Below are 162,627 nucleotides of genomic sequence, written 5' to 3' on the forward strand. Positions count from 1 at the left end.
GCTTTCGGCGGCGCAGAGCCGCACCGCGGCGCTGAAGGCGCAGGTCGACCAGCTGCGCCGCTCCGGCGGTGCGCCGGACGCCACTTCGGAAGCCATGCGCTCGTCGGTCATCTCGAGCCTGCGGGCGCAGGAGGCGACGCTTGTCGACCAGGTCTCGCAGCTCGGCACTGAACTTGGGCCGCGCCACCCCTCGATGATCGCCGCCCAGCAGCAGCTGCGCGACACGCGCGCCCTCATCGCGCGCGAACTCGGCCGCATCAGCGCTGCCGCCGAAACCGACTACGAGCGGGCGCTGGCCAACCAGCAGGCACTGGAGGCCAAGGTCGCCGGCATGAAGAGCAAGTCGCTCGACACCGACCAGGCCTCGGTCAAGCTGCGCGAATTGCAACGCGACCTCGAGGCGGTGCGCTCGGTCTACGCCACCTATCTGCAGCGGGCGCAGGAAACGCGCGAGCAGATCAATGTCGACAGCACCAATGCGCGCATCATCTCCAACGCCATGCCCGCCTTGAAGAAGAGCTGGCCGCCCTTGCCGCTGCTGGTTCTCGGCGCCCTCTTCGGCGGGCTGGGGCTGGGCACCGCGCTGGCGCTGATCGCGGAATATTCCTCGCCGACCGTGCTTTCCAGCGCGCAGATGCAATCGGCCATCGACGCGCCGGTGTTCGGCGTGCTGCCGGCAAAGGCGGGCAGTGGCCGCCGCTGGTGGCCTTTCGGCGGCGGCGCCGCCGCGGCCGGCCAGAAGACGGATGCGGTCGCGGGCCTGGCGCTGAGGCGGCTGTTCGCCTCCAGCCGGCGCCCGCCGAACTGGCCGCTGGTGCCGTCCATCCTGCTGACGTCGCCGCCGGAAGACGCCGCGCATCGCGGCCGGGTGGCGCGGCTGCTCGCCAATGCCGCGGCCGCCAGGGGCAGCCGCGTCCTGTTCATCGACACCAATGCCGGCAGCGGCAAGAAGGAGCCGCAGCCCGGCCTGCTCGACGTGCTGCGCGGCGAATATGCCTTCGAGGCACTTAGCCAGCACACCCCGGGCAGCAATGTCGCGGTGCTGGGCAGGGGCCGGCAAAAGGCCGTCTTCTCCGAGGCGCAGGGCGTCTATTTCACGCAGCACATGCTGGCCCAGGCGGGCCGCAACTTCGACCTCGTCGTCGTCGACGGTGGCGCGCTGGCCGACAATCTCAACGCCTCGCCGCTGGTCGCCATGGTCGACGAGATCGTGATGGTCGCGACGCTGAACTCGACACCGATGCGCGACGTCACGGCAGCTTCGCAGGCCATTTCCGTCATGGGGCGGCTGCCGACCGGCGCCTTGCTGGTCGACGAGGCGGCCTGACATGGCCGCGACCGGGACCGCCACCCGGACGGCCAACCCGGCAGCCGGCTGGGCCGGTTCGGGTCAAGGCCGCGCCGGCGATACCGTCGACTGGGTGACGCGCTTCGGCCTGGTCATGACGGTGGCTTTGCTGTTCGCCATCTCCGGCGGCATGCTGTGGCTGGTGGGCTACAATTACGATGGCCTGACCGGGAACCCGGCGACCAAGATCCATCCGTCGACCTATCTGCTCGTGCTGGTGTTTGCCTGGCGCGCCTGCACCTTCGGCAACCCGGTCGGCTATATGGTGGCCGTCGCCGACCGGCGGCCGGCCAGCACGCTGATGGCGGTCATCTCGATCGTGCTGCTGGTGGTCGTCGTCGCCAGGCAGCGTCCCGGCATGGCCGGCATGATCGACACTTTCGTGGCGCCGGCGCTGCTGGTGATGATGCTGGCCGAGGACGACGAGAAGACATTCGCCCGGATGCAGACCGTCGTTCACGCCATCATGACCGTGAACGCGCTGCTCGCTCTGTTCGAGTTCGCCACCAAGACGCTGCTCTTCCCCTATCGCCTCGACGGCGAGGTGTTCATGAGCGACCTGCGCTCGACGGCGCTTCAGGGTCATCCGCTGTCCAATGCCACGGTCACCTCGATCTATGTGCTGGCGCTGCTCTCCGGTTCGAGATCCCTGTCCATGCCGCTGCGGCTCGGACTGATCGGCCTGCAATTTGCGGCACTCGTCGCCTTTGGCGGCCGCTCCGCGATGGTGCTGACCATCGTGCTCGGCGGCTGCTACCTGCTCATCCAGGGGCTGCGCGGCTTGCGCTCGGGGCGCGTCAACCTGCTTGGCGCGGCGCTCGGCCTGATCCTTGCCGCGCTGGTGCCGGTGGTCATCGCGGTCGCGGCGGCATACGGCTTTTTCGATGCGCTGCTCGAGCGCTTCGTATCGGACTCCGGCAGCGCCAATGCCCGGGTCGAGATGTTCGAACTGTTCAAATATTTCGAACTGCGTGACCTGATCGTGGGGCCGGATATCGACCTCATCGAAAGCCTGCGCCGCATCAGCGGCCTCGAACAGGGCATCGAGAACCCGGTCATCCGCATGGTGCTCTACCAGGGTGCCTTCTTCACCTTGCTGTTGTTTGTCGGCTTCGCGCTGTTCATGCACGAAGTGGCGCGCCGCTGCCATGCCGGCATCTGGCTGCTGATGCTGGGCTGGCTGATCCTGCTCAACACCTCCGAAAGCCTGGCGTCGAAGACGACGCTGATGACCAAATTCGTGGTGATCGCGCTGGTGCTGTACCGGCCGGCAAGGGGTGTGGTGAGGACGAACAGGTCGCGGTGATCGTCTACGAAGGTGCGTCTGTCGGCGCCGCGAACTCTGCCTTAAACAACATCAGGATTCTATCGAGCGCCTGGGCTTCCGAGATGCCTTCGGCGACATAGGCTCTTGCAGCATGGCGGGCGACGTCAGCGAGCAAAAGTCCCCACGCACCGGGTTCTTTCCATGTTGTCTTTAGAACAAGTTGTTGCGCCGCTCCCGGTTCTGCCCATACCCGCAGAACTTCTACAGCCCTTGCGTTCTTTGCATTCGGTGGTGGTGAGAGCTCGCTCTTAAGTTTCCCAAACATGAGTCAACTCCTGGTCAAATCAATCAACGACAAGTGCAGACCGAGCAAAGGCGCGATCCGTACCCGCCTATTCCGGCATCCTCAACCCAAGCGCCTCGACCATCGCCGGATCCAGCGCCCGCGTGGTGTCGTCCATCATGCCCATGCCGTCGAAGAGGTCCCAGAAGGCCCAGGGGAAGCCGGCCGCCTCGGCGCTCTGGCGGACGTCGGAAATGTAGCGGGCGCGGTCGGGGTTGGGGGCGGCGGTGTAGCGGGCGTCGGTGCGCAGCGCGCCGAATTCGCCCATGATGACGCGCTCCGGGGCGATGCCGTTCCTGTCGGCCCAGTCGCGCGCCTGGCCGAGATATTTGTCGATGAACCAGCGGTCGGGCCGGGCGTCGAAATAGACTTTCAGCACGCGCTCGGTTTCGGCATAGGCGGCCTGCTTGTCCGCTTCCGGGGTCTCGGCATCCTGCGCCATGCGCGCCCTGACGGAGGCGAGCGTCTGTTCGAGCGAACCAGCGGAGGCCGGCCACGGCACATTGTTCAGCGAACGGTAGACCGGCTCGCGCATCCAGGGCGCGCCCTGGTGGCTGAACAGATAGGGCTCGTACAAGTGGAAGGTGAACAGGATCGGCTCGAAGGCGGCCAGCGGCGCCGGATCGAGTGCCGCCAGCCCGCTCACCATCGAGCCGCAGCCGCCGGTGACGACCAGCGGCAAGGTCCGGGATGACGCCCGGGCCGCGGTCAGCAGGGATGCCTGGACCTGCGACCAGACGTTGGAATCGCAGGATTGCGCCGGTTCGTTGACTGGTTCCAGCGCCACCATGCCCGGTGTGAACCGCGCCAGCCTGCCGGCAAGCTCGCCGACCAGCGCCCGGTAGAGCTCGAAGGCCGGTGCCTCGGTGCTGGAGGTCATACGGTCGGGGTTCCAGTAATGGGTGGCGCCATTGGCCTGGACGTTGACGATGATGCCGAGACCGGCGTCGAGCGTGGCGGCGACGGCAGCATCCAGCATGTCCAGCAGCTTGCCGCGCGTGGCGGTGTCGGCGGCCAGGAACGGGCCGGGATCGACCGGCAGGCGGATGAAATCGAGCCCGGTCTGGCGTAGCCGACCAAGGTCGTCCGGGGTCGGCACCGGCCGCTGCGACTGGAAGGGCGGCCAGTCATAATCGGTGCGCGGCGCGGGAAATTCGCGTGTCAGCGAGAACCAGGGCCAGGCGTTGACGCCACGGCGGAAACGCCATGCGCCATTGGCGGCAAGGGCGGACGAGGCGGAAAGTGGCGCCAGCGATGCGGCGGTGGGCACCAGCGCCGTCGACAGCGCGGTGGTGAGAAGCCGCCGGCGCGACCAGCCCGTCATACCGCGCCGGGCGAGGGGCGTTCGATCGCGGCCGTTCTCGCGGCGCTCACGCCGAGAAGCCGGTAGGCCTCATTCTCGTAGGCCAGCAACACATCCTCCCAGCGGAACGCTTCGCGGGCGCGTGTCCTGGCGGCCTCGCCGCAGGCCTTGACCAGCGCGTCGTCCTCCATCGCCTGCTGCATTCGCTCGGCGCAGCCTTGCGTATCGGTGAAATAGATGGCGGCGGCTCCGGCGACCCATCTGTTGTAGGGATTATCGTGCGCGATCACCATGTTGCCGGCGGCCAGCGCCTCGACCAGCGACGGGTTGGTGCCGCCGACCGTGTGGCCATGCATATAGGCGCGCGCATGGTATCGCAGCGCCTTCACCGCGGCCTGGTCGTAGATGGCGCCGGGCAGCACCACGGAGGCGTTCGCCGCCTTGCGGACCGCGACGTGATAGGGGATCTGGTCGGACAGCGTGCCCAGCACCACCAGCTTCATGTCGCGCTTGCGGCTGCAGAAGGCTTCGACGATCGGCAGGATGCTGTTGTCGGGCTCGATGCGCGCGATCGAGATCAGGTATTTTCCAGGCTCGAGGCCGAGCGCGCGCACCGGCGCCTCGGGTGCCGATGTCACCGGATCGGCGCCATAGGCGATGGTGGAAATGGCGCTGCGCGGCCGGCGCGTCGCCAGGTGATCGGCAATGACCGGATGGTCGGCGACCAGCCTGTGCGAAGCCCAGGCGCCGATCCACTCATTGAGCCAGAACCAGGTGCGCGCCGCGCGCCCCCATTTGGGGCGGCGCCACTCGATGCCGTCCATATTGGTGATGACCTTGCGCCGCATCAGCCTGAGCCAGGTCAGGAAGACCGCGCCATTGTAGCCGAGCACCAGGCAGACGCCGGGCCGGCGCGCGGCGTCGAGCACGCATTGCCAGTCGAATTCCAGCGTCGCGCGCGGGCCTTTCGACCCGACCTGGACGTGGATGAGGTCGATGCCGCGCCAACTGTCGAGGCGCACCCTCTGGTCGACCCGCTCGACCTCTTCCTGGCAGTAGACGCCGACCTTCCAGCCGCGTGCGACCAGGAAAAGCGCCAGTCTCTCGGCGAAGGTCTCGAAGCCGCCATGGGCCGCGGGGATGCCGCGCGTTCCCAGGATCAGGATGGAAGGCTGTTCCGGTTTCATGGCTGCTGGCGCTTTCAAATCCGTCCGACCCGCTGTGGAGGGCTGTCCCGTCTTAAAACCCGGCCCTGCAAAATGCCTGCCAGGCCCGATTCCAGCCATTGTCGCATTCGGGTTGTAAAATATTTGTTCCAGCCGCCGGCGTTGTTTCACTATCGGTCAACTTTCCGAACGTATGTGTACCGAAACGAGGCGATGCCGGGGCCAGTCGGCCCGCGAATGGATATATTAGCCCGGCATGAACCTTGCTGATGGACTTCTGCGCGCCGGAATCGGCGGAAGGCGTGCAGCGTTGGTGTGGTGAACCGGATCCAGATCCGTTTCATGACCGCACTAAAACCAGTGAAGTCCAAAGGGGTGTTGGGCTTGACGTTTCCGGTCGCCGGTATGGTCAGGCGGCGGAATCGTCACACCACCCCTGGCAGAAAGATGCGCGTGAAGATGCGGATTGCCTGCATCCATCAGGGCTACGAACTCTACGGCTCCGACCGCAGCTTCGCGGAGAGCGTGGCGGCGCTGCGCGCCGCGTTTCCGTCGGCCGACATCGAAGTGGTCCTGCCGCGCAGCGGACCGATCGTCGAAATCCTTCAGCCCCATGCCAGCCGCATCGTCTTCGAGCCGCTCTGGGTGCTCAGACGCCAGGCGATGCTGAGGCTGGCGACCATCGAGATGGCGCGGCTGCCGGTCGCGCTGTGGCGGGCATGGCGGCGCCTCAGCGTTTGCGACCTCGTCTATGTCAACACCTCGATCGTCGCCGATTATGCGCTGGCCTCGCGCCTGCTGCCTTCCAAGGCTCTGCTGCACATCCATGAAATTCCCGAAGGCGTGCTGCGCCGGATCCTCGTCGGGCTCATGCACTGGAGCCATGCCGATCTCATCTTCAACTCGAAAGCGACGCGCGACACGTTCGGCGAGCCGCGATCGGCGCGCTCCTATGTCGTCTATAACGGTGTTGCCGGTCCGGCGGCGGCGGAGGCGATGACCTATGACGGCAAGCGCCCACTGCGGGTGCTGCTGCTCGGCCGCGTCAACCGGATCAAGGGCCAGGAAGTGCTTCTGCAGGCGATCGCCTCGCTGCCGGCTGAACTCAGGTCAAGGATCGAGGTGCGGCTGGTTGGCGGCGCCTTCGAAAGCGTCGAGCGCGAACGTGCCCTGGCGGAACTGGTCGAAACCATGGGGTTGGCCGGACAGGTCAGCGCCTTGCCCTTCATCCCTGACCCTTCGGAGCATTATCGCTGGGCCGACATCGTCACCGTGCCGTCGCGGCGTCCGGAATCGCTCGGCCGTGTCGCCATCGAGGCGATGGCCTATGGCCGGCCGCCACTGGTGTCGGCGATCGGCGGGCTGGTCGAAGTGGTCGCCGACGGCGAGACCGGCTGGCATGTTCCGCCAGGCAATACCGCGGCGTTGGCCGCGAAGTTGCAGGAGATCATCCTCGCCCCTGAAACGTGGTGCGGTTTCGTCGCCGCCGGGCGCAAGCGCTACGAGACGGTGTTCAGCGAACCGGTCGCCGCGGCCGCGATCGCGGCGATCGCCGCCGACAAGCTGAAGGCTGCCATCGCAAGGCCGGGCCGGACGGCCAGCACCCGCCAGGTGGAGACAAGGCCGTGAAGTTCCCCCTCCATCTGGTGCGGCGCCTCGTGCTGATGATCGGTGGCGAGGCGATGCAGAGCGGCTTTCATTTCGCCCTCAACATCGCGCTGCTGCACATGCTGTCGGCGCAAGGCTACGGCCTTTTCGCCATCGCCATGGTGATGGGCGGCGTCGGCCTGTCCTACATCAGGTCGCTCACCGCGGTTCCGGCCTCGATATGGATGGGCAAGAGCAGCAACAGCGCCGGCGTCGATGCCCATGACGTGGCCTTCGGATCCGCGGCGCTGGTGGTGTCGCTGCTGATGGCCATCGGCACGGCTGTCCTGATGCGCCTCCTTGGCGACCCGAGCGGCATTGCGGCCGGCTGCTTCGTCGGTGCCTGGTCGCTGCGCAGCCATATGCGCACGGCATTCTTCGCGCGCCGCCAGCAGGTGATCGTCTCCGTCAGCGACGCGGCCTTCACAATCGCAGGCACCGTGTTCGCCGGCCTGGCGATCTGGTTTGCCGAGGCCGCGCTGCAGACCGTGTTCTATGCCCTTGCCGCTGCCAATGTGATCGGCATCCTCGTCCTGGCCCGGCTGGCGCCGCGCACGCTTCGCATCAGCTTCCGCATGCCGACACGGCGGCGCTACACCAGACTCTGGCGTCAGCTGTGCTGGTCGGCCTTCAGCGCGACCACCACCAACATCCAGGGGCAATGCCTGGCACTGCTGGTCGCCGGCATTGCCGGACCCGCGGCTTACGCGCCGCTGGCGGCGGTGATCGTGCTGTTCGCGCCGCTGCGCATCATCAGTCTTGCTTTCGTCAACATGACCCAGCCGGAACTCGCCAAGCTGATGCGGCGCAATGAAACGCGCCGCGTCTGGTCTCAGGCGAAGATCTGGTCGGTGGTCATGGGGCTCGGCGGCCTGGCCTATGGATGCGCCATCCTGTTCGTCCTGCCGATGATCAAGTCCCAGGCTCTGCAGGATGCCTCGGTCGGGTTCATCGGGCTTTTCGTGACGGCGAATTTTATCCCGATCATGCTCTACATCATGCCCCGCATCGTCCTTGAGATATTCGGTGATTTCCGCATCGTCGCCTTCATCACCATGGGCGGCGCCATCGTCGGGCTGGCGTTGATCGCCATCCTGCTGGCCGTCGCGTCCCCACCATGGGCGCTGCTGGGCTCCGCGGTCTCCGAGACCTTCGTGCTCGCGGCATCATGGTATTTCGCGCATCACCGCATGTGGAACATCGAGCATCCGGACCAGCAGCGTAACAGCCGTTTGGGCTCCTGGCGGCGGGCGCTCACGTTCGCCGCGGTAAAGCGATAGGAGATGGATGTGCCTGGCCAGGCGATGCAAATTGCTGCGGTGGATGACGGCTTGCCCGTGGCGGGAGCCTCCCGTCCCGTGACCGTCCCCGCAAACGATGCCTACACGGCGCGATTGCACACAAGCCTTGAAGCGGTCAGGCCGCTCTGGCTGCGCTTCCAAATGGACGGTGTCTGCACCGCCCACCAGCATTTTGCCTGGGTCGAGGGGATCGTGGCGCGGCTGATGCCGGTAGGCGCGGAGCCGCTGATCGTTGAAGTGAACGACGCGGTGACGGGCGCGCCCTTGATGCTGGTGCCGCTGATGCTGCGCTCGGCCTTCCAGCATCGGGTGATCGAGTGGCTGAGCTGCGGGGTCTGCGACTATTCGGCACCGCTGCTGGCCGACGCGGGTGCGTGGACCGCCCAATCAGCGCAGGCTGCGTGGGCCGCGGTGCGTTCCGTGCTGCCGTCGGCGGATCGCTTCCATATCACGGGAATACCGCAGCAGGTCAGCGGCGTCGCCAATCCCCTGGCCTTGCTGACGACCACGCGCGATTCCGTGCAGACCACCTTTGGACTTGCCATCGACGGCGACCCGGAAACCGTGCTCAAGCGTCTCTGCAGGCCATCTTTCGTCAAGGAATTCGGCAAGGACTGGCGCCGGCTCGAAAGGCTCGGCGATGTGGAACTCGTCCAGGCCGTTTCGCCGGACCAGGTGGAGGAAATCTTCGGCGAACTGGTCCGGATGCGGCTCAGCCGGTTCCGCGAGCTTGGCCGCTTCGACCTGCTGACGCAGGAGGCGGTTGTCGATTTCTACCGCGACGCGGCCATTCAGGGCTTGTCGGACGGTTCGGTGCGGCTCTTCGGGCTGCGCGTCGGCGGCTCCCTGATCGCGGTTCAATATCTGCTTGTCCATCAAGGGACTGTTCATGCTCTCCTGATAGCTATGGACCAGAGCGTCGTTCCCAATGTCTCGCCTGGAATGGCGATCATTGGCAGGTTGATGAGGTGGGCACGCGAGCAAGACCTTGGTTATTTCGACCTGTCGGTCGGCAACCAGAGCTACAAGGAACATATGGGCGCCAAGGGTTCGGTTCTTGTGGAACTCTGCCATGGGTACACGATGCGGGGCAGGGCGGCGAGCAACGCCATCGATCTACGCAACCGGACCGAAGCCTTCGTGCGATCCAAACCACGGCTGCTCAACGTGGCCCAGAGACTGATGCGAGGTTTGCGGCGTTCGCGTGGAGGACGTTGAGAGCAGGCCTGAACGGACGGGAGAAGTACGTGGCAGGCCAGGCAGTACGAATAGTCGCGGTGGGGGATGCACCGGACCAACCTCTTTCCCCAATTATCGCCGGTTGGGGCGCCGCCGCGCGCTTTGCCGCGCGGCTGCACACCAGCTTCGATTCCGTAAGGCCGCTGTGGCTGCGCCTCGAGGCGACCGGCGTGTGCACGGGCCATCAAGGCCTTGCCTGGGTGGAAGGGATCGCAACCCGGCTGATGCCCAAAAGCGCGGAACTGCTGGTCGTCGAGGTCAACGACGCCGATACGGGCGCGCCGGTCATGCTGTTGCCGCTGATGCGCCGCCGGGCCATGGGCCATTATGTGATCGAATGGCTGAGCTGCGGCGTGTGCGATTATTCCGCGCCGCTGCTGGCCGATGCGAGACCCTGGACCACGCAGAGCGCCGACGCCGCCTGGGCGGCGGTGCGCGCCGTTCTGCCGCCGACGGACCGCTTCCACATAGCGGGGATTCCGCGGGAGATTCACGGCGTCGCCAATCCGCTGGCGCTGCTTTCACAGGCGCGCGATTCCATCCAGATCGCTTCGAGCCTGGCCCTGAGTGGCGATCCGCAGACGCTGATCAAGCGCATCTGCAAATCGTCCTTCGCCAAGAATTTCCACAAGCACTGCCGCCGCTTCGAACAGATGGGCAAGCTCGATCTGGTCGAAGCCGAGACGCCCGACATGGTGGAGGCGCATTTCGCGACCCTGCTCGAGCTCAGGCTCAACCGCTTCCGTGAGCTCGGGCGCTTCGACCTCCTGACGCAGGCGCCGGTCGTCGATTTCTACCGCAACGCCGCCCTGCAAGGCCTGTCCGACGGCTCTGTGCGGCTGTTTGGGCTGCGTGTCGGTGAAGCCTATCTCGCCGTCATGTACGTGCTTGTCATGAAGGGCACCTTGCACGCGCTTCTGCTCGGGATCGATCAGGACGCGGTGGCCAACGCCGCGCCAGGCCTGACGACGATTGGCAAGCTGATGATGTGGGGAGTGACGCAGGGGCTCGACTGTTTCGACCTGTCGGTCGGCAGCCAGGGCTACAAGCAGCACATCGGCGCTTCGAGCGTGGCGCTGGCAGAATTGTGCGAGGCGGTGACGCTGCGCGGCCGGGGCTCGACCGCCTATATCAAGCTGCGCGGGAAGACCGAGCTTTTCGTGCGCTCCAAGCCTGGGCTGTACAAGGCCGTGCAGGGCGTGATGCGGCGGTTTCGGCGACTGAAGAATTGAAGAATTGAAGAATTGCTGCTCCCGAGGTGGCTTCGGGAGCAGCGATTGACGGCTGCACGCGACGAGGTGACGGCTCACAGCGGCTCGGTGTCGAAGAGCAGCATCGTCACCAGATCGTCATCCCCGGCGAGTTTGCGCCGGTCCACCGCGCAGGCCCGGCCGATCTCGCTGTCAAAGGCCGTGCGAATGGCCTCCAGGCTGTCGAAATAGAGGATGGCAACCCTGAAAGGTGTCTCGCCCGGCAGGACATTCATGATCGGCTGCCGGCTGATCTCGTAGCGCCGCAGTCCGGGCAATTGCTTGGCCAGCGGCACGTGAATGTCGTGGTAGTGGCGCTCGAAGGCCGCCGGATCGGCGGGGGTTTTGTAGATGACAAGCATCTTGGCCATGGTGGTGCTCCCTGTTTGAGGTGACCGCGCCGCGTCGGCGCCGCACCAATGTCGTTCGGCGGGAGCGTATTTCGACAGGCATGCGGTTTTCGCGAGACCAACGGCATGGGGCCGGCGCCAGACGACTTCCGCGCATCGCCATCGCCATCGCGGCCGCCAGCCGGTGCCTGCAGGGCGATGCGGTTGATCCATGTCAAAGCGGATCGTCGTCGACGCTTTTATCTGATCCACTGTCTTGGGAAGGACACAAGGCGGTGGGTGGTTCCGGGCCGGCAAGCTGAAAACAGCTCCGGTCCGGACTGCTTGCAAGTTTTTGCCGGTCCGCGCCGTGTTCATGCCCGAAATTGACAGGAAGGCGTGTCTCCGTCATCCTTGAGCCCAGTCGCCTGATGTGTCAGGGCGACCGAGGGCAGCGTCATGTTCAGTCCCGTCACCAGCCAGAATGCCAAGCGCGCCGCCGTGCGCAAGGCGCTCGACGCCCACAAGGTCTACATCACCGCGCAAAGCTTTTCGGACGGGGCCTATCGCGCACGCGTGCTGGTCGACGGCGAGGCCTATTGGGTGGATGAGTTCCGGCTCGCGCAGCTGCAGCAGGGCCTGTCGCCGGCCGAGCTCGAGCTGACCCCGGCTGCCGACGATTGAGAGCGTGACTTCCATCCGTTCCGGAACGCGGCGGTTGCTCCTGCTTGCCAAGCGCTTCGGTCCTTGACCATGCCCGCTCCCGCCAAACTCAAAACCTATCGCGCCAAGCGCGAATTCTCCAAAACGCCGGAACCGGCCGGCGGGCCGATCACCGGCGACGGCAACGGCTTCGTCGTCCACAAGCATCACGCCACCGCGGACCATTATGATCTGCGCCTGCAGGTCGGCGACGTGCTGAAGAGCTGGGCGGTGCCGCGTGGGCCCTCGCTCAACCCGGCCGACAAGCGGCTGACGGTCGAGACCGAGGACCATCCACTCGAATATATCGATTTCGAGGGCGTCATTCCCGAGGGTGAATATGGCGGCGGGCCGATGATCGTCTGGGACACCGGCACCTGGGCGCCGATGGACGATGTCGAGAAGAGCCTGCGCACCGGCGCTTTCAAGTTTCGGCTGAGCGGCGAAAAGCTCAATGGCGGCTGGATGCTGACCCGCCTGAAGCCCAAGCCCGGCGAGGACGAGAACAAGAAGAACTGGCTGCTGTTCAAGGAGCGCGACCTCGCCGCCGACACGGCGCTGAATATTCTGGAGGCGCGGCCGGAAAGCGTGAAATCCGGCCTGCGCATCGAGGAACTGGTGGCCGCCGCGAAATCGGCGGCGAAGTCCGCGCCAAAGCCGGGTTCCCTGAAACCCGGCGAACTGCCCGGCGCGGTGAAGGCGCCGGCGCTCAGCCGCATCGAGCCGCAGCTGGCGACGCAGGCGCTTAGGCCGCCGGGCGGCGAAGGCCCTGCCGAGAACACCAACGAACTCTGGCTGCACGAGATCAAATTCGACGGCTACCGCACCATGGCGCATCTGTCCGACGGGCAGGTGCGGCTGATCACCCGCGGCGGCATCGACTGGACGAAGCGCTATGGCGACCTGCCGCATGCCTTCGCCAAACTGCCGTGCCGCGAGGCGATCGTCGATGGCGAGATCGTCGTGCTCGACGCCAAGGGCATCAGCCGCTTCGCGCTGCTGCAGGACGCGCTGGCCGAGGGCGCCGGCAGCAAGCTGCATTTCTATGCCTTCGACCTCCTGCATCTCGACGGCTGGGACTTGCTGAAAGCACCGCTCATCCGGCGCAAGGCGCTGCTGGCCGAGCTGCTTGGCGGGCTCGGGGCGAATTCCGCCATCCAGTTCTCCGACCATGTCGAGGGCTCCGGGCAGGGGCTCTATGACCAGGCGACGGAGCTCGGTCTCGAAGGCGTCATTTCCAAGCGCGCCTCCGCGATCTACCAGAGCGGCCGCACCAAGAGCTGGACCAAGTGCAAGGCGCTGCAGAAGGACGATTTCGTCATCGCGGGTTACACGATTTCGGACGCGGCGGAAGGGCTGGCGGCACTCGGCATGGCCGAGTGGGAGGAAGGCGAACTGCACTATCGCGGCAAGGTCGGCACCGGCTTCGATGCCGAGACGGCAGCCGACCTGCTCGCCCGGCTGGAGCCGCTGACTTCCGGCGCCACGGCGCCGGAAGGCGTGCCGCGCGAGATCATGCGCGAGATGCACTGGGTGAAGCCGCTGTTTTCGGCGCGCATCCATTACGCCAACCGCACGGCGGACAATGCGTTGCGCCATGGCGTGTTTCGCGGTCTCAGGGGTGTCGGCCTGTCGACGCCGGTCTCGGCCAAGCGCAAGCGGCTGATCTCGGAGGCGGATCTCGCCACCATCTGGGTGACCAATCCGGAGCGGAGGCTGTTCGGCAAGACCGGGCCGACCAAGCTCGACATCGCCGTCTATTACGCGCTGGTCGGCGACTTCATGCTGCCGCACATCCTCGGCCGCCCGGTGTCGCTGGTGCGCTGCCCGACCGGCCTGCCAAAGGATTGTTTCTTCCAGCGCCACGCCTTCACCGGCATGCCGCCCTCGGTGGTGACGTTCCAGGCGACCAGTTCCGAGGGCGAGACCAAATCGTACCTCTCGGTCGAGGGGGCAAAGGGCTATCTGGCGCTGGCGCAGTTCGGCGTCGTCGAATTCCACACTTGGGGCACGCACCGCTTGAGCCTCGACAAGCCCGACCAGATCGTATTCGACCTCGACCCGGGCGAGGGAATTTCCTGGCGCGAAGTGGTGGAAGCCGCCGTCCACATCAAGGGCGAGCTCGAGGGGCTGGGGCTGGTGCCGTTCGCCAAGACGTCCGGCGGCAACGGCATCCACATCACCGTGCCGGTGACACCCAAGCAGAACTGGAAGAAGCTGCACCAGGCGACCAGCGCCATCTCCACGCATCTGGCGGCGACCGCGCCCGACACATTCACCACCACCATGGGCAAGGAAAACCGCAGGAAGCGCATCTTCATCGACTATCACCGCAACGCCCGCGGCCACACTTCCGCGGCGCCTTATTCACTGCGCGCCCGCACCAATCTGCCGGCCTCGACGCCAGTGAGCTGGAGCGACCTGGAGGCGATCGACGCGCCGCAGGACCTGAATTATTCCTCGCTGCCGGGGCTGCTGGAGACGTCGGGCGATCCCTGGGCGGATATCGAGGATTTTGCGCGGGATTTGCCGGTATTCGAGGGGGCGAGGAAGTAGGCGCGAGATAAGGGCCGCCCCGATCGGTGGTCCCGCCAGCGTTTAAAATTCCAGTCCATCGACGCTTCTTACAATTTGAATTATTCTCCCCAACAACCCCTCCAGCGCCCTAAAACACTTCGTCAGGGATTTGCCGGTATCATGCGGGGTCGGTGTAGGATTTCCACGGCGTCAATCGTCCTTCGGACGAAAAGCGCTGAGCAGTATCAGTGCATGGCCGCGTAGGAGTGTATCATGGCGCCCAGGGCAAGTTGGAAGGGTTATCTCAAGCTCAGCCTCGTCAGCTGTCCGGTCCGGCTCTATCCGGCGACGACGACCAGCGAGCGCATCTCGTTCAATCAGCTGCACAAGAAGACCCATAACCGCATCAACATGAAGCCGGTCGATCCCGAACTCGGGCTCGTCGAGCGCTCGGACCTGGTCAAGGGCTACGAGTACGAGGACAAGCAGTACATCATCATCGATGAAGCCGACCTCGACGCGGTGCGCATCGAATCCAACCACACGATGAACATCGAGGCCTTCGTCGACGAGGGCGAGGTCGATGTCATCTATCAGGACGCGCCCTATTACCTGGCGCCGGACGGGGCAATGGCGGAGGAAACCTTCGCCGTGCTGCGCGAAGCCATGCGCAAATCCGGCAAGCTGGCGATCGCGCGGCTGGTGCTGTCCAGCCGCGAGCGGGTGGTAACGATCGGCGCGCGCGAGAACGGCATGTTCGTGTGCACGTTGAGGAACCCGAACGAAGTGCGTGGCACGGCTGAATATTTCGGCAACATCCCGGCAGGCAAACCCGACCCGGAAATGCTCCAGCTCGCCGAAGCGCTGATCAAGCAGAAGGAAACCACCTTCGATCCGAAGGATTACGAGGACCGCTACGAGATCGCGCTGATGGCGATGATCCGCGAGAAGCTCAAGGGTCACAAGCCGATCATCGCGGCCGCGCCCGAGCGCGGCAATGTCATCAACCTGATGGATGCGCTGAAGGCCAGCCTGTCGCAGTCGAAGCCGCCGGCCAAGTCGAAGAGCAAGGCCGATGAAGTGGCGGCCAAGCCCGCCGCCAAGAAGGCGGCAGCGGGCGGCGCGCCTGAAAATCCGCTGAAGGCCAGTCTGCTCAAGGCGGTCGGCAAGAGCAAGAAATGACGGCACCGGCCGTTTCGGTTCCGGGCGCCGTTTTCGGTACCATCGGCGCGCTGGCGGCGTTCCCCTTGCGTCTCGCCGCGCGTGAGGTCGAGCGCCAGCACGGCCAGCTCAGGCGCGGCATCACCAGGCGCACGACGCATGTCGTGTTCGGCAGGACGGTGTTGGCCAAGGCCGGATTGACGAAAAGCGGCGACGCCGGGATCGAGCGCCGCGTCGCCGCCGAGCGCGCGGCCGGGCGCACGCTGATCAGCGAGAACGGCTTTTTGCGCCTGCTCGGCCTGATGAAGGCGCCGGAGGCGTCGTCATTGTCGCGGCAATCGTTGATCGAGCAATCCAGGCTGTCGGGCGCCGACCTCGACCTGCTCAGCCTGTTCGATGCCTTCGAGCATGACTGCGAACCCTATTCCTTCCGCGACCTGATCCTGGCGCGCAAATATGCCGGGCTGGTGGCCGGCGGCGCCACCTGGGGCGCGATCGCCCGCTCCGTGCACCGCTCCGGCCCGGTCGCCTCGCTCACCGCCAAATCGCTCAATGTCGGCTCGCAGCATGGCCGCCCCGACGCGATCTATCTCGAAGGCGGCCAGAGCGAACTCGACGGGCAATTGCTGTTCGACCTGGGCGCCGCGGCACCAGGCGACGACACGCTGGAAGATTTGTTCGCCGAGGCCGAAGCGGCGGAGGAGGGCGGCGACCATGATGGTGCCGCCGCGCTTTACCAGCGCTGCCTCGCCATCGACCCCAGCGACGCCATCGCCGCCTTCAACCGCGCCAACTGCCTGCGCGCCGGCGGCCACGCAGCGGATGCCGCGCATGATTATGCCAGGGCGATAAAGCTCGACCCTGCCTTCGTCGAAGCCTGGTTCAACCTCGCCGGGCTGATGAGCGAGCAGGGCCGCGACGCCTCGGCGCGAAAGCATTTGCAGAAGGCGATCGCGCTCGACAGGAGCTATGCCGATCCGGTGTTCAACCTGGCCAGGCTGGAATTCGACGCCGGCAATCTGCCCGAGGCGCGGCGGCTCTGGGTGCGGTATCTGGAGCTTGATGCGGAGTCCGAATGGGCCGGGGTGGCCGCCAGGGGCGTGCAGTTCGTGGATATGCAGCTGGCACGGACGGCGGGGTGACCATGATTGGCGAAGGTCGCGATGACAGCAGATCTCCGGCAGGACAGAGGGGGGCGCTGTCCCGCCAACGGATCGGCTCATTTGAGACCGTCTTGCCCGGGAGAGATTTGACTGAAGGCCGGCATTCCTTGGCGCCCCCCTCTGCCCTGCCGGGCATCTCCCCCACGAGGGGGGAGATTGGCAACGTCACTGCGGCGCGAGACGCCCCATGACCAGCTTCCTCTTCGACGGCTTCGACACCGCTCCCGTCACCATCCTGCTCGCGCATGGCGCCGGCGCGTCGATGGATTCGCCCTCGATGACCGCAACCGCCAAGGCTCTGGCTGCGGCCGGCTTCCAGGTTGCCCGCTTCGAATTCCACTATATGGCGGCGCGCCGCTACGGCCACCGCAAGCCGCCGCCGCGCGCCGAGACGGTCAATCCGGAATATATCAAGGCGATCGCCGATCTCCGCGCCAGGGGCGTGACCGGCAAGCTCGTCATAGGCGGCAAGTCGATGGGCGGGCGCGTCGCTTCGATGGTCGCGGACGAGATGTTCGCCAAGGGCGAAATTGCCGGGCTGGTTTGCCTCGGCTATCCCTTCCATCCGCCTGGAAAGCCCGACCAGTTGCGGACAAAGCATCTGACCGGGCTGAAGACGCCGACGCTGATTTTTCAGGGCACGCGCGACGAGTTCGGCACGCGCGACGAGGTGGCGGGTTATGGGCTGTCCGATGCGATCGAGGTGATCTGGCTGGAAGATGGCGACCATGATTTGAAGCCGCGCAAGAGTGTGTCGGGATTCTCGACGGCGGATCATCTGAAGACGCTGGCGGAGACGGTGAAGGGTTGGGCGGGGCGGTTCGCGTCCTGACCCGTCCATGAAACTCGCCACCTTCAACATCAACAACATCAACAGCCGCCTCGAAAACCTGCTGGCATGGCTGGCGGTGGCGAAGCCCGATGTCGTCTGCCTGCAGGAACTCAAGGCGCGCGACATGCAGTTTCCGCGCACCGCGCTTGCCGATGCCGGCTATGGCGCGCTGTGGAAGGGCGAGCCGACCTGGAACGGCGTCGCCATCCTGGCGCGTGGCGCGGAGCCGGTGCTGACCCGCGATGCCTTGCCCGGCGACGACGCCGACCGCCAGAGCCGCTACATCGAGGCGGCGGTCGACGGCATCGTCGTCGCTTGCCTCTATGCGCCGAACGGCAATCCGCAGCCGGGGCCGAAATTTCAGTACAAGCTGGCCTGGCACAGGCGGCTGGAGGCGCATGCCGGGCAGTTGCTCGACACCGGCCTGCCGGTCGTGCTGGCCGGCGACTACAACATCGTGCCCGAGCCGCGCGACATCTATGCCACGCGCTCCTATGACGACAACGCGCTGGTGCAGCCGGAAAGCCGCGCCGCATTCGCTGCCCTCATCGAGCAGGGCTGGCTTGACGCGCTGCGCAAGGTCTATCCGAAGGAGACGCTCTACACCTTCTGGGATTACCGCAGGAACCGCTGGCCGCGCGATGCGGGCTTAAGGCTGGACCACATCTTGCTGTCGAAGACGCTCGCTCGCCGCCTGAAGGGGGCGGGCATCGACCGCGACGTGCGCGGCGAGGACGGCGCCAGCGACCATGCGCCTGTCTGGGTGGAGTTGAAGTAGGTTGCGGCCAACGAAGCAAGGAATGTCCAGCCATTTCCGTGCGTTCGCGCCCACGCGGCATTCGCACCGGCGGCCACTCGACTCCGCCGCGGCCTTGCGTAAGATCGGTCGCGGCGAGGGAATTCGATGCGACCACAGCCTGCCAATATCGAGGCCGATGCCGTCATCGGCGGCATCATGAGCCTTGCGCCATGACCAGGGTTGCCGACAGGTTGATGGCGGTGCTGCTGATGGCGCTGGCCGCGGCTTGCCTTGTCCATCTCTATCTCTTGCCGGGCAGCAAGGATTTCGGCCTGACGGCCATGCATGAGCCTTGGGCGACGCAGATGGCGGTCTTCTCGCTGCTGGCACTCGCCTGCCTCGTCGGCGCGGTGCTGTTCTGGGCCGGGCTGTTGCCGGGGCGGCCGGCACGTCTAGCCGGGACACCGCTGTTCGGCCGCGCGGCCGACGTGCAGGAGACCGGCAGGCCCGGCCTGCGCGCGATCTTCTTCGCCTTGCCGTTGATCGTGCTGGCGGCACTGGCCATCGACCGGTTCGGCCCGTGGGGCGGCGGCGAGGTGACCGCCCAGCCGAATGAACCGAAGGTGGCCGAACCCAAACCCGCCGAGCCGAAGGACCAGGATGTCGCCAGCGCACCACCGGCACCTGAGCCGGGTCCTGCGCCGGCCCCGCAACCAGTTCCGCCACCGACAGCCGCCAACCCGCCGCCGGCACCCGCGCCGCAGGCGCCGGCCGCTCCGCCGGAGGTCGCGGTCATTCCACCGCCGACCGTGGCGCCGTTGCCGCCACCGCCACCGGCGGCGCCGACGCAGCCCGACGGCCATCGCGAGGCGGTCGTCTGGCTTGCGGTGGCGCCGGACGGCCGATCGATCATGAGCGCCAGCACCGATCGTGTGATCAAGCTGTGGGACATTGGCGGCAAGCACCTCATCCGCAACCTCGGCGTCCACAAGGACATGGCGCGCACCGCGCTCTATATGCCCGACGGCGTCAGCGCCCTGACGGGCGGCGACGATGGCGAGATCGTGCTGCGCAAACTTGCCGACGGCGCCGTGCTGCATGTCTTCCAGGCCGGCCAGAATGGCGGCGTCAACAAGCTGGCCATCAGCCCGGACGGCAGGCGCGCCGTCAGCGGGCATGACACCGGCAACGTCATCGTCTGGGACCTGGTCGACAATTCCGTGCTGCATGTGCTGAGCGGGCACGACTGGTCGATCAGCGCGGTCGCCGTCTCGCCCGACGGCAAGCAGGCGCTCAGCGGCAGCATCGACGGCACGCTGAAACTCTGGGACATCGAAAGCGGCAGGCAATTGCGCAGCTGGCACGGCCACAAGCAGGGCACATATGGCGCCGTCTTCACCGCCAACGGGCATCATCTGATCACCGGCAGCGGCGACCTGACGATCAAGGTCTGGGATCTCGACAGCGGCCGCGAGGTAAAGCGCTTCGAGGGCCATGAAGGCACGATCTATACACTGGCGCTGTCGGCCGACGGCAAGCGCTTGCTGTCGGGCTCGCTCGACGGCACGGCGCGGCTGTGGGACATGGAAACCGGCAACCAGATCGCCATGTTCGACAGCCAGACCGGCCCGATCTACGCCGTGGCTTTCGCTCCGGACGGCACAGTGTTGACCGGCGGCTACGACCGCACCATCAGGGACTGGCCGGCGGCTGGAGGGGATGGCGTGGTGCTGTTTGCCGGCGCGCCGGAGTGAGAGCTGAAAGCAGCTGGAGCGTCAACTGACGATCCGTTGTCGAGCGGAGTCAGTTTATGGCATCACGTCTCCACGGGGTTCGAGGCGAAGCAATATCTCACGCGCCTCGACATCGATTTCTTCTCGTCTGTCATCGTCGCTCGGATAATCCGCCAGTCGGCGTAAATCCTTTTCGAGGCCACGAAGAGTGTCGGTCGGCAATCTCTGCACGATCAAATTGATGCAATGCCACTTTTGAGCCCATCCGTTCCCTGAAGGACTTGTGAGATCGGATCAATCAGCGGTGGCCCGAGGGTCACAAGGAAATCGGCGAGGGGGCTGGCTGCCGGCCAATTGCTATCGGCTGTCCAATCCAGCAATTCGTCCAAAATCGGTGCTACCGCGGGATAGCCTGCTTTGACAATCAAAGGGATTGAGTCGAGATCGTACTTGTCGCGTGGCGGCAGGCTCTGCAGATCAATCATACAGCTCGCTTTCTGCATCAGTGCTTCATCGAAGAATACCAGAAGGTTGCTGTCAATGATGGCGTGCATGCCAGCCTTTCCAGCATCACGAACGCCAACATAACCGGCACCTTCCACTGTCGCCACATCCGCCATTCCCGTCCTTGACCCTCCCGCCGTCCAAGCTATGGTCGCACCCATGCCAGCACCCAGTCTCATGGCCAACGCGCCGCTCATCGTCATCGACCTCCAGACCGGAATGTTCGACGGCCTGCACGAGCCGCCGATCCACGACGCGCCCGGCATTGCGGAGCGTGCCCGGGCGGTGATCGACTGGGCAAGGCGGGATGGACGCAAGGTCGCTTTCGTCAGGCATGATGGACCTGAGGGCGATCCGCTGGCGCCGGGTGAGCCGGGTTGGCCGGTATGGCCCGCTCTTCAGCAAGCCGATCATGAACCGACCTTCGCCAAATCCGTGCGCGATGCTTTCAGCAATTCAGCCTTCGGCGACTGGGTGGTTGGGCAGGGGGCCGGTGGAATTGTGATCGTCGGTGCGCAGACTGATTTTTGTGTCGCGGCAACCGTCAGGGCCGCAATCGCCAGAGGGCTCTGCGTCACCGTGGTTTCCGACGCCCACAGCACGCTGGACAGTGCCAGCGAGAGCGCTGAGCAGATCATCGCCAGGCACAATGACGAATTCGCCGAGGCCGGCGTCAATCTGGTGACGACAAAGGCGCTGGTTGGCGGTTGAAGCGGCAACGACGATCATGACAGCCCGGCCTGCCGGACGGATCACAATGCCAAGCCATGGTCGACGCGGACGGGGCGGCGCATTGTTGGGGATGGCTGGGCGCCCGCGTCAACCAGGGCGGCTCGTACCGCCGCGATAACACAATGGCACATTGCGGGGCCGCCGAAACTTCCGCGAAAGCGGAATAGGCAAGAGCCGCGGCGCGGATTCGCGCTCTGTCTCGCCGGCACCAGCGGCAATTGCGCGAAACAGTTTCCTTGGCTGCCGCATTGACCCACGGCAGGCGGGCGGCGAGGACTGGCGTGCCTATGGGCTTGGCGACATCCCGCCCGACGCGCTGGCGAGGGCCGGCGCGATGCTGGCGGCCGCCGGCGTCGCGATCATGACCAACGCGCCCGGCAACCATGCCTTCCCGCCGGTGGCGGCCCTGCGGCAGGCCGGCGTCACCGTGTTCAGCGGTTCCGACAACATCCGCGATTCCTGGTGGCCCTATGGCGATGGCGACATGCTGAACCGGGCCAACATGATCGGCTACCGCTCCGGCTTCTACGAGGACCGCGAGCTCGCGGCGGCCTTCGATGTGGTGACCCATGCCGGCGCCAGGGCACTGGGGCTGGCGGACTATGGCATTGCCGTCGGCGCCAAGGCCGACTTCGTCGCCATGCCGGCACAGCACGTGCCCGAAGCGGTGGTGGCCGTGCCGAAGGACCGCACGGTCTACCGGCGGGGCAAGGCCGTCGCCAGAGATGGCAAGGTGCTGGCGCGCTGACACGCTCTGCCGGCAGAGGGCGACGTCGCGGATTGCGCACACATCAATCGACCGCCTGAGCCGATCGGGCTGGCACGGAGGACAGCGCGCGTTGATCAGGCGGCTGCTGGCCGAAATAGAGCAAGCCGCCCAGGACAAGGAAAACGATCCCAACCGCCACAAGTCCGACCATCAACACGGCGACCGCCGTGCCCGGGCCGTGGCCTGTTCTGGTGATGATGGACCGATGGTGCATGGCTCTTCCTCCGAAATCCCGTCCGGTCAGCAGATCTTGCGGCAAACGACGGCGGAGGCGGGATGTTCCCGGTGACGGCCCACATCGGCCTTTTGCGTTTCCTTTTGGGACCAAGGTCTTAGGTGAGGTATGCAAAGGTCCGACGGGTCCTGTTCGGTTCCGGCAATGTCCATCGGATGTTCCGCTATTTTAGCCAACTCGGATATGAAGGCTTTGCCCTGTCGAGGGCCAATTCGGGCGTCGAGCAGAGCAGATATCGGCCGCCCGGCATCTGATAGCGGTGTGCCAACTTTCACATTCATTGGAGAAAATGCCCCCCAGAAGGCAGGTGAAGTGGAACTTGGTTCAGTCCGGATGTCGCGGCAAACAGGCCGTTGCCGAGAAGCGGAACCATTTGAGGAAGCTCACCGGCTCGCAGGCCAAGCGGGCCCGGGAACCCTGGATTGCCGCAAGCCCGGAGGATTACGCGGACATTGCGGGGAGGGAGCGCTTGCAGGTCTGAAAGGGCGTTGGCCCTCATGTCTCGTCGAACCGCCCCTCGCGTGTCGGGTGCCGCTTGATCGCGGCTTCTTCCTCGTCGTCGGGCAAGGCGTCGTCGCTGTGCTGGAGAGCGTTGTCATCGTCCTCCTCCGGCAGGTCGCCGTCCTTTTCGACGGCGTACCGCATGTCGCCGTTTTCCGACACGGTATCGGGCAGGATCTGGGCACCCTTGATCGCGTCCCAGTCCTGCTGCTCGATGGTCGGACCCTCGACCTCAGGGCTTTCGTCATCGCCGGTGCGTGGTTTGCTGCGCGGTGCCATGCTGGCCTCCAATCCTTGAAAAGACTGAAAGCGAAACTCGAGGTGCGGTGGTTGGTTCCCGGTCCCCGTGGCAAGGGGTTCGGATGCCCTTCGGACTTGAGCTTGCGGGTGCAACTACCCCAGCCACCACCACAGCGCCGCAACCACCACCGCAACGGCGGCAAGCGCCAGACCCAGCATGATGTAGGAGCCCTTGATGATGTCGCGGATGATCTTCTTGATCGTCTCGCGGTCGTTGAGGTTGGGGAAGGGTTCGTTGGGCAGCGCCACGCCAAGGAAATCGCAGAGCGGCGCCCAGCCTTCGGTCACCTTGTAGACCAGCAGTCTGTCCGGGGGCACGGCCGCCTTCACTTCCTCGACATAGGCGTTGTATCGCGCCACCGCCTTGGCGCGGTCGTTCATCACGCCATCCAGCGTGCGGCCCCATATCAGCTTGCGCGACATGTCGCCGAATTTCCAGCCGAAGGGCGTCAGCCATTCCAGGATCCTGAACTGCCAGACATTCTCGGTGAAGTAGATCGTGTCGATCGTGCTTTCGTACCACGCCTCGGCGCCGCGCGGATGCAAGGTCAAAAGCACCTTGGCGTCGGGGAAGGCGGCCAGCAATTCCTTCCACACACAGCAGCCGGGATTGTCGACTGTCGCCGTATAGTTGGCGAAGACGCGGTTCCAGTCGTGCTGGCTGCCGGGTGGGCTGTTGGCCACCTTGCGCCAGAAATCGAGATGGCCCTTGTTGGCCTTGTTCATGATCACTTCCTGCATGTGATAGCAGGGCAGACCGAGCCTGTTCAGCGCGGCAAAAGTCGACCACGTGCCGGTGCGGCCGAAACCGGCTCCGATCAGTTTGAGCGTCATTTCCCCATCCCCCGGACTTATTTTCTGCGCCACCCGCAGTCCGTGAGCATCAAATTGCTCCCGACCAGGTCAACGCGCAACAAATTTCGAGGCTGGGCTAAGGTCGGACGATCACATAGTTGCGTAGTTGCTAAAATAATGAAACTTTATAGGCGGGCATTGGGAATTCGGGCAGGGAGTCGTGCGAAACCGGTGGTTTCGGCGATGCGGGATCGATGTATTTTGGACAATTTCTCGTGGGGATGTCAGCCACGACCACCTTCGTCGCGGTCTGGGCTTACATGGCCACCGGTTCTTTCTGGAAGGCGCTGGGCTGGACGATAGCCGTGCTGGTGGTCCTCCAAGTCGGCTATTTCGCGCTCGTCATGCGGCTGATCTACAGTCGCGCACGCAAGGCGGTGAGCGACGGTGAGGTCGACGGTGTTCCGCCGCTGCATCGCGACGGTGTTTCGCTGTGAGGCCGATCACTTGTGAGGCCGGATACCGGGGATAGATCGGCAGTGGGACGACCGACTACCAGCCCCCTGTTCCCGGCCGGCGAGCCTTTTAATGTCTTCCATGACGGCATGTGGAACGACAGCGTTCGCTCTACGTTAGCTGTCGCCAAGGCAATCGACGGTTCGCGTTCTATGGAAAGAGCACGTTGGATGCATCCTCCGAGTCAAGTGCATTCCGCGACATTCCTCAAATCCGGTAATTAATCGCGGATTGTCAAAAGCATAGATTGCGCGCTTTCGCTCGATTTCGAAAAAAATAGAAAATAGGCATTTGTTGGGCGTGTCGCATTTATTCCACAAATCGAAATGGAACCTCGTGACGGTGGCCGAGTTCTCCCACAGGGCCGGAAGCCCGGATAATGGATATGGAGGTTGTTATGAAACATTATCTTTCGAGTGCGGCAGCCGCGATCGTCCTGATGGGCGGCATCGGTGCGGCCCTGGCGGATACCATCGTCGTTCAGCCGGAGCAGGAAACTGTGGTTCGCGAATACGTCAAGAAGCAGCCGCTGGCGTCGGTCAATCTGCTGGGCCTTGAGCTCAAGCTCGGCTCGCCGGTGCCCGATAAGGTCGAACTGCGCGAAGTGCCCAACGTCAAGTATCGCGTCGCCGTGATCAACGACCAGACTGTCCTGGTCGACCCGGACACCCGTCAGATCGTAGAAGTGCTGCACTGACCGGTTCAGCATCAGGCATTTGAAAAAACCCGCTACCAATCTGGTGGCGGGTTTTTCTTGCCAGCTTTTGCCGCCGCCTATTCGGCGGCCAGCTTGTCCTGCGTCTTGGTGTCGAAGTCGCTGGCGTCGTGGCGCTCATGCAGTTGCAGGGCCGGCTCGCCGAAGGCGCGGTTGACCATGCGGCCGCGCTTGACCGCCGGCCGGGCGTCGATGGCCTTGGCCCAGCGCTGGACGTGCTTGTATTCCTGCACCGACAGGAACTCGCCGGAATCATTGTACATGCGTCCGAGCGCCAGCCCGCCATACCAGGGCCACACCGCCATGTCGGCGATCGTGTAATCCTCGCCGCCGAGATATTCCGTCTCCGCCAGCCGGCGGTCGAGCACATCGAGCTGCCGCTTGGTTTCCATGGCGAAACGGTCGATGGCATATTCGAATTTCTGCGGCGCGTAGGCATAGAAATGGCCGAAGCCGCCGCCCAGATACGGTGCCGAACCCATCTGCCAGAACAGCCAGGACAGGACTTCCGCGCGCGCCGGCTGCTCGGTGGGCAGGAATTCGCCGAACTTTTCGGCGAGATAGACCAGGATCGAGCCGGATTCGAAGATGCGCACCGGCGTGGCGCCGCTGCGATCCATCAGGGCCGGGATCTTGGAGTTGGGGTTGACCTCGACGAAGCCGCTGCCGAACTGGTCGCCATCGTTGATCCGGATGAGCCAGGCATCGTATTCGGCGCCCTTGTGGCCGCGCGCCAGAAGCTCCTCCAGCATGACGGTGACCTTGACGCCATTCGGCGTCGCCAGCGAATAGAGCTGCAGCGGATGCTTGCCGACGGGCAATTCCTTGTCATGCGTCGGCCCGGCGATCGGCCGGTTGATGCTGGCAAAGGCGCCGCCATTTGCCTTGTTCCAGGTCCATACTTTCGGCGGGGTGTAGTCTGTCATGTCGGGCCTCGGGTGGGGATGGGAAGGATGTGATTGAGCGGATGCATCTACAGCTAGGGCCGCGGAGGCGAAAGTTCAACTTGCGTTGAACTATTGTTTTATGTGGGCGCCGCGCCCCCAGCCCTTCAAAACGCCCACTGGAACTTTTGATCTGCCTGAAGGCGGACCGGGCCTTCACCGTTCGAAACTCGAAAGCCAAGCAATTGGCTTTTCGTGGCCTGCGGCCACCGCTTCTCACCCCTTGCAGCATCCCCTCCGAGCCATACCTATAGGAGAAGCCGCCAAGCATTTGCATCGCAGGACAAAATCATGGCCATCAATCCCAATCCGCGCTCCGTCGTTGCCGTGCGCGCCACTGTTCCCGAGGATGCCTTCACCGCCGGCGCGCTGGGCACGCTCAGGGAAGGCAGTGGCGTCGTCATCCGCAATGACGGGCTGGTGCTGACCATCGGCTATCTCATCACCGAGGCCGAAGAGGTCTGGCTGACCGCGCATGACGGCCGGGTCATCCCGGCGCACGCGCTGGCCTATGACCAGGAATCGGGTTTCGGCCTTGTCCAGGCGCTGGCGCCGACCGGCCTGCCGGCCGTGGCGCTGGGCGATGCCGGCAAGGCCAGGATCGGCGACGCGGTGGTGCTTGCCGACGGCGTCGGCCGGGCGGTCGAGGCCAAGATCGTCACCAAGCAGGAATTCGCCGGCTATTGGGAGTATCTGCTCGACGAGGCGATCTTCATCGCGCCAGCGCATCCGTCCTGGGGCGGGGCGCCGCTGTTCAGCGCCGACGGGGCGCTGCTTGGCATCGGTTCGCTGCGCCTGCAGATGAGCCGCGCCGGCGAGGTCGCCGATATCAACATGGTGGTGCCGATCGACCTGTTGCCGCCGATCCTCGACGATCTGCTGACGCGCGGCCAGGTGGCCAAGCCGCCGCGCCCGTGGCTCGGCGCCCTGTCGGCCGAAAGCGACGGCAAGGTGGTGGTGATGAGCGTGACCGAGGGCGGCCCGGCGGCAAAAGCCGGCCTGCGCCAGGGTGACGTCATCTCAGAGGTGCGCGACGGCGCCGTCGACGGGCTCGCGGATTTCTATCGCAAGCTGTGGGACAGCGGCTCGGCCGGCGCCGAGATCCCGATGCGGGTGGTGCGCGACGGCCGCGAGACCTGGCTGCGCGTCAAATCCGCAGACCGCGGCAGTTTCTTGAAGAAGCCGCAACTGCAATAGGCCCGGTGTCGGCCCGGCAATGCACCCCAGACTGCTCAAGACCTTCCTCGCGGTTGCGCGCAGCCGCAACATCACGCGTGCCGCCGAGGCGGTTCACCTCGCGCAATCGAGCGTCAGCGACCAGATCCAGTCTCTCGAGGCCGAACTGGGTGCTGCCCTGTTCACGCGTTCGAAGTCCGGCCTTGAACTGACGCCGGCGGGGCTGGCGCTGAAGCCGATCGCCGAAGAGCTGCTGCGGCTCGACGGCGAGGCGCGCGCCGCGGTGCTGGCGGCTGCCGGGCGCAGCAGCGGGGAACTGACCATCGGCGCGCTGGAAACGATCGCCTCGGCCCGGCTGGCGCCCTGGCTTCCGGGGTTCCAGGCTGGCCATCCCGACATCACCGTGCGGATGAAGGTGGCCGACAGCGGCACGCTGCGGCGCCTGCTGGAGGACGGCGACATCGACGTCGCCTTCTGCTTCGAGCGTCAGAACGGTGCGAAGCGCGCCGCCGACGGACGCCTGGCCAGGCGCACGATAGGGGCCGAACCGCTGGTGCTGGTCGCGGCTCCCGGGCAAGCCGCCGCGCCGCGCGACCTGGCAGACCTGGCCGCTCTGCGCTTCGTGGCGACGGAGCCCGGATGCGTCTACCGGCACATGTTCGACACCGCTTTTGCCGAGGCGGATATGGTTCCGCCCCAACCCGCGGCCGAAGTCGGCAGCATCGGCGCCATTGCCCGGCTGGTGGCGACGGGTGCCGGGCTCGGCCTCCTTCCCCGTCTCGCCGTCAGCGATGCGCTGGCGCGTGGCGAGCTCAGGGAATTGCCATGGCCCGGCCGAATGCGGACGGCACCACTGACGATGATCTGGCGACGCCGGCGCATCCAGCCGCCGGCGCTCAGGCAATTGCTCGCCGCCGCGCGCGACGCGCTGGTGCCGGAACGTCTTGAGACGGGCTCAGGACTTGAATCGGCAGATGGCTCCAAAGCATTGTTTCCAAACAACTCCCTGGCGAAGACCGCCACCGGCTAAACCAGCCGGTGCCCGCCTTCGACATGCAGCGTCGTGCCGGTGGCAAATCCGTTGCCGATGAGGAAGAAAATGGCGTCGGCGATGTCTTCGGGCTGGCCGACCCTGCCGACCGGCAGCCGCTCGGCCATCGCCGCCAGCATCTCGGCCTTGCGGTCGCCGGCGACCTGAGCCCAGATCGTGGTGTCGACCCAGCCGGGCGAAACGGCGTTGACGCGGATCGGCGCAAGTTCGACGGCCAGCGCCCGCACCAGCCCTTCGAGCGCGGCGTTGACGGCGGCGACGACCGAGCCGCGCGCGGCCGGCCGGTAGGCGGCGATGCCGGAGATGAAGGTCATCGAGCCGCCCGCGGCAAGCCGTGGCGCGCCGTGCTTGGCAAGCAGCAGCGGGCCGAACAGCTTGCTGTCGACCATGCGTTGCGCCGCCTTCAGGTCAAGCTCCGGCAGCAGCCTGTAGGCGCCGTCGATGTCGGCCGCCGTGCTGACGATGTGGTCGAGCCCGCCGATCTCGGCGAACAGCGCCGCAACCTGGGCTTCCCGGGCGATGTCTACAACGGCAACGTCCAGGCCGGCGGGATTGCCAAGCGCCTCGCTCGCCTGTTGCAGCCTGTCTCCGCTGCGCCCGGCGATGATGACCATGGCACCGGCCTCGAAGCAACGCCTGGCCAGCGCCAGGCCCATGCCGGAGCCGCCGCCGACGATCAGGATCTTCTGGTTCGAAAGGTTCATTTCGCTCTGCCTTTGCTTTGATGGGACAAGGACAGGGGATTGGCAGGTCGGTGTGCCGAGAAGGAAACGGAAGAAACCGATAGCGTCATCGGAAATGCCGATGACGATGCACGAATGCGGTTTCGGTCAGCGCACCAGCGGACTGTCCCAGACGGCGAACAGCAGCGCTTTGAGCTGGTCGAAGCGCTCCGGCCCGAGCTCGGTGCGCCACTCCTCCTCGATGTCGCGCAATATGTCGACCATCTTCCAGAAGGCGGCGTGGCCGCGTTCGGTGGCGTGCACCACGCGCGCGCTGCCTTCGCCGTCGGAGCGGACGATATAGCCGTAGCCTTCGAGGCTGCTGAGCAACTGGTTGATCGCCTGTTTGCTCATGCCGGCACGTTCGGCGATGGTGCCGGGGCGCGCGCCGTCCGGGCCGGGAAACTGCAGCACGGCCATATGCGGCAGGCGCAATTCGTCGAAACCGGCGGCGTTGAGCTCCTTGATCAGCCGGCGCTGGATGGCCTGCGCCGGCACGCGCAGCAGGGCGCCGATCAAAAGGTCCGTGGTCTTGGTCTGCAGGACTTCTGTGGAGGTGGCCATTGACGATCCGGTAAATTGAGTTTACTGATTGCTAGTAAATGTAATTTACCGGAGGGGTTCGCGCAATGTCGGCCATGGATCTTCAGGTCAACCCAGCCAATGAGACCATCGGCACCAAGGGGCTGTCGGTCCGTTTCCTGGTGTCGGGCGAAAATTCGAACGGCAGTGTCGCCGCTTTCGAACTGATGGTGCCGGGCGCGCAGCGCCTGCCCGCGCCGGCGCACAGCCACGATCATTACGAGGAAACGATCTACGGGATTGACGGGGTCTTGACCTGGACCGTGAACGGCAAGCCGATCGAGGTTGGGCCGGGGGAGGCGCTGTGCATTCCACGCGGCGCCGTCCACCGCTTCGACAATAATGGCACCCGGGCTGCCAAGACGCTGTGCGTCATCACGCCGGCGGCAATTGGTCCGGACTATTTCCGCGAGGCATTCGGTCTGCTCAACGCCGCTGCCGGCGGGCCGCCTGACAAGGCTGCGATGATGGAGATCATGCGCCGCCACGGCCTGACGCCGGCGATGCCGCCACCGGCCTGATGCCGGCCGAAGGCCCAGCGCGCGTCACTTATTCCTGGCAAGCAGCGAAGGCGTCGCCCGAGTTCCAGTCCCGGAATGCGATGGTCTTGCTTTCAACCGACACGGTCTTGTGTTTGGTGCTGCCGTCCGGTTGCTGCTTCGAACTGGCGCCCTTGCCGGTCAGCACGTTGTAGTCGCAGGCGCTGGCGGCATTCTCCTGCAGGTAGTCATCGGAATCGTAGGCGAAGCCGGCAACGATGAAGGCGCCGTCGCGGTAGGCGATCGTCAGCGTCTGGTTGGTGCGCTCGCTGCCGATCTCTGGCGCCGGCAGATAGAATTTGATCGAGCCGTTGGGCAGCATCGTCAGCTCCGGCTCGGTGGCGGAGTTCTCGTAGCCCGGCCGGTCGTAACCGTTCCACTCGCCACCGATCTGTTCGCTCACGATTTCGACGGGCTTGAGGTAATTGTGCTCCTTATCCCCGAGGAAGAAGTGGATGTCCATCGGGTCGGTCGGCGCGGTCTCGACCACCATGGCAAGGTCGGGAGCGCCGTCGCCGTTGAAGTCGCCGGTCAGCGCGGTGATGATCTTGCGGGTTTCAATCGGTTCGGCCAGCGCCACGCCCGGCAGCAACAAGGCAAGGCCGAAAAGCAGAGATTTCATTGTGGCGTGTTCCCCAGCGTGGCATTTGTGGTCCTATAGCACGGTGGGGAAGCGTCGCGCTCCTGGCGCAAGGAAAGAGCGGATCGAGGGGAACCCCGATATCAAGCAATGTCAGCACGACGTTTGCCGAACGCTGGAACTTGACCATGCGGATGCACATGCGCCGCTTCACTCGCCTGACGAATGGGTTTTCCAAAAAGATCGAAGCTCACGCCAACGCCGTGGCGCTGCATTTCATGTACTACAACTTTGTGCGCATCCATGCCACGCTGTGCGTGCCTCCGGCGACGGCTGCTGGCGTGACTGACAAGCTTTGGGAAATCGCGGACGTCGTTGCGCTGATCGAAGCGAAAGAGGCTGAAAACCGACCGCGCGCGGTCCCTGCAAAAAGAGGTAAAAATGGCGAGGGCTTTGGTCGAAAGGTTGATTGGAAGGCGTATCGAGCGGATCCAAAATTCAGAGCCTGGCTATGGGATTGGAATAATCCTTAGCGGGAACGCCTCTTTCAACGTGAACACCGAAGTGACAGCGCGCCTGCCTGAAGAATCTACGAAGCAGATTGAAAGCGCCACCATCACAGACGGGCAGTTGACCATGCATCTGACCGGCAACGGCTTCGTTGCTATATCGCTTGATCGGGACCGCTTCCCAGACATAGTTGAGCTATACGTCTACCTGGACGACGATGGATATGTCGTCGAGAATTAGTCGCGGCCCGCAATTTCAAACTGACCCACTACCGGGAATTGACAGTGGGCGATGCCATAATGCCGGAAATCGCAGGATGATGGAGGCAAGATGACCGGGACGCCAGTAACGACAATCCTGAACCCGCGGGCGTGCTGATGGCGCCGGTCAAGGTCGATCCCGACAAGGTGCGGGAATTCTCCGACGCGGCGAGTTTTTATGCCTGGCTCGGCCAGCACCACGCCACCGAAAGCGAGGTGTGGATCAAGGTGCACAAGGTCGGGTCGGGACTTAAGTCGATCACGCCGAAGGAGGCCATCGACGTCGTGCTGTGCTTCGGCTGGATCGATGCGGTGCGCAAGGGGCTGGACGAGAACAGTTTTCTCCAGCGCTACACGCCGCGCGGCAAGAAGAGCATCTGGAGCAAGATCAACATCGACAATGTCGCGCGGCTGGTGGAGGAGGGCCGCATGACCGGGCATGGGCTGAAACAGGTCGAAGCCGCCAAGGCCGACGGGCGCTGGGCGCGCGCCTATGGCGGCAGCAAGGAGATGAAAATCCCCGACGATTTGCAGGCGGCCATCGATGCCGAGCCGGCGGCGAAGGCGATGCTGGAAAAACTCAGTGCGCAGAACCGCTTCTCGCTCGCCTTCCGCATCCACAACATGAAGACCGAGGCCGGCCGCAAGAAGAAGATCGAGACCTTTGTCGCGATGCTGAAGCGTGGCGAGACGATCTATCCGCAGAGCGAGAAGTAGCCTCAGCCGCCCGAATGCGGGTCGATGCCGTAGGGGTGAACCGGACAGCCTTGGCCGATGGCTTCGCCCACGCGGCCGGTCCAGGCGAGGAATGCCGGGTAGTCCGCTGGAGAGAAGCCGCAATCCCCGGCGCGGTGGCTGTAGGCGTAGATGGCGATGTCGGCGATGGTGAGGTCGTTTCCGGTGAGGAACGGCGTCTCGGCAAGGCTGCGGTCCAGGGCGGCCAGCGCGCGGGCGCCGGCCTCGCGCTTGCCGGCAACCATGGCCTGGTTGCGCTCGAGCCGTCCGGTCAAGGTCCAAAAACGCAGCGAGCCGATGACTGGCTCGACATTGTACTGTTCGAAGAGCAGCCACTGCATCACCTTGGCGCGCCGGTAGCGGTCCGCCGGCAGCAGGGGCGTGCCTTCGGCGAGGTAGGTGAGGATCGCGTTGGATTCGGCGATGGCGCTGCCGTCTTCGAGCTGGAGCACGAGAACCGCGCCCGCCGGGTTGAGGGCAAGGAAGGCATCGCTGTGGCTCTCGCCCTCGAAGATAGAGACGAGGCGGGTCTGGTAAGGGATCTTCAGCAGGCCGAGCAGGACCCGGACTTTCCAGCCATTTTGCGATGGCAGATAATCGTGAAGCGTGAGCATGGCCGATCCTCGTGATCGGCGAACGATCGCATGGCACGCCATCGGACGACACCCGATTCCTGTTCGGTCAATTCATGCACTCGGCGGCACAATGATTGCGATCTCCGCCGCCTAATAAATCAATTACGGCTATGCCATCTTTCCCCGAGACGATAACGGAGGCATTCCCCATGACCACGCATCCCGACAAAGTCGCCCTCATCACCGGTGCCAATCGCGGCATCGGACTTGAAACCGGCCGCCAACTGGCGAAACTCGGTTTCACCGTGCTGCTCGGCGTGCGCGATCTGGCCAAGGGCGAGGTGGCGGCGAAAGCGCTCGACGGCCATGTCGAGGCCATCGCGCTCGATGTCGCAGCATCCGACGCGGCTGCAAGGGCAGCCGATGAGGTCGAACGCCGGTTCGGGCGGCTCGACGTGCTGATCAACAATGCCGCCATCCACTACGACACCGGCTCGCGTGCCTCGCGGCCGGACTGGACTGTCATCCGCGAAGCCTTCGAGACCAATGTCTTCGGCGCCTGGCGGGTGGCGGCCGCCTTCGCGCCGCTGCTCAAGGCCGGCGGCCACGGAAGGCTGGTCAATGTGTCGTCCGAGGGCGGTTCGCTGGCCTCGATGGGAGCGGGCGCGCCGGCCTACTCGACATCGAAGGCGACGCTCAATGCGCTGACCTGCGTGCTGGCGGCGGAATTGCGCGGCTCCGGCGTGCTGGTCAATGCCATCTGCCCGGGCTGGGTCGCCACCGACATGGGCGGGCCGGGCGGACGCCCGGTGGCGCAAGGGGCGGCCGGCATCGTCTGGGCCGCGACCTTGCCGGATGACGGGCCGACGGGCGGCTTCTTCCGCGACGGCAAAAGACTGCCGTGGTGAGCGAACAGGAGGCGAAGATGAGAATTGGAATTCTGGGCGCCGGCATGATCGGTGGCACGGCCGGAGGGCTGTCGCAAGCCCGGCGCTTCGATGCCGACACCACCGTCTTCGACAGCGGCATGAGCGGTCCGCAAGTTCGGACAGCACTCGGGGTGGCTTGAGGCGGTTCACGATCTGAAGCGCGGAGTTACCGTAAGCACCTGTTTTGACTAACTTTCAGCGGATCCGGCTTGCCTTCTTGTACACAAGAAAAAGCCGCCCTCGCTTTTTAGCGAATGGCGGCCTTTTCCCGGGAGGAAGTCAGAAAAAAGCTGGCGATCAAGCCGCCTTGGCGTGGCCGTGCTTCTTGTGGGTGTGCTTCTTGGCGACGTGCCGGTGGCCGTGCCTCCTTACATGCCGATGGTGCCTCTTGCTGTGCCTAACATGCTTCTTGACGTGCTTGTGCGCGGCAGCCTGGGCCGGCTTGGCCGTGGCAGCGGGAGCCATAGTCGACGCCGCGGGAGCCGGAGCCGTGGTCGGCGCAGCGGCGGCGGTGGCGGCCGCGTTGGCCGTGCTGGTGCCGATAACCGGCATGGCCAGACCGAGCGAAATGGCGAGACCGAGGGCGGAGAGGAGGGGCTTGTTCATGATAGGCTTTCCTTCGGATTGATGGTTGCTGTCACTGGTCGAGGTCGACCGGTGTCACTCCAAGAAGTTTCAGGGCGTTGGCGTAGGTCCGGATGCCTTGCGCCTCCTTGCGCTCGGCACAAAACCGGTTGGCCTTGTCCTGCAGTGCCTCTGCCGTGGCGATCTGGCTGGCGCTGGCACCGGGTTCGGCTTTGGTCCGGATGGCTCCGTCGAGTTGAGAACCGAGCCGGCTGCAATATTCGCTCCGGGTAACCGCCGCCTGCGCAGCCGATTGCGCGACCGCAAGCATGGCGAGCGAAATGCCTGCGAGGGCACCCATCCATCCGGTCGAACGTCGTTGCATTTGTCGGGACCATCCCTTTGCGTTGTGTGGCGACCGCTGTCCGGTCGCTACGAGGATGGTTATCGCAGACGATGTTTTCTTCAGTTTTTCCCGCATGTTGAATCTTGTTTCTGAAGTGTGTCTGGCAGGGTTTTTCCTTCTCCCCTTGAGGGAGAAGGTGGCCTCGCGAAGCGAGGTCGGATGAGGGGTGCTCCAGGGAACGCCAACGTCTCACCCCACTGGAACACCCCTCAACCGTCTCGGCGCTGCGCGCCGATCCACCTTCCCCCCACAAGGGAGGGAAGAGCGTCGCGCCCGCTGCGGCGCTTGCGCCTCTTCCTCTGGCGCCCGCCATCGCGTATGGCCCGGGGAAAATCCTCCCAAATTCCAATTCCCCGGAAACCGCATGATCAGACTTGAAAGCATCAGCAAGCAGAACGGCCGTCAGCTTGTCTTCATCGAGGCGTCTGCTTCCTTGCAGAAGGGCGAGAAGATTGGCCTTGTCGGGCCGAACGGTGCCGGCAAGACCACCTTGTTCCGCATGATCACCGGCCAGGAGCAGCCCGACGAGGGCCAGGTGCAGGTCGATCGCGGCGTCACAATCGGCTATTTCAGCCAGGATGTCGGCGACATGGAAGGCCATAGCGCCGTCGCCGAAGTGATGAACGGCGCCGGGCCGGTGAGCGATGTCGCGGCCGAGATGGCGGAACTGGAAGCGGCGATGGCCGACCCGGACCAGGCCGAGCGGATGGACGAGATCATCGAGAAGTATGGTGAGGCGCAGCATCGCTTCGAGGAGCTCGACGGCTATGCGTTGGACGGCCGCGCCCGCGAAGTGCTCGACGGTCTGGGCTTTTCCCAAGAGATGATGGACGGCGATGTCGGCAAGCTGTCGGGCGGCTGGAAGATGCGCGTGGCGCTGGCGCGTATTCTGCTGATGCGGCCCGATGTCATGCTGCTCGACGAGCCGTCCAACCATCTGGATCTCGAAAGCCTGATCTGGCTGGAGCAGTTCCTGAAGGGCTATGACGGCGCGCTGCTGATGACCTCGCACGACCGCGAGTTCATGAACCGCATCGTCAACAAGATCGTCGAGATCGATGCCGGCTCGCTCACCGCCTACTCGGGCAATTACGAATTCTACCAGCAGCAGCGGGCGATTGCCGACAAGCAGCAGCAGGCGCAGTTCGAGCGCCAGCAGGCGATGCTGGCCAAGGAGATCGCCTTCATCGAGCGCTTCAAGGCGCGCGCTTCCCATGCCGCGCAGGTGCAGAGCCGGGTGAAGAAACTCGACAAGATCGACCGCGTCGAGCCGCCCAAGCGCCGCCAGATCGTCAATTTCGAGTTCCAGCCGGCGCCACGCTGCGGCGAGGATGTCGTCACCTTGAAGAACGTCCACAAGGCCTATGGCAGCCGCGCCATCTATGAGGGGCTCGACTTCCAGGTCCGCCGCCGCGAGCGCTGGTGCATCATGGGCGTCAACGGCGCCGGCAAGTCGACGCTTCTGAAGCTGGTGGCCGGCGCTTCCGACCCCGACACCGGCACGGTGGCGCGCGGGCCGAGCGTGAAGATGGGCTATTTCGCCCAGCACGCCATGGAGCTGCTCAAAGGCGAGCGCACCGTGTTCCAGACGCTGGAAGACAATTTCCCGCAGGCCGGCCAGGCGCCGCTTCGCGCACTCGCCGGCTGCTTCGGCTTTTCCGGCGACGAGATCGAGAAGAAGTGCCGGGTGCTGTCAGGCGGCGAGAAGGCGCGGCTGGTGATGGCGCTGATGCTGTTCGACCCGCCCAATCTGCTGGTGCTGGACGAGCCGACCAACCACCTCGACATCGCCACCAAGCAGATGCTGATCGAGGCGCTGTCGCAATATGAGGGCACCATGCTGTTCGTCTCGCACGACCGGCATTTTCTGGCAGCACTTTCGAACCGCGTGCTGGAGCTGACGCCGGAAGGCATCCACACCTATGGCGGCGGCTATACCGAGTATGTCGAGAGGACGGGGCAGGAGGCGCCGGGGCTGCGGAGCTAGAGCAATTCCAGGAAAAGTGTGAGCGGTTTTCCGTCCGGAATTGCGTCAAAACAAAGAGTTAGGCGGGTCGCCGTTTCCATGAAACGGTGAAACGCTCGAGGCTGCCAGGGACCTTGTGAGACGCGCCCGCCGGCATTGGTCGCTCTTGGCCATTGTCATCGCATTGCGCTCAGCCGAGTTCCTGGGCGAGGCCGATGAGAAGGTCTCCGGGTCCGCGAATGTAGCAGAGCCGATATACGTCCTTGTACTGAACGACCTCGCCTGCGAGCCGCGCACCGCGCTTGCGAAGCCGTTCAAGCGTATCGTCGATGTCGTCCACGGTGAACATGACGCGCAGGTAGCCCAGGGCGTTGACCGGGGCGTCGCGGTGATCCGCGACGACCGGCGGCGTGAGGAAGCGGGATAGTTCGAGCCGGCTGTGACCGTCGGGCGTGCGCATCATGGCAATCTCGACGTGCTGATCGCCCAGTCCGGTGACACGTCCCGCCCATTCGCCTTCGATCGTGGCCCGCCCTTCGAGTTCAAGGCCGAGCTCGCGAAAGAAATCGATCGTCTCTTCGAGGTCATCGACGACGATTCCGACATTGTCCATCCGTTTGAGCGCCATGCGTCCAACCTCGTGTCTGGATCAACAGCCTGCGGGTCTTCGGCCAGGGATCGGTCTTCGGCCAGCGAAAAGGCGGCTGTCGAGCCGACGCCGCCTTCCGGACTTTTCCGTCAGACCTCTTACCGTCGAAGGAATGGGCGAGAGTCCCTTACCTCAGCGAGATGGCCATGCCGCTGAGATCGGCGTTGACCTGCAGCCCGACCTGCTTGCCGGTGAGCTCGAGCTGGGCACCCCTGTCATTCGTCATGACGATCATCTGGGCGCCTTTGCCGAGCGTGCCGCCGCCGCCCGCCGCACCGTAGACCCCCGTCACATCGCGGACGCGCCTGATGTGGCGCACGGTGCCTCGGAAATAGGTTTTTGAAACGCCGAAGGCGAGGCCGCCCGAGACGCCGCCGATCGAGATGGGATAGGTTTTGCCGTGGAAGGTGAACGTGCCTTCGCCGCCGGAACCGCCGACGAAGAAGGCCGCCTTGTAGACGGCAAAGCGGATCGTGCCGCTGTCGGCATGCGCGGCGCTGGCAAAGCCGATGCCCGCGGTGGCGATGGCGGCAACCGCGATTCTACGAAATCCGGACGAAATATTCATGATGAAAGCTCCTCAAGTCGCCACTTGCCCACCCGACCGGGCGCGCCAGCGCTGTGTTAAAGTTACAACGGAACAGTCTCGCCCGTCATTTGGTTCCAGGCACGCGGCCTGAATCTGGCCGCGGAAAGATCGACATGAAGCGAGGCCTATGGCAAGCGCTCCGGCGGGACATCGCGTACACGTGATTGGCGCCGACGCGGCGCCTGCGAGGTTTGCGGCCAGCGAGAAGGGCTTCGGATGAGGGTTGAGATGCGAATTGCAGTGTCCGTCGCATTGGCCGCGACAGTGGCCGGATGCGCGACCTCTCCAGTCGACTATGGCGCGTCGCTTTCGCCGCAGGATCCGAAATGGGCGTCGCCGGAATGCCAGCAGGCGCGGGCGGCGGCTTCGGACTACGCGGCGCGCGAAAAACACCATCCGGGCTGGGAATTCGCGGTCCTCGGCCCGTACGGCCTGGGCATCATCGCGGCCACCAAGGAGGCCGAGCAGAAGCAGCGAAAGCGTTACGCCCGCGACGTGCACCTGCAATGCTCGAGCCTGCCTTTGCCGAAAGAGTTGCAGGGCGATCCAAACCCGGGCGCAAAGGCGAAATATCCGTAGCCGTGGCTGTTGACGGCGCCCGTCCTCTGCCGTTGCGGACATCCGGCCAACCTGCGACCATATCGTCATGGAAGAACCTGCCGCGCCATGGCCCTTGCTGCAAATCGCGATCGAGGCGAAGTCGAGAGCCGATGAGGAGAAGCTGCGTATCGCCCTGTCGAGGCTGGCGGACGAGAATCCTTGGTTCCATGTCAAGTGGGACGAGGAATCCGGTCAGACAATTGTGGCCTACATGGACGAGCCTGAGCTCGACAGCATCATTGAGCGTCTGCGCCGCGAGTTCATGATCAACGTGAACGTCGGCTCACCGCAGGTCGCCCATCGCGAGACGATCACCCGCAGCCACCAGCAAGACTACACCCACAGGAAGCAGTTCGGCGGCGCGGGCCAGTTCGCCCGCGTCAAGATTGCGTTCGAGCCGAACGCGTACAATCCGGACTTCGTTTTCGCGTCCAGGATCGCCGGCGGCGCGGTTCCGAACGAATATGGTGCGGCGGTCGAAAAGGGGCTGCGCAGCGCCCTGTCGTCGGGGCCGTTCGCGGGCTTTCCCATGATCGGCGTCAAGGCGACGCTGGTGGACGGCGCCTGGCACGAGACCGACTCCTCGGCCCCGGCTTTCGAGGTTGCGGCCCGCGCCTGCTTTCGCGAGGCCGCGCCGTATCTCGGCGTGCAACTGCTCGAACCGATCATGAAGGTCGAGGTGGTGACGCCGGCGGACTATGCCGGCAGCATCACCGGCGAGCTGAAGAGCCGCCGTGGCCGGATCGGGGACCAGGAAGGTCGCGATGTTGCCGTCGTCATCCACGCCATGGTGCCGCTCTCAGCCATGTTCAAGCTGGAAGAGACACTGCGGTCGCGTTCGAACGGGCAGGCACGCTTGAGCGCCTTCTATGCCGGATACGAGCCCGTTCCGATGCCTGACAATCGCGATCCGCCGCCCGCCGCGGCCGCGTTCGCCTGACTTCCGCTCACCTCTCCTGTGGTCGCACTGCTCCTGCTGTCGGCTCGGCTTTATGATGCGGCGTTGACCGCGAATTGCGCGGCGAAGGCCCTGGCGTAAGCGGGGCGAGCTTCGCCGCGCGCCACATAGGCCGCCAGGTTTTGATATTCGTCCAGAATGCCTGACATGCGTAGCCGCAGCAGCACCGATACCATCAAAAGGTCACCGGCGCTGAACGCACCATCGAGCCACTCGGCGGCGCCCAGATAGGCCGAGAGCTGGTCCAGCCGGGCGCGAACCCGGTCCTTGACCAATGGCAGGCGCTCCTCGCTCCAGGATCTGTCGGCTTCGAATATTCTCGCCGTCGTCAATTCGAGGATGGGCGGCTCGACGGTATTGAGGGCGGCAAACATCCAGGTGATGGCACGCGCGCGGGCATCGCGATCCCTGGGCAGCAGGCCCGCATGCCGCTCGGCAAGATGAAAGACGATCGAGCCGGTCTCGAACAGGCACAGAGATCCTTCCTCATAGGTGGGGATCTGGCCGAACGGATGGATGGCCATATGGCCAGGCGCCTTCATCCCGGCGAAGGAAACGAGACGAACTTCATAGGGTTGCCCCACTTCTTCGAGCGCCCAGCGAACGCGCGTATCGCGCGCCAGTCCCTTGCCGCCGTCGGGCGATCGTTCGAAGGCGGTGATGGTGGGGATCATGGCAGGCTCCGGCTGGTTGGTTCGGTTCTTGGTTGCACCCAGAGGACGAACGGCCGGGGCGATTCCCGACAACCGCCTGGTTTTTCCGGACCGCGGGATTTAACGCTTCGGACCGGTTAAAAAGCGTCCTCGGCTCTAGCGCAGCAGGCCTTCCGCCTCGAATGTGTCCCAGCCCTCCAGCTTCGGCGGTGGAGCATCATCGTTTCCCGAAGTCCTGGCGCTGCGCGCCTTGCGCTGTCGTTTTCCCGCGCGCGTCAGGGCGGCCTTGCCGGCACCGCGCCGTCTGTTTTCGGACGCTTCCTGCGCATCTTCCTCCCGCCAGGCGCTCGCCAGGTCGCGATCGAGAACATCCTCGATGTGGCGTGGATCGAAGACATGGAAGGTCACGGCCTTGGACCGCCCGCGCATCTTGACGGTGCGGGTGCCGATGCTCTTCAGGCGGCCGTCCTTCAGCCATTTGTGGCGCTCGCGGGCGGAGATGGTGAGAATGTCTTCTGCCTCGCGCGGAAGCACGGCGAGGGTTTCGATCCCCTCCAGTGTCCTGGAGATGATTGCCGAGGCCGCCTGGAAGGCATCCGCGTCGGTTTTCAACATGCGCAGGATGATGCGGCCGGTCTCGGCCTTGGCAAATTTCCTTACAGCCCACGGCAGGCGGGCTCGAATTTCGCGTTCGATCCCCTTCAGGCGCAAGGCGGAGCCAAGCGTTGCCGATGGCGGCAGCGGCCACTCGGCGACTGCTGACGCTTTGGCGGTGCTCAGGCCTTGCTCGCGATCAGGCGCGCCGGCAATTGCCGCGACGATGCCACTCAGGACCTTTCGCAGGGAATCGCGCTTCTTGTCCGCCATGTTTCATGTTCGCTCATCAGGTGCCTTCGTGGAACGGCACTTCGCACTGCAGACAACCGAAATCAGGTTCAAACAGTTCCTTAGCATGCGCAGCCACCTGTTGCCGCTTCGCCAAACCATTGCGATGCGGCCTGCGCAGCTTCGCCAAGGTCAGGCTCGCCATCAGCGGCCCAGGCGACGAAGCCATCGGGGCGCACGAGCAGGGCGCTCAGGCCCAGGCGGTCCCTGGCATCCCCGGCGACATAGGCGATCCGCCCGCTCCAGTGGCTGGCAAGCGCTTGCAGGGCAGGGTGGGAATCGAAGTCCAGCAACAGGCCTTGGCCGTTCCGCAAGCGCTCGCCGAGCCTCGTTGCGTCGGCCAGTTCGAAATCGGGCGCGCTGCGGCCCACCAGTGGGTGGCTGCCGCCAAGGTCGTAGCGCAGCGAAACGCCCCAGACGCGCTCGGCGAAGTAGGTCGCGCCGTCGCGCGTGTCGATGAGGTCGCGGATGATGGCTTCGAGCGCGCGTGAACTGCGGCTTGGCCGCATCAGCGCGACCTGGGCGCGCGACCAGTCGAGGATTTGCGCGGCCACCGGATGCCGCTCGTCGAAATAGCTGTCGATGAGGCCGGCCGGCGCGTCGCAGCGGATGGTGGCGGCAAGCTTCCAGCCGAGGTTCATCGCGTCGCCAATCCCAAGGTTGAGCCCCTGGCCGCCCAGCGGCGAATGGATGTGTGCGGCGTCCCCGGCAAGCAGCACCCGCCCGTTGCGGTAGGTGGTCGCCTGGTAGGCGCGATCGGTCCAGGTGGTGGCGAGGCGCAGCGCCGTCAGGGTGACGTCGGTGCCGGACACGCGGCGCAGCACCGCCTGCACGTGCTCCAGCGTGACCGGCTCTGTCCGATGGAAAGCGGCGCCGTCGAACTCAACCATCGCGATGGTGCCTGGCCGCGAGTAGGTGTACATGCCCGTCGGGGTGTAGTGGCGGCCAAGGCCGAGCGTGTCCGGATCGGCAATTTCGACGTCGACGGAATAGCCGGTGAACTCGGCAGCGGTGCCGGTGAAGGCAAAGCCGCCAAGCTTGCGCACCGTGCTGCGGCCGCCATCGCAACCGACGAGCCAGCGGGCGCGAAAGACCTCGCCACCGGCGCGGATAGTCACATCCTCGTGCGACTGGGCGAAGTTTTCGACGCCGAGCCCGCGCCTGATCTCGACGCCCATTGCGTCTGCGCGGGTGGCGAGCGCGGTTTCCAGATGCTCCATCTCGACCGCCATGCTGGTGCCCGCCGGGCCGGGCAGGCGATAGGGCCATTTCGAGCTGTCGACGGCGTCGAGATGGAACTGGATGCCGGCGAAATGGCCGCCCGGGCGGCGCGGCTGCCGCATCCAGTGCGCGGCGGCCAATGTGTCGTCGCCCGGGCCATTCTTCGCCGGCAGCGGCACAATGGCGTCCAGCAGGCCGCGACGATGGAAGGCCTCGATGGTCGGGGCTGACAGACCGCGCATGCCGAAAGGAAGCCGTTTCAGCGGCGAGCTGGGGTCGTCGGCCTTTTCCAATACCAGGACCGAGAGGCCGGCCAGGCGCAGCTCGCAAGCGAGAAACAAGCCGACCGGGCCGGCGCCGGAGATGATGACGTCATAGGAAATTGGGTGGTGGCTGTGCATGAAACTACTCCTTGGTCGATGTTCGACCGGAGCGTTCCTCGAGATAAGAACCACACGGACGAACGACAGGGCGCTGGATCAGCGTCCGATGTTCGTCGTGGGGATCTCGTGCACGAAGCCAAAGACCAGAGCTCTCGTTACCGAGAGGAGTTGGGCTTACCAAACCAACTCTGCCTTTTCCGACGTGGGTTATATAGCGATGTGGCGATTGGTCTGCAACAGGTGAGGCGGCGGCCAAGGGCAACGCCATTGGTTAGGGGCAATCTAGCCCGCGGCCAGCCATTTACGCGATAGGGCGAAGGCCTTGAAGGCCTTGGCCTCCATCGGACGGCCAAAAAGGTAGCCCTGCAGGATATCGCAGCCAAGTTCCTTGAGGATGCGCGCATGCTCCATCGTCTCGACGCCCTCGGCGACCACTTCGATGCCGAGCGATTTGCCGATCTCGATGATCGACGCCACCAAATGCCGTTGCGCCATTGAGCCGGTGATGGGTGTGATCAGTTGGCGGTCGATCTTGAGGCGGCGCGGACGCAATTTGAGCAGCGAGACGATCGAGGCGTGGCCGGTGCCGAAATCGTCGATCTCGATGTCTATGCCGAGCTCCTTGATGTGGTCGATATTCCACGTGACCAGGTCGTCGTTTTCATCGAGGAAAATGGACTCCACCAGTTCGAACGACACCGTTCCAGCCTTGATGGCGAGCTTGCGCAGACCTTCAATCAGGTCCCTGTCCTCCAGCCGCCTGGCCGAGACGTTGACCGACACGCGCGGGATGTTGAGATGACTGTGCGACCAACGCTCGAAATTCTCTAGCGCGTGTTTGAGGACGATGCGGTCGATCAGCGCCACGACGTTGAGTTCTTCAGCCACCTTGAGATAAGCGTCAGGGGCCAGGATGCCGCGTCGCGGGTGCTTCCAGCGCGACAACGCCTCGACGCCGACGATCTCGAGCGTGCTGGCGTCGAACTGCGGTTGATAGTAGGCGACGAATTCGTTCCGCTCCAACCCGCCCAGGATCTCGTCGGCGATCTGCTTGGTCCGCACGATCTCGCTCTGCAACTCCTCGTTGAAGAACTCGTAGCGGTTGCGGCCACGGCTTTTGGCCCGATAGAGCGCCAGATCGGCGTTGACCAGCAACTGTTTCACGTCGACGCCGTTGTTGGCGGCAATGCCGATACTGACCCCGAAACGGCACGGATGACCGCGGTAATCGACAGGTTGGCGCATGTCCTCGATGATGCGATGGGCAAGTGCCGACAGTCCGTCGTCGTCAAGCCCATGGCTCACCACGACGAACTCGTCGCCGCCGATGCGCGCAACGAAATCGTCATGGCCCGCATTGGCCTGGATAACCTTGGATGCATGCACCAGCATGGCATCGCCCGCAGCGTGGCCGAGCGTGTCGTTGATCTGCTTGAAGCGGTCGAGGTCCAGGTGCAGCAGTGCTGTGCGCCGGTCCGGTTCGCCGTTTTCGGCCAGCAGTTCATCGAGATAGCGGCGGTTGGGCAGGCCGGTCAGCGAATCGTGTAGCGCCGCATACTCGATATGTGCCTTGGCGAGATTGATTTCGGCGTTATTCGATTCCGTCAACTGGCGTTCACGAATGAGGTTTTCGTTGAGCAGCACGTCGCTGGTCACGTCCCATTCGGCGCCGATCAGCTTGGGCGTTCCGCCAATGTCCTGGAAGTAGGTCGCGCGCGTGCGCACATGGCGGACGGTGCCGTCGGGGCGTAGGAGCCGGTATTGTGAGGAATAGGGGCCTTGTTTGGCCGCGGCGAGATCGAAGTCCTGTCTCGCCCGTGCCAGATCTTCAGGATGGATCGCCTGCGCCCAGTCATCATAGCCGCGTGGCTTGCCGTCGGCTGACTTGCCGTAGATCTCGTTGACGCGGTCATCCCACACCATTTCATTGGTGGTGAGGTCGTGTTCCCAAACGCCAATGCCAGAGGCTTCCAGCGCCAGCTCCAGGCGCCCGGACAGGCGCCTCAGCTCGGCGTAGTTTTTCTGCCTTTCGCCAAACAGCCGACCGGCCACCATGATCGGCAGCACCACCAGCGCCCCGGCGAGCAACATAAGCGACCGCAAGGCCCACTCGTTTTTCGGAGCCTCCGGCCAGCCGCCCTTGGGGAGGGCCGAAATCTGCCAGGAACCCGATGGCAGCTGCACATCGGCCGATACGGGATTTCCGGCAATGACCTGGCCGCCGCCGAAAAAGCGTTCGCCGCCGCCGCCCAGCGCATCCTTGCCTGTGAGCGCGACATCGATGTCGAGATCCGGATCGGTCAACCCACTCGCCGCGTAGAGCCGGTCGACATCGACCACCGCCGAGACGATGCCCCAGAAACGGTCGCCGCCGTTCGCGGTCGGAACAAAGACCGGGATGCGGCCGATGAAGCCGCGCCCGCCTTGGGCGAGGTCGACCGGGCCGGCAAACACCAGGACTCGCTGGTCGCGCGCCCGCAGCGCCGCCATGCGCTGCGCTTCGTTCTTGCGGTAATCGAGCCCGATGGCCTTCTCGTTGCCTTCCATGGGGTACATCAGCGAGATCACCAGGTCAGGCGCGCCGGCAATGTTGCGCAATTGCGATTTCTGCTGGAACAGATTTCCGGCAAGCGAGGCAAATCTCTGCTGGCCCATAAAGGGTTCGGTATCGATGGCCGAGACCAAACCCTGAACAAGCTGAAGATTGCCGTTAATGTTGCCTTCGAGCTTGGCGCGGATGATGTTTACCTTGGCCAGCACGTCGGCGCGCGCCAGTTGGTCGGAGACCCTCCTGTTCTGCTGGTCGGCAACGATGGAGCAGATCAGAAGCACGACAAAAGCGATCGCCGCCGGCAAGTTGGCGGAAGAAAGAACGGCCCGTCTCAGGCGGCCGAGGCTGAATCCAGTGATGGTCAATTCGACCCTGACACCTTTCCTGAACTATAGCTCATCGATGGACTGTAGTAGAAAACGCTTAAATTTACCCTTCCAGACTGGTGGCAAGTTTCGGCATCAGCTATGGCAGGCGGACGGGCGGCGGAAGTACAATGGCAAGGCGTTTTGCGTTTCTTTTGGTTCGCGACTTCACGCTGTCGCCGCTGTCGCTGTTCATCGACACGCTGCGGCTGGCGGGCGATGAGGGCGACCGCAGCCGCAGGATCGAGTTCGACTGGGAGATCGTCGGCGAACGCGGCCTGCCGATCCGGGCCAGCTGCGGCGTCGAATTGCTGCCCACCAAGGGGATCGGCAATCCGGAGGATTTCGACAATATCGTCGTGGTCGGCGGCCTGCTCGACACCAACCGCAGCCTGAGTTCCGACAAGGAGGCCTTCCTGTTGCGGGCTGCCGAAAAGGGGGTGCCGCTGACGGCGCTCTGCACGGGAAGCTTCGTACTGGCGCGCTACGGCCTGCTCGACGGCTACGCCGCCGCCGTCAGCTGGTTCCACATCAAGGATTTCCGCAGCCAGTTCCCCGATGTCAACGCCCATGCCGACAGCCTGTATTCCGTCGACCGGGGCCGCTCGACCTGCGCCGGCGGCACGGGGGCGGCCGACCTTGCCGGCTATTTCGTGTCGCAGTTCATCGGCCAGAAGGCGGCGGAAAAGGCCGCCAAGATCCTGGTGCTCGACCGCATCAGGAGCAGCCGGGACGTGCAGCCTGTCGGCGACCTGTTCCCGGCGGCGTCAAGCCGCGCGGTCAAGCGCGCTTTGCTGTTGATGGAGAGCAACCTGCAGGAGACGCTGTCCGTCGGCGAGATCGCAACCCGGCTCAACTGCTCGAGGCGCCAGCTCGAACGGCTTTTCGGGACGGAGCTGGGTATCGGCCCGATGGCGGCATACCTGGCGCTGAGAGTGCATCATGCGAAGTCGCTGCTCGAAGGCAGCGACCTGCAGATCGGTGACATCGCCTACCGCTGCGGCTTCACCAATGCCGGCCATTTCAGCCGCGTGTTCCGCCAGCAGACAGGCGTCACGCCGACCCATCTGCGGCATCCCAACCGCCTGGCGAGCGTCTCGGCGGGGCAATGAAGCCGGCCGCGTAGCGCCGCTTCGGCGTTGCCTGAACCACTCTCGCTTCCGCGCAAAGGCGAGCGCGGGCGTACCAAGGCAAAGGCCACGCCGTCGAGACCGAGAGAACTTGGCTTGCCAACCCAAGTCTGCCTTTTATGACGAGGGAATATAAAGTTATAAGGGATTGCTCCGAAACAGGATGAAATCCAATGGTTTTCTGGACGGCAAGCGTGGCTGGATTGGCGATCGCCTATCTCCTCGGTTCGACGCCTACGGGCTATCTGGTGGGGAAACTGCTCGGGGGCATCGATATCCGGCAGCATGGCTCCCGATCCACGGGCGCGACCAACGTGTTACGTACGCTTGGAAAATGGCCCGCCTTTGTGGTGCTGCTGATCGATGTGCTGAAAGGCGTGGCGGCAATCGTATTTGCAAAGTGGTTTTACGCCTGGCTTCTTACATCGCTCGCGCCACCGACAGCGCTTGACCCGCAAACCTTTCTGCCCTGGGCCATCTGCCTGGCCGGACTTGCCGTTTTGCTGGGGCATGGCCGTTCGATCTGGTTGAATTTCACCGGCGGCAAATCCGCGGCGACGGGGCTGGGCGTACTGTTGGCGCTTGCCTGGCCGATCGGCTTGGGTGCCGCGGCGACCTTCTGCGTCGTGCTGGCAATTTCCAGAATTGTATCCCTGAGTTCGATGCTGTCCGCGTCAACAGCAATCGCTCTCGTCTGTGCCCTGGAGCAACCATTGCCCTACCGGCTGCTGGTGATTGCCGGCGGCCTCTACGTGGTCGCGCGCCATCGCGCCAACATCCAGCGGCTGGTCGCCGGGACGGAGCCGCGCCTAGGGCAAGCTAGCCCGCGTCACGAAATCCGCTGACCATCCTCGTCGAGCAGAACGCAGCCTTCGGGATCGAATCCGATGTCGATCGCCTCGCCTTCGCGAAGGACGCGGCCGGTGATCGGCGCGTTGGCGCGGATGATCGTCTTGCCGCCGATGTCGATCTCGTAGATCGCGCTGCCGCCCAGATACGAGGCCGAGACGACACGGCCGGACAGCCTGTTGATGCTTGCCGCCGTGCCGACCGACAGTTTCTGCGGCCGCAGCACGACCGTGACCTTGCTGCCCTGCGCAAGCGGCCTTGGGCAGGCCACCTCGACCGTCTGGCCGGTGGCAAGCGTCACCGTCGTCGCTTGGCCGGACCGGCTCACGGTGCCGGCGAGCATGTTGGCCTTGCCGAGGAAGTCGGCGACGAAGGCCGTGGCGGGCGTCTCATAGACTTCCTGCGGGGTTCCGATCTGCTCGACCGCGCCGGCGTTCATCACCACGATGCGATCCGACATGGAGAGCGCTTCCTCCTGGTCGTGGGTGACGAAGATGGCGGTAATGCCGGTTTCCTTCTGGATCTTCTTGATCTCGACGCGCATCTCCTCACGCATATTGGCGTCCAGCGCCGACAGCGGCTCGTCGAGCAGCAGCACCTGCGGCTCGAAGACGATGGCGCGGGCGAGCGCGATGCGCTGCTGCTGCCCGCCCGACAGCTGCGACGGCAGCTTCTTCTCGCTGCCCGGCAGCCGCACCATCTCGAGCGCCTGGCCGACCTTGCGGGCGATCTCGGGCTTCGGCACGTTGCGGTACTTCAGGCCGAAGGCGACATTGTCGAAGACGTTCTTGTGCGGAAACAGCGCATAGCTCTGGAAGACCAGTCCGATGTTGCGCTTGTAGATCGGCACGTCGTCGACCCGTCGCCCGTCGATCATGATCTGGCCGCCCGAAATGTCGACGAGGCCGGCGATGGAGCGCAGGATCGTCGTCTTGCCGCAGCCCGAAGGGCCGAGCAAGGTGACGAAGCTGCCCTTGGCGATGGACAGCGAGAAATCGCGCACGGCGACGAACTTGCCATAGGCGATGTCGATGTCGCGGAACTCGACCGCCGCCTGGCTTGTCTCGCCGCCGCCCGGAGCGGCTGCGCTCCTTGCCACCCCGGCCGCTTCCGGCCGGGGCACTTCCGAAAGGTCGTTTCTGTCAGGCACCTTTCGAGATCCTGTTCCACTGCTTGGTCCAGGCATCCTCGTTGGTCGCCCAGTAGACCGGGTCGGCGAAGGTCAGCGACTTCATCGTGCCGGTCTTGTCGAAGGCCGGCAGCTTCTCGATCTTCTCGGTGAGCTTGACCTTTGTCGGGTCGAGCGACGGCGGATAGCTCTGGCCCTCGGCAACCGCAATGGCGGTCGCCGGGTCGAGCATGAAGTTGATCAACTCCTCGCACTCGGCCATTGGCGAGCCTTTCAGGATCAGCATATCCTCCATCCAGGCATAGGAGCCGGCGGGGTCGAGATAGCCGATCGGATGGCCCTGGTCCTGCAAGGCGGCGACGCGGCCCGACCAGGCGTCGGTCACCACGATCTCGCCCTTGGAAAGCAGGTCCATCAGCTCCGCGCCGGAGCTCCAGAACTTCTTGGCGAGGTCGCGCGTTTCGCGCACCTTGGCCCAGATCGCGTCCATGTCCTTGAGGTTGTTGGGATCCTGTCCGGTGGCGAGCGCGGCGTACCAGACGCGCGTGGTCATGTCGGAATAGCCGCCGACCTTGCCGGCATATTTCTTGTCGAGCAAAAGGGCCGCGCCCTTTTCCTTGGCTTCCTCGGGCGAGATCACCTTGGTGTTGTAGGCGATGCCGGTCGTGCCATAGTCGTAAGGCACGGCCGAGAGTTTCGGCGTCAGCTTGCGGAACGGGTCGATCATCGGCTGCAGCACATTGGCCATGTTGGGGATGTTGGCCTCGTTGATCTCCGAGGTCAGGCCGCCATTCACGTATTTGATGTAGTAGTTGACGCCGGAGGAATGGATGACCTGGTAGTCGCCGGGCTTGGCGGTCTTGATCTTGGTGATGATCTCGTCCTCGTCGCCGAACGTGCCCTGGATCACCTTGATCTTGGTCTTGGCCGTGTAGGGCTTGAAGGCGTATTTGTCGATCGCGTCCTGCACCGTGCCGCCCCAGCCATCGAAGCGAACCTCCTCGACCGCGGCGAGCGCCTGCCGCATCCAGGGCATGTCGAGACCGGCCGCGGCGGCCGCGGCGGCGGTCAGCGTCAGGAAAGTGCGGCGGCTGAGATCGCCGTTTTGGTACCTATCGTGCAGCCGTTCAAGCCGCTTGCCGTTGGACAGTTTCATCGTGCTTCCTCCTTTGGTTCGTCGCGTCGTTTCAATCTGGTCAGGCTTTGCAGGATCAGGCCGCCGAGCAGCGGGATGCCGACGGTCACCAGGATCATCACGGTGCCGAGCGCGTTGATCTCCGGGCTGATCGAGATCTTGAGCATCGAAAGGATCTGGGTGGGCATGGTCTCGACGCCCGCCGGCCGCCAGAACAGGCTGGCCGACGTATTGTCGAACGAGATGGTGAAGGCGAGCAGCGCGCCGCCGATGACGGCGGGGATGAGCAGCGGCAGCGTGATCTCGCGGAAGGATGAAAAGCGCGAGGCGCCGAGCGAGAGCGCCGCCTCCTCGTAGACGCGGCGGATGCCGACCATGCGCGCCTGGGTGATCAGCACCACATAGGGCACGGCGAGCAGGATGTGGCCGAGCACCAGGAGAAGCATGGTGCGCGGCTGGTCGACCGCCTTGATCAGCACCAGAAGGCCGACGCCGAGGATGGTCTCGGGCACCAGCGCCGGCAGGATCACCAGAGTGCTCAGCGCCTGCTTGCCGCGGAATTCGAAGCGCACCAGCGCAAACGACGTGACGACGCCTATGGCCGTGGTGACGGCGGCGGTGACCAGCGCGATCCAAAGCGACGTGCGGAAGGCGGCCAGCACCGGTTCGTTGGCCATCAGCTTGACGTACCATTGCAGGCTGAAGCCGGTCATCGGGAAGCCGCCGAACATCGAGGCGTTGAACGACAGGATCACCGTCGCCACGATCGGCGCGAACATGAAGATGTAGACGCAGACCGTGACGAAGCCGGTCAGCCGCCAGGCCCATCTGCCTTCCTCTTTGCGCCGCGCCTTCATCCGCCCAATCCCTTGACGATCTGCGACATGCCCATGAAGCGTGTGTAGATGGCGGCGAAGGAGCCGAGCACGAGGAACAGCACGATCGAAAGCGTGGCGCCCATCGGCCAGTTCAGCTCGCCCATGATGGTGTCGTAGATCAGATTGCCGAACAGCGCGTCGCGGCCGGAACCGAGCAGCTGCGGCGTCACATAGCTGCCGGCGGCCAGCACGAAGCAGAGCAGCAGGCCTGCCGCTAGCCCGGGCAGCGAAAGCGGCAGCGTGACCTCGCGGAACGCCTGCGCACTGGTGCAGCCCATCGAGCGCGCGGCCGAGATCAGGGTGCGGTCGATGCCCTCGAGGCTGACATAGACGTTGAGGATCATGTAGGGCAGCAGGAAGTGCAGCATGCCCAGGATGACCGCGCCTTCATTGTAGAGCATCGGCAGCGGCTCGCTGATGATGCCCATCTTCAGCAGCGCGACATTGATGACGCCCTGTTCGCCAAGGATGTTGATCCAGGAAAAGGTGCGGATCGTGAAGCTGATCCAGAACGGCACGATGAGCAGGAGAAGCAGCAGCCATTTGTGCTTGAAGGTCGTCGCCCAGATGAAATAGGCCGGGAAATAACCGAGCACCCCGCAAAGCAGCGCGGTGATGGCGCCGACCCGCAGCGTCTTCAAAAGGAAGCCGGCATAATAGCTGTCGGTCAGGAATTCGTGCCAGTTCGCCGTCGTCAGCGCGCTGGTTTCCACGCCGGCGGTGACGAAGGTGAAGAAGGTGTAGGCGGCCATCACGGCGATCGGCAACACCAGGAAGAAGATCAGCAGCAGGAGCACCGGCGCGACCAGCAGCCATGCCAGCCGTGGATCATACAATGTCCATCGTCGTTTCATGAGCACCCGGTGCGCCTTCTTTGAAGCGCCTGTTTTGTTCCCGGGCCAAGATTGGGTGATTGGAGGCCCGATGTCTACAACAGGCGATTGAGCCAGCGGACATCGGGCGCGTCGCCGGCTGCGATGGACGCCGAAACCGTGTCGGCGGACGGCATCGCAGCGGCTCCGGTAGGCGAAGCTCAGCCCTTCGCGATGCCGCGTGCGATCAGCCGCGCCAGGCGCTCGGAGAATGCCCTGGCGTCAGCCGGTTTGTCGCCGTCGAGCACACGCGCCTCGTCGTAGAGAAGATGAGCCGCGTCGTCCTTGAACGCCTGGTCCTCGTCGCCGAGGCCGGCGAGCGCCAGCACGCGCGCGTGGCGCGGGTTGATTTCGAGGATGGGCTTGGCCGCCTTGTCGAGACGGCCGGCGGCGTTCATCAGCCGCTCGAACTGCCGGTCGGGTCCATGTTCCGGGGCGACCAGGCAGACGGCGCTCTCGGTCAGGCGGTCGGAGGCCTTCACATCCGAGACGGCATCGCCAAGCGTTGATTTGATGAAAGCCAGGAAGCCGTCGACCTCAGGCGTTGCCGCCGCGTCCGGCTTCTTCGCTTCGTCGAGCAGCGGGATGTCGGACAGTTCGGCCACGCCTTGCGTTACCGACTTGAACGGCTTGCCGTCGAAGTCCGGCGCCATCGTCACCCAGAAACTGTCGACCGGGTCGGTCAAGAGCAGCACCTCGATGCCGCGCGCCTTGAAGCCTTCGAGCTGCGGCGAGGCTTCGAGCCGGGCGCGGTCGTCGCCGGCCATGAAGAAGATCGCTTTCTGGCCCTCCTTCATCGCCGCGACATAGTCGGCAAGGCCGCGCCAGCCTTCGCCGGAGGCGGTCGAGTGGAAGCGGGCGAGCTTCAGCAATTGCTCGCGCCGCTCGTAATCCTCATAGAGCCCTTCCTTCAGCACAACGCCGAAGTTCTCCCAGATCCTGGCATAGGCCTCGGCCTCGTTCTCCGCCAGCTTGGCGAGGTCGCCGAGCACGCGGTTGGTCAGACCCTTGCGGATCGAGGCCAGCAGCGGGCTTTCCTGGATCATTTCGCGCGAGACGTTGAGCGGCAGGTCGGCGGAATCGACCAGCCCGCGCACGAAGCGCAGATAGCGCGGCAGAAGATCGGCATCGTCGGTGATGAAGACGCGGCGCACATAAAGCTTCATGCGGCCCTTGCGGTCCTGGTCGAACAGATCGAACGGCCGCGAGCCGGGCACGAAGGCGAGCACGGAGTATTCCTGCCGGCCCTCGGCGCGGAAATGGATGGTGGCGGCCGGCTCGTCATACTGGCCGGCGACGCCGCGGTAGAAGTCGATGTATTCCTCGGGCTTGATCTCGCTCTTCGGCCGCACCCAGAGTGCGGTGCCATCGGCAACGTCGCGCGCCTCGGCGCCGGGCTTTTCGATGAGCGTGATCGGCACCGGCACATGACCGGATTGCGACTTGGCCAGCTGCTCGAGCCGGTAGGAGCCGGTGTAGGAGACGGCGTCATCCATCAGGTGCAGCACGACGCGGGTGCCGCGCTTCGGCGCGGCTTCGAGCGGGGCGGGGGCGATCTCGTAGGAGCCCTTGCCGTCGGAGGACCAGCGCCAGGCCTCCTCGCTTCCGGCCAGGCGGCTGATGACGTCGACGCGGTCGGCGACCATGAAGGCGGAGTAGAAGCCGACGCCGAACTGGCCGATGAGCTGCGTGTCCTCCGTGTCCGCGCCGACGCGCTCGATGAAGGCGCGCGTGCCCGAGCGGGCGATCGTGCCCAGGGCTTCGGCCATGTCGTCGCGGCTCATGCCGATGCCATTGTCCTCGACGGTGATCTCTCTGTTGTCGGCGTCAGCCGAAATCGAGATGCGCGGCTTGGGATCGTCGCCCAGCAATTCGGGGCGGCTGATGGCCTCGAAGCGCAGCTTCTCGCAAGCGTCGGCGGCGTTGGAAATCAGTTCGCGCAGGAATACGTCCTTATCGGAATAGACCGAGTGCACCATCATGTGCAGCAGCCGCGAAACATCCGCCTCGAATGCCCTGGTTTCCGTTGCTTTCGTATCCGTCGTCATGCAGATTTTCCCACGCTGTTCATCGGCCCGCCGCGCCGAGCGCGTTCGGGACTTTCCTTTCAAACCATTTTTTGCGGTGCTGGCAACTGCGTTCAGTGTGCCAGCGCGCCGACGATATGGTGGTGGGGTGCCGGGGCAACAAGAGGGCGCCGGCGGCGAAACTGCCAATCTCCCCCCCTCGTGGGGGAGATGCCCGGCAGGGCAGAGGGGGGCGTGAAGGAACTCGTCCTTGCCGATTGACCCAGCGAGGCGCGCTCTTCTCAAGGTTACGGGTAATCCAACGCTATCAGACGTCGGCGGGCCAGCGCCCCCCTCTGGCCTGCCGGCCATCTCCCCCACAGGTGGGGAGATTGGCAGCGTCGGCGTCGCGCCCGTCTCGCGCGCCTAATTTGCCGCCATGTGATCCGCCAGCGCCTGCGCCTGGGCCAGCAGGGCGGGGTAGGCCGGGGTGTCCGGCAGGCTCTTGCCCATGCAGGCGCGGAAGTCGTTGTCGCCTTTCGTCCAGGCGGCGTTGGCGGCGTCGGATGTGTTTTCGTCGCTGTCGTCGGTGGCCTGCTTGGCGAGTTTCTGGGCGGCGGCGTCGGCGGCGGTCCACGCGGCGTCGCAGGCCGCGATCTTGGGGACGGGCGGAGTCGCAGGCGCTTCGGCGATCAGGACGCTGTTGCCCTTGACGACCGTGACGACGACCTCCTGGTCGGAGTTCGGTCCGATATCCTGTGCCCAGCCGCCGAGGCGGGCGATCGCCATGTCGGCGCCGTCAGGCTTCTTCAGCGCGAAGTCGAGCGTGCTGGTGAAGGCGGCGTCGCTGCCGATGGCCTGGGTGTAGAAGGCATCGAGCTTCAGCGCCGCGTCGAAGCTTGTGGGCAGTTTAAGATCGGCGTCCGTCTCGGCGGCGCGCGACTGCAGCCAGCGCTCGACCAGCCCGCGTGTCGAGGCCACGATGCTGGGGCCGTCCTCGGTGCCGTGGCGCAGCCCGTCCAGCATGCCGAAGCCGACATCGGAGGAACTCAGGCTTTCGATGTTGATCGTGCCGGCCGCCGGAAAATCCTTGACCGTGAAAGGGCCGAGCAGGGCGGAAAGCCGTTTTTCGAGATCGGCGCGGGCCTTTTCATTGGCCGCATCGAGCGTCTCCACGGGTGTGTTCGTGCTCTCCATCGCCGCGATGTCGGCAATCGCCTTGTCGCGCGCGGCGATATAATCATCCTCGGGCGAGGCGGCGAAGGCAGCGCTGCTCGCCAGGGCAAACATGACCGTCCAGACCAACCGCATGACAGAACCTTTCTTCGTGGCGGATCAACAGGCCAGGCAGCCATCGGGCAGCTTTGCGGCTATTGCGCGGCAGAAGACGCCGAGGCGAAATATCCTGATCGGGGAGGCGTGGCCAGTGCTGCCATTAACCATCGATTAACTATCCGTTCGCCTTTGAATCAAATTTGACGGATACTATTTCCAGGCCAAACGAGGCAGCCCGAGGGGCCGGAGAAGACAGTAATTGCAAGCCTGGCGCGCTGCTTTCCGTGGCGCAGCAGGCTGAAATCAAAGAAGAAGCGACGGACCACCGTCGCCTTTGCGGGGAGGCGTCAGCATCATTCTTGATGAGGATCGCCAGAATGAAGATCGAAGACGCAGTGACCGCTGTAACAGCCGAGGCCAACGCGCTGCTCTCATGCCTCGGCCAACCCGTCGTCGCCTACCACGTGACGGAAATCATGCGGGAGGCGGACCAGGAACACGCAAGGCAGATGCAACTCGCCCTGATGCGGCGAAGCATCGAGGCGCTGGTCGATGACGGCCTGGAGGATGTCGCCGCTGAGAGGTTTGCGTCGCAGTTCCATGGGCACGTAGGCTCGGCCTGGAGGCTGCTGCACGCGTCGGATGGCGTGGCGCACTGATTTCGGCCAAGCGTCCTTGATCGGCTCAGGTTGTCTGGGCTTCGAATGGCGGCAATGCGCCTCCATTCGGTCATTCGTGCCAAGGTTTCTTTGCTGCTAAAAGCCGCCCTTCGGTCATCTGGCCGGCGACGGCTGCACCGTCGCCTCGCGCGATACGGACAGGCCCGCGAGAAGCGGCGCGTACGCGGCGAGCCTGCGGGATACGAAGTCGGTGAAGAGCCGCACGCGCTTCGTCTTGCGTGTCTCGCCCTGCGTGAGAAGCCAGAGTGTCCCATGCATCGGCGGGTTGATGCCCGGCACCCTGACCAGCAGGGGGTCGGTATCTCCGACGAAGCACGGCAGTTTCGTCATCCCGATTCCTTGCTGCGCCGCGATGATCTGCGTCTCGGCATCCGGCGTCCTGAACGGAGCTCCCGTGGTGTGAAATTCTCCCTCGCGCGCCCAGTCCGGAATTCCATGATTGTCTATGACGATCCACCGGATGGGATCAGGCGTGCCCGCACGCAACGCGGCCAGTCGATCGCGAGACATGTAGACGCCGCTGAACAACTCCGGCCCCTTCAGGCCGTGAAGATTGAGCGGCAGGGTCTTGCGGTCGGCGACAATGCGGATCGCGACGTCGGCCTCCCGGTTGGTCAGATTCGCCACCTCGCCAGTGGTCAAGATTTCCATCTCGATGTCGCGATGCATACGCGCGAAGTCGGCGAGATCTGGCATGAGCAGGTGTGTGGCGAGAAACGGTGGAAGCGTCACCCGCAAAAGCCCGCGCGCGCTCTGGTCGCGACCGAAGACGCGCGTCTCCAGCTGGTGCGACGACGCTTCCATCTGGTTCGCCAGATCGAGGACCTCCTCGCCCGCAGCCGTCAGGCGGTAGCCCGAAGGCAGCTTTTCGAACATCTGCGCCCCGAGACGTTCCTCGAGCTGGGCGATGCGTCGCAGCACGGTTGAATGATTCACCCCGAGGTGCGCGGCGGCAGCCCGCACCGAGCCTCCGCGCGCGGCGGCAAGAAAGTAGCGAACGTCATCCCAGTCGATCATGGTGCATTCCTGCGCCGCGTAGTGCGGTTTGCAAAGCCCATTCTAACACGCTCAGCCGTGGTTCGCGCGGTCGTCGCGGCGTTCAATCATCCAGCTGGATCGTTTTCGCACCACCGATGTGCGCGATTGCGCACTCACCGCCCGACTTCGGCGAACCCATCTTGAGGCTCTCGCGGGACTTCCCCGTACAGCCAAGGACACGAGACGGCGAAACAAAGGATACATGACATGAACAGACTGAATGGCAAGACCGCCGTCATCACCGGCGGCGCCACCGGCATCGGTCGCGCCGCGGCAAAGCGCTTCATCGAGGAGGGCGCCTTCGTCTTCATCTTCGGCCGCCGGCAGGAAGCGCTCGACGCCGCCGTGGCCGACCTCGGGCCCAATGCCCGCGCGGTGAAGGGCTCGGTCTCGAATGAGGCCGACCTCGACCGGCTCTGCGCGGCGGTGAAGGCCGAGCGCGGAAGCCTCGACATCGTCTTCGCCAATGCCGGGGCCGGCGGCCCGCTTCCGCTCGGCCAGATCACCGCCGAGCACATTGACGAAACCTTCGACACCAATGTGAAGGGTACGATCTTCACGGTCCAGAAGGCGTTGCCGCTGATGGGCCAGGGCGGCTCGATCATCCTGACCGGATCGAGCGCCGGCACCACGGGCGCTCCGGGGTTCACCGCCTACAGCGCGAGCAAGGCGGCAGTGCGCAACCTCGCGCGGACCTGGGCGGAAGACCTGAAGGGCACCGGCATCCGGGTCAACGTGCTGTCGCCAGGGGCGACGGCGACCGAACTCGCGAGAGAGGCGCTGGGCGAGGAAGGCCAGAAGGCCTACGGCGCGATGACTCCGCTCCAGCGCATGGCCGATCCGGCGGAGATCGGGGCCGTGGCCGCCTTTCTCGCGTCGTCGGACAGCAGCTTCATGACTGCCAGCGAAGTCGCCGTCGACGGCGGCCTGGCACAACTGTGACCCCGATGCGGGACCACGCTTCTCAAACTCTACGAAAAACCAAACACACGACCAAAGGTGAAAGATTATGAAAAAACTCGAAGGCAAGGTTGCAGTCGTCACGGGCGGAAGCAGCGGGATTGGCTTGGCGACGGCCAAGCGCTTCGTGGAAGAAGGTGCACACGTCGTCATCACCGGGCGACGAGAGAAAGAGCTGAAGGAGGCCGCAGCGTTCATCAAGATTAACATTACGACGGTCACGGGCGACGTGGCTCGCTTGGAGGATCTGGACCGGCTCTATGCCATCGTGAAAGAGAAACATGGTCACATCGACGTTCTCTTCGCGAACGCGGGCGCGGGGACAATCGCACCGCTCGCGGTCGCTACTGAGGCCCACTTCGATCAGACCTTCGATGTGAACGTGAAGGGGCTGTTCTTCACGGTGCAGAAGGCCCTTCCCCTGTTCAAAGACGGCGGTTCGATCATCCTGAATTCTTCGGTTTCGAACGTGTTGGGATTGCCGGGGTTTAGCACATACGCCGCGAGTAAGGCGGCCGTGCGCAACTTCTCGCGCGCTTGGACACTGGAGCTGAAAGACCGCAAAATCCGAGTGAATACGATGAGCCCCGGAGCAATCGAGACCCCCGCGCTGGAGACAACGACAGGCCTTACCCCTGAGCAAGCCGAGCAAGCGGCCGCCCAGTTTGCGTCACAGATCCCAATGGGTCGCAGGGGCAAACCAGAGGAAATCGCGGCTGCCGTCACGTTCCTCGCCTCCGATGAAAGTTCTTTCATCACCGGCGTGGATCTCGCCGTCGACGGAGGCATGGCGCAGGTCTGACCCCGCGTTAAAACAAGATCGGAGAAGCATCATGAGCTATTCAATTATCGGCTTCGGCAATATCGGCCAGGCATTGGCCAAGGCGTTTGCCCGCAAGGGCATCGACGTGTCCGTTGCAACGACGCGCGGGCCGGAAAGCTTTGCAGCCGATGCGGCCGCGATCGGACCCGCGATCATTCCCAAGAAGCTGGCCGACGCGGTCAAGGCGGACATCATCTTTCTGGCTGTCCGTTTCGAGTCGCACCCCGAGGTCGCGAAGGCGCTCGCCACTTGGCAGGGGAAGACCATCGTCGATGTGACCAATGCTTACGGCGTGCCTCCTGAAAAACTGGGGGGACAGCCTTCTTCCAGGTTCATCGCACAGGCCTTCACCGGTGCAAAACTGGTCAAGGGCTTCAACCATCTGGTCGCTGCCGTCCTTGATCAGGATCCGGCCGTGCATGGTGGCAGGAGGGTCGTGTTCCTGGCGAGCGACCATGACGACGCCGCGGCGGAGATTGGTGCGCTTGCGGAAAATCTCGGTTTCTCGCCGATCAAGCTTGGCGGGCTGTCGGAAGGTGGGCTGCTCGTCCAGGCGCGCGGAAACAGCTGGGGTCAACTGATCTTCAAGGACCTGGTCAAGTTCGACTGATGAACACTGACCTGCCAACCGGCAGGGCGACGATGCACGGATCGGGTACGATCCGATCCGTGCGGAAATTCCCATGAGCCTTGAGAAGCCCGCTGCAGCCATCGGCTTTGACGGTGGCTCAGCCATGGATCGCCCCCTCGCACTCGTCGAATGCTCAACCTAAAGGAGACTCCGATGTACGACCAATCCAAGCTATCCGAATTGATCCGGTTCGCACGTATAGACGCGGGCTCCACTGTCATTGACGTTTACCCAGGCGACGGCGACTGGACGCGCTTGTTCTCCGACGTCGTGGGACCCGAAGGACGGGTCTACAGCTTCGTGCCGGCCGAAGTCGCCGACTTCAAGAACGATCCGGTCGGCCGCATGCGGACGCTTGCGAAGGAACCGGGCCGAGAGAACGTCGAAGCCGTCTCGGCGGACCTCGTCGCGATGCCGCAGGCCACGCAACCCGCGGATGTCCTGTGGCTGCACCTGTTCTACCACGATCTCCACACCGCGCTGATTCAGAAGAAGGGCGCGACGGCGGCCGACTTCAATCGAGCCGTCCACGAGCGGCTGAAGCCCGGTGGGTCATACGTCATCGTCGACCACGCCGCCGCCGCAGGGGCGGGCACGAGCGACGCCCAGTCGCTGCATCGGATTGAACCTGCATCCGTCCGCGAGGAGGTGGAGGCAGCCGGGTTCGTACTAGACGCCGAAAGCACCATACTGGCGAACAAGGACGATGCGCATTCGATCAAGGTGTTCGATCCCTCGATCAAGGGCGAGACCGATCGCTTCGCCTATCGGTTTGTGAAGATCTGACACTGTTCGCCAACGATGAGATTGGCACTGCCGCGGAAATCTGGCCGCGCGCCTGCCGGGGCATGCTCGGCGCCGCTATTTCGAACGGAGCCGTCCCCCAGCAAGGTTTCGTTCGTTCGAATGACAACAAGCAAGGCAATAGGAGGTAGCGTCCAGGTGACGCGGCATCCAGCCGTAGCTCGAATTAAGTGGAGAATACGATCGCGGTGAGGGTCGCGCCAGGTGAGGTCAAGTGATGAATCATTTGCAGGGTACCAGGTCCAAATGTCTGCGCTTTGACTTCACCTTTACCGAACGACGGCCTTCGATCGTGCTTCACGGGATATTTGGCAGCGGGTGCAACGCCATGCTGCCGGTCGTTTCGTCAATCCTCATCCTGCTGTTGGCATCTCCGGCAAATAGCCAGCTGGCGCCCGATGCGTCCGCGACCGCCGCAGCCAATGGCGGGTCGCCGGTCGCGGTTTCGGAGCGCACCGATATCGCCAAAGGCGACGATGAGCAGGCGGCCTTACGCCGCGAACTGGCCGCGGCACGGGCTGAATTGGCCAGGCAAGCGCAGGCCCTGAAAGCGCAGCAGCGGACGGACGAAGCGCTCACGCTCAATCTGGAGACGGCGCAGCGTGCCATCGAAAATTTCAGGGCGGAAGCCAGCCTCTGGGACAGCAAGAAAGCCGCGATGCCCGAAGCGCCGCCCTCCGTAGATGGCTCCCAGGCTGCCGCGACGCAGGCGCTGGATGAGGAGCGCCACAAGGTCGGGCTGCTGGAACAGGAACTCGCCACGGCCCGTCAGACCATCGATGCTCTCAAGGCAGGCGAAAATCTGTCCGCAGCGGAGCAGGCCAAGGCGGTGAAGGATCGGCAAGAGGCCGACGACGCCGCGACGCAGGCGCTGGATGAGGAGCGCCACAAGGTCGGGCTGCTGGCACAGGAACTCGCCACGGCCCGTCAGACCATCGATGCTCTCAAGGCAGGCGAAAATCTGTCCGCAGCGGAGCAGGCCAAGGCGGTGAAGGATCGGCAAGAGGCCGACGACGCCGCGAAGCAGGCTCGCAAAGCGCTCGAACTGGAACGTCAACGAGCAGATTCAGCCATGCGTGCCCTCGACATTGCTCGCAAGCAAAGCGACGCCTTGAAGCAGAGCTCGATGGATTTGAGCGCGGCGCTGGACCAGGAGCGCGAAAGAGCCAACGGCCTGGCCCGCAGCCTCAGTGCCGCGCGCGACGAAATCGACAGCGCCAAAATCGACAGTATCAGGGAGAAACGTCGGACCGCGGCAGTGGTGCGCGCGCCCAAGGCAGGTGTTTCCAAGAGCGCGCTCGCGAGTTCGCCTCCGGTCGCAGCCCATCAACCGGGCTTGCCGAAAAAATGGAAGGTGAAGGGTCGAAGGTCAGCACAAGCTGTCCTGCTGGCAACGATGGCTCTTCCCCCCGCATTGCTGCCAACCCGCCCACTCTCGCAGTGAAAGACAGGTGAGCGAAATGCACGGCGCAGGGAGGATGACAGTGAAAAAATATGTCGCGGCCGCGTTGACGATCGGCATCGCGATCGGGCCTGCCTCGGCCCTCGATGCAGGTTTAGGCGGTCAGGTCGGCGGTCTCGGGCTCGGTGCTGGAGTGAGCGCCGGTTCGCAAGGCGCATCCGCAGGGGTGGGCGCGAGCGTCGGTGGTGTCGGTGGAGCAAATGTCGGCGCTTCGGTCGGCACAGGCGGCGGATCAGTCAGCGCAGGCGTCAGTGCCGGCGGTAGCGTAGGCTCCGCAGGCGGGGGCCTCTCGACAGGTGTCGGCCTGGGCGCCGATCCGTCAGCCGGAAACGGATCGGCGTCCGCTTCCAGTGGTTCGGCCGCCACGGCAGCCAGTGGTTCTGCCGCGACAGGCAGTGGGTCCGCCGCGACGGCCGCTGCCAAGGCCGCCACTGCCAAGGCCGCCACTGCCAAGACCGTCATTGCCAAGACCGTCAGGCCATCGATCGCCCTGCCGCCCATCCTCAGGCCTTCCAAAGCCGGTCAGGGCGACCTCGCCAGGGGATATCCCTTTGCACCCGTGGAAGCACTGAAAGCGAAACCCGGCACGCCGGTCGCGGTCGTGCAAGCCTGTCGCGCGGCGATCCTGTCCGCCGCCAGGCCGCTTGGCGCCGTGCGGGTCCGCGCGGTGAGCGCAGGTGCCTTGCGTCGACGTGGGAGTGCACTGACGGCGCCGATCCAGGTGCGAATAGACTATGCAGGGCGCGGTGGCATCGAAGTCCGGCAAGCGCAAGTCGGTTGTCGCCTCGATGCGGCGGGCAGGGTCATAGCGATAATGTAGAACCGATCTGCAACAGGGCACGCGCCGCTGCGCCGGCGTCGCCCGATTTGAGCCGGCATATGCGGCCCTTCACCCCTTCCGCTTCTCCACCTCTGCCTTCCGCAGCAGGAACCGCTGGATCTTGCCGCTCGGCGTCTTCGGCAATTCGGCGACGAAATCGATCTCGCGCGGATAGGCGTGGGCCGAGAGCCGCTTGCGGACGTGTTGCGCCAGTTCCTCGGCCAAGTCAGGGCTGGCCTGGTAGGCGGGCGCCAGGATGACGAAGGCCTTGACGATCTCGGTACGCTGCGGGTCGGGCACGCCGACCACCGCCGCCTCGTTGACCGCGGGATGTTCGATGAGCGCGCTTTCGACATCGAACGGGCCGATGCGGTAGCCCGACGAGGTGATGACATCGTCGGCGCGGCCGATGAAGGACACCGAGCCGTCCGGCTCATATTCCACCGTGTCGCCGGTGCGGTAGTAGCCGCCCGCGATCGCCGGCGTCTCGGCCTGGTGGTAGCCGTCGAACCAGCGCAGCGGCGAGTTGGCGATGTCGACGGCGAGGATGCCGGGCTGGTTGGGGCCGAGCTCGTTGCCTTCGTCGTCCAGCACCACCATGCGATAGCCCGGCATGGCAAAGCCGGCCGAGCCCGCGCGCACGGAATGCGAAAGCCCATGGTGGTTGTTGACCATCATGCCGTTTTCGGTCTGGCCGTAATGGTCATGGATGGGCACGGCGAGATGGGCGTCGAACCAGCGGATCACTTCCGGGTTCAGCGGCTCGCCGGCGCTGCTCACCACGCGCAGCCGGCCCTTGATGCGGGCGGCGGCTTCAGGGCCTTCGGCGAGCAGCAGGCGGAAGGCGGTGGGCGAGCCGGCAAGGCTGGTGACGCCGAGCCGCTCGATGACATCATAGGTGTTCCTGGCGTTGAAGGGGCCCTCGTTGAAGGTGGTGGCGATGCCGAGCAGCAGCGGGCCTGTGATGGCGTAATAGAGGCCATAGGCCCAGCCGGGATCGGCGATGTTCCAGAAGACGTCATCGGGGCGCAGTCCAATCGCGTCGCGCATATAGGCGCCGAAGGCCAGCAGCGCGCTGAGCGGCACCGGCACGCCCTTGGGCAGGCCCGTCGTGCCCGAGGTCGACATCATCATGAACAGGTCGTCGCCCTTGCGCATGACGGGTTCGCAATCGGGGGAGGCAGAGGCAAGGGCGGCGCGGAAATCGATGTCGCCTTGAGGCAAGGCATCGCCGGGACCAAGAAGGGTGGCGATCGGCGGGCAGGTCTCGATCTCGTCGAGCTTGCCGCGATTGGCCGGATTGGTCACCACCAGCTTGGCGCCGCTGTAGCCGAGGCGGTGCTCGATGGCCTTCGGGCCGAAGGCGGTGAACAATGGCTGGTAGACGGCGCCGATGCGCCAGGTGCCGAGGATGAGCGCGATGAGTTCGGGAATGCGCGGCAGCATGCCGGCGACGACATCGCCGGGGCCGACGCCTGCATCCTTGAGCAGGTTGGCGACGCGACCCGACATGTCCGCGAGGTCGTCGAAGCTGAACTGCCGCAGTTCGCCGCCGGCCGAGATCGCGCGCAGCGCCAGCCGGTTCTCACCGGTATGGCGGCCGCAGCATTCGACATAGGCGTTGATGCCGGTCGCCGGGTCGCCGTCAAGCCTGGCGATTTCATCCTCGATGCGAAAGGCCGCAACGGCGTCCTCGTAGCGTGGCAAGCCGGTCATGTCAGTCCTCCCTGGCGGCGCTCCATCTCCCCATGGCGCGCCTTCATCCGTCAGATTGCCTGAAATCGTGGTGACGGTCGATTGCGACGAAGGTGGACCGTGGAGCGGCAGGCATTGGCCTCGTTTGCACCGGCCTGTATCATAGCCAGCTGAATGCAGGAGAGGAGGGTCGGACGTGCGGCTGGGACGGAACCTCTGGCGAATCTGGGTCTGCATCGCCCTACTGGCACTTTGGCCGCGTGCCGCGTCGGCCGACACCATTGCGCCGGAGCGCATCGCTGTCGCCCTGTCGAAGCTAGAAGCGCTCGCCCAAGGCGCCGTCGCGGACGGTGGCGTGCCCGGTCTCGCCATCGGCGTGGTGCATGACGATGAGGTGATCTTCCTGAAGGGTTTCGGCCACCGCGAGGCCGGCAAGCCTGAGGCGGTCGACGCCGACACGGTGTTCCAGATCGCCTCGCTCTCCAAGCCGGTGTCCGCAACCGTCGTGGCGGCGCTGGTCAGCGACGGGATCGTGTCCTGGGATTCGAAGATCGCCGACCTCGATCCGGCCTTCCGGCTGGCCGATCCCTATCCGACCAGCCAACTCACCGTCCGTGACCTGTTTTCGCACCGCAGCGGACTGCCCGGCACCGCCGGAGACGACCTCGAGGACATAGGCTACGACCGGGCCGAGATCCTGCATCGCCTGCGGTTCGTGCCGGCGTCGTCCAGCTTCCGTGCCGGCTACTCCTACAGCAATTTCGGACTGACCGAGGGCGCCGTCGCGGCCGCCCTGCCGACAGGCAAGCCCTGGGAGGAGGTCGCCGAGGAGAAGCTCTACCGTCCGCTTGGCATGGCCTCGACCAGTTCCCGTCATTCGGACTTCGTCAAGCACGCCGATCGTGCCGCGCTGCACATCAAGGTCGATGGCGCCTGGGCCGCCAAGATAGAGCGCAATCCCGATGCGCAGGCGCCCGCCGGCGGCGTCAGTTCCACCGCGCGCGATCTCTCGCAATGGGTGCGCCTCATCCTCGGCAACGGGGTCTATGCCGGCAAGACGCTGATAGCTGCCGATGCGCTCGACCAGACGCATGTGCCGCTGATGACGCGGGGCAAGAACCCCGTCTCCGGCGGCGAGTCCTTCTACGGCCTCGGCTGGAATGTCGAATTCGGCCGGCATGGCCTGAGCTGGGGCCATGCCGGTGCCTTCAGCGTCGGCGCACGCACGCTGGTGACGATCTTCCCGCGGGAGAAGCTCGGCATCGTCATCATCGCCAACGCCTTTCCGACCGGCGTGCCGGAAGGGCTGTCCGACAGTTTCGCGGACCTCGTCTTCGACGGTTCGGTGCAGAAGGACTGGGTCAAGGCATGGGACGGCATCTATGCCGGAATGTTCGGCCCGGCGGTCGCGGCGGCCAAGGCCACCTATGCCGCGCCGCCATCTCCGGCAAGGCCGGCCAGGCCGGCAAGCGCCTATGAAGGCCGCTACGCCAACGACTTCTTCGGCAATGCCGTCGTGGCAAGTGCCGGAGACGGCCTCGTGCTCAAGGTCGGCCCGGCCGGCGCCCGGTCCTATTCCCTGGCGCATTACGACGGCGATCTTTTCCTGACCTTCCCCGATGCCGAGACACCGGACAGGCCAACCGGCGTGAGCTTCGTCGTCGGCCCGGACGGCAAGGCGTCGCCCATGACCATGGGCTTCCTCGACGACAATCATCTCGGCACGCTGCGGCGCGTGGGCGATTAAGGGCTGACAGGGGCAACGAGCCGCGCGGAACGCGGATCTTGTGCCGCAGCTCCAGATGCCCGATGCCGGATCGCCGCAAAGGCGATGGTTCACTGCGCCGCAACGCGATCGCGATGGGCGACAGTGCCAGCGCTGGAAGCAGCCTGACAAGCGATCGGATTTTTCTCGCGACGCATTACTGAGGCGGGTTTTACGAAAACGACGTCCGCTTTGCGCCCAATGTCGGTCATAGCGGCGCTCCTCGCCGTTGCCTGTTAGCTGCTTTCTGTAGCCACCTCGCATCTACTGATTCTGCATGTGATGCGGTTTGATGAAGGGTGTCACGCTCCCTCGTGCCGATTTCCGGCGGGATTGGAATTCTGGCCGAGCGTGGCTGGTATCCAGGCAGTGTATTTCTATACTGTCCCGTTGATCCGCGACTACGTGGATAGTTCGTGACAACCGGGCTGCCGAAAGCAAGTGCGTGCCGGTTTGCAGGCGGGACACGTGGAAAAGCGGTGGTACCCGCAAGAGGCACCACCGCTGGTGGTCATTCTGCGGCCTTTCCTCGTGGCTTTCGCTTCGCTACAGGCTTTGCCGGTGCCGGTCGCGTCGGTCTCGATGCCGGTTCAGCCGCTGCCACAGCAACGTTTTCCTCCTCCTGTTCGATCTTCGGTCCCTCTAGCCGTTGAATTAGCCTCCACCCCCTCGCCCGCCGCGCATTATAGGTGCTCTCTTTGGCAATAATGGTCAGTGCTTCTCGGTGTGTGCCCTGACGAACAAGCAGCCAAATTTCGAGAAGGGACGTGCCTAGCGCCGTTGCTGAGGTTATATTGCCAGCACTGGGGAGGGGCGGATGAACATCAGGCGGGGACTTTTCAGGCTCTGGATGGTGCTTTCGGTCGTTTGGGCGATCGTGGTCGGCCTCATGTTCTTTGGTGAGATCCGAAACCCATACCTACCAGAAGCCAACTATCTCTACGTCGAAGGCGCCGACGCGATTGTAAAACTCCCTGACTTCAATAGTCGGTACGAGATGCGCAAGACCATGACCGAGGTCACCTTCCCGAACAATGTAAGCTTGTTCACATCACTTGCCGATCCTACTGCAAAGATGAAGGCAAAGGTGCCCGAGTTCCTGATAGCCTACGTCGAGCCGAGACAGGCTGAAACGGACGCAAGGCGTTTGGCCAAGGTTGAGATGGCTCTCGCGGTCGCGCTTATCCCGATTGCAGTCATTTTTACCCTGGTCGGTGCTCTTGTTTGGGCATTCTCCGGCTTCTCGCTAAAGCCGGAGGAGCGCCAGAGCCAATGAATATCAAACGCGGACTATTCAGGTTTTGGTTGGCCCTGTCGCTATTGTGGGTGCTGGGTGTTGGTGCGTTGGGCTATGATCAGGTCGCCAACGACATGTACTTCAACCAACCGGAGAAATCCGGATTTCATTTTGTGCCCGACGTGCCGGTCCTTTGTGGTGTTGCTCGCGGCGAGGTTGGTACGGATTACTATACCCAGGAGGGTAAGGGTCCCGGCCCGTGGGACAAATATGCCAAACCCAACCCGTTCGACACGTGCTGGTATGGTATGACGGAGTATCGAAAGCTCTGGCCCGAAAACGGTGCGCTCTCAGACGATGCGCTTGTCCAGAAGCTCTATAAGGACATGGGACGCGAACTGAATACGGCCGACCCTCTGGCCGCGACGAAGAGGGTTGGACTATTTGCATTTCTGCCACCGGTAATTCTGCTCTTTCTCGGCCTCCTCCTGGTCTGGGTGGCATCCGGCTTCGCTCGCCCTAAAGAGCCGCCACTCGCGCCCTGATGCCATCCGCCGACCCGTAGCCCTTCCGACATGTCAGCTCGACTACCTGGCTGTCATCCAGCCAGACGCCGGCAGAGGTCATCGCATCGAGAACGGACATAGCCAGGTTGTCGACATCGCCACGAGGCCACCCAGCCTCCAGACGGGCCTGTCGTGGGTTTTTGGAATCGCTCTTGGGTGGCATCTCCACACACTCCACCACAACGCTCACACGCCCGCGTATTGCGTGGTGTCACCGGGGAAAGGGAAGACCTTTTTACGCCGTCCCCGGGCGAGATCAGTTTGAAGACCGAGATCGACTCCGCCGGTGCGTCGCCGGAAGACGGTAGGACCCGCGAAGAAATGAACCCGGACTTGAGCCCGCGCGGCACGATTGATGCCGTCCCCGAATTTGTCACTCCTTGATCATTCAACCCGGAGCAGCCAAATCAGCCGCTACGGGATTTCTTCCGCCACTTCGCCCAGCCGCTGCCCTTGCCACGGTCTAGCGTGTCGTAACTCTCGCCGCCCAACTCCTGCGCCATCAGCTCCGCCTGATACGGCTCCTTGAAACGGAAGCCCAGGTACTCCCGGTTGTCGCGGCGGATGAACACGTGGCGCACTGCGCAGTTCATTTCGGTTATAGGCCGGGTCATAATTCTTCTCGCAGCAGTTTTCCCAGGGGATGACGGCGTGGTGCGGGTAGAAGCGGTCCAGATAGGTGTCGGTGTTGATGCCTTTGTGGCGGGCAGGCATCGCGTCCCCTGAAGCGGGATAGGAATATGTTCCCGGTTCGTGCCTGAGACTCAAGAGCCTTACATTAGAGGTTGAGTATCCACATATTGAGTGTGGCTCTAACGGGGGCGATTCGGATGGTGGACCTGGGCTTTCTGGACAAGTTCGAAGAATACTTCGGCAGACGCGCGGCCAAGGCTTTGGTTGGGTTGGCAGCGGCCGGTGCCGTCATCGTCATGTTGGGCGGCGCCTGGAGCTATGTCAGCCCGCTGGTCGCTTGGGCCAATACAGACGGATTGAGCTGGAGCCAGTTCGCCTTCAGGGTTGTGACTTTCCTGATATCCTTCGGAGCGGTCATTTCCTTGGGAAGTCTTGCTGCGCAGGCTATGGAAGCGCGAGCTCGGCAACGCCAGTTTATTGCGGATGTCGATAAAATCACGGATCAGCTTCACGCCTTCGTTTCTGAAATTGAGAAGGCTGCTGCCATTCAAGACGAGACGCTCGCGATTTTTGAGGAGTCCGTCGAGATACTCGACCACCTGAAAGACAGACAGGCTGCAGAATCCCTTCGCAAGACCATCAAAAAGAGCCAATCAACTCGCGACAGCATGCGGCGGTTATCCGAGCGTGCCGGGACAATGGCCACGGACCTAGTCAGCGGACTGCATGGGAACGTGGCTCAGGCTGACCAGAAGGCGCTGCCGGACAAGGACATCGTGGCCGACAGCAAGCCTGACATCGCTTAGGAAGTACCCGAGGTCACCGCCATCATGGGTCCCTTGCTCCACTAATCAGCCGCCTTTTGGACCGCCCACAGCGGGAAGTCTCGGCAGGCATTCGCCCAGATGTTGATGTCCAGTGCATGCTGCTCCTCACTCGACTTAGCGAGGGCCGAACTCCAGTACCGCTCGATATCCGTATCGCCTCCACCAAGCGCCTCCGGCTTGGTGCTGGCCGGCATCAGCGCCTTGCCCAACATGCACAAACACTGCGTCAATTGCGTCTTGTCCGTTTCCGAAAGGGTCGGGGCCGGTGTCGGTCGCAACAGGCGCCCCAGCATGTCCTTTGGCGCGGTCTGGGAAGAGTTCATCCAGTGCGCGACTGGTTGCGGCAGCCACGTGTCGTGGCGCCTGAAGCCAGCTTGTCCAGCGCCTCCTCTCGCAGGACCTGCATCCGGCTCGAGATTTTCCCCTAGGTATCGACGGCGCACGGGGCTAGCATAGGGATCACTGGGGGTGTGCGATGACAGCTGTCTCGATACGCCGGGCGGACTTCATGATGGTCCTGGCCTATGCCTCGGATCTCGCCACGGGCCATTCTCGCGACTTCGCGCTGAAATCCTGCGTGCTTGCAATGCGGATCGCCGAGCTTGCGGGTGTTTCCGATGAGGTTCGGCGCAGCGCCTACCATCAGTCGATGCTGCGCTATGTCGGCTGCAATGCCGACACGGACCTTTTGTCGGCCACGTTCGGCGACGAGATCGCGCTGCGCCAAGATCTTGTCGGCCTCGACATGGGCAATCGAGCGGAACTGGGCAGGGTCTTCGTGCAGGCCTTCAAGCGATTCTACTACGATCTCGAGCCTGACGCGCAGGCCAGGGCGATCGAGGCCGCGATGTCGCAGGCGCTCGCGGTGGCCCGCCCGGTGCTCACCGCGCATTGCGAGGTCGCGCAGCGGATCGGCGAGCGGCTCGGCCTGTCCGACGAGATCCGGCGCAATCTCGGGCAGATCTACGAACGCTGGGACGGCAAGGGCCTGCCGCGCGGGCTGAGTGGCGAGGATGTCCTGCCCGCCGTGCGCCTGATCACATTGGCGCAGGATGCGATTGCGCTCAGCGATGCCGTCGGCATCGACGGGATGGCCGAAACCGTGGCCAGCCGCGGCGACGGTCCGTACGAAGCGGATCTGGCTCGGCTCGTCTCGGCCAACGCGGCGGTCCTGATGGAGGGCATCGGCGCGACGGTCGACCGCGAGACCATCCTGGCGCTCGAGCCGGATCCGCCGGTGACGCTGGATGAGGGGGCTTGCGACGAGGCGTTCCTGGCCATAGCCGACATGATCGACATGCGCATGCCGTTTACGCAGGGCCATTCGAGGATGGTGTCGGAACTGGCCGCGGGTGCGGGTAAGCGGATCGGGCTGCCCGACCCTGATGTTCGCGCGCTGGGCTGGTCGGGCTGCATCCATGACATTGGCGAACTGGTGGTGCCGGTGGCGACCTGGATGCGCAACGGTCCGCTGTCGGTGCGCGAACGCGACGCGGCACAGCTGCACGCCTATTACGGCGAGCGGGCCCTGGCCTCGTTCGGTCGCGAGGGCGAGGCGATGGCCGCGCTGGTGCTTCGCCATCACGAGCGCCTGGACGGCTCGGGCTATCACCGCAAGGTCGGCGGCTCGGACCTGTCCCCGGCGGCAAGGATCCTGGCCGCCGCCGAAGCCTTCCAGACGTCGCGAGAGGAACGTCCGCACCGCAAGGCGCTGTCCAGCGAGGCGGCGGCGGCGCAGCTGCGAGCCGCCGTGCGTGACGGCTGTATCTGCCCCGACGCCGCCGAGGCCGTATTGTCCTTCGCCGGGCAGCCGTCGCGGCGGGCCGTGCCGCGAGCGCTGGCCGGAATGACGCCGCGCGAGGTCGAGGTGCTGCGCGTGATCGCCGCCGGACTTACGGCGAAGGAAGTGGCCCGAAAGCTCGACATCTCGCCCAAGACCGCGGACCACCATATCCAGAGCGTCTATGCCAAGATCGGCGTGACCACCCGTGCCGCGGCCGCGCTCTACGCGGTCGAGCACGGCCTTGTCCGGCCGGGCGAAACGCCGGCATAGGGAATCCACCCCATGCGCGCCTGCTCCAGGGCGCGCATCGTGATCCCGTCGACAGGCCAATGACGGCCGCAACCGACAGGAGGAAATCAGATGCTGCTCGCAACGACCAAAGTGGCTGATATCGATCACTTCATCCGTATCTTTTCGACCAAGGGCGCCGACAAGCGCCGGCTGCACGGCTCGAACGGCGCGACCGTCTTCCGCGACCCCAGCGAGCCCGACCGCGTCTGGGCGATCTTCGACTGGGACGCCGAGGGCTGGAAGAATTTCGTGTCCGATCCGGAGGTGCCAGCGATCCTGCAGGAAGCCGGCCATGTCGGCAAGCCGCAGGCGGCACTGCTGCTCGGCCACTACGAGGCCTGATGTCCCGCACCGGGCGCCGCCTCCCGCCAGGCGGCGCGCCCCCGACGAACCCCAAGATTTGGAGAAATCAAATGGATCCGAAACCCATCAAGATCGGCCTTGTCGCCGAACTCACCGGCCCATTGTCTTTCATGGGCGTCGCAAATGCGAACCTCACCACCATGCTCGTCGACGACATCAACGCCAAAGGCGGCCTCCTCGGCCGGCCGGTGGAACTCGTCATCGAGGATGGCGAGACCACAGACAGCGTTGCCAAGGCAAGGGCCGCGAAACTGGTCGACGTCGACAAGGTCGACGTGATCGTCGGCGGCATCTACAGTTCGACCCGCCTGGCCATCAAGAGCGAGGCGGTCACCCGGGGCAGGACGCTCTACATCTACACCGAGCAGTATGAGGGACAGGAAAACGATCCCCTGATCTTCTGCACCGGGCCCGTGCCCGCCCAGCAGGTCGAGCCGCTGATACCATGGCTCATGAACAGCACCGGCGCGAAGCGGTTCTATTTGCCGTCGGCCGACTACATCTGGCCCCATTTGCTGAACAAGGCGGCGAGCCGGGCGGTGCGCGCCAATGGCGGCGAGATCGTCGGCGAGGAGTATTTTCCGCTGGACACCGTCGATTTCCGGCGGACGGTGCAGCAGATCATGGCGAGCGGCACCGACGTGGTTTTCAACACCATCGTCCCGCCGGGCCTGACGCCGTTTCTCGAAGAGTTGCACAAGGCGGGTTTCGGCAAACGCGGCGGCAAGATCGTCTGCACCTACTTCGACGAGAACTTCTTCAATCTGGTGCCGTCCGATCAGATCGAGGGCCTCTACAGCTGCCTCGACTACTACCAGGAACTCGACGAACCGTTCGGTCGCGCGCTGTTGCGCCGCTACGGTGAACGGTTCCCGGGTGGGGCTACGCTCACCGCGGGCAGCGGATGCACCGGGCACTACCGGGCGATCAAGATGTGGGAAGCGGCGGTGAAGGAAGCGGGCAGTGCCGAGCGGGACGCGGTCATCCGGGCGCTCGATCACGCCCGCATCAGCGAGGGACCGGGTGGCCCGGCCGAAATGGTCCCCGGCCAGCACCATGTTCGCATGAACATGTACATTGCGCAGGCGCAGGGCGGTCGGTTCCGGGTTGTCAAGAATTTGGGTTCGATCGATCCCAACGAGCGCGCGCTCAGCGACGAACTGGGGTAACTGGCGGCGTCGGAACGGACAGTCCGCATCCGGCGCGGTCTTTGAAAGTGATTGGCTTTGTCACCAGAGCAGCGGGCCTTGCCGCTCGCTCCCGGCTCATGACCCCTGGCCGTACCGGAGCAGTTTGAAGCAGTCGCCGCTGCCCGACTTCGCCTGCGTCAGGAAGGGTTTCGAACGGTCGAGCCATTCCTGATGCGACCTGGCATCGGCCTCGATCGCATTGACCGGGGCCGCGCCGACGAAGCCGCGCCCTTGGCTGAACAGCCAGCAGGCGCGGGCCAGATGCTGCCTGGAGCGCTGGCGCAGCAGATCGGCATCGTAGAAGATGTCGAGCACCTCCCGCTTGACCCGGCTCTCCTTTTCCGGGTCGGCGACCGCTGCCTCCGGCGGATCGCCGCCGATCGTGTCCCGCAGGTCCTTGTAGTCGAGGGCGAGCTGGGTGGTGGCGTATTTGATCTCGCTCTCGTCGCGCACGATGTCGAACCACAGCCTGGAATCCAGCTCGTTGACGACGAAAGAGGATTCGAAATCGCGCGACAGGTTCAGCACCTCGAAGTCCGCGAGATCGACGTCTCGCTCGACCAGCAGGATCCTGGCCGCCTGTTTGCCGAGCTCTGTCCCGTGGAGGCTGACGGCGGTGTTCTTGCCGCCGAGCTGGGGGCTGAGATAGGGTCCGCCTTCATCCAGCAACTCGTCGAATTCTTCCAGCGACTGCATCACCGGCGCGCCGCGGGCAATGCGCGCGGCGAGTTTGGCGAGAACCTGCTGCAGCTCGGTCTCGCGCCGGCGCTGGTCCTGATAGTTCTGCTGGAAGAAGAAGATGAACAGCGACACGCCGATGCCGATCAGGATCACGCCCAGCTGTGAGAAGATGTTGCGATAATATTCGAGCAGCTTTTCACGATGGCGCACGTCGTTGCGCACGCTGTGGGCGACGCCAAGATTGACGATCAGCGACAGGATCAGCAGCCCGGTGCCGACCAGGATGAGGCCGCCAATGAGGAGGTAGCCATGGCCCGTGCTGAAATCCATCCGCTTATCCCAAGACCCCGCGCAGAATACTGCTATTTTGCTTCAATACCTACGGTTTCGTCGGCGATGGGGTCGATGGCGGCGAGAGACCCATGATGGGCGCGGACCGATGGCCGCATCCCTACAGATTGGCCTCGGCGAAGATGTGCGCGGCCCAATCGAGGAAGACGCGCAGGCGCGGCGAGAGCTGGCGGTTCTGCGGGTAGAGCGCCGATAGCGGCGTCGGCGAGGGCGGGCAGTCGGCCAGCACTTCGACAAGCGTGCCCTGGGCAAGGTCCTTCTCGAAGCGATAGCGCGGCGCCTGGATGAGGCCGAGGCCGAGCCGCGCCAGATCGGCGGCGGTGTCGGAATTGTTGGCAGCGACGCGGCCCGGCAGCCTGATCTCGCGGGTCTTGCCGTTGACGGTGAATTCGAAGGGCAGCACCTCGCCGGTGCGCGACGAGACGAAGCCCACGGCCTGATGGCCGTCGAGCGCGTCGGGGGAGGCGGGCACGCCGTGACGTTCGAGGTAGGCGGGGCTGGCGCAGGTCATCTCGCGGATCATCCCCAGCCGGCGCATGATCATGCCGCTGTCGGGCGGCTCGCCGACGCGGATGACGCAATCGACGCCCTCGCGCACGAGGTCGACCAGCCGGTCGCTCTGGCCGATCTGCAGGTCGATGCGGGGGTAGCGCGCAAGAAACTCCGGCAGGCGCGGCAGCAGGAAGGTGCGGGTGAGCAGCGTGCTGGCGTCGATGCGCAGCAGGCCGAAGGGCTCGGCCTTGCGGAAGGCGGCTTCCGCGTCCTCGATCTCGGCCAGGATCGACAGGCAGCGCCGGTAATAGGCCTCGCCGTCCTGCGTGGCGTTCACCTGCCGCGTCGTCCGCTCCAGCAGACGTGCGCCGAGATGTTCCTCGAGCCGGCGGATCGCTTCCGTCGCGGTTGAGCGCGGCAGGCCGAGATCGGCGGCGGCAGCGGTGAAACTGCGCCGCTCGAGCACGCGAACGAAGAGCCGCATCGTGTCCAGGCGATCCATGGCCTTTGTTCGCAGTTTCCGAATAGTGATGTCAAGTGACGGCTGATTATCCAAAAGGAGGCTGCATCTATATCCGTGTCACCAGCAACACGGAGAGACTCCCATGACAAACCAGCAGACAAAGACGGCCGACCCAATCAGAACCGCGATCGTGACCGGCGCTTCCAAGGGCATCGGTGCGGCGATCGCGCGGCGGCTCGCCCGCGACGGCTTCGCCGTCGTCGTCAACTATGCACGGGGCCGCGGCGAGGCCGAAGCGGTCGTCGGCGCGATCGAAGCCGAAGGCGGCAAGGCGATCGCCGTGCAGGCCGACATCGCCGGCCCCACCGGCATCGCCACCCTTTTCGATGCCGGCGAAAAGGCGTTCGGCGGCGTCGACATGCTGGTCAACAATGCCGGCATCATGAAGCTGTCGCCGATCGCGCAGACCGACGATGCGTCCTTCGACGCGCAGATCGCGGTCAATCTCGGCGGCGTGTTCCGGGGCATGCGCGAGGGCGCGAAACGCCTTCGCGACGGTGGCCGCATCGTCAATTTCTCCAGCAGCGTCGTCGGCTTCCTGCAGCCGGGCTACGGCGTCTACGCCGCCACCAAGGCGGCCGTCGAGGCGATGACGCATATCCTGGCCAAGGAGCTTGGCGGGCGCCGCGTCACGGTCAATGCCGTGGCGCCCGGCCCGGTCGAGACCGCGCTGTTCATGGACGGCAAGAGCCCGGCGCAGATCGAGGCCATCGGCAAGATGATCCCGCTCGGCCGGCTCGGCCAGCCCGACGACATTGCCGGCGTGGTTTCCTTCCTGGCCGGGCCGGACAGTGGCTGGGTCAACGGACAAATCATCCGTGCCAATGGCGGCGCGATCTGAGGAGGCCGACATGCAACGGACAATCCTGATCACCGCGTGCGCGCAACTCCTGGAACGGATCGGCCTTGCCGACCTGCTCCATCCCAAAGCCTGAAAACCCAATCCCTACAGAAAGGAAACGATCATGCCATTCGCCAACATCAAGCTGCCGCAGGCGGCACTCTCCAAGGCGCAGAAGGAAGACCTCATTCATCGGACCACGGCCATGTTCGTCGACTTTTTCGGCGAAGGCGTGCGGCCCACCACCATGGTGCTGGTCGAGGAGGTCGCCGACGGCGGCTATGGCCGGGCCGACGAGGTGTTCGTCATACCGGAAGCCTATCGCGCCAAGGAGTAGGCGCGAGCTGTCTCGGGCCGCTTGTTTCCCCCTGGGCGAGGAGCCCAGGTCTTGCAGCGCCGCGCCGCCCCACTGGACCGAAGGTCCGGGTGCTGGCGCTACCCTTGGAAGACTTGGGTTCCTCACCCAAGAAGGGGCGAGATCGTCCTCAATCCCTCCTGGACATTCCGACCCAGTCAGCCGCCACCTCGGCAAACAGCCAGTCGCGGAACGCCCTGATCTTCTTCTGCCGCAGCGCGCCGTCGGGATAGACGAGATAGTAGCTGGCCGCCGATTTCAGCGCGAGGTCGAAGGGCCGCACCAGCCGCCCCGCCGCGAGGTCGGCCGAGACCAATGCGCTGCGGCCGAGCAGCACGCCTTCGCCATGCACGGCGGCCTCGACGGCGAAGGTGGCGGAATCGAAGCGCACGCCGCGCTTGGGGTCGATGCCATCGACACCGGCCTGTTGCAGCCATGTCGCCCAGTCGATGCGAAAGGCGTCATGGATCAATTTGTGGTGCCTGAGGTCCCCGGGCCGGCGCAGGGGATGTTCGCCTTGCAGCAGTTCCGGGCTGCAGACCGGGAAGACCTCCTCGTCAGCGAGAAATTCCGCCGTCACGCCGGTGTATCCGCCCTTGCCGTAGCGGATGGCGATGTCGATGCCGTCGCTGACGAAATCGGCCAGCACGCCCGAGGTCGCCAGCCGCACGTCGATATCGGCATTGGCGCGGTGGAAGCGATGCAGCCTCGGCACCAGCCAGCGGCCGGCGAAGCCGTCCGACGTCGAGACGTTCAGGATGCGCGTCGAGCGGTCGGGCGTGGCGGCGATGGTGGCGGCGGCGATCCGGTCCAGCGCCTTGCCGACCTCGACCGCATAGGCCGCGCCCACGGCGGTCAGGCGCACGGATCGCGTTCCCCGATCGAACAGCTGGATGCCGAGCCTGTCCTCGATGTTGCGGATGGCGCGGCTGACCGCGCCATGGGTGAGGTTGAGCTCGTCGGCCGCCCTGGAGAAGCTCAGATGCCGGGCGGCGGCGTCGAACGCGGGCAGGGCGGTGAGGGGCGGCAATCGTCGCGGCATGATCGAGACCTGTGAGCGTTGCTCACAAATCCTGCACAAAGAGTCGTTTGTCGTCCAGCCCGGAAATGCCCAATATCAGGGCGTACCGCATCGATGTCGACCTTTCCGGTTCTCCGATGCGTTGAAAGACCAACGATATGTGTGAGCGATCGTCATGCTCGCCCGATGGGCGGCACCGGCACGTTTGCGCCCTGACGAACATAGGAGACAGACAATGACCTTGACCCTTGGACCCATCGGCGCCGCGATGAGCGGCCTTGCCACGCGCAGCATGGCGGCATTCGAGCGCCGCCGCGTGCTGCGCCGGATTTCCCGGTTTTCCGACCGCCGCCTGCGGGACATCGGCCTGGAGCGCGACTGGGACGGTTCGATCTTGCCCAATGGGAGGGGGATATGACCAGCACCCTGATCATCGGCGCGACGGGGCTTCTGGGCAGCGAAATGGCCAAGGCCAGCGCGCGCAATGGCGACAGCCTGCATGTCCTGGTTCGGGCAGCTACTTCAGCCAACGAAGAGCGGATGCGGCCGCTCAGGGAATTGGGCGCGACGGTGCATGTCGGCGATCTCGACGATTATGACAGCCTTGTGCGCGCCGTCGGCAAGGTCGACCGCGTCATCAGTTCGGTGCATGTCGGTTCGGCCAGCGAGATGACGCTGGTGCGCGCCGTCAGGGATGTCGGCGTCTCCCGCTTCGTGCCCTCCGCCGGCTTCGGCCTCGACTTTGCCGCCGCTGCCCCCGGCACGATCGCGCCGCTCGACATCAAGAGGGCCGTGTTCGACGCGGTCAGGGAGGCGGATCTGCCTTATACGGTGATCTACACCAACGGCTTCTTCTCCACCTGGGTGGCGACGCTGGGCGACCTGACGCGCTTCGGTTCGGCCGTGCTGCCGCCGGATGAGGTGACGCTCTATGGCGACGGCAACGTGCCGGCGACCTTCGTCAGCGAGAAGGATATCGCCGCCGTCACCATGCGGGCGCTGGCGGATCCCGCCGCTGTCCGCACGGAGATCCGCATCGCGCGAAACAGGATCACGCAGGGCGCGATGATCGATCTGTGGCGCCGGGTCAGCGGCCGCTCGCCGCGCGTCGTGAAGATGAGCGCGCAGGAGCTGGAGGGGTTGATCGCCGCGGTCCCCGGCCTCGGTCTGCTGCGGGCCTTCTGGATCCGTGGCGAGACCGCGCTTGAAACGGACACTCCGGAGGCGGGTGCGCTTTATCCGGAGCTGAGGTTCGAGACGGTCGAAAGTGCTTTCGTAGCGCTGGCCGAGAGGGGTGGAAGGGCTGGGTGAAGGCTCGCTGAACGGCCGGCACGACAGAGGGGGGCGCCGCAGGGGCGCGGCGGGCACAATTGGCTCTGCGACGATGGTTGACCGCGCCGCTCATCCGGCCGATAGGTCCGCGCGACCACTCCGAGACCTGCAATGACCGACCTCAAAGATGCAACCCGCGCCCCCGACTGGCAGGACGATGTCCGCCAGGGCGTGCGCCATGTGCGCGACCTTGACCGCCTGCCGCTGTCGCCGGCCGAGCGCGCAGCCGCTCAAGCAGCCGCCGCGCTGCACAAGGTGCGTGCGCCAAAAGCCTATCTCGACCTGATCGACTGGAATGACCCGGCCGATCCGATCCGAGCGCAAGTCATCCCGTCACTGGGCGAACTGGAGGAGGTGGAGGGCGAGCTTGGCGATCCGATCGCCGACCATGAGTTCAGTCCGGTGCCGCGATTGACGCACCGCCATGCCGACCGGGTGCTGCTGTTCCCGACCTATCAATGCGCGGTCTACTGCCGGTTCTGCTTCCGCAAGGAATCGCTGACCTCGATCGGCCGCGGCTATACGCGCGAGGCGCTCGAGCCGGCGCTGGCCTATATCGCGGATCATCCCGAGATCCGCGAGGTGATCCTGACCGGCGGCGACCCGCTGTCGCTGCCCGACAAGGCCCTGGCCGAAATCTTCGCGCGCATCGAGGCGATCCCGCATGTGCGGCTGCTGCGCATCCACACGCGCGTGCCGGTGGCGCTGCCGTCGCGCATCACATCCGGGCTGGTCGCTGTGCTGCAGGGCCGGCTGATGGTCACGGTCGTCACGCATTTCAACCACGCGCGGGAGATCACGCCCGCGACCGAGGTGGCATGCCGGATCATGCGGCAGGCGGGCTTCGTGCTGCTCAACCAGAGCGTTCTGCTCAAGGGCGTCAACGACAGTGTCGAAGTGCTGGAGGAGCTCTGCCGCGAGCTGATGTACCGGCTGGGCGTAAAACCCTACTACCTGCACCATGGCGACCTGGCGCGCGGCATGGCGCACCGGCGCACCACGATCGCGCAGGGCCAGGCGCTGGTGGAAGCGCTGAGGGCACGCCTGTCGGGCATCTGCAATCCCGTCTATGTGCTCGACCTGCCGGAAGGCGGCGGCAAGGTGCCGATCGGGCCATGTCCTATCGAGGGCCGCGACGGGGAGAGCTGGCGGATACGCGGGCAGGACGGCGCGGTGAGGACCTATCGGGAGATCGTCGGCGAATAGATCGGCGCTATTGCCCGACAAACGCCAACACCACCACGCGCGGGGCGACGCAGTAGGCGAGGCTGACCATGCGGCCGGTCTTCGTCGTCGCGCGGCCGGCATCGAGGTCCACGGCGATGTCCTCGTAGCCCAGCACCTGGCGATCGAGCGGAAAGGCTGCCTTGTAGACCGCCTCCTTGGCGGCAAACAGGATGCGGCCGGCAAGCCGCGGATCCGCCGCGCCGGTGCGATCCGCGGCGGTTGCAACGATCGCGAAAATGTCGTCGGGCAAGGGTTCGGCGGGCTCGACGTCAATGCCGAGAGAGACGATACCGCCGACAGGCGCGACCGCCGCGACGGCCATGTCGTCGTCATGGGCGAGCGAGCCAATTATCCCGTCCGGCCAGACCGGAGCGCCGGATGGCGCGCGTGGGATGGCGAGGTCGCTGATGCCGGCATCGGCCAGCAGCCGGTGCGCGATCCAGCGGGCGGCGCCGCTGGCGCGCCGCATGGCCGGCCGGCGCGCGGGGATGCAGCGCGCTTCCTCGGGCAGCAGATGGGTCTCGTCCGCATGGCCTATCACCCGGCATCCGGTCAGGACATTCCGGGGCGCGATTGCCGCCATCGCCTCGGCCAGCGCGGCTTCAGGGGAGGGCGGCCGGGTCAATGGTCATCCCTTCGCCAGGACGAGGTCGGCGATCATTTCTCCGTCCTCGTCGAGCCCTTCTTCCACGAAACCGGCGGTGCGATAGAGCTGGCGTGCCGCTTCATTCTCCGGTTCGTAGCAGATCGAGACGTGCCTGACGTGACCGAGCCCGCCGATCTCGTGCAGCACCGCGCGCAACGCGGCCTTGCCGTAGCCTCTGCCCTGCCAGGCGCGGTCGATCATGAAGCGGTAGATGCGCGCCTCGTCGTCATCTTCCGGCGCGTCGTACATCAGGAAACCGACGAGGCGATCCCCGGCCATGATTGCGCGGGGCCGCGCGTCCTCGTCGGATTGGGACTCCTCCAGCGACTCTGCGTTGCCAGCGACAAAATCCATCTGCTCCGGCGCCAGTTCCAGCGACGCGACCAAGGCCCGATTGGCCTTGGTCACTGGGGCGAGACGGATTTCTCCGGCCTTCAAGCCGACGCCTTGGCGCCGTCATTCGTGACCGGGATCACGAAGCGATGCAGCTTGGCCGGGTTGCCGCGCCAGATCGAGTAGGGCTCCAGTTCCTCGCCCTTCATCACGAAGGAATCGGTGTCGGCCACCGAGCCTTCGCCCATCACGACGCCGTAATGGACAAAGGCGGACGGTCCGAGCGTGCAGCCTTTGCCGATGCGGATATAGTCGGACTTGAACGCGCCTTCCTCCAGCGAGTGAGCCTGGATGACGCAGCCCTCGTTGAGCGTGACGTCATCGCCGATCTCGACCAGCGAGCGCTCGGTGAGGTTGGCTCCGCCATCATAGACGCGGCTACCGACCTTGACGCCCAGCATGCGCAGGATCATCGGCCGGAAAGGCGTGCCGGAGAACAGGCGCACGATCGGAGAATCGGCAAGCTTCCAATGGCGTTCGTGGCGCCAGAAGGCGACGTCGTAGATCGTCGTCATCTGCGGCTTCAGCCTGCCGAAGCCAAGGCTTGCCCGCTCGACAAAGATGTAGAACGGAATGGTGATCGCCGAGGTCAGGAGCACGGCGGCGAAGAGAGCGACTTCAGCCCATTCGGTGTAGTAGTTCAGCGCCCGGTCCCAGATCGCCAGCGTGGCGAACAGCATGACCCATTGTGTGGCCATGAACAGAAGGATCGTCACCGCGTTGTGCAGGTTCTTGTGCGGGATGCGCTGGCGTCGGTCCGCCTCGTCGACGCCGGCGATGAGTTCCTTGTCGCGATTGACCATGCGCGGGATTTCAAAGGCAGGCGAACCCAGCAGCCCGACATTCTCGCGCACCGGCCCATCGATGGGGATCATCACCTTGGTGCCAAGCAGGACGTTGTCGCCCGTGCGTCCATCCGGCGGGTAATAGATGTTGTTGCCAAGATAGTTGCGTTCGCCGATGCGCGTCCGCTCGAGCCGGAACGCGGAGGCGGATTTGTGCATGTTGATCATGAACAGGCCGTCCGACACCATGGTCTCGGTGCCGATCTCGCACAGAAGCGGGTTTTCGTGCTGCTGGTTGGAGCCGAAATTGGAGCCGGTCTGCACCACCTTGTTGAGGTTCCATCCGATGGCGCGCATGTAATAGACGATTGCCGAACTGTCGCCGAACAGCAGCCCCAGCACGCGGGAATTGCTGGTGAACTCGGTGGCGGCCTGCAGCCAGTAGCGGAAGCCGTAAAGCGTGTAGGTGCGGCCGGGTTTCAGGATCACGCTGAGCAGGCGCGGCAGCACCGTCGCGGCGATAAAAGCCGTGGCGATATAGCCGAAAAGCGTGACCGTGGTGCCGACGGCGACCACGCCGATCGTCTCCTGATAGTCGTCGCCGACATTTTCCCAATAGCTGTGGAACAGCAGCGGCAGCGGGATGACAATGGCAAACAGCCCGATCAGCTGGACCGCCTCGAAGAGGAAGCGCCGGATGTCGGAAGGGTTTTCGTTGCGCACCTTGCAATAGTCCGCCGTGGTCGGCACGGCCGGCGAGCCATGCCAGTGTTCGCCATCGGGGATGCTTTGCCCGCGCTGCAGCGAGGACGAATGGCCGAGCTGGGCGCCGTCGCCGATCGAGGCGTCGATGTCGAGCGTCGAGCCGACGCCGACGAAGGCATCGCGGCCGATGGTCAGCGGTCCCATGTGGATGTAGCCGGACTGCGCGCGAAAGCCGAGGATCAGCGATTCCTTGCGCAGGATGGTGTTGGCGCCAATCGAGATCAGATCCGTACAGACCGGCACGGATTTGGATTCGATGACGGCGTTCTTCCCGATCCTGGTTCCCAGCATCTGCAGATAGAAGCTGTAGAGCGGGCTGCCGCGGAACAGCACGACAGGGGCGGTGCGGATCAAGGTCTTGACCACCCAGAAGCGGTAGTAGCGCAGGCCCCAGATGGGGAAGGCTTCCGCCTTCCAGCGGCCGACGAGTACCCATTTCGCCAGGACGGCAAAGCCCGTCATGCCGAAGAACACGCCGGCCGATAGCGCCACGCACCTGATATAGAGCTGCAGCGGATCGTCGAGCGTGTCATACATCCAGTTGAGGCCGATGTTGAGCGCCCACAGGCCCGCATAGCTGTAGACCGCGTAGAACAGCAACTGCGCCATTCCACAGGTCCAGTAGGCAAGATTCGATGCCCGGCGGGTGAGGACAGGCTCGTTGGCGGCGGTCGTCACCTCTTCCGAGACGCTCAGGTGCTTGGCCAGGCGCGCCACCGTCGGATGGAGATAGATGTCGCGCATGGACGTCGTCGCCCATTCCTTGCGAGTGCGCACGCGGGCGCAGAAATGCGCCATCAGCAGGGAGTTGGCGCCGAGATCGTCGAAGAAATTGTCCTCGACCGACACTTCGTCGAATTTCAGCACCGCGGCCAGGGCCTCGGCCAGGAAGCGCTCGTCGTCATTGCCGGGGGCAACCATCTCCCGGTCGGCGGAAAGCCGCACGCTTGTCGGCTTCGGCAGCTGGCGAAGGTCCACCTTGTTGGAGACCGTCATCGGGATCGCGGGCAGTTCCTCGAGATAGGAAGGCACCATGTAGTCCGGCAGGCGACGCTTCATCGTCTGGGCGAGATCGGCGCGCGAGAGCGCCGGCTGGCCGGCCTTGGGCGCGTAATAGGCGACGAGTTCGACGCGGCCGGGCTCGATCTCCCAGGTGGTGACGGCCGCCTGCGCGATCTCCGGCTGGTCCAGCAGCACCGCCTCGATCTCGCCGAGCTCGATGCGATAGCCGCGGATCTTGACCTGGGTGTCGATGCGCCCGGCATATTCGATCTCGCCATCGCCGTTGATCCGGCCAAGGTCGCCCGTGCGGTAGATGCGCTGCGACGGGTTGTTCGGCAGGCCGATGAAATCGGCGATGAACTTCTGTTCCGTCAGGTCCTGCCTGTTGAGGTAGCCGACCGCGAGCCCGATGCCGGCAATGCCGATCTCGCCCAGTTCGCTGGGCTCGGCCAGTTCCGGCAGCGACGGGTCGAGGATGACGATGGAATAGGTGGGCAGCGGCGCGCCGATGGTGACGGGCTTGTCCGGCGTCAGCGCGCCCATCGTAGCCGTGACGGTCGCCTCGGTCGGGCCATAGGTGTTGAGGATCTGCCGGCCCGGCGTCGACCAGCGCACCACCAGATTGTGCGGGCAGGCCTCGCCGCCGACCAGCAGCGTGCGCAGGCTGGGCACATCCGATGTCATCGACGACAGCAGCGTCGGGCTGCAGGCCATGCAGGTGATTTCATGGTATCGCAGGAAATCCGCCAGTTCCTCGCCGACGAGCGGCATCTGGCCGGGCGCGGGCACCACGGTCGCGCCGGCGACGAACGGCACCCAGATCTCCTCGGAGGAAAAGTCGAAGGCAATCGTCATGCCCTGGTAGACGCGATCGCCCGGCCTGTAGCCGTAGGATGCGGCGGCGACCCGGATGAAGTTGACGAAGCTCTGGTGCCGGATGGCCACGCCCTTCGGCCTGCCGGTCGTTCCCGACGTGTACAGGATGTAGCAAATGTCTTCCGCCGGCGCCTTTTGCGGCTTCAGCGGCGCGCTGGACTGTTTGGCGATCTCGGCGGCGGCGCTGTCGATCAGCACATGGGGGACCGGCAGCTGGTCGGCCCGCGACGCATAGGTGGCGATGGTGACGATCAGGCTGACGCTGGCGTCTTCGATGATGAGCGCCATGCGCTCTTGCGGAAAGGCGGTGGCCAGCGGCACGAAGGCGGCCCCCGCCTTCACGACGGCGAGCAAGGCGACATAGGTCTCCGCCGACCGGTCGAGAATGAGCCCGACCCGGTGGCCCGGCCGCACGCCGCGCTTGATCAGCACACGGGCGAACTGGTTGGCGCGGCTGTCCAGCTCCTGATACGTCCAGACATTTCCGTCGGAGATCACCGCCGGCAAGGTGGCGAATGTTGCGGCGAGCTCTTCGAAGAACGCGTCGAGCCGCTCGTCGGGCTGGCCTGCGCGGGCGAAATCGGCGCCGGTCAGAATCTGGGCATGCGCGGCCCGCTGAGCGGCCCTTACAAGGGTATCGACGCCCGCCAGGCCATTTTGGGCCAGCCCGGTTTCGGGCTCCGCGCCCGGTCGTGCCGTGTCCCTGTCCAGGCTGGCAAAGTCGACACCGTAATCCATTTCCATACTTTCTCGTCCTGGCCGCGCATCGCCCGGCTGTTCATGCCGCCGTTCGAGCAGGCATTTTCGGCAGTGCCGCTGCTGCAATTTGACCCTTGTCGATGGCGGACCGAAAGTTCCGAAAAGGAAGTCCCCACAGTCCCCCGCGGGATGGTTATGCCATCCGATCTTTTCGCCAGTTTTTCCGAATTGTTGAAACTTGTTTCTGAATTGTGTCTGAGCGCTCCTCCTGCCTTGCCCTTGAAGGTCTTTTCCGGAGGTGATGCCGCCGCCTTTCACCCAGATCCTGTCTGGCCGCGCCCCTTGAATCCCCGCCTCTCAAAAAAATTTCACCACCCCCGGGAATAAAGCACCGCCTTGCCGGGTCTTCCCTTCAGCGGGGCCAATCCGGTCCGCGACGCGAAGAAACGAAACAAGGATTTACGAACATGACCAAGCTCGCTCTCAGCGTGGCCGCGATGTTGCTTGCCTCGAGTGCCGCCTTTGCCGGCAGCGACCATTTCGGCGCCGACACTGTCAATCAGCCTGTCGCTTCCGTCGACACCAATGCCACCGCCTCGATCCCCTACACCGCGCACCCGGCCGGCGTCGACACCAAGGTGACGACCGGGCCGAGCCAAGGTTCGGTCCAGGACATCATCAACCGGCACAACGACGACGGTCTCTGGGGCCGCTGAGCGCCCCCGACCTTCGAACTCGTTCTCAAACCTCACAAACAGGAAGCACCGACATGAAAACCCTCGCTCTCACCGCCGCCGCCATCCTCGTGGCCACCACCGGCGCCTTTGCCGGCAGCGACCATTTTGGCGACCGCACCGCCAACCAGACGGCCGCCATGGTCGACAACACCCACACCGCCTCGATCCGCAAGGCCGACATGGTCCGGCTCGGTGTCCAGGCGACAACGAAATCTGACGCGGACGAACCAGGCCAGGGCATCTGGGGCAACTGAGTTCTGGGTCCGGACCGCTCTCGAGGGTCCTGACCCAGCCCGCGATCAGGACGGAGGGCCATGTGGCGTGGCCCTCCGTCGCCCTTCCGCCACAACAACCCAGGAGACCACCATGTTCACCATGACACGCCGCACAGTGCTTCAATCCGCCGCCGCCGCTGCTGCCTTCGGCCTTGCCGGCAAGCTCGAATTCGCCCGCCCCGCTTTCGCGCAGACCCCGGTCGAGCCGACCGTCGGCTTCTACAAATACACGGTCGGCGACATCGAGGTCACCGCCATCTACGACGGCATCTGGAAGAAGCCGCACGACCCGGCCTTTATCAAGGATGTCTCGGTCGAAGACACCAAGGCGGCGCTCGCCAAGGCGGGGCTGACCACCGACTTCATGCCCATCCCGCTCACCGTCGTCGTGCTGAAGATGGGCGGCAAGCTGATCATGATGGATGCGGGCTCGGGCGTCGGCCAGTGGCAGGCCAATGCCACGCACCTGCCGGCCAACATGGCCGCCGCCGGCATCGACTACAAGGCGATCGACACCATCATGATCTCGCATTTCCACCCCGACCATGTCTGGGGCCTGATGGAGAAGGGCACCAACACGCCGGTGTTCCCCAATGCCGAGCTGATCGTCAACGCCACCGAATACAATTGGTGGACCGACCCGAGCCGGCTGGCCAAGCTGCCGGAGGGCCGCAAGCCGGCGGGCAAGCGCATCGCCGAAAACTTCCCGAAATGGAAGAACTGGAAGCTGGTTCAGGACGGCGCGGAAGTGGCGCCGGGCATCCAGATCGTCGCCGCGCCCGGCCACACGCCGGGACATTCGGTGTACCTCGCCAATTCCGGCAAGGAGCAGCTGATGATCTCGGCCGACACCATGTATGTGCCGGCACTGCTGGCGCCGCATCCGGAATGGCAGGGCGCCTACGACCAGGATGGGCCGACCGCGATTGCCACGCGCCACAAGATCATCGACCGGGTGATCGCGGACAATATCCGCATTTCCGGGTCGCATTTCCCGTTCCCCGGCACCGGCGTCTTCGTCAAGGACGGGAGTGCCTATGGCTTCTCTCCCGTTCAGATTTGAGACCGTTTGGAAACTCTACTCTGGCGGCCATCTGAAGGCGTTTTCTGCGCTTCCGGTGCTCACGGACCCGAACGTCCGCTCCGCTCCGGTTCTCGAAACCACCATCATATGACTCGCCAAAGCGAATTTCGAAACGGTCTCTCAACGCTAACGCACAAACCAAAGCGAGAAAGACAATGAAACAGCTTATTTTGGGCAGAAACGCCCTGTTCGGCCTGCTCGGCGCCATCGCCGTGCTGACCATCGTTCCCGTCGCAACGATCATGCCGGCCTATGCGGTGGATGATATCGAGGGCGCCGATGCGCCCGACCTCACCGCCGTCCAGGCCAAGATCGCCGCCAAGGATTACAAGGGCGCGCTGGCCGATCTGCGCGACCTCGCGCAGGACAACCAGCAGGCCGACGTCTACAATCTGCTCGGTTTCACGCTGCGCAAGACCGGCGACGTCACCACCGCGCTGACCTATTACAACAAGGCGCTGGAGCTGAAGCCCGACCACAAGGCCGCCCGCGAATATCTGGGCGAGCTTTATGTCGAGACCGGCGACATGAACAAGGCCAAGGAGCAGCTGGCGTCGCTGCAGAAACTCTGCCCCGCCGGCTGCGAGGAGCTATCCGACCTGCAGAAGGCCATCGACACCAAGGTGACGCAGTAAGCGGTGACCCGTTCCAACTCCCCCACGGACGTGGCCATGAGCTTGGCCATGCATTGTCTTATGCTGCGTCGGTCGACCCCCACTCCGTCTCGGCTTCGCCGAGCCACTGCCGGGGCGAGCCACGGGTCTCGCCCGTCCTTCGGACCCCCCGATCGACGGGGCAGAGGAAAGGCGCCAGGCTTTTTGCCGGCAACGCTCGTGCGGCAATGCTCCCTTCCTTTCCCTCCGGAGGGGGGAAAGGTGGCGCTGCGAAGCAGCGACGGATTGGGGAACCACGTGGCAATCAAGCCTCGAGCTGGTCAGTGGCGGACTGGGGGAGAGGTGGCCGCCAAGCGGCCCGCGTTGGGGACTGGCACAGACCGATCCAGTCCCCCACCACCAGTTTGGGCGCTCGTGGCTGGCGCCCATTGCCGGAGCCGGCGCCTCTCCCTCGAGCCGGCTCCGGCCTTTTCGAAGATCAGACCCGTCCGGCGCCGTGCTTGTGCGCGTCCCACGGCGGGCGGCGCTTGCCTGCGCTCAAAAATTGGAGGCTGACCATGACACCGAACGAAATCGCCGCGAAGCTCACCGGCCTCGCCACGAAATACCACATCAGGGACGTGACGCTGCTTGCCGGCCGCCTGCTCATGTCCTTCATCTTCCTGCATGAAGGCGTGACGCTGGCCACCCATTTCGACGGCGGCGCCAAGGCGATGGCAGCACTTGGCGTCGGGTTGCCGCTGTTCGTCGCCACCATCGCGCTGCAACTGGGGGCAGGGCTCTCGGTGGCTTCCGGCCTGCTGACGCGGCTGGGCGGCATCGGGCTCGGCCTGTTCTGCCTGGTCACGGCCTTGCTGTTCCACGTCAACTTCGCCAGCCAGAACGAGCTGCTGCATTTCGAAAAGGACCTGGCCATATCGGGCGGCATGTTCGTGCTGGCCGCCGTCGGCGCCGGCCGGTTCTCACTGGATTGGCTGCTGGCCGGGTATCTGCAAAAGCGCCAGCGCGACAAGGAAATGGTCAGGGCCTTGCTGGCCGTGGAGAACCAGTTTTCCACGGATGTGCACCTGCCGGTGTGAGGCAGCAAGGCCGTCAGTATTGCGCTCGCTGGAACCAGTCCTGATCCCCCGCATTCTATTAGCTGAGGCTCAAGGAGTGTGTGATGAAAGCGGTTCTGGCATTGGTCGCAGGCTTCGTCCTCACCCTTGCGGTCTTTGCCAGCGGGCTGGCTTTCGCCGCCTGGCTGATACTGGCCAAGCCGGTGCATCAGGCCAGGCCCGCCGACAGTGTCTCACAGCTGTGGACCAAGGACGCACTGCCCGTGGACAAGGCCGCGCCGGGCCTGGAGCGCGTGGCCGCCGCGCAGGCTCCCGCGCCCGACGCCTCAGCCAGGATGCAGTCGCCCGACCCGACCATTACCAGCGCGGTGGCGCCCGATGCCGGCGAGCAGCCGGCCAGGCTGCCGGCGGCTCATCTCAGCTGGTGCGCGGACCGCTACCGCTCCTACAACCCTGACGACAACAGCTACATGTCCTACAGCGGACAGCAGCGCCCCTGCGTCTCGCCCTATCTCGACACCAGTGCCGACGCTGGCCACGCCGCGCAGCAGCCCGACGAAGTCAGCTATGTCGAGGGTGGCGCCGCGCCTGTGGTGGCGATAGCGGGCCTTTCGGACGACCACGTCCAATCCTGCTTCAGCCGCTACCGCTCGTATCGTCCCGAGGACAACAGCTACCAGCCCTATTCCGGTGGACCCAGGCGCCAGTGCGAATAGGCGCCGCGCGCCCTCCCACCCATCCGGCAATTCCGCCTGGACCAGCGATCACGCAAATTTTTTGGATCAATCCCATCACGGCGGCGTTCATCCCTGACACGAAGGAGGAACGGCAATGGGCGACGAACGGCACGAGAAGATCCAGAAGCGCGCATACCAGATCTGGGAGCGTGAAGGCGGCGGCGATCCCGAGCACCATTGGCACCGGGCCGAGGCCGAGATCGACAGGGAGGCGGCTCTGCCGCTGACAGCCGACGACGCGCTGCCGCGCGAGATCGCCAGCACCGACGTGCTGGAGGTCGAGGAGCTGGCCATGCGCACCGGCATATCGGGCGACGAGGCGCAAGCGCTGCTCGACCGCCTGGGCACCGACCGCGCCGCGCTGGAACAGGCAGCGCGCAGCCTGAAGGCCAGGAAGCGCGCCAAATCCTGATCAGGGAGAGCTGAGATGATCCGCAAACTCAAGGACGGCAGATACCGGCTTTATTCCCGCAAGAAGGATGAGAAGACCGGGAAGCGGCGGAACCTGGGGACATTCGAAACGCGCGAGGCGGCGGAGAAGCACGAGAAGGAGGTGCAGTATTTCAAGCGGCATTGAGGGGGCCTCTGCAGCGTCGGGCGTCCACCTCATCCCTTGGCCGGCTCTTCGTAGATGCCGATGATGAGGAGCCATGCGCCTGAAATCAGGAAGGCGAACAGGACGATGGTTCCGAGGGCCGCGATGTAAAGGCCCACGCCGCGCCCGAGAATAAGCAAGATCGCGCCTGCAACCTCGGCCAGGTAACACATCGTGCCGCCCGCCAGCCGCGGCCCGGTCAACCCGATAGTGCTCATCCCCGCCTTGATGGCCACGACATATCCTCTGACGAAGATGAATGTTGCTATGCCCCAGAGCAAAAGCCATTCGAGGCCGAGTGCCGGAAGATATTGACCTCCCAGAAGCGCAAGGCTGCATGCCATGAAAATCGCGCTGAAGCCCGACAGCATGTTGATTGCCCGGTTCTTATGCGTCGCGTTGCGGACAATGCGTTCGGGATTGATCGAGATCGCGACGAAGATCAACCCGGCAAGCCCCGCCGCGCCGCCGCCCACCATGACGAAGAAATCAGTCCATTGATCCAACATGACTTGCCCCCCATGCCCGAGCTTCAGCCGGCTCGATGGGATCAATCTCGAATGGCCTGTTAGCTTCGGTGGATGCGAGTGTGGACCACCTTCTTACAAGAATCTATCAAGTGATTGAAACACACCCGCGCTTCGCCAAAGAGTTCGGTTACCAACAACATACACAGCCTCCTTGGCGCGCGTGACGGCGACGTTCAGGAGGTTGGGTCGTCCACCAGCCCATCCTCGTGCGCCGCGTTGCTCGGCATTGGGTGCTCCAAGGATAAAGAAGACCGCCTCGGCCTCCCGCCCTTGGACCGTGTGGACCGTTCCGACGTTCGTACACCCAAGCGAACGGATTCTCGACCCACCCGTCAAGCAAGCCGCTGGAGCGCAGCATTTCACGCATACGGTCCTGCACCACCACAAACGGGGTCACAATGTAAAAGTCAGGCGCTATTTCTTGCTGTCGAAGCTGCTTGAGCATCTCCAATAATACTTCGCCTTCCCTCTGGCACCATTTCTCCTGACCTCGTCCTTCAATATCGATCCAGCGTGAAGGACCGAGGACATTCCGGATAGCCGAGGTATTTGCGGTCTTGGCCTGGACCATCAGATTCTCGTAGGCGATTGCGTTCGATATGCCGAACATCGGCTCTTCGCAGCGCCGATGAACCAAAAGGGGAACTCCGACTTCCCGCGTACCGAAGCTGGTTTCGAAGGTGCCATAATATTCTGTTGCACTGTCTGCCAGCGTCTGTGCAGACGCCCCTGGCGGGTTATAGATCAAGGGATCAACCCCGAATTGCTGACACATCGCTTCGGTCAGTTGGTCCGGAAGGACCACCACAGGTTCGATCTGAATCGGATCGCCTACAACGACTGCCCGCTTTGTTCTTATCAACGCGCCAACAGCCGCCTGCGGCAGCGCCTGGCCGGCTTCGTCTATGAGAAGCCAGCCGAATTCCTCGGGTCCGATCTTGGGGAACATACGAGAGACTGATGCGAATGTCGTTGAGACAACAGGCACGAGAAGAAAGAGAGTCGACCACAAGTGTGGGATAAGCGCGTCCTTTTCGTCACTGCCAAGCGAGCGAGTGCCAAAGCCGTCCATCAACGCATTCAGATTGTGCCGGATTGGCTGGGCGGCTGCATCAATGAATGCACGATGTAGTGCCATCGCTGCTTCAAAGACATCATTGCGAAGTCGAGCCGTTTTCTCGTCTAACCATGGGGCGGTCCTTTGCTTGTCTGCATGCCGTCGCTCGAAAAATTCCTCCGATATGGGAGTTCCAAGATATTGGCTGGCAAGAGACGCGTGGCGTAGTCTGTCTTGCTCAATCGCTGTGATCAGGCTGGAATGCGACCTTCGCAGCCTTTCCATATCTGCCGTCAGCCTAGAATGTTCGGCACTCTTGGTATCGGCTGCGTTCTTTAGGGCAGCTAGCTTGCTCCTCGCTTCAGTCAGCCTTGTCAAAAGCGCGCCGTGCTCTGCTTGCCAAACGCGATACGCAGCAGTTCGGAAAAGGCGACCTAAGAATCCAGGGCGCGAGCGTAACGCAACTGAGGCATCGCGATCGAGCGTCTCTACGGTCGGCCGGTGCTTTTGCTGTAGCAAAGCAGCAGCTTGGGCAACTACGGCAGTGCGTTCAAGCAACGGCTGGAGGGACGCAATCTCGGCTTCAACCTTGGCAATCGCGGCCTGTCCCTTTGCAAGAGCTATCAGAAGATCGTGGATCTCCTGCAAATCCACGGTCGCTGTCTTTGCCGTTGCGAGTGCCTTGGCGAACTGCTGGCGTGCCTTACCCCACCGCCGCAAGGCCTCTTCGTGATTTGCTGGCGGGCTCTCCTGTGCAACGATACGAGGCGGTCTTTGCTGTGTCCCGTTCTCGGTCTTTTCGTTGATCAGCTGCGGATTACCACTTGCCTGCTGCAAATAGCGCTGAAAGCCGATATCCTCATCCCACCAGAAGGTTTGGCGGAAATCGTTTCTATTTCGAGCGTTGCCGAGAACCGCTGCAACGGTGCCCCAGGTCTCGCGCTCCAGCAGCGCGTCTGAGACCGTTTTGAAGTAGCGCAGTTCCATCGCGTCGGCTGCGATAGCACTCATCCCCGGCAACTCGGCGCTGACATTTTCCACCGCCTTGTTGTTTGAGGAAGCGACGATGATTTCGTGCCCGCGAAGCTTGTCGTCCAATTTGTAGAGGTGAATAAACGAATTCCCTCTTTTAAGTTTCTGGCCGGAGGCCGACAGCGCGTCCTTAGGGTCGGTAAAGGAACAGAGAAGCTCTGCGCGCTTCGTGACGATAGCCGCTACAACGTCTCGCAGAAGTGTCGTTTTGCCGGTGCCTGGTGGACCGTTGACGGCGACAATTCCATCTGTTTTCAGATCGTGCAGTGCGAGATTTACGGCACATTGCTGGAGCATCGCCAATGGGTGTCGTCCGCTGCCGGGCCAGGAGCCTAAGGGAAACTTTGCAGGCTCCAATGCATCTGCAAGCGCGCGATTGTCGGTCATCAGATTTCGCCGCGCTTTCGGCTTTTGGGCACCGATGTAGCGTTTGAAATTGCCGGTAGCTTTGCCATCGGCGACCAACGCCTGCGCTCGGGCGAGGTCTTCGAGGAAGAATGAGTTCAGTAAGATCGGTTCCGGTGGACCTTGTAACCTGAAGTATTGGTACGAGCGCACCGCAAAAGCCGGAGCTTTCGTAAAGCGAGAGTCGATTCCGATTTTCGCCACCAGCCAACGATGGGCCGCTTCGATCGCATTTTGCGTGAGGGGTTTAGATCGGCCCTCATTGTCCTCGATTATAACCTTCTGACCAAGCTCCTCGATCAAACGCCGTTCGACTTGGGACCATGTGCCGAGGGCACTCAGTCGTCCGGTCAGGGCCACTGGCACACCCCAACCGAAGCTGGAAATAGACACGGAGTCGCCTTCAACAGGGCGGCCTTCGCGATCTACCATGATTGTCGCAAGTACGGCCTCGCCCCGCGCTGCCGGTCTCTCAATTCTGCTATCGGTATAGACCTGCAGAAGCGCAGAAACGGCAGCCTCCATGTCGACGCTACCCAGAATGATCTGATAATAGAGTTTCTGATTGGGCCGGCTGCGCTCACCGCCGTTTTCCCATGGAAGCTCAGGCTTATCGAGCGGCGCAATTCGTGAACGGTCGCCGCTCGCTAGGTCCTCAGGTTTGCGGAAGGACGGAGGTGAAAGGACCTCCATTGCAGTCCATGTTGACAACACATCGGCTGCATTGTTCGTGATGGGTGGCCGTTCCAGCACGGGGCGCGGCGCTACCGGTATCGCATCCCTTTCCGGCAGCGAGGGCTGTTCGATCGGTGAATGCTGCGAAGGCGTTGCCACCCTGGCGGGCGGCTCGGCTCTGGCGGCCGCATCCTGATTTCGGCTGCGGTTGCGTTGGTGGGGGGCCGTCCTCGGATTCGTACCCGCCGCTTGTATCGCTCGGCGCTTCAGTTCCTGCGCACGAGGTACTGTCCTCTCTGATAGTTCAGCAATCAGGAGCTTTAAAAAATCCGGATCATCGCGTTTTTCATCGAAGAGCTTTTCAAGCTCCGCCACCCCTTTTTGTATCAACGGTCTTGGAGGCATAACTCTTTACTCTACCTTGGTCGTCCAAAGTGTTTGCGGGTGATTCTTCTTGCAGTCGACTTATCAAGATTTTTGATGCGCCGTCCACGCTGGTGGTTCCCACAGTCGAATGCGAATCGTCGGACATGTTCGTCGCCGCCGGCGACCAAGCCCTCGCCCGCCACTCTCAGCAACCTTCTTTCTAACTCCTCCATCCACCCCCTCATTAACCATTCGTTAACCATTCCCTCGCTAGCGTTTACTTCTCAGTAAGGATTCGCCAGCCGTGACCTTTGCCGCCCCCCTCGAGGCCAAATCCATCCGCTTTCGTGCCCGTTCTTTCGTCGCTTTCACATTGACCCCGGAAGCGCCCATGGTGGAGTGGCTGCAGGGGCTGGATCACTGGATCGGCAATTCGCCGGGCTATTTTGCCGGGCGGCCGGTGCTGCTCGATCTGAACGTTTTGAAGCCGCAGCCAAGCGAGATCGCGGCACTTGTGGCGGAGCTGGGGACACGCGGCATCCGCATCTATGCCATCGAGCTGGAAGGGGCCTCGCTCGGGCCCGACCTGCCGCCCCTGCTGGTCGGCGCCAAGGAGGCGACGACGGAGGGGCTGCTGCCTGGCCGCAAGGGCGAGCAACAGGCTTCCGGCAAGACCGCCGAGGGCAGGGCGCCGGACCATGGCATGGATGCCGGCGGCGTTGCCAAGGGCAAGGCTGGCGCAAGCAAGACTGACCAAAGCGAGCCGCAGGTTTCGCATTACGATTCGGGCACGCTGATGATCAAGACGCCGATCCGCTCCGGCCAGGCGATCATGCATGCGCATGGCGATGTCATCGTGCTGGGCTCGGTCGCGTCCGGTTCGGAGATCGTCGCCGCCGGCTCGATCCATGTCTACGGCACGCTGCGCGGGCGTGCTTCGGCGGGCGCGCTCGGCAACACCGCCGCGCGCATCTTCTGCCGACGCAACGAGGCCGAGCTTCTGTCGGTCGACGGCTGGTACATCACCGCCGAGGAGATGGAAGGGGTGTCGCGCGGCAAACCGGTGCAGGCCTTCCTCGACGGCGACGGCCTGCGCGTCGAGGCTTTGAGTTGAAGCGGCTTGGGAGTTGAAGCGGCTTGGGAGCTGAAGCGGCTTGGGAGCTGACGACCGCTGACTGAATAAAGGCCGGCAAGCCGGCCCGGGACAACAAACTGACAACAACGGAGGCTTTTTTCATGGGCAAGGTAGTGGTGGTCACATCGGGCAAGGGGGGCGTCGGCAAGACCACCTCGACGGCGGCGCTCGGTGCCGCCGTGGCCAAGACCGGCAAGAAGGTGGCGCTGGTCGATTTCGACGTCGGCCTGCGCAACCTCGACCTGATCATGGGCGCCGAACGCCGCGTGGTGTTTGACCTCGTCAACGTCATCCAGGGCACGGCCAAGCTGTCGCAGGCGCTGATCCGCGACAAGCGGGTGGACACGCTGTTCCTGCTGCCGGCCTCGCAGACGCGCGACAAGGACGCGCTGACGGAAGAGGGCGTCGGCGAGGTCATCGACAAGCTGCGCTCGGTGTTCGACTATGTCTTCTGCGACAGCCCGGCCGGCATCGAGCGCGGCGCGCAGCTCGCCATGCGCTTTGCCGACGAAGCGGTCATCGTCACCAATCCGGAAGTGTCGTCGGTGCGCGATTCCGACCGCATCATCGGCCTGCTCGACGCCCGCACCATGCGCGCCGAACAGGGCGAGCAGATCGCCAAGCACGTGCTGGTCACCCGCTATGACGCGGGGCGGGCCGCGCGCGGCGAAATGCTGTCCATCGACGATGTCCTGGAAATCCTGTCGGTGCCGCTGCTCGGCATCATTCCCGAAAGCCAGGACGTGCTGCGCGCCTCCAATCTCGGTGCGCCGGTCACGCTGTCCGAGCCGCTCAACACCGCGGCCAAGGCCTATATCGACGCCGCAAGGCGGCTGGAAGGCGAGGATCTGCCGGTCGTCGTCCCCTTCGAGCGCAAAGGTTTCCTCGACCGTCTGTTGGGAAGGAGGGCGGCATGAACGTGTTCGACCTTTTCAAGCGGCGCTCGAGCGCGCCGGTGGCGCGCGAGCGGCTGCAAGTGCTGCTCGCCTATGAGCGCCGCAACCGCAGCCAGCCCGACCTCGTCTCCATCCTGCGCGAGGAGATCATGGCGGTGATCGCCAAGCACGTGCAGATCGACCAGGATTACCTGCAGGTCTCGATGGACCGCGGCGAGACCATGTCGACGCTGGAGATCGATATCCAGATCCCCAACAAGAGCGCCGTGCCGATGGCGATCGCCGGCTGATCTTCACCCTCCCCCTTGTGGGGAGGGTCGGCTCGCAGTCGGAGCAAAGCGGAGATTGCGAGACGGGGTGGGGGCTGCGCGACGCCCCAAGACTTGCGTTCCTCGCCCCCGCGAAGCCGGGGGTCCGAAGGACGGGCGAGATCCGTGGCTCGCCCCGGCAAGGTGGCCGCGAAGCGGTCGGAGAGGGGGCAGCGCGGCGCTGGCGGGTTCCCTCTCAATTTATTTGAGGCCGAGCCATTCCCCCGCTCCGTCTCGGGCTTCGCCCGAGCCACCTCTCCCCCATTTCATGGGGGCGAGGAACCCAGGTTCTGCGAGGGCGGCCCCAGCCCCCTCACGCCACTGCGAACGCCGCCGTTTTGCGCAAGGCGGCGGATGACCAGAGCAAGGGGAGGCCGGCACCGCATCTGGAGAGTAAGCGATGGGCGCCGGCCCGGGCGGATCGACAGGTCCGCCGCGAAGGAACGGTAGCGAGTCCGTGCACCGCATGGCATTGGTGCGATCGCGCAGGGTGCCAGCGGCATGTCATGGGCCGTTGATTCGCATTGCCTAGGGCCGCGCCGGGAATCGCGGCCCCGGCCCTTGTCAGTCCTGCGGTTCATGCTGGTAGAGCTCGTCCATCGAGAGCGACGCCAGGGCGCCGAAAGGGGCCTGCTTCTTCACCCGGCCACCGCTCAGGATCACCACGTCGTCGCAGAACGAGATGGTGCTGTGATGGTGGCTGATGACGATGGTCGTGCGCCGTCCCGCTCTCGACTTCAGGGTCTCGACGATGGCCGCCTCCGACAGCCCGTCGACCGCGTTGGTGGCTTCGTCGAGGATGAGCAGATCGGGGTCGCGCACCAGGGCCCTGGCCAGCGCGATCCGCTGCCTCTGTCCCGCCGACAGATTGACGCCCCTGTAGCCGACGAGCGTCTCGTAGCCCTGAGGCAGCCGTTCGATGAATTCATGTGCTTCGGCCAGTCTCGCGGCGCGCTCGGCGTCGCCAAGCGTCGCCGCGTCCTGGCCGTAGCTTATGTTTTCGAAGATCGTGCCGTCGACCAGTTCCAGCTCCTGGCTGGCCAGCGCGATGTGGCGCCGCCATTGGCTGGCGTCGATGCGGTCCAGTGGCGATCCATCGACCAGGATCCTGCCGCTGTCCGGTTCCACGAAGCGGCACAGAAGGTTGACGATCGTTGTCTTGCCGGCGCCGGAGCGGCCGATCAGCGCCGTCGAGCGGCCACTGTTGATTTCGAACGTCGCCGCATGCAGCACCACCTCACGCTGGTCCGTGCCGGAATAGGTGAACGTCACGTCATCGAACCCGATGCCCCGGCGCAAACCGTGGAACGGCCCGTCGCCTTGCGGCGGCCCGGGCTTGCCTGCGGGATCCAGCATCCATGTCACCTCTTCCAGCGATCCGCTCAGGCCCTGCAGCTGGCTCCACGATCCCTGCAGGGCCCGCATATGCGGCTGCAGCCTGTAGAGCAGGATGACGAAGGCGATGATCAGCGGGAAACTCACCTGCGCCAGCCAGGCGCCGATCACCACCGCCAGGAACAGCATGGCGTGGAGAACCTCCGTCAGCGGCGGCAATGCGCCCTGGCGGACCTGCAGGACGAAGGAGGCGCGGCGAACCGCATCGGACGCGGTGTCGAAGATCGCCTTCTCCCGGCCCTCCTGGCCGAAGATGCGGATCAGGCGTCCGGCATGCACCAGATGCAGCATCTGCGAGGCGAGGTGGCTGTTGCGCGAAGCGACGCTGCGGCTGGGCTCCTTCAGATTGGCCGAGAGGATGGCGTGCGCGATCTGGACGAGCGCCAGCCCGAGCGTGACCAGCAGCGTCATGCGCCAGGACAGCAGCAGCAGAAAGGCCAGGAGGATGATGGCGGCCGATGCGCTGACGATCGCCGACAGCATGATCTGGATGGCATCCGACGCCCGCCAGGATTCGTTCGAAATGATGTTGAGCAGCCGTCCGGGGCTCTGCCGCAAGAAGAAGGGATAGCCGACCCGCAGGAGCTGCTCCGACAGTGCGCTGCGGATCGAATGACTGGCCTTGCCGGAGATGAAGGTCGTCAGCAGCGTGTTGGCGAAGGCGAAGACATTCTTCAGGATGATCGAGCCGAGGATGGCGGCCGAAATGACGACAAGCCGGTCGCGCTCGCTGAAGCCCGATCCGACCTGCTGGAGAACAGCGGAGAAGCCGGCCATTCCCGTCGCATCGGCGTGACCCATGATGATACCCAGCAGGGGGATGATCAGGCCGATGCCGAACCCTTCGAGGGCAGCGCTGACCAGGCCGAGGCCCACCACGGCCGGAACCAGGCGCAGTTGCCGCGTTCCGAAGGCGCGGAACAGCATCGGCAGGCTAGGCGGGAGCAATGGCATCAGGCCTCGGCATTGGCTTGCTGGTCCTGCCGCACCGGCTCGGCCTGTGGCCGTCCCGCCAGCAGGAGCAGCGCGTATCTGGCCGCGCCGAGCACATTCATGCCGACGATCGGCCAGTGCGACAGATCGAGTTCACGATCGAAGGCGGGCCCGCCCGCCAATTCCCGCAAGGCTCCTCTCACGGCCCAGTAGAAATGGCGAAGCAGCCAGGGCGCGTGGCGGACATGTTTCAGGCAAAGCCCGCCATTGCCCAGGCTGTAGTCGCGATGGAGCTTTTCGATGGCTTTGCGATCGCGCCGGCCATGGTGGTGGAATATCGTCATGTCGGGCACATACTCGACCGGGATGCCGAGCAGCACCGCCCGGACGAGGTAATCGGTATCCTCCGCCGACCGCAAGGGCCCGCCCGCGCCGAAGCGCTCGTCGAAATAGCCGATGCGGGCCGCGACGTCGCGGTGCATCGTCATGTTGCAGCCGAGCACGAAGCCGCCGGGGTGAATATCGGGCGTCAGCCGCTCGCGCACCCGCGATCGCTTGATCGTGAAAGGCAGGTCCCTGGGATCGCCAAGCTCGACACGGCCTCCCCGGATGAGCCCCTGTTCCCCGGAAGAATAATGCCGCTCCAGGTCGCGCAGATAGTCGCAATGCACCGCGCAATCGTCATCGACGAAGACCAGCACGCGCCCCCTGGCGCGCCTCAACCCGGCGTTACGGGCAGCCGCCAGTCCGGGGCGCGGCTCGCAGATAGGCGTCAGTGGAATATCCGACATGGCGGCGATGCCGGCCAGGCGTTCCGCCGTGCGGTCGCTCGAGCCATTGTCGACGACCACGAGCTCGGCCGCGAAGCCGGCATGCGCACGGCACGCGGCCTGCACCGACTTGATGCAGGCCTCGAGCACCGCGACGCGGTTGCGCGTGCAGATGATGAAGGTGACTTCCGGCGCCGATCGTTCCGGTCGCGGGCCGGCCGGGGCGCCGACAAGCGCCGTCGACCGATCGCGCCGCAGTGGTTGGTGGGCTTTGACGGTCATGCCTCTAGCCCGCCCCCATGAGATGCCAGAACCGCCGCGGCGGGCGCGGATTTGAAGAAATATTCCACGGCGTCCGCTTGCTTGCCGGCCGACAGCGAGGCGGAGCTGAGCCAGGGCGCCCAGGCGCCCGGCCGCAGCGCATATTTCTCGCGCCGCCGGATGGCGTTCCACTTCGCGGTCCGCGTCAGCAGTTCATGCGTCAGTGCGGGCTGCCTTTCGTCGGCGACGAGCTGGTAGAGGAAATAGAACAGGTTGAGCGCGCCTGCCTCGAAGCTCGGCCGCGTCTCGTCCGGCAGCGAGCGGATCCGCTCCTCCAACGCGAGAATGAAGTCGGCCGCACGGGTAATCGTGTCGAAATCGACCGCTTCGCCGATGTCGCGCAGGTTCTGCGTGGCTTCCGCGAGGCCCTCGCGCTCGAGATTCTCGGCCACGATCCGCAAATGCGTCCTGCGCATCTCCTTGCTGTGGCGGCTGGTCACGCTCGCCTGATGGACGCGGTAGACGAGCAGGTTTTCGGGCATCATGGCCGCCGGGTAGCGGGCGGTCAGCCGCCTGAAGAGATCGAAATCCTCGGCGTGCCTGTAGGTCGGGTCGTAGTTGAGGTCGGCGTCTTCGATGACCTTCCTGTTATAGACGACCGTCGGGTGCATGAAGATGGTGAAGAACATCGCCAATATGGGCATGCGGCCGGACCGGAACACCGGATCGGGCTTGCCCCTGGCGATGCGGCCGCGGATCAACATGTCGACGCCGGCGCCGCAGAAGCCGAGTTCGGGCCGCTGTTCGAACAGCGCCACCTGGCGCGACAAGCGCCAGGGATAGGCGACGTCGTCGGCGTCCATCCGCGCGACCAGCTCGCCGCTCGCGACCGCCAGCCCTTCGTTGAGCGTCGCGACGAGGCCGCGGTTTTCGCGCGAGATGATCGAGACGCGGCTGTCGGCCTGCCGGTATCGCTCGAGGATTTCGAGCGAATTGTCGCTAGAGCCGTCGTCGATGGCGATGACCTCCAGGCGGCCGTAGTCCTGCCGCAGGATGCTTCCAAGTGCCGCGGCAAGGTAGGGTCCGGCATTGTAGACCGGCAGCAGGACGGAGACGAGCGGCGCGGCGGTCATGGTCTTGCATCCGTTCGCGGGAGGTCGAGGGATGGCGTGCGGCCATCGGGCGATCCGCCGGGATAGGCTTGCGCCGGCCTCGCAAACCAGCCGGCATGACCGGCCTGGGCTCGCCCGACATAGGGGAAGTGGCGCTTGAGGCTGTTGAGCGGCCTTTCGAAAACCAGCCAGAAAATCGAGGCCACGGCAATCGTGGCGGTGCTTGCAACCAGGAACCGTCCCGGCCCTTGCTCCGAGACATTGAGCGGAATCCAGGGCTGCGACTTGATGGCGAGCGACAGCAATATCGGGTGATAGAGATAGACGCCGTAGCTGATACGGCCGAGGGCGAGCAGCGGCGGCAGTTCCGCAAACCTGCCAGGGATGCCGCCAAGGCCGCGCGAACAGGCGGCGACGATGACCATCAGCGGCACCAGCGGTAGGATTTGCAGCAGCAGCCAGCGGGCCCACTCCAGCGTCGGATCGGCAGGCGCCGGGACAAACCACTCGATCATCAGGAACGCGGCCGCGAAGGCAGGCCAGCTCAGCCGCATCCATTGCGGCAGGCCGGCGCCCCTCCACCGCCAGCAGGCAAGCAGCGCGCCCGACGCCAACGCGTCCATGGATGCCGGCGGCAGCAGGTCGCGCGCCAGCGCCGGGGTGGCGGTGACCGGCCAGTAGAAGCGATAGGCCAGCGACAGCGCGATGACGCCGATGCAGATCTGTTCGAAGCGCCGGTATGGGGCCAGCAGGACGACCAGCGGCCAGGCAATATAGAACTGCTCCTCGATGCTCAGGCTCCAGAAATGGCACAGCACCCAGGGGTTCCAGTCATTGCGCAGCGCATACCAGAAATTCGACAGGTAAAGCGCATGCCAGACCAGCGATCCCCTGGACTGCTCCAGGTCAAACAGCCAGACGAAACCCAGCACGGCAAAATAGGCAGGGAATATCCGCAGCGCCCGCCTGATGTAGAAGGACCGCAGCGCCGGGCCGGCTTCAAACGCGGCGGCCGAACGCGCTTCCAGGAGCAGGCGGGTGATCAGGAAGCCGCTCAGAACGAAGAACAGCCGCACGCCGATATGGCCCCAGAACGAAGATCCTCCCGCGGCGTAGAAATGCGAGTACATCACCATCGTCACGGCGATGGCCCTGAGTGCATCCAGCTGGATGTCGCGGGCGTTTGCCATCAGCGGCTTCCACCGGCGGCGTGATGTCCGCGATGAAGCTGGCGTGCGATTTCGAGCGGCAGACCAATGCACACGAAATTCGGCGGGACACCATCAAATCCGCGCTGTGCGAGCCTGCCTGCGTCGATCTCGCAATCGACGGACGGACGGCTCAAGTCGGTGAACCCGGCGGGATCCTTCACGGCGTATGTCCAGTCGCAAATGAGTCCCCCGGCGGATGGTTCGGTCACCGCATTGTGCAGCGCAACACAAAAAATCTTGCGAGCTGAAATACTTATGTGAGCAAGGCCAAAAATTGGCAGAAAGCCGCCGGTTTTTCGGATTTTGGCGATTTTCCACAGCATTTCAACCTTATGGTTCGAGTTGTATTGGCCTGCTCGCTTTGGTTGATTGGAAGCATTGCTACCCAGAGGGATAGGTAGCGCCCGAATTTTCGTTAAAAAGACCGCTGGATTTTAGAATCTACATTTTATCTATTTGGGCTCGTTCAAAATTATCCGGTGAATTTACTGAAATCATTGGCTTCTGCGGTGCAGCATAGTCGCCTTCTTTCGTCGGGCGACCACGCGGCTTGCTTCCCTCAAAGGACAGGCATTCGGCCAAGCCGCAGGGTGTTGCAAAGGCCTTTCACACGGCAAAGAGACCGTGGCTTGCCGGCGCCTCACACCGCCGCAAACACCACCGTCTGCGTCAAACCGCCACCCTTGCGGTTCTCCAGAGTCACCGTTCCGCCGTAACGCTCGATGATCTCCTTGGCGATGGCCAGGCCGAGCCCCGCGCCGGGGATGAATTGCTGGCGGCCGGGGTCGACGCGGAAGAAGGGCTCGAAGGCCTTGTTGATCAGGTCGGGCGGGATGCCCGGGCCGTTGTCGGAAATGGTCAGCACGGCGCGCCTGTCGGTGGCGGCGAGCGCGACGGTGCAGGCCTTGCCGTGGGTGGCGGCGTTGACGATCAGATTGCGCAGCGCGCGGCGCAGGCCGAGCGCTCCGGCGCGCACCGAGACCTTGTCCAGAGGGCCGATCGAGACGGCATGGCCGAGCGAGACCATCTCGGCTTCGATGTCGCGCACCATCTTTTCCAGGTCCAGTGGCTCGACGGCGTCCTGATTCACCTCCTCGCGCACCAGGCGGATGGCGCTGTCGGCGATGCGGTCGAGCTCATCGAGGTCGTGAAGCCACTTGTCTCGGTCTTCGTCGAGGAATTCGGCGCGCAGCCGCATGCGCGTCATCGGCGTGCGCAGGTCATGGCCGGCGGCGGCCACCAGCCGCATGCGGCTTTCCATGGCCACCTTCAGCCGCGACGACAGCTGGTTCAGCGCATGCGCCGTCGCCTTGACCTCGGCCGACCCCACTTCCGGCACCGCTGCCAGCACGCCGTCGCTACCGATCTTGGAGACGGCCGCCTCCAGCATCTCCAGCGGCCGGATCAGCACCGAGGTGAAATAGACCGAGACGGCCGTGGCGCCGGCCACGATCAGCGAGATCCAGCCTGCCAGGATCAGCCATTCGCGCCCCGGCGGCTGGAGATGGGGCACCTCGACGATCGCCCAGCGATTGTCGAGCAACTGCACCGATGCGATCTGGCCGGGTCCACCAATCCTTTCGCTGACGAAAGCCAGCAAGTTGAAGCCGCGGCGGCGCAGGATGTCGGTGAGCATCGCGGTCTCCGCGCGGGCGATCCTGCCGCCGGCCGGATGGTCGGTGAATTGGACCTGCAGCACATCGGGGATAGGCCCCGGCAGCAGGCGCACCACGAGTTCCATCTGCTGGGCAACCCAGGGCACGACGAGTTCGGGCGGCGGCCCGCCGCCGCGCACGCTGATGACGGCGGCCGTCGCCAGGCCGACGACGCCGACGATCGAGGCGACAAGCAACAGGATGAGGCGGCGGCGCAGCGAGTTCACGCCGGCGTCTCCACCGTCTCGACGCGCGCGGTGAGCTGGTACCCGCCATTGCGCACGGTCTTGAACAGCGGCCCATCGCCGGTGTCGGCGAATTTGCGGCGCAGCCGGCTCATCAGCACGTCGACCGAGCGTTCGAGCGGGTCGCGCTCGCGGCCCTGCGTGAGGTCAAGCAGCTGGTCGCGCGACAGCAGCCGGCCGGGGCGGTCGAGGAACACCTGCAACAGGTCGAACTCGGCGCCGGTGAGGTCGATGAGCTCGCCCCGCCGATCCGTCACCTTGCGGGTGTCGGGTTCCAGCCGGTAGCTGGCGAAGCGGTAGATACGGGGGCGCGGCGCCGGCGCCTCCTCGGGCGCGGCGCGCCGCAGCACGGCGCGGATGCGGGCGGTGAGCTCGCGCGGATTGAAGGGCTTGCCGAGATAATCGTCGGCGCCGAGCTCAAGGCCGATGATGCGGTCGACATCTTCCTTCAGCGCCGTCAGCAGAATGACGGGGATATGCGGCTTGCGGTCGCGCAAGGTGCGGCAGATGTCCAGTCCCGACCCATCCGGCAGCATGACGTCGAGCACGACGAGGTCGAACTGGCCGGCGCCCAGCTTCTGCTCGCATTCGCGCCGGTCCGCCGCCACCGAGACGCGAAAGCCTTGGCCGTCGAGATAGCGGCCGAGCAGCGTGCGGATCTCGCGGTCGTCGTCGACGACCAGGATATGGGCCAGGATATGGGGTTGTGATTGCATGATCGTGCCCTTGCCCGTGATGATAGGGGCTCGACGGTGATTATAGGGAGAGCGTGCGCCAGCGGCATGGAAAATTGCAACGCAATGTTTCTGGCCGGGGGCGGGAAACATTCGGAAACAAATTGCCGCTTTGCGGAAACCTTCGGCAACATGCCGACGCGAAGCGGACAAACAGGCTTCCTATCCTCATGGCCGTCCGATGCATGAGAGAAAGGAACACCGTCATGCGAAGCAGACTTCTTGCGCTCGGCCTGTTTTCCGTCGCCGCAATCCACCCCGTGCTGGCGGCACAGCCCGATCCGGGCGTCGCGCCCGGCGAGCCGCCGCGGCCTGGTCCTCAGGGTTGGGGCCCGCACCGCATGGGACCACCGCCGGAATTCATGCTGGCCGCCCGGCTGGCGGCGCTGGAGACGCGCGTCGGTATCCGCGGTGAGCAACTCGACGCCTGGCGCAACTACACCAGCGCGCTGCAGGCCGTGCTTGCGCCGCCGAGGCATGATCGCGGTCCTGGGGGTGCTGGCGGCCCCGATGGTCCAGTCCCTGGCGACCCCGAGGCCAAGGGTCACGATGCGGGTCCGGCTGGAAAGCCTGATCCTTTCGCCTTCCAGGAGAGGCTGGCGGACGAGGTCACGGCGCGTGCGGCCTCGGCCGCCAAGCTGAAGGACGCGATCGCCGCGCTGCGCACCAAGCTCTCGCCCGAACAGCTCGAAATCCTCGCTTCGGCGGAGCGCCCCCACGGACCACCCCCCGGTCCCTGGGGCGGTCCGCCGGATGACGCAGCCGGAGCTGGAGGTCCGCCCGACCAGGGCGGACAGCTTCCGCCATCCCAGCCCGGGAACGGCTGACAACTTCGACCGGCTGCCCGGCCGGCCCGGCGCCCAACCCGTCCCCGGGCCGGCCGGTCTCGTGGGATGGCGGCATGTTCCGCCATCCCACCGTTCAATTCACCTACCAATTCACGCAATGGAAGCACGGCAATGTGGGAAGCCATGATGATGCTGCGGCTGATCGCATCGATGAGCCCGAGGCTCTCGCTCGGCCAGCGCGCCCGTCATGCCGCCACGCCGGCGGCGCTGCCGGCCGATACGCTGAAGGGCGCGGTGCGCCTGCATTTTGCCGCCTGGCGCTTGTCGCTGCCGGCTTCGCGGCAACCCATTAGCCACGGACATCATGACCGCCGAATTGCATGAAGTGGCCACGGTCCAGGGCAGTGCCGCGCGTTTTCAGGCTCCTCGCCGGCATGCCGCTTGGCTTGTCCGCGTCGGTCGGCATGCTGGCGCCAGTGGGCATTGTGGCCAGGAACTTGGCCTTGCTTGTCGCCTGGCCACGCAGAAGGCGCGCGACATGAGCCGCTTCGAAGCTTCACTCGACGTCGCCCGCAAGCGGGCGCAGCCCGTTGTCACGATATTGATCGCCTCTGTCGGCTCTCAGGTTTCGTCGACCGCGCCCGGTCTTGCCCGTTTTGGCCGGCGTCCGGGTTCGCTCCCGGCCGAGCGATCCGATGCCGAGGCGACCGCAACCCCAGGGAAAGTTTCAGACCATGCGCGTCAAGACTAGTCAGCCTTCTTTGCCGGCCAAGCAGCGCCGGCTCGCGCCCTGGGCAGCAGTGCTTGCCGCCACGGTTCTCCTGGCAGCCTGCTCGCAGGAGCAGGGCAAGGCCCCGGCCGGCATGGGCGGTGTCGGCAAGCCGGAAGTCGGCGTCGTCACGCTGCATCCGCAATCGGTGGCGATCACGGCCGAACTGCCGGGGCGCACCGCGGCCTCGCTGGTTGCCGAGGTGCGCCCGCAGGTGGACGGCATCATCCGGCAGCGCCTGTTCAAGGAGGGCGCCGAAGTTGTGGCGGGGCAGCCGCTCTACCTCATCGATCCGGCCAGCTACAAGGCATCTTATGACAGCGCGGTCGCGGCACAGCAAAAAGCCGAAGCGGCGGTGCCGACGGCGCAAGCCAAGTTCGACCGTTATGCCGGCCTTTTGAAGCAGAACGTTGTTTCCAAACAGGATTATGACGATGCCGCCGCCACGCTGGCGCAGGCTCAGGCGGATGTCGCCTCGGCCAAGGCCAGTGCGGAAACGGCGCGCATCAGCCTCGACCGCACCTCGATCACCGCGCCGATCGCCGGCCGCATCGACAAATCGACGCTGACGCCGGGCGCGCTGGTGACCACTAACCAGGAAACCGTGCTGACCACCATCCGCTCGCTCGATCCGATCAATGTCGACGTCACCCAGTCGAGCACCAATCTGCTCAACCTGCGCAAGGCGATTTCAGAAGGGCGGCTGAAGTTCAGCGGCCCTAATGTCAGCGTCAAGCTGAAGCTTGAGAACGGCACCATCTATCGGCAGACCGGCAAGCTGGAATTCGCCGGCGCCAATGTCGACCAGACCACCGGCACCTTTGCGCTCAGGGCCGAGTTCCCCAATCCTGACCGTCTGCTTCTGCCGGGCATGTATGTGCGCGCGCTGGTCGAGGAGGGTGTCGCCCAGAACAGTTTCCTGGTGCCGCAGCGCGCCGTTACCCGCAACACCAAGGGCGAGGCGACCGCCATGGTCATCAACGCGCAAGGGAAGGTCGAGACGCGCGTCCTGGCCGTGCGCAACAGCGTCGGCAACAACTGGCTGGTGGATTCGGGCATTGGCGACGGCGACCGTGTCATCGTCGAAGGGCTGCAGCTGGTGCGCCCAGGCGGCGATGCCAGCGGCGTTGAGGTGACGATCGACGAGACGACCGGCGAGGTGAAGGACCGGGCGCAGACCTCTTCGACCGCACCTTCCACCTCCAATGTTGCCGATAGTGGCCAGAAACCGGCGCAAGGCGCCGCCTCGGCCGGGAACTGAGCGATGTCAGCATTCTTCATCAACCGGCCGATCTTCGCCTGGGTGATCGCCATAGTGATCATGCTGGGCGGCCTGCTCGCGCTTACCACGCTGCCGATCTCGCAGTACCCGCAGATCGCGCCGACAACGGTCAGCATCAGCGCCAGCTATCCCGGAGCCGATGCGCAAACGGTCGAAAACTCGGTGACCAAGGTTATCGAGCAAGGCATGACCGGCATCGACAATCTCGACTACATGACGGCCACCTCGACCTCGACCGGCTCGGCCTCGATCACGCTGACCTTCACCAGTGCGGCCGATCCCGACACCGCCCAGGTGCAGACGCAGAACAAGCTGCAGCTGGTGCAGTCGCAGCTGCCGCAGGTGGTGCAGAGCAACGGCATCACGGTCTCGAAATCCTCCACCGGCTTCCTGATGGTCATCGGCTTCGTCTCAAGCGACGGCAAGATGAATTCGACCGATCTCGCCGACTATGTCGACAGCACCATCAACGACACGCTGAAGCGCGTCGAAGGCGTCGGCTCGACGCAGCTTTTCGGCTCGGGCTATGCCATGCGCATCTGGCTCGATCCGGACAAGCTCGCCAAATACGCGCTGATGCCGAGCGACGTGGCCTCGGCGATCGAAGCGCAGAACACGCAGGTCTCGGCCGGCCAGCTCGGCGGCCTGCCGGCGCGCAAGGGCCAGCAGCTCAATGCAACGGTGACCGCCAAGAGCCGGCTGCAGACCGCCGAGCAGTTCCGCAACATCATCCTGAAGAGCCAGACGGACGGCTCGCTGGTGCGCCTCAACGACGTCGCCACCGTTGAGCTCGGTGCTGAAAGCTACACGACGCAGGCCAATTACAACGGCAAGCCGGCGGCGGGTCTCGCGGTCAATCTGGCGACCGGCGCCAACGCCATCAGCACCGCGGAGGCGGTACGCACGACGATCAACCGGCTGAGCTCGACCTTCCCGCAAGGCGTCGAGGTCGTCTACCCCTACGACACCTCGCCCTTCGTGCGGCTGTCGATCGAGGAGGTGGTCAAGACGCTGGCCGAGGCGATCGTGCTGGTGTTCCTGGTGATGTTCGTCTTCCTGCAGAATTTGCGGGCGACGATCATCCCGACCATCGCCGTGCCGGTGGTGCTGCTCGGCACGTTCGGCGTGCTGTCGCTGTTCGGTTATTCGGTCAACACGCTGACGATGTTTGCCATGGTGCTGGCCATCGGCCTGCTGGTCGACGATGCCATCGTCGTGGTCGAGAATGTCGAACGCGTCATGCAGGAGGAAGACCTTTCGCCGAAAGAGGCGACGCGAAAATCGATGAACGAGATCACCGGCGCGCTGGTCGGCATCGCCACCGTGCTGTCGGCGGTGTTCGTGCCGATGGCCTTCTTCGGCGGCTCGACCGGCATCATCTACCGGCAGTTCTCGGTGACCATTGTCTCGGCCATGGTGCTGTCCGTGCTGGTCGCACTGGTGCTGACGCCGGCTCTGTGCGCCACGATCCTGCGACGGCCCAAGGACCATGCGACGCAGACCGGTCCGTTCGGCTGGTTCAACCGCGTCTTCGACCGCGGCACGACAGCCTATCGCGATGGCTCGCACGGTATCATCAACCGGTCGTGGCGCTTCCTGGCCGTCTTCCTCGCCATCGTCATTGCCATGGGCTGGATGTTTTCCAGGCTGCCGAGCTCGTTCCTGCCGGAAGAAGACCAGGGCATCCTGATCACCAGCGTGCAATTGCCGGTCGGCGCGACGCAGGACCGCACCGAGCGCGTGCTGGCACAGGTGACCGAGCACTATCTCAAGGACGAGAAGGATGCGGTCGAAGGTGTCTTCACCGCGTCGGGCTTCGGCTTTGGTGGCGCCGGGCAGAATGTCGGCATCGGTTTCGTGCGGCTGAAGGATTTCAGCCAGCGCAAATCGCCGGCTTCCGCCGCGCAGGCGATCGCCGGCCGCGCCATGGGGGCTTTCTCCAAGATCAGGGACGCGCAGGTCTTCGCGCTCGCGCCGCCCGCCATCCAGGGCTTTGGCAATACCAACGGCTTCGACTTCTACCTGCAGGACGTCAATGGCGCCGGCCATGACGCGCTGATCCAGACGCGCAACCAGCTTCTGGCCCTGGCCGGCCAGAGCAAGGTGCTCGCCAACACGCGCCCCAACGGCCAGGAGGACCAGCCGCAATTCTCGGTCGACATCGACCAGGAAAAAGCCAGCGCGCTCGGCGTCAGCCTTGCCGATATCAACAACACGCTGTCGACCGCCTGGGGCAGCGACTATGTCAACGATTTCATCGATCGCGGACGCGTCAAGCCGGTCTATCTGCAGTCGGATCCGAATTTCCGCATGCAGCCGCAGGATTTGGACAAATGGCAGGTGCGCAATGCCAGCGGCGCCATGGTGCCGTTCTCGGCCTTCGCCTCCAGCCACTGGACATTCGGTTCACCCAGGCTGGAACGCTACAATGGCTCGGCGGCGGTCGAGATCCAGGGTGCGGCGGCCGCGGGCGTGAGCTCAGGTGCGGCGATGGACGAGATCGATAGGCTGGTGGCGCAGCTGCCGCCCGGATATTCCCACGAATGGACCGGGCTGTCGCATCAGGAGCGGCTTTCGGGCAACCAGGCGCTGTCGCTCTATGCGATCTCGGCCCTGGTCGTGTTCCTGTGCCTGGCGGCACTCTACGAGAGCTGGTCGATCCCGTTCGCGGTCATGCTGTCTGTGCCGATCGGCATTTTCGGCGCGCTCGCGGCGGCAACGCTGTTCGGCCAGACCAACGACGTCTATTTCAAGGTCGGCCTGCTGACCACGATCGGGCTGGCTTCCAAGAACGCCATCCTGATCGTCGAGTTCGCCATAGAGCGGCAGGCGGCCGACATGGGGCTGGTCGAGGCGACGCTGGAGGCGGCGCGACAACGATTGCGGCCGATCCTGATGACGTCACTGGCCTTCATCCTCGGCGTCACGCCGCTCGCCATCGCCAGCGGCGCCGGTTCGGGGGCGCAGAACTCGGTCGGCATCGGCGTGATGGGCGGCATGATCGCGGCAACGGTGATCGGCGTCTTCCTGGTGCCGCTGCTGTTCGTCACCGTGCGGCGCATCTTCCAGGGCAGGGCGGCTAGACAAGATACGGGCGAGAAGCCGGCGACAGCCAACCAGCAATAAGGAAACTTCCCATGACAGGTTTTGAACGTGGCCCGGTGGCCGCGGGGCGGCTCATTGTGCCCATGATCACGGCTGTTCTGCTCACCGGATGCGTCGTCGGCCCCGACTATCGCACGCCCATCTTGCCGATGCCGGCAAACTGGAGCGGCGAGAAACCGACGAAATCCGTCCAGCCGGCGCAGCTGTCGCAATGGTGGCAGCGCCTGCGCGATCCGCAGCTCAACACGCTTGTGGAGGAAGCGGTCGCCGGCAATCTCGACGTCGCCACCGCCAAGGCCAAGATCCGCGAGGCGCGCGCCAGCTATCGCCAAAGCGCCGGCACGTTGCTGCCGTCGCTGGACGGCTCCGGTTCCGTCACGCGCAACCAGTCATCCGAGACCACATCGGGGAGCAATTCCATCTACAGCGAATATCAGGCCGGTTTCGACGCCAGCTGGGAACTCGACCTGTTCGGCGCCAACCGCAGGGGCGTCGAGGCGGCGCGCTACGGCGTCGACGCCGCGCAAGAGGAATTGCGCTCGACGCTTCTGACCATGGTCGGCGATGTCGCGTCCTACTACGCCCAGGCGCGCGGCTACCAGGCCCGCATAGCGCTCGCCCGGCGCTCGGCCGTTTCGCAGCGGCAGACCGCCGAACTCACCCGCACCATGGCCCTGGCAGGGTCGGCGACGGCCGCCGACGTCGCCAAGGCGATGGGGCAGGCGGCCAGCACCGAGGCCGCGGTGCCGACGCTGGAGGCAAGCTATGCCGAGGCGGTGCATCGCCTGTCGGTGCTCACCGGCCGGCCGCCGGCCGCACTCAGCGTGCGGCTGAAGCTGGGCGGGCCGATCCCGTCGCCGCGCCTGCCGATGCCGACGGGCATTCCCGCCGACATCCTTTTGTCGCGCCCGGATGTGCGCATGGCCGAGCGGCAATACGCGCAATACACCGCCAAGGTCGGCCAGGCCGAGGCGGCACGCTATCCCTCGGTCAGCCTGACCGGGAACATCAGCACGGCGGCGCTCAATCTCGGCGACCTCGGCAAGAACTCGTCGATCGGCTGGTCCTTTGGGCCGACGATCAGCGTACCGCTGTTCAATGCCGGCCAGTTGCAGGCGGCCGCCGACGTCGCCCGGGCGCAGCGCGACCAGTATTTCATCGCCTACCGGTCCTCGGTGCTGACCGCGCTGGAGGATGTCGAGAATGCGCTGGTGCTGATGGCACAGGAGCGCATCCGGATCAGCAAGCTTGCCGCGTCGGCGAAATCCTATGGCGAGGCGGCAAATCTCGAAGGCACACTCTACAAGGCCGGCGAGACCAGCCTGCTCGACGTGCTCGACGCCCAGCGCTCGCTCTACTCGGCGGAAGACTCGCTGCTGCAAAGCCGCGTGCTGTTGGCGACCAACTACATCGCCCTCAACAAGGCGCTCGGCGGCGGCTGGGATGGTGTGATCGACAGCACGAAACCCGAGATCGTCGACATCAAGACCGGGCCAAGGCTGGCCAAGGTGACGGCGCAGTGACAGGTTTGCGCCTGCCATGGGGGCTGCGCGGCATTTGCGATGGCGGCCTCATTCGCTTCCGATGCGGGCGTTCAGTCCGGTCTGGCCGGCGGCCAGTTGCAAAAGCTGGGCACGCGAGGCGACCTCCAACTTGCGATAGATGTTGTTCATATGGATTTTCAGCGTGCCTTTCGAGATGCCGATATCGAGCGCGATCCGCTCGTATGGCTTGTCCGTGGCAACGAGCCGGGCAATCTCCAATTCCCGTCTGGTCAGCCGTGACGACAGCTTCTGCCATTTGATCCGGCGGGAGGCCTCAATCTCAAGGGCTTCGCCGATAATTTCGGCAGGCAACCAGTGACCGCCGGCGGCGACCTGGTCGATGCATCTCAGCAGCGTGCCGACGGCGGACTCCTTCAGCACGATCCCGGCGACGCCGGCCATGACCACATCGTAAAGCTGGCCTTGTGACGCGCCAGCTGTCAACATCACACAGCGCGTGGCCGGCGTTTCCTTGCCGAGTTCTACGGCGACGTCGAGCCCGCTGAACCCCGGCATGTTCAGATCGATCACCGCGATGTCGGGCAAGTCCTGCCTGATCCTGGTCACAGCGCTCCTGCCGTCCAGCGCCGAGCCGACAACCCTATAGCCGGGGTCGCGGGCAATCAGGTTTTCCAGGCCGTGCAGGAGCAGCGGATGGTCGTCGACAATGAACACAGTGGTGACCATACGCTCCAACCCCATCCGGCTCGCACACCCCATGCGATAACCCACCCCGGCAGCAGCATCGCGCCTCCGATAAGAATTAGCAACTACTAATTGATGTCGATACGCTTCCGGCACCAAGGTGCGTGGTGCCGGATTGAAAACAGAGCAGTTCCGGTGCGTCATTGCCAGTTCGTGATTTGATGAGATCATGGACTTTAATCAACTCATCTCGTATTTGAGAGTAAAACACGGAAATAGTTTTATACAGTTCGGCTAACGTCGTGGTTTTTACTGAAATAACGATGCTATTTAACGATGTTGAATTTTCATTTGCGCCTATAACCGCGGTTATATGGACGTGCTCATTGCAACCTGCGAAATATGGTTAGGGGAATATTAAGGTTCTGGCGGTCGGCGTCGATCGGGCGAGCCTGGGCTATGGGGCGTGAGCGTGGCAAGCAGCAAGACGGCACCTGTGTTCCGTCGTCCAGCGATGGCTGGCGAGGCGAGTTCAGACTTCGCCGCCGCTCCAGAACTTTGTCCAAATGCGTCCCCTTCTTTTCACGAAACGATCGCTCGTCGGAATGCCGCGTTCCGCGGGAGCCGGGCGCTCGGAGCTTGCAGTCAACCTGGATAGACGGTCGCGACATGAGCGCTGACCGGACGACACTGTGGAGGAAACAACAATGGCAATAGATCTGGGCTCGGGTGTCCTTCTCGAGGCAACGACCGAAGGTTCGGGAACCGGTAACTACGATTCGTTCCTGCGGCTGCAGGCGACGGGTGTCGAGGAGGGCTTCAACACCGACCAGAACGGCAACGTCCTCGACAACAAGGCGTCCTTCACCCACGACCTGCAATACAGCAACATGCAGTCGATCACTGTCAACGGCATCCAATATATCGAGTTTCGGCTGGACCTCAACGAAAGCAACAGCGCGGCAAACGGCGACATCACGCTGACCGGCCTGGACATCTACATCTCCAATGCCGGAGCGACCCTTGCCGACTACAATGCAGGCTTTGCCGGGTTCACCTCCGTCTTCCATCTGGGTCCCGATCAGCTGCTGATCGATTCCAACCATGGTTCGGGAACGGACGACTATCGAGTGCTGGTCCCGGTCAGCGACTTCACGGCGGCCGGTGTCTCACCTGGATCCTATGTGACGCTGTTTTCGAGCTTCTCAGGTTCCAATGGCGGCTTCGAGGAGTGGCGCACCCTTACGACACCCGGCACCGGCACCGACACGCCCGGAATTGGCATCGACAAGGTCACGATCGACGGAGCGGCAGCGGGCGACGGCCTGACCGTGCTCACCGGCGATGCGATCAGTTGGCAGTACACCGTGAGCAATACAGGCAATGTCGCCTTGTCGAACGTCGCCGTCACCGACGACCAGGGTGTGGTCGTGGCGCCGGTTCTCAGCGGCGGTTTCAACGTCGGCGACGTCAATCACAACAATCTGCTCGACACCACCGAGACCTGGAGCTTCACCGGCAGCGGTACGGCCATTACCGGCGACTATGCCAATATCGGTCACGTTTCCGCTTTGGCAGGTGCTGTTTCAGTCACCGACGACGATGGCTCCAGCTATTTCGGCGCCGATCCGCAGATCGTCATCGACAAGGTGACGGTCGACGGTGCGGAAAAGGGCGACAATCTGACCATCCTGACCGGCGAACCGATCTCGTGGGAATACACGGTAACCAATGGCGGCAACGTCGCCCTGTCCGATGTCACGGTCAGCGACAGCGACGGCGGCGTGACGCCGGTCGCGGTGACCGGCAACGGCCATGTCACCAACATCGGCGACGTCAACGACAACAACATGCTCGACATCGGCGAGGTCTGGAAGTTCTCGGCAAGCGGTACTTCCATAACCGGCCCTTACAGCAACACCGGCACCGCCTCCGGCTCCTTCACCGACGATGCCCTCCACACCCGGACCGACACGGCCACCGACGATTCCGGCTATACCGGCGCCAACCCGCATATAACGCTCGACAAGAAGACCAATGGCGTCGACCACGGCCTCGACATCCTCCAGGGCAAGCCGGTTACCTGGACCTACGATGTAACGAATGACGGCAATGTCGCGCTCGCCAATCCAGCCGTCACCGACGACAAGGGCGTCACAATCACCGCGATCCTCGGGGGCGATCTCAGCCATAACATTGGCGATACCAACGTCGACGGCGTATTCGACATCGGCGAGACCTGGCATTACAAGGCCACCGGCATCGCGCAGCTTGGCGATTACGTGAACACTGCAACGGCCACCACCGATGCGTATGTCGACACGGCCGGACATCCGCGCACGCCGACCGCCACCGACAGCAGCGACTACGAGGGCTTCTCGAACAAGGCGCTGACGCAAGGTTTCTGGGGCAGCCACACCGATGCGTGGGATGGCGTCACGGGCCACGAGAGCAATCCCACCAAAAGCGCTTTCAACAGTGGCGTCATCTGGGGCCTGGACATCAACCCGCGCCACGACGGCAACCTGCTGCTCGGCGACAGCAATGGCAACGGCGCTGTCGACGCCGGCGAACACACCCTGCTGATCTCGAACTCCCTGGCCGCCTCCATCGAATCGAGCTCGACTGGCGGTGACGCGCGCACCATCATGCTGCAGCAGGCGATCGCCACCCAGCTCAACATCGACAACCACGTCGCCCAGCCCAACGACCTGATCAGCGAGGCGGTGATGTGGCTGAAGGGTGAGGGGGCATGGGCCGGTCTGGTCAATCTCGACACAAACCATGACGGCAAAATCGACACCAACGCCGCCGGTACGGCGCTGGCGGGCAGTGCCGTCAAGACCAGCTCGGATGCCTGGACCAAATATGTCGACGTCACCGATCCAAGCTCTGGCATCGCAGACTGGAATGGCGGCAAGGAAGCCGACGGCGAGGGCCTGAAGAACGCGCTGATGTGGTTCAACCAGGGGCAATTGGTGACATCCGGGCCGGGGGGCCATGTCGCCTGGTTCGATGGGACCAACATCGTCGACGAGCATCCCAATACGCTCGATCAATTCTGGCTCACGCTGCATGACGTTGGGGGCCTGACGGGCGTCGCCTGAGGCAGGCCCCGGCCTTCCGGCCGGGTGCCTTAGCCGCGGCGCCGCCCGCATGACACGGCATGGGAAGGGGCTCCACCATCTTCAGCTTGGCGCAGGCAAGGACCAGGTCCTTGGGTCTGGTTTCGATCGCCTGCGCCGTTTTTTCGGGGCTGGGCGGCGTGCTGGCGCGGTCGCCTGGCCTTGTGTCGGCCTGCCTGGCTCTGGCGGGATTCGGCGCGTTTGCGCTGTTTCGGGCACGCGGTCGCGACACCGCTGAGCCCGGTCCGGATGCCCCCCGCGTCGCGGCGGCGCGAGGCCCCGCCAGTCCCGGTGTCCGGCAGCGGCCACCCAAAGCCCGGCAGCAGGGATCGGAACTCGCGGCGGCGATCAAATCCTGCCGCTCGGCCTTCATCGCCATCGCGCTGTTCAGCGGTGTTCTCAATGTGCTGATGCTGTCCAGTTCGATCTATATGCTCGAGGTCTATGATCGCGTGCTGCCGAGCCGCAGCGTGCCGACGCTGATCGGCCTCAGCCTGCTTGTGGCCGTCCTCTATGCCGGCCAAGGCGTGCTCGATTTCATCCGCGGTCGCATCCTGGTGCGCATCGGCGGCGCGCTCGACGAGGCGCTGGGCGCTCGTGTCTATTCCAGCGTCCTCAAGCTGCCGCTCAAGGTCGGGCGCAACGGTGACACCATGCAGCCGGTGCGCGATCTCGACAGCGTGCGGACCTTCCTGTCGGGCTCCGGGCCGACCGCGCTGTTCGATCTGCCGTGGCTGCCACTCTATCTGGCCATCATCTTCATGTTCCACGTGCTTCTTGGCGTGACGGCCCTGATCGGCGCGATCGTGCTCGTGCTGTTGACCATCTTCGCCGAGCGGCTGACGCGCAAGCCGGTCACATCGGGCACCCAGACCGGCATCGTCCGCAACGGCCTGACCACGACCGGCAACCGCAACGCGGAAGTCATCGCGGCCCTCGGCATGGGCGGCCGGATGGCGAAACGATGGGAAGAGGCCAACCGCGACTACCTCGCCGAGCAGCGCAGCGTCAGCGACATCGCCGGAGGCTTCGGCGCCGTGTCCAAGGTGCTGCGCATGCTCTTGCAGTCGGCCATGCTCGGCCTCGGCGCCTGGCTGGTGATCGACCAGCAGGCGACCGCGGGCATCATCATCACCGCCTCCATCCTGAGCGGCAGGGCGTTGGCGCCCGTCGATCTGGTCATCGCCAACTGGAAAGGTTTCGTGACGGCGCGGCAGGGCTGGCAACGGCTGACCAGGATTCTCGCCGCATTGCCGGCCGATGCCGAGCCGATGGCCATGCCGGCACCGAGCCGCCACGTCTTCATGCAGAACGCCAGCGTCGCCGCGCCCGGCACGCCGCGGCTGCTGGTGCAGGACGCCAGCTTTGCGCTGGAAGCGGGACATGCCGTCGGCATTATCGGCCAGAGCGGTTCGGGCAAGTCGACGCTGGTCAGGGCGCTCGTCGGCGCCTGGCCGTCCGCCGCCGGCAGGATCAGGCTCGACGGCGCCGACCTCGACCAGTGGTCGCCGGAGGACCGAGGCAAGTTCATCGGTTATCTGCCGCAGGACGTCGAACTGTTTGCCGGCTCGATCGCCGAGAACATCGCGCGTTTCGAGCCCGACGCCGATCCCGCATTGGTGATCGCAGCCGCCAGGGCAGCCGGCGCGCATGATCTCATCGTCGGTTTCCGCGACGGGTACGAGACGCAGATCGGCGAACTCGGCGAGGCCGTCTCGGCCGGCCAGCGCCAGCGCATCGCGCTGGCCCGCGCGCTCTATCGCGATCCGTTCCTGGTGGTGCTCGACGAACCCAATTCCAACCTCGACGCCGAAGGCGAGCAGGCGCTGTTCCAGGCGATCGTTTCGGTGCGGCAGCGTGGCGGCATCGTCGTGCTCGTGGCCCACCGGCCAAGCGCGCTCGGCACGGTCGATTTCATCCTCGCCATGAACCAGGGCCGCGTCCAGGCGTTCGGCCTCAAGGACGAGGTTCTGGCCAAGCTGTTTCCGCGGCCGCAACCGGCTGTGGCCACCGTGCCGCACCTCAGGCTCGCCACCGAAGGGCCGGCGCCATCACCCGGCGTGGCGGCGGCGGGCGAGTGAGAGGCGCAACGATGCAAGGCACCTCTCACCAATCCATCCGGCACTACATGCGTTTGGGCCTCATTGCGGTCGCGCTGCTGGTCGGCGGCGTCGGTGGCTGGGCCTCGCTGACGCGGATTTCGGGAGCGGTCATCGCCTCCGGGGTCCTCGTCGTCGATTCCCACGTCAAGGATGTGCAGCATTCGACCGGAGGCATCGTCGGCGAGATCGCGGCGCGTGACGGCGACCGGGTCAAGCGCGGAGCGCTGCTCGTGCGCCTCGACCCGACCGTGCCGGCGGCCAACCTTGCCGTCGTCACCAAGGCGCTTGACCAGCTGTCGGCACGCGAGGCGCGCCTCGAGGCCGAACGCCGGGGCTCCGACACCATCGTCTTTCCGCAAGAGCTTCTCGATCGCCGCGGCGATCCGGCGATCGCCGAGATGATGGCCGGCGAGCAACAGGTTTTCGAGACAAGGCGTGCGGGTCGTTCCGGCCAGAAGAGCCAGCTGCAGGAGCGCATCCAGCAGCTGCAGAAGGAGATTGGCGGCGACACGGCGCAGGTCGAAGCCAAGTCGCAGGAAATCACGCTCGTCGAGGAGGAACTGGCCAGCATACGCGCACTGTGGAAGAAGCGGCTGATCTCGATCGATCGCCTGACCGCCATGGAGCGCGAGTCGGCCCGGCTCGACGGCGAGCGCGGCCAGCTGACGGCGGCCCTGGCACAGGCCCAGGGCAAGATCGCCGAGATCAATTTGCAGATCCTCCAGATCGACCTCGAACTCGGCACCGACGTCAACAAGGATTTGCGCGAGATCGACGGCAAGGTCGGCGAGCTGACGGAACGCAAGATCGCCGCCGAGGACCAGCTCAGGCGCATCGACATCCGCGCGCCGCAGGACGGCGTCGTGCAGCAGTCCATCGCCCACACCATAGGCGGCGTGATCACGCCTGGCCAGACGATCATGCAGATCGTGCCCGACAGCGACAGCCTGACGGTCGAGGCCAAGATCGCGCCGAGCGACATCGACCAGCTCTGGGTCGGCCAGCCGGCGGCGCTGCGCTTCTCGGCCTTCAACCAGCGCACCACGCCGCAAATCAACGGCACGGTCGAACTGACCTCACCGGACACGACGACCGACCAGCGCACCGGCATCAGCTACTACACCGTTCGCATCGCGACCACGCATGCCGAGGTGGCACGCCTCGGCGAGGTCAGGTTGGTTCCCGGCATGCCGGTCGAATCCTTTATCAAGACCGCGGACCGGACCGTGATCTCCTATCTCGTCAAACCGCTGCAGGATCAGATCAGCCGCGCCTTCAGGGAATGAGGGAACTGCAATTGCGGGGCAGGCCTCGGCCTGCGCACGATGATCGGTCTTTTCATACACGGACGGCAGGGCTGCAGGTGATCGTGCCACGGCTGGCGGGGCAGCGCACGGCGTCGTGAACAAAATGTGTAACCAAAATCGGGGCCGTCCGTTTATGATGCGACGGAGGCCATGCGATGTCGCGCACCTACGATCTTGCATCCGATGTTATCCGGCGTGTCTATGAAAGGCGCATTGACGCGCCGGCGATCCTCGATTCCGCCAGCGAATTTCCGAACGCGGCGAAATTCACCGGCGCCTGGCGCGACATACGCGACGAAGCGCTTGGCGTGCGTCTGGACAAGGTCCCGCGCTTCCATGACATCATGCCGGAGCAGGCCGATATCTCGGCCAATGACGGTCTCGACTGGCGCATGTTCGTGCTCAAGGCCTATGACATGGCGGTGCCGGAGAACCTGGCGCGCATGCCGGTGCTCAGCCGCTTGCTCGCCGAATGCCCGGAAGTCAAATCGGCGGCGATCTCGTTCCTGGCGCCGCGCAAGCACATACCCAGCCATCGCGGGCCGTTCCGCGGCATCATGCGGTTTCACCTAGGCCTGGTCATCCCGCGCCAGGCCGATGGCCGCCCGGCAACCATCATGATGATCGACCATCAGGAAAGACGGATCAGTGACGGCGAAGGCATGCTGTGGGACGACACCTATCCGCACGAGGTGATAAACAACGCCGATGAAGCGCGCATAGCCCTGCTCTTGGATGTCTGGCGCCCGGGCATGCCCTGGGACATGGAAATGCTGTCCCGGATGATCGTGCGCGGCGTGCAGGCGGGCATGCGCCGCCGGGGCGTGTCGTTCAGCGGCTGAAACGGCGAGGGCGCCAGCGCGCCTCGACACCTGTCTTGACCCTATCAAGCCGCCTTCACTGCCTCAGGACAGGCGGGCCGGTTCGGCCTATGCCGATACCGCCGCGTCAGCATATCGCGGCAGGGAAGGACAAACCGAAGTGACATCGATGCCGGTTGCCAGGCGCGAAGCGGCGCCCTTGCCTGTCGCGGCGCTGATGGGGGCCATGGTGTCGATCCAGATCGGCGCCACCTTCGCCAAAACCCTGTTCCCGCAGATCGGCGCGCAAGGCACGACGACGCTGCGGCTGGTGATCGGCGCGCTGATGCTGATCGCGGTGCTGCGGCCCTGGCAGATGCGGCCGACGCGTGCCACCTTGCCGTGGCTGGTCGCCTATGGGGTGACGCTCTGCGCGCTCAACCTGCTGTTCTACGCAGCCCTTGCCAGGATCCCGCTCGGCGTCGCCGTGGCGCTGGAATTTTCCGGGCCGCTGCTGGTGGCGACGCTGGCTTCGCGGCGCGCCAGCGACTTCGCCTGGATCGCGCTTGCACTGGCCGGCATCATCCTGTTGTCGCCCTTCATCCACTCTTTGCAGCCGCTCGATCCGACCGGGGTGATGCTGGCGCTGGCGGCAGGCGGCTTCTGGGCGCTCTATATCGTGCTGGCACAGAAGGCGGGTGCGGAGCTTGGCACCCGCACCACCGCCTATGGCATGGCGATCGCCGCCGTGCTGGTGCTGCCCTTCGGCGTGGCGCAGGCGGGAACGGGGCTGCTGGCGCCGTCGGTCCTGGCCAGCGCGCTGCTCGTCGGCCTGTTTTCCAGCGCGCTGCCATTCTTCCTGGAGATGGTGGCGCTGACCCGCATGCCGGCCCGCATCTACGGCACGCTGACCTGCCTGGAGCCGGGACTCGGCGCGCTGGCCGGCTTCCTGTTCCTGGACGAAAGCCTGACCCCGCCGCAACTGGCCGGCATCGCCGCCGTCATTGTCGCTGCCGCCGGGACGGCGCTGACCTCGAAGCCGCCGGTGCCGTCGCCGGAATAGAGCTGGACGCCAGCACCGCATGGCGACATCAATTTGGCGCGAGCCGGCGGCCTGTTGTCGTCAGAACTTGACGCTGAGGCTTGCCTTGGCGCCGTTGTCGACGGCACCGCCGCCGAACTGCCCGGAATAGGACAGGCCGAGCGTCGCATCGGGCGACATTCTCATGTCGAAACCGGCTTCGATGACGGCCGCATCCCTGGCGATAGGCACGCCGGCGATGGTGAAGGCGTCGCCGCCGGCGAAGGCGAAGCTCGAGGTCGGCGTGACGTCGCCAAGAGCGTGACGCCAGCCGAGCATACCGCGCGCGGTGGCATTGACGCCGCCAAGCGCAAAATCGGTCGAGCCGCGCAGGCCGAGCGTGGTGAAGGTGGCGTTGGTGCTCGCGCCGGCGCTGGTCAAGGCCGCCGCACCGCCGGTTTCGCTAAAGCCGTCAGTGTGCAGGCTGACATAGGCGAGGTTGGCGAAGGGTTCGAACTTGAAGCTGCCGGCATCAGCTTTGTAGGCGAGTTCGGCGAACATCTGCGCGGTGCCGGCGTCGTAGTCGGCCGAGAGCGCATCCGTGAAGCCGTTGAAGGCGAGGGAGCGCCTGGTCGAGAGGCTGCTCCAGCTGTAGGCGGCACCGGTGCGGAAGGCGATGGCGCCCCAATTGGTGCCGCCATAGAGGCCGAGATGGTAGCTGTCGCTTTTGCCGGAGGAATTGCGATCATCGGCGTCGAAGGACGAATGGCTGTAGCCGCCGAGAACACCGACGCGCCAGCCGCCGAGCAGTGTGTCAGCGCCGGCCAGCAGGCCGCCGGTCGAACGGTCGAAGGCGGCGGCGTTGCCGTCGGAATCCACCTTGCCCCATGAGCCGAAAGCTTGGCCCCAGACAGCGAAGCGATCGGTGTCGGCGGCCACCATTTCCGGTCCGCCCTCGCCATAGGCCATGACCGGCAGTGGTGCCGCGCCGGCATCGCCGAAGGCAGCATCGATGCGGTTGGTGGCGGCGTCGCGGAGGAAACGGCTGTCTTCCAGCAGCATGCCCTTGGCCGAGGCATGGATCTCGCCCGAGAGCTGGTCGAAGGCGTCCTGGGCGGCCGCCGCCGTCGGCAGCAGCAGGATGGCATCGAAGAGCGGATTGCCGGCGCCAAGGCTGTCGGCGCCGCCGCCGGTGGCGATCTGGTTGGGCGTCAGGCCTGCACTGGCAAAGCTTGCCTTGGCCAGGTTGAGATAGACATTGTTCGCGTCATAAGTGAGCGTCGGCGCAATGAAGATCGAGCTGCTGCCTTCAAAACTGACCTTGTCGAAGGCGCCGGTGACACCCCCTGCCGCGGTGACGATCGTATAGGTCGTGCCGGTCGCATAATCCGGATAGGGGATGACGTCGACCGTGCCGCCGCCGATCGTCACCGTACCGGTGGCGCTGATCCGATCGGATGTGCCGCCGCTTTCGACTTCAACCGCATAAATCGAACCCGCCGAGAAGGTTGTGTTGCTGACATTGATCGTGCCGATCGAATTGCCCGGTGCAAAGGTGCCGCCCGAAGCAATGGTCACATTGCCTGCCGTGCCCGACCCGCCAAGCAGGCCGCCGCTGACATTGATCGCGCCGCCGAGCGAGCCGTTGACATAGAGGCCGCCTCCGAGAACGTTCGTCGTCCCGGTGAAGCCGGAGGAATTACCGGTCAACTTGGTGATGCCGGCGATCTGGTTGATCGTCCCCAGTCCGCTGATCGCTGAAGCGAAGCCATTGTTCGTGCTGGTATGGTTGAAATTGAGCGTGCCGGTGCCGGCGCCGAACTGGATGCTCGCCGCATCGAGCGTGCCCGCGGCCGCCGCCGGCGATCCACTCGCTGCACCGATGTTCAGCGTGCCGACGGAGCCCGCCAGCAAGGCGATGTTGACCGCGCCGCCGGCCGACACGGCGCCGCCATCCGAGACCGTCAGCGTGCCTGTGCCACCAAGGCCGATATCGAGATCTCCGCTATTGGCCCATGTCGAGCCGGGCCCGCTGACGTCAGCCTTGCCGGTGGACCCGGCATAAAAGCCTAGATTGCCAGTGGTGCTGGAGACCTTGCCGCCGTTCGAGACGGTCAATGAGCCCGTACCACGCTGACCGACGAGAAGGAGGTTGCTGCTGGTCCAGGTTGAGCCCGCGCCGCTGACTGCGGCCGTCCCCGTGGACCCGGCCTCAAAAGCCAGATAGCCGGCAGAGCTGGTGACCGTACCGCCGTTTGAGATCGCCAGCGTGCCGGTGCCGTTTTCGCCGAGATAGAGGGAAGAATTGTTGGTCCAGACCGAGCCGACGCCGTCGACCGTCACGGCGCCGATGGCGCCGGCGGCGGAACCGACAGTGCTCACCAGGTTGACGACGCTGCCGCCATTCGAGATCGTCAACTTGCCCGTACCGAAATAGCCGACGCGCAGGTCCGAGAAATTGGTCCAGCTCGAAGTCGGTCCATCCACCGTGACGGTGCCCACGGACCCCACGTCGTAGCCCACGGAGCCAGTCTGGTTGCTGACGGCGCCGCCATTGGTGATATCGAGCGTGCCGGTTCCTGATTGGCCGACAATGAGTTTGCCGGTATTCGCCCAGTTCGAACCCACGCCATCCACACTCGCGGCTCCGCTGGAGCCCTGGTAGTAACCCAAAATGCCGTCTACGTCGCTGAGGGCACCACCTCCTGACACGGAAACGGTGCCTGCTCCGCCGACGCCCACAGTAAAGCCGCCGATGTTCATCCAGGTCGAGCCGATGCCATCGACAGTTGCCTTGCTCGAAGAATCCACCGAACCGCTACCCGCGCTTACGACGCCGCCATTCGTGATCGCCAATGTCGAGATCGAACCGGCGCCGACCTGTAGATAGCCGCTGTTGGACCATTTCGAACCCGCACCATCCACGATACCGGTACCTACGCCGGCGCCGTACCCAAGCACGGCATTGACATCGCTGACACTGCCTCCATTTGTAATGTTCAACGTGCCGGAACCATCAAGCCCGACCTGCATATCGCCGCTATTGGTCCAGGTCGAACCCGCGCCATCGACGAATACCAAGCCGGTCGAGCCGGCTTTCGCGCCAATGGCCGCCGCGCCGTTGCTGACCGTGCCGCCATTCGAAATCGTCAAGGTGCCCGTGCCGGCGTCGCCGACAAACAGGCTCGACGCGATGCTCCAGATCGAACCTATGCCATCGACCGACGCCGTGCCGGTCGAGCCCGCTATGGCACCGACAAAGCCGATGTTGCTGCTGACGAGACCGCCGTTCTGGATGTTCAGTATGCCAGTGCCGCCATTTCCAACGTAGAGGCCGTTCGTGTCGCTCCAGGTCGATCCGCTTCCGGTGACCGTAAGGGTGCCGCTCGAATCGGCATTGATGCCGAGGTAACCCGACATGGCGCTCACTGCGCCGCCGTTCTGGATCGTCAGCGCGCCGGCACCGTAATTGCCGATGGAGAGAAGGCCGGAATTGGTCCAGTGCGAGCCCGCACCGTCCACCGTCGCGGCGGCGGCCGGGCTGAAATTGTCACCGATATAGCCGTTGGTATTGCTCACCGTGCCACCGTTCTGGACCGTCAGCGTGCCGGCGCCGCTCCAGCCGACATAAAGCTCGCCGGAATTGGTCCAGGACGAGCCGGCGCCGGCGACTGTCACGCTGCCGGTCGAACCGGATTTGGCGCCGATCTGGCCGTTGGCGCTGCTCACCACGCCGCCGCTCTGGATCGTCAGCGTGCCGGCGCCGCCCCAGCCGACAAGTAGATTGCCGGAATTGGTCCAGGACGAGCCGACGCCGGTGACAGTCGCTGAGCCACTGGAACCGGCCTGCTCACCAATCGAACCGAGGGAGTTGCTTACTGCGCCGCCGTTGGAGATGGTCAGAGTGCCGACGCCGGCATGGCCGATGAAGAGCGACGAACTGTTTGTCCAGGTCGAACCCGCACCATCGACCGTCACCGCGCCGTTGGAGCCCGCATGCCAGCCGATTGTGCCTACGGCATTGCTGACCGCGCCGCCCTTGGTGATGTTCAGCGTGCCCGTGCCATGTTCGGCGATGTACAGGTCGCCGCTGTTTGTCCAGGTCGAGCCGATCCCGTCGACGGTCGCGGTGCCGGTGCCGCCGGAGCCGACATGACCCACCGTGTCGCTGACCGCGCCGCCGTTGGAGATCGACAAGGTGCCGGTGCTGCCCGGACTGGCGGCAAGGAAGAGGTCCGAACTGTTGTTCCAGGCCGAGCCTGCTCCCGTAACGGTCACGACCCCGTTCGCGTCCGTGAGGTAGCCTACAAAGCCGGCACTGCTGGCGAGCGTGCCGCCGCTTTTGATCGTCAGCGAGCCTGTGTAGCTCGCAATGGTGCCAAGAAGGAGATTATGCGCGGCCGCATTTGCCCCGTCTATCACGGTCGGATTCGGAAACTTCGGATTGAGCACGACGTCGTCACCCGAGGTGGGAACAGCGCTGTTTTTCCAGTTTCCGGCGGTGAACCAGTCCGTGGAGGCAGCGCCGGTCCATATCGCGTCTGCCGAGGCAGTGATTGGCTGGCCGAGACAGACCAGCGCGGTCGACGTCAGCGCCAGATACTTCAACGCCTTCGCCTTGCGGCTTGCAAATTCGTGTTGCGGCATTCAATCCCCTGATATGGCAGTCGTTTCGCCCTGGCGCTGACATGTCATCGGCGGCAGGCTGTTGTCTTGGGCAGGGCCGCACCGGAATTGGACTGGAGCGAGGTGCGGGGGCTTTTCCCTGCACTGTGATGGTTTGGCATCATCGGTCGCTTCGGGCGCGGCTGAAGGACCGACCGCCGCCCCGGAAGGAAGGGGATCATGTCGCCCGTCCAGCGGAACCATCCGAATCTATCGCACGCTCGTTGGCGTGTGGCCGAAACGGCGGCGGAAACAGCGGTTAAAGTAGGACACGTCGCTGAAGCCGTTTATCAGCGCAATTTCGCTGACGCGCATGGCGTCATTGTGCCTTTGCGAGAGCATCTTGCGTGCTCCCTGCAAGCGCTGTTCGAGAACACGTTCGGAAAAGCTGACGCCTGTCTCCTGGAGCAGATCCTGGACATAGCGCGCCGACAGCCCGAGTTCCTTCGCGACGCCTTGCGCGGAGATGCCGGGGTTGGCGAAATTGTCGGTGATCTTGGCCAGGATTGCCTGCAGTCTCGCCGCCCGCAGGCCGCGCAGGCCGGCCAGTTCGGCAGCCTCGCCCTTCGCGCCGGTCACCAGCCCGATCAGGTCGACGATCGTTTCCGTGGCATGTGTTATGAGATCGGGCGAGGCGAGAGGGGGGCCGGTCTCGAGCAATTGGCAATAGCGTTTGAGGAAATCGAGAGCTTCGTTTTCGGCGCCGATCTTCAACGCCAGCCTGTCATCGATCTGCGGGAAGGCCCGGGTGAGGACTGCGCGTGGCACGACCACGTTCGTCCACACATTCCAGTCGGCGCCGGTCATTTTCAGCGCTTCCGCCGCGGTGACCAGGACGGCTTCCCCCTGCCCGACGCCGTATTCACGGCCGGCCTGCGCCCCGCTCAGCACGGTGTCGGCCTTGTTGATCAGCAGCAGGTAGCCGTCATTGCCGTCATCGGCGATGTTGCTCGCCTTCCGCGTCGCCTGCCGGATCGTTCCGGCCATCTGGCCAAGCACGAGCGATCCTACGGCGGTGGCTTCGATCGCGGCCTGGAAAGGCAGTTTTTCCGATATGCCGTATTCGACCGACCAGATCTCGGCGACATGGATGTCCTGCCAGAGGGAAAAACGGTCGCTTTCGCCAAGATGCGGCGGCAAATCAGTCGATGAGAACACCGTCTTTCTTGACAAGGAAGCGCCCCCGCTAAACCCGCAGTCTCAAAAAAAATCGAACGCGGCGCTTTCCATTCCAGGAATAACCAGCGACATAGGTCGCCAAGCGTTCAACGGATCGAATTGGACCTTTAGTCGAGCTCAATCACGCTTGGCGTCACCCGAAAGTATGACGCCAGCAAAATCGTCCAGACGCGGTCGGCGTCCTTGCACCGACCCGCCGTCCAAAATTGCTGGTTTCATCTTTTGCCCACCATCCATCATGGGAGGGGCGGGCATGCCGGGGTGTAGGAGAAACGGTGGAAAGGCTGAGCAGCGAAGTCCTTTATTCGATTGTCGGCGATATCTACGACTGCGTGTTGAACCCCGACGGGTGGACTGGGGCAATGGTCCGCATCACCGAAGCCATGGATGCGGCCTATGCCACCATCGCGCTTGCCAGCACGGCCGGCAATCACGGCCGCTTCGCGGCCCAATCACCGTGGGATCCGGAGCGGATGCGCGTGCTCCAGGAGGATTATGACTTTGACGCGATTCCCGGGCTGAAGGCCGCGGTCGTCGGCGATATCGACACGCCCGTCGCGACACTGTCGCATATGAGCGAAGCTGACCTCCAGCGGACGCCCTTTTTTCAGAATTGGGCCAAACCGCAGGGATTGCGTGAGGGCTGCATCACCAAATTCGTTCATACGCCGGACCGGATCGGGCTCATGGGTTGCACCACGCGGGCAAGCAGGGGGGTGATTTCGGCCGAGGAGCAGCGCTTCCTGGCAATGCTCTCGCCGCATCTGCGCCGTGCGTCGCTGATCGGCGATCTGCTCGATCAGGCTCGCATGGCCGCCAATCTCTATCGCGCGGCGCTTGACCATCTCGCCGTGCCGGTCGTTCTGACCGGCGCCAACGGCACGATCCTCCATGCTAATGGAGCCGCCGAGCTGATGCTGTCGGGACACGGTCCCATTCTTTCCAGGAACGGTGTGCTGCAGACGGAGAATGCGGCGGTTGCCCGCGCCTTGCTGGAAGCGATCGCCGGCGCCGCGGACGCGGATGGCTCGCTTGGGTCACGCGGCATCGGTCTGCCCATTTCGGCCCCGGGCCAGCCGCCCGCCGTCGCCTATGTGCTGCCGCTGAGCGAAGGCACCGCGCGCGCAGCTTTCCGGCCCGCCTGTGCCGCTGTCTTCGTCTCGACCACGACGTCCTCTTCGCCACTGCCGGAGGCCGTTCTGACCACGCTGTTCGATCTCACGCCGGCGGAGGCGCGGGTACTGCTGCGCATCGGCAGCGGGTTGTCCGCGTCCAGAAGCGCGTTGTCGCTCGGCATCGGCGAGAACACGCTGAAGACCCACCTCAACCGCATCTTCGCCAAGACCGGCACGCGCCGCCAGGCCGATCTGGTCAAACTCATTGCGGATATTGGCACGCCCGTCGCGGCTCCCGGATCATAGTGCGGGGCCGGCTGAGGTTGCCAATCTCCGCCTCGCCGAGGAATCAGCGATTTCCTGAGGCTCCGATCGCCGCGGCTGATCGGCGACAGCGGTCGGGAAAGCGCGGCGGCGGTTTCAGGGCAATTCCAGTGCGAGCCAGCGCAAGACGCCAGGCGCGAGACAATGCAACACCGGCGCGTCGCCGAACGCCCCGCGCACGTGCCGCGCGGGGAAACGCCATTCGCCGTCACATCGGCCTAAGCCAATCGGCGCCATCAGCTCCCCATTGGACTTCGCCGGGACACCACCCATATTGAGTCCATGGAGCGTTGAGCGTGTCCTTCGCGCGGGTGGCCTTTCTTGCCGTGGCTTTTGTCGCCGCGGCTGCGTTTTCTCCCTTCGCCTCGGCTGGGAGCGAGAAGGTTGCGCTGAGCGTCGCCATTGACGGCGCCATCGGGCCGGCGAGCACCAGGCAACTCGAGGAAGCGCTCGATGTCGCCGCCAAGCGGGACGCCGCAGTCCTCATCCTGCAACTCGATACGCCCGGCGGGCTGGTCACCTCGATGCGCGAGATGATCGCCGACATCCTGGCCTCGCCGGTGCCCGTCATCGGCTATGTCGCGCCGGCCGGAGGCCATGCGGCGAGTGCCGGCACCTATATCCTCTACGCTACCCATATCGCGGCGATGGCGCCCGGCACCAATCTCGGCGCGGCGACACCGGTCGAGATCGGCGGGCTGCCGTCGCTGCCGGGCGGCGACAATGGCGACCAGAAGAACCAGGGCGACCAGAAGAACCGGGGCGACCAAAAGGGCCAAGGCGACCAGAAGGGTGAGGACGGCCGGCCGGCGGGCGACGCGATGATGGCCAAGGTGACCAACGACGCGGTCGCCCTGATCCGCTCGCTCGCCGAACTGCGCGGGCGCAATGGCGACTGGGGCGAGAAGGCGGTGCGCGAGGCGGCAAGCCTGTCGGCCAATGCGGCGCTGCAGCAGCATGTCATCGACTTCGTCGCCCACGACACCACCGAGCTGTTGCAACTGGCCGATGGGCGCACCGTCGATGTGGCCGGCAAAAAAGTGGTGCTGGCGACCAAGGGGCTGCCGGTCGAGACGCTGGAGCCCGGCTGGTTCATCCAGCTTCTTTCGGTCATCACCGATCCGAACATCGCGGTCATCCTGATGCTGGTCGGAGTCTATGGCATCGTCTTCGAGTTCACCAGTCCCGGCGCGGTCGCGCCCGGCGTCATCGGCACCATCTGCCTGGTGCTCGGGCTCTATGCGCTCAACCTCCTGCCGATCAACTATACCGGCCTTGCGCTGATGCTGCTCGGCATCGCCTTCCTCATCATCGAGGCCCTCAATCCCACCGTCTTGCTTGGGGTCAGCGGCGTGGCCGCCTTTCTTTTCGGCGCCGCCATGCTGCTGAGGGTGGAGGGGCCGGGCTTTGCCATGTCATGGGCCGTCATCGGCCCCGCCGCCGCGCTGACGCTTGGGCTGGCGCTGCTGACCGGCACCTATGTCTGGGCGGCACGCAAGAACCCGCCGCGCGTCGGCGGCGAGGCGATGCGCGGCCTGCCGGTCGAGATCCTCGACTGGCAGGGCGGCGAGGGCCATGTGCTGGCTTTGGGCGAGCGCTGGCGGGCAAGGGCGGACGAACCGATCGCAGCCGGCGACAGCGTCGAGGTGACCGAGATAAGCGACCTCGTGCTGACCGTGCGGCGGCGCGATGCGGCAAGGAATGGAGCAAGACAATGATGGTTGGTTATGTGGCCTATCTGGTCGTTGCGCTGGTCGTGATCATGTTCCTGTCGGCGGCTGTCCGTATCCTCAGGGAATATCAGCGCGGCGTGGTCTTCACGCTTGGCCGCTTCACCGGGGTCAAGGGTCCTGGCCTCATCATCCTCGTCCCCTTCGTGCAGCAGATGGTGAAGGTCGACCTGCGGGTGGTGGTGCAGGATGTGCCGCCGCAGGACGTGATTTCGCGCGACAACGTCTCGGTGAAGGTGAACGCGGTGCTCTATTTCCGCATCGTCGACGCCGAGCGCGCGATCATCCAGGTCGCGGACTACATGGCCGCCACCAACCAGCTGGCGCAGACCACCCTGCGCTCGGTGCTCGGCAAGCACGAGCTCGACGAGATGCTGGCCGAGCGCGACAAGCTCAACAGCGACATCCAGGAGATCCTCGACCAGCGCACCGACGCCTGGGGCATCAAGGTCTCGAATGTCGAGATCAAGCATGTCGACCTGAACGAGAGCATGATCCGCGCCATCGCCAAGCAGGCCGAGGCCGAGCGGCTGCGGCGCGCCAAGGTGATCAATGCCGATGGCGAGCAGCAGGCGGCGGCGAAACTGGTCGAGGCGGGCCGGATGCTGGCGGCCGAGCCGCAGGCCATGCAACTGCGCTATTTCGAGGCCCTGCACGACATTGCCGGCGAGCGCTCGTCGACGGTGGTATTCCCGCTGCCGGTGGATCTGCTCAGCCAGTTCATGAAGGGGCAGGGGAAGTGAGGCATTGACGCTGCCGGTCTCTTCCCTCGTCGGCAGAGTCAATCGGCCTCGCCGCCCGAACCCTTGCCGCATTCTGCCAGCCCCTTGCCGATCGCGGCTCCGGAGCCTTTCAGCGGAAAGCTCGCCGTGCCGTATTTGTCGGCGGAAACCGTCACCTCACCCTTGCCGCGCAAGAGCGTCAGCAGTGGGTCGGAAGGGCCGGACAGGTCTGCCGTGAAGTAATTGTACATCGCCTCCAGCACGAGCGTTTTGGTCACGCTCTTGCCGCCGGCCTTGAAGCTGAAGGTGCCCTTGGTGCCGGGCTCGATCTGTCCGCCCGCGGCGCCCAGATCATAGCTCAGCACCGGCCTGTCGAAGCAGGCCAGCATCAGATGCGCATCGCCCTTCGGCCCGCCGCAGACCGACGCCATCAGCACGCTGCCGCCTTCGTCCTCCTCCATCCGGGCGGACCAGTCGCAAGGTGCGGCATGGGTGAAAGGGGTGGCTACAAGTGCTAGTGCGACGATTGCCAGTGCGCTTTTCATTATCGGTCCCCACCGTGGCGGGGGCATCATATAGAGATTGGCGAAAACCGGCGAGCTGCCAATCTCCCCTAAGTGGATCGCTTATCTGCTCTTGGCCGGCTCGAACAGTTCCACCAGATTGCCGGAAGGGTCGACCAGCAAGATCTGCGAGCCGCCTGGCCCCGTCACGATTTCATTGCGGAAGTTGAGGCCCGCAGTGCGCAACCGGGCGACCTCCGCCGCCAGGTCCTCGACGATCAGATGAATGCGGTTCCAACCGCCGGGTCCCGGCCGTTCACCGTCGGGCATCGGTCTGCCCGCCGAGCTGGTCGGACCGCTCAAAAGCAGGCGAAGCGCTCCGCGTCTGACGTCCGCGAACGCCGGCGCATGGTTCGAAAGTTGCTCAAACCCCAGATGCTGCGTGTACCAGGCCACGGCGTCATCGACGTCGCTGACCATATAGCGGACATTGACAGTCGCGGACGCGGACATGGTCCTGCCTCTCTTTTTTCACGACGAAGCCAGGCTACCGCCAAGCTGCTTCATTCTTCTGCTCATAATCCTGGAACGCCTTGATCAATCCGCCCAGAACCTCCGCCGACGTCTCGAACATCGCCTTGAACTGGGGCTCATCGACCTTTGCGACATCTTCCCGCAGGTGGTCCTGAATCTCCTTGAATGCCTTCTGCATCTTCTGTGTGTGGTGCCGCGGATCGCGGTCAGCTGCGCTTGCCATTGTCCTTCTCCATTTCGTGGAGTCCTCCGTCACAAAACGCGGGCGATAGCGCTCGGGTTCCGCCTGCGGCGTTGCTGGCGAAGGCGATTGCACTAGGTATTTACGACAATCCGATCGCCGACGATTGCAAGGAGATAAACCGATGACCGATGACGCAACCGCGATCCGCCACGTGGTCGAGACCTGGATGGCGGCGAGCCGGAATGGCGATCTGGAGACCGTGCTTGGCCTGATGACGGACGATGTCGTCTTCATGGTTCCCGGCAAGGAGCCCTTCGGCAAGGAAGCCTTCGCCGCCACCTCCAGGAGCATGGGCGAGACCAAGATCGATGGTGACAGCGAGATCGTTGAGCTCAAACTGCTCGGCGACTGGGCCTATATACGCAACCGCATCGATATGACGGCGACACCGCCCGGCGGCGAGCCGGTGCATCGGTCGGGCTATACGCTGACGTTGCTGCGCAAGGAGAATGACGGCCGCTGGCGGCTGGCGCGGGATGCGAATTTGCTGGCGGCGAAAGGGTAGGGCGCGACCGCCGGAAGTGCCTATCTCCCCTTTTTTTTGGGGTGTGTGCACCGCGTTCGATCGCCGGCGCGAACGCCCGCTACGTCGCCCTTACCTTCGCCAGGGTGGCTCCGGCGAAAATCGCTTACCGATCCAGTCGGCGAAGGCGCGGGTCTTGGCGGCTTGTCCCTTGGCCGAGGGCACGACGACATAGACCGCGCCTTCATCGGCCAGCGTCCACTCCTCCAGGACAGGCACCAGCCGTCCGTCGGCGAGTTCGCGTCCGATCAGCCAGTCGGTGCTCATCATCAGGCCGAGGCCCTGCACCGCGGCCTCGACCAGCACCTCGGCATCGTCGCTGACCAACGGCCCGGAAACCTCGACGCGTGCGCGCCGGCCCTCGTGGTCGGTCATCTCCCAGGCCGGAAAGGTCTGGAAGCCGCTGAAGCCCAGGCAGGAATGTTCGAGCAGCGCCTGCGGCGTCCGCGGCCTGCCTCTTCGGGCGAGATAGGCGGGGGCGGCGCAAAGCAGCCGGCGCCGCGTCGCCACCTTGCGTGCCACCAGGCGCGAATCCTCCAGCGCGCCGAGCCGCACGGCGACGTCGAAATTCTCGGCGACCAGATCGGCGAAGCGGTTGGAGAATTCGGCCTCGATGCGGATATCGGGAAATTCGGCAAGGAATTGCGGCAGCAGCGGTCCGATCCACATGCGCCCGAACGTGCCAGGCAGCGCCAGCCTGAGCAGGCCGCGCGGGCTGCCGCCGGCATGCGCCGACGCGGCGGCCTCGGCCTCGTCGACGGAGGCGAGGATGGCGCGCACGCGCACCAGGAATTCGGCACCGGCTTCGGTCAGCGACACGCTGCGTGTCGTGCGATGCAGCAGCCTGACCCCCAGCCGCTCCTCCAGCGATTGCAGGCGCCGCGACAGGATGGTCGCGTCGCGCCCGACACGCGCCGCCGCCCTGGTGAAGGAGCGCGCCTCGGCGATGGCCGCGAAGGCCGCCATTTCGGCAAGGGCCGCCGGTTCGTGGGATTGCTGTATGTTTCGCATTACTCAAATGCAAAATGGAACGATTATCCATAAATAGCGCAACAGATAGGTTCACTCAACCATCAGTCATCTCACCGGAGTGAAACCATGAAAGCCATCGAACTGAGCCAACCCAGGCTCGACGCCTTCCGTGCCGCCACCGTCGCCACCCCCGAACCGCAGCGCGGCGAGGTGCTGATCCGCCAGCGTGCGGCAAGCCTCAATTTCGTCGATGTCGCGGTGGCGAGCGGCAATTATCCGGGCCCGAGCTTTCCGCTCATCCCGGTCGCCGACGGCGCCGGCGAGATCGTCGCGCTGGGCGAGGGCGTTACGAGTTTCAGCACCGGCGATCGCGTCGTCGCCCATGCCAAGCCGCGCTGGATCGGCGGCCGGCCGCGGCCCTACGAGATGACGCAGATGCGCGGCATCTCGCTGCCGGGGTCGCTGGCCGAATATGTGGCGCTGCCGGCCAATTCGCTCGTGCCGGTCCCGGCGCATCTCTCCTTCGAGGCGGCGTCGACATTGCCGATCGCCGGCACCACGGCATGGAATGCCATCCGCGCCGCCAATGTCGGGCCGGGCTCGGTCGTCGTGCTGCTCGGCACCGGCGGCGTCTCGATCTTCACCCTGCAGCTGGCGAAAGCCGCAGGCGCCACCGTCATCATCACCTCGTCGTCGGACGAGAAGCTGGAACGGGCGAAGGCGCTGGGCGCCGATCATCTCATCAACTACCGCGCGACGTCAGACTGGGACGGCAAGGTGCTTGAGCTGACGGGCGGGCTCGGCGCCGACCTCGTCGTCGAGACCGGCGGCACCGCCACCTTCGCCCGCGCCGTCAACGCCACCGCGCCCGGCGGCACGCTGTTCACCATCGGTTTCGTCACCGGCGCCGAGGCCACGATCAACCTGCTGCCGATCATCATCAAGGCGCTGAAGGTGATCGGCAACAACACCGGGTCGGTGTCCGACCTTCGCGACGCCGCCCGCGCCATCGGCGCCGCGGGGATCAAGCCGGTCGTCGACAAGATGTTTTCACCTGACGAGGCGACCGAGGCCTACGCCCACATGGCCGCCGGCGGCCTGCACTTCGGCAAGCTGGTGTTCGGGCTGGAGTGGTAGGGGCGAAAGTGACCGAGCGCGTAATCTCCACCGCAAAAGGAGATTACGCGCTCCATTTCAGATCAGCTTCTCCAGCGTGATCGGCAAATCGCGTACCCTCTTCCCCGTCGCGTGGAACACCGCATTGGCGATCGCGGGCGCGACACCGACGATGCCGAGCTCACCCACACCCTTGCCGCCGAGCGCCGAGGAGTGCGGGTCGGGAATGCCGACCGAGATCACCTCGATGTCCGGGATGTCGGCATTGGTCGGCACGAGGTAGTCGGCGAGGTTGTTGTTGACGATGCGGCCATGGCGACGATCCATGATGCCTTCTTCCAGCAGCGCCTGGCCGATGCCCATGATGATGCCGCCCTTCCATTGGCTTTCGGCGAGCTTGGGGTTGTAGAGCCGGCCGGAATCCAGCGCCGACACCACGCGCGAGACGCGCACCGTGCCGAAATCCTCGTCGACGCGGACCTCGATGAAATGCGCGCACCAGGAATAGCGCGAATAGTCGCCCTCGGTGTGCGGCAACGCCATGGCGATGGTGGTGTAGTTCTTGTAGCGGTCCTCGGCGGTCGAATTGGCCGGCATGGTGTCGCCGGTCGCCTCGATGCGGTCGCGGCCGACGCTCTTGAGCAGTTCGGCGATCGAGACATCGGGACCGTCGCCGCGCGGCGAGCCGATGCGGCCATTGGCGACAACCAGAGTGTTGGCCTGCAGTGCGTGGAAGGGCGAGCGCGGATCGCTGATGGCGAGCCCCACCAGTTGATCGAGCGCCGAGGTCGCGGCCTTGTGAACAGCACCCGTCATCACGCCGGCCAGGCGCGAGCCGCCGCTGACGCCGGCGCGGGCAAAGCGGGAGTCGCCGAGCTTCACCACCACATCGTCGGCCGGCACGCCGAGCGTCTCGGCGGCGGTCTGCGCCAGGATGGTGTAGGTGCCCTGGCCCATGTCGATCGAGGAGCTTTCGACCTCGACCGAGCCGTCGGCCAGGATGCGCACGACGGCCTCGCCATAGGCGCGCCGCACCGGATAGGTGCCGGCGGCGACGCCCCAGCCGATCAGCTGGTTGCCGTCGCGCATCGAGCGCGGTTTCGGCGAGCGCCTGGACCAGCCGAAGCGTTCGGCGCCTGCGGCAAAAGCCTCGCGCAACTGCCTGGTCGACCAGGCCTTTTTCGCGTGCGGATCCTGTTCGGCATAGTTGCGCAGGCGGATTTCCAATGGATCGATGCCGACCTCATAGGCGAGCTCGTCGATGGCGCTTTCGATGCCGAAGGCCGAGGGATTTTCGCCCGGCGCGCGCATGGCGCCCGGCACCACGGAATTGACCCGCACGACATTCTGCTTCGAGGAGAAATTCGGCGTCGCGTACATGATCGAGGTGACCGAACCCAGCGGCTCGACCCACATGCCGTCGATGGACGTTTCATTGACGCCGCGATGCACGATCGACTGGATCACGCCGTCGCGGTCGGCGCCGATGGTCACGGTCTGGCGCGTCGCGGCGCGGCCGCCATAGCCGGTAAAGGTCTGCGGCCGCGTCATCACCAGCTTCACCGGGCGGCCGATCATTTTGGCGGCACTTGCCGCCACCGCACCGTGGCTCAGCGCCAGCGCCTTGGAGCCGAAGCCGCCGCCAATATAGGGCGAGACCAGCCGCACATTCTCGAACGGCACTTCGAACCATTCGGCATAGGTGCGGGCCATGCCGTCGAGCCACTGGCTCGGCTCCCACACGGTCAGACGATCACCTTCCCAGCGCGCAATCAGGCCATGTGGCTCCATCGGCGCCTGGTATTCGCGCGGCGTGTTGTAGGCGGCGCAGATGCGCACCGGCGCGGCGGCGAAGGCGGCGGGCGCATCGCCCCATTCCTTGGTCATGGCGTCGATCGCAATGCCGTCACCGGCCTTGCCGTCGCTGAGGTCGACGATGGAAGGCGTCTCGTCGTAGCTGACGTTGACCAGGGCCGCCGCGGCGACCGCCTGCTCGAAGGTTTCGGCGACAACCGCCGCGACATGCTGGCCCGAGAAGGTGATGTCGCGGGCCAGCGGGCAATAGGACTTGTCCGGCGGCGGCGTGCCGAGCCAGTCCGACGCGGTCCTCAGGCTGATGATGGTATCCGGCGTCAGCACTCGCAGCACGCCGGGCGAGGCTTCAGCGCTTGCCGTGTCGATCGCGCGTACCTTGCCCGAGGCGATCGTGCTTTCGACCAGCACGGCATAAGCCAGTCCTTCGAGCTGCTGTTCGACCGCGTATTTCGCGGCACCGGTGATCTTGGCCGGGCCGTCGACGCGCGACAGCCGGCCGCCGACGGCCTCCGCCAGTGTGCCGTCGGAGGCGTCGCCCCGTTTCGATTCACCAACTCTGATGTTGTGAACGGTCATGCCGTCTCTCCCAATTTGAGGATGGCGCGCGCGACAGCGCGCGGCGCGAGCTCGATCTTGTAATGGTTGGCGCCATGGTCGACGGCGCCTTCGACGGCGAGCAGGCTGGCGGCACGGACGGTTTCCGGCTCCAGCACCTTCCCCTTCAGGGCGTCTTCCACGGCACGGACGCGCCAGGGCTTGGTCGCGACGCCGCCGAGCGCGACGCGCAGATCGCGGATGGTGCGGCCATCTGCTTCGAATTCGATGCCGACAGCGGCACTCGCGGCGGCGAATTCATAGGATTGCCGGTCGCGGATCTTCAGATAGGTCGAGCGGCGGGCTGCTGCGGAGCCGGGGATTGCGATTGCGGTGATCATCTCGCCCGGCTCGATCGCGTGTTCCCTGTCGGGCGTGGTGCCGGGCAGCAGGAAGAAGTCATCCACCAGAAGCTTGCGCTCGCCCAGATGAACTGTTGCGTCGAAGGCGACCAAAGCGGTGGCGAGGTCGCCGGGATACATGGCGATACAGGCCTCGCTGGTGCCGAGCACCGCGTGTCCCCTGGTGACGCCGCCGATGGCCGAGCAGCCGCTGCCTGATACACGCTTGTTGCAGGCGGCAAAATTCGCGGGATCGCGGAAATAGGGGCAACGCGTGCGCTGCATCAGATTGCCGCCGATGGTCGCCATGTTGCGGATCTGCGCCGAAGCCGCCTGCCACAGTGCTTCCGAGATGGCGGGGAAGCGGCTCTTGATGTCGGCATGGTCGGCGACATGGCCCATTCTGGCGAGCGCGCCGATGGTGGCGCCGCGCTCGTCGACCGCGATCCGGTCGAGCCCCTTGAGATGGGTGATGTCGACCAGCGTGTCGGGCTCGGCGACGCCGCATTTGGCGAGGTCGATCAGCGTGGTGCCGCCGGCCAGCAGCATGGCGCCGGGCAGGGCGGCCGCCTGGCGTGCGGCGTCAGTGGAAGTGGCGCGCAGGTATGAAAAATCCCTCATGATGCGAACTCCTGGGCTGCCTGGCGGACGGCGGCAACGATGTGCGGATAGGCGCCGCAGCGGCAGAGATTGCCGGCCATGTATTCGCGGATTTCCTCGTCGGAGCCGGCATGGCCCTCGCGGATGCAGGCCACCGCTGACATGATCTGGCCGGGCGTGCAATAGCCGCACTGGAAGGCGTCCTGTTCGAGGAAGGCAGCCTGCACGGGATGCAGTTCGCCCTCCCGTGCAAGCCCCTCTATGGTGGTGATGGCGCGGCCCTCGGCTTGCGCGGCCAGCGTCAGACAAGCCAGCACGCGCTCGCCGTCTATGTGCACGGTGCAGGCGCCGCATTGGCCGTGGTCGCAGCCCTTCTTGGTGCCGGTCAGGCCGAGCCGCTCGCGCAAGGCATCGAGCAGCGTCACGCGCGGCTCAATCTGCAATTCGTGGTGCCGGCCGTTGATGTCGAGATGGACGGGGATTTTCGTCATGGGCGTCTGGCTCCAGTTGCTTGACGCTGAGGGGAATGATCTGGTGTCGGGGCGGGGGAGGGCAAGGGCGTCTTCGTCAATCCCCGGCTGGCAGGGGAGCTGTGGCTTGCGGCTTTGAAAGACGTGACATACCCGTTCCCCTTCTTATATGATGAAGGCACTCCACTAAAGCGGAGGTGCCTCCGTTTATTACGTGGGGGCTGACCCGGCCGGGTTCAAGCCCCTGACACAATGTGGAGAAAAAATTGGCCGTCGAGCCGTCCGCAATCGCCGAAACGAAGACCGCCACGGAGGAAAAGCCGCTGCGCGCGGATGCCCGGCGCAACCGCGACCGGCTGGTCGAGGTGGCGGCTTCGGTGTTTGCCGAGCGCGGCATCGATGCCTCGCTGGAGGAGATCGCGCGTCGCGCCGGCGTCGGCATCGGCACGCTCTACCGGCATTTCCCGACGCGTGAGCATCTGGTCGAGGTGGTCTACCGCCGCGAGGTCGAGGCGCTGTGCGCCGCCGCCGGCGAGCTTGCCGCGAAACATCCCTCCGATGTCGCGCTGGAAGAATGGATGCGGCGCTTCGTCGACTACATCGCCACCAAGCGTGGCCTGGCGACCAGCCTGCGCATCCTGCTGACAACCAATTCCACCCTGTTCTCCGACACGTCGGGGCGGGTCTCGCAGGCCTTGCGCCAACTGGTCGAGGCGGCGGTGGCCGATGGCACCATCCGTGGCGACGTCGATGCCTCCGACGTGCTGCACGCGCTGTCGGGCATCTACTCAGCGCCCGATACGCCGGAGTGGCGCGACCGTTCGCGGCGGCTGGTCAAGCTCTTGATGGACGGGTTGCGGTTCGGGGCGGGGAAGGGCTGACATCGTGGACGACCTCAGCTTGCTGCTGACAAGGTTCGTCAGCGGGGAGGACACCAGCCTGGCAGCCGCCAACAATCTGGAAGCGTTGCTCGACGCGGCCTATCCCGACGATCAGCTTGTTCAAGAGCTATAGACCCGGCGGCGGCCCATTTCTCTTCGATAAGCTGGAGATTCAACGGCGCTTGCATCGCCTTCGCGATTATCTTTCGCGCCGCACCTAAAGAGATCTAGAGCGAAGCGGGACGCAGGGCTTGCAACCAAATGCGAGCGGTTGTTAAAATCCTCACATTTCAAGAGATGCACAGGCCCACGCATGACGGCTCGCAAGGCGCAAAGGACGGCACGGCTTATCGATCTGCTGTCGCAGCGGCGGGTTATCCATCTCAGCGAAGCGGCAGCGCTGCTCGGCGTTTCCGAGATGACGGTGCGGCGTGACATCGCCACCAACCAGGGGCAGATCGCCTATCTCGGCGGGCACATATTGGCGGCGGCCGAGATCGAGGCCGATATTCCCTATGAACTGGCGACCGCGGCCGACAGCCATGCGGCGGCCAAGCGCGAAGCCTGTGTGCATGCGGTGCGCAAGATACGGCCCGACGAGACGATCTTCATCGACTGCGGCACGACGCTGATCCATCTGATCGATCTCATTCCCGACAATTATCAAATAACGGCAATATGTTACGCCATGAATGTCGCGGAACGCCTGAGCCGCAAGCCCAATGTCACCATCATCATGCTGGGTGGTGTCTATCATCCGGCCTCGGCGTCTTTCTCGGGCACGCATGATTTCGACATTCTGAACAGCGTCGGCATCAACGCAGCCTTCCTGTCGGCCGCCGGCGTCGACGCCAAGCGCGGCGCCACCTGCGAGCATTTCCACGAAGCGGTGGTGAAGCAGAAGGTGATGAGCCTGGCGCGCGAAAATTATCTGGTCATCGACTCGAGCAAGATCGGCAAGCTCAAGCGGGCCTTTTTTTCGGCCATGGACGGCTTCGACGCCATCATCACCGAACATGGCGAGGTCGGGCCGGATTCATTCCTGCCGCAGGCCGTTTGACATTTTACTGGTCTGATGGAAAAGTCACAAAAAAAGTAAGAGAAGTCTCAAAAGGGACTCGACGGGGGTAGGGGACGCGTCAACGGGAGGAAGTGCGGGCGTCATGGTCGAACAGGGTTCGATTGCGCTGATTTCCGAGGCTCCCTTGCTGCGCGTCGAGGGCGTCAGGAAGCGGTTCGGCGGCGTCAATGCGCTGCGCGGCGTCAGCCTCGAGATCCTGTCCGGTGAAGTCCACGCACTGCTCGGCGAAAACGGCGCCGGCAAGTCGACGCTGATCAAGATCCTGAGCGGCGTGCACGTGCATGATGGCGGCTCGATCGAAATCGACGGCAAGCCTGTCTCGTTTTCTTCGCCCGCCCAGTCGCGCGATGCCGGCGTGGCGGTGGTTTACCAGGATCTGAGTCTGGTCGAGTCGCTGTCGGTCGCCGACAATCTGCTTTTGGGGCGAGAGCCGCAGACGCGGCTCGGCTTCCTGAAAAAGCGCCAGCTGGTGGCGCAGGCCGAGGCCTTCCTCAAATCGCAGAACATTCCGCTCGATGCCCGCGCCATGGTCGGCTCGCTGCCCTTCGCCTATCGCCAGATGACCGAGATCGCCAAGGCGCTGATGGGCGATGTCCGCCTGCTCATCCTCGACGAGCCGACCTCGGCGCTGACCGATGATGAGGAGAAGATCCTGTTCGAGGCGATCCGGGCGGTTGCAGCACGTGGCGTCGGGGTGATCTACGTCACCCACCGCCTCAACGAAGTGTTCCGCATTTCGAACCGGGTGACGGTGTTCCGCGACGGCCAGAACGCCGGAACTTTCGTCACGGCGCAAACCAATATGCGGCAATTGGTCGGCGCGATCGTCGGGCCGGATCACGCTGTGCTAAAAGCAGATGGCGCCGCATCCGGACAAGGGCAGGCGCCGTCCGCCGGTTCATCTGAAAAGCCCGTGCTCGAATTGAAAGGCGTCAGCAATGACCGGCTCGACGGGGCCAGTCTCGAATTGCGCGCGGGCGAAATCCACGGCCTTGCCGGGCTGATCGGCAGCGGACGCACCGAAATCCTGCAGACCATCTTCGGCCTGCGGCCCATCCAGTCGGGCGAGGCCAGCCTGGACGGCGTGTCGCTGAAGGGAACAGACCCGGCGGCGGCGATCGGGCAAGGCATCGCACTGGTGCCGGAGGACCGGCACGTCCAGGGCCTGGTCCTCGAACATTCGATCGAGCGCAATCTGACCTTGCCGCGGCTGCCTTATTTCTCGCGCCTTGGCTGGCTGCAGCGCCGGCCGGCGAGCGAACATGCCAATGCGGCGATGCGCAGGCTGGCCGTGAAGGCGCCAAGCGCGTCGACCATGGTGAAGAACCTGTCGGGCGGCAACCAGCAGAAGGTCGTGTTCGGCAAATGGAACGAGCCACGACCGCGCGTGCTGTTGCTCGACGAGCCGACGGTCGGGGTCGATGTCGGCGCGCGCGAGGAGATTTACGGCGTCATTCGCGCCGCTTCGGCGGCCGGCAGCGGGGTGCTGCTGGTGTCTTCGGATCTCTCCGAACTGCTGCAACTCTGCGACCGCATCTCGATCGTCGTCGATGGCCGCATCACCAGGACGATCGCGCGGCCGGAATTCGGCAGCGCCGAGGACCTGCATCACCTCATTCAACTTTCGCAGCCATCGGAAGAGCACGCGGCATGACCGACATCCAGAGCCCGGCAAAAGCCGCCACCAACCAACCGAGCGGCCGCTCGGCCTTGCAGCATCTGCTCAAGGGCGAGCGTCCCTACATGCTCTATGTCGCCTTCGCCGTCATGCTGATCGTTTTCAGCCTGGCGTCACCATGGTTCCTGTCTATCGACAATTTTCTCAACATCGGCCGTCAGACGACGCTGGTGTCGATCATTGCGGTGGGCATGACATTCGTCGTCATCTCCAGGCAGATCGACCTGTCGGTGGCCTCGACGCTGGCACTTTCGGGCATGAGCGCGTCGCTGGCGATGGCCTTTGTCGCCAACAACTGGGTCGTCGGCGCCGTGGCCGGGCTGGGCACCGGGGCGCTGATCGGGCTGCTCAACGGCGTCTTGACCACGCGTCTGGAAATCCCGTCCTTCCTGGTGACATTGGGCACGCTGAGCGGCGCACGCGGGCTGGCGCTGATGGTCACCAACACCAAGCCGGTCATCATCACCAACGAGTATTATTTCGCGATCTTCGGCGAAGGCTCGGTGCTCGGCATCCCGGCGCCGATCCTGTGGACGCTCGGCGTCACCATCGCCGGCATCTTGCTGCTGCACTACAGCGTCTATGGGCGGCGGGTTTACGCGGCGGGCGGCAACCCGACGGCGGCGCTCTATTCCGGCGTGCATATCAAGCAGGTCACGACGCTTGCCTTCGTGCTGACCGGGACGCTCGCCGGGCTGGCGTCGCTGATCCTGTCGGCGCGCTCGCACGCGGCGCGGCCCGATGTGGTGCAAGGCATGGAGCTCGATGTCATCGCCTCGGTCATCCTTGGCGGCTGCAGCCTGTTCGGCGGCCGCGGCTTCGTGCTCGGCACGCTGCTCGGCAGCCTGATCATCGGCACGCTCAACAACGGGCTGGTGCTGCTCGGCGTCAGCTCGTCACTGCAACTCGTCATTAAAGGAGCAATCATCGTCGCCGCTGTCGCGTTCACGAGGAGGTAAGGCGCACGCGGAAATCAGCAGAAGCCGCCGGCTCCAAACGGCAAGACAATATCAACAATCAACGGAGGAAGTCATGAAATCGGTTCACTCGCTTTTCTGCACATTGAGCCTCGCCGCCAGCGCCTTCGCGCTGTCGACGACCCTCAGCCTCGCGCAAACGCCGGACACCTGCGTTAGCGGCGTCGACATGGCGACGCTCGGCCCCAAGGGCATTGTCGGCCAAGGCCCGCACGGTGAAAAGGCAGCCTCGCCCGACGAGCTGAAGCTGACCGATGACGAGGCCGCCAAGGTCAAGGCCGGCAAGTTCAAGGTCGGCATTTCCATGCAGACGGTGAACCTCGACTGGTCGCAATTGCAGGTGCAAGGCATCAGCGAAACGCTGGCCAAATATGGCGTCACCGTCACCGGCGTGGCGTCGGCCGAATATCAGGTCGACAAGCAGATCGCCGATATCGAGAACACCATCCAGCAGCATCCGGACGGCATCATTTCCATTCCCGTCGATTTCACCGCGACGGCGCCGACCTACAAGAAGGTGGGCGAGGCCGGCATCAAGCTGGTGTTCATGGACAGCATCCCGGTTGGCCTCTCATCTCCAAAGGATTTTGCCTCGATGATCTCGGCCGACAGCCAGGGCAACGGCCAGATCGCTGCGCAGATCCTGGCCTCCTGCATGCCCAAGGGCGGCACGATCGGCCTGGTGAATTTCGGCGTCGACTATTTCAGCACCAATGAGCGCACCAAGGGCGTCGGCGAGTGGATGAAGAAGAACCGGCCCGACATCGTCATGAAGCAGGTCGACTTCACCGATCCCTCGAAGGTCTCGCAGATCTCCGGCGACTTCCTCACCGGCAATCCGGATGTGAAGGGCCTGTTCGCGGTCTGGGACCAGCCGGCGCTGGACACGCTGTCCTCGATGCGGGCGCAAGGCATCGACATTCCGATCACCACGGTCGATCTCGGCCTGCAGTCGGCGATCGAAATTGCCAAGGGCGGCCCGCTCAAGGCAACCGGCTCGCAGCGCCCCTATGACCAGGGTGTGGCCGAAGCGATGGCGATGATGAAGGCGCTGATCGGGCAACCCACGCCGGCCTGGGTCGGCGTGCAGTCGCTGCCGGTGGTGCAGTCCAACGTGCTGGAATCCTTCAAGACCGTCTTCCACAAGGATCCGCCGGCCGAGCTCGTCGACGCCTGCAACAGCGCCAAGCCGAAGTGCAATTGAGGTAATTGAGGTAATTGCGTGGGCGCGGGAGAGATCCCGCGCCACCAGCCGGAACGACCATTCTGGGCTGGGCCTACATGTCTCTCGACCAGGTCGGCGAGGGCAGCGCCAACCCATTCGAAGGCAATGCCAACGACGTTCCGATCTCGCAGATCTGCCGCGACATCGAGATCGAACTGCGCGCCGGACTTGGCGAGGCTGACCTGCCCAAGCCCTTGCTGCCCGTCAACGACATCGCGACCTGAAGTGCCTGATCTGGCGCGGCTACGCTTTCGCTTCGACGAGGATCACCAGCGATTCCGGCACCACGCCATCGTGCGCCATGGCGTCGGCGGCCGCCTTGCTCTGCATCAGCGCGGCCATCTTGTCCATGTCCGGCACGTCCATCATCACGGCCACCCGCTTCGGGTTCTGCGGATCGACGAAGGTGCGGATGTTGGTGATCCCCAGCGAGCCGAAAAGCTCCTTGCGCTTGGGTGAACTGAGCCAGTGCTTGCTGTCTTTCGAGATGTTGTGATGGCCGATTACGGTTGGCATGGCATCCTCCCCAGGGTGACGCCGGCGGTCGATATCGCCCGCCTGATGCTGCGATCCACCTGTACGGGCCAGTGAGCGCTGTTTCCCGTAGACTGTCAATTAGCGGTTGCTGATATACGTCCGTCCCTGGGACTGAGCCACGACGGCCCTACTGGCGGCACAATCGTCGCCGACCTATGTCGATGTCCAACCGCTGGCGATCGCAAAGATGGAACAATGCGGCACGACAGGCTTGTCCTGACCCTGATTTGGCGCGAGCTCTCGGCTGGCCTGCGCTCGATGCGCCGACGCGACCTTGCATGGATCGTCACTGGCGGCGGGGCGCTGCTCGCCTACGCCATTGCCGACATCGTCGTCGCCTTGCAGGCGGCATCCACCGCGCTGCGGCAGGCACAGGCGCTGTGGACGGCCGGCCTGCCGGGATCGCTTCTTTGCCTTGGCGGCTTCGCCGGCAGTGCAATCGCAAGACTTTGCCTGTCGTGTGCCTTCGCGCCGTTCCTGAAAGCACTGCCGCTTTCACTCATGGAGCGCCGGCGCATGGCGGCGGTGGCGGCATGCGCGCTGGGCGTTCCCCTTGCCTTCATCGTCGCGGCGACAGTGGGCCTTGGCTGTTTCGTCATCGCAAAGCCGCTGGCGCCGGCCTGGGGTCTCGGTGCCGCGATGCTGTTTGGCGCCGGATTTGGCGCGGCGGCGGTGCTGCGCCTGCGGAGCGCTCGCGACCTGGTCCACGCCGACAATACCGATCCGGTGAGCGATCCGGGCGGGCGCCGCCCGTCGCTCGGCGCCTTCGATCGATCGACGCCGGCCTGGCTCTCGAGCTGGGCCTGGGGTCTGCCCGCCGGGCGCGTAAGGTTTTCATGGCGGCTGGCGGGAGCGGCCATCCTTTTCGGCCTCGCGGCGGTCGTTGCTGGCTCCATCAGCCTTGTCCGCCATGATGCCGTGCCGGCGGCCATGGCAGGGCTGACCGGGGGCCTTCTGGTGTTCATGCTGAGCGCTCGGTTCCATCCGCTCGGCTCGCCGGTGCTGCGCACGGCTCCGCTCGGCTTCGTCAGGGCCTGGCTGCGCCTGGCGCGGCTGCCGCTGCAGTTGTCGCTTGCCTTCTTTCTCTTGCCGGCGGGCGCCGCCCTGGCGGCGGAGCCGTCGGCCTGGGCGATGCCGCTCGCCAGCGGCTTCTGGCTGCTGGCGCTGAACGGCGCCTATGCGGTGTTTGCCGCCTATTTCATGACCGCGCTGTTCGTTGCCGCGCTGAGCTTCCTCGGCGCCATTGCCTACGCCAGCTACGAGACGCTCGAATATGGGCGCACGGTGCTGATCGGCTTTGCCGCCCTTGTCCTGTTTCTGTGGCACCAGGCGCAACGGAGATATCGCCATGGATAGCAGCGTCGATCCCGCCGAAATCCTCGCGGTTCGCGGGCTCAGCGCCGGGTATGGTCGTCGCGCGGTCGTCAGCGGCATCGATCTGTCGCTCGAACGGGGCGACGTGCTGGGCCTGCTCGGCGCCAACGGCTCGGGCAAGTCCACCTTGCTCAGGGCGATCACGGGCCAGATCCGGCCGCTCGGAGGGACCGTGGCGATCGACGGCGCCGACCTTGCCAGGGCACCGGAACGCGCCAAGTCAGGCTTCGGCCTTGCCGTCGATCCATCCGACCTGCCGGCGGCGCTGAGCGGGCGGCAATACCTTCAACTCGTCGCCTCGATCCGCGGCTGCGCCGAAGACGACTGGCCTGGCGTCGATGTCGCCGAACGGCTCGGGCTCAAGCGCTGGATTGAACGGCCGATCGCCGAATATTCACTCGGCACGCGGGCCAAGATCGCCATTGCCGCGGCCTTGCTTGGCGCGCCACCGCTGCTGATCCTCGATGAGTCCCTGAACGGCCTCGATCCGCTCGCCGGCTTTGAGGTGAAGCGCATCATCCTGGCCCTGGCTTCCAGTGGCCGCCATGCCGTCATCATCTCCACCCATGTCGTGGAAGCGGTGCCGGGACTGTGCAACCGCGCCGTCCTCCTGGCCGATGGCCGCATGGCGCGCGACTGGCATGCAAGGCAACTGGCCGAGGCTGGCCAGATGCCCGGCGCCTTCGAAGCCGAAGTCATGCAGGCACTGACGGTCCAGGCGGTCGATGGGTGAGGGCACGTTGCAGTCGTTTCGCGATCGCTGCGGTCACGCAGGGCTCAAACCTCCAGGCATACCTTGCCGAAATGCTTCCGCGCTGCGTAGTGCGCGAAGGCGGCGGCTATCTCGCGCAGGGGGAAGCGGCGGTCGATGACGGGTTTGATGCGATTGGCCTCTATCGCGCGGATCATGTCCTCCTGGTCCGCCCGGCTGCCGATCGAAATGCCGCTGATGCGGATCTGGTTCGAGAATATGGCCGGGATCGAGACATCAGCCGCAAAGCCGGTGAGCACGCCGATCAGGGCGATGTGGCCGCCTGTCCGGCAGGCGGTTAGGGATTGCGCCAGCGTGGCCGGGCCGCCGACTTCGATCACGTGATCGACGCCGCGTCCGTCCGTCAACTCTCGAACCTTGCGGCTCCAGTCCGGCACGGCCTTGTAGTTGATGACGGCGTCGGCACCGAGGCGGCTTAACCGCTCCAGCTTTTCCTCATCGGAGGAGGTGGCGATGACCCTGGCGCCGGCGGCCTTGGCGAATTGCAGCGCAAACAGCGACACGCTGCCGGTGCCGAGAACCAGAACCGTGTCTCCGGGCTTGACCTTGCCGCACACGACCAGGCCTCGCCAGGCAGTGACGCCGGTGCAGGTGAGCGCCGCCGCTTGCGCGTGCGTATAGCCCGCGGGAGCTTTGGTGAAGGCCTGCGCGGGCATGCAGACATATTCGCTGGCGAAGCCGTCGAAACTTTCTCCCGGAATGTCGCGCCTGGTGGCGGGCGTCATGTCGCCATCCAGCCACCAGGGATAGAAGACACTGACGACGCTGTCGCCGGGCTTGAGCGCATCGACATTGCTGCCGACGGCGATCACGTCGCCGGCACCGTCGGACAGCGGAACGCGGCGGTCGGCCAGCGGTGTCTTGCCCTGCACGGCGAAATCGTCGCGCATGTTCAGCGAGCAGGCGCGGATCCTGACCATCACGTCGCCGGGTCCCGGCTGGGGCGGATCTTCCTCGACCAGGTCGAGCCTGTCCAGGCCACCCGGCGCTCTAAGCCTGACGAGCTTCATCTGCCTTCTCCGAAATGTGGGATGTTTAATGCAGGCGGCGCGCGCCGGCGCTATCGAATCTGGCGGCCGGAAATCACCCGCAGCCAGGGCGCCAGGTGGAAGGCGCTCATCAGGAGATACATGGCCGGCATCCCGGTTAACGGGCCGGTCAGCGGCGAGGCGCCCATGCACAGCATCGCCGCGTCGCCGCCTTGAAGGCAGGAGAGCAGCGCCATCAGGGCGAAGGTGGGTGCCGCCGCGAGGCATAGCCAGTCGGCGATGCCAAGGGTGCTGGTGTTTTCAGGGGTCGCGCTGCCGGTACCAGAATGGATATCGCTCATGATCTTGATCCCGTGATGGTTGCGGCCCGTCAGAACTTGGGTTCCTCGCCCCCGCCACAGGCGGAGGAGAGGTGTCCGCGAAGCGGACGGAGAGGGGACCTTCGGGCGCAGCCTCTCCGTCTCGGCTTCGCCGAGCCACCTCTCTCGAGCGAGGAACCCAGGCTGGACAGGGGCTTGGCTCTCGCCAGTTCCTGCTACTCACCCTTGTCCCTGAAGGCGGCTTCGCCGGCGGCGGCCACTTCGGCCCATTTCTTGTCGGCGCCAGCTTCGTAATTGTCGTGCCAGTTCCACCAGCTGTAGAGCGGCGTCTGGGGATAGCCTTCGGGCGAATCCTCCCAGATCTCCTGGCGGCCGAGCGGGGTGGCATCGAGATAGCTCCAGACCGTGCCCATCTGCTCGTCGCCGCGGCTGCTGATGAAATAGGTACGGAAGACGCGGTCGCCGTCATGGATGAAGACGTTGTGGCCGTGCCATTCGTCGACGCCGAAATCCTTGTCGAAGCTGTCGGTGATCGTGTACCAGGGCATCTCCCAGCCCATCCGCGCCTTCAGCCTGACAATGTCAGCCTGCGGCGCGCGCGAGGCGTAGGCCAGCGTGGTGTTGCGGGCGTTGAGATGGGCGAGGTGGCCGACCTGGTCGGCGCCGAGCGAGCAGCCGCGGCAGGCATGATCGGGCCAACCATAGACGCCCGGCTCGTAGAAGGCGCGGTAGACGATCAGCTGGCGGCGGCCTTCGAACAGGTCGAGCAGGCTTGCCTTGCCGTTGGGGCCCTCGAACACATAGGCCTTGTCCACTTCCATCCACGGCATGCGCCGGCGTTCGGCGGCGAGCGCATCCTTGGCGCGGAGCGTCGCCTTCTCCTTCACCAGCATCTTTTCGCGGGCGGCGTCCCATTCCTGCCGCGAAACGACCGGCGGGGTCTTCATCGTCATGTGCTTGGTCATTGGTCTTCTCCTTTGTCAGTCATGGCGCCGTCGCGGCCTGCGATCGCGTTGGGATCCAGGGTAGAGCGATGAGGCGGGGTGGGGTGAGTTACATCCGCGACGGGATTGGAATCGTCCGGCCCGGCGCAGCAGGGGTGGCGGGGCCGTGCGGTGTGTTCGAGATTGTCGGTTGCAGGCATTTTCAACTATCCCTAATGAGATGCTTACTGTTAATACCTGAGATGCTCAGGCTAGCGAGTGCCGGAATTGGCGTCAACGGTGCCGATGACGGCCTCAGCCACATGGCTAGGTCTCCATCGCGCCGTTGCGACTTGCTGACCGGCGGTGGTGATTTAAGCTAGGGCGCAAACGTGCCGCGGTGGGAGTTACAAGTTTGACGGGATTTGCATGGACTCGCTGATCACCGCGGCGGCATTGGCGCTGGCGGCGGGCGATCCGCTCGGCGCGCTCGACCGCGTCGCCTTGCGCGAGGATGCGCCGGCGCTGGCGCTGCGCGGCATCGCCATGGCGCAGCTCGGCGACTTCGACCGCGCCAAGCTTCTGTTGCGGCGGGCGGCGCGCGCCTTCAGCCCGAAAGAGGCCGTCGCGCGCGCCAGATGCATCGTCGCCGAGGCCGAGATCGCGCTGGTCTCGCGTGACCTGGGCTGGCCGGCCAAGGCGCTCGACGCGGCGCGCATGACGCTGGAAAAGCATGGCGACCGGCTGAACGCGGCGCATGCGGGTCATCTCAAGGTGCGGCGCCTACTGTTGATCGGCCGGCTCGACGAGGCCGAGCATGTGCTGGCCGGGCTCGACCCGACGCCGCTGCCGCCGGCCGCACGGGCCGCGCATGAGCTCGCCGTCGCCGGCATCGCCATGCGGCGCCTGCGGACCCGGCCGGCGCGCGCGGCGCTGGAATGGGCGCGCAACGCCGCCCGCCAGGCGGGTATTCCAGGCCTCATGGCCGAAGTCGACAGCGCATCCCTGGCGCTGGAAACGCCGGCGGCGCGGCTGATCACCCAAGGCACGGAGCGGCCGTTGCTGCTCGAGGAGGTCGAGGCGCTGCAGGCATCGCCGGCGCTGGTCGTCGATGCCTTTCGCTACACCGTGCGCGCCGGGGACCGAACAGTCTCGCTGGCGAGCCGGCCGGTGCTGTTCGCGCTGGCGCGCGCACTCGCCGAAGCCTGGCCCGGAGATGTCTCGCGCGAGGAACTCGTGGCGCGGGCCTTTGGCGGCAAGCATGCCGATGAATCGCACCGCGCCCGGCTGCGCGTCGAGATCGGCCGGCTGCGCGCCGAGCTTGCAGCACTTGCCAACATCAGCGCCACCAAGCGCGGTTTCACGCTGGCGCCGCGCCTGGCGCGCGCGGTGATGGTGCTGGCGCGGCCGATCGAAGAACGGCACGCCGCCGTGCTGGCCTTGCTCGCCGATGGCGAAGCCTGGTCGAGCTCGGCGCTGGCGCTGGCGCTCGGAACCGGCCAGCGCAGCGTGCAGCGGGCGCTCGAGCCGCTCGCCGAGGCCGGCAAGGTGCAGTCTTTCGGCCATGGCCGGGCGCGCCGCTGGATGACGCCGCCGGTGGCCGGATTCACGACCACCTTGTTACTCCCGGCGCCGCTGCCGAACGGCTAAGGTGTGGCGAGATTCAGGTGAGGCCGGCCTGACCGGAATCTCGACACGCCTAAATCCCGTACCGAAGATCAGCGGATGACGACCACAATCGAGGATCAAGACATGAAGCATTCACCGGCCGAAATCCTGTGCGAATACGGACCCTTTCCGGGTGTGGAGCGGATACATGGGGTGAGCTATGACGGCGAGAACGTCTGGTTTGCCTCGGGCGACAGGCTGAACGCCTTCGATCCGCAAAGCGGTCAGACGCTGCGTTCGATCGATGTCGCCGCGCATGCCGGCACCGCCTTTGACGGCCGGCATTTCTTCCAGCTCGCCAATGATCGCATCCAGAAGATCGATCCCGATACTGGCGCGGTGCTCGCCACGATCCCGGCGCCCGGCGGCGGCCGCGATTCCGGGCTCACCTGGGCCGAAGGCACGCTCTGGGTGGGGCAGTACCGCGAGCGCAAGATCCACCAGATCGATCCCGAGACCGGGAAAATCCTGCGCAGCATCGAATCCAGCCGCTTCGTCACCGGTGTGACCTGGGTGGATGGCGAATTGTGGCACGCCACCTTGGAGGGCGACGAGAGCGATCTGCGCCGAGTCGACCCGAAAACCGGCAAGCTTCTGGAGAGGCTCGACATGCCTGCCGGCATGACCGTCTCGGGGCTGGAATCCGACGGTGGCGACCGCCTGTTCTGCGGCAGCACTTCCACCCCGATGGTGCGAGCGGTGCGCCGGCCGAAATGAGCCGGTTCTCCTGACGAAGACATCAAGTCCGTGAGTCGCCGGCGAATTTATCCGCCGGCGACTGGTCGTCGTCCCGGCACGTGCCTAGATAGGCTGGGTCGGGCGACCGCCCGGACATTTCTTCGCAAAGGATCCGACCATGCCCGAACCGATCACGCTGAACGATGGCACCGCCATTCCCCAGCTTGGCCTTGGCGTGTGGCAGGTCGATCGCGGCATCACCGCCGACGTGGTGGGCTGGGCGATCAAGGCCGGCTACCGGCTGATCGACACCGCGCAGGGCTACCAGAACGAGGAGGGCGTCGGCGAGGCGATCCGCGCCGCTGATGTGCCGAGGAGCGAGCTGTACATCACCTCGAAGCTGCGCAACGGTGCGCACGAGCGCGACGCGGCCCTGCGCGCTTTCGACGACACGATGGAAAAACTCGGCATCGAGCAGATCGACCTGTTCCTGATCCACTGGCCGGTGCCCAGCCAGGACAAATATGTCGAGGCCTGGAAGACCCTTGTCGAGCTGAAGCAGGCCGGCCGCATCAAGTCGATCGGCGTTTCGAATTTCAACAGGGACCATCTGGAGCGCATCATCGGCGAGACCGGCGTGGTCCCGGTGGCCAACCAGATCGAGCTGCATCCGCGTTTCCAGCAGCGCGCGCTCAGGGAATTTCATGCCGGGCATGACATCCAGACGGAGAGCTGGAGCCCGCTCGGCAGCGGCCGGCTGCTCGGCGATCCGACGATCGCGGGCATTGCCCGCAAGCACGGCAAATCCGCCGCGCAGACGATCATCCGCTGGCATCTCCAGCAATTGCTGATCGTCATCCCCAAATCGGTCCGCCAGGACCGCATCGCGGCCAATTTCGATGTCTTCGACTTCGAGCTGGACGCGCAGGACCTGAAGACGATCGCGGGCATGGATTCGGCCGATGGCCGCGACGGACCGAACCCGGCGACGGCGGCATTTTTGTTTTGAAGAGCCTGCAGGGAAGCTGCCGATCTCCCCCACGAGGGGGGAGATCGGCGGCTTCACCGTCGGCGCTCTCAAATCCCGGACCTATCCAACCCACGAGGGGGGAGATTGGCGGCTTCGCCGGCCGCGTTCGCTAAATCCCGGACCCATCCAGCTGTTGTGCGTCGTCGCCTTCCCAGGGGGCGGGCATCGAGCCGCCGCGGCTGAGGTTGGCCGAGGGCATGGGCATCCAGCACTTCAGCTCCGGTTCGGCATATTCGACGACGCGGCCGGGCGAGGAATCCGATGCCCGCCAGCCTTCACCGGCGAACTGGTCGCCGCGCGACCAGTAGGCGAGGTCGACTTCCGCCGGCCCCTGTTCGGAGGGACGGACCGTGACCAGGATCCGGCTGCCGTCCTTGGGTGCCGTCGACATGTGGCGCCACCGTTCGGGCTCGTCCATCGCAATTCCTCCTGCCTTGGTGCGATATGAAGTGTCGCCTCGCCATCGATGGTGGTCAACCCACACTTTGTCGGATTGCGCCTGCCAGTCGCGTCCTTGGTCTGGCATGTTCGCCAGGACGAGGAGAGACACTCATGAATGACAAGGTCGAGCCGGCCGTGGGCGAAATGACACTGTATTTCAGCCGCAATCCCAATCCGCGCCTGGCGGTCGCGGTGGCGCGCCATCTCAAGGCCGAGGTGGCCTTCGAATTCGCGTCACCCTTTGCGCCGGAGCAAGCGGAGCGATTCCGGCCGCTCAATCCCAACCTCTCCATTCCCATCCTGGCATGGCCCGGCGGCAGTCTGTGGGAGGCCGACGCCATAGCCTGCCGGTTGTCGCGCGCGGCGCGTTCCGATTTCTGGCGCACCGGCGAGGACGAACCCGACATGATCCGCTGGCTGAGCTGGGGCAAGGAGAATTTCATGCGCGCCTGCGACACCGTGCATTTCGAGCGCGGCACCAAGCAGCGCTATGGCATCGGGCCGATCGACGAGGACAAGGTCAGCAAGGGGCTGGAAGAGTTCCACAAGGGGGCCGCGATCCTGGAGGCGGAACTGGCCGGCCGGCAATGGCTGGTCGGAACGTCGCTTTCCTATGCCGATTTCCGCATGGCGGCCTTCCTGCCTTTCAACGATGCCGCCGGCCTGCCGCTCGGCGACTATCCCGCGCTCGACCGCTGGTATCGCTGGCTCGAAGCCATCGACGCCTGGCGCAACCCTTTCGAGGGGCTGGATGCACCGCCCCTGGCACCGATGCCGCGGCAAGGTGCGGCGCTGTAGCTGACAAAACTGACGACCGGCGCATACAGAAACGAAACTTGAAGACGCCGGCCGCCGTCTGGGGCGTTGGGGTGCATCTCGTTGGGGCGCGATGCAAGGTCAGGCTAAACGGATGGCCGGCCTGCGCAACCGCAACGCCGGCCCATGGTGAATGGGTGGTTACTATCCACAGGGGCGGCTGACGGCGGCCGTTCCTGGCGGCCCTTTCCTCACAACTGTGCGCAACACCGGGCCGCCGGCCATCGGTGCTCGACGGGCCGCGCCTGGGTTGCTAAGCCCCATTCCGAGCAGGAGACCTTTTTGAGTCGAGACATGACCGTTGCGATCGAGATGGGACACACCACGGCGGGCGCCCCAGCGAACCTCGATCTCGAGGAACTGCTGGCGACCCGCCTTCTGGTGCAGGGCAATTCTGGCTCCGGCAAATCGCATCTTCTGCGCCGGCTGCTGGAGCAGAGCGCGCCCTGGGTGCAGCAGACCATTGTCGATCCCGAAGGCGACTTCGTTTCGCTCGGCGAGCGCTACGGCCATCTGGTGATCGATGCCGAGGAGCACACCGAGCGCGGCCTGCAGGCGGCCGGCGAGCGGGCGCGCATCCACCGCGTCTCCACCGTGCTCAACCTCGAAGGGCTCGACGCCGAAAACCAGATGCGCCGCGCCGCCGCCTTCCTCGGCGGGCTGTTCGAGGTCGCCCGCGACCACTGGTATCCGATGTTGGTGGTGGTGGACGAGGCGCAGCTGTTTGCGCCGGCGGTGGCCGGCGAGGTTTCCGACGAGGCGCGCAAACTCTCGCTCGGCGCCATGACCAACCTGATGTGCCGTGGCCGCAAGCGGGGGCTGGCCGGCATCATCGCCACGCAGCGTCTGGCCAAGCTCGCCAAGAATGTCGCGGCCGAAGCCTCCAATTTCCTCATGGGCCGCACCTTCCTCGACATCGACATGGCGCGCGCCGCCGATCTGCTCGGCATGGAGCGGCGCCAGGCGGAAGCTTTTCGCGACCTGGAGCGGGGGCAGTTCATGGCGCTGGGGCCGGCACTGTCGCGCCGGCCGCTCGGCCTGCGCATCGGCCCGACCGACACCAGTCCGCGCAACGGCACGCCGCGGCTGATGGCGATGCCGGAGGCAGCGCTGGAGGATGCCCGCGCGATCATCCTGGCGGCGCCGCCGCCCGAGACGGTGCGCACGCCGCGCCGGGTGGCGTCGCCGGACCTGCTCGACCAGCTGATGGCGGCGAAATCGGCGGCGCTGGAAATCCGCCCCGAACCGGCGGAGCCGCAAATCAGCGCCGAGGACCTGGCGGAACGGCGCGAGCGGGTCGACCGCGTGCTGCGCGCCATCCTGGCACAGCCCGATGCGGGTTTTCGCGTGATCGGCGTGCTCTATCAGGAATTCGTGGTGCGCTGCCGCATCGAGGGCCTGGCCTCGGTGGTGCCGGACCTCGCCGAATTCCGCCGCATGCTGACGCGCGCCCGCGCAGGCCTCGGCTCCGAAACGACGCAGGACGACGCCTGGCGGGACGTTTCCGTGCGCGCCTCGCTGCTGCCCGACGACATGCAGGGCGTGTTCATGATGATCGCGCGGGCGGCGAAGGAAGGCTGGCCGTGCCCGAGCGACGCCGCGATCGCACGCGCCTATGGCTCGCACTCGCTGCGCCGCGCCCGGCGCCTGCTGACCTATATCGAGGAGCAGGGGCTGATCGTCTGCCAGCTCGACGGCACCGGAAAGCGCACCGTGACGCTGGTCGAACTCGCCTGGGCCACCGCCCCCGGCGACCCCGATGCCGAGGAGGCGGAGCAGGGGAGCCTGGCGCTGTGAGGGCGGCCATGGCGGCATGCAAGTGCGGCGCGACATCGATGAACGGGGCAAGATGACGCTGGGCCGGGCAGCCTTGCAGGCTGGGTTCCCTGCAAGGCCAGCGGCCAAATGAACGCGCGGCCGGTGCAGGCCGGTCAGCCTGCGGCCGCGATGCCGGCGTGGTGGCTGCCCAACTGCCATAGGGGCAGGGGAAACCGGCCGTGCTGCACCTCGAGCAGGCGAAAACCCGCCCCGCCGATCAGGCGCAGCGGATCGCGGTTGAGGTGGCAGCCGCCGGCGATCGAACCCCACAACCGGTTCAGCCGCTGCTGCCAGCGGCGGCAGCGCGGTCCCTCGGCCTGGCCGTGCTCGATGAAGATCAGCCGGCCTGTCGGCTTCAGGACGCGGCGGATTTCGCTCAGCGCGGCCTCGGGGTCCGGAATGGTGCAGAAGGCATAGGTGACGACCACCGTGTCGGCGATGCCATCGGCCAAAGGCAGGCTTTCGCCGCCGGCGCGGATGCATTCGACGGCGAACGGCATGGCGCGGCTCTTCGGCGCGGCGAGGCCGAGCATGGTGCCGTCGGGGTCGACGCCGACCAGCCGCTCCACCCTGGCGGCGTCGTAATAGGGCAGGTTGAGGCCCGAGCCGAAGCCGACCTCGACGACGACACCTTCAGCCCTCGGGATGACGCGACTGCGCATCCGCGTGAATGTGCCGGCCGAACAGCCGGCATGGACGAAATAGGGGGCGACGCAGCGCGCATACCAGGAGAGGCAGGTCTGGCACATGATTCAGCCTCCATGCCCGGCGGCAGGGACGCGGCAGCCGCCAAGCGGTTCTGAAGTGCGATGGCTTGATGTATTGACCGGTGACATTTCTCGCTCCAAGGGAGTTGATCGGGCCGGACCGGCGCGAAACCGGGGGGTGGATAGAAGGCCGGCGTCCCCTCAACGTCCTCTCCTTGCGCGGCCGCGTGCGGATCGATGGAGCCGATACAACTCAGACTTCTGGGCTTTCCGGAGTTCCGGCTGAACGGGCGACGGGTAGAGCTCGCCTTGCGCAAGGCGGCCGCGCTTGTCATCTACCTTGCCGAGGCCGGCGGACCGGTGGCGCGAGAGGTCGCCGCCACGCTGCTGTGGCCCGAGGCCGACGCGCAAGCCGCCCGCGCCCGCCTGCGGCGCACGCTGTACAAGATCCGCGTCGCGTTCGGCGAGGAGATGATATCAGCCGGCGCGGCGTCGCTCAGCCTGCGCCCGGGGCTCCCGGTCGAGGCCGACGCCATCGCCTTCGACCATGCCTGCGATGCCGGTCTGCTCGACGAGGCCGCCGGCCTCTACACCGGCGACTATCTCGCCGGCTTCGCGCTGCCGGATTGTCCCGAATTCGAGGAATGGGTGTTCTTCCGCCGCGAGGCCTTGCGCAGCCGGCTGGTGCAGGCGCTGGAGCGGCTGGTGGAGGCCAGGATCGCCGGCGGCGACGCGCGCGGCGCCGTGATGCACGCAACGCGCCTTGCCGCCCTCGACCCGTTGAGCGAAAGCGCACACCGCCATTTGATCCGCGCCCATCTGGCCGCCGGCGACCGGGCGGCGGCCGAGCGCCAGGGCGAGACCTGTACGCGGCTGCTGCGCGACGAACTCGGCGTGGTGCCCGACCCGGCGACGCTCGCTCTGCTGCGCGCCAGCGATGCCGAAGCGGAGATGCCGAGAACCCGCTATGTCGCCGTGGACGGCATCCATATCGCCTACCAGACGATGGGCAGCGGCCCGCCCGATATCGTGCTCGTTCCCGGCTTCATCTCGCATGTCGAGCGCATCTGGGAAGACAGGAGCTGCCGCGCCTGGCTCGGTGCGGTGTCGCGGCTCGGCCGGCTGATCCTGTTCGACCGGCGCGGCATGGGCCTGTCCGACCGCGTCGGCGCCCGCCCGATCGTCGAGGCCACAGCGCGCGACATACTGGCGGTGATGGACGCGGCCGGCAGCCGCAAAGCCGTACTGGTCGGCGCCTCGGAGGGCGGGCCGGGCTGCATCCGCTTCGCCGTCGACCACCCCGACCGCCTGACCGGCCTGGTCCTGTGGGGCTCGCTCGCCAAGGGCAGCCGCGCGCCCGACTATCCCTCCGCGCTCACATCGGCGCAATACGACCTGTGGCAACAGCGCCTGCTCGCCGGCTGGGGTGGCCCGGCGGAAATCGAAACCTTTGCACCGAGCGTGGCCTCCGACCGCCAGGCGCGCGCCTGGTGGGCCGGCCTGCTCCGGGCCGCCTCCAGCCCCGGCGCGGTGGCCGGCCTGCTGCAGGCGCTGCGCGACGCCGACGTGCGGCCGCTGCTGTCAAAGGTCAGGGCGCCGACGCTGGTGCTGCACCGCAGGGGTGACCGGGCGGTGCGGGTCGAGGCCGGGCGGTACCTGGCGGCAAGGATAGCGGGGGCGCGGTTTGTCGAGGTGGAGGGAGAGGATCACTGGTTCTGGGTGGGCGAGCAGAGGGCGCTGCTGGAGGGGATTGCGGGATGGTGCGGGGTGGGTGAGGGGTGGCGCAGGCTCGGCATTGTCCTTCGAATGTCTCGATAGGGCCGCAAGCGGGTCGGCAGCTTTGAGGTATAAGCAGCCAGAAGCGGACGATGAGGCACGCCGCTTGCCTACCAGTGAACTGACCCAAGGCAGTCAGGCGCAAGTGGATCGGTCCGCGAAGTCTTCAGACAGCTGCCACCGGCATCGCAACCAGGACGGAGCCGCCTTCCACCTTTGCAGGATAGGTTCGCAGATTTATGCAGGGCGGTGGGCGCGTGGCCGCGCCGGTGCGGTAGTCGAAGGCGCCAGCATGTTTGGGGCATTCGACCTCGTAGTCTATGACTAGCCCATCGGCGATATGGACGGCCTCATGCGTGCACAGGCCGTCAGTGCAGAACACCTCGTCGTCGGGCGAGCGGAAGACGGCGTAGGTCCGGCCTTCATGGTCGAAACGTCGGGCACCCTCCTGTTCGATGTCATCGAGGCCGCAAGCCCTGATCCAATTGGTCATTTTTCCCATCCGTAAAATTCGATCGCGGCGCACCTCCGCATAGCCTTCATAGCCGCCCGGAGACCTCGCCTTGGGATCAGTTCTTGGTAGTCGGCGCCACCTGGCCGACCTTGTCGCTGTGGTGAGCGGAAGTACTGACTTCCACACCGTCGCACGCGGCTGTGCGTGCAGATGTCATTTGATGGCCGCCGCGTTGGCACGTGCTTTCTTCTTCTCGTAGCGGGCCTGCATGCGGGCCTCGCCTTCCTTGCTGCCGTCGTGGAAGGTGCCGAACCAGCGGTCGAACGGAATCAGGCCGTCGCCGTAGTTCACCTCGAAATATCTGTGGTGGAGGTAATGGATGTAGGCGTGGCTATCGACGCCGGCGCGTTCGGTAAGCTCGATCTTGTCGAAGCCGACATGGCCAGGAATGGCGCCGAAGCCGGCATAATGGAGCTGGTAGAGCGCCAAGAGCGGGTTCGACGGGATGATCAGGTGCCAGAAAGCGACGCCGAGATAGCCGAGCTGCTCCACCGGGTGCATCGACAGCGACGACCAGGGCGACGGGTTGACTGAATTGTGGTGCACCGAATGCACCCATCTGTAAAGCGGTCCCCAATGGATAGCGCGGTGCAGCAGGAAGAAATGCGTCTCGTGGATCACCGGCACCACCAGCGCCAGCAGGAAGAGGTAAACCGGGTGCTCGGCGAAGGTCAGCCACGGCACGTAGCCATTGGCGTACGCGTAGAGGATCGCCACCTCGATCGCGGTCCAGATCGGCATGCCGGTGCCGAAGGTGCGCAGCATATTGTCGATGTTCTGGTTCTCGAAGAAGAAGGCCCTGTTCTTCTGCTCCGAGGGCCATTTTCCGTTGTATTTGAAGCGGTTGCCCTGGGCTTTCAAAATGTAGAGTCGAAGCTCGAAGGCGCCGAAGAAGACGAGCAGCGCCAGGCAGTTGACGATGAACAGGCGCAGGATCCAGCCGGCGGAGAGCGTCTTCATCACCTCGACGTCGGGCAGCACGAAGCGCCACCATGCCACCGCCGAGACGGCGAAAAGCAGATTATAGGGCAGGAAATAGCTCGGCAGCCATTTCAGCACCGCCAGCGGGCGCGGCGGAAAGACGAACAGCGGCGCGGTGCCGGCCGGTTCGTTCGGAGCCCAGTCGCCTCGCTTGTTGCGCGTGCCGAATTGCAGGTCGTCCATGACGGGCCTCACAGAGACTGAGAGAGGGTGAGTAAGCGGTCATAGGCGGCATCATCCATGTCCACCTGGTGCTTGGCTTCGGGATAGCTGCCTTCGGCGACGTCGCGGCCGAAGGCGCGGAAGGCGCTGATGCGCTTTTCCTGCAGCTCGGCTTCCAGCGTGACGAAGTCGGCATAGCGCTTTGCGTGGCGCGGATAGTGGCCGGTGTGGGTACCCAGCACATCGCAGGAGAACAGGTATTGCGTGTCGCAGGCGCTGCCGCAACCCATGCCCATGGTGATCAGCGGGGTCGAGCGCGTGATGTGATCGGCGAGTCGCACCGGTACGACCTCGACCTCGATGCAGGCGGCGCCCGCATTCTCGAGGTCCTTCGCCGCGCGCAGCACGTTGAGCGCTTCCTCGGCTGTGCGGCCGATGGCGCGGAAATTCGTCCAGGTCGCGCGGTTAGGCACCAGGCCGACGTGGCCGGTGACGGGAATGCCTTCCGCCGCCATTGCCTCAATAAAGCGCGGCGAGTGTGATGAATAGACCGCATCGGCGCCGCGCTTCATCATAGCGAAGCCCAACCGCACGGCCTCCTCAGGCGAGGCGACCGCGCCATGCGGCATGCCGACGGAGAGGAACGCGTAAGGTGCCGCCTGGCGGATGGCTTCCAGATTGTGATCGGGCTCACAGGAGAGGATGACGATATCGCATGCCGCTGCGGCAGCGGCCTCGGCCGGCGTGTCGACATGGAGCTGCAGCCATTTACGGCTGCCTTTGGCGCTCTGCAGGTCGTATGTCGTCAGCCGCCTTGCCACTGGTCATCCTCCCGTTTCGCAAGGGATAGCACCGCGTGCTCGCTGTCGCCGCTTATTCCTTGATCAAATCAGATCAGACGTTTTCGGCCGTGAAGGTGATGAAGCGGATCGGCGGGTTTTCGACGGGCAAGTCATGCAGGTTGAGCGCGGCGAGCACCAGGTCAATGGCGCGGCGCGCCTGCGCTTCTGGCGCCTGGTCGAGCACGACATCCATCGTGCCCTCGCGCAAGGCCTTGGTGCTGCGCTCGGTGAGTTCATGGCCGACGAAGAAGATATCGCGGCCTCTGCCGTGCTTGCGCAGCACCTTGTTCAGCGCGGTGTTGGCGCCGCCGGCGTTGTAGAGGCCGGCAAGGTCGGGCCAGCGCTTCAACGCCTCGTGCAACTGCTCGGCATTACGATCGCCATCGTCAAAGCCGAAAAGGGCCGCGACTGGATCGAAGTCGCTGCCCTCTTCGATCAGATAATCGAAGAAGCCATGCACGCGGTCGCGGTGCACGCGGTAGATCTGACTATGGCAGATCGCGATCACCTTGCCCGGCCGCCGCTGCATCTTGGCCATGAGCAGCCCGGCCATGCGGCCAGCGGCGTAATTATCGATGCCGACATAGGTGCTCTTGGTACGGGAGATCTGGGTGACGATCTGCACCGTCGGGATGTTCTCCGCCTCGAGTTTCCGCAAGGCGTCGCTGACCAGCGGATGGTCGGGCACTGCGAGAACGAGCGCCGCGCGGCGCAGATCGGGTTCCAGGATGCGTTTGGCGATCGCCGCCGGCTTCGCCTCGTCGAGAAAGGTACGGTGCACGGCGATCGAGCGATCGAGCGTCGCGGCGATGCGCTCGAAGGCATCGGAAAGACGGGCGAAGAAGGTCGCGTCCGGCCTGACCAGTATCACCTCGATGCGAATGACGCCGCGATGCGCCTCCGGCAGCCGGCGCGGATAATCGAGCGAACGCGCCGCCGCCACCACCTTCTCGACGGTCTGCGGCCGCACTCCGCCCCTGCCGTTCAGGACACGCTCGACCGTGGCCGTGCCAACACCGGCCCGCCGCGCAATCTCAAGGAAGGTGGGCTTAGGAATCTTGATCCTCCGCTGTCCGTACGCCGGAGCCTAGCCGGCTGCACATGCTTTTTCCAAGACATGTGCCTCCCTTCGGCATCGAATGCGCGTGTGCGACCCTCAGCATAGTCAGCCAAAACGTCGGCTTTCGGGGTGCGGTAAGGGCCGCCTCGGTGGCCGACATGAGGCGCAAAGCAGCCCTCCAGAGTTCGGGCGGCGATAGTCGACTTTGGTCAGAAGCTCTGCCACATGGTTCCGCTACCGCTCCTCCACGATCCTTAAATAAGCCGCCGTCACGAACAGCACGATCAGTCCGAACAGGATGCGCCTTGCCCCCTCCGGCATCTGCAGGATTGTCAGCAGCGTCGTCAGCACGGTCAGGATGAGCGCGCCGATGATGGTGCCGGTGTAGCCGCCGCGGCCGCCGAAGATGGAGGTGCCGCCGATGACGGCCGCCGCCACCGAGGGCAGGACCAGGGGTTCGGCGAGCGAGAGCGATGGGGCCTTGATCAGGCCGATATAGAGCAGGCCGGTGATGCCGGCGAGCAGGCTCGAGGTGACGTAGAGCGCCGTGATGACCTGCCAGTATTGCACGCCCGACAGGCGCGTCGCGCGCTCATTGTCGCCGACGGCGTAGAGCAGGCGGCCGAAGCCGGTGCGGGCCAGTGTGAAGAGGATGAGCGCGGCCAGCGGTATGAACAGCAGCAGCGCGTTGGGGAAGCCCCATGTCACGCCGGTGCCGAGCCAGGCGAGGAAGTCGGGGATTTTCGCGCCCGACGCGATCACCGTGCGCTGGTAGACCTGCAGGCAGCCGGTGCCGATCAGGCTGGTGCCCAGCGTCATGATCAGCGGGTGGACGCGGAAGACGCCGACGCCGATGCCGTTGATAAGGCCGATCAACACCGCCGGCATCATCGCCAGCAGGAAGGCGATAACCGGGTCCTGGTTGACGATCTGCGTGGCCATGATGAATGCGCTCACCGTCGCCACCGTGCCGACCGACAGGTCTATGCCGCCGGTCAGCATGGTCATGGTCTGGCAGCCGGCGAGGATGGCCAGCGGAATGGCGAACTTTATCGTGTTGGCGATCCAGCGCTCGTTGACGATGCCGGGGCGCAGGATCTGCAGGATCACCACCAGGATGACCAGCAGGATGATCAGCGGCACGAGCGGCCGGTCGGCCATGAAGCGTTTCAGGCGGCGGCCGAAGGGGACGGGGGTGATCGCTGACGTGCTCATGGGGTGGGTCCGGTTCGCGATGGGGTGGGTGAGTTCTGTAGGGATGGTGCCCTACGGCGCCCCCCTCTGGCCGGGG

At 64.8% G+C, this 162,627-nt stretch carries 156 protein-coding genes and 3 pseudogenes; 93 read left to right on the plus strand and 66 right to left on the minus strand.

Annotation, left to right across the window (positions count from 1 at the left end; all coding sequences use genetic code 11):
* On the plus strand, positions 1–1,327 hold a 1,327-nt coding region (locus tag FJV80_RS15800; protein WP_210251486.1), incomplete at its 5' end, for a GNVR domain-containing protein.
* Between the two features lies 1 nt (position 1,328).
* Complete coding sequence (locus tag FJV80_RS15805) at positions 1,329–2,654, plus strand: VpsF family polysaccharide biosynthesis protein (RefSeq protein ID WP_142876864.1); 1,326 nt, start codon at positions 1,329–1,331, stop codon at positions 2,652–2,654.
* 4 nt (positions 2,655–2,658) lie between these two features.
* Here the strand turns inward: FJV80_RS15805 and FJV80_RS15810 are convergent, their stop codons facing one another.
* From FJV80_RS15810 to FJV80_RS15820, 3 genes are all read right to left on the minus strand, one after another.
* Positions 2,659–2,940, minus strand: a complete 282-nt coding sequence (locus FJV80_RS15810; protein ID WP_095789264.1) for a DUF5076 domain-containing protein — start codon at positions 2,938–2,940, stop codon at positions 2,659–2,661.
* A 67-nt stretch (positions 2,941–3,007) separates the two neighbouring features.
* Entirely contained in the window at positions 3,008–4,282 is a 1,275-nt protein-coding gene (locus FJV80_RS15815; protein ID WP_142876865.1) for a cellulase family glycosylhydrolase, read from the minus strand.
* Positions 4,279–5,448, minus strand: a complete 1,170-nt coding sequence (locus FJV80_RS15820) for a DUF1972 domain-containing protein (protein WP_095789266.1) — start codon at positions 5,446–5,448, stop codon at positions 4,279–4,281. The genes FJV80_RS15815 and FJV80_RS15820 overlap by 4 nt, the downstream gene beginning before the upstream one ends.
* Before the next feature lie 438 nt (positions 5,449–5,886).
* Here FJV80_RS15820 and FJV80_RS15825 point away from each other — a divergent pair, with 438 nt between their 5' ends.
* The 4 genes from FJV80_RS15825 to FJV80_RS15840 are packed head-to-tail and all read left to right on the plus strand — an operon-like array spanning position 5,887 to position 10,846.
* Positions 5,887–7,056, plus strand: a complete 1,170-nt coding sequence (locus FJV80_RS15825; protein ID WP_142876957.1) for a glycosyltransferase family 4 protein — start codon at positions 5,887–5,889, stop codon at positions 7,054–7,056.
* The gene (locus tag FJV80_RS15830) at positions 7,053–8,354 is read left to right on the plus strand and encodes a hypothetical protein (protein ID WP_179296010.1); all 1,302 of its coding nucleotides are present in this window, start codon (positions 7,053–7,055) and stop codon (positions 8,352–8,354) included. Before FJV80_RS15825 ends, FJV80_RS15830 begins: the two co-directional genes overlap by 4 nt.
* A gap of 3 nt (positions 8,355–8,357) precedes the next feature.
* Complete coding sequence (locus tag FJV80_RS15835) at positions 8,358–9,593, plus strand: GNAT family N-acetyltransferase (protein WP_185975217.1); 1,236 nt, start codon at positions 8,358–8,360, stop codon at positions 9,591–9,593.
* Positions 9,594–9,622: 29 nt separating this feature from the next.
* Positions 9,623–10,846 carry a GNAT family N-acetyltransferase gene (locus FJV80_RS15840; protein ID WP_142876867.1) on the plus strand — a complete coding sequence of 408 codons (1,224 nt, stop codon included), beginning with the start codon at positions 9,623–9,625 and terminating at the stop codon, positions 10,844–10,846.
* Positions 10,847–10,920: 74 nt separating this feature from the next.
* Here FJV80_RS15840 and FJV80_RS35050 read toward each other — a convergent pair whose 3' ends face one another.
* The gene (locus tag FJV80_RS35050; RefSeq protein WP_246688983.1) at positions 10,921–11,466 is read right to left on the minus strand and encodes an EthD family reductase; all 546 of its coding nucleotides are present in this window, start codon (positions 11,464–11,466) and stop codon (positions 10,921–10,923) included.
* A 186-nt stretch (positions 11,467–11,652) separates the two neighbouring features.
* On the opposite strand from FJV80_RS35050, the gene FJV80_RS15850 reads away from it, so the two are divergent.
* From FJV80_RS15850 to FJV80_RS15880, 7 genes are all read left to right on the plus strand, one after another.
* Positions 11,653–11,877, plus strand: coding sequence for a hypothetical protein (locus FJV80_RS15850; protein WP_142876868.1), 225 nt, complete (start codon positions 11,653–11,655; stop codon positions 11,875–11,877).
* 69 nt (positions 11,878–11,946) lie between these two features.
* Entirely contained in the window at positions 11,947–14,451 is a 2,505-nt protein-coding gene (gene ligD / locus FJV80_RS15855) for a DNA ligase D (RefSeq protein ID WP_142876869.1), read from the plus strand.
* Between the two features lie 234 nt (positions 14,452–14,685).
* Positions 14,686–15,594 (plus strand): Ku protein, encoded by a 909-nt coding sequence (locus FJV80_RS15860; RefSeq protein WP_095775078.1) that lies wholly within the window; start codon positions 14,686–14,688, stop codon positions 15,592–15,594.
* Positions 15,591–16,715: a tetratricopeptide repeat protein gene (locus tag FJV80_RS15865; RefSeq protein ID WP_142876870.1), complete on the plus strand. Its 1,125-nt coding sequence runs from the start codon at positions 15,591–15,593 to the stop codon at positions 16,713–16,715. Before FJV80_RS15860 ends, FJV80_RS15865 begins: the two co-directional genes overlap by 4 nt.
* A gap of 208 nt (positions 16,716–16,923) precedes the next feature.
* Positions 16,924–17,568, plus strand: coding sequence for an alpha/beta fold hydrolase (locus tag FJV80_RS15870; protein WP_095775080.1), 645 nt, complete (start codon positions 16,924–16,926; stop codon positions 17,566–17,568).
* Between the two features lie 7 nt (positions 17,569–17,575).
* Positions 17,576–18,346: an exodeoxyribonuclease III gene (locus FJV80_RS15875; protein WP_142876871.1), complete on the plus strand. Its 771-nt coding sequence runs from the start codon at positions 17,576–17,578 to the stop codon at positions 18,344–18,346.
* A 191-nt stretch (positions 18,347–18,537) separates the two neighbouring features.
* Positions 18,538–20,061, plus strand: a complete 1,524-nt coding sequence (locus tag FJV80_RS15880; protein ID WP_142876872.1) for a WD40 repeat domain-containing protein — start codon at positions 18,538–18,540, stop codon at positions 20,059–20,061.
* Positions 20,062–20,273: 212 nt separating this feature from the next.
* Here FJV80_RS15880 and FJV80_RS35055 read toward each other — a convergent pair whose 3' ends face one another.
* A complete protein-coding gene (locus FJV80_RS35055) occupies positions 20,274–20,660 on the minus strand; it encodes a DUF5071 domain-containing protein (protein ID WP_246688984.1) in 387 nt (128 codons plus the stop codon).
* Between the two features lie 43 nt (positions 20,661–20,703).
* Here FJV80_RS35055 and FJV80_RS15890 point away from each other — a divergent pair, with 43 nt between their 5' ends.
* From FJV80_RS15890 to FJV80_RS34550, 3 genes and pseudogenes are all read left to right on the plus strand, one after another.
* Positions 20,704–21,255 (plus strand): isochorismatase family protein, encoded by a 552-nt coding sequence (locus FJV80_RS15890; RefSeq protein ID WP_095794057.1) that lies wholly within the window; start codon positions 20,704–20,706, stop codon positions 21,253–21,255.
* A gap of 304 nt (positions 21,256–21,559) precedes the next feature.
* Positions 21,560–22,024: pseudogene (locus tag FJV80_RS15895) on the plus strand (amidohydrolase family protein); the annotation flags it as partial.
* Between the two features lie 91 nt (positions 22,025–22,115).
* Positions 22,116–22,334: a hypothetical protein gene (locus FJV80_RS34550; protein WP_185975218.1), complete on the plus strand. Its 219-nt coding sequence runs from the start codon at positions 22,116–22,118 to the stop codon at positions 22,332–22,334.
* 441 nt (positions 22,335–22,775) lie between these two features.
* Here the strand turns inward: FJV80_RS34550 and FJV80_RS15905 are convergent, their stop codons facing one another.
* Together FJV80_RS15905 and FJV80_RS15910 are read right to left on the minus strand one after the other, a co-directional pair.
* Positions 22,776–23,060, minus strand: a complete 285-nt coding sequence (locus FJV80_RS15905; RefSeq protein WP_095775085.1) for a hypothetical protein — start codon at positions 23,058–23,060, stop codon at positions 22,776–22,778.
* 114 nt (positions 23,061–23,174) lie between these two features.
* The gene (locus FJV80_RS15910) at positions 23,175–23,915 is read right to left on the minus strand and encodes a sulfotransferase family protein (protein ID WP_142876873.1); all 741 of its coding nucleotides are present in this window, start codon (positions 23,913–23,915) and stop codon (positions 23,175–23,177) included.
* A gap of 215 nt (positions 23,916–24,130) precedes the next feature.
* Between FJV80_RS15910 and FJV80_RS15915 the strand changes: the two genes are divergently transcribed.
* Positions 24,131–24,373 (plus strand): exopolysaccharide production repressor protein, encoded by a 243-nt coding sequence (locus FJV80_RS15915; RefSeq protein ID WP_142876874.1) that lies wholly within the window; start codon positions 24,131–24,133, stop codon positions 24,371–24,373.
* Positions 24,374–24,789: 416 nt separating this feature from the next.
* A complete protein-coding gene (locus FJV80_RS15920; RefSeq protein ID WP_095775199.1) occupies positions 24,790–25,089 on the plus strand; it encodes a DUF1236 domain-containing protein in 300 nt (99 codons plus the stop codon).
* A gap of 77 nt (positions 25,090–25,166) precedes the next feature.
* Here the strand turns inward: FJV80_RS15920 and yghU are convergent, their stop codons facing one another.
* Positions 25,167–26,033, minus strand: coding sequence for a glutathione-dependent disulfide-bond oxidoreductase (yghU, locus tag FJV80_RS15925; protein ID WP_095789277.1), 867 nt, complete (start codon positions 26,031–26,033; stop codon positions 25,167–25,169).
* A gap of 309 nt (positions 26,034–26,342) precedes the next feature.
* Between yghU and FJV80_RS15930 the strand changes: the two genes are divergently transcribed.
* Both FJV80_RS15930 and FJV80_RS15935 read left to right on the plus strand, forming a co-directional pair.
* Complete coding sequence (locus FJV80_RS15930) at positions 26,343–27,248, plus strand: S1C family serine protease (protein WP_095200613.1); 906 nt, start codon at positions 26,343–26,345, stop codon at positions 27,246–27,248.
* 19 nt (positions 27,249–27,267) lie between these two features.
* Positions 27,268–28,257, plus strand: coding sequence for a LysR family transcriptional regulator (locus FJV80_RS15935; RefSeq protein WP_142876875.1), 990 nt, complete (start codon positions 27,268–27,270; stop codon positions 28,255–28,257).
* On the opposite strand, the gene FJV80_RS15940 is transcribed toward FJV80_RS15935, so the two are convergent.
* A complete protein-coding gene (locus tag FJV80_RS15940) occupies positions 28,254–28,982 on the minus strand; it encodes an SDR family oxidoreductase (RefSeq protein WP_142876876.1) in 729 nt (242 codons plus the stop codon). The two genes, FJV80_RS15935 and FJV80_RS15940, sit on opposite strands and share 4 nt — an antisense overlap.
* Before the next feature lie 126 nt (positions 28,983–29,108).
* Positions 29,109–29,564, minus strand: a complete 456-nt coding sequence (locus FJV80_RS15945; RefSeq protein WP_095793594.1) for a MarR family winged helix-turn-helix transcriptional regulator — start codon at positions 29,562–29,564, stop codon at positions 29,109–29,111.
* Between the two features lie 65 nt (positions 29,565–29,629).
* Between FJV80_RS15945 and FJV80_RS15950 the strand changes: the two genes are divergently transcribed.
* Positions 29,630–30,103, plus strand: coding sequence for a cupin domain-containing protein (locus FJV80_RS15950; RefSeq protein ID WP_142876877.1), 474 nt, complete (start codon positions 29,630–29,632; stop codon positions 30,101–30,103).
* 28 nt (positions 30,104–30,131) lie between these two features.
* Here FJV80_RS15950 and FJV80_RS15955 read toward each other — a convergent pair whose 3' ends face one another.
* Positions 30,132–30,743 (minus strand): hypothetical protein, encoded by a 612-nt coding sequence (locus FJV80_RS15955; RefSeq protein ID WP_142876878.1) that lies wholly within the window; start codon positions 30,741–30,743, stop codon positions 30,132–30,134.
* Between the two features lie 104 nt (positions 30,744–30,847).
* Here FJV80_RS15955 and FJV80_RS35060 point away from each other — a divergent pair.
* The 3 genes and pseudogenes from FJV80_RS35060 to FJV80_RS15970 form a co-directional block, all read left to right on the plus strand.
* Positions 30,848–31,234, plus strand: a pseudogene (locus tag FJV80_RS35060) (hypothetical protein); the annotation flags it as partial.
* 19 nt (positions 31,235–31,253) lie between these two features.
* Complete coding sequence (locus FJV80_RS15965) at positions 31,254–31,451, plus strand: hypothetical protein (RefSeq protein ID WP_142876879.1); 198 nt, start codon at positions 31,254–31,256, stop codon at positions 31,449–31,451.
* Positions 31,452–31,588: 137 nt separating this feature from the next.
* Positions 31,589–32,188 carry a YdeI family protein gene (locus FJV80_RS15970; protein ID WP_142876880.1) on the plus strand — a complete coding sequence of 200 codons (600 nt, stop codon included), beginning with the start codon at positions 31,589–31,591 and terminating at the stop codon, positions 32,186–32,188.
* 2 nt (positions 32,189–32,190) lie between these two features.
* Here the strand turns inward: FJV80_RS15970 and FJV80_RS15975 are convergent, their stop codons facing one another.
* Entirely contained in the window at positions 32,191–32,820 is a 630-nt protein-coding gene (locus FJV80_RS15975; RefSeq protein WP_142876881.1) for a glutathione S-transferase family protein, read from the minus strand.
* 170 nt (positions 32,821–32,990) lie between these two features.
* Here FJV80_RS15975 and FJV80_RS15980 point away from each other — a divergent pair, with 170 nt between their 5' ends.
* Both FJV80_RS15980 and FJV80_RS34555 read left to right on the plus strand, forming a co-directional pair.
* Entirely contained in the window at positions 32,991–33,689 is a 699-nt protein-coding gene (locus tag FJV80_RS15980) for an SDR family NAD(P)-dependent oxidoreductase (protein ID WP_095793590.1), read from the plus strand.
* Between the two features lie 17 nt (positions 33,690–33,706).
* Positions 33,707–33,850: a hypothetical protein gene (locus FJV80_RS34555; RefSeq protein WP_185975224.1), complete on the plus strand. Its 144-nt coding sequence runs from the start codon at positions 33,707–33,709 to the stop codon at positions 33,848–33,850.
* 157 nt (positions 33,851–34,007) lie between these two features.
* Here the strand turns inward: FJV80_RS34555 and FJV80_RS15985 are convergent, their stop codons facing one another.
* Together FJV80_RS15985 and FJV80_RS15990 are read right to left on the minus strand one after the other, a co-directional pair.
* Positions 34,008–34,316, minus strand: coding sequence for a hypothetical protein (locus tag FJV80_RS15985; protein ID WP_142876882.1), 309 nt, complete (start codon positions 34,314–34,316; stop codon positions 34,008–34,010).
* Positions 34,317–34,347: 31 nt separating this feature from the next.
* Positions 34,348–34,635 carry a hypothetical protein gene (locus FJV80_RS15990; RefSeq protein WP_095775097.1) on the minus strand — a complete coding sequence of 96 codons (288 nt, stop codon included), beginning with the start codon at positions 34,633–34,635 and terminating at the stop codon, positions 34,348–34,350.
* A gap of 409 nt (positions 34,636–35,044) precedes the next feature.
* Here FJV80_RS15990 and FJV80_RS15995 point away from each other — a divergent pair, with 409 nt between their 5' ends.
* Entirely contained in the window at positions 35,045–36,667 is a 1,623-nt protein-coding gene (locus FJV80_RS15995) for an ABC-F family ATP-binding cassette domain-containing protein (protein ID WP_142876883.1), read from the plus strand.
* 169 nt (positions 36,668–36,836) lie between these two features.
* Here FJV80_RS15995 and FJV80_RS16000 read toward each other — a convergent pair whose 3' ends face one another.
* Together FJV80_RS16000 and FJV80_RS16005 are read right to left on the minus strand one after the other, a co-directional pair.
* Positions 36,837–37,274, minus strand: a complete 438-nt coding sequence (locus FJV80_RS16000) for a VOC family protein (protein WP_095789288.1) — start codon at positions 37,272–37,274, stop codon at positions 36,837–36,839.
* A gap of 148 nt (positions 37,275–37,422) precedes the next feature.
* Positions 37,423–37,863 (minus strand): hypothetical protein, encoded by a 441-nt coding sequence (locus FJV80_RS16005; protein ID WP_095775100.1) that lies wholly within the window; start codon positions 37,861–37,863, stop codon positions 37,423–37,425.
* A 249-nt stretch (positions 37,864–38,112) separates the two neighbouring features.
* Here FJV80_RS16005 and FJV80_RS16010 point away from each other — a divergent pair, with 249 nt between their 5' ends.
* Together FJV80_RS16010 and fusA are read left to right on the plus strand one after the other, a co-directional pair.
* Positions 38,113–38,463, plus strand: coding sequence for a hypothetical protein (locus tag FJV80_RS16010; protein ID WP_142876884.1), 351 nt, complete (start codon positions 38,113–38,115; stop codon positions 38,461–38,463).
* A 61-nt stretch (positions 38,464–38,524) separates the two neighbouring features.
* Positions 38,525–39,424: pseudogene (gene fusA, locus FJV80_RS16015) on the plus strand (elongation factor G); the annotation flags it as partial.
* 50 nt (positions 39,425–39,474) lie between these two features.
* On the opposite strand, the gene FJV80_RS16020 reads toward fusA, so the two are convergent.
* The 4 genes from FJV80_RS16020 to FJV80_RS16035 form a co-directional block, all read right to left on the minus strand.
* Positions 39,475–40,116: a glutathione S-transferase family protein gene (locus FJV80_RS16020; RefSeq protein WP_142876886.1), complete on the minus strand. Its 642-nt coding sequence runs from the start codon at positions 40,114–40,116 to the stop codon at positions 39,475–39,477.
* Positions 40,117–40,251: 135 nt separating this feature from the next.
* Entirely contained in the window at positions 40,252–40,962 is a 711-nt protein-coding gene (locus tag FJV80_RS16025) for a hypothetical protein (RefSeq protein ID WP_142876887.1), read from the minus strand.
* A gap of 80 nt (positions 40,963–41,042) precedes the next feature.
* Entirely contained in the window at positions 41,043–42,602 is a 1,560-nt protein-coding gene (locus FJV80_RS16030; protein ID WP_142876888.1) for an FAD-dependent monooxygenase, read from the minus strand.
* 264 nt (positions 42,603–42,866) lie between these two features.
* Positions 42,867–45,470 (minus strand): EAL domain-containing protein, encoded by a 2,604-nt coding sequence (locus tag FJV80_RS16035; protein ID WP_185975222.1) that lies wholly within the window; start codon positions 45,468–45,470, stop codon positions 42,867–42,869.
* Between the two features lie 161 nt (positions 45,471–45,631).
* On the opposite strand from FJV80_RS16035, the gene FJV80_RS16040 reads away from it, so the two are divergent.
* On the plus strand, positions 45,632–46,612 hold the full coding sequence (locus FJV80_RS16040; RefSeq protein WP_095775106.1) for a GlxA family transcriptional regulator: 981 nt from the start codon (positions 45,632–45,634) through the stop codon (positions 46,610–46,612).
* A 191-nt stretch (positions 46,613–46,803) separates the two neighbouring features.
* On the plus strand, positions 46,804–47,475 hold the full coding sequence (gene plsY, locus FJV80_RS16045; RefSeq protein WP_142876890.1) for a glycerol-3-phosphate 1-O-acyltransferase PlsY: 672 nt from the start codon (positions 46,804–46,806) through the stop codon (positions 47,473–47,475).
* Here the strand turns inward: plsY and FJV80_RS16050 are convergent.
* From FJV80_RS16050 to FJV80_RS16075, 6 genes are all read right to left on the minus strand, one after another.
* Positions 47,460–48,629 carry an ABC transporter ATP-binding protein gene (locus tag FJV80_RS16050; RefSeq protein ID WP_142876891.1) on the minus strand — a complete coding sequence of 390 codons (1,170 nt, stop codon included), beginning with the start codon at positions 48,627–48,629 and terminating at the stop codon, positions 47,460–47,462. The genes plsY and FJV80_RS16050 overlap by 16 nt on opposite strands.
* Positions 48,622–49,764 carry an ABC transporter substrate-binding protein gene (locus FJV80_RS16055; protein ID WP_142876892.1) on the minus strand — a complete coding sequence of 381 codons (1,143 nt, stop codon included), beginning with the start codon at positions 49,762–49,764 and terminating at the stop codon, positions 48,622–48,624. The genes FJV80_RS16050 and FJV80_RS16055 overlap by 8 nt, the downstream gene beginning before the upstream one ends.
* The gene (locus FJV80_RS16060; RefSeq protein WP_095789296.1) at positions 49,761–50,600 is read right to left on the minus strand and encodes an ABC transporter permease; all 840 of its coding nucleotides are present in this window, start codon (positions 50,598–50,600) and stop codon (positions 49,761–49,763) included. The genes FJV80_RS16055 and FJV80_RS16060 overlap by 4 nt, the downstream gene beginning before the upstream one ends.
* A complete protein-coding gene (locus FJV80_RS16065) occupies positions 50,597–51,475 on the minus strand; it encodes an ABC transporter permease (RefSeq protein WP_032931056.1) in 879 nt (292 codons plus the stop codon). The genes FJV80_RS16060 and FJV80_RS16065 overlap by 4 nt, the downstream gene beginning before the upstream one ends.
* A gap of 179 nt (positions 51,476–51,654) precedes the next feature.
* Complete coding sequence (gene htpG / locus FJV80_RS16070; protein WP_142876893.1) at positions 51,655–53,541, minus strand: molecular chaperone HtpG; 1,887 nt, start codon at positions 53,539–53,541, stop codon at positions 51,655–51,657.
* A gap of 384 nt (positions 53,542–53,925) precedes the next feature.
* Complete coding sequence (locus FJV80_RS16075) at positions 53,926–54,810, minus strand: hypothetical protein (RefSeq protein WP_095775114.1); 885 nt, start codon at positions 54,808–54,810, stop codon at positions 53,926–53,928.
* 341 nt (positions 54,811–55,151) lie between these two features.
* On the opposite strand from FJV80_RS16075, the gene FJV80_RS16080 reads away from it, so the two are divergent.
* Complete coding sequence (locus FJV80_RS16080; protein WP_245318287.1) at positions 55,152–55,433, plus strand: hypothetical protein; 282 nt, start codon at positions 55,152–55,154, stop codon at positions 55,431–55,433.
* Between the two features lie 114 nt (positions 55,434–55,547).
* On the opposite strand, the gene FJV80_RS16085 is transcribed toward FJV80_RS16080, so the two are convergent.
* Positions 55,548–56,471 carry a LysR family transcriptional regulator gene (locus FJV80_RS16085; protein ID WP_142876894.1) on the minus strand — a complete coding sequence of 308 codons (924 nt, stop codon included), beginning with the start codon at positions 56,469–56,471 and terminating at the stop codon, positions 55,548–55,550.
* A 228-nt stretch (positions 56,472–56,699) separates the two neighbouring features.
* On the opposite strand from FJV80_RS16085, the gene FJV80_RS16090 reads away from it, so the two are divergent.
* The 6 genes from FJV80_RS16090 (at position 56,700) to FJV80_RS16115 (ending at position 61,992) form a co-directional block, all read left to right on the plus strand.
* Positions 56,700–57,434, plus strand: a complete 735-nt coding sequence (locus tag FJV80_RS16090; protein WP_142876895.1) for an SDR family oxidoreductase — start codon at positions 56,700–56,702, stop codon at positions 57,432–57,434.
* 67 nt (positions 57,435–57,501) lie between these two features.
* Positions 57,502–58,254: a glucose 1-dehydrogenase gene (locus FJV80_RS16095; protein WP_142876896.1), complete on the plus strand. Its 753-nt coding sequence runs from the start codon at positions 57,502–57,504 to the stop codon at positions 58,252–58,254.
* Positions 58,255–58,285: 31 nt separating this feature from the next.
* Positions 58,286–58,885 (plus strand): NADPH-dependent F420 reductase, encoded by a 600-nt coding sequence (locus FJV80_RS16100; protein WP_095789302.1) that lies wholly within the window; start codon positions 58,286–58,288, stop codon positions 58,883–58,885.
* A 174-nt stretch (positions 58,886–59,059) separates the two neighbouring features.
* Positions 59,060–59,692, plus strand: a complete 633-nt coding sequence (locus FJV80_RS16105; protein WP_095789303.1) for a class I SAM-dependent methyltransferase — start codon at positions 59,060–59,062, stop codon at positions 59,690–59,692.
* 235 nt (positions 59,693–59,927) lie between these two features.
* Positions 59,928–61,154: a hypothetical protein gene (locus tag FJV80_RS16110; RefSeq protein ID WP_142876897.1), complete on the plus strand. Its 1,227-nt coding sequence runs from the start codon at positions 59,928–59,930 to the stop codon at positions 61,152–61,154.
* 16 nt (positions 61,155–61,170) lie between these two features.
* A complete protein-coding gene (locus tag FJV80_RS16115) occupies positions 61,171–61,992 on the plus strand; it encodes a hypothetical protein (RefSeq protein ID WP_142876959.1) in 822 nt (273 codons plus the stop codon).
* Between the two features lie 69 nt (positions 61,993–62,061).
* On the opposite strand, the gene FJV80_RS16120 is transcribed toward FJV80_RS16115, so the two are convergent.
* A complete protein-coding gene (locus FJV80_RS16120; RefSeq protein WP_142876898.1) occupies positions 62,062–63,708 on the minus strand; it encodes an acyl-CoA synthetase in 1,647 nt (548 codons plus the stop codon).
* 175 nt (positions 63,709–63,883) lie between these two features.
* Here FJV80_RS16120 and FJV80_RS16125 point away from each other — a divergent pair, with 175 nt between their 5' ends.
* The 4 genes from FJV80_RS16125 to FJV80_RS35570 all read left to right on the plus strand — a co-directional run bounded on the left by FJV80_RS16125 (position 63,884) and on the right by FJV80_RS35570 (position 67,639).
* On the plus strand, positions 63,884–65,434 hold the full coding sequence (locus tag FJV80_RS16125) for a serine hydrolase (protein ID WP_142876899.1): 1,551 nt from the start codon (positions 63,884–63,886) through the stop codon (positions 65,432–65,434).
* A gap of 835 nt (positions 65,435–66,269) precedes the next feature.
* Positions 66,270–66,728, plus strand: a complete 459-nt coding sequence (locus tag FJV80_RS16130) for a hypothetical protein (RefSeq protein WP_142876900.1) — start codon at positions 66,270–66,272, stop codon at positions 66,726–66,728.
* Positions 66,725–67,234: a hypothetical protein gene (locus FJV80_RS16135; RefSeq protein ID WP_142876901.1), complete on the plus strand. Its 510-nt coding sequence runs from the start codon at positions 66,725–66,727 to the stop codon at positions 67,232–67,234. Before FJV80_RS16130 ends, FJV80_RS16135 begins: the two co-directional genes overlap by 4 nt.
* 282 nt (positions 67,235–67,516) lie before the next feature.
* Positions 67,517–67,639 carry a hypothetical protein gene (locus FJV80_RS35570; RefSeq protein ID WP_281408743.1) on the plus strand — a complete coding sequence of 41 codons (123 nt, stop codon included), beginning with the start codon at positions 67,517–67,519 and terminating at the stop codon, positions 67,637–67,639.
* 23 nt (positions 67,640–67,662) lie between these two features.
* Here the strand turns inward: FJV80_RS35570 and FJV80_RS16145 are convergent, their stop codons facing one another.
* On the minus strand, positions 67,663–67,869 hold the full coding sequence (locus FJV80_RS16145) for a hypothetical protein (protein ID WP_142876903.1): 207 nt from the start codon (positions 67,867–67,869) through the stop codon (positions 67,663–67,665).
* Between the two features lie 216 nt (positions 67,870–68,085).
* On the opposite strand from FJV80_RS16145, the gene FJV80_RS16150 reads away from it, so the two are divergent.
* Positions 68,086–68,694: a hypothetical protein gene (locus FJV80_RS16150; protein WP_142876904.1), complete on the plus strand. Its 609-nt coding sequence runs from the start codon at positions 68,086–68,088 to the stop codon at positions 68,692–68,694.
* A 41-nt stretch (positions 68,695–68,735) separates the two neighbouring features.
* Here the strand turns inward: FJV80_RS16150 and FJV80_RS16155 are convergent, their stop codons facing one another.
* Positions 68,736–69,038 (minus strand): hypothetical protein, encoded by a 303-nt coding sequence (locus tag FJV80_RS16155; protein ID WP_142876905.1) that lies wholly within the window; start codon positions 69,036–69,038, stop codon positions 68,736–68,738.
* A 152-nt stretch (positions 69,039–69,190) separates the two neighbouring features.
* Here FJV80_RS16155 and FJV80_RS16160 point away from each other — a divergent pair, with 152 nt between their 5' ends.
* From FJV80_RS16160 to FJV80_RS16170, 3 genes are all read left to right on the plus strand, one after another.
* Positions 69,191–70,768, plus strand: a complete 1,578-nt coding sequence (locus FJV80_RS16160; RefSeq protein ID WP_142876906.1) for an HD domain-containing phosphohydrolase — start codon at positions 69,191–69,193, stop codon at positions 70,766–70,768.
* Positions 70,769–70,858: 90 nt separating this feature from the next.
* Positions 70,859–71,131 (plus strand): hypothetical protein, encoded by a 273-nt coding sequence (locus tag FJV80_RS16165; RefSeq protein ID WP_010910579.1) that lies wholly within the window; start codon positions 70,859–70,861, stop codon positions 71,129–71,131.
* Between the two features lie 71 nt (positions 71,132–71,202).
* Positions 71,203–72,321, plus strand: a complete 1,119-nt coding sequence (locus FJV80_RS16170) for a substrate-binding protein (protein ID WP_142876907.1) — start codon at positions 71,203–71,205, stop codon at positions 72,319–72,321.
* A gap of 96 nt (positions 72,322–72,417) precedes the next feature.
* Here the strand turns inward: FJV80_RS16170 and FJV80_RS16175 are convergent, their stop codons facing one another.
* Positions 72,418–73,353, minus strand: a complete 936-nt coding sequence (locus FJV80_RS16175) for a hypothetical protein (protein WP_142876908.1) — start codon at positions 73,351–73,353, stop codon at positions 72,418–72,420.
* Positions 73,354–73,474: 121 nt separating this feature from the next.
* Positions 73,475–74,368 carry a LysR family transcriptional regulator gene (locus FJV80_RS16180; RefSeq protein ID WP_095789310.1) on the minus strand — a complete coding sequence of 298 codons (894 nt, stop codon included), beginning with the start codon at positions 74,366–74,368 and terminating at the stop codon, positions 73,475–73,477.
* A 103-nt stretch (positions 74,369–74,471) separates the two neighbouring features.
* On the opposite strand from FJV80_RS16180, the gene FJV80_RS16185 reads away from it, so the two are divergent.
* Positions 74,472–75,230 (plus strand): SDR family oxidoreductase, encoded by a 759-nt coding sequence (locus tag FJV80_RS16185; RefSeq protein ID WP_142876909.1) that lies wholly within the window; start codon positions 74,472–74,474, stop codon positions 75,228–75,230.
* A gap of 124 nt (positions 75,231–75,354) precedes the next feature.
* Positions 75,355–75,567: a 4-oxalocrotonate tautomerase family protein gene (locus FJV80_RS16190; protein WP_010910572.1), complete on the plus strand. Its 213-nt coding sequence runs from the start codon at positions 75,355–75,357 to the stop codon at positions 75,565–75,567.
* Positions 75,568–75,715: 148 nt separating this feature from the next.
* On the opposite strand, the gene gcvA is transcribed toward FJV80_RS16190, so the two are convergent.
* Positions 75,716–76,627 (minus strand): transcriptional regulator GcvA, encoded by a 912-nt coding sequence (gcvA, locus tag FJV80_RS16195; RefSeq protein WP_142876910.1) that lies wholly within the window; start codon positions 76,625–76,627, stop codon positions 75,716–75,718.
* Between the two features lie 214 nt (positions 76,628–76,841).
* On the opposite strand from gcvA, the gene FJV80_RS16200 reads away from it, so the two are divergent.
* The 3 genes from FJV80_RS16200 (at position 76,842) to FJV80_RS16210 (ending at position 79,144) form a co-directional block, all read left to right on the plus strand.
* Positions 76,842–77,024, plus strand: coding sequence for a DUF1127 domain-containing protein (locus FJV80_RS16200; protein ID WP_142876911.1), 183 nt, complete (start codon positions 76,842–76,844; stop codon positions 77,022–77,024).
* Complete coding sequence (locus tag FJV80_RS16205) at positions 77,021–77,917, plus strand: NmrA family NAD(P)-binding protein (protein WP_142876912.1); 897 nt, start codon at positions 77,021–77,023, stop codon at positions 77,915–77,917. Before FJV80_RS16200 ends, FJV80_RS16205 begins: the two co-directional genes overlap by 4 nt.
* Positions 77,918–78,049: 132 nt before the next feature.
* Positions 78,050–79,144 (plus strand): KamA family radical SAM protein, encoded by a 1,095-nt coding sequence (locus FJV80_RS16210; protein WP_142876913.1) that lies wholly within the window; start codon positions 78,050–78,052, stop codon positions 79,142–79,144.
* Between the two features lie 7 nt (positions 79,145–79,151).
* On the opposite strand, the gene FJV80_RS16215 is transcribed toward FJV80_RS16210, so the two are convergent.
* The 3 genes from FJV80_RS16215 to FJV80_RS16225 are packed head-to-tail and all read right to left on the minus strand — an operon-like array spanning position 79,152 to position 84,376.
* Positions 79,152–79,790 carry a 4'-phosphopantetheinyl transferase superfamily protein gene (locus FJV80_RS16215; protein WP_142876914.1) on the minus strand — a complete coding sequence of 213 codons (639 nt, stop codon included), beginning with the start codon at positions 79,788–79,790 and terminating at the stop codon, positions 79,152–79,154.
* A gap of 3 nt (positions 79,791–79,793) precedes the next feature.
* Entirely contained in the window at positions 79,794–80,249 is a 456-nt protein-coding gene (locus tag FJV80_RS16220; RefSeq protein ID WP_095793557.1) for a GNAT family N-acetyltransferase, read from the minus strand.
* Complete coding sequence (locus FJV80_RS16225; protein ID WP_142876915.1) at positions 80,246–84,376, minus strand: Pls/PosA family non-ribosomal peptide synthetase; 4,131 nt, start codon at positions 84,374–84,376, stop codon at positions 80,246–80,248. The genes FJV80_RS16220 and FJV80_RS16225 overlap by 4 nt, the downstream gene beginning before the upstream one ends.
* Positions 84,377–84,798: 422 nt before the next feature.
* On the opposite strand from FJV80_RS16225, the gene FJV80_RS16230 reads away from it, so the two are divergent.
* The 8 genes from FJV80_RS16230 to FJV80_RS16265 all read left to right on the plus strand — a co-directional run bounded on the left by FJV80_RS16230 (position 84,799) and on the right by FJV80_RS16265 (position 89,413).
* On the plus strand, positions 84,799–85,047 hold the full coding sequence (locus tag FJV80_RS16230) for a DUF680 domain-containing protein (RefSeq protein ID WP_095775135.1): 249 nt from the start codon (positions 84,799–84,801) through the stop codon (positions 85,045–85,047).
* Between the two features lie 53 nt (positions 85,048–85,100).
* The gene (locus FJV80_RS16235; RefSeq protein ID WP_142876916.1) at positions 85,101–85,322 is read left to right on the plus strand and encodes a DUF680 domain-containing protein; all 222 of its coding nucleotides are present in this window, start codon (positions 85,101–85,103) and stop codon (positions 85,320–85,322) included.
* A gap of 112 nt (positions 85,323–85,434) precedes the next feature.
* Positions 85,435–86,406, plus strand: coding sequence for an MBL fold metallo-hydrolase (locus FJV80_RS16240; protein WP_142876917.1), 972 nt, complete (start codon positions 85,435–85,437; stop codon positions 86,404–86,406).
* Between the two features lie 176 nt (positions 86,407–86,582).
* Complete coding sequence (locus FJV80_RS16245) at positions 86,583–87,062, plus strand: tetratricopeptide repeat protein (protein WP_095793552.1); 480 nt, start codon at positions 86,583–86,585, stop codon at positions 87,060–87,062.
* A 536-nt stretch (positions 87,063–87,598) separates the two neighbouring features.
* Positions 87,599–88,120, plus strand: coding sequence for a DoxX family protein (locus tag FJV80_RS16250; protein ID WP_142876918.1), 522 nt, complete (start codon positions 87,599–87,601; stop codon positions 88,118–88,120).
* Positions 88,121–88,203: 83 nt separating this feature from the next.
* Entirely contained in the window at positions 88,204–88,815 is a 612-nt protein-coding gene (locus FJV80_RS16255; RefSeq protein ID WP_185975219.1) for a BA14K family protein, read from the plus strand.
* Positions 88,816–88,930: 115 nt separating this feature from the next.
* Positions 88,931–89,248 (plus strand): DUF2934 domain-containing protein, encoded by a 318-nt coding sequence (locus tag FJV80_RS16260; protein ID WP_140892427.1) that lies wholly within the window; start codon positions 88,931–88,933, stop codon positions 89,246–89,248.
* A 15-nt stretch (positions 89,249–89,263) separates the two neighbouring features.
* Entirely contained in the window at positions 89,264–89,413 is a 150-nt protein-coding gene (locus FJV80_RS16265; RefSeq protein WP_142876920.1) for a hypothetical protein, read from the plus strand.
* A 29-nt stretch (positions 89,414–89,442) separates the two neighbouring features.
* On the opposite strand, the gene FJV80_RS16270 is transcribed toward FJV80_RS16265, so the two are convergent.
* Together FJV80_RS16270 and FJV80_RS16275 are read right to left on the minus strand one after the other, a co-directional pair.
* Positions 89,443–89,985, minus strand: coding sequence for a hypothetical protein (locus FJV80_RS16270; RefSeq protein ID WP_142876921.1), 543 nt, complete (start codon positions 89,983–89,985; stop codon positions 89,443–89,445).
* Between the two features lie 103 nt (positions 89,986–90,088).
* On the minus strand, positions 90,089–93,505 hold the full coding sequence (locus FJV80_RS16275; RefSeq protein ID WP_185975220.1) for an AAA domain-containing protein: 3,417 nt from the start codon (positions 93,503–93,505) through the stop codon (positions 90,089–90,091).
* A gap of 295 nt (positions 93,506–93,800) precedes the next feature.
* Between FJV80_RS16275 and minC the strand changes: the two genes are divergently transcribed.
* The 3 genes from minC to minE all read left to right on the plus strand — a co-directional run bounded on the left by minC (position 93,801) and on the right by minE (position 95,817).
* Positions 93,801–94,610 (plus strand): septum site-determining protein MinC, encoded by an 810-nt coding sequence (minC, locus tag FJV80_RS16280; protein ID WP_142876923.1) that lies wholly within the window; start codon positions 93,801–93,803, stop codon positions 94,608–94,610.
* A gap of 122 nt (positions 94,611–94,732) precedes the next feature.
* The gene (gene minD, locus FJV80_RS16285; protein WP_010910549.1) at positions 94,733–95,548 is read left to right on the plus strand and encodes a septum site-determining protein MinD; all 816 of its coding nucleotides are present in this window, start codon (positions 94,733–94,735) and stop codon (positions 95,546–95,548) included.
* Positions 95,545–95,817: a cell division topological specificity factor MinE gene (minE, locus tag FJV80_RS16290; RefSeq protein ID WP_027047075.1), complete on the plus strand. Its 273-nt coding sequence runs from the start codon at positions 95,545–95,547 to the stop codon at positions 95,815–95,817. Before minD ends, minE begins: the two co-directional genes overlap by 4 nt.
* Before the next feature lie 582 nt (positions 95,818–96,399).
* Here minE and FJV80_RS16295 read toward each other — a convergent pair.
* The 7 genes from FJV80_RS16295 to FJV80_RS16325 form a co-directional block, all read right to left on the minus strand.
* On the minus strand, positions 96,400–98,184 hold the full coding sequence (locus FJV80_RS16295; protein WP_142876924.1) for an ABC transporter ATP-binding protein: 1,785 nt from the start codon (positions 98,182–98,184) through the stop codon (positions 96,400–96,402).
* Positions 98,184–99,215, minus strand: a complete 1,032-nt coding sequence (locus tag FJV80_RS16300; RefSeq protein ID WP_142876925.1) for a glycosyltransferase — start codon at positions 99,213–99,215, stop codon at positions 98,184–98,186. The genes FJV80_RS16295 and FJV80_RS16300 overlap by 1 nt, the downstream gene beginning before the upstream one ends.
* Positions 99,212–100,327, minus strand: a complete 1,116-nt coding sequence (locus tag FJV80_RS16305; protein ID WP_142876926.1) for a glycosyltransferase — start codon at positions 100,325–100,327, stop codon at positions 99,212–99,214. Before FJV80_RS16305 ends, FJV80_RS16300 begins: the two co-directional genes overlap by 4 nt.
* Positions 100,324–101,496: an acyltransferase gene (locus tag FJV80_RS16310; RefSeq protein WP_142876927.1), complete on the minus strand. Its 1,173-nt coding sequence runs from the start codon at positions 101,494–101,496 to the stop codon at positions 100,324–100,326. The genes FJV80_RS16305 and FJV80_RS16310 overlap by 4 nt, the downstream gene beginning before the upstream one ends.
* On the minus strand, positions 101,496–101,840 hold the full coding sequence (locus FJV80_RS16315; RefSeq protein ID WP_095789334.1) for a hypothetical protein: 345 nt from the start codon (positions 101,838–101,840) through the stop codon (positions 101,496–101,498). Before FJV80_RS16315 ends, FJV80_RS16310 begins: the two co-directional genes overlap by 1 nt.
* Positions 101,841–102,157: 317 nt before the next feature.
* Positions 102,158–103,399, minus strand: a complete 1,242-nt coding sequence (locus FJV80_RS16320) for an ATP-binding protein (protein WP_142876928.1) — start codon at positions 103,397–103,399, stop codon at positions 102,158–102,160.
* Entirely contained in the window at positions 103,396–104,133 is a 738-nt protein-coding gene (locus tag FJV80_RS16325) for a response regulator (RefSeq protein ID WP_142876929.1), read from the minus strand. Before FJV80_RS16325 ends, FJV80_RS16320 begins: the two co-directional genes overlap by 4 nt.
* Positions 104,134–104,357: 224 nt before the next feature.
* On the opposite strand from FJV80_RS16325, the gene FJV80_RS16330 reads away from it, so the two are divergent.
* The 6 genes from FJV80_RS16330 (at position 104,358) to FJV80_RS16355 (ending at position 111,618) form a co-directional block, all read left to right on the plus strand.
* The gene (locus FJV80_RS16330) at positions 104,358–104,978 is read left to right on the plus strand and encodes a hypothetical protein (protein ID WP_142876930.1); all 621 of its coding nucleotides are present in this window, start codon (positions 104,358–104,360) and stop codon (positions 104,976–104,978) included.
* Positions 104,979–105,110: 132 nt separating this feature from the next.
* On the plus strand, positions 105,111–105,323 hold the full coding sequence (locus tag FJV80_RS16335) for a hypothetical protein (protein WP_095789336.1): 213 nt from the start codon (positions 105,111–105,113) through the stop codon (positions 105,321–105,323).
* On the plus strand, positions 105,304–105,690 hold the full coding sequence (locus FJV80_RS16340) for a hypothetical protein (RefSeq protein ID WP_142876931.1): 387 nt from the start codon (positions 105,304–105,306) through the stop codon (positions 105,688–105,690). Before FJV80_RS16335 ends, FJV80_RS16340 begins: the two co-directional genes overlap by 20 nt.
* Positions 105,674–106,969: an efflux RND transporter periplasmic adaptor subunit gene (locus FJV80_RS16345; RefSeq protein WP_095775155.1), complete on the plus strand. Its 1,296-nt coding sequence runs from the start codon at positions 105,674–105,676 to the stop codon at positions 106,967–106,969. The genes FJV80_RS16340 and FJV80_RS16345 overlap by 17 nt, the downstream gene beginning before the upstream one ends.
* A 3-nt stretch (positions 106,970–106,972) precedes the next feature.
* Positions 106,973–110,116, plus strand: a complete 3,144-nt coding sequence (locus FJV80_RS16350; RefSeq protein WP_142876932.1) for an efflux RND transporter permease subunit — start codon at positions 106,973–106,975, stop codon at positions 110,114–110,116.
* 11 nt (positions 110,117–110,127) lie between these two features.
* Entirely contained in the window at positions 110,128–111,618 is a 1,491-nt protein-coding gene (locus FJV80_RS16355; RefSeq protein ID WP_142876933.1) for an efflux transporter outer membrane subunit, read from the plus strand.
* Positions 111,619–111,666: 48 nt separating this feature from the next.
* Here FJV80_RS16355 and FJV80_RS16360 read toward each other — a convergent pair whose 3' ends face one another.
* The gene (locus tag FJV80_RS16360) at positions 111,667–112,515 is read right to left on the minus strand and encodes a response regulator transcription factor (protein ID WP_142876934.1); all 849 of its coding nucleotides are present in this window, start codon (positions 112,513–112,515) and stop codon (positions 111,667–111,669) included.
* A 476-nt stretch (positions 112,516–112,991) separates the two neighbouring features.
* Here FJV80_RS16360 and FJV80_RS16365 point away from each other — a divergent pair, with 476 nt between their 5' ends.
* The 5 genes from FJV80_RS16365 (at position 112,992) to FJV80_RS16385 (ending at position 120,681) form a co-directional block, all read left to right on the plus strand.
* Positions 112,992–115,391, plus strand: coding sequence for a hypothetical protein (locus tag FJV80_RS16365; RefSeq protein WP_142876935.1), 2,400 nt, complete (start codon positions 112,992–112,994; stop codon positions 115,389–115,391).
* A 365-nt stretch (positions 115,392–115,756) separates the two neighbouring features.
* Positions 115,757–117,490 (plus strand): type I secretion system permease/ATPase, encoded by a 1,734-nt coding sequence (locus FJV80_RS16370; protein ID WP_142885590.1) that lies wholly within the window; start codon positions 115,757–115,759, stop codon positions 117,488–117,490.
* Positions 117,491–117,501: 11 nt separating this feature from the next.
* Positions 117,502–118,797: an HlyD family type I secretion periplasmic adaptor subunit gene (locus FJV80_RS16375; protein WP_095775203.1), complete on the plus strand. Its 1,296-nt coding sequence runs from the start codon at positions 117,502–117,504 to the stop codon at positions 118,795–118,797.
* A gap of 176 nt (positions 118,798–118,973) precedes the next feature.
* On the plus strand, positions 118,974–119,660 hold the full coding sequence (locus tag FJV80_RS16380; protein WP_142876937.1) for an aspartyl/asparaginyl beta-hydroxylase domain-containing protein: 687 nt from the start codon (positions 118,974–118,976) through the stop codon (positions 119,658–119,660).
* 139 nt (positions 119,661–119,799) lie between these two features.
* Entirely contained in the window at positions 119,800–120,681 is an 882-nt protein-coding gene (locus FJV80_RS16385) for a DMT family transporter (protein ID WP_095793527.1), read from the plus strand.
* 60 nt (positions 120,682–120,741) lie between these two features.
* Here FJV80_RS16385 and FJV80_RS16390 read toward each other — a convergent pair whose 3' ends face one another.
* Both FJV80_RS16390 and FJV80_RS16395 read right to left on the minus strand, forming a co-directional pair.
* The gene (locus tag FJV80_RS16390; protein WP_142876938.1) at positions 120,742–125,286 is read right to left on the minus strand and encodes an autotransporter outer membrane beta-barrel domain-containing protein; all 4,545 of its coding nucleotides are present in this window, start codon (positions 125,284–125,286) and stop codon (positions 120,742–120,744) included.
* Between the two features lie 228 nt (positions 125,287–125,514).
* Positions 125,515–126,462, minus strand: coding sequence for an AraC family transcriptional regulator (locus FJV80_RS16395; RefSeq protein WP_246688985.1), 948 nt, complete (start codon positions 126,460–126,462; stop codon positions 125,515–125,517).
* Between the two features lie 296 nt (positions 126,463–126,758).
* On the opposite strand from FJV80_RS16395, the gene FJV80_RS16400 reads away from it, so the two are divergent.
* The 3 genes from FJV80_RS16400 (at position 126,759) to FJV80_RS16410 (ending at position 130,395) form a co-directional block, all read left to right on the plus strand.
* Positions 126,759–127,904 carry a helix-turn-helix transcriptional regulator gene (locus tag FJV80_RS16400; RefSeq protein ID WP_142876939.1) on the plus strand — a complete coding sequence of 382 codons (1,146 nt, stop codon included), beginning with the start codon at positions 126,759–126,761 and terminating at the stop codon, positions 127,902–127,904.
* A 314-nt stretch (positions 127,905–128,218) separates the two neighbouring features.
* Positions 128,219–129,640 carry a nodulation protein NfeD gene (locus FJV80_RS16405; RefSeq protein ID WP_142876940.1) on the plus strand — a complete coding sequence of 474 codons (1,422 nt, stop codon included), beginning with the start codon at positions 128,219–128,221 and terminating at the stop codon, positions 129,638–129,640.
* On the plus strand, positions 129,637–130,395 hold the full coding sequence (locus FJV80_RS16410) for a slipin family protein (protein WP_095775166.1): 759 nt from the start codon (positions 129,637–129,639) through the stop codon (positions 130,393–130,395). The genes FJV80_RS16405 and FJV80_RS16410 overlap by 4 nt, the downstream gene beginning before the upstream one ends.
* A 38-nt stretch (positions 130,396–130,433) precedes the next feature.
* On the opposite strand, the gene FJV80_RS16415 is transcribed toward FJV80_RS16410, so the two are convergent.
* From FJV80_RS16415 to FJV80_RS16425, 3 genes are all read right to left on the minus strand, one after another.
* Complete coding sequence (locus FJV80_RS16415; protein WP_246688986.1) at positions 130,434–130,919, minus strand: hypothetical protein; 486 nt, start codon at positions 130,917–130,919, stop codon at positions 130,434–130,436.
* An 81-nt stretch (positions 130,920–131,000) separates the two neighbouring features.
* A complete protein-coding gene (locus FJV80_RS16420; RefSeq protein WP_095775167.1) occupies positions 131,001–131,390 on the minus strand; it encodes a VOC family protein in 390 nt (129 codons plus the stop codon).
* Positions 131,391–131,424: 34 nt separating this feature from the next.
* Positions 131,425–131,634, minus strand: coding sequence for a hypothetical protein (locus tag FJV80_RS16425; RefSeq protein ID WP_095775168.1), 210 nt, complete (start codon positions 131,632–131,634; stop codon positions 131,425–131,427).
* Between the two features lie 142 nt (positions 131,635–131,776).
* Between FJV80_RS16425 and FJV80_RS16430 the strand changes: the two genes are divergently transcribed.
* A complete protein-coding gene (locus tag FJV80_RS16430; protein WP_095775169.1) occupies positions 131,777–132,160 on the plus strand; it encodes an SgcJ/EcaC family oxidoreductase in 384 nt (127 codons plus the stop codon).
* A gap of 90 nt (positions 132,161–132,250) precedes the next feature.
* Here FJV80_RS16430 and FJV80_RS16435 read toward each other — a convergent pair whose 3' ends face one another.
* Complete coding sequence (locus FJV80_RS16435; protein WP_095775170.1) at positions 132,251–133,180, minus strand: LysR family transcriptional regulator; 930 nt, start codon at positions 133,178–133,180, stop codon at positions 132,251–132,253.
* A 96-nt stretch (positions 133,181–133,276) separates the two neighbouring features.
* Between FJV80_RS16435 and FJV80_RS16440 the strand changes: the two genes are divergently transcribed.
* On the plus strand, positions 133,277–134,287 hold the full coding sequence (locus FJV80_RS16440) for an NAD(P)-dependent alcohol dehydrogenase (protein WP_142876941.1): 1,011 nt from the start codon (positions 133,277–133,279) through the stop codon (positions 134,285–134,287).
* A gap of 57 nt (positions 134,288–134,344) precedes the next feature.
* On the opposite strand, the gene FJV80_RS16445 is transcribed toward FJV80_RS16440, so the two are convergent.
* The 3 genes from FJV80_RS16445 to FJV80_RS16455 are packed head-to-tail and all read right to left on the minus strand — an operon-like array spanning position 134,345 to position 138,107.
* Positions 134,345–136,657, minus strand: a complete 2,313-nt coding sequence (locus FJV80_RS16445) for a xanthine dehydrogenase family protein molybdopterin-binding subunit (RefSeq protein ID WP_142876942.1) — start codon at positions 136,655–136,657, stop codon at positions 134,345–134,347.
* Positions 136,654–137,637: a xanthine dehydrogenase family protein subunit M gene (locus FJV80_RS16450; RefSeq protein ID WP_142876943.1), complete on the minus strand. Its 984-nt coding sequence runs from the start codon at positions 137,635–137,637 to the stop codon at positions 136,654–136,656. Before FJV80_RS16450 ends, FJV80_RS16445 begins: the two co-directional genes overlap by 4 nt.
* The gene (locus tag FJV80_RS16455) at positions 137,634–138,107 is read right to left on the minus strand and encodes a (2Fe-2S)-binding protein (protein WP_095775174.1); all 474 of its coding nucleotides are present in this window, start codon (positions 138,105–138,107) and stop codon (positions 137,634–137,636) included. The genes FJV80_RS16450 and FJV80_RS16455 overlap by 4 nt, the downstream gene beginning before the upstream one ends.
* Before the next feature lie 245 nt (positions 138,108–138,352).
* Here FJV80_RS16455 and FJV80_RS16460 point away from each other — a divergent pair, with 245 nt between their 5' ends.
* From FJV80_RS16460 to FJV80_RS16485, 7 genes are all read left to right on the plus strand, one after another.
* Positions 138,353–138,967: a TetR/AcrR family transcriptional regulator gene (locus tag FJV80_RS16460; protein ID WP_095789376.1), complete on the plus strand. Its 615-nt coding sequence runs from the start codon at positions 138,353–138,355 to the stop codon at positions 138,965–138,967.
* 4 nt (positions 138,968–138,971) lie between these two features.
* Complete coding sequence (locus FJV80_RS35575) at positions 138,972–139,100, plus strand: hypothetical protein (protein WP_281408751.1); 129 nt, start codon at positions 138,972–138,974, stop codon at positions 139,098–139,100.
* A 180-nt stretch (positions 139,101–139,280) separates the two neighbouring features.
* Positions 139,281–140,027, plus strand: coding sequence for a DeoR/GlpR family DNA-binding transcription regulator (locus tag FJV80_RS16465; RefSeq protein WP_095793513.1), 747 nt, complete (start codon positions 139,281–139,283; stop codon positions 140,025–140,027).
* A gap of 103 nt (positions 140,028–140,130) precedes the next feature.
* Positions 140,131–141,702 (plus strand): sugar ABC transporter ATP-binding protein, encoded by a 1,572-nt coding sequence (locus FJV80_RS16470; protein WP_142876944.1) that lies wholly within the window; start codon positions 140,131–140,133, stop codon positions 141,700–141,702.
* Entirely contained in the window at positions 141,699–142,685 is a 987-nt protein-coding gene (locus tag FJV80_RS16475) for an ABC transporter permease (protein ID WP_142876945.1), read from the plus strand. The genes FJV80_RS16470 and FJV80_RS16475 overlap by 4 nt, the downstream gene beginning before the upstream one ends.
* A gap of 73 nt (positions 142,686–142,758) precedes the next feature.
* Positions 142,759–143,907, plus strand: coding sequence for a substrate-binding domain-containing protein (locus FJV80_RS16480; protein ID WP_095789354.1), 1,149 nt, complete (start codon positions 142,759–142,761; stop codon positions 143,905–143,907).
* Positions 143,908–143,921: 14 nt separating this feature from the next.
* Positions 143,922–144,152 (plus strand): bestrophin family ion channel, encoded by a 231-nt coding sequence (locus tag FJV80_RS16485; protein ID WP_348629235.1) that lies wholly within the window; start codon positions 143,922–143,924, stop codon positions 144,150–144,152.
* A gap of 19 nt (positions 144,153–144,171) precedes the next feature.
* On the opposite strand, the gene FJV80_RS16490 is transcribed toward FJV80_RS16485, so the two are convergent.
* Positions 144,172–144,444, minus strand: coding sequence for a hypothetical protein (locus tag FJV80_RS16490; protein ID WP_019859410.1), 273 nt, complete (start codon positions 144,442–144,444; stop codon positions 144,172–144,174).
* Between the two features lie 216 nt (positions 144,445–144,660).
* Between FJV80_RS16490 and FJV80_RS16495 the strand changes: the two genes are divergently transcribed.
* Together FJV80_RS16495 and FJV80_RS16500 are read left to right on the plus strand one after the other, a co-directional pair.
* On the plus strand, positions 144,661–145,821 hold the full coding sequence (locus FJV80_RS16495; RefSeq protein ID WP_142876946.1) for a hypothetical protein: 1,161 nt from the start codon (positions 144,661–144,663) through the stop codon (positions 145,819–145,821).
* Positions 145,814–146,572 (plus strand): ABC transporter ATP-binding protein, encoded by a 759-nt coding sequence (locus FJV80_RS16500; RefSeq protein ID WP_095775181.1) that lies wholly within the window; start codon positions 145,814–145,816, stop codon positions 146,570–146,572. The genes FJV80_RS16495 and FJV80_RS16500 overlap by 8 nt, the downstream gene beginning before the upstream one ends.
* Positions 146,573–146,616: 44 nt before the next feature.
* Here FJV80_RS16500 and FJV80_RS16505 read toward each other — a convergent pair whose 3' ends face one another.
* The 3 genes from FJV80_RS16505 to FJV80_RS16515 form a co-directional block, all read right to left on the minus strand.
* Positions 146,617–147,621, minus strand: a complete 1,005-nt coding sequence (locus FJV80_RS16505) for an NAD(P)-dependent alcohol dehydrogenase (protein WP_142876947.1) — start codon at positions 147,619–147,621, stop codon at positions 146,617–146,619.
* 50 nt (positions 147,622–147,671) lie between these two features.
* A complete protein-coding gene (locus FJV80_RS16510; RefSeq protein ID WP_095775183.1) occupies positions 147,672–147,941 on the minus strand; it encodes a hypothetical protein in 270 nt (89 codons plus the stop codon).
* Positions 147,942–148,135: 194 nt separating this feature from the next.
* On the minus strand, positions 148,136–148,885 hold the full coding sequence (locus FJV80_RS16515; RefSeq protein ID WP_095775184.1) for a thioredoxin family protein: 750 nt from the start codon (positions 148,883–148,885) through the stop codon (positions 148,136–148,138).
* Positions 148,886–149,272: 387 nt separating this feature from the next.
* Between FJV80_RS16515 and FJV80_RS16520 the strand changes: the two genes are divergently transcribed.
* The 3 genes from FJV80_RS16520 (at position 149,273) to FJV80_RS16530 (ending at position 152,198) form a co-directional block, all read left to right on the plus strand.
* The gene (locus FJV80_RS16520) at positions 149,273–150,493 is read left to right on the plus strand and encodes a helix-turn-helix domain-containing protein (RefSeq protein ID WP_142876948.1); all 1,221 of its coding nucleotides are present in this window, start codon (positions 149,273–149,275) and stop codon (positions 150,491–150,493) included.
* A 102-nt stretch (positions 150,494–150,595) separates the two neighbouring features.
* Positions 150,596–151,228, plus strand: coding sequence for a PQQ-binding-like beta-propeller repeat protein (locus FJV80_RS16525; RefSeq protein ID WP_095789377.1), 633 nt, complete (start codon positions 150,596–150,598; stop codon positions 151,226–151,228).
* A 139-nt stretch (positions 151,229–151,367) separates the two neighbouring features.
* Complete coding sequence (locus FJV80_RS16530; protein ID WP_142876949.1) at positions 151,368–152,198, plus strand: aldo/keto reductase; 831 nt, start codon at positions 151,368–151,370, stop codon at positions 152,196–152,198.
* Between the two features lie 130 nt (positions 152,199–152,328).
* Here FJV80_RS16530 and FJV80_RS16535 read toward each other — a convergent pair whose 3' ends face one another.
* Positions 152,329–152,637, minus strand: coding sequence for a hypothetical protein (locus tag FJV80_RS16535; RefSeq protein ID WP_019859393.1), 309 nt, complete (start codon positions 152,635–152,637; stop codon positions 152,329–152,331).
* A gap of 167 nt (positions 152,638–152,804) precedes the next feature.
* Between FJV80_RS16535 and FJV80_RS16540 the strand changes: the two genes are divergently transcribed.
* Both FJV80_RS16540 and FJV80_RS16545 read left to right on the plus strand, forming a co-directional pair.
* Positions 152,805–153,458, plus strand: a complete 654-nt coding sequence (locus FJV80_RS16540) for a glutathione S-transferase family protein (RefSeq protein WP_185975223.1) — start codon at positions 152,805–152,807, stop codon at positions 153,456–153,458.
* Between the two features lie 312 nt (positions 153,459–153,770).
* Positions 153,771–155,273 carry an ATP-binding protein gene (locus FJV80_RS16545; protein WP_095775187.1) on the plus strand — a complete coding sequence of 501 codons (1,503 nt, stop codon included), beginning with the start codon at positions 153,771–153,773 and terminating at the stop codon, positions 155,271–155,273.
* Positions 155,274–155,407: 134 nt separating this feature from the next.
* Here FJV80_RS16545 and FJV80_RS16550 read toward each other — a convergent pair whose 3' ends face one another.
* The gene (locus FJV80_RS16550; protein ID WP_142876951.1) at positions 155,408–156,043 is read right to left on the minus strand and encodes a class I SAM-dependent methyltransferase; all 636 of its coding nucleotides are present in this window, start codon (positions 156,041–156,043) and stop codon (positions 155,408–155,410) included.
* A gap of 195 nt (positions 156,044–156,238) precedes the next feature.
* On the opposite strand from FJV80_RS16550, the gene FJV80_RS16555 reads away from it, so the two are divergent.
* Positions 156,239–157,819, plus strand: coding sequence for an alpha/beta hydrolase (locus FJV80_RS16555; protein ID WP_142876952.1), 1,581 nt, complete (start codon positions 156,239–156,241; stop codon positions 157,817–157,819).
* Positions 157,820–157,943: 124 nt separating this feature from the next.
* Here FJV80_RS16555 and FJV80_RS16560 read toward each other — a convergent pair whose 3' ends face one another.
* The 5 genes from FJV80_RS16560 to FJV80_RS16580 all read right to left on the minus strand — a co-directional run bounded on the left by FJV80_RS16560 (position 157,944) and on the right by FJV80_RS16580 (position 162,551).
* Entirely contained in the window at positions 157,944–158,270 is a 327-nt protein-coding gene (locus FJV80_RS16560) for a MocE family 2Fe-2S type ferredoxin (RefSeq protein ID WP_095776197.1), read from the minus strand.
* Between the two features lie 174 nt (positions 158,271–158,444).
* A complete protein-coding gene (locus tag FJV80_RS16565) occupies positions 158,445–159,455 on the minus strand; it encodes a sterol desaturase family protein (RefSeq protein WP_142876953.1) in 1,011 nt (336 codons plus the stop codon).
* A gap of 8 nt (positions 159,456–159,463) precedes the next feature.
* Positions 159,464–160,255 carry a 3-methyl-2-oxobutanoate hydroxymethyltransferase gene (locus tag FJV80_RS16570; RefSeq protein WP_142876954.1) on the minus strand — a complete coding sequence of 264 codons (792 nt, stop codon included), beginning with the start codon at positions 160,253–160,255 and terminating at the stop codon, positions 159,464–159,466.
* A gap of 73 nt (positions 160,256–160,328) precedes the next feature.
* Positions 160,329–161,333: a LacI family DNA-binding transcriptional regulator gene (locus tag FJV80_RS16575; protein ID WP_142876955.1), complete on the minus strand. Its 1,005-nt coding sequence runs from the start codon at positions 161,331–161,333 to the stop codon at positions 160,329–160,331.
* 237 nt (positions 161,334–161,570) lie between these two features.
* Positions 161,571–162,551 (minus strand): ABC transporter permease, encoded by a 981-nt coding sequence (locus FJV80_RS16580; RefSeq protein ID WP_142876956.1) that lies wholly within the window; start codon positions 162,549–162,551, stop codon positions 161,571–161,573.
* Between the last annotated feature and the right edge of the window lie 76 nt (positions 162,552–162,627).

The sequence above is a fragment of the Mesorhizobium sp. WSM4310 genome, from assembly GCF_007003935.1.
In the GTDB taxonomy this organism is placed as follows: domain Bacteria; phylum Pseudomonadota; class Alphaproteobacteria; order Rhizobiales; family Rhizobiaceae; genus Mesorhizobium.

What these genes read in the sequence shown, in the direction of transcription:
- FJV80_RS16500 (WP_095775181.1), top strand. Translation starts at nt 145,814, where the DNA reads ATGGATAGCAGCGTCGATCCCGCCGAAATCCTCGCGGTTCGCGGGCTC.
- FJV80_RS16425 (WP_095775168.1), bottom strand. Translation starts at nt 131,634, where the DNA reads ATGGCAAGCGCAGCTGACCGCGATCCGCGGCACCACACACAGAAGATG.
- FJV80_RS16180 (WP_095789310.1), bottom strand. Translation starts at nt 74,368, where the DNA reads ATGGATCGCCTGGACACGATGCGGCTCTTCGTTCGCGTGCTCGAGCGG.
- FJV80_RS16190 (WP_010910572.1), top strand. Translation starts at nt 75,355, where the DNA reads ATGCCATTCGCCAACATCAAGCTGCCGCAGGCGGCACTCTCCAAGGCG.
- ligD (WP_142876869.1), top strand. Translation starts at nt 11,947, where the DNA reads ATGCCCGCTCCCGCCAAACTCAAAACCTATCGCGCCAAGCGCGAATTC.
- FJV80_RS15990 (WP_095775097.1), bottom strand. Translation starts at nt 34,635, where the DNA reads ATGGGTGCCCTCGCAGGCATTTCGCTCGCCATGCTTGCGGTCGCGCAA.
- FJV80_RS16420 (WP_095775167.1), bottom strand. Translation starts at nt 131,390, where the DNA reads ATGTCCGCGTCCGCGACTGTCAATGTCCGCTATATGGTCAGCGACGTC.
- FJV80_RS16000 (WP_095789288.1), bottom strand. Translation starts at nt 37,274, where the DNA reads ATGGCGCTCAAACGGATGGACAATGTCGGAATCGTCGTCGATGACCTC.
- FJV80_RS15875 (WP_142876871.1), top strand. Translation starts at nt 17,576, where the DNA reads ATGAAACTCGCCACCTTCAACATCAACAACATCAACAGCCGCCTCGAA.
- FJV80_RS16105 (WP_095789303.1), top strand. Translation starts at nt 59,060, where the DNA reads ATGTACGACCAATCCAAGCTATCCGAATTGATCCGGTTCGCACGTATA.
- FJV80_RS16060 (WP_095789296.1), bottom strand. Translation starts at nt 50,600, where the DNA reads ATGAAGGCGCGGCGCAAAGAGGAAGGCAGATGGGCCTGGCGGCTGACC.
- FJV80_RS15970 (WP_142876880.1), top strand. Translation starts at nt 31,589, where the DNA reads ATGGCGCCGGTCAAGGTCGATCCCGACAAGGTGCGGGAATTCTCCGAC.
- FJV80_RS16100 (WP_095789302.1), top strand. Translation starts at nt 58,286, where the DNA reads ATGAGCTATTCAATTATCGGCTTCGGCAATATCGGCCAGGCATTGGCC.
- FJV80_RS16120 (WP_142876898.1), bottom strand. Translation starts at nt 63,708, where the DNA reads ATGACCGGCTTGCCACGCTACGAGGACGCCGTTGCGGCCTTTCGCATC.
- FJV80_RS16240 (WP_142876917.1), top strand. Translation starts at nt 85,435, where the DNA reads ATGTTCACCATGACACGCCGCACAGTGCTTCAATCCGCCGCCGCCGCT.
- FJV80_RS16470 (WP_142876944.1), top strand. Translation starts at nt 140,131, where the DNA reads ATGGTCGAACAGGGTTCGATTGCGCTGATTTCCGAGGCTCCCTTGCTG.
- FJV80_RS16415 (WP_246688986.1), bottom strand. Translation starts at nt 130,919, where the DNA reads ATGAAAAGCGCACTGGCAATCGTCGCACTAGCACTTGTAGCCACCCCT.
- FJV80_RS16065 (WP_032931056.1), bottom strand. Translation starts at nt 51,475, where the DNA reads ATGAAACGACGATGGACATTGTATGATCCACGGCTGGCATGGCTGCTG.
- FJV80_RS16095 (WP_142876896.1), top strand. Translation starts at nt 57,502, where the DNA reads ATGAAAAAACTCGAAGGCAAGGTTGCAGTCGTCACGGGCGGAAGCAGC.
- FJV80_RS16510 (WP_095775183.1), bottom strand. Translation starts at nt 147,941, where the DNA reads ATGAGCGATATCCATTCTGGTACCGGCAGCGCGACCCCTGAAAACACC.
- FJV80_RS15805 (WP_142876864.1), top strand. Translation starts at nt 1,329, where the DNA reads ATGGCCGCGACCGGGACCGCCACCCGGACGGCCAACCCGGCAGCCGGC.
- FJV80_RS16360 (WP_142876934.1), bottom strand. Translation starts at nt 112,515, where the DNA reads ATGATCTCATCAAATCACGAACTGGCAATGACGCACCGGAACTGCTCT.
- FJV80_RS16555 (WP_142876952.1), top strand. Translation starts at nt 156,239, where the DNA reads ATGGAGCCGATACAACTCAGACTTCTGGGCTTTCCGGAGTTCCGGCTG.
- FJV80_RS16235 (WP_142876916.1), top strand. Translation starts at nt 85,101, where the DNA reads ATGAAAACCCTCGCTCTCACCGCCGCCGCCATCCTCGTGGCCACCACC.
- FJV80_RS16315 (WP_095789334.1), bottom strand. Translation starts at nt 101,840, where the DNA reads ATGCTGTGGAAAATCGCCAAAATCCGAAAAACCGGCGGCTTTCTGCCA.
- FJV80_RS16225 (WP_142876915.1), bottom strand. Translation starts at nt 84,376, where the DNA reads ATGGAAATGGATTACGGTGTCGACTTTGCCAGCCTGGACAGGGACACG.
- FJV80_RS15850 (WP_142876868.1), top strand. Translation starts at nt 11,653, where the DNA reads ATGTTCAGTCCCGTCACCAGCCAGAATGCCAAGCGCGCCGCCGTGCGC.
- FJV80_RS16445 (WP_142876942.1), bottom strand. Translation starts at nt 136,657, where the DNA reads ATGACCGTTCACAACATCAGAGTTGGTGAATCGAAACGGGGCGACGCC.
- FJV80_RS16185 (WP_142876909.1), top strand. Translation starts at nt 74,472, where the DNA reads ATGACAAACCAGCAGACAAAGACGGCCGACCCAATCAGAACCGCGATC.
- FJV80_RS15815 (WP_142876865.1), bottom strand. Translation starts at nt 4,282, where the DNA reads ATGACGGGCTGGTCGCGCCGGCGGCTTCTCACCACCGCGCTGTCGACG.
- FJV80_RS16495 (WP_142876946.1), top strand. Translation starts at nt 144,661, where the DNA reads ATGCGGCACGACAGGCTTGTCCTGACCCTGATTTGGCGCGAGCTCTCG.
- FJV80_RS16450 (WP_142876943.1), bottom strand. Translation starts at nt 137,637, where the DNA reads ATGAGGGATTTTTCATACCTGCGCGCCACTTCCACTGACGCCGCACGC.
- FJV80_RS16090 (WP_142876895.1), top strand. Translation starts at nt 56,700, where the DNA reads ATGAACAGACTGAATGGCAAGACCGCCGTCATCACCGGCGGCGCCACC.
- FJV80_RS16175 (WP_142876908.1), bottom strand. Translation starts at nt 73,353, where the DNA reads ATGGATTTCAGCACGGGCCATGGCTACCTCCTCATTGGCGGCCTCATC.
- FJV80_RS16245 (WP_095793552.1), top strand. Translation starts at nt 86,583, where the DNA reads ATGAAACAGCTTATTTTGGGCAGAAACGCCCTGTTCGGCCTGCTCGGC.
- FJV80_RS15905 (WP_095775085.1), bottom strand. Translation starts at nt 23,060, where the DNA reads ATGGCACCGCGCAGCAAACCACGCACCGGCGATGACGAAAGCCCTGAG.
- FJV80_RS16355 (WP_142876933.1), top strand. Translation starts at nt 110,128, where the DNA reads ATGACAGGTTTTGAACGTGGCCCGGTGGCCGCGGGGCGGCTCATTGTG.
- FJV80_RS16260 (WP_140892427.1), top strand. Translation starts at nt 88,931, where the DNA reads ATGGGCGACGAACGGCACGAGAAGATCCAGAAGCGCGCATACCAGATC.
- FJV80_RS16525 (WP_095789377.1), top strand. Translation starts at nt 150,596, where the DNA reads ATGAAGCATTCACCGGCCGAAATCCTGTGCGAATACGGACCCTTTCCG.
- FJV80_RS15980 (WP_095793590.1), top strand. Translation starts at nt 32,991, where the DNA reads ATGACCACGCATCCCGACAAAGTCGCCCTCATCACCGGTGCCAATCGC.
- FJV80_RS16440 (WP_142876941.1), top strand. Translation starts at nt 133,277, where the DNA reads ATGAAAGCCATCGAACTGAGCCAACCCAGGCTCGACGCCTTCCGTGCC.
- FJV80_RS16365 (WP_142876935.1), top strand. Translation starts at nt 112,992, where the DNA reads ATGGCAATAGATCTGGGCTCGGGTGTCCTTCTCGAGGCAACGACCGAA.
- FJV80_RS16230 (WP_095775135.1), top strand. Translation starts at nt 84,799, where the DNA reads ATGACCAAGCTCGCTCTCAGCGTGGCCGCGATGTTGCTTGCCTCGAGT.
- FJV80_RS16390 (WP_142876938.1), bottom strand. Translation starts at nt 125,286, where the DNA reads ATGCCGCAACACGAATTTGCAAGCCGCAAGGCGAAGGCGTTGAAGTAT.
- FJV80_RS16295 (WP_142876924.1), bottom strand. Translation starts at nt 98,184, where the DNA reads ATGCCATTGCTCCCGCCTAGCCTGCCGATGCTGTTCCGCGCCTTCGGA.
- FJV80_RS16340 (WP_142876931.1), top strand. Translation starts at nt 105,304, where the DNA reads ATGACCGCCGAATTGCATGAAGTGGCCACGGTCCAGGGCAGTGCCGCG.
- FJV80_RS16475 (WP_142876945.1), top strand. Translation starts at nt 141,699, where the DNA reads ATGACCGACATCCAGAGCCCGGCAAAAGCCGCCACCAACCAACCGAGC.
- FJV80_RS16010 (WP_142876884.1), top strand. Translation starts at nt 38,113, where the DNA reads ATGCGAATTGCAGTGTCCGTCGCATTGGCCGCGACAGTGGCCGGATGC.
- FJV80_RS15975 (WP_142876881.1), bottom strand. Translation starts at nt 32,820, where the DNA reads ATGCTCACGCTTCACGATTATCTGCCATCGCAAAATGGCTGGAAAGTC.
- FJV80_RS16540 (WP_185975223.1), top strand. Translation starts at nt 152,805, where the DNA reads ATGACACTGTATTTCAGCCGCAATCCCAATCCGCGCCTGGCGGTCGCG.
- FJV80_RS16520 (WP_142876948.1), top strand. Translation starts at nt 149,273, where the DNA reads ATGGACTCGCTGATCACCGCGGCGGCATTGGCGCTGGCGGCGGGCGAT.
- htpG (WP_142876893.1), bottom strand. Translation starts at nt 53,541, where the DNA reads ATGACGACGGATACGAAAGCAACGGAAACCAGGGCATTCGAGGCGGAT.
- FJV80_RS15820 (WP_095789266.1), bottom strand. Translation starts at nt 5,448, where the DNA reads ATGAAACCGGAACAGCCTTCCATCCTGATCCTGGGAACGCGCGGCATC.
- FJV80_RS16490 (WP_019859410.1), bottom strand. Translation starts at nt 144,444, where the DNA reads ATGCCAACCGTAATCGGCCATCACAACATCTCGAAAGACAGCAAGCAC.
- plsY (WP_142876890.1), top strand. Translation starts at nt 46,804, where the DNA reads ATGGTTTTCTGGACGGCAAGCGTGGCTGGATTGGCGATCGCCTATCTC.
- minD (WP_010910549.1), top strand. Translation starts at nt 94,733, where the DNA reads ATGGGCAAGGTAGTGGTGGTCACATCGGGCAAGGGGGGCGTCGGCAAG.
- FJV80_RS16170 (WP_142876907.1), top strand. Translation starts at nt 71,203, where the DNA reads ATGGATCCGAAACCCATCAAGATCGGCCTTGTCGCCGAACTCACCGGC.
- FJV80_RS16580 (WP_142876956.1), bottom strand. Translation starts at nt 162,551, where the DNA reads ATGAGCACGTCAGCGATCACCCCCGTCCCCTTCGGCCGCCGCCTGAAA.
- FJV80_RS15860 (WP_095775078.1), top strand. Translation starts at nt 14,686, where the DNA reads ATGGCGCCCAGGGCAAGTTGGAAGGGTTATCTCAAGCTCAGCCTCGTC.
- FJV80_RS16030 (WP_142876888.1), bottom strand. Translation starts at nt 42,602, where the DNA reads ATGCACAGCCACCACCCAATTTCCTATGACGTCATCATCTCCGGCGCC.
- FJV80_RS16020 (WP_142876886.1), bottom strand. Translation starts at nt 40,116, where the DNA reads ATGATCCCCACCATCACCGCCTTCGAACGATCGCCCGACGGCGGCAAG.
- FJV80_RS15935 (WP_142876875.1), top strand. Translation starts at nt 27,268, where the DNA reads ATGCACCCCAGACTGCTCAAGACCTTCCTCGCGGTTGCGCGCAGCCGC.
- FJV80_RS15995 (WP_142876883.1), top strand. Translation starts at nt 35,045, where the DNA reads ATGATCAGACTTGAAAGCATCAGCAAGCAGAACGGCCGTCAGCTTGTC.
- FJV80_RS16530 (WP_142876949.1), top strand. Translation starts at nt 151,368, where the DNA reads ATGCCCGAACCGATCACGCTGAACGATGGCACCGCCATTCCCCAGCTT.
- FJV80_RS16005 (WP_095775100.1), bottom strand. Translation starts at nt 37,863, where the DNA reads ATGAATATTTCGTCCGGATTTCGTAGAATCGCGGTTGCCGCCATCGCC.
- FJV80_RS16055 (WP_142876892.1), bottom strand. Translation starts at nt 49,764, where the DNA reads ATGAAACTGTCCAACGGCAAGCGGCTTGAACGGCTGCACGATAGGTAC.
- FJV80_RS15915 (WP_142876874.1), top strand. Translation starts at nt 24,131, where the DNA reads ATGTATTTTGGACAATTTCTCGTGGGGATGTCAGCCACGACCACCTTC.
- FJV80_RS16145 (WP_142876903.1), bottom strand. Translation starts at nt 67,869, where the DNA reads ATGACCCGGCCTATAACCGAAATGAACTGCGCAGTGCGCCACGTGTTC.
- FJV80_RS16375 (WP_095775203.1), top strand. Translation starts at nt 117,502, where the DNA reads ATGCAAGGCACCTCTCACCAATCCATCCGGCACTACATGCGTTTGGGC.
- FJV80_RS16350 (WP_142876932.1), top strand. Translation starts at nt 106,973, where the DNA reads ATGTCAGCATTCTTCATCAACCGGCCGATCTTCGCCTGGGTGATCGCC.
- minE (WP_027047075.1), top strand. Translation starts at nt 95,545, where the DNA reads ATGAACGTGTTCGACCTTTTCAAGCGGCGCTCGAGCGCGCCGGTGGCG.
- FJV80_RS16325 (WP_142876929.1), bottom strand. Translation starts at nt 104,133, where the DNA reads ATGCAATCACAACCCCATATCCTGGCCCATATCCTGGTCGTCGACGAC.
- FJV80_RS16075 (WP_095775114.1), bottom strand. Translation starts at nt 54,810, where the DNA reads ATGCGGTTGGTCTGGACGGTCATGTTTGCCCTGGCGAGCAGCGCTGCC.
- FJV80_RS16130 (WP_142876900.1), top strand. Translation starts at nt 66,270, where the DNA reads ATGAACATCAGGCGGGGACTTTTCAGGCTCTGGATGGTGCTTTCGGTC.
- FJV80_RS15825 (WP_142876957.1), top strand. Translation starts at nt 5,887, where the DNA reads ATGCGGATTGCCTGCATCCATCAGGGCTACGAACTCTACGGCTCCGAC.
- FJV80_RS16135 (WP_142876901.1), top strand. Translation starts at nt 66,725, where the DNA reads ATGAATATCAAACGCGGACTATTCAGGTTTTGGTTGGCCCTGTCGCTA.
- FJV80_RS16410 (WP_095775166.1), top strand. Translation starts at nt 129,637, where the DNA reads ATGATGGTTGGTTATGTGGCCTATCTGGTCGTTGCGCTGGTCGTGATC.
- FJV80_RS15890 (WP_095794057.1), top strand. Translation starts at nt 20,704, where the DNA reads ATGCCAGCACCCAGTCTCATGGCCAACGCGCCGCTCATCGTCATCGAC.
- FJV80_RS16255 (WP_185975219.1), top strand. Translation starts at nt 88,204, where the DNA reads ATGAAAGCGGTTCTGGCATTGGTCGCAGGCTTCGTCCTCACCCTTGCG.
- FJV80_RS16165 (WP_010910579.1), top strand. Translation starts at nt 70,859, where the DNA reads ATGCTGCTCGCAACGACCAAAGTGGCTGATATCGATCACTTCATCCGT.
- FJV80_RS15950 (WP_142876877.1), top strand. Translation starts at nt 29,630, where the DNA reads ATGTCGGCCATGGATCTTCAGGTCAACCCAGCCAATGAGACCATCGGC.
- FJV80_RS16380 (WP_142876937.1), top strand. Translation starts at nt 118,974, where the DNA reads ATGTCGCGCACCTACGATCTTGCATCCGATGTTATCCGGCGTGTCTAT.
- FJV80_RS34555 (WP_185975224.1), top strand. Translation starts at nt 33,707, where the DNA reads ATGAGAATTGGAATTCTGGGCGCCGGCATGATCGGTGGCACGGCCGGA.
- FJV80_RS16330 (WP_142876930.1), top strand. Translation starts at nt 104,358, where the DNA reads ATGCGAAGCAGACTTCTTGCGCTCGGCCTGTTTTCCGTCGCCGCAATC.
- FJV80_RS15985 (WP_142876882.1), bottom strand. Translation starts at nt 34,316, where the DNA reads ATGAACAAGCCCCTCCTCTCCGCCCTCGGTCTCGCCATTTCGCTCGGT.
- FJV80_RS15910 (WP_142876873.1), bottom strand. Translation starts at nt 23,915, where the DNA reads ATGACGCTCAAACTGATCGGAGCCGGTTTCGGCCGCACCGGCACGTGG.
- FJV80_RS16115 (WP_142876959.1), top strand. Translation starts at nt 61,171, where the DNA reads ATGCACGGCGCAGGGAGGATGACAGTGAAAAAATATGTCGCGGCCGCG.
- FJV80_RS15930 (WP_095200613.1), top strand. Translation starts at nt 26,343, where the DNA reads ATGGCCATCAATCCCAATCCGCGCTCCGTCGTTGCCGTGCGCGCCACT.
- FJV80_RS16040 (WP_095775106.1), top strand. Translation starts at nt 45,632, where the DNA reads ATGGCAAGGCGTTTTGCGTTTCTTTTGGTTCGCGACTTCACGCTGTCG.
- FJV80_RS16335 (WP_095789336.1), top strand. Translation starts at nt 105,111, where the DNA reads ATGTGGGAAGCCATGATGATGCTGCGGCTGATCGCATCGATGAGCCCG.
- FJV80_RS16515 (WP_095775184.1), bottom strand. Translation starts at nt 148,885, where the DNA reads ATGACCAAGCACATGACGATGAAGACCCCGCCGGTCGTTTCGCGGCAG.
- FJV80_RS16545 (WP_095775187.1), top strand. Translation starts at nt 153,771, where the DNA reads ATGACCGTTGCGATCGAGATGGGACACACCACGGCGGGCGCCCCAGCG.
- FJV80_RS15810 (WP_095789264.1), bottom strand. Translation starts at nt 2,940, where the DNA reads ATGTTTGGGAAACTTAAGAGCGAGCTCTCACCACCACCGAATGCAAAG.
- FJV80_RS15880 (WP_142876872.1), top strand. Translation starts at nt 18,538, where the DNA reads ATGACCAGGGTTGCCGACAGGTTGATGGCGGTGCTGCTGATGGCGCTG.
- FJV80_RS16025 (WP_142876887.1), bottom strand. Translation starts at nt 40,962, where the DNA reads ATGGCGGACAAGAAGCGCGATTCCCTGCGAAAGGTCCTGAGTGGCATC.
- gcvA (WP_142876910.1), bottom strand. Translation starts at nt 76,627, where the DNA reads ATGCCGCGACGATTGCCGCCCCTCACCGCCCTGCCCGCGTTCGACGCC.
- yghU (WP_095789277.1), bottom strand. Translation starts at nt 26,033, where the DNA reads ATGACAGACTACACCCCGCCGAAAGTATGGACCTGGAACAAGGCAAAT.
- FJV80_RS16085 (WP_142876894.1), bottom strand. Translation starts at nt 56,471, where the DNA reads ATGATCGACTGGGATGACGTTCGCTACTTTCTTGCCGCCGCGCGCGGA.
- FJV80_RS16310 (WP_142876927.1), bottom strand. Translation starts at nt 101,496, where the DNA reads ATGGCAAACGCCCGCGACATCCAGCTGGATGCACTCAGGGCCATCGCC.
- FJV80_RS16345 (WP_095775155.1), top strand. Translation starts at nt 105,674, where the DNA reads ATGCGCGTCAAGACTAGTCAGCCTTCTTTGCCGGCCAAGCAGCGCCGG.
- FJV80_RS16465 (WP_095793513.1), top strand. Translation starts at nt 139,281, where the DNA reads ATGACGGCTCGCAAGGCGCAAAGGACGGCACGGCTTATCGATCTGCTG.
- FJV80_RS16110 (WP_142876897.1), top strand. Translation starts at nt 59,928, where the DNA reads ATGAATCATTTGCAGGGTACCAGGTCCAAATGTCTGCGCTTTGACTTC.
- FJV80_RS16565 (WP_142876953.1), bottom strand. Translation starts at nt 159,455, where the DNA reads ATGGACGACCTGCAATTCGGCACGCGCAACAAGCGAGGCGACTGGGCT.
- FJV80_RS16305 (WP_142876926.1), bottom strand. Translation starts at nt 100,327, where the DNA reads ATGACCGCCGCGCCGCTCGTCTCCGTCCTGCTGCCGGTCTACAATGCC.
- FJV80_RS16455 (WP_095775174.1), bottom strand. Translation starts at nt 138,107, where the DNA reads ATGACGAAAATCCCCGTCCATCTCGACATCAACGGCCGGCACCACGAA.
- FJV80_RS16210 (WP_142876913.1), top strand. Translation starts at nt 78,050, where the DNA reads ATGACCGACCTCAAAGATGCAACCCGCGCCCCCGACTGGCAGGACGAT.
- FJV80_RS15920 (WP_095775199.1), top strand. Translation starts at nt 24,790, where the DNA reads ATGAAACATTATCTTTCGAGTGCGGCAGCCGCGATCGTCCTGATGGGC.
- FJV80_RS15870 (WP_095775080.1), top strand. Translation starts at nt 16,924, where the DNA reads ATGACCAGCTTCCTCTTCGACGGCTTCGACACCGCTCCCGTCACCATC.
- FJV80_RS16155 (WP_142876905.1), bottom strand. Translation starts at nt 69,038, where the DNA reads ATGAACTCTTCCCAGACCGCGCCAAAGGACATGCTGGGGCGCCTGTTG.
- FJV80_RS16430 (WP_095775169.1), top strand. Translation starts at nt 131,777, where the DNA reads ATGACCGATGACGCAACCGCGATCCGCCACGTGGTCGAGACCTGGATG.
- FJV80_RS15955 (WP_142876878.1), bottom strand. Translation starts at nt 30,743, where the DNA reads ATGAAATCTCTGCTTTTCGGCCTTGCCTTGTTGCTGCCGGGCGTGGCG.
- FJV80_RS16150 (WP_142876904.1), top strand. Translation starts at nt 68,086, where the DNA reads ATGGTGGACCTGGGCTTTCTGGACAAGTTCGAAGAATACTTCGGCAGA.
- FJV80_RS15945 (WP_095793594.1), bottom strand. Translation starts at nt 29,564, where the DNA reads ATGGCCACCTCCACAGAAGTCCTGCAGACCAAGACCACGGACCTTTTG.
- FJV80_RS16205 (WP_142876912.1), top strand. Translation starts at nt 77,021, where the DNA reads ATGACCAGCACCCTGATCATCGGCGCGACGGGGCTTCTGGGCAGCGAA.
- FJV80_RS15835 (WP_185975217.1), top strand. Translation starts at nt 8,358, where the DNA reads ATGGATGTGCCTGGCCAGGCGATGCAAATTGCTGCGGTGGATGACGGC.
- FJV80_RS16160 (WP_142876906.1), top strand. Translation starts at nt 69,191, where the DNA reads ATGACAGCTGTCTCGATACGCCGGGCGGACTTCATGATGGTCCTGGCC.
- FJV80_RS16505 (WP_142876947.1), bottom strand. Translation starts at nt 147,621, where the DNA reads ATGAAGCTCGTCAGGCTTAGAGCGCCGGGTGGCCTGGACAGGCTCGAC.
- FJV80_RS16250 (WP_142876918.1), top strand. Translation starts at nt 87,599, where the DNA reads ATGACACCGAACGAAATCGCCGCGAAGCTCACCGGCCTCGCCACGAAA.
- FJV80_RS16550 (WP_142876951.1), bottom strand. Translation starts at nt 156,043, where the DNA reads ATGTGCCAGACCTGCCTCTCCTGGTATGCGCGCTGCGTCGCCCCCTAT.
- FJV80_RS16560 (WP_095776197.1), bottom strand. Translation starts at nt 158,270, where the DNA reads ATGACCAATTGGATCAGGGCTTGCGGCCTCGATGACATCGAACAGGAG.
- FJV80_RS16535 (WP_019859393.1), bottom strand. Translation starts at nt 152,637, where the DNA reads ATGGACGAGCCCGAACGGTGGCGCCACATGTCGACGGCACCCAAGGAC.
- FJV80_RS16200 (WP_142876911.1), top strand. Translation starts at nt 76,842, where the DNA reads ATGACCTTGACCCTTGGACCCATCGGCGCCGCGATGAGCGGCCTTGCC.
- FJV80_RS16080 (WP_245318287.1), top strand. Translation starts at nt 55,152, where the DNA reads ATGAAGATCGAAGACGCAGTGACCGCTGTAACAGCCGAGGCCAACGCG.
- FJV80_RS35055 (WP_246688984.1), bottom strand. Translation starts at nt 20,660, where the DNA reads ATGGCGGATGTGGCGACAGTGGAAGGTGCCGGTTATGTTGGCGTTCGT.
- FJV80_RS16265 (WP_142876920.1), top strand. Translation starts at nt 89,264, where the DNA reads ATGATCCGCAAACTCAAGGACGGCAGATACCGGCTTTATTCCCGCAAG.
- FJV80_RS16480 (WP_095789354.1), top strand. Translation starts at nt 142,759, where the DNA reads ATGAAATCGGTTCACTCGCTTTTCTGCACATTGAGCCTCGCCGCCAGC.
- FJV80_RS15940 (WP_142876876.1), bottom strand. Translation starts at nt 28,982, where the DNA reads ATGAACCTTTCGAACCAGAAGATCCTGATCGTCGGCGGCGGCTCCGGC.
- FJV80_RS15865 (WP_142876870.1), top strand. Translation starts at nt 15,591, where the DNA reads ATGACGGCACCGGCCGTTTCGGTTCCGGGCGCCGTTTTCGGTACCATC.
- FJV80_RS16300 (WP_142876925.1), bottom strand. Translation starts at nt 99,215, where the DNA reads ATGACCGTCAAAGCCCACCAACCACTGCGGCGCGATCGGTCGACGGCG.